The 230,686-nt window shown below is 46.9% G+C and carries 202 protein-coding genes, 2 tRNA genes and 1 riboswitch (2 of these 205 only partly in view); of the genes, 104 read left to right on the forward strand and 100 right to left on the reverse strand.

From position 1 onward, the window contains the following. The 6 genes in view from T325_RS08765 to ileS are tightly spaced (at most 36 nt apart) and all read right to left on the reverse strand, a layout consistent with a single transcriptional unit that may run on beyond the window. Positions 1–53, reverse strand: partial view of a 16S rRNA (uracil(1498)-N(3))-methyltransferase gene (locus T325_RS08765; protein WP_036912546.1) — the beginning only. It extends 667 nt beyond the left edge of the window; 53 of the gene's 720 nt are visible here — the first part of the coding sequence; it begins with the start codon at positions 51–53; its stop codon lies beyond the left edge, outside the window. A gap of 4 nt (positions 54–57) precedes the next feature. Then, positions 58–1,323, reverse strand: coding sequence for an MFS transporter (locus T325_RS08770; protein ID WP_036912548.1), 1,266 nt, complete (start codon positions 1,321–1,323; stop codon positions 58–60). Positions 1,324–1,327: 4 nt separating this feature from the next. After that, on the reverse strand, positions 1,328–2,281 hold the full coding sequence (locus tag T325_RS08775; protein WP_051949822.1) for a DUF4296 domain-containing protein: 954 nt from the start codon (positions 2,279–2,281) through the stop codon (positions 1,328–1,330). Further along, complete coding sequence (locus tag T325_RS08780; protein WP_231622216.1) at positions 2,278–2,937, reverse strand: lipoprotein signal peptidase; 660 nt, start codon at positions 2,935–2,937, stop codon at positions 2,278–2,280. Before T325_RS08780 ends, T325_RS08775 begins: the two co-directional genes overlap by 4 nt. Next, positions 2,934–3,314, reverse strand: a complete 381-nt coding sequence (locus T325_RS08785) for a TraR/DksA family transcriptional regulator (RefSeq protein ID WP_036912551.1) — start codon at positions 3,312–3,314, stop codon at positions 2,934–2,936. The genes T325_RS08780 and T325_RS08785 overlap by 4 nt, the downstream gene beginning before the upstream one ends. Positions 3,315–3,350: 36 nt before the next feature. Further along, complete coding sequence (gene ileS, locus T325_RS08790; protein WP_036912554.1) at positions 3,351–6,911, reverse strand: isoleucine--tRNA ligase; 3,561 nt, start codon at positions 6,909–6,911, stop codon at positions 3,351–3,353. A gap of 186 nt (positions 6,912–7,097) precedes the next feature. Between ileS and T325_RS08795 the strand changes: the two genes are divergently transcribed. Further along, a complete protein-coding gene (locus tag T325_RS08795; protein ID WP_051949823.1) occupies positions 7,098–8,546 on the forward strand; it encodes an anaerobic C4-dicarboxylate transporter in 1,449 nt (482 codons plus the stop codon). 668 nt (positions 8,547–9,214) lie between these two features. Next, positions 9,215–9,402: riboswitch (cobalamin riboswitch) on the forward strand. A 244-nt stretch (positions 9,403–9,646) separates the two neighbouring features. Here the strand turns inward: T325_RS08795 and T325_RS08800 are convergent. The 4 genes from T325_RS08800 to gyrA all read right to left on the reverse strand — a co-directional run bounded on the left by T325_RS08800 (position 9,647) and on the right by gyrA (position 16,555). Next, positions 9,647–11,392 (reverse strand): phospho-sugar mutase, encoded by a 1,746-nt coding sequence (locus T325_RS08800; protein ID WP_036913647.1) that lies wholly within the window; start codon positions 11,390–11,392, stop codon positions 9,647–9,649. A gap of 92 nt (positions 11,393–11,484) precedes the next feature. Continuing rightward, the gene (locus T325_RS08805; protein WP_036912556.1) at positions 11,485–12,675 is read right to left on the reverse strand and encodes a tetratricopeptide repeat protein; all 1,191 of its coding nucleotides are present in this window, start codon (positions 12,673–12,675) and stop codon (positions 11,485–11,487) included. 89 nt (positions 12,676–12,764) lie between these two features. Further along, a complete protein-coding gene (locus tag T325_RS08810; protein ID WP_036912559.1) occupies positions 12,765–13,979 on the reverse strand; it encodes a tetratricopeptide repeat protein in 1,215 nt (404 codons plus the stop codon). A gap of 68 nt (positions 13,980–14,047) precedes the next feature. Next, positions 14,048–16,555, reverse strand: coding sequence for a DNA gyrase subunit A (gene gyrA / locus T325_RS08815; RefSeq protein WP_036912562.1), 2,508 nt, complete (start codon positions 16,553–16,555; stop codon positions 14,048–14,050). A gap of 233 nt (positions 16,556–16,788) precedes the next feature. Here gyrA and T325_RS08820 point away from each other — a divergent pair, with 233 nt between their 5' ends. Beyond that, positions 16,789–19,323, forward strand: a complete 2,535-nt coding sequence (locus T325_RS08820) for an ATP-dependent Clp protease ATP-binding subunit (RefSeq protein ID WP_036912564.1) — start codon at positions 16,789–16,791, stop codon at positions 19,321–19,323. 13 nt (positions 19,324–19,336) lie between these two features. Here T325_RS08820 and T325_RS08825 read toward each other — a convergent pair whose 3' ends face one another. From T325_RS08825 to T325_RS08920, 20 genes are all read right to left on the reverse strand, one after another. Next, positions 19,337–21,247: an NAD(+) synthase gene (locus T325_RS08825; RefSeq protein ID WP_036912567.1), complete on the reverse strand. Its 1,911-nt coding sequence runs from the start codon at positions 21,245–21,247 to the stop codon at positions 19,337–19,339. Further along, entirely contained in the window at positions 21,244–21,951 is a 708-nt protein-coding gene (locus tag T325_RS08830; protein WP_051949824.1) for a DUF2027 domain-containing protein, read from the reverse strand. Before T325_RS08830 ends, T325_RS08825 begins: the two co-directional genes overlap by 4 nt. 189 nt (positions 21,952–22,140) lie before the next feature. Further along, positions 22,141–23,112, reverse strand: a complete 972-nt coding sequence (locus T325_RS08835) for a F0F1 ATP synthase subunit gamma (RefSeq protein ID WP_036912570.1) — start codon at positions 23,110–23,112, stop codon at positions 22,141–22,143. A 6-nt stretch (positions 23,113–23,118) separates the two neighbouring features. After that, a complete protein-coding gene (gene atpA / locus T325_RS08840; RefSeq protein ID WP_036912572.1) occupies positions 23,119–24,705 on the reverse strand; it encodes a F0F1 ATP synthase subunit alpha in 1,587 nt (528 codons plus the stop codon). A 67-nt stretch (positions 24,706–24,772) separates the two neighbouring features. Further along, entirely contained in the window at positions 24,773–25,309 is a 537-nt protein-coding gene (locus T325_RS08845; RefSeq protein ID WP_036912574.1) for a F0F1 ATP synthase subunit delta, read from the reverse strand. An 11-nt stretch (positions 25,310–25,320) separates the two neighbouring features. Beyond that, positions 25,321–25,833 (reverse strand): F0F1 ATP synthase subunit B, encoded by a 513-nt coding sequence (gene atpF / locus T325_RS08850; RefSeq protein WP_036912577.1) that lies wholly within the window; start codon positions 25,831–25,833, stop codon positions 25,321–25,323. A 46-nt stretch (positions 25,834–25,879) separates the two neighbouring features. Further along, complete coding sequence (gene atpE / locus T325_RS08855) at positions 25,880–26,119, reverse strand: ATP synthase F0 subunit C (RefSeq protein ID WP_036912580.1); 240 nt, start codon at positions 26,117–26,119, stop codon at positions 25,880–25,882. 49 nt (positions 26,120–26,168) lie between these two features. Further along, on the reverse strand, positions 26,169–27,215 hold the full coding sequence (gene atpB / locus T325_RS08860; RefSeq protein WP_036912583.1) for a F0F1 ATP synthase subunit A: 1,047 nt from the start codon (positions 27,213–27,215) through the stop codon (positions 26,169–26,171). A gap of 30 nt (positions 27,216–27,245) precedes the next feature. Continuing rightward, positions 27,246–27,641, reverse strand: coding sequence for a hypothetical protein (locus T325_RS08865; RefSeq protein ID WP_036912586.1), 396 nt, complete (start codon positions 27,639–27,641; stop codon positions 27,246–27,248). A 36-nt stretch (positions 27,642–27,677) separates the two neighbouring features. Beyond that, complete coding sequence (gene atpC / locus T325_RS08870) at positions 27,678–27,920, reverse strand: ATP synthase F1 subunit epsilon (protein ID WP_036912589.1); 243 nt, start codon at positions 27,918–27,920, stop codon at positions 27,678–27,680. A 5-nt stretch (positions 27,921–27,925) separates the two neighbouring features. Next, positions 27,926–29,452: a F0F1 ATP synthase subunit beta gene (gene atpD / locus T325_RS08875; RefSeq protein ID WP_036912593.1), complete on the reverse strand. Its 1,527-nt coding sequence runs from the start codon at positions 29,450–29,452 to the stop codon at positions 27,926–27,928. Positions 29,453–29,576: 124 nt separating this feature from the next. Next, positions 29,577–30,677 (reverse strand): AAA family ATPase, encoded by a 1,101-nt coding sequence (locus tag T325_RS08880; RefSeq protein WP_036912595.1) that lies wholly within the window; start codon positions 30,675–30,677, stop codon positions 29,577–29,579. 6 nt (positions 30,678–30,683) lie between these two features. Continuing rightward, positions 30,684–31,661 (reverse strand): 6-phosphofructokinase, encoded by a 978-nt coding sequence (pfkA, locus tag T325_RS08885; protein ID WP_036912598.1) that lies wholly within the window; start codon positions 31,659–31,661, stop codon positions 30,684–30,686. A 20-nt stretch (positions 31,662–31,681) separates the two neighbouring features. After that, positions 31,682–33,076 carry an SLC13 family permease gene (locus tag T325_RS08890; RefSeq protein ID WP_036912601.1) on the reverse strand — a complete coding sequence of 465 codons (1,395 nt, stop codon included), beginning with the start codon at positions 33,074–33,076 and terminating at the stop codon, positions 31,682–31,684. Between the two features lie 240 nt (positions 33,077–33,316). Then, complete coding sequence (gene nqrF / locus T325_RS08895) at positions 33,317–34,585, reverse strand: NADH:ubiquinone reductase (Na(+)-transporting) subunit F (RefSeq protein ID WP_036912604.1); 1,269 nt, start codon at positions 34,583–34,585, stop codon at positions 33,317–33,319. A 6-nt stretch (positions 34,586–34,591) separates the two neighbouring features. Further along, on the reverse strand, positions 34,592–35,218 hold the full coding sequence (nqrE, locus tag T325_RS08900; protein WP_036912607.1) for an NADH:ubiquinone reductase (Na(+)-transporting) subunit E: 627 nt from the start codon (positions 35,216–35,218) through the stop codon (positions 34,592–34,594). A 3-nt stretch (positions 35,219–35,221) separates the two neighbouring features. Beyond that, on the reverse strand, positions 35,222–35,845 hold the full coding sequence (locus tag T325_RS08905) for an NADH:ubiquinone reductase (Na(+)-transporting) subunit D (RefSeq protein ID WP_036912608.1): 624 nt from the start codon (positions 35,843–35,845) through the stop codon (positions 35,222–35,224). 3 nt (positions 35,846–35,848) lie between these two features. Continuing rightward, positions 35,849–36,538 carry an FMN-binding protein gene (locus T325_RS08910; protein WP_081911175.1) on the reverse strand — a complete coding sequence of 230 codons (690 nt, stop codon included), beginning with the start codon at positions 36,536–36,538 and terminating at the stop codon, positions 35,849–35,851. Positions 36,539–36,540: 2 nt separating this feature from the next. After that, on the reverse strand, positions 36,541–37,701 hold the full coding sequence (locus T325_RS08915) for an NADH:ubiquinone reductase (Na(+)-transporting) subunit B (protein ID WP_036912611.1): 1,161 nt from the start codon (positions 37,699–37,701) through the stop codon (positions 36,541–36,543). A gap of 27 nt (positions 37,702–37,728) precedes the next feature. Further along, positions 37,729–39,075, reverse strand: coding sequence for a Na(+)-translocating NADH-quinone reductase subunit A (locus T325_RS08920; protein ID WP_036912614.1), 1,347 nt, complete (start codon positions 39,073–39,075; stop codon positions 37,729–37,731). A gap of 124 nt (positions 39,076–39,199) precedes the next feature. Between T325_RS08920 and T325_RS08925 the strand changes: the two genes are divergently transcribed. Further along, positions 39,200–43,612, forward strand: coding sequence for a translocation/assembly module TamB domain-containing protein (locus T325_RS08925; RefSeq protein ID WP_051949825.1), 4,413 nt, complete (start codon positions 39,200–39,202; stop codon positions 43,610–43,612). 328 nt (positions 43,613–43,940) lie between these two features. On the opposite strand, the gene T325_RS08930 is transcribed toward T325_RS08925, so the two are convergent. From T325_RS08930 to T325_RS08945, 4 genes are all read right to left on the reverse strand, one after another. After that, entirely contained in the window at positions 43,941–46,442 is a 2,502-nt protein-coding gene (locus tag T325_RS08930; RefSeq protein WP_036912625.1) for a hypothetical protein, read from the reverse strand. Positions 46,443–47,230: 788 nt separating this feature from the next. After that, a complete protein-coding gene (locus tag T325_RS08935) occupies positions 47,231–48,148 on the reverse strand; it encodes a DMT family transporter (RefSeq protein ID WP_036912628.1) in 918 nt (305 codons plus the stop codon). Positions 48,149–48,151: 3 nt separating this feature from the next. Further along, the gene (gene truA, locus T325_RS08940; RefSeq protein ID WP_036912631.1) at positions 48,152–48,898 is read right to left on the reverse strand and encodes a tRNA pseudouridine(38-40) synthase TruA; all 747 of its coding nucleotides are present in this window, start codon (positions 48,896–48,898) and stop codon (positions 48,152–48,154) included. Positions 48,899–49,315: 417 nt separating this feature from the next. Further along, complete coding sequence (locus T325_RS08945) at positions 49,316–50,515, reverse strand: hypothetical protein (RefSeq protein ID WP_036912634.1); 1,200 nt, start codon at positions 50,513–50,515, stop codon at positions 49,316–49,318. Positions 50,516–50,757: 242 nt separating this feature from the next. On the opposite strand from T325_RS08945, the gene T325_RS08950 reads away from it, so the two are divergent. Together T325_RS08950 and T325_RS08955 are read left to right on the forward strand one after the other, a co-directional pair. Beyond that, entirely contained in the window at positions 50,758–52,041 is a 1,284-nt protein-coding gene (locus tag T325_RS08950) for an alpha/beta hydrolase (RefSeq protein WP_036912636.1), read from the forward strand. Continuing rightward, positions 52,038–52,847 carry an EFR1 family ferrodoxin gene (locus tag T325_RS08955; protein ID WP_036912639.1) on the forward strand — a complete coding sequence of 270 codons (810 nt, stop codon included), beginning with the start codon at positions 52,038–52,040 and terminating at the stop codon, positions 52,845–52,847. Before T325_RS08950 ends, T325_RS08955 begins: the two co-directional genes overlap by 4 nt. Here T325_RS08955 and T325_RS08960 read toward each other — a convergent pair. The 3 genes from T325_RS08960 to T325_RS08970 are packed head-to-tail and all read right to left on the reverse strand — an operon-like array spanning position 52,822 to position 55,291. Then, complete coding sequence (locus tag T325_RS08960) at positions 52,822–53,493, reverse strand: YggS family pyridoxal phosphate-dependent enzyme (protein WP_036912642.1); 672 nt, start codon at positions 53,491–53,493, stop codon at positions 52,822–52,824. The two genes, T325_RS08955 and T325_RS08960, sit on opposite strands and share 26 nt — an antisense overlap. Further along, entirely contained in the window at positions 53,493–53,972 is a 480-nt protein-coding gene (locus T325_RS08965; protein ID WP_036912645.1) for a DUF4494 domain-containing protein, read from the reverse strand. Before T325_RS08965 ends, T325_RS08960 begins: the two co-directional genes overlap by 1 nt. Continuing rightward, positions 53,969–55,291, reverse strand: coding sequence for a serine/threonine-protein kinase (locus tag T325_RS08970; protein ID WP_036912647.1), 1,323 nt, complete (start codon positions 55,289–55,291; stop codon positions 53,969–53,971). Before T325_RS08970 ends, T325_RS08965 begins: the two co-directional genes overlap by 4 nt. 133 nt (positions 55,292–55,424) lie before the next feature. Here T325_RS08970 and T325_RS08975 point away from each other — a divergent pair, with 133 nt between their 5' ends. The 4 genes from T325_RS08975 to T325_RS08990 all read left to right on the forward strand — a co-directional run bounded on the left by T325_RS08975 (position 55,425) and on the right by T325_RS08990 (position 61,328). Next, a complete protein-coding gene (locus T325_RS08975; protein ID WP_036912649.1) occupies positions 55,425–56,627 on the forward strand; it encodes a pyridoxal phosphate-dependent aminotransferase in 1,203 nt (400 codons plus the stop codon). After that, positions 56,624–57,871, forward strand: coding sequence for an ABC transporter permease (locus tag T325_RS08980; protein WP_036912652.1), 1,248 nt, complete (start codon positions 56,624–56,626; stop codon positions 57,869–57,871). The genes T325_RS08975 and T325_RS08980 overlap by 4 nt, the downstream gene beginning before the upstream one ends. A gap of 127 nt (positions 57,872–57,998) precedes the next feature. Continuing rightward, positions 57,999–59,657 carry an AMP-binding protein gene (locus T325_RS08985; protein WP_036912655.1) on the forward strand — a complete coding sequence of 553 codons (1,659 nt, stop codon included), beginning with the start codon at positions 57,999–58,001 and terminating at the stop codon, positions 59,655–59,657. A 9-nt stretch (positions 59,658–59,666) separates the two neighbouring features. After that, the gene (locus T325_RS08990) at positions 59,667–61,328 is read left to right on the forward strand and encodes an AMP-binding protein (protein WP_036913651.1); all 1,662 of its coding nucleotides are present in this window, start codon (positions 59,667–59,669) and stop codon (positions 61,326–61,328) included. A gap of 35 nt (positions 61,329–61,363) precedes the next feature. Here T325_RS08990 and T325_RS08995 read toward each other — a convergent pair whose 3' ends face one another. From T325_RS08995 to T325_RS09010, 4 genes are read right to left on the reverse strand one after another with little or no spacing between them, the layout of a single operon-like run. Further along, a complete protein-coding gene (locus tag T325_RS08995; RefSeq protein ID WP_036913653.1) occupies positions 61,364–62,503 on the reverse strand; it encodes a DUF6057 family protein in 1,140 nt (379 codons plus the stop codon). Between the two features lie 17 nt (positions 62,504–62,520). Continuing rightward, positions 62,521–64,593, reverse strand: a complete 2,073-nt coding sequence (locus T325_RS09000; protein ID WP_036912658.1) for an alpha amylase C-terminal domain-containing protein — start codon at positions 64,591–64,593, stop codon at positions 62,521–62,523. A 28-nt stretch (positions 64,594–64,621) separates the two neighbouring features. After that, entirely contained in the window at positions 64,622–65,068 is a 447-nt protein-coding gene (locus tag T325_RS09005) for a NanQ anomerase/TabA/YiaL family protein (RefSeq protein WP_036912660.1), read from the reverse strand. A 35-nt stretch (positions 65,069–65,103) separates the two neighbouring features. After that, positions 65,104–66,222, reverse strand: coding sequence for an MORN repeat-containing protein (locus T325_RS09010; protein ID WP_036912663.1), 1,119 nt, complete (start codon positions 66,220–66,222; stop codon positions 65,104–65,106). 145 nt (positions 66,223–66,367) lie between these two features. Here T325_RS09010 and kdsB point away from each other — a divergent pair, with 145 nt between their 5' ends. Continuing rightward, the gene (gene kdsB / locus T325_RS09015; protein ID WP_036912666.1) at positions 66,368–67,108 is read left to right on the forward strand and encodes a 3-deoxy-manno-octulosonate cytidylyltransferase; all 741 of its coding nucleotides are present in this window, start codon (positions 66,368–66,370) and stop codon (positions 67,106–67,108) included. 20 nt (positions 67,109–67,128) lie between these two features. Here kdsB and T325_RS09020 read toward each other — a convergent pair whose 3' ends face one another. Further along, the gene (locus tag T325_RS09020) at positions 67,129–67,836 is read right to left on the reverse strand and encodes a DnaJ domain-containing protein (RefSeq protein WP_036912669.1); all 708 of its coding nucleotides are present in this window, start codon (positions 67,834–67,836) and stop codon (positions 67,129–67,131) included. Between the two features lie 120 nt (positions 67,837–67,956). Here T325_RS09020 and T325_RS09025 point away from each other — a divergent pair, with 120 nt between their 5' ends. Both T325_RS09025 and nudC read left to right on the forward strand, forming a co-directional pair. Beyond that, positions 67,957–69,723 (forward strand): bifunctional metallophosphatase/5'-nucleotidase, encoded by a 1,767-nt coding sequence (locus tag T325_RS09025; RefSeq protein WP_036912672.1) that lies wholly within the window; start codon positions 67,957–67,959, stop codon positions 69,721–69,723. Then, positions 69,720–70,493 (forward strand): NAD(+) diphosphatase, encoded by a 774-nt coding sequence (gene nudC / locus T325_RS09030; RefSeq protein ID WP_036912675.1) that lies wholly within the window; start codon positions 69,720–69,722, stop codon positions 70,491–70,493. Before T325_RS09025 ends, nudC begins: the two co-directional genes overlap by 4 nt. Positions 70,494–70,827: 334 nt before the next feature. On the opposite strand, the gene T325_RS09035 is transcribed toward nudC, so the two are convergent. From T325_RS09035 to rfbC, 4 genes are all read right to left on the reverse strand, one after another. Then, complete coding sequence (locus T325_RS09035) at positions 70,828–72,585, reverse strand: fimbrillin family protein (protein ID WP_036912678.1); 1,758 nt, start codon at positions 72,583–72,585, stop codon at positions 70,828–70,830. A gap of 160 nt (positions 72,586–72,745) precedes the next feature. After that, positions 72,746–73,528: a DUF4738 domain-containing protein gene (locus T325_RS09040; RefSeq protein ID WP_036912680.1), complete on the reverse strand. Its 783-nt coding sequence runs from the start codon at positions 73,526–73,528 to the stop codon at positions 72,746–72,748. Beyond that, the gene (locus tag T325_RS09045; protein WP_036912682.1) at positions 73,529–74,848 is read right to left on the reverse strand and encodes a UDP-glucose dehydrogenase family protein; all 1,320 of its coding nucleotides are present in this window, start codon (positions 74,846–74,848) and stop codon (positions 73,529–73,531) included. 27 nt (positions 74,849–74,875) lie between these two features. Next, complete coding sequence (gene rfbC, locus T325_RS09050; protein WP_036912686.1) at positions 74,876–75,424, reverse strand: dTDP-4-dehydrorhamnose 3,5-epimerase; 549 nt, start codon at positions 75,422–75,424, stop codon at positions 74,876–74,878. A 104-nt stretch (positions 75,425–75,528) separates the two neighbouring features. Here rfbC and T325_RS09055 point away from each other — a divergent pair, with 104 nt between their 5' ends. The 14 genes from T325_RS09055 (at position 75,529) to T325_RS09120 (ending at position 89,060) form a co-directional block, all read left to right on the forward strand. Then, on the forward strand, positions 75,529–76,575 hold the full coding sequence (locus T325_RS09055; protein WP_036912689.1) for an HU domain-containing protein: 1,047 nt from the start codon (positions 75,529–75,531) through the stop codon (positions 76,573–76,575). Continuing rightward, positions 76,572–77,105 carry an FHA domain-containing protein gene (locus T325_RS09060; RefSeq protein ID WP_036912691.1) on the forward strand — a complete coding sequence of 178 codons (534 nt, stop codon included), beginning with the start codon at positions 76,572–76,574 and terminating at the stop codon, positions 77,103–77,105. Before T325_RS09055 ends, T325_RS09060 begins: the two co-directional genes overlap by 4 nt. A 120-nt stretch (positions 77,106–77,225) precedes the next feature. Continuing rightward, complete coding sequence (gene purU, locus T325_RS09065) at positions 77,226–78,089, forward strand: formyltetrahydrofolate deformylase (protein ID WP_036912694.1); 864 nt, start codon at positions 77,226–77,228, stop codon at positions 78,087–78,089. Beyond that, complete coding sequence (gene hisH, locus T325_RS09070) at positions 78,089–78,679, forward strand: imidazole glycerol phosphate synthase subunit HisH (RefSeq protein WP_036912697.1); 591 nt, start codon at positions 78,089–78,091, stop codon at positions 78,677–78,679. The genes purU and hisH overlap by 1 nt, the downstream gene beginning before the upstream one ends. After that, positions 78,676–79,401, forward strand: coding sequence for a 1-(5-phosphoribosyl)-5-[(5-phosphoribosylamino)methylideneamino]imidazole-4-carboxamide isomerase (hisA, locus tag T325_RS09075; RefSeq protein ID WP_036912699.1), 726 nt, complete (start codon positions 78,676–78,678; stop codon positions 79,399–79,401). The genes hisH and hisA overlap by 4 nt, the downstream gene beginning before the upstream one ends. Beyond that, complete coding sequence (gene hisF, locus T325_RS09080) at positions 79,380–80,138, forward strand: imidazole glycerol phosphate synthase subunit HisF (RefSeq protein WP_036912702.1); 759 nt, start codon at positions 79,380–79,382, stop codon at positions 80,136–80,138. Before hisA ends, hisF begins: the two co-directional genes overlap by 22 nt. Continuing rightward, complete coding sequence (gene hisIE, locus T325_RS09085; protein WP_036912705.1) at positions 80,135–80,782, forward strand: bifunctional phosphoribosyl-AMP cyclohydrolase/phosphoribosyl-ATP diphosphatase HisIE; 648 nt, start codon at positions 80,135–80,137, stop codon at positions 80,780–80,782. The genes hisF and hisIE overlap by 4 nt, the downstream gene beginning before the upstream one ends. 18 nt (positions 80,783–80,800) lie before the next feature. Then, positions 80,801–81,481, forward strand: a complete 681-nt coding sequence (locus T325_RS09090; RefSeq protein WP_036912708.1) for a cell division ATP-binding protein FtsE — start codon at positions 80,801–80,803, stop codon at positions 81,479–81,481. A gap of 27 nt (positions 81,482–81,508) precedes the next feature. Next, positions 81,509–82,828, forward strand: a complete 1,320-nt coding sequence (locus T325_RS09095) for an aspartate kinase (protein WP_036912711.1) — start codon at positions 81,509–81,511, stop codon at positions 82,826–82,828. After that, entirely contained in the window at positions 82,829–83,989 is a 1,161-nt protein-coding gene (lysA, locus tag T325_RS09100; RefSeq protein WP_036912714.1) for a diaminopimelate decarboxylase, read from the forward strand. It abuts the gene before it with no gap. Positions 83,990–84,030: 41 nt separating this feature from the next. After that, on the forward strand, positions 84,031–84,699 hold the full coding sequence (locus T325_RS09105) for a glycosyltransferase family 2 protein (RefSeq protein ID WP_036912717.1): 669 nt from the start codon (positions 84,031–84,033) through the stop codon (positions 84,697–84,699). A gap of 13 nt (positions 84,700–84,712) precedes the next feature. After that, a complete protein-coding gene (locus T325_RS09110) occupies positions 84,713–85,780 on the forward strand; it encodes a glycosyltransferase (RefSeq protein WP_036912720.1) in 1,068 nt (355 codons plus the stop codon). Next, complete coding sequence (locus T325_RS09115) at positions 85,777–87,777, forward strand: fructose-bisphosphatase class III (protein WP_036912724.1); 2,001 nt, start codon at positions 85,777–85,779, stop codon at positions 87,775–87,777. The genes T325_RS09110 and T325_RS09115 overlap by 4 nt, the downstream gene beginning before the upstream one ends. Next, a complete protein-coding gene (locus T325_RS09120; protein WP_051949826.1) occupies positions 87,774–89,060 on the forward strand; it encodes a type IX secretion system plug protein in 1,287 nt (428 codons plus the stop codon). Before T325_RS09115 ends, T325_RS09120 begins: the two co-directional genes overlap by 4 nt. Here the strand turns inward: T325_RS09120 and T325_RS09125 are convergent. Continuing rightward, the gene (locus tag T325_RS09125; protein WP_081911132.1) at positions 88,999–91,452 is read right to left on the reverse strand and encodes an AraC family transcriptional regulator; all 2,454 of its coding nucleotides are present in this window, start codon (positions 91,450–91,452) and stop codon (positions 88,999–89,001) included. The genes T325_RS09120 and T325_RS09125 overlap by 62 nt on opposite strands. Before the next feature lie 12 nt (positions 91,453–91,464). Continuing rightward, on the reverse strand, positions 91,465–91,938 hold the full coding sequence (gene greA, locus T325_RS09130) for a transcription elongation factor GreA (protein WP_036912729.1): 474 nt from the start codon (positions 91,936–91,938) through the stop codon (positions 91,465–91,467). Between the two features lie 149 nt (positions 91,939–92,087). Between greA and T325_RS09135 the strand changes: the two genes are divergently transcribed. Further along, entirely contained in the window at positions 92,088–92,576 is a 489-nt protein-coding gene (locus T325_RS09135; RefSeq protein WP_231622217.1) for a GNAT family N-acetyltransferase, read from the forward strand. Between the two features lie 364 nt (positions 92,577–92,940). Here the strand turns inward: T325_RS09135 and T325_RS09140 are convergent, their stop codons facing one another. From T325_RS09140 to T325_RS09150, 3 genes are all read right to left on the reverse strand, one after another. Continuing rightward, positions 92,941–93,465, reverse strand: coding sequence for a hypothetical protein (locus T325_RS09140; protein ID WP_036912731.1), 525 nt, complete (start codon positions 93,463–93,465; stop codon positions 92,941–92,943). After that, positions 93,452–94,780 (reverse strand): Spi family protease inhibitor, encoded by a 1,329-nt coding sequence (locus tag T325_RS09145; RefSeq protein WP_036912734.1) that lies wholly within the window; start codon positions 94,778–94,780, stop codon positions 93,452–93,454. The genes T325_RS09140 and T325_RS09145 overlap by 14 nt, the downstream gene beginning before the upstream one ends. 126 nt (positions 94,781–94,906) lie before the next feature. Next, entirely contained in the window at positions 94,907–95,311 is a 405-nt protein-coding gene (locus T325_RS09150; RefSeq protein WP_036912737.1) for a DUF3244 domain-containing protein, read from the reverse strand. Positions 95,312–95,586: 275 nt separating this feature from the next. Between T325_RS09150 and T325_RS09155 the strand changes: the two genes are divergently transcribed. Next, positions 95,587–97,071 (forward strand): tetratricopeptide repeat protein, encoded by a 1,485-nt coding sequence (locus T325_RS09155; protein WP_156097668.1) that lies wholly within the window; start codon positions 95,587–95,589, stop codon positions 97,069–97,071. Positions 97,072–97,352: 281 nt separating this feature from the next. Here T325_RS09155 and T325_RS09160 read toward each other — a convergent pair. Both T325_RS09160 and T325_RS09165 read right to left on the reverse strand, forming a co-directional pair. Beyond that, positions 97,353–97,425, reverse strand: a tRNA-Pro gene (locus T325_RS09160). Positions 97,426–97,492: 67 nt separating this feature from the next. After that, complete coding sequence (locus T325_RS09165) at positions 97,493–98,680, reverse strand: serine palmitoyltransferase (protein ID WP_036912743.1); 1,188 nt, start codon at positions 98,678–98,680, stop codon at positions 97,493–97,495. A 160-nt stretch (positions 98,681–98,840) separates the two neighbouring features. Here T325_RS09165 and T325_RS09170 point away from each other — a divergent pair, with 160 nt between their 5' ends. Then, positions 98,841–99,878, forward strand: a complete 1,038-nt coding sequence (locus T325_RS09170; protein WP_036912747.1) for a YegS/Rv2252/BmrU family lipid kinase — start codon at positions 98,841–98,843, stop codon at positions 99,876–99,878. A 233-nt stretch (positions 99,879–100,111) separates the two neighbouring features. Beyond that, positions 100,112–100,183: transfer RNA gene (locus T325_RS09175), tRNA-Cys, on the forward strand. Positions 100,184–100,260: 77 nt separating this feature from the next. On the opposite strand, the gene T325_RS09180 is transcribed toward T325_RS09175, so the two are convergent. The 4 genes from T325_RS09180 to T325_RS09195 are packed head-to-tail and all read right to left on the reverse strand — an operon-like array spanning position 100,261 to position 103,669. After that, on the reverse strand, positions 100,261–100,653 hold the full coding sequence (locus T325_RS09180) for a YkvA family protein (RefSeq protein ID WP_036912748.1): 393 nt from the start codon (positions 100,651–100,653) through the stop codon (positions 100,261–100,263). A gap of 22 nt (positions 100,654–100,675) precedes the next feature. Continuing rightward, the gene (locus T325_RS09185) at positions 100,676–101,533 is read right to left on the reverse strand and encodes an N-acetylmuramoyl-L-alanine amidase-like domain-containing protein (protein ID WP_156097669.1); all 858 of its coding nucleotides are present in this window, start codon (positions 101,531–101,533) and stop codon (positions 100,676–100,678) included. After that, complete coding sequence (locus T325_RS09190) at positions 101,530–102,666, reverse strand: DUF4421 domain-containing protein (protein ID WP_231622218.1); 1,137 nt, start codon at positions 102,664–102,666, stop codon at positions 101,530–101,532. The genes T325_RS09185 and T325_RS09190 overlap by 4 nt, the downstream gene beginning before the upstream one ends. Before the next feature lie 10 nt (positions 102,667–102,676). Beyond that, on the reverse strand, positions 102,677–103,669 hold the full coding sequence (locus T325_RS09195) for a Gfo/Idh/MocA family protein (protein ID WP_036912750.1): 993 nt from the start codon (positions 103,667–103,669) through the stop codon (positions 102,677–102,679). Between the two features lie 99 nt (positions 103,670–103,768). On the opposite strand from T325_RS09195, the gene T325_RS09200 reads away from it, so the two are divergent. From T325_RS09200 to T325_RS09280, 17 genes are all read left to right on the forward strand, one after another. Next, positions 103,769–104,407 (forward strand): hypothetical protein, encoded by a 639-nt coding sequence (locus T325_RS09200; protein ID WP_036912751.1) that lies wholly within the window; start codon positions 103,769–103,771, stop codon positions 104,405–104,407. Continuing rightward, entirely contained in the window at positions 104,382–105,455 is a 1,074-nt protein-coding gene (hisB, locus tag T325_RS09205; protein WP_036912754.1) for a bifunctional histidinol-phosphatase/imidazoleglycerol-phosphate dehydratase HisB, read from the forward strand. Before T325_RS09200 ends, hisB begins: the two co-directional genes overlap by 26 nt. A gap of 81 nt (positions 105,456–105,536) precedes the next feature. After that, the gene (locus T325_RS09210) at positions 105,537–107,150 is read left to right on the forward strand and encodes an ABC-F family ATP-binding cassette domain-containing protein (protein ID WP_036912757.1); all 1,614 of its coding nucleotides are present in this window, start codon (positions 105,537–105,539) and stop codon (positions 107,148–107,150) included. Between the two features lie 50 nt (positions 107,151–107,200). Then, positions 107,201–107,770 carry a nucleotide exchange factor GrpE gene (locus T325_RS09215; RefSeq protein ID WP_036912759.1) on the forward strand — a complete coding sequence of 190 codons (570 nt, stop codon included), beginning with the start codon at positions 107,201–107,203 and terminating at the stop codon, positions 107,768–107,770. A 3-nt stretch (positions 107,771–107,773) separates the two neighbouring features. After that, a complete protein-coding gene (gene dnaJ / locus T325_RS09220; RefSeq protein ID WP_036912762.1) occupies positions 107,774–108,937 on the forward strand; it encodes a molecular chaperone DnaJ in 1,164 nt (387 codons plus the stop codon). 11 nt (positions 108,938–108,948) lie between these two features. After that, a complete protein-coding gene (locus T325_RS09225; RefSeq protein WP_036912765.1) occupies positions 108,949–110,262 on the forward strand; it encodes a bifunctional folylpolyglutamate synthase/dihydrofolate synthase in 1,314 nt (437 codons plus the stop codon). A 113-nt stretch (positions 110,263–110,375) separates the two neighbouring features. Then, positions 110,376–111,467, forward strand: coding sequence for an aldose epimerase family protein (locus T325_RS09230; protein ID WP_036912768.1), 1,092 nt, complete (start codon positions 110,376–110,378; stop codon positions 111,465–111,467). Between the two features lie 32 nt (positions 111,468–111,499). Then, positions 111,500–112,777: an MFS transporter gene (locus T325_RS09235; protein WP_036912771.1), complete on the forward strand. Its 1,278-nt coding sequence runs from the start codon at positions 111,500–111,502 to the stop codon at positions 112,775–112,777. Between the two features lie 27 nt (positions 112,778–112,804). Then, a complete protein-coding gene (galK, locus tag T325_RS09240) occupies positions 112,805–113,968 on the forward strand; it encodes a galactokinase (RefSeq protein WP_036912773.1) in 1,164 nt (387 codons plus the stop codon). Positions 113,969–114,148: 180 nt separating this feature from the next. Next, complete coding sequence (locus T325_RS09245; protein WP_036912776.1) at positions 114,149–115,330, forward strand: aldose epimerase family protein; 1,182 nt, start codon at positions 114,149–114,151, stop codon at positions 115,328–115,330. Positions 115,331–115,367: 37 nt separating this feature from the next. Then, positions 115,368–117,059, forward strand: coding sequence for a sodium:solute symporter (locus tag T325_RS09250; RefSeq protein WP_036912779.1), 1,692 nt, complete (start codon positions 115,368–115,370; stop codon positions 117,057–117,059). Between the two features lie 15 nt (positions 117,060–117,074). Beyond that, positions 117,075–117,752: an NUDIX hydrolase gene (locus T325_RS09255; protein ID WP_036912782.1), complete on the forward strand. Its 678-nt coding sequence runs from the start codon at positions 117,075–117,077 to the stop codon at positions 117,750–117,752. A 5-nt stretch (positions 117,753–117,757) separates the two neighbouring features. After that, the gene (locus T325_RS09260; RefSeq protein ID WP_036912785.1) at positions 117,758–118,468 is read left to right on the forward strand and encodes an L-ribulose-5-phosphate 4-epimerase; all 711 of its coding nucleotides are present in this window, start codon (positions 117,758–117,760) and stop codon (positions 118,466–118,468) included. A gap of 31 nt (positions 118,469–118,499) precedes the next feature. Beyond that, positions 118,500–120,038: an L-arabinose isomerase gene (gene araA, locus T325_RS09265; RefSeq protein ID WP_036912787.1), complete on the forward strand. Its 1,539-nt coding sequence runs from the start codon at positions 118,500–118,502 to the stop codon at positions 120,036–120,038. Between the two features lie 120 nt (positions 120,039–120,158). Then, positions 120,159–121,748 carry a xylulokinase gene (locus T325_RS09270; protein ID WP_036913664.1) on the forward strand — a complete coding sequence of 530 codons (1,590 nt, stop codon included), beginning with the start codon at positions 120,159–120,161 and terminating at the stop codon, positions 121,746–121,748. Positions 121,749–121,804: 56 nt separating this feature from the next. Then, positions 121,805–122,686 (forward strand): cation diffusion facilitator family transporter, encoded by an 882-nt coding sequence (locus T325_RS09275; RefSeq protein ID WP_051949828.1) that lies wholly within the window; start codon positions 121,805–121,807, stop codon positions 122,684–122,686. A 58-nt stretch (positions 122,687–122,744) separates the two neighbouring features. After that, complete coding sequence (locus tag T325_RS09280; protein WP_036912793.1) at positions 122,745–124,373, forward strand: alpha-N-arabinofuranosidase; 1,629 nt, start codon at positions 122,745–122,747, stop codon at positions 124,371–124,373. A 60-nt stretch (positions 124,374–124,433) separates the two neighbouring features. Here the strand turns inward: T325_RS09280 and T325_RS09285 are convergent, their stop codons facing one another. After that, positions 124,434–126,518, reverse strand: coding sequence for a hypothetical protein (locus T325_RS09285; RefSeq protein ID WP_036912796.1), 2,085 nt, complete (start codon positions 126,516–126,518; stop codon positions 124,434–124,436). Positions 126,519–126,996: 478 nt separating this feature from the next. On the opposite strand from T325_RS09285, the gene T325_RS09290 reads away from it, so the two are divergent. The 5 genes from T325_RS09290 (at position 126,997) to rpiB (ending at position 134,274) form a co-directional block, all read left to right on the forward strand. Next, complete coding sequence (locus T325_RS09290; RefSeq protein WP_156097672.1) at positions 126,997–128,304, forward strand: histidine-type phosphatase; 1,308 nt, start codon at positions 126,997–126,999, stop codon at positions 128,302–128,304. Further along, positions 128,279–129,112 carry an ROK family protein gene (locus T325_RS09295; RefSeq protein WP_036913666.1) on the forward strand — a complete coding sequence of 278 codons (834 nt, stop codon included), beginning with the start codon at positions 128,279–128,281 and terminating at the stop codon, positions 129,110–129,112. Before T325_RS09290 ends, T325_RS09295 begins: the two co-directional genes overlap by 26 nt. 31 nt (positions 129,113–129,143) lie before the next feature. Then, the gene (locus tag T325_RS09300) at positions 129,144–131,633 is read left to right on the forward strand and encodes a glycoside hydrolase family 2 protein (RefSeq protein WP_036913668.1); all 2,490 of its coding nucleotides are present in this window, start codon (positions 129,144–129,146) and stop codon (positions 131,631–131,633) included. A gap of 137 nt (positions 131,634–131,770) precedes the next feature. Continuing rightward, positions 131,771–133,783 (forward strand): transketolase family protein, encoded by a 2,013-nt coding sequence (locus T325_RS09305; protein WP_156097673.1) that lies wholly within the window; start codon positions 131,771–131,773, stop codon positions 133,781–133,783. Positions 133,784–133,830: 47 nt separating this feature from the next. Beyond that, positions 133,831–134,274, forward strand: a complete 444-nt coding sequence (rpiB, locus tag T325_RS09310) for a ribose 5-phosphate isomerase B (RefSeq protein WP_028907954.1) — start codon at positions 133,831–133,833, stop codon at positions 134,272–134,274. Between the two features lie 108 nt (positions 134,275–134,382). Here the strand turns inward: rpiB and T325_RS09315 are convergent, their stop codons facing one another. Beyond that, on the reverse strand, positions 134,383–135,483 hold the full coding sequence (locus tag T325_RS09315; protein ID WP_231622219.1) for an MltF family protein: 1,101 nt from the start codon (positions 135,481–135,483) through the stop codon (positions 134,383–134,385). Positions 135,484–135,636: 153 nt separating this feature from the next. Between T325_RS09315 and hisG the strand changes: the two genes are divergently transcribed. Genes hisG through hisC form a run of 3 tightly spaced genes read left to right on the forward strand, consistent with a single transcriptional unit; the run spans position 135,637 to position 138,820 of the window. Beyond that, entirely contained in the window at positions 135,637–136,488 is an 852-nt protein-coding gene (gene hisG / locus T325_RS09320) for an ATP phosphoribosyltransferase (RefSeq protein ID WP_036912807.1), read from the forward strand. Positions 136,489–136,505: 17 nt separating this feature from the next. Next, entirely contained in the window at positions 136,506–137,789 is a 1,284-nt protein-coding gene (gene hisD / locus T325_RS09325; protein ID WP_036912809.1) for a histidinol dehydrogenase, read from the forward strand. Beyond that, positions 137,786–138,820 (forward strand): histidinol-phosphate transaminase, encoded by a 1,035-nt coding sequence (hisC, locus tag T325_RS09330; RefSeq protein WP_036912813.1) that lies wholly within the window; start codon positions 137,786–137,788, stop codon positions 138,818–138,820. The genes hisD and hisC overlap by 4 nt, the downstream gene beginning before the upstream one ends. On the opposite strand, the gene T325_RS09335 is transcribed toward hisC, so the two are convergent. Further along, entirely contained in the window at positions 138,817–139,974 is a 1,158-nt protein-coding gene (locus tag T325_RS09335; protein ID WP_036912816.1) for a GDSL-type esterase/lipase family protein, read from the reverse strand. The genes hisC and T325_RS09335 overlap by 4 nt on opposite strands. A gap of 11 nt (positions 139,975–139,985) precedes the next feature. Beyond that, positions 139,986–140,360 (reverse strand): thioesterase family protein, encoded by a 375-nt coding sequence (locus T325_RS09340; protein ID WP_036912819.1) that lies wholly within the window; start codon positions 140,358–140,360, stop codon positions 139,986–139,988. Positions 140,361–140,492: 132 nt separating this feature from the next. Here T325_RS09340 and T325_RS09345 point away from each other — a divergent pair, with 132 nt between their 5' ends. The 6 genes from T325_RS09345 to T325_RS09370 all read left to right on the forward strand — a co-directional run bounded on the left by T325_RS09345 (position 140,493) and on the right by T325_RS09370 (position 143,771). Then, positions 140,493–141,149, forward strand: coding sequence for an HAD family hydrolase (locus tag T325_RS09345; protein WP_036912822.1), 657 nt, complete (start codon positions 140,493–140,495; stop codon positions 141,147–141,149). Next, positions 141,146–141,613 (forward strand): PaaI family thioesterase, encoded by a 468-nt coding sequence (locus tag T325_RS09350; RefSeq protein ID WP_036912825.1) that lies wholly within the window; start codon positions 141,146–141,148, stop codon positions 141,611–141,613. Before T325_RS09345 ends, T325_RS09350 begins: the two co-directional genes overlap by 4 nt. A gap of 22 nt (positions 141,614–141,635) precedes the next feature. Further along, positions 141,636–142,022: a VOC family protein gene (locus tag T325_RS09355; RefSeq protein ID WP_036912826.1), complete on the forward strand. Its 387-nt coding sequence runs from the start codon at positions 141,636–141,638 to the stop codon at positions 142,020–142,022. Beyond that, positions 142,019–142,813, forward strand: coding sequence for an MBL fold metallo-hydrolase (locus T325_RS09360; RefSeq protein ID WP_036912829.1), 795 nt, complete (start codon positions 142,019–142,021; stop codon positions 142,811–142,813). Before T325_RS09355 ends, T325_RS09360 begins: the two co-directional genes overlap by 4 nt. Positions 142,814–142,911: 98 nt before the next feature. Then, a complete protein-coding gene (locus T325_RS09365; protein ID WP_231622221.1) occupies positions 142,912–143,478 on the forward strand; it encodes a pyridoxamine 5'-phosphate oxidase family protein in 567 nt (188 codons plus the stop codon). Beyond that, entirely contained in the window at positions 143,478–143,771 is a 294-nt protein-coding gene (locus T325_RS09370; RefSeq protein WP_036912832.1) for a hypothetical protein, read from the forward strand. The genes T325_RS09365 and T325_RS09370 overlap by 1 nt, the downstream gene beginning before the upstream one ends. 35 nt (positions 143,772–143,806) lie before the next feature. On the opposite strand, the gene T325_RS09375 is transcribed toward T325_RS09370, so the two are convergent. Together T325_RS09375 and T325_RS09380 are read right to left on the reverse strand one after the other, a co-directional pair. Then, a complete protein-coding gene (locus T325_RS09375) occupies positions 143,807–144,220 on the reverse strand; it encodes a secondary thiamine-phosphate synthase enzyme YjbQ (RefSeq protein ID WP_036912835.1) in 414 nt (137 codons plus the stop codon). Positions 144,221–144,222: 2 nt separating this feature from the next. Then, entirely contained in the window at positions 144,223–144,930 is a 708-nt protein-coding gene (locus T325_RS09380) for a tyrosine-protein phosphatase (RefSeq protein ID WP_036912838.1), read from the reverse strand. A gap of 162 nt (positions 144,931–145,092) precedes the next feature. Between T325_RS09380 and T325_RS09385 the strand changes: the two genes are divergently transcribed. From T325_RS09385 to T325_RS09415, 8 genes are all read left to right on the forward strand, one after another. After that, the gene (locus tag T325_RS09385) at positions 145,093–145,428 is read left to right on the forward strand and encodes a hypothetical protein (RefSeq protein ID WP_143058297.1); all 336 of its coding nucleotides are present in this window, start codon (positions 145,093–145,095) and stop codon (positions 145,426–145,428) included. An 8-nt stretch (positions 145,429–145,436) separates the two neighbouring features. Continuing rightward, positions 145,437–145,592: an HXXEE domain-containing protein gene (locus T325_RS12610; RefSeq protein WP_081911134.1), complete on the forward strand. Its 156-nt coding sequence runs from the start codon at positions 145,437–145,439 to the stop codon at positions 145,590–145,592. Positions 145,593–145,946: 354 nt separating this feature from the next. Beyond that, positions 145,947–146,492, forward strand: coding sequence for a glutathione peroxidase (locus T325_RS09390; protein WP_036912843.1), 546 nt, complete (start codon positions 145,947–145,949; stop codon positions 146,490–146,492). A gap of 23 nt (positions 146,493–146,515) precedes the next feature. Then, on the forward strand, positions 146,516–146,956 hold the full coding sequence (locus T325_RS09395) for a MarR family winged helix-turn-helix transcriptional regulator (protein WP_036912846.1): 441 nt from the start codon (positions 146,516–146,518) through the stop codon (positions 146,954–146,956). Positions 146,957–146,968: 12 nt separating this feature from the next. Beyond that, complete coding sequence (locus T325_RS09400; protein WP_036912848.1) at positions 146,969–147,397, forward strand: DoxX family protein; 429 nt, start codon at positions 146,969–146,971, stop codon at positions 147,395–147,397. 2 nt (positions 147,398–147,399) lie between these two features. After that, complete coding sequence (locus T325_RS09405; RefSeq protein WP_036912851.1) at positions 147,400–148,086, forward strand: nitroreductase family protein; 687 nt, start codon at positions 147,400–147,402, stop codon at positions 148,084–148,086. Then, a complete protein-coding gene (locus T325_RS09410) occupies positions 148,083–148,343 on the forward strand; it encodes a hypothetical protein (protein WP_036912853.1) in 261 nt (86 codons plus the stop codon). Before T325_RS09405 ends, T325_RS09410 begins: the two co-directional genes overlap by 4 nt. A gap of 1 nt (position 148,344) precedes the next feature. Next, complete coding sequence (locus T325_RS09415; RefSeq protein WP_036912856.1) at positions 148,345–149,457, forward strand: radical SAM/SPASM domain-containing protein; 1,113 nt, start codon at positions 148,345–148,347, stop codon at positions 149,455–149,457. 54 nt (positions 149,458–149,511) lie between these two features. Here the strand turns inward: T325_RS09415 and T325_RS09420 are convergent, their stop codons facing one another. Both T325_RS09420 and ppdK read right to left on the reverse strand, forming a co-directional pair. Next, complete coding sequence (locus T325_RS09420; protein ID WP_036912859.1) at positions 149,512–150,294, reverse strand: PhzF family phenazine biosynthesis protein; 783 nt, start codon at positions 150,292–150,294, stop codon at positions 149,512–149,514. A gap of 134 nt (positions 150,295–150,428) precedes the next feature. After that, positions 150,429–153,149 (reverse strand): pyruvate, phosphate dikinase, encoded by a 2,721-nt coding sequence (gene ppdK / locus T325_RS09425; protein WP_036912862.1) that lies wholly within the window; start codon positions 153,147–153,149, stop codon positions 150,429–150,431. 202 nt (positions 153,150–153,351) lie between these two features. On the opposite strand from ppdK, the gene rlmD reads away from it, so the two are divergent. Both rlmD and T325_RS09435 read left to right on the forward strand, forming a co-directional pair. Continuing rightward, positions 153,352–154,785: a 23S rRNA (uracil(1939)-C(5))-methyltransferase RlmD gene (gene rlmD, locus T325_RS09430; RefSeq protein ID WP_036912864.1), complete on the forward strand. Its 1,434-nt coding sequence runs from the start codon at positions 153,352–153,354 to the stop codon at positions 154,783–154,785. 94 nt (positions 154,786–154,879) lie between these two features. Continuing rightward, positions 154,880–156,055 carry a porin gene (locus tag T325_RS09435; RefSeq protein WP_051949829.1) on the forward strand — a complete coding sequence of 392 codons (1,176 nt, stop codon included), beginning with the start codon at positions 154,880–154,882 and terminating at the stop codon, positions 156,053–156,055. On the opposite strand, the gene T325_RS09440 is transcribed toward T325_RS09435, so the two are convergent. Continuing rightward, a complete protein-coding gene (locus tag T325_RS09440; protein WP_036912867.1) occupies positions 156,052–157,530 on the reverse strand; it encodes an oligosaccharide flippase family protein in 1,479 nt (492 codons plus the stop codon). The two genes, T325_RS09435 and T325_RS09440, sit on opposite strands and share 4 nt — an antisense overlap. Positions 157,531–157,627: 97 nt before the next feature. Here T325_RS09440 and T325_RS09445 point away from each other — a divergent pair, with 97 nt between their 5' ends. The 3 genes from T325_RS09445 to T325_RS09455 are packed head-to-tail and all read left to right on the forward strand — an operon-like array spanning position 157,628 to position 160,586. Further along, positions 157,628–158,551, forward strand: coding sequence for a glycosyltransferase family 2 protein (locus tag T325_RS09445; protein ID WP_036912870.1), 924 nt, complete (start codon positions 157,628–157,630; stop codon positions 158,549–158,551). After that, entirely contained in the window at positions 158,536–159,495 is a 960-nt protein-coding gene (locus T325_RS09450; protein WP_036912873.1) for a glycosyltransferase family 2 protein, read from the forward strand. The genes T325_RS09445 and T325_RS09450 overlap by 16 nt, the downstream gene beginning before the upstream one ends. Further along, positions 159,492–160,586 (forward strand): glycosyltransferase family protein, encoded by a 1,095-nt coding sequence (locus T325_RS09455; RefSeq protein WP_036912876.1) that lies wholly within the window; start codon positions 159,492–159,494, stop codon positions 160,584–160,586. The genes T325_RS09450 and T325_RS09455 overlap by 4 nt, the downstream gene beginning before the upstream one ends. A gap of 62 nt (positions 160,587–160,648) precedes the next feature. On the opposite strand, the gene T325_RS09460 is transcribed toward T325_RS09455, so the two are convergent. Continuing rightward, positions 160,649–161,215, reverse strand: a complete 567-nt coding sequence (locus T325_RS09460) for a 30S ribosomal protein S16 (protein ID WP_036912878.1) — start codon at positions 161,213–161,215, stop codon at positions 160,649–160,651. Positions 161,216–161,314: 99 nt separating this feature from the next. Between T325_RS09460 and T325_RS09465 the strand changes: the two genes are divergently transcribed. After that, the gene (locus T325_RS09465) at positions 161,315–162,265 is read left to right on the forward strand and encodes a glycosyltransferase family 2 protein (RefSeq protein WP_231622222.1); all 951 of its coding nucleotides are present in this window, start codon (positions 161,315–161,317) and stop codon (positions 162,263–162,265) included. Between the two features lie 485 nt (positions 162,266–162,750). On the opposite strand, the gene T325_RS09470 is transcribed toward T325_RS09465, so the two are convergent. The 3 genes from T325_RS09470 to T325_RS09480 form a co-directional block, all read right to left on the reverse strand. Continuing rightward, positions 162,751–163,224: a hypothetical protein gene (locus T325_RS09470; RefSeq protein WP_146063112.1), complete on the reverse strand. Its 474-nt coding sequence runs from the start codon at positions 163,222–163,224 to the stop codon at positions 162,751–162,753. A gap of 172 nt (positions 163,225–163,396) precedes the next feature. Then, entirely contained in the window at positions 163,397–166,426 is a 3,030-nt protein-coding gene (locus tag T325_RS09475) for a glycoside hydrolase family 2 TIM barrel-domain containing protein (RefSeq protein ID WP_036912885.1), read from the reverse strand. A gap of 20 nt (positions 166,427–166,446) precedes the next feature. Then, entirely contained in the window at positions 166,447–167,157 is a 711-nt protein-coding gene (locus T325_RS09480) for a DUF2461 domain-containing protein (RefSeq protein WP_036912888.1), read from the reverse strand. A gap of 73 nt (positions 167,158–167,230) precedes the next feature. Between T325_RS09480 and nth the strand changes: the two genes are divergently transcribed. Beyond that, positions 167,231–167,881 carry an endonuclease III gene (gene nth, locus T325_RS09485; protein WP_036912891.1) on the forward strand — a complete coding sequence of 217 codons (651 nt, stop codon included), beginning with the start codon at positions 167,231–167,233 and terminating at the stop codon, positions 167,879–167,881. Here the strand turns inward: nth and T325_RS09490 are convergent, their stop codons facing one another. The 10 genes from T325_RS09490 to mazG all read right to left on the reverse strand — a co-directional run bounded on the left by T325_RS09490 (position 167,882) and on the right by mazG (position 174,790). After that, positions 167,882–169,294: a hypothetical protein gene (locus T325_RS09490; protein ID WP_036912894.1), complete on the reverse strand. Its 1,413-nt coding sequence runs from the start codon at positions 169,292–169,294 to the stop codon at positions 167,882–167,884. Next, entirely contained in the window at positions 169,284–170,012 is a 729-nt protein-coding gene (locus T325_RS09495) for a glycosyltransferase family 2 protein (protein ID WP_036912897.1), read from the reverse strand. The genes T325_RS09490 and T325_RS09495 overlap by 11 nt, the downstream gene beginning before the upstream one ends. Then, the gene (locus T325_RS09500; RefSeq protein WP_036912900.1) at positions 170,009–170,422 is read right to left on the reverse strand and encodes a GtrA family protein; all 414 of its coding nucleotides are present in this window, start codon (positions 170,420–170,422) and stop codon (positions 170,009–170,011) included. Before T325_RS09500 ends, T325_RS09495 begins: the two co-directional genes overlap by 4 nt. A gap of 79 nt (positions 170,423–170,501) precedes the next feature. Continuing rightward, positions 170,502–170,945, reverse strand: a complete 444-nt coding sequence (locus T325_RS09505) for a hypothetical protein (protein WP_036912902.1) — start codon at positions 170,943–170,945, stop codon at positions 170,502–170,504. 13 nt (positions 170,946–170,958) lie between these two features. After that, positions 170,959–171,306, reverse strand: coding sequence for a hypothetical protein (locus T325_RS09510; protein ID WP_143058299.1), 348 nt, complete (start codon positions 171,304–171,306; stop codon positions 170,959–170,961). Positions 171,307–171,364: 58 nt separating this feature from the next. Next, positions 171,365–171,904: an RNA polymerase sigma factor gene (locus tag T325_RS09515; RefSeq protein ID WP_036912907.1), complete on the reverse strand. Its 540-nt coding sequence runs from the start codon at positions 171,902–171,904 to the stop codon at positions 171,365–171,367. 6 nt (positions 171,905–171,910) lie between these two features. After that, positions 171,911–172,216 (reverse strand): T9SS type A sorting domain-containing protein, encoded by a 306-nt coding sequence (locus tag T325_RS09520; protein WP_036912910.1) that lies wholly within the window; start codon positions 172,214–172,216, stop codon positions 171,911–171,913. Positions 172,217–172,303: 87 nt separating this feature from the next. Beyond that, on the reverse strand, positions 172,304–173,221 hold the full coding sequence (locus tag T325_RS09525; RefSeq protein WP_036912913.1) for a ribonuclease Z: 918 nt from the start codon (positions 173,219–173,221) through the stop codon (positions 172,304–172,306). Beyond that, positions 173,221–173,916, reverse strand: coding sequence for a lipocalin family protein (locus T325_RS12445; protein WP_081911136.1), 696 nt, complete (start codon positions 173,914–173,916; stop codon positions 173,221–173,223). Before T325_RS12445 ends, T325_RS09525 begins: the two co-directional genes overlap by 1 nt. 13 nt (positions 173,917–173,929) lie before the next feature. Next, positions 173,930–174,790: a nucleoside triphosphate pyrophosphohydrolase gene (mazG, locus tag T325_RS09535; protein WP_036912916.1), complete on the reverse strand. Its 861-nt coding sequence runs from the start codon at positions 174,788–174,790 to the stop codon at positions 173,930–173,932. Between the two features lie 88 nt (positions 174,791–174,878). On the opposite strand from mazG, the gene T325_RS09540 reads away from it, so the two are divergent. Continuing rightward, positions 174,879–177,584, forward strand: coding sequence for a valine--tRNA ligase (locus T325_RS09540; protein WP_036912920.1), 2,706 nt, complete (start codon positions 174,879–174,881; stop codon positions 177,582–177,584). A 280-nt stretch (positions 177,585–177,864) separates the two neighbouring features. Here T325_RS09540 and T325_RS09545 read toward each other — a convergent pair whose 3' ends face one another. From T325_RS09545 to T325_RS09555, 3 genes are read right to left on the reverse strand one after another with little or no spacing between them, the layout of a single operon-like run. Next, complete coding sequence (locus T325_RS09545) at positions 177,865–178,326, reverse strand: DUF4293 domain-containing protein (protein WP_036912923.1); 462 nt, start codon at positions 178,324–178,326, stop codon at positions 177,865–177,867. A 6-nt stretch (positions 178,327–178,332) separates the two neighbouring features. Continuing rightward, positions 178,333–178,665, reverse strand: coding sequence for a DNA-directed RNA polymerase subunit omega (locus tag T325_RS09550; protein WP_036912925.1), 333 nt, complete (start codon positions 178,663–178,665; stop codon positions 178,333–178,335). Positions 178,666–178,668: 3 nt separating this feature from the next. After that, on the reverse strand, positions 178,669–179,496 hold the full coding sequence (locus tag T325_RS09555; RefSeq protein ID WP_036912928.1) for an outer membrane protein assembly factor BamD: 828 nt from the start codon (positions 179,494–179,496) through the stop codon (positions 178,669–178,671). 108 nt (positions 179,497–179,604) lie between these two features. Here T325_RS09555 and uvrB point away from each other — a divergent pair, with 108 nt between their 5' ends. The 4 genes from uvrB (at position 179,605) to T325_RS09570 (ending at position 184,894) form a co-directional block, all read left to right on the forward strand. After that, a complete protein-coding gene (gene uvrB / locus T325_RS09560; protein WP_036912931.1) occupies positions 179,605–181,641 on the forward strand; it encodes an excinuclease ABC subunit UvrB in 2,037 nt (678 codons plus the stop codon). 100 nt (positions 181,642–181,741) lie between these two features. Further along, the gene (locus tag T325_RS09565; RefSeq protein WP_036912935.1) at positions 181,742–182,359 is read left to right on the forward strand and encodes a DUF4468 domain-containing protein; all 618 of its coding nucleotides are present in this window, start codon (positions 181,742–181,744) and stop codon (positions 182,357–182,359) included. A 3-nt stretch (positions 182,360–182,362) separates the two neighbouring features. Next, positions 182,363–182,527, forward strand: coding sequence for a hypothetical protein (locus tag T325_RS12730; protein ID WP_156097674.1), 165 nt, complete (start codon positions 182,363–182,365; stop codon positions 182,525–182,527). Between the two features lie 3 nt (positions 182,528–182,530). Further along, positions 182,531–184,894 (forward strand): putative porin, encoded by a 2,364-nt coding sequence (locus tag T325_RS09570; protein ID WP_036912937.1) that lies wholly within the window; start codon positions 182,531–182,533, stop codon positions 184,892–184,894. On the opposite strand, the gene menA is transcribed toward T325_RS09570, so the two are convergent. Then, complete coding sequence (gene menA / locus T325_RS09575) at positions 184,887–185,804, reverse strand: 1,4-dihydroxy-2-naphthoate octaprenyltransferase (protein WP_231622223.1); 918 nt, start codon at positions 185,802–185,804, stop codon at positions 184,887–184,889. The genes T325_RS09570 and menA overlap by 8 nt on opposite strands. Before the next feature lie 68 nt (positions 185,805–185,872). On the opposite strand from menA, the gene T325_RS09580 reads away from it, so the two are divergent. Next, the gene (locus T325_RS09580) at positions 185,873–186,514 is read left to right on the forward strand and encodes an HD domain-containing protein (RefSeq protein WP_036912940.1); all 642 of its coding nucleotides are present in this window, start codon (positions 185,873–185,875) and stop codon (positions 186,512–186,514) included. Here T325_RS09580 and T325_RS09585 read toward each other — a convergent pair. The 3 genes from T325_RS09585 to uxaC all read right to left on the reverse strand — a co-directional run bounded on the left by T325_RS09585 (position 186,504) and on the right by uxaC (position 189,093). Then, complete coding sequence (locus tag T325_RS09585) at positions 186,504–186,659, reverse strand: hypothetical protein (RefSeq protein ID WP_036912942.1); 156 nt, start codon at positions 186,657–186,659, stop codon at positions 186,504–186,506. The two genes, T325_RS09580 and T325_RS09585, sit on opposite strands and share 11 nt — an antisense overlap. Continuing rightward, positions 186,659–187,555 (reverse strand): RluA family pseudouridine synthase, encoded by an 897-nt coding sequence (locus tag T325_RS09590; protein WP_036912944.1) that lies wholly within the window; start codon positions 187,553–187,555, stop codon positions 186,659–186,661. Before T325_RS09590 ends, T325_RS09585 begins: the two co-directional genes overlap by 1 nt. Before the next feature lie 131 nt (positions 187,556–187,686). Further along, positions 187,687–189,093: a glucuronate isomerase gene (gene uxaC, locus T325_RS09595; RefSeq protein WP_036912946.1), complete on the reverse strand. Its 1,407-nt coding sequence runs from the start codon at positions 189,091–189,093 to the stop codon at positions 187,687–187,689. Between the two features lie 107 nt (positions 189,094–189,200). Here uxaC and T325_RS09600 point away from each other — a divergent pair, with 107 nt between their 5' ends. Then, positions 189,201–190,232, forward strand: coding sequence for an asparaginase (locus T325_RS09600; protein WP_036912949.1), 1,032 nt, complete (start codon positions 189,201–189,203; stop codon positions 190,230–190,232). Positions 190,233–190,285: 53 nt separating this feature from the next. Here the strand turns inward: T325_RS09600 and T325_RS12935 are convergent, their stop codons facing one another. After that, complete coding sequence (locus T325_RS12935; protein ID WP_036912952.1) at positions 190,286–191,572, reverse strand: OmpA family protein; 1,287 nt, start codon at positions 191,570–191,572, stop codon at positions 190,286–190,288. Positions 191,573–191,910: 338 nt separating this feature from the next. Between T325_RS12935 and rbr the strand changes: the two genes are divergently transcribed. Beyond that, positions 191,911–192,453, forward strand: coding sequence for a rubrerythrin (rbr, locus tag T325_RS09610; protein WP_036912955.1), 543 nt, complete (start codon positions 191,911–191,913; stop codon positions 192,451–192,453). Between the two features lie 34 nt (positions 192,454–192,487). Here the strand turns inward: rbr and T325_RS09615 are convergent, their stop codons facing one another. After that, positions 192,488–193,552: a UDP-N-acetyl glucosamine 2-epimerase gene (locus T325_RS09615; protein WP_036912958.1), complete on the reverse strand. Its 1,065-nt coding sequence runs from the start codon at positions 193,550–193,552 to the stop codon at positions 192,488–192,490. 303 nt (positions 193,553–193,855) lie between these two features. On the opposite strand from T325_RS09615, the gene T325_RS09620 reads away from it, so the two are divergent. Continuing rightward, entirely contained in the window at positions 193,856–194,455 is a 600-nt protein-coding gene (locus T325_RS09620) for a riboflavin synthase (protein WP_036912961.1), read from the forward strand. A gap of 8 nt (positions 194,456–194,463) precedes the next feature. Here the strand turns inward: T325_RS09620 and T325_RS09625 are convergent, their stop codons facing one another. Together T325_RS09625 and T325_RS09630 are read right to left on the reverse strand one after the other, a co-directional pair. Further along, complete coding sequence (locus T325_RS09625; RefSeq protein ID WP_036912963.1) at positions 194,464–195,102, reverse strand: HAD family hydrolase; 639 nt, start codon at positions 195,100–195,102, stop codon at positions 194,464–194,466. A gap of 12 nt (positions 195,103–195,114) precedes the next feature. Further along, entirely contained in the window at positions 195,115–197,727 is a 2,613-nt protein-coding gene (locus T325_RS09630; protein ID WP_036912966.1) for a 4-alpha-glucanotransferase, read from the reverse strand. A gap of 101 nt (positions 197,728–197,828) precedes the next feature. On the opposite strand from T325_RS09630, the gene mltG reads away from it, so the two are divergent. From mltG to T325_RS09665, 7 genes are all read left to right on the forward strand, one after another. Beyond that, a complete protein-coding gene (gene mltG, locus T325_RS09635) occupies positions 197,829–198,854 on the forward strand; it encodes an endolytic transglycosylase MltG (protein WP_036913674.1) in 1,026 nt (341 codons plus the stop codon). Between the two features lie 78 nt (positions 198,855–198,932). Continuing rightward, entirely contained in the window at positions 198,933–200,675 is a 1,743-nt protein-coding gene (locus tag T325_RS09640) for a glutamine--tRNA ligase/YqeY domain fusion protein (protein WP_036912968.1), read from the forward strand. 3 nt (positions 200,676–200,678) lie between these two features. Further along, positions 200,679–202,100 (forward strand): tetratricopeptide repeat protein, encoded by a 1,422-nt coding sequence (locus tag T325_RS09645; RefSeq protein ID WP_036912971.1) that lies wholly within the window; start codon positions 200,679–200,681, stop codon positions 202,098–202,100. Continuing rightward, entirely contained in the window at positions 202,097–202,735 is a 639-nt protein-coding gene (locus T325_RS09650) for a DedA family protein (protein WP_036912974.1), read from the forward strand. Before T325_RS09645 ends, T325_RS09650 begins: the two co-directional genes overlap by 4 nt. An 80-nt stretch (positions 202,736–202,815) precedes the next feature. Beyond that, on the forward strand, positions 202,816–203,883 hold the full coding sequence (locus T325_RS09655) for a mannose-1-phosphate guanylyltransferase (RefSeq protein WP_036912977.1): 1,068 nt from the start codon (positions 202,816–202,818) through the stop codon (positions 203,881–203,883). A 10-nt stretch (positions 203,884–203,893) separates the two neighbouring features. Further along, positions 203,894–204,985 carry a GDP-mannose 4,6-dehydratase gene (gene gmd / locus T325_RS09660; RefSeq protein WP_036912980.1) on the forward strand — a complete coding sequence of 364 codons (1,092 nt, stop codon included), beginning with the start codon at positions 203,894–203,896 and terminating at the stop codon, positions 204,983–204,985. Further along, entirely contained in the window at positions 204,975–206,150 is a 1,176-nt protein-coding gene (locus tag T325_RS09665) for a GDP-L-fucose synthase family protein (RefSeq protein WP_036912983.1), read from the forward strand. Before gmd ends, T325_RS09665 begins: the two co-directional genes overlap by 11 nt. A 528-nt stretch (positions 206,151–206,678) precedes the next feature. Here T325_RS09665 and xylA read toward each other — a convergent pair. After that, positions 206,679–208,001, reverse strand: a complete 1,323-nt coding sequence (gene xylA, locus T325_RS09675; RefSeq protein WP_091765818.1) for a xylose isomerase — start codon at positions 207,999–208,001, stop codon at positions 206,679–206,681. Between the two features lie 26 nt (positions 208,002–208,027). Next, the gene (locus T325_RS09680) at positions 208,028–209,518 is read right to left on the reverse strand and encodes a xylulokinase (protein WP_036912991.1); all 1,491 of its coding nucleotides are present in this window, start codon (positions 209,516–209,518) and stop codon (positions 208,028–208,030) included. A gap of 185 nt (positions 209,519–209,703) precedes the next feature. On the opposite strand from T325_RS09680, the gene T325_RS09685 reads away from it, so the two are divergent. The 8 genes from T325_RS09685 (at position 209,704) to T325_RS09720 (ending at position 219,225) form a co-directional block, all read left to right on the forward strand. Further along, entirely contained in the window at positions 209,704–210,069 is a 366-nt protein-coding gene (locus T325_RS09685) for a response regulator transcription factor (RefSeq protein ID WP_036912994.1), read from the forward strand. A 15-nt stretch (positions 210,070–210,084) separates the two neighbouring features. Continuing rightward, positions 210,085–211,302 (forward strand): sugar transferase, encoded by a 1,218-nt coding sequence (locus tag T325_RS09690; protein WP_036912997.1) that lies wholly within the window; start codon positions 210,085–210,087, stop codon positions 211,300–211,302. 38 nt (positions 211,303–211,340) lie between these two features. After that, a complete protein-coding gene (locus T325_RS09695) occupies positions 211,341–212,300 on the forward strand; it encodes a TolC family protein (RefSeq protein ID WP_036912999.1) in 960 nt (319 codons plus the stop codon). Positions 212,301–212,903: 603 nt separating this feature from the next. Further along, positions 212,904–214,490, forward strand: coding sequence for a GumC domain-containing protein (locus T325_RS09700; protein WP_146063115.1), 1,587 nt, complete (start codon positions 212,904–212,906; stop codon positions 214,488–214,490). Beyond that, positions 214,490–216,010: an O-antigen ligase family protein gene (locus T325_RS09705; RefSeq protein WP_036913004.1), complete on the forward strand. Its 1,521-nt coding sequence runs from the start codon at positions 214,490–214,492 to the stop codon at positions 216,008–216,010. Before T325_RS09700 ends, T325_RS09705 begins: the two co-directional genes overlap by 1 nt. Beyond that, complete coding sequence (locus T325_RS09710; protein ID WP_036913007.1) at positions 215,994–216,872, forward strand: glycosyltransferase family 2 protein; 879 nt, start codon at positions 215,994–215,996, stop codon at positions 216,870–216,872. The genes T325_RS09705 and T325_RS09710 overlap by 17 nt, the downstream gene beginning before the upstream one ends. A 14-nt stretch (positions 216,873–216,886) precedes the next feature. Beyond that, entirely contained in the window at positions 216,887–218,059 is a 1,173-nt protein-coding gene (locus T325_RS09715; RefSeq protein ID WP_036913010.1) for a glycosyltransferase family 2 protein, read from the forward strand. Continuing rightward, entirely contained in the window at positions 218,056–219,225 is a 1,170-nt protein-coding gene (locus tag T325_RS09720; protein ID WP_081911138.1) for a glycosyltransferase family 2 protein, read from the forward strand. The genes T325_RS09715 and T325_RS09720 overlap by 4 nt, the downstream gene beginning before the upstream one ends. Here T325_RS09720 and T325_RS09725 read toward each other — a convergent pair. Then, positions 219,222–220,340: a glycosyltransferase family 4 protein gene (locus tag T325_RS09725; protein ID WP_036913013.1), complete on the reverse strand. Its 1,119-nt coding sequence runs from the start codon at positions 220,338–220,340 to the stop codon at positions 219,222–219,224. The two genes, T325_RS09720 and T325_RS09725, sit on opposite strands and share 4 nt — an antisense overlap. An 18-nt stretch (positions 220,341–220,358) precedes the next feature. Beyond that, positions 220,359–221,213: a glycoside hydrolase family 16 protein gene (locus tag T325_RS09730; protein ID WP_036913015.1), complete on the reverse strand. Its 855-nt coding sequence runs from the start codon at positions 221,211–221,213 to the stop codon at positions 220,359–220,361. A gap of 286 nt (positions 221,214–221,499) precedes the next feature. Here T325_RS09730 and T325_RS09735 point away from each other — a divergent pair, with 286 nt between their 5' ends. Then, a complete protein-coding gene (locus T325_RS09735; RefSeq protein WP_036913019.1) occupies positions 221,500–222,378 on the forward strand; it encodes a UbiA prenyltransferase family protein in 879 nt (292 codons plus the stop codon). On the opposite strand, the gene T325_RS09740 is transcribed toward T325_RS09735, so the two are convergent. Beyond that, positions 222,369–223,382 (reverse strand): acyltransferase family protein, encoded by a 1,014-nt coding sequence (locus T325_RS09740; protein ID WP_036913021.1) that lies wholly within the window; start codon positions 223,380–223,382, stop codon positions 222,369–222,371. The two genes, T325_RS09735 and T325_RS09740, sit on opposite strands and share 10 nt — an antisense overlap. A gap of 80 nt (positions 223,383–223,462) precedes the next feature. Between T325_RS09740 and T325_RS09745 the strand changes: the two genes are divergently transcribed. Further along, a complete protein-coding gene (locus T325_RS09745; protein WP_036913024.1) occupies positions 223,463–224,485 on the forward strand; it encodes an acyltransferase family protein in 1,023 nt (340 codons plus the stop codon). 13 nt (positions 224,486–224,498) lie between these two features. Here T325_RS09745 and T325_RS09750 read toward each other — a convergent pair whose 3' ends face one another. Next, the gene (locus tag T325_RS09750) at positions 224,499–225,602 is read right to left on the reverse strand and encodes a glycosyltransferase (RefSeq protein ID WP_051949832.1); all 1,104 of its coding nucleotides are present in this window, start codon (positions 225,600–225,602) and stop codon (positions 224,499–224,501) included. Continuing rightward, on the reverse strand, positions 225,599–226,747 hold the full coding sequence (locus tag T325_RS09755) for a glycosyltransferase family 4 protein (RefSeq protein WP_036913027.1): 1,149 nt from the start codon (positions 226,745–226,747) through the stop codon (positions 225,599–225,601). The genes T325_RS09750 and T325_RS09755 overlap by 4 nt, the downstream gene beginning before the upstream one ends. Positions 226,748–226,861: 114 nt before the next feature. Here T325_RS09755 and T325_RS09760 point away from each other — a divergent pair, with 114 nt between their 5' ends. Then, a complete protein-coding gene (locus tag T325_RS09760; protein WP_051949833.1) occupies positions 226,862–227,803 on the forward strand; it encodes a glycosyltransferase family 2 protein in 942 nt (313 codons plus the stop codon). A gap of 1 nt (position 227,804) precedes the next feature. Further along, positions 227,805–228,704: a WaaS/CpsH family glycosyltransferase gene (locus T325_RS09765; RefSeq protein WP_036913029.1), complete on the forward strand. Its 900-nt coding sequence runs from the start codon at positions 227,805–227,807 to the stop codon at positions 228,702–228,704. Positions 228,705–228,707: 3 nt separating this feature from the next. Here T325_RS09765 and T325_RS12450 read toward each other — a convergent pair whose 3' ends face one another. Together T325_RS12450 and T325_RS12455 are read right to left on the reverse strand one after the other, a co-directional pair. After that, the gene (locus T325_RS12450) at positions 228,708–229,724 is read right to left on the reverse strand and encodes a glycosyltransferase family 2 protein (RefSeq protein WP_051949834.1); all 1,017 of its coding nucleotides are present in this window, start codon (positions 229,722–229,724) and stop codon (positions 228,708–228,710) included. Positions 229,725–229,736: 12 nt separating this feature from the next. Then, positions 229,737–230,686, reverse strand: the 3' portion of a protein-coding gene (locus tag T325_RS12455) for a glycosyltransferase family 2 protein (RefSeq protein ID WP_051949835.1). The gene runs 85 nt beyond the window's last position; only the last 950 of its 1,035 coding nucleotides appear in the window; its start codon lies off the right edge, out of view; the stop codon is at positions 229,737–229,739.

Here is a 230,686-nt window from a genome sequence, read left to right on the forward strand (position 1 = left end):
AGTTCCGTTTGGTTGGCCGCATCAGGAACATAGAAATATCTGGCTTCCTTCATGATCCTACTTCATTTCTTTTTTGGGATGGAAGATGAGGGCGAAGAGAACGCCTACGATCAATGCGTATACTGAGAATGCAGACCAAGTAGCGCCCCAATTACCGATGGTATAAATAGCGCCATTCATCGTCTCTTGATGAGTAAACACGTTTACCACCTGCTGGGCAGCTACCGAACCGACGGTTGCGCCGATACCGTTTGTCATCAGGATAAACAATCCTTGTGCACTGGAACGCATTGTAGGATCAGTAGCCTTGTCAACATACAATGAGCCAGAGATATTGAAGAAATCAAATGCCATACCATAAATAATCATCGAGAGGATGAAGAGCCAGATGCCAGCGCCTGGATTTCCTAAGCCGAGGAATCCAAAACGAAGCACCCATGCAAACATGGCAATCAGCATCACCTGCTTAATACCATAACGTTTCATGAAAAATGGTATGAGCAATATGCAGAACGTCTCACTGATCTGCGAGATAGAATAAAGAATCGTTGCATGTTCTACACCAAACGAACCAGCATATTCAGCCATAGTCTCGAAGTGCTGGATGTATGGAGTTGCAAAACCGTTAGTAATCTGCAAACTGGCGCCAAGTAGGGCTGAGAAGATAAAGAAAATAGCCATTTCCTTACGCTTGAAGAGTGAGAAAGCCTGCAAGCCAAGAGCATCACTGAACGACTTTTTACCTTCAGACTTATTCACCTCACACTTTGGCAGCGTAAATGAATAGAGGAAAAGCACCAGACTCACCACTCCTGAAGTAACAAACTGATACTCTGTCTGGTTGAATCCCGTCAGGTCAACGAACCACATTGTACAAATGAAACCGATAGTACCAAAGATACGAATTGGCGGGAAGGCCTTCACCGTATCCATGCCAGCCTTCGTCAGAGCATTATAAGCCACCGAGTTGGTAAGGGCCAGTGTAGGCATATAGAATGCCACACTCACGCTATAGAGCGAGAAAAGTACGAAATATTTAGATTCAGTACCATTTACGTGACCATACCACGCAGATGCCAGCATGAAGATACCGGCCAGCAGATGGCAAAGTCCAAGCAGGCGCTGAGCAGGTATCCATCTGTCGGCGACAATACCCATCAGGGCGGGCATAAAGATTGAAACTATACCCTGCATGGCAAAGTAGCCACCGATATGGGCACCCATGCCGAGATTACCAAGATAAACTCCCATACAAGTCAGGTAAGCTCCCCAGGCTGCAAACTCCAGGAAGTTCATGACTGCTAGACGAACTTTCAAATTCATATTCTTATCGAGTTATTGGTTTATTTAATTGCAATTTAGGTCTGTTAGGTTCTGCCTTCATAGTCGGCTGCGGGCGGTCACCTAAGCGACGTCGCACAGGCAGTTTGGCCGAATCAGCCTTTACGGATTCGGGCTTTGCCGTATTCACACTATCTGTTGTTGATACTGCAACCGGCTCGTCAACCATCTTATTATGGAACCTGATCAACTGAATGCGATCAAGGAAGAGCAGATACATGTTATCGGTTGTTTGTCCCTCTTTACGCTGCCCTACCAGTATGAAGCCCTTGATATTCTTCACCCTCTCCTTACATGGTGAGACTCTCAGCGTAGTGCTGCCATACGACGACACTACCGTATTCAGCGCCACCGTACTGTCGTTATCGTATGTCACAGCCAGATACAACGTTGCCGTTTTGTTACCACTCTGCGTGAGATAAGAAGAGCCAAAGGTCATCAGGAAACTGTCTCCTGCATGATAGGAAGTATCAGCTTTTTGGGAGAACTGCATCACATTGTAGGGCCTGTGTGGCATCAGCATTGCGAAGCGAGCACCTTCCCATACATCAGTCGTATCACCGGAAAGAGACTGCGTATTATACCGATTCACCTCACTGACTGATGCGCCCAGCACAACAGCATCGTCACTCAAACGTTTCTGTACTCGCTGATAGATTTCTGATAAGCGATCGGCTCTGGTATAATAATATACCAACGAAGAGTCGAACTCTGCCTGCGTCACCCCGTACTTCTTCAGTACAGCCTCGAAATACAACCTGCGGGTGTAGTCACTATTACCGCTTTCCCTCTGAGCCATACTCTGCGACAGATGATAGTCATAGAGCATATCTTCCATATCGTCTGGCTGGATAACATCCTTCGGTACACTGGGTTTACATGCTGAGAATAAGATCATTCCCAGTACCAGCAACATCAGATGTCTTCCTCCGCGTTTCATTTCGTCTTCTCTTCTTTTGCAGACTCTATTTCTGAAAACGATATCTTACTGATTTCCTCACGATAGAAAAGAATCAGCAATACCACGCTCACACTGATACTGGCATCAGCAAAGTTGAAAACCGGACTGAAGAAAACAAAATGTTCTCCCCCAACGAAAGGCATCCACATAGGCCACTCCGTCTCTATCAGCGGGAAATAGAACATATCAACCACCTTACCCAGCAGGAAAGGAGCATAGCCCGATCCAAAGGGAACAAAATAAGAAACGTAGTAAGGCGACGACTCGTTGAACATCAGTCCATAGAACATACAGTCAATCAGATTGCCTGCAGCTCCAGCCAGCACCATAGCGAGGCATACAATATACCCCGTACGGGCATTCTTCTTAACCTGACACCAGATGAAATAACCCAGAGCAGCGATGGCGATAACCCGGAATACCGACAGTATAATCTTACTGCCCAACTGCATACCGAAGGCCATACCGTTGTTCTCTATGAAGGAGATGTAGAACCAGTCGAACACATGAATACTCTCATGGAGCGACATCGATGTCTTGACCCAGATCTTAATAGTCTGGTCTATAAGGAGAATGGCGACTACTATCAGTGTCGCCAGCCATCCTTTAGTGATAAAGGGACGTTTCAAGGTCACTTCTTCTGATTCAGTTTTGACTCTACACTCAGCGTAGCGTGGGGCACAGCACGAAGACGCTCCTTGGGAATAAGCTTTCCTGTGATACGGTCGATGCCGTAAGTCTTGTTCTCTATACGCACCAGAGCAGCCTTCAGTCCCTGGATAAACTTCTGCTGACGTGCAGCCATTGATATCAGTTCTTCTTTCGACTGGGTGACACTACCCTCCTCCAATGCCTTGTAGGTAGGTGATGTGTCGTCCACGTCATTAGAGTCCTGGTTAGTCAGTACTCGCATCATCTGGTCATAGTCGCGCTTGGCCAAAGCCAGTTTGTCATTGATAATCTGACGGAACTCCTCGAGTTCTTCATCATTGTAGCGTGTCTTCTCTGCCATAATTATCGGAATGTTAGCTATTGTTATTGATATTAATTATTGTTTTGTCACCTTGATATTCAGCTTGAACTCATCGAACTCAACCTCCTGACCGTCATTGGCTTCCACCTTGATAGTATCGGCCAGCACCTGAGTCTTTATATAGTCTGCAAAGCCGTTTACGGCTTTCTCTACATCCTCTTGCGGAGCCAGCACTACGCTGATGCGGTCGGTAATCTCCAGACCACTCTCCTTACGGATGTTCTGAATGCGGTTGATCAGCTCGCGGGCCATACCCTCGTTCTTCAGTTCGTCGGTCAGTTCTACTTCAAGAGCTACGGTCAAGTTGCCCTCGTTGGCTACCAGCCAGCCAGGAATATCCTCGCTGATGATATCAACGTCTACAGCTTCAACGGTCAGCTGCTGCCCCTCTACCTCGATGCTGATGGTGCCCTGCTGCTCCAGCTGTGCAATCTGCTCCTGTGAGAGCTGATCCATAGCCGCAGCCACACCCTTCATCAGCTTACCGAACTTCTTACCCATAGTACGGAAGTTACACTTCACCTTCTTCACCAGCACGCCGGCTCCTTCTACGAAGCGAAGTTCCTTCACGTTCACCTCGTTCATGATCAGATCCTTCACGGCTTCGATGTGGTTCTTCTGTTCCTCGTCGACGGCAGGAATCATGATAGCCTGCAGTGGCTGGCGCACCTTGATGTTCACCTTACGACGAAGCGCCAGTACCATCGAGGTAATCTTCTGGGCCATCTGCATGCGCGCCTCAAGATCCTTATCAATCTGTGCCTCGTCAGCAACAGGGAACTTATCGAGGTGTACTGAGTCGAGTTCACCACCCAGATCCTTATACAGCTGGTCGGCATAGAACGGCGCAAACGGAGCCAACAGTTTGGCTACTGTCATAAGACAGGTATAGAGAGTCTGATAAGCCGAGAGCTTATCCTCGCTCATCTCCTTACCCCAGAAGCGCTTACGGTTCAGACGAACGAACCAGTTGCTCAGATCGTCGTTCACGAAAGTGTCGATCAGTCGGCCTGCGCGTGTGGGATCATAGCCGTCGAGCTCTTTCTCAACACCCTTGATAAGTGTGTTCAGACAAGAGAGAATCCAACGGTCAATCTCAGGACGCTTATCAAAGTCTACCTGAGCAGCCTCAGGATCGAAGCCGTCTACGTTGGCATACAGCGCAAAGAAGCTATATGTATTATATAAGGTGCCGAAGAACTTACGGCGCACCTCGTCAACGCCCTCTGGGTCGAACTTCAGGTTGTCCCAAGGCTCTGAGTTGGTCATCATATACAGACGTACGGCATCACTTCCGTACTTACCAATCATATCGAATGGGTTTACTACGTTACCCACGTGCTTCGACATCTTATTACCCTTGGCATCGAGCACCAGACCTGAAGAAATAACATTCTTGAAGGCTACCGAGTCGAAGATCATGGTAGCGATGGCGTGCAGCGTGAAGAACCAGCCACGGGTCTGGTCAACACCCTCGTTGATGAAGTCGCAAGGGAAGGCAATGCCCTTGTCAATCAGGTCCTTATTCTCGAATGGATAGTGGATCTGTGCGTAAGGCATAGAACCTGAGTCGAACCATACGTCAATCAGGTCGGTCTCGCGCTTCATAGGCTTACCGCTCTCTGATACCAGCACGATGTTATCTACATACGGACGGTGCAGGTCGATCTTATCATAGTTCTCCTTGCTCATGTCGCCGGGAACGAAACCATTATCCTTCAATGGGTTGCTCTGCATGAAGCCAGCCTTAACAGCCTTCTCTATCTCGTTGTAGAGCTCCTCTACACTGCCGATGCAGATTTCCTTACCATCCTCATCGCGCCAGATGGGAAGCGGAGTTCCCCAGAAGCGTGAACGAGAGAGGTTCCAGTCGTTCAGGTTCTCCAACCAGTTGCCGAAGCGGCCTGTACCTGTTGACTCTGGCTGCCAGTTGATAGTCTTGTTCAGCTCGAACATACGATCCTTCTTAGCAGTAGAGCGGATGAACCATGAATCAAGTGGATAATAGAGCACAGGCTTATCAGTACGCCAGCAGTGAGGATAGTTGTGTACGTGCTTCTCAATCTTAAGAGCAGTACCCTCCTGCTTCATCTCCATACAGATCACGATGTTCAGATCCTCTGCCTTAGCTGCAGCCTGCTCGTCGTACTTGCCATCCTTATTGAACTCGGGTGCATAGGCGTTCTTCACGAAGTCGCCTGCGTGATGAGCATAAGCCTTTGTGTCCAAGCACTTTGCAACAAACTGGTCATCCAGTTCTGCAATCTCGTAGTACTTACCCTGCAGGTCAACCATCGGACGGGTCTCACCTTTCTTATTTATAAGGAAGAGGCTTGGGATGTGAGCATCCTTAGCCACCTTGGCGTCGTCGGCACCGAAGGTAGGCGCGATATGTACGATACCAGCACCGTCTTCTGTTGTCACATAGTCACCAGGGATAACGCGGAAAGCCTCGCTCTCCATCTCAACAAACTGGTCCTTACCGTTCTCGCCGGTAAATACCTTCTCGGGATGGGCTGCAGCATATGCCTTCACGTAGTCGGCCGCATTCTGGTCGAGTTTAGCCGAAGGCTTCACCCAAGGCATCAGCTGCTGATACTTCAGTCCTACCAGCTCCTCACCAGTATAGTGACCAATGATACGATAAGGCACGAACTTCTCGCCCTTGTTGTATTCAGGCATCTCCTCGCCGTCAGTCATATTGCCCTCGGGAGCCAGATATGCATTCAGTCGGCTCTCGGCCAGGATGATTGTGATCTTCTCACCATTATAGGCATTATAGGTCTCCACGGCCACATAGTCGATCTTCGGACCTACGCAGAGGGCAGTGTTAGAAGGCAGCGTCCAGGGCGTTGTGGTCCAGGCCACGAAGTAAGGCGTACCCCACTTGGTCCACTCCTCTTTAGGATTGAGGGCCTTGAAGAGGGCGGTAACGGTGGTATCCTTCACGTCGCGATAGCAGCCGGGCTGGTTCAGCTCATGCGAGCTCAGACCCGTACCTGCAGCGGGTGAATACGGCTGGATGGTATAGCCTTTGTAGAGCAGTCCCTTCTTGTAGAACTGCTGCAGCAGCCACCACAGCGTCTCGATATACTTGTTGTCGTAAGTGATATACGGATTGTCGAGGTCAACGAAGTAACCCATCTTCTCCGTCAGGTCGCGCCACTCCTGTGTGAACATCATCACGTTCTCGCGGCACTTCTTATTATAGTCTTCAGTAGAGATGTACTTCTCTGAAGCCTTATTGTCAATATCGGCCTTGGTGATACCAAGTTCCTTCTCCACGCCAAGCTCTACAGGCAGTCCGTGGGTATCCCAACCAGCCTTACGCTTCACCTGGAAGCCCTTCATCGTCTTATAGCGGTTGAAGGTGTCTTTGATGGTACGAGCCAGCACGTGGTGGATGCCGGGGTGTCCGTTGGCCGAGGGAGGACCCTCGAAGAATACAAACTGCGGACAGCCCTCACGCTCGTCTACAGAGCGCCAGAACACGTTCTTCTCTCTCCACATCTCAAGGATGTCGTTGTTTACCTGAGTCAGATTCAGGCCGTTATGCTCAGCAAATCGTTTAGCCATCTATTTTATCTGTTACTTTTTACCTTTATTCTATTTGGGGCGCAAAGGTACTAAAAATATTCGATATGGCAAAAGGAAATAGTTTTTTTTAATAATTCTGGTAAAAAAGTATTGTTTTTCAATTTATTTGTTTATTTTTGCAGACAGAATTCTATTAATAACTTAAAAACTTAGAACTTTTTTATTATGGTTACATTCACTATGATTCTGCAGCTCTGTATCGTACTCGGAGCGCTGTGGGTAGGCTCGCGTTATGGCAGTCTGGCCCTGGGAGCAATCTCTGGTATCGGCTTGGCCATCCTTGTTTTCGGATTCGGCCTCAAGCCAGGCACTCCCCCTACCGACGTAATCTATATCATCATCGCAGCCGTCACCTGTGCTGGCATCATGCAGGCCTCGGGCGGTATGGACTGGCTCATCCAGATGGCTGAGCGCCTTTTGCGCAAGCATCCCGACCGCATCACATTCCTGGCTCCGCTCACCACTTTCTTCCTCACGGTACTTGTGGGTACGGGGCACGTGGTATATACTCTGATGCCTATTATCTGCGACATTGCCCTGAAAAAGGGCATCCGCCCTGAGCGCCCGTGCGCCGTGGCTTCCGTTGCCTCTCAGGTGGGTATCACATGTTCGCCCATCGCAGCTGCCGTAGTGGCTTTCGTCAGCATCTCCAACGCTAACGGCTTCGACATCACCATACCTCGTGTACTGATGATTTCCATCCCTGCCTGTATCTGTGGACTGATGGCAGCCGCTACCGCTTCCTACCACCGCGGCCTCGACCTCGACGAAGACCCCAGATTCCAGGCAAAGATCAAGGATCCCGAGCAGTATAAGTACATCTACGGCTCTAACGCCACGACACTCGACAAGCAGATTCCGCAGTCGGCCAAGAATGCCGTATTCATCTTCCTGGGCGCTCTCGCTGTCATCGTGTTCTTCGCTATCTTCCAGAACGCCCTGCCTTCATACGACACACTTCGGGCCGTAAAGGGCTCCGAACCCCTCACACTCGACACGAGCGCCACGCTGACGGCCGACATGCTGGTGAAGGCGAAAGTCCACGTCAACGGCATGACGGAATGGTTCGACAAGCCGCTGGCTATGAACATCGTCATCCAGATTGTCATGATCTCGGCAGCCGCCCTGATGATTATCTTCTGCAAGGCCGCGCCGAAGAAGGCCGTTTCAGGACCAGTATGGCAGTCGGGTATGGTAGCCGTCGTAGCCATCTACGGCATCGCCTGGCTGGCCGACACCTATTTCTCAAACTACCTGCCTGAGATGAAGCTGATGCTGGCCGACATCGTGAAGTCCTATCCGTGGTCTATCGCCCTAGTGTTCTTCCTCGTCTCGGTACTCATCAACTCTCAGGGCGCCGTGGTTGTAGCCATGCTGCCTCTGGCCTACTCGCTGGGCATAGAGGGTCCTGTGCTGCTGGGTGTTCTCCCTTCAGTCTACGGTTACTTCTTCATCCCCAACTACCCCAGTGATATCGCCACCGTCAACTTCGACCGTTCTGGCACCACGGTGATTGGCAAATACCTGCTCAACCACTCGTTCATGATGCCGGGCCTTATCTCTGTGACAGTCTCGACCATCGTGGCCTACACACTTTGCATGATAATCTATTAAACCAACTATCATAGCGACTATAGCTTTCAAGAGAGGTCTTCCCTGCAATCGCAAAGGGAAGGCCTCTTTATCTTATACGGAAATATTGCAACAAAGCGACTTGTAAGAATCGCATCTTTACGAGCAAGCCGCCCTTCAGCCGCAAATACGCGAGTTTTGAGCCGTTTCCGTAAGTCGCTGAGAACGTGAGCGTTACAGAAAAGTCTCATTTCCGCTCCTCGTTCAGACGTCATCTTTCGGTACAAAACAACTTGTTTTGTACCCGAAGAGACTATCTCCATCCCCCGTGGAGACTACTTTAGCGCGCATAAAACAACTTGTTTTACTCAAAAAGAGGTAGACTTTACGCCGAGTAAACCCTAAGTTTGCTACCGACAAACCCCAAGTTTCATTACGACAAACCCCAAGTTAGTCGTAATGAAACCCCAAAAGCGCCTCCCGCCGCCCTAGATTGAGCCAGCCAAGAAGCGCTTTTTTATGCATGTTTTCTTGACAATTCCAAGGATACTTCTACTCATTCGAAGCATCGGAGATTAGTGACCTCATACATCAGAATGCAATCATTAAATATGTGAATCAAAAAGAAAAAACGTAAAAGAAAGTTAATCAACGGGGTCTTTACCATATTTTATGCCACTTATTCGTATCTTTGCAACCGCAATACTACTTGTAGTGTTGCCCGTGATGGTTCGCTTAGCCGCGATTAATTGGGAATGTGAGTGTGAATCTCCAACTGTCCCGCAGCAGTGAACTCCATTATGGCTCTCAGGCAACAAACAGCCATTGAGCATTTGCTCGAGAAGGCGCTTGGGAGTGGAGCAAAGTCTGAAGACCAGCCATTTAACGGTTAAAATGCCGACCGCCCTCGATGTAAGGGTGTCTTGGCGCTAGTGAAGAAATCTTTCGAGAAGACTAACCGCACTGCCGTAAAAGGCTGCGGGGTGTATAAGTGTATTACGTGTATTATTATATAGGTAGTAAGGAGACCCTGTCGAGAGATAGCGTCTCCTTCATTTGCATATTCAAGTACCAATTTGAGACACAAAAAGAGCCCCGCCTATTAGCAGGGCTCTTACTTTTATCATAGAAGCACAGGGAGTTTAGAGATTCAGGCTCTTCTTCAGGGCCTCTATCTTCTCCTCGGCTGCCTTGGTGCAGCGCTCATAACAGCCGGCACACTTGAAGCTTGGATCCTTCACCTCGGTATAGAACTTAATCTTGGGCTCTGTGCCTGAAGGACGGACACTAACCTTGGTGCCGTCTTCGCAGAACCACTGCAGAACGTTCGAGGTGTCTGGCATGTTTAGCTTCTCTACCGTGCCGTCGGCCTTCTTGGCCTCCAGCGTCTGATAGTCTTTCCACAGACATACCTTCGAGCCGCCCAACTCCTTGGGAGGGTTCTCACGGAAGTTAGTCATCATCTGCTTAATCTCGTCGGCACCTGTCTTACCAGGACGAACCACGTTGATGGTCACCTCCTTTGAGAAGCCATACTCGGCATAGATGTTCATCAGCAGATCGTAAAGGGTCATGCCATTGTCCTTTGCCCAGGCGGCAATCTCACAAATCAGACAGATAGATGCTGGGGAGTCCTTATCGCGAACCTTATCGAACGGCAAGAAGCCAAAGCTCTCCTCGCCACCGCCGATATATTTCTGCTTGCCCTCAGAGACGCGAATCTCGTTGGCAATCCATTTGAAGCCCGTATAGCAATCACGAAGCTCTACGCCGTTCTTCTTGGCGATCTCAGCAATCACCTCTGTGGTAACGATGGTCTTTACGAGGAACTCGTTGCCTTTCAACTGACCTAGCTTCTTCTTGTTGGCAATGATATACCAGCAGAACATCATACAAGTCTGGTTTCCGTTCAGTATCTCCCACTCGCCTTTGGCATTGCGGCATACGATGGCCAGACGGTCGGCATCGGGGTCGGAAGCGATTACGAGGTCGGCATTCAGACGTGTACCAAGTTTCATGCCCAGCGTCATAGCCTCGGCATTCTCAGGGTTAGGCGAAACAACCGTTGGGAAGTTTCCATCGATGACCATCTGCTCGGGTACAACGTGGATGTTCTGGAAGCCCCAAGAGCGCAAGGCCATAGGAATGATGACACGACCCGTGCCGTGCATCGGTGAGTAAACGATATTGAGATCCTTCTGGCGAAGAATAACGTCCTGGTCGACCATAGCCTCTTTCACTGCCTGCAGGTAGTCCCAGTCCATCTCACCACCGATGATGTCGATGAGCTCCTTGTTACCCTCGAACTTAACGTCCTCAATCTTTACCTTATTTACTTCGTCGATGATACCCTTGTCGTGTGGAGCAAGTACCTGAGCGCCGTCGTCCCAGTATGCCTTGTAGCCGTTATACTCACGAGGGTTGTGGCTTGCCGTCACGTTCACACCAGCCTGACAGCCCAGCTGACGGATGGCAAACGAGATCTCAGGCGTAGGACGAAGGCTCTCAAAGAGATACACCTTGATGCCGTTGGCCGAGAAGATGTCGGCTACTGTCTCAGCAAACATACGTCCGTTATTACGACAGTCGTGACCTACGACTACCGAACTCTGCTTGCCAGGGAAAGCTTTCAGAATATAGTTGGCAAAGCCCTGAGTGGCCATACCCACGATATACTTATTCATGCGGTTGGTTCCTGCGCCCATGATACCGCGCAGACCACCAGTACCGAATTCCAGATTCTGATAGAAGGCATCGATCAGCGCCGTCTTGTCAGCATTGTCGAGCATAGCCTGTACTTCTTTTCTTGTCTCCTCGTCGAAGGCCGGAGCAAGCCATTCCTTTGCTTTTGCCTCACACTGGGCAATGAGTTGTGCATTATCTGCCATAATCTTCACTACGTTTAGATTGTTTGAATTATATTCTATATCACAAAGTTAGGCATTATTCTGGAATCTCCCACTACAATGCCATAACTTTTTCATTTCTTTAAGATTTTATCTATCTCGTCGAACTGCTTACCCATATTCAGGTTGAAGTAGATACGATAGAGGGCGGGGCCCCATTTGTCTTTCCCGTTTGGTTCAAGCCTTCTGTAGGCCTCCATATAGGGCAGCGCCCGCTGATACATCTTCTTCGCCTGTTTCTTGTTCTTACGCTGGTCAATGCTCTGAGCTATGTTCACACAGGCGATACCGGCATTGTAATAAGCATCGGCACTCTGCGGATTTACGTCTATCAGTCGTTCTGAATAGCGCAGACAGTCGGCATAGCGCTGCAGATTCAGCATCACCGTCGACTTAGCAAAGAGGAACAGCTCATTCAGACTGTCGACTTTCAGCGCCTGATCCACTACCCTGTTGGCATCTTTATAATTTCCCTTCATGGTGTAGCTGTCCATCAGTCTTGGGAAGAAGTAGGCAGACTTCACGTTCAGGCAGAAGCCTTCCCAAAGCACCGTCCTGTAGAGCGAGTCGTCGCCCAGCTTGCGCCACGCCTCAGCCATATACTGCAGCGTATTCTCAAGCTTGGCTGTGTCGCGACGCGCTAAATCGGCATAACGTAATGTCAGCACGGGGTCTGCACAACGAAAACCGCAATAGGTAGCCCAATAGGCCGCCTCACCCATACGGGGATCTTTGTCTGCTAAGTCGTATCCGTCAAACAACGGCTGTCGGTCGCAGTCAATATATGTCTCAAACAGGTCGAAAGCCTTAGCAAAGTTCTGCTTTCTCACGTAATAAGCACCACCGAAGAACAGGTTCGGCCTATAATTCGTCAGTCGCTGAGCATTGTCTTTCCGGTATTCCAGGCTTACCTTACCTTTCTTGTCTGGCATCATGTCTATCGAGTCGAGACGCTCTCCAACGGTAAACAGGCGTTTTGTCAAGTCGAACAGCTTCACCGTGTCCACCTTCTGTTTCAGATACATCTGTTCGTTCAGCTGGGCATACTGTTTCTCGACAGCTTGTAGCCAGATGTCGTATATGCGCTTATTGTACAGATTTGATGAATCCTTCAGCAGGTCGGTCATCATCTTCTCTGCCTTAGCATAGTCCTTGCCACGCAGCAAGATGGTCTTTGCCTCGCCTATCTGTTTACGCTGTGCTGCAACTGGCAGCAGTGCAAACAGTATCAGCATGATGGTGAATGCTCTCCTGATTCTAATCATTTAGTTATATTTAAGACATATAAGCAGGTGCAAAGGTAATTATTTCCCTTTGCACCTGCAAACTATTTTTCTCTTTTTAACAGATTCTGTTACTTGCTGTCTGCCTCGGCCTGCTGTGTCTCAGGGGCGTCAGGACCGTAGTAGTTGTAATAGGCACTCCAACGGTTATATCCCCAGTTGCTCTGCAGACGGTCAGGATCGAGTTCCTTTGCCTTGTCAAAGAAGGTGACTGCCTCTTTATAGAGAGCCTTCTGCTTGGCTGGATCCTCGGTATTCTGAGCCTCCAAGCTATAAGCGGTACCGGCATAGGTGGCGATAACTGCGTTGTCGGGCTTTACCTCGTAGGCCTTCTTCAGGTACTCGATAGCCTCAGCAGCCTTCTGAGCCTGCAACAGAGCGAGGCCCTTGTCGGCCAGAGCTACGAAGTTGTTAGGATTCTCTGCGAGTGCATCGTCAAGGATCTTAACGGCAGCAGTCTCGTCGCCCAAACCCTGCATAACATTGTAAAGCTTCTCCATCACACCGTCAACCTTATGCTCTGCATAGATATCCTTCAACTGATTGCAATATTTTACAGAGTCTTCCTTGGTCTTGAGTTCTGAGCCCAGAATTTCAAGCTTCAAGTTGAGGGCATTTTCATACTCCTGAGGATCCTTCATTGCGATGTCAGAGAGCTGGAGAGCCTTCTCCATATCCTTGTCCTGATAAGCAAAGACTGCAGCAAAGCGGGCAACCTGACCGAAGTAAGGCTTCTGCTGTTCACGGTCGCAGTTCTTAAACAGAGGGAATGTGTCGCTCTCAGCGAACATCTGCCAGAACTTGCGCGCTGTGGCATTATCTTTGTTAGTAAGAGCTTCCTGACCTGCGTTAACGAGGGAGTTACGAGGAGCCACCCAGAGGCGCTGAGCATTCTTCTCAGCAAAAAGTGGCTTCACCTTACCCTTCTCATTGGGCTTCTGGTCGTAGCTATCGCACTCCTGAGCTGCCAGCAGTGCATTGTATGCCATCTCTGCCATAAGCTTCTCATCGACGGGCTTTTCTTCTCTACCCATCTGCTTGGCGAGCTGATTTTCAGTCTGGATAGTGCTCTGAGCCAGGAACTGGTCCATGGCCAGATCAACGAGCTTGTTATAAGCCTTGGCCTTTTCGGCATCGTTAGCAAGAGAAGCAAGGCTGCTCTTTACAAGCGCATCAGCCTCAGCATAGGTCTTTGCCTTGAGGATAGCCTTCAAAGCGTCGCTGTCACCGGCAAAAGCGGTAGCACTGGCTACCAGCATCATTGCCATCATCATCATTTTTTTCATAAGCCTTTAAATTTGGTTGAATGTTATATAATTGATTTATTGTTTTGACGTGATTCTGCCAAGAAGGTTTAATCAGCCTCCTCGTTCACAACCTCTGCCTCTTCTATATCCTCGTCCTCAGCCTGAGAGTGCATCACCTTACATACTGAGGCAATAACATCGTTCTTCTTGGCGAGATTGATGAGACGAACACCTTGAGTAGCACGACCCATAACGCGAACGTCAGCCACCTTCAAGCGAATAAGTACTCCCGACTTATTGATGATCATGAGATCGTTCTCGTCGGTGACTACCTTGATAGCAACCAGACGGCCTGTTTTCTCGGTGATTGCAAGGGTCTTCACACCCTTGGCACCACGGGCGGTCTTACGATAGTCCTCAACCTCAGAGCGCTTACCATAGCCATTCTCACTGACAACCATGATGGTCTCCTCGTTAGGATCGTTGACGCAAACCATGCCTACAACCTCGTCGTCGCCACCATCGAGACGCATACCAATCACACCAGTAGACACACGTCCCATGGTGCGGACATCGTTCTCGTCGAAACGAACGGCACGACCGTTGCGGTTAGCCAGCAGCAGCTCGTTGTGACCGTTGGTAAGGCGTACGCCTACTACCTGGTCGCCCTCGTTGATGTTGATGGCAATCACACCGTTGGCACGTGGACGTGAGTAAGCCTCGAGGCAAGTTTTCTTGATGATACCCTGCTTGGTAGCGAATACCACAAAGTGTGACTTGAGGAACTCCTCGTCGTTGAAGTTCTTGATGCGCAGAACTGCATTTATAGCGTCGTCGGGCTCGATGTTGAGCATGTTCTGGATGGCACGACCCTTAGAGTTCTTGTCGCCCTCAGGAATCTCGTAACACTTCTGCCAGTAGCAGCGGCCCTTCTGGGTGAAGAACAGCAGTGTGTTGTGCATTGTGGCAGGATAGATATACTCGGTGAAGTCGTTGTCGCGATGACGGGCTGCCTTAGAACCCATACCGCCACGGCTCTGCTCATGGAAGTCGCTAAGTGGTGTGCGCTTGATGTAACCCATGTGAGAGATAGTGATGACAACAGGATCATCGGGATAGAAGTCTTCGGCATTGAACTCATGGTCGAAGGGGATAATCTCGGTGCGGCGCTCGTCGCCATACTTCTCCTTCACCTCCTGCAGGTCGTCTTTCATCACCTGCTTGCAACGCTCAGGATTATCAAGAATCTCCTGCAAGTCTGCAATGAGCTTCTGCAAGTCTTCAAACTCCTGATGGAGCTGATCAACACGCAGACCTGTCAGCTGACTGAGGCGCATGTCTACAATAGCCTTCGACTGGATCTCATCGAGTTCGAAACGCTTTTCAAGATTGCGCTGTGCGTCAGAAGGTGTCTCACTGTTACGGATGATACGAACGACCTCGTCGATATTGTTAACGGCGATGATCAAGCCCTCGAGGATGTGTGCACGTTCCTGAGCCTTGCGCAAATCATATTTGGTACGACGGATGGTTACGTCGTGACGGTGCTCAACGAAGTACTTCACACACTCCTTGAGTGTAAGCAAACGTGGGCGACCTTTTACCAAGGCGATGTTATTAACTGAGAATGAGCTCTGAAGGGCAGTCATCTTAAACAGCTTGTTGAGCAGTACGTTGGCATTAGCATCGCGCTTACAATCTACAACGATACGCATACCCTGTCGGCCTGACTCATCATTCACATTAGCTACGCCCTCGATCTTATGCTGGTTGGCCAGATCGGCGATGTAGGCTACCAGGTCGGCCTTGTTTACACCGTAAGGAATCTCGGTCACAACAATTTTATCGTGAGTCTCACCGCTCTCAATCTCAGCCTTGGCACGCATCACGATACGGCCACGACCAGTCTCGTAGGCATCCTTCACACCCTGCAGGCCATAGATATAAGCACCTGTAGGGAAGTCTGGGCCTGGGATATACTGCATCAAGCCCTCGGTATCAATATCGGGATTGTCGATATAAGCACAACAACCATCGATAACCTCACTCAGGTTGTGGGTAGGCATATTGGTAGCCATACCTACGGCGATACCGTTACCACCGTTAACCAGCAGGTTAGGAATCTTGGTAGGCATAACGGTTGGCTCCTCGAGCGAGTCGTCAAAGTTAGGTGCCATATCAACAGTTTCCTTCTCCAGGTCGTCCATAATGTGCTCACCCATCTTTGAGAGGCGGCACTCCGTGTAACGCATGGCTGCGGGCGAGTCACCATCGACTGAGCCAAAGTTACCCTGACCGTCGACCAGCGTATAGCGCATGTTCCAGTCCTGAGCCATACGAACAAGAGCTCCATAAACAGAACTATCGCCATGGGGGTGATACTTACCGAGCACCTCACCTACTACGCGCGCACATTTCTTATAAGGTTGTGTTGAAACGTTGTTGATGTTCATCATACCGTAGAGAATACGGCGGTGAACAGGTTTGAATCCATCGCGAACATCAGGAAGAGCACGAGCCACAATAACCGACATAGAATAGTCGATGTAGCTAGACTTCATTTCCTCCTCGATGTTGATCTTAATGATTCTGTCGTTGTCAAATGTCTGATCCATCAAAAAAACTTTTTTATTTATTTTACTTTCTTACTTGCTGCTTTAGAAGCGAAATCGCGTTTAAGGCACTTTTAAAGCCCGCTGGCGCGTTTTTAACTGTGCAAAAGTACTCATTTTTTTCCAACCTGCCAAACCTTTTAAGCTATTTTAGCTGAATATTTTTTTGATTAAATGGCACAGTTTTTGCTATTTCTTCGTATATTTGCAATGTGAAATAAAAGAATAGTTTGAATATGACGAGTCAATTTTCGCCAAAAGTATCAGAAATATTGGCTTTCTCGCGTGAGGAAGCTGCACGACTGGCCAGCCGGAGTGTTGGACCGGAACATCTGCTATTGGGTATGCTCAGAAGCAAGGACGGACCGGTGATAGACCTCTTCAACAGGCTGAACCTAAACATGCAAAACGTGAAGACAGAACTGGAACAGCGCGTAAGAGAGGACGAGATAGATAGACCTATACATACAACCGATCTTGTGCTGAACGAGAAAGCAAGTAACATTCTGAAACTCGCCGTACTGGAGGCGCGTATCCAGAGAGCCAACAGAGTAGACGAACAGCACCTGTTGTTAGCAATACTGCACGATGCAGTGAGCAATGGGGCAAAACAAGTATTGGAATTGAACAATTTAAACTACGAAGATGCGATGGCGATGCTTTTCGCTCCGCAGAATAAAGGAATAACCAATGGTATCGGACTTCCCGACGAAGACGAGGAGGAATTCGAGGATACCGATGCTTCGAGCAAGTCGGGATTGACAGGTAAATCGACCACTACCACTCAAAAGAAAGAGAACTCGAAGACACCTGTACTCGACACCTTCGGCACTGATTTAACACAGGGTGCCATCGACGGCAAACTAGATCCGTGTGTAGGTCGAGAGAAAGAGATACAGCGTATCATAGAGATTCTGGGACGAAGAAAGAAGAACAATCCGATACTGATTGGTGAGCCTGGCGTAGGTAAAAGTGCCATCGTAGAAGGATTGGCACAGCTGATAGCCAACCACCATACGAGTCCGATGCTTTTCGGTAAACGTATCTATACACTTGACATGACGGGCGTCGTGGCTGGCACAAAGTATCGCGGACAATTCGAGGAGCGCCTGAAAGCCCTGATGAAGGAGCTGGAGGCTAATCCCGACATCATTGTGTTTATCGACGAGATCCACACTATCATCGGTGCTGGCTCAACACCGGGATCGATGGATGCAGCTAACATCATGAAACCCGCTCTGGCCCGAGGTACCATCCAGTGCATCGGCGCCACGACACTCGACGAGTATCGCAACTCGATAGAAAAAGACGGTGCGCTTGAACGCCGTTTCCAGAAAGTACAGGTAGAACCAACCACTAACGAGGAGACGCTACAGATTTTGCATAACATCAAAGACCGTTACGAGCAGCATCACCACGTGATATATACCGACGAGGCCTTGATGGCATGTGTCAAATTGTCAGACCGCTATGTGACAGACCGTTTCATGCCCGACAAAGCTATCGACGCACTTGACGAGACAGGATCGCGCGTACATCTGAGTAATACACAGATTCCCCCAGAAATAGCTGAGATAGAAAAAGAGATTACTCACGTGAAAGAGAAAAAGCAACAGGCTGTAAAGAATCAGAATTTTGAACTGGCAGCCGGTTACCGCGATCGTCAGACACAACTAGAGACCAATCTGAAGGAGCTGAACGAGCGTTGGAGTAAAGGCGAAAACGAGGAACGTCAGGTAGTCGACGCCGACCAAGTAGCAGAAGTCATCTCTATGATGACGGGCGTACCTGCCCAGCGTATGGCGGAACAAGAAGGTATCCGCCTGAAGGGTATGGCACAGGAGCTGAAGGGGGCTGTGATTGCGCAGGATGCTGCCATCGACAAGATGGTGAAAGCAATTCAACGCAATCGTGTAGGGTTGAAAGATCCAAACCACCCTATTGGAGTATTCATGTTCTTAGGTCCTACTGGTGTCGGTAAGACATATTTGGCCAAGAAATTGGCAGAATTCATGTTTGGAAGCCCCGACGCATTAATCCGTATTGACATGAGCGAATATACTGAGAGTTTCAATTCCTCACGATTGATTGGAGCCCCTCCAGGCTATGTGGGCTACGAGGAGGGCGGACAGTTGACAGAACGTGTACGCCGTCACCCCTACTCTATTGTGTTGCTCGACGAAATCGAGAAAGCTCATGGCAACGTGTTCAACCTGCTACTGCAAGTACTCGACGAAGGTCGAATGACCGATGGTAATGGCCGATTCATTGATTTCCGCAATACTGTAATCATCATGACCTCGAACGCCGGTACACGGCAGTTGAAGGATTTCGGTCGTGGTGTTGGCTTCAGTGCTTCGACAAATACAGGACTAGCCCTGGACGAGAAGGACAAGGCCAATGCACGCAGTATCGTTCAGAAAGCACTTTCGAAACAGTTCTCGCCAGAATTCCTTAACCGCTTGGATGAGATTATTACTTTCGACCAACTGGATCTTGAGGCCATCAAAAAGATTATCGACATTGAACTGAAGAACCTCTACAAGCGCGTTGAGCAGATAGGCTACCACATTGATCTGGCCGACGATGCCAAGGAATTTGTAGCCACCAAGGGATATGACGTGCAGTTTGGCGCCCGCCCATTGAAGCGAGCCATCCAGAACTACATTGAGGACGGCATCAGTGACCTGATAGTGAATGGCGACCTAAAACCGGGAGCTACAATACATATCACACTCAATGAAAACAAAAATGAGTTAGCATTCAGCTAACTCATTTTTGTTATTATAACTCTTCACATTCTTTCATCCAAAGGGAACTCGAGGCATCGCTTGGCATACGCCAATCGCCACGGGGCGACAGACTCACGCTACCAACCTTAGGACCATCAGGCAGACAAGAACGTTTGAACTGCTGGTTGAAAAAGCGGCGACAGAATGTCGTAAGCCACTTTTTGATAGTTTCTTCGTCGTAAATGTCGGCAAATGCTCGCTGAGCCAAAAGGAAAATCTTCTTTGGACTAAAGCCGTAGCGCAGGAAATAATAGATAAAGAAGTCGTGAAGTTCGTAAGGTCCTACAAGGTCTTCGGTCTTCTGTTTGATATTCCCCTGTTCATCTGCTGGAATCAGCTCAGGCGAGATCGGTGTGTCAATAATATCGAGCAACGTCTCGGTAGCCATCTCACCAGCGACATAACTAACAAGGAAACGAATGAGCGTCTTGGGAATACCCGCATTGACACCGTACATCGACATATGGTCGCCATTATAGGTGGCCCAGCCAAGAGCGAGTTCTGAGAGATCGCCCGTACCAACGACAATCGCATTTTCCTTATTGGCTACGTCCATCAATATCTGCGTACGTTCACGGGCCTGAGAATTCTCATAAGTCACATCGTGAACCTTAGCACTCTGACCGATATCCTCAAAATGTTGGGTAACAGCTTTGGCTATATTAATCTCACGGATAGTGACTCCCAGAGTCTCCATCAACTTCATCGCATTGTTATGAGTACGGTCGGTAGTACCAAACCCCGGCATCGTGATACCGATAATTCCCCGACGGTCGAGAGCTAACTTATCGAAAGCCTTAACAGTAACCAGAAGAGCCAGAGTGGAGTCAAGACCGCCACTGATGCCAATAACAGCCTTAGTACCATTAATATGATAAAGGCGTTTGGCAAGACCTGCCACCTGGATATTCAATATTTCCTCGCAAGAACTCTGCATATCCTCTTCTTTGGGAATAAATGGATGTGAATCTATCTGACGCAGCAATTCAAAGTCGCGAGGTGTGATGAGGCGGCACTGGATCTCACGCGCCACTGCACCACGCTGGGCATTGATGAAGGTTGTGTTCTGACGACGCTCAACACGCAGTTTCTCTATATCAATCTGACACATCTGTATCTGGGGCTGAATAGAGAAACGACTACCCTCTACGAGTAATTTACCATTCTCATATATCAAGGCATTGCCACCATATACCACATCCTGAGTAGATTCTCCAAAGCCACAGCTGGCATAGACATAACCGCTAACGGTGCGAGCACTCTGCTGAGCCAGAAGCGACTTAAGATAAGCATGCTTTCCAATAAGTTCATCACTAGCAGAAAGGTTGAAAATGATATCGGCACCAGCTAAGGCCAGGTTATTGCTTGGGGGAATTGGAGCCCACACATCCTCACATATCTCAACACCGAACTTCATGCCGTCACTGGTCACAAACACTTGAGGTTCGGCACTCACACGAACAGAATTTCCCGCAAAATACAGATCGATTGGGTTAAGATCTTGCGCCGAAGCAAACCAACGTTTCTCGTAAAACTCGGCATAATTGGGCAGATAAGTTTTTGGAACAATTCCCAAGATATTGCCGCCTTGAATGACAACAGCACAATTATAAAGCAGACCGTTGATAACCACAGGAGCACCAACAATGGAAATCACGTCGAGTTTACGGGTAAAGTCGAGCAGCATGATAACACCTTGCTCTGCACGGTCGAGCAAAAGCTGCTCCTTGAAGAGATCCTGACACGTGTAGCCTGTGATGCAGAGTTCGGGAAAAACGATAACCTCAACACCCCGACCCTCAGCCTGGGCAATCAGGCTCTCCACCTGTTGTACGTTGTAATCAACGTCGGCCACCTTAACCGTGGGAACGGCAGCAGCCACATTCACAAATCCGTATTTCATAACTTCACTTTTTGAACGTCATTCTCGATGATTGTATAAATAAGCGCAGGCTGTTCGAAGAACATGTTTTCACGAAACGCATGGAGTTTATAGAACTTAACGGTATCAACACGCACCTGAGCATTGACTGTTGGCTTGAGTAAGAAGTGTTTGTCGCGCTTGTAGGCTATAAGCTGAATACAGCAATGTTCAAGGGTATTCAGGTCTTCTCGTCCGAACTCTTCGATATACTCTTTGGTATTGGGTTCTATCTCCCCCTCAGCTCTAACCGACCAAGCTGCCCCCTCAGCAATCAGGTAGACATAGCGCAGATAGTAATTGGAGTCATTGATGAGATAACTCTCAAACCTTGTCTGCGACAACTCCTTCATATCCATAGGAACAAAAGCGAGGTAAGCACTGAGTTTATCGCCTCCTGCCCGCTCTTCCGGTTTGGCTTTGAATGTTATGGGTTTATCGGCTGGTTCGTTTTCCGGCTCTTCTTCATCAGAACCTTTCATTGTAGCCTTAGCCGACTGTGCTTTGGCTTCTACAACGTGCTTTGTATCATAATCTTCCTCACCAACAACCACTACCTCTGTCTTCAGCATTGGCATCTGGAAACCGTCTTCGTCTTCCACAAGTACAATATTCTTTCCCTGAAATCCTGCCACACGTCCACCGCCGATTTCACTAAGGAATCTTACCTGATCTCCTATTTTCATCACAATTATTCTCTTTTTGGGGACAAAGGTACAAATAAGCAAGTGAAAAACCAAATTAATTTGTATTTTTCCGAGCATGAATATCTTCGGGCAGAGCCTTAAAGTAAGTCCAAAAGACAAAAGTCACACACTTTTTACACCCGAGTTGGAACTATTCAGGTGTAAGAAGTGTGTGAAGTGAGGGATAACTTAGTTATTGACAGAACCACCAACAATATCGAGCAACTCATTGGTGATGGCCTGCTGACGACTCTTGTTGTATTGCAGGTTAAGCTGACGCAACAATTCGTCGGCATTATCCGTGGCAGTCTGCATGGCAACCATACGGGCGGCATGCTCTGAGGCGTTACTATCAAGCAATGCGGTATAGAGCATCAGGTGAGCCAGTTTGGGAATGAGAAGCGAGAGCACACAATCCATATCGGGCTCTACGATAAAGTTATCGTTGAGCGGTTTCACCTGCTCCCTCTTCTGTTCCTGTTGACGCTCACCACGCTTCTTCAGATAATCCTGCGACTCCTTCGTAGCGATGACACTCGTCAAATCGCGCTCATGATCGGCCTGCAACTCTGACTCAATATCGATAGGCAGGAAAGTCTTACGAGTAAGCACCTGTGAGCCTGCGCTCTTGAAGTGGTGATAGATGAGTTCCACCTTGTCTATTTCACCATCAGCGAACTTCTTGCCTAACTCCATTGCAATCTCAATACACTGCTGCACGTTGGGTTTGTCGGCCAATGCAGAATATTCACCCTGCACATTTAAACCCATCTTCTGAGCCTTCTCATAGACTTTGCGACCAATGGGATAAATCTCCACATTCTCACGACCGATGGTCTCGGCATACTCTTCAACGGCATGGGTCATCAGTTTGATGATGTTGCCGTTGAATCCGCCACAAAGCGAAGAGTTCGACGAGAACACTACAAGAGCAGCACGCTTTACCGGACGCTCCTGGTCATAAATGGTCTGCGACTCAGCCTCGGCTGCAAGAAACGACTTGAGAATATGCTCCAACATCTCCTCGTAAGGCAGCATATTCTGTATCGCCACCTGTGCATGATGGAGTTTACTGGAGGCTACCATCTTCATAGCCGATGTAATCTTCCGCGTAGAGTTGACTGAGGCTATGCGGCCTTTAATTTCTTTCAGGCTAGGCATAGGCTATCAGGCTTTATAGGTTCCTGCGATGTCGGCCATCACCGCCTCGATCTTCTGAGTAGTCTCGTCGTCGATCTTACCGCTAGCCAGTGTTTCAATCACCTCGGAATGAGCCGAACGCAACTTATCGAGGAAAGAAGTCTGACACTCGCGTACCTTGTCGATAGGCACTTCACGCATCAGTCCGTGTACACCGCAATAGAGGATAGCGATCTGCTCGCCAACAGGCATTGGGCTGTATTGAGGCTGAATCAACAACTGATTGTTCTTACGACCACGGTCAAGTGTCATAGCCGTCACAGCATCCATATCACTTGAGAACTTCGAGAAAGCCTCAAGCTCACGATACTGCGCCTGGTCAATCTTCAGTGTACCAGCCACCTTTTTCATACTCTTAATTTGAGCCGAACCACCTACACGAGATACCGAGATACCTACGTTGATGGCGGGACGAAAGCCCTGGTTGAAGAGATCGCTCTCGAGGAAGATCTGACCATCAGTGATAGAGATAACGTTGGTTGGGATGTAAGCCGATACGTCGCCAGCCTGAGTCTCGATGATAGGCAGAGCGGTAAGCGAACCACCACCCTTTACATGGCCCTTCATACATTCGGGCAAATCGTTCATCTGCTCAGCCACTTCCTGCTGCTCATTCATCTTAGCAGCACGCTCAAGGAGACGTGAGTGGAGATAGAACACATCGCCAGGGTAGGCCTCACGTCCTGAAGGACGACGCAGAATCAGTGATACCTCACGATAGGCCACAGCCTGCTTCGACAGGTCATCGTAGACTACGAGTGCGGGCAGACCGCGATCGCGGAAGTACTCACCGATAGCAGCTCCGGCAAATGGAGCATAGTACTGCATAGCAGCTGGATCGGCAGCGGTAGCGGCTACCACGATGGTGTAAGGCATAGCACCGTGCTCCTTCAGTGTAGAAACAAGGGCTGCGACGGTAGAAGCCTTCTGACCAATGGCGACATAGATACAATAGACAGGTTTGCCTGCCTCATAGAAACTCTTCTGATTGATAATGGTATCAACGGCGATGGCGGTCTTACCCGTCTGACGGTCGCCGATGATAAGCTCACGCTGACCACGACCGATAGGAATCATCGAGTCAATGGCCTTCAAGCCTGTCTGCAGCGGCTCCTTCACGGGCTGACGGTAAATCACACCAGGAGCCTTGCGGTCGAGAGGCATCTCGAAAGCCTCGCTCAGGTCGATATCACCCTTACCGTCGATTGCTTGTCCCAGCGGATTAATGACTCGACCTAACATATTGTCATTGACACGGATAGAGGCGATACGCTTGGTGCGCTTCACCACCATGCCCTCTTTAATGCCCGAGGTAGTACCCAGAAGCACACAACCTACGTTGTCTTCCTCAAGGTTCATCACGATAGCCATCGTGCCATTCTCGAACTCCAAAAGTTCATTGGCCTCAGCATTACGCAATCCATAGATGCGAGCCACACCATCGCTGACGGTCAGCACGGTACCTACTTCGTCGAACTGTTCAGCATTCTGAATGCCTCTCAGTTGGTCGAGCAGCACCTGACTGACTTCGCTTGGTTTAATTTTATCTGACATTGTTTTACCTTTTTCATTTAGTCGCTGCGCTTCGTAAAAGCGCTAAAGCGTGTTCTTTTTTACCTTTTTACTTTTTCAAGGTGTTGAGAATACTGTTGAGTTTTGACCTGACACTCGCATCCATGCGATAGGTGTCATATTCGAGGATAAAACCACCGATGATATCGGGATTCACCTCTGTCTCAAACTCTACAGTACCTTGAGTCTGGCTTTCTACCATCTGTCGCATCTTCTGCTCAGTATCGGCAGAGACGCAAGCAGCGGTAGTCAACTTGCCCCGGATGATGTTCTTCTGCTTACGGTAAAGCGTGACGTACGAGTTGGCCATAAACTGAACCACACTCTCACGATCCTCCTTCAGCACCAATGCGATAAACGACTTGGTGAGCTGACAGGGATTCTCGCCCGAGGCAGTCTCAAGCAGGGTCTGCTTCTTGTCCTTGGGGAGCATGGGGTTGTCGATGGTATGACGCAACTGAGGCACCTCAATGAAGTTCTTGGCCAATACCAGCATCTCATGATACACCTGGCCGTCTAACTTCGCTTCAATGGCACTCTTAAGCAGCGCTCTCGCATATCGGGTTGAAATGACTCCAATATCCATACGCGTAAACCTTATTTAGCAGAAATATCATCCAGCATACGGTCGATCAAATCCATCTGCGACTTATCGTCACGGAGGTTCTGACGAAGCACCTTCTCGGCAATCTCGACACTAAGGGCTGCAACCTGCTGACGAATGTCGGCAATGGCGGCTTTCTTCTCCTGCTCGATGGCTGTCTTAGCCTCCTCAAGCAAACGGACGCCTTCTGTGCGGGCCTTTTGCTGAGCCTGCTCAATGATAGCGTCGCGCGACTCGGCGGCTTCCTTCAGTATCTGAGTCTGACGGTCACGAGCTTCCTGGAGAATTGCCTCGCCTTCCTGCTTGATATTCTCAAGTCGTTCAGAAGCCTCATGAGCTTTCTGCAGGCTCTCGTCAATGTACTTTTTCCGCTCCTCTACCATATTGGTAATAGCAGGGAAACCGAACTTCGCAAGTACAAAGAAGACAACGGCAAACGCCAGAAGCATCCAGAACAGAAGTCCCAGATCAGGAGTGAGGATTGCTGGCAGTTTACTGAAATCCATTCGCTGTAATTTTTAGTCTTACTTAATGTGAATGAATCGTTACTTATTAGATCAGGAATGCGCAAGCTGCAATAGCAAAGAGAGCACAACCCTCAACGAAAGCAGATGTCAGAATCATGTTCGTCTGAATCTTACCAGTAGCCTCGGGCTGACGAGCAATAGCGTCCATAGCGCTACCACCGATCTTACCAATACCCAAACCTGCACCAATTGTTGCAATACCTGCACCGATACCGCAGCCCAGCTGAGCCAGACCTTCTGCGGCCAATAATAAAGCTGAAATCATATTTTTTAATTTTAAGTTATTAAATTAATTATTTATTCTTTTTGAACAATTACTCAGCATGATGTTCCTTATGAGCAAGCCCTATAAACACCGCGCTCAGCATCGTGAAAACATATGCCTGAACAAAAGCAACCAGCAACTCCAACAAGTTCATGAAAAGAAGCATCAGGATACTGAAAGCATTCAGACCAAGACCAAATCCAACACCCATAGACCAACCGAGGAATATCACACACGTGAAGCTAAGCATCACGGCATGGCCTGCCATCATGTTGGCAAAGAGACGGATCATCAGAGCGAAAGGCTTCGTAAATACACCGAAGAGCTCAATAAGCGGCATCACCGGCGCAGGATAAGCCTTCAGGAACAATGGCACCTCAGGCCAGAAGATTTCCTTCCAGTACTCCTTGTTGGCAAAGATGTTGATGGCAAGCATCGTACATAATGCCAGGAAAAAGGTGATATTAATATTTCCTGTAACGTTAGCGCCACCAGGGAATACAGGTATCAAGCCTATGAGGTTACACGTCAGAATAAAGAAGAACACCGTGAGCAGATAAGGTGCGTAGGGTTTGTAATGCTTTTCACCTATCGACGATTTTATCAGATCGTCGTGGATCATCATTACAATCATCTCCATGGCTCCGACGAAACCTCCGGGTGCGGCTTCCTTCGCATCGTGTTTCTTATACCAGCGAGCACAACTGAGGAAGACGATGATGAGTACAGCCACCACAATCCAAATCTGCATTACGCTTTTAGTAATACTCAGATCTATAGGACGTACTTCTTCGTCACCAACCTTTTCATAAATCTTCCCATGATGCTCCTCGCTGAAAAAGAAGCCATCAGGCAGACTATGAGCCGTACAGAAGTGCCACTCTCCGGTATTCTCACTACGGATGATGATAGGCAATGAAATGCTCAGATGTTTACCTTGGTATGTAGCGATGTGCCACTCATAAGAGTCAGCCAGATGCTCAAGAACGATCTCTGGGATATTGATCTTCTCGCCATCACCACCTTCTTCTGCCAAAGCGGACATCGGCAGCAAAGCTACCATCATCAGGAGGATTATCGTTTTTAAATGTTTCATCTATTGTATTAGTAAACTATTACGTTCTTATTAAGAGCGGTTCGACACTCTGGCAAAGAAGATGGAATGGTGTATGAGCGAAGCAAAATAAAACGCCATAAACACCAAGAAGAAACGAAGCATAGAATTCTGGCTATCAACCAGATAATAGACAAACATGACAGCTAATGCCAGCAATAGGCGGAAACCAGAAACTGCCGTAAAAAAAGTAGGCAAACTATCTGGTGAATGCTTAGCCACACGACGCCATATCAGGCCTATGGCCCAACATACAACGAGAGTAAAAGCGGCACTGACTATAACTGCAGCTAACAAGTCAAGAAACCACACACGCATCACCAAAAGAGTCAGCAAAGCCAGAGCAACAGTCAGACATAGTCCCTGCTTCATGTAGTTTTTACTCAACTTATCAATATTATCTATCATATTTATTAAACTTCATTTCCATTTATGTGAATAAGCCTAAGCCATTTCAACACAAATACTTACCACATTCTTCTGTACCTCAACGAAACCTCCTTGTATCTCCAACTGAACTCTTCCGTCCGCAACGGTATATTCCACCGTTCCTTTCTGAAGCGTAGAAATAATTGGAGCATGATCATTGAGAATCTCGAATTGTCCCATTGTGCCAGGCACGAAAACGCTCTCAACAGCGCCATCGAACTCAATTTTTTCAGGAGATACTATCTTAAGTTGCAACATAAGCCTTATCCTTTAGCTGCTTCCAGAAGTTTCTTAGCTTTCTCCTTAGCATCTTCGATGGTACCCACATTGAGGAACGCCTGCTCAGGCAGGTCGTCGACTTCACCATCCAGAATAGCATTGAATCCCTTGATAGTTTCTTCGATGGGAACCATTACGCCAGGCAGACCAGTAAACTGAGAAGCCACAGCAAACGGCTGAGAGAGGAAACGCTGCACACGACGTGCACGGTTCACTGTCAGTTTGTCCTCATCTGAAAGTTCATCCATACCCAAAATAGCAATGATATCCTGAAGTTCCTTATAGCGCTGCAGAATCTCTTTCACCCTTTGAGCACAATCGTAGTGAGCCTTACCCACGATAAGCGGATCGAGAATACGTGAAGTAGAGCCTAACGGGTCTACAGCAGGATAGATACCTAACTCTGCAATCTTACGATCAAGCACTGTTGTAGCATCAAGGTGTGTGAACGTCGTGGCAGGAGCAGGGTCGGTCAAGTCGTCGGCAGGCACATATACAGCCTGTACAGAAGTGATAGAACCAGTTTTTGTAGAAGTAATACGCTCCTGCATCGATCCCATCTCCGACGCCAGTGTGGGCTGATAACCTACGGCTGACGGCATACGACCCAATAGAGCCGACACCTCTGATCCAGCCTGAGTGAAACGGAAGATATTGTCGATAAAGAACAGAATATCGGCTGCACCGCCGTCTTTGCCGCCACCATCGCGGAATCCCTCGGCTACAGTCAGACCTGACAAGGCCACTGAGGCACGTGCCCCAGGAGGCTCATTCATCTGGCCATACACCAATGTGGCTTGACTCTTCTTCAGTTCTTCTGGATCAACGAGACTCAAATCCCACTTTCCCTGATCCATTGCCTCACGGAATTTCTCACCATAACGGATAACACCAGACTCGATCATTTCGCGAATCAAATCATTACCTTCACGAGTACGCTCACCAACACCGGCAAATACAGAGAATCCATTATGTCCCTTGGCGATGTTGTTGATTAACTCCATAATAAGCACCGTTTTACCTACACCAGCGCCACCGAAGAGTCCGATCTTACCACCCTTCATGTAAGGTTCCAGTAGGTCGATCACCTTGATACCCGTTGCCAGAATCTCCTTCTTTGTTGAAAGTTCTTCAAACGAAGGAGCCTCGCGATGAATAGGGTAAGCCCCCTCCATGTCGAGCTGTTTCATACCGTCGATTGGCTGTCCGATAACGTTCAGCATTCGACCCTTAATCTGATCACCGGCAGGCATCACGATAGGTGATCCCAGCGGAATTGCCTCCAATCCACGATGCAGTCCGTCGGTATTATCCATAGCCACACAGCGCACCGTATCCTCGCCGATATGCTGCTGCACCTCGACAATCAGGTCACGCCCGTCACCACGGTCAATCTTCAGGGCATCATAAATCTTAGGCAACACTTTCTCTGCATCTTGTCCTTCGGTATCGAAATAGACATCGATAACAGGACCGATGATCTGAGAAATGTGTCCAACAATTTGTGACATAAGCTGTGAATATTTAAGTTATTTTTCTTGTTATTGTTCAACTTAATTAGAGCCGATTGCAAAAATACTCATTTTCTTGTGAATGAAAGAAGAAATTTAGATTTATTATACAAAAAAGCCCCTATTATTTCCGTAACGCAATATTATAGTTAAGATATTGACTATTGCCTGTTACATCTTCCAAAACCTTGATGAATGGCGGGAAATTCACTTCCTCTTGTTCGCTCAGACCTTTCATCTCCATCATGATAAGGTTATCAACAGGCGATTGAAAAGAATCTATCTCAAAGAACTGACCTTTCCATATAAAACTCTGACGTTTTTTCTTGATGGTCGCACGATAAGGGTCGGCCTGTTGGAGCATCTGCTCATACAGGTTATTATCCACCTGACGCTCTGTCTCGATAATCTCCTTATCAGAAATGCGCTTCTTAGACCGATGCACATTCACGACCTTACCCCCACTCCATTCTCTACGACGAAGTCTTATCTCACAACCAGGCTCAGCCACAAGATAAGTCTGAGTAATCTCACTCACCGAGCACTCTGGAATTTCACCAATTACCTCTACACGGAAGATGCGTTCATCGTGTACAGGCTGAGGCAGTCCTACGACAGTAGAGATCTCCTTCAGTACCCGATTCAACTTGGTATCAAAATCGTCATGATTATTTATCACACGCAGATGAGGATGTCCCGTCCAAGCCCTAATCACTTTCTTATCAAGTTCGCGAGCTATGCGCAATCCCTCTTCATTGGCCTGTTCGTATCGAGTAGCATTGGTTGCAGTGGTATAATACTGTTCAGCACCATCAGCAGCCGACACCAGATGGAGCACAGCATCATAACGTTCCCGGAGCTCACTGGGACTAGTCCCGGCCATACCAGTTATAGTATCCCATTCTTCAGGCTTCATATAGGCAGAAATGTCCATCGTACCACGATCGCAGACGATAAGGACAGGTTTCGTACAGACCTCAGCCAATTTGGCAAACTGATCCTCGAGAGCAAGCTGGGTAGTAAGAATAGCACGCTCTCCTTCGAAATACAGATCACGGTTAGGCGTTAGATAGTTCCAGCCTGCAGTACTATAGATCGTTGGGACCTCGGGGACATTAAAGACCTTATAACCAAACCCTGAGAAGTACTCTGTAATCTTCACCAACGCCGTCGTCTTACCAGCACAAGGACCACCAGTTAAGACGATCTTCTTTATCTCTGCCATCTATCCTTAAATACTTAACTCGTCAAGCACCTTAATCAGTCGTTTATCAAAGCGCTTATCCGTACGGATACATTCACTGAAGGGAACATATACCACCTCGTTATTACGAATACCTACCATCACATTACGCTGTCCCTGCTTGATTGCCTCGATAGCGCCGACACCTGTTGTAGCCGCAAGAATACGATCACGGGCAGAAGGCGTTCCACCACGCTGCAAATGGCCAAGAATCGATACACGTACATCGAATCCGGGGAATTCTTTCTTCACGCGATCGGCATAAAACAGCGCACCACACTTCGGACTCTCCGACACAATCACAATACACGATTTCTTAGACTTACGGATACCACGCCCCATGAACTGGGCCAACTGGTCTACATCAGTAGCCTCCTCAGGAACAATAGCGGCTTCTGCACCACAAGCGATAGCAGAGTTCTGAGCCAGGAAGCCCGCGTCACGTCCCATTACCTCAACAAAGAAAATGCGTTCATGAGAGTTTGCCGTATCACGGATACGATCCACACACTCCATGATAGTATTCATTGTTGTGTCATATCCAATTGTGGAGTCAGTACCGTAAAGGTCGTTGTCGATTGTTCCAGGCAGACCAATCACAGGGAAGTCGAACTCCATACCAAAGTCGCGTGCTCCTGTAAGAGAGCCATTACCGCCAATAACGACCAATGCGTCAATCTTTTCCTTTATACAAGTCTCGTAAGCTTTCTGCTTGCCTTCAGGGGTCATGAATTCCTTCGAACGTGCAGTTTTCAGAATTGTACCACCTCTGGTAACGATACCGGATACATTCTCTGTTGTAAACGTCTTAACCTCATCATGTATCAGTCCGTCATAGCCGCGATAGATTCCTTTGATGTTAAATCCGTTATAAATGCCTGCACGCGTCACAGCTCTGATAGCAGCATTCATGCCGGGAGCATCGCCTCCTGAGGTCAAAATACCAATAGTCCTAATCTTAGTCATATTACCCTTATATTAATAGTTTACATAAAATTCAACTCCATCCAAAGCACCAATAGTCCTATCAGTCCGCCTGCCAAGACCTTCGGCGTCAGATTCTTCAGATACCAGCCAAGTCTAATATGTTCCATCTTCATCAATGCCAATCCGCTTACAGAACCGACACTCAACATACAACCGCCAATCGTCGTTGTATATGCAATAATCTTCCAATAATCTCCATTAGTAACAAATTGAGCAATATACTCACTCTCTGCGCCACTTTCCGCCACAGGATAGAGAGAAAGATTACTGATTGCTATTGTAAACGTATCCACCAGTCCGCTGAGCAGACCTGACACGATACCCAATATCCATACACTGTGGATATTCTCATCTATCCAGACTGCCACGTCGGCAAACACGCCCGTTTCCGTTACAACCCCCATACCAAGCATGATACCCATCACAAAGAGTATCTGCTGAATATATCCATACTGCAATGCACGAGGGAAGAAACGATGTTCAGACATCTGATCTGCAGACATCAGTTTTCTGTTAAACAATTCATTAACAACCCACAGAATACTTAGCACACACAGTGCACCAAGAAAAGGCGACAGTTTTGTAATAATATGGAAAGTCGGGATAAACCACAACCCACCGAGACCTACGATGAACATCACAAAACGCTGCCAGTAGTTCAAGTTGGTATCATCGCCACGATATGGCATAGGCGACCATTGTGTGTCAAGTCTTTCCGGCAGTTCTCTATTAATCAATATCGTAGGTATAACCCAAGCCAGCAGAGCGGGTAATGCCATGTATGATGTGAAATTTGTAGCCGTTACAGCCCCATCGCCCCACATGATGAGACCTATAGGGTCACCTATCACAGTAAAACAGCCCCCACAGTTAGCAGCCAAGACGATAGCAGAACCTATTAACATACGCTGACGGCGATTCTGCACGATGGAATGCATAATCACCAGCATCATAGTTGCTGTAGTCAGGTTGTCAAGATTGGCAGACAGGATAAATGTAGCAATGGTAATAGTCCAAAGCAGTCGCTTCGAGTTACGGGTACGAATCCACTTCGTTATAAAGTCAAAACATCCATTGTTATTCAGTATCTCCACGATGCCCATTGTGGCCAAGAGAAACATCACGATACTTGCGGCTCTACCAACCCAATATAAGAACACATTATTATATATGTAATATTTCACCGCTTCACTTGAATGATTACCATCTCCAAGATAGCTCAGGTAATCTTCTGCGTGACGCGCCATGACGAAGTCTGTTCCATAGCAGACATATACCACCCAACCGACTGTTCCGATGAAGATAGCGATAGCTGCCTTGTTTACACCAGTCATGTGCCCTGTGGCGATAACCACATAGCCCAACAGCAACAATATTACAATAATCAGTGTCATTTCAACCCGTTTTTCTTAAATGATTTGAGTTGGAGCCCAATACTGCAGTAACGCAATATAGAGTAATCTCGCTCACATTTAGTTTGACGCCTATTTGGCCACAAAGATAAGAATTATTCCCGAACTACGCAAACTTTTTACCAAAAATAACAATACAAGAAGTTCAGTTATTGTGTTTATGAAAAATCCCTGCTCTTAAAGGAGAAAGAGCAGGGACCTGATTTATCTTTACAGAGTATATTATCCTCCGAAGTTATCATACATGATAGATTCCGGATCAACGCCAAGCGAGTCGAGCATCGATACGACTGCTGCCGACATCGGACCAGGACCACACATGTAGTATTCCACATCCTCTGGGGCTTCGTGATCCTTCAGGTATGTGTTGAGCATCACCTGATGAACGAAACCTGGAGTATATTTCACGCCAGCTGCGTCTGCTGCCGGGTCTGGACGGTCAAGTGCCAGATGGAAGTGGAAGTTAGGATACTCCTTCTCCAGACCGAGGAAATCCTCGAGATAGAATACCTCGTTCAAGGCACGCGCACCATAGAAGTAGTGCATCTCGCGATCGGTAGTATGCAGTGTCTTCGTCATGTGCATAATCTGTGCACGCAGAGGAGCCATACCAGCACCACCGCCAACCCAGATCATTTCCTTCTTTGAGTCGAAGTGAGGATGGAAATCACCGAACGGACCACTCATAATCACCTTGTCGCCTGGTTTCAGCGAGAAGATGTATGACGAAGCGATACCAGGATTTACTTCCATGAAGCCGCTACGATCAGGTTTGAACGGAGGCGTTGCAATACGGACTGTAAGCATGAACACATCACCCTCGGCAGGATAGTTGGCCATAGAGTAAGCACGGATTGTCGGCTCTGGGTTCTTACACTTCAGCGGGAAGAGTCCGAACTTCTCCCATGCGGACAGATACTCGTCACCAATCAAACTCTTATCGAAGTCCTTGTCGTAATCGATGCAGTCGAAAGCAGGAATCTTAATCTGTGCATACGATCCAGGCAGGAAGTCCATGTGGGCGCCAGCAGGCAGCTGTACCTTAAACTCCTTGATGAACGTAGCAACATTCTTATTTGAGATAACGGTACACTCATATTCCTTTACACCAAGGATGCTTTCATCTACATGAATCTTCAGATCACCTTTCACCTTACACTGACAGCCCAGACGCCAACCAGCCTTGATTTCCTTACGGCTGAAGTGAGGCTTCTCAGAGTCGAGAATCTCTCCACCGCCTTCGAGCACTTGAACTTTACACTGTCCGCACGAAGCCTTTCCACCGCATGCGCTAGGCAGGAATACGCCATTCTCATTCAATGTAGCCATCAGCGAGTTACCCTGAGCCACAGAAATGGTACGATCACCGTTAATTTCAATATTCACGTTTCCTGAAGGCGAAAGATACTTCTTAGCAACCAACAGGATAATCACGAGCAAGAGTATTACGATGAGGAATACCCCGATACTATATGCTATAAACTGTGCCATACCAAATTAAATATTTAAGCCAGAGAAACACATCATCGCCATAGCCATGAGGCCTACGGTGATAAACACTATGCCAAGACCCTGCAAGGGCTTGGGTACATCTGAATACTGCATCTTTTCACGGATGGCACCCATAGCCACAATAGCGAGCGTCCAACCGAGACCAGAACCGAAGCCATAGACCACCGCATCCCATACTGAGGTGATAGCCTGAGAGTTGCTTGGGTCGAGCAGGATACGCTGCTGCATGAAGAGCGAAGCACCCATGATGGCGCAGTTTACAGCAATCAGCGGCAAGAAGATACCCAGCGCAGCATAGAGCGAGGGGCTATATTTCTCTACCGTCATCTCAACCAACTGCACCATACCTGCAATCACAGCGATGAACAGAATAAACGAGAGGTAACTCAGGTCTACTCCCTCAACGAGGCAGTCGGGGCCCAGCACCTTGGTCTGCAACAGATAGTTCACAGGAACAGTCACGGTGAGCACAAAGGTCACAGCGAGTCCCAGACCCATTGACGTCTTCACAGTCTTCGATACGGCAAGGTAGGAACACATGCCGAGGAAGAAGGCAAAGATCATGTTGTCGACAAAAATCGATCTAAATAGTAATGATATTGCGTGTTCCATATCTTATTTCTCCTTATAAAAGTAAGCACGATGAACCCAAATCACGCAACCCACGAGGATCAGCGCCATAGCGGGCATCGTCATCATACCGTTGTTAACGTAACCGAAGTCGTAGCAGGCATCAGGGATGAGCTGGAAGCCGAGCAGCGAACCGCGTCCCAGCAACTCACGAACGGCACCAACGATGACCAGAATCATAGCGTAGCCCAGACCGTTACCTACACCATCGAGGAAAGAGGGCCAAGGCTTGTTCTGCATGGCGAACGCCTCGAGGCGACCCATCAGGATACAGTTTGTGATAATCAGACCTACATACACACTCAGCTGAACGCTCACATCATAGGCGAAAGCCTTCAGAATCTGCGACACGATGGTTACGAGCGCAGCCACAACCACCAGCTGGACCACAATACGGATACGGTTAGGAATCGTGTTGCGGATGATTGAGATGATAACGTTTGAGAATGCGGTAATCACAGTAACGGCGAGTCCCATCACGATGGCAGGTTTCAGCTGTGAAGTTACAGCCAACGCCGAGCATATACCCAGCACCTGACCAAGAATTGGATGGTCAACGTTCAACGGGTTTGTAAAAACCTCCTTATTTTGTTTACTGAATAATGCCATAGTTTACTCCTCCTCTGCTTTAGGTTCAACAACTGTGGAATCAGCAGGAGCGGTGCACATCATCTTAAAGAAGAGCTCAACGGCATTCTTACCTGCGTCCTTCAGACCAGCCTTAATCATATCGTTCACGCCATTAGAGGTCAGTGTGGCACCCGTCACACAGTCTACCTGCGTTGTGGGATCTTCCACCTTCTTGACAACAGAGAGTGCCACATCATGGGTATCAGAGCCGTCAACAAACACTTTCTTGCCAATGAACTTCTCCTGCCAGGCCTGAGAGTCCTTAATCTCTGCACCCAGACCTGCGGTCTCACTCTCATGATTGAAGTAAGCACCATAGACGGTAGGCGTCTCATCACCATGGATAGAGATATAACCGCTGATGCCGCCCCAGAGACCCATACCCTTCAGGGCAACCACGATGATATCCTCACCGTCGATCTCACACATATAATACTTCTGACCGTCCTTCTCAGCTTCTTCCTTCACCACCTCGGCATACTTGGCTTCAGCTTCAGCGCCGTCAAGGTCGCGGATGTTGAGCGAGTAGAGAATCTGTTTCTTCACATCGAGTGCCACGTTAGCATCCTGCATAGGCTTCAGAGCCTGATAGACGAAAGCCAGCAGGAAGGCCACGATAACTACGAGAATCGCACTATATATAATAATGTACGAATTGCTATTAGTATTCAATTTCATTTGGTGCCTCCTCTCTTTAAGCGTTTCGAGATATTGCGCTCCACGATGAAGTGGTCAATCGTAGGAGCAAACATATTACCAAAGAATATGGCGAGCATCATACCCTCGGGATAGCCGGCATTCAGCACACGGATGATGATGGCCATCGCACCGATCAGGAAACCGTAGATATACTGTCCTGTAGTTGTACGACAAGAGGTGACGGGGTCGGTAGCCATAAACACAGCACCGAAAGCGAAACCGCCCATTACGAAGTGATGCCACCATGTCATGCCCTGACCAGTCTGCTCGAACAGTACAGCCAGCACGATACCGCCAACGAACACGCTGAGCATGGTACGCCAAGAGGCGATACCCGTCCACAGCAGGATAGCAGCACCGATGGCGATAGCTATCAGGCTGGTCTCACCGATAGAACCAGGGATGAATCCGAGGGCCATATCGAGGATCGACGAATCGGGTGTGATGTTCTGTGCCAGCTGACCGAGCGGTGTGGCAGCGGTGAATCCGTCGGGAAGGTCGTTACCCAGACCGAAGATAGAGTTCTGAGCCACCCAGACGGTATCGCCAGTCATCTTCGAAGGATAAGCGAAGAACAGGAACATACGTGCAGCCACAGCGGGGTTGAAGATGTTCATACCTGTACCACCGAAGATCTCCTTACAGAAGATTACCGAGAAGGCACAGGCCAGAGCCAGCATCCACAGCGGGCAGCCGATAGGAATGATCAGCGGGATGATGATACCCGAAACGAGGTAACCCTCCTGAATCTCCTCACCCTTCCATTGTGCCCAGGCAAACTCGATGCCCAGACCAACGATGTAGCTAACCAGAATCTTTGGCAGGACAGCCAGGAAGCCGTAGGCAAAGATCTCGCAGAACGAAGCGCTTGCGAGCGTACCGGCGGCAGCATAGTTCTGGTAGCCGATATTATACATACCAAACAGCATGGCGGGCATCAGGGCGATCACCACCATACTCATAATGCGCTTCGAGTCGATGGAATCGTGAATATTCACGCCACCAGCCTTCGCTGTGTCGTTAGGCACATAGAGGAAGGTCTCAAAGCCGTCGAACACCGAGCGGAAGGCATGAAGCTTGCCACCCTCCTCGAAATTCGGCTTGATCTTATTGAGATAATTTCTTAAAAAGCTCATATGTATTTGACTATTTGACTATTTCGTTTACGCATTCTCTTTACGGAGGATATTCAGTCCTTCACGCACGATGCGCTGCAATTCAAGCTTCGAGCTGTCTACGAACTCAGCGAGGGCAAAGTCCTCAGGAGCCACCTCATAGATACCAAGGGCCTCCTGACGGTCTATATCGCCAGCGATGATGGCCTTGATCAGATACTCGCCATAAATATCCATCGGCAATACCTTATCATACTCACCGCTCATAATCATGTGGCGCTCACCACCCTTCACACGAGCATCGGGCGCATAAGCCTTCTTCTTACCCAGGAGCCATGAGAAATAGCTGCGGTTAACAGAGAACTGCTTGAAACGAGGCAGAATCCATCCCAGCATCTCGTCGGCGTCGTTACCCTCAGGGATAACAGTGATCTCGCTGGTGTGGGCTCCCAGGAAACCTTCCTTCGTGGTAGGTATGCCTGTCAACACGTTACCGTTGATAATTCTTACGCTGCGGTCGGCCTCATAGCTGTTTGAAAGCAGCGTTGAGAGTTCCTCGCCTACAAGCATATCCACATAGGCAGGATTCTTAACCTCACTACCACAGAGTGCAACAGTACGTGTCAGGTCTACCTGACCTTTATTAAACAGACGTCCGATAAAGAGAACGACCGTAGGATCGCCGATAGTCCATACCACCTCACCCTTGTTCACTGGGTCGATATGGTTCACCTGTACGCCGACATTTCCTGCGGGACAAGGACCGTCGAACACGTTTACCTCGACATGCTCCATTCCTTCGAGCGACGAGCCTACGCCAACGCCCAGATAGGTTCTCGCAATCTTCGAGAGGGCTGTGAGTCCTGTCTGGAAATCCTCCTCCTGACCCTTCACCTCAAATTCGAAGTCAGCAGCCAGGGGCTTGTCACGAAGAGCCGACACGAAGATAGCCTTCGGCATTACCGAAGGATTCGTTGAGACAGCATAAGGTAACTGATTGATATAACCGAAGATACCAGCTTCGAGAAGGGCATCAACAACGGCTTTACCATCAAGCTTACTAACCTCTTTCTTGCCGAAATCCACATAACTCTGCTGGGCATCGGCATCCACCTTTACACAGAGTACTTTTCTACGTTCACCACGCACAACGGCACTGACGGTACCGCTTACTGGCGAGGCAAACTTTACTTCGGGATACTGCTTGTTAACAAACAAGGCATCACCAGCCTTGACCTTGTCGCCCTCGCGGACCACGACTTTCGGAGTCACACCCTCGAAATCATCAGGCACCAATGCATACTTGCCATTTGACTTCAGCTGGATTTTCTTCTCCTCAGCCTGCCCTTTTAGGTTCATGTCCAAGCCTTTGCGTAACTTAATTACATTTGCCATTTATATAAAGTTTGATTGAATAGTTTGCCAAGAGCGACGGCAAAATTACTAAAAAAAAGGCAGATAAAAAACAAAAATACAAAAAAAATGCCGAAATACCGATAATTTGTCGTATTTTTGCCTCGTGAAATTACTTAAAAGGTTCGTCAGCTGGACGATTTGGGGCATCATAGGTCTGAATCTGATGCTCATGGGCGTGTCCCACTTACCTGCTGCTCAACGCCGTATCGGCTCCATCGTGGCCCATGCGGTAGAGGAGAAGTTGGGTACCCGTGTCTCATTGGGGCGCGTCGATCTGGGTTTCCTCAATCGTGTCATCATCGACGACTTACTTATCTACGACCAGCAGAAGAAAGAGATGGTTCGTGTAGCCCGTCTTTCTGCCAAGATCGACATCGCGCCGCTGATAGAAGGGAAAATATCCATTTCATCGGCCCAGCTTTTCGGTGCCCGTTTCTCATTATACCGTCAGCATGCCGAGACGAAGCCCAACTTCCAGTTCGTGCTCGACTCTCTGGCGTCTAAGGACACCACAAGTCACACACCACTCTATCTGCGCATCAACTCGCTCATCATCCGCCACACGTATGTAAGCTACGACGAGAACGACCAGCCGAAGACCGATGGAATCTTTAATTTATCCCATCTCCGGGTGAGCGATTTCAACGCGAACATCAATCTGCGCACGCTTACCGACGACTCATTGAACATCAACGTCAAGCGTTTGGCATTCAGCGAGCAGTCGGGCCTCACACTCTCACGCCTCGCCTTTAAGCTGGAGGCCGGTCGCCAACAGGCCTGTCTGGCCAATTTCCAGCTACAGATGCCCAGCAGCACGCTGCATATCGACACCCTCCAAGCCAGCTATCAGCTCGACGAGAAGGGCCTTAAACCTGGTACGCTGAACTTCAAGGGAAAGATTAACGAAACTAGCATAAGTCCATCAGATTTAAGATGTTTCGAACATCGACTCAAGAACTTCCAACGTCCTATCGCCCTTGAAACAGCCTTCTCCGGGACAGACAGCCGTATCAATATACCCGACCTGCTCGTCTCAACCCAAGAGAAGGATATCGACATCCGATTAAACGGGTGGTTGAGCGACTGGGACAAACAGCCTGCCTGGCACGTTCAGATTGACAGACTCAGTCTGGCTGAGACCAGTCTCGACTTCCTCACCAAGACCTTCACGCAGTTGCCCTCCGAGCTCACCCGTCTGGGCAGTCTGCAAGTCAACGGTTTCTGCGACCGCAATCCTCACAGCATGTCGGCCCTCAAAGCGCTGATCCGCTCTGGTGCCGGCGACATCGACATGCGGTTCGACATGAATGCCGCTCAGGAATTCAGCGGTAACATCACGACCGAGGGCATCAGTCTGCGCCAGCTGCTGGCCGACAGCAAGTTTGGCAGTCTTGCCACCAAGATAGCCGTCAGCGGACAGCTGCACGACGGTCAGAAGCCCGACATCACCGTCAACGGAACCATTCCGCAGTTTGGCTTCAACGACTACGAATACAGCAACATAGCCGTTAACGGCAGCTACATCAGAGGTGCCATCTCGGGAACATTTTCCATCGACGACCCTAACGTCAGCGCCCATCTGGAAGGCGAACTGACTGATGAAATCCTCGATTCCAACGCTCACAAGCCCTACACCGTGAAGCTACAGGGCAGCATCGGCCACATAGCCCCAGGCGTGCTCAAGCTGACCGGCCAGTTCGGCGACGCTGTGATGACAGCCGACATCGACGCCGACTTCACCGCCCGCACGCTGAACGATGCCCAGGGCAGTCTGCGACTCAGTCAGTTCTCTGTCAGCGCCACCGAGCAGCAGCCCGCCTACCGCCTCGACAACCTCATCATCTCTTCCGGCTATGATGAGGGCACACATTTCCTCACGCTGAAGAGCGACTTTGCCGACGCAGAGCTGAAAGGCCGCTTCGACTACAGCACGCTGGCGCAGAGCGTGGCCAACGCCATCGGGCACCGACTGCCTACCCTGCCCGGACTGCCCAAGCTGAACCGTCAGACCGACAACAACTTCAGTCTGCGACTTCTTCTGAGCAAGACCGACTGGCTGCGCCGCTTCCTCAACGTCGACCTCACGCTGCGACAGCCCGTCGCCTTACAGGCCCGCGTCAACGACCTCACCCGTGAGCTCTATCTCGACGGCGACCTGCCCGGCTTCGTGCTCAACGGCGCCAGCTACTCCGACGGCTCTATCCGCATCACCTCGCCAGCCGACACCATGAGGTGTGCCGTACAACTCAACAAACTGATGGACAACGGTCATCGTCTGAGCGTCAAGTTAAACGCGGGAGCCTGTCAGAATAACCTCAACACCTCGCTCTCGTGGGACAACAACGACTCTGAGAAGCGCATGAGCGGACAGCTGAACACCATCATGCAGCTTTACCGCAACCTCGACAACCAGGCAGAGGCCCATATCCGCGTACAGCCCTCACACATTATTCTTAATAACAGCAGCTGGAACATGGAGCCATCGAGCATTCTCTATCACGAGAACTACCTGCTGGTTGACCATTTCAACATACACCGCGGACAACAGCACATCATCATCGACGGAACAGCCTCGAAACATGCCTCCGACTCGCTCGTGGCCGACCTGAACGAAGTCGAAGTAGGCTATATCCTCGACCTTGTCAACTTCCACAGCGTGGAGTTCAGCGGAAAGGCTTCGGGCCGTGCCTGTGCCTCGTCGCTCTTCTCGCGTTTCGCCGCAAATGCCGACCTCACCGTCGAGGACTTCAAGTTCGAACAGGGCCGCATGGGTCTGCTGCACGCTAAGGCAGAATGGAACCAGGAGCTCCAGCAGATCGACATCCACGCCGTGGCCGACGACGGTCCCGAGGCCAAGACGCACATCAACGGCTTCGTGTCGCCCGTACACAACACCATCGACTTGGCCATCGGCGCCGAGAACACGTCGATAGAGTTCATGCACAACTTCACCAGCTCGTTCCTCAGCAGCATCACGGGACAGGCCAACGGCGAGGCCCGTGTGGCAGGAACGCTCGACAACATCAACCTCACAGGACAGCTCGTTGTCGACGGTGAGGCCACCGTTACCCCGCTCAACACCACCTATCAGCTGCGCAACGATACCGTCATCATGATTCCCGACGAGATTATGCTGCACAACATGACCGTCACCGACCGCGACGGCCACCAGGGCATCCTCACGGGCGGCGTACACCACAAGCATCTCACTGATATGACGTACGATATCTTCGTCGACGCCGACAACCTGCTGGGCTATGATTTCACCGACTTCGGCGAATCGACGTTCTACGGCACCGTCTATGCCACGGGCCATGTGGCCATCCACGGGCGGAACGACGTGACCATCGACTGCAACGTCACCCCACAGCCAGGCTCCGTCTTCGTCTACAACGCCGCCAGTCCCGACGCTATCTCCAAGCAGGAGTTCATTGAGTGGGAAGAGCCTGCAGGCACGACTGCCACCAAGTCGCACACACAGTATTCCCGCGTGTCGGATACCGATATCTACATCAATTTCCTCATCAACTGTACGCCCGATGCCACGCTGCGCCTCCTGATGGACGAGAGTACGAAGGACTATATCACGCTCAACGGCGAAGGGGCCATCCGCGCCTCGTTCCACAACAAGGGACCGTTCAACATGTTCGGCACCTATACCGTCGACCACGGCACTTACGGCGTCACCATCCAGAACATCATCAAGAAGAACTTCACGTTCAACCGTGGCGGCACTATCGTCTTCGGTGGCGACCCCTATAATGCCGCGCTCAACCTGCAGGCTGTCTATACCGTCAACGGCGTGAGCCTCTCCGACCTCAACATCGGCAACTCGTTTAGCAACAACAGCATCCGTGTGAACTGTCTCATGAACATCGGCGGACAGCCTAACGCCCCGCAGGTTGACTTCGACATCGAGATGCCTACCGTGAATGCCGACGAGCAGCAGATGGTGCGCTCGGTCATCAACGGACAGCAGGAGATGAACCAGCAGGTGGTCTATCTGCTCGGCATCGGACGATTCTATAACCAGGGTGCCAACAACAACGCGACGGGCAGCGAACGCCCCGACCAGACGTCGCTCGCCATGCAGAGTTTCCTCTCGGGCACGCTCTCCACACAGATCAACTCGCTGCTCAACCAGTTTATCAAGAACGACAACTGGAACTTCGGCGCCAACATCTCAACGGGTAACGAGGGCTGGCACAACGCCGAGTACGAAGGTATCATCAACGGCCGCATGCTGAACAACCGTCTGCTCTTCAACGGACAGTTCGGCTATCGCGACAACGCGACTCAGGCCAACCCGTCGTTCATCGGCGACTTCGACGTGCAATACCTGCTCTACCCCAACGGTAACCTGGCGCTCAAGGTGTATAACCAGACCAACGACCGTTATTTCACCAAGTCGAGTCTGAACACTCAGGGCATCGGTATCATCATGAAAAAGGATTTCAACGGCCTGCGCGACCTCTTCACGACCAAGAAGAAGCGCAAGCACAAAGACAAGAAATAGTCCGTAGTGTTTTCGGCGCAGATATTTTTTGGCACGGATTACACGGATTACACGGATTTTGAGGCGGATTTTTTTAAGGCACGGATTAACACGGCTTTTTAAAAAAAGACGCGGCTTTTTATTTTGGCACGGATTACACGGATTACACGGATTTTGAGGCGGAACGGCCTTAGTTGCCATGCTAAAAGCCGTGTCTTAATTATATTAAGCCGTGTAATCCGTGCCTATAAAAATATATCCGTGTTCGCTCGGCTTGCCGCTTGGCTCGTCCAAGAATCCGTGTAATCCGTGCCTAGAAAATTATCTGTGCCTAGAAGATTGTGGATCATTACGGCTCATAAATCAGCATGTCCGTCTTGAGATAGGACTCGCCACCGTTCTTGAATTCGTATCTGGTGGGGTCACTGTCTTCGGGTCCCCAGTAAACCGTTCCGCCGATGGTAACCGTGCCGCAATATCTGTAATTGTTCGGTCCGATGCAACAAGCGTCCACATCATTAGTAGTACCTCTTGTGGCAGTGACTTTGGTGACGCCGTCGGTGATGGTAATGGTGCCGCATGTACTAATTCTATCAATAGTATATCCTGCGCCGATACCGGGACAATTAGTTCCACCTGTAGCCACGATGGTTCCTTTGGTAATTAAAATATTACCACAACGGCTAGCGGCCGAATACGAACTTATACCTCCGCCGATGCCGGCACCATTATCTCCGCCGTAAGCAGTGACGGTGCCAGTAGTACTGATGGTGATATCGCCGCCAACAACGGGAGACTCAGGTACTGTGTCACCGCTCCCGATGCCGGCAGAGCCGGGACCAGCGTAGGCCGTCACGTTGGCAGCTCCGGTGATGACGATGTTGCCGTAGTGACTTTCGGTGTCGCCGCCAATGCCGGCCGAACCTCCACTATCGCTGTGCGAGTCCGCTGTCAGCGAACCGCTTCCCTGGATGGTCAGCGTTTTGCCGTCGGGCACGCTGATGGCAGCACGACTTCCAAGGAAAGGCCTCACCAGATTATCCGTGCCGTCGGCCAGCACCAGGGTGGCGTCGCCCTCGCAGGTAATGCCTGCCCAATCCGTGTCCCAATCGTTCCCGCCATTGATGGTGATGCCCGAGAGCGTCACGGTGGCGCCGTCAGCGACGGAGATCTTGTAGTCTCCCGCGAGGGTTCCCGTCAGCCAATCGCCGTCCTGGGCCACATAATTGCCGGTGAGCTGGCTCAGATCCACCAGGTGATTCTCCACGGTGTAGGTGTAGGTGTAGGTTTCATGGCCGTAGGTAGAATCATAGGCTTTAGTGGGCGCGCTGCGGGTGACGGTGAAGCCGGGAGCGGCCAGCAGGTCGGTGACGTCCGTCTCCGATTCGTCCGTATTGCGGTTGTATGCGGGATTGTCGTAATCGACATCGTTTCTATAATTGGAGCACGAGATTCCACAAATGCCATCCGCGGTAGTCGTGACCGTGATCGTAGCCGATGCTCCGATACAGCTCATCTTGAGGCCGCCGTAAAGCAGAATGCCCCAGTAAGCGTTGGCGTTAATGGCGTTGTCACCTTTCAGGACCAGAGAGACGTCTCCCTGCGGATCCGGATAGATGTGCTTCTGATTGATGAATATGTAGCCGGTAGCCGTCAGGTTGTCAAGGGTAAAGGTGCCGCCCTGACCGTTTTCCAATTTGAATTCATACTCTTCGCTGTAGCCGCTGATGGTGATGTTGACAGGATTCTCTGTGAGCTCGTAATTTCCATAGAGGGGCTTGACAGTGGTGCCGGTGACGGTAGGCGCCTTACATTTCTGCCAGGTCAGCTCTAACTTGCCATAGTAATATTTGCCGTTCTCGAAGCCTCCGGCGGGTGCGGCCTTGGAGGCCGTATATACATTGCCATCCTCATCTTCAGCCGTTATGTACAACGTCTCGTTCTTGATGTCATCGACGAACATCATGGCGAAGTAGATGTTTCCATCATCCGACAGGTCATGGGGGTCCAAGGCAACGGGGCCTCTGATGTAGCGATTCTCCTCGGTGGAGGCGAGCGGATAATACATATAAATGGTATTGTTCTCCGCCGTCGTGACGACGAATTGGGTAAGCGTGGGCGTTACGGAATCGCCATTCTTGTCCTTAAAAGTCAGTTCCTGACGGAACAGGGAGCCGACGTTCTGGAAGGTGACGTCGCTCTTGTCCGGGTCGTCAAACTGGACAAGGGACATCGTGTATCCCTCGCTATCATCACCGTCCAACGCCGCAATCTTCATCTTGGCCTGCCCATAATCGTGGTAGGTAGCGCCATAGTGATAATCCCAGTAAGAAGCGACTTTCTGATCCTTGCTGCCGGTCTGGTAGAGATAGTTGAAATTCAGATATGCCGGATTCAGATCAGGAAGGCGCATGTTATAGAACAGATACACGGCGTCACCCTCGGCCGGCGTTAAAGCGATAGGGTTTCTGTCTCCATCGTCATAGTAGAACTTCAGCGCACCGCTGAGCGTGGCTTCCGAGGGATTGGAACCTGGCGTAACAGTCATGGAGACGCATTTTCTCTCGGCGGGATCATAGGCGATGGCATAGACGCCGTCATGCTCGATCACCATATATACTTCGTCCGTTTCTGCGAACGTGGTCCTGGCTTTTTTTTCGCCGATGGTCACGGCGCGAGTCTGTGCACCATTATCGAAGGATGCAGGAAGGGTGATACGGCAGACGGGAGCCTCTTTCACGATCGTTTTCTGACCCAGGAGATCGTCGACAGAGCAGGCTGTCAGAGTGCCCAGTGCAAGGGCTGCAGTTATGAATGTAGCAACCAGGCTATTGATAAGATTTCTTTTCATTGTGCTCCTGTTTTAGGTTCATAACTTTGGTTTACCACTCCTCGGGGTCGTAGTCTGGTTTACTGGCCACCAGCAACTGTGGTGTCTGTCTCATTTCGTACTCCCGCATTGCAGGCTTCACGTACTTAGGCTTCTCTTCTCTTGTTTTCATTGTTTAAGTTTATGTTGAATTTGGCCACAAAGATAAACAAAAAAATCGAACTTACCAAACATTAGCACGGATATTTTTTTAGGCACGGATTACACGGCTTTTTAAAAAAAGACGCGGCTTTTTATTTGGCACGGATTACACGGATTACACGGATTTTAAGGCGGCGGCGTTTATTGGGCGCGGATTTACGCGCGGATAATTTTTAGGCACGGATTACACGGCTTTTAAAAAAAACGCGGATATTTTTTTAGGCGCGGATTACACGGATTACACGGATTTTAAGGCGGAACGGCCTTAGTTGCAATGCTAAAAGCCGTGTCTTAATTATATTAAGCCGTGTAATCCGTGCCTAAAATTTTATTCGTGTTCGCTCGGCTTGCCGCTTGGCTCGTCCAAGAATTCGTGAAATTCGTGCCTAAAAAAAATAATCCGTGTTAATCCGTGTAATCCGTGCCTTTAAAAAAAGTTATGTGTTCGCTCGGCTTGCCGCTTGGCTCGTCCAAGAATTCGTGAAATTCGTGCCTAAAAAAAATAATCCGTGTTAATCCGTGTAATCCGTGCCTAAAAAAAATAATCCGCGTTCGCTCGGCTTGCCGCTTGGCTCGTCCAAGAATCCGTGTAATCCGTGCCTAAAAAATTATCGGCTGCCGATGTAGAGGAACACCATTCCGAGGAGTACGAGGGCGAGATCGACCGCCTTAGCCTTGAGGTTGCGCTCATGGAAGAACCACGCGCCAAACAAGAAGCTCACGATCACACTGCCGCGACGAATCATCGACACGATGGAAATCATGGCCTCAGGCAGCGACAGCGAGTAGAAATACATGAAATCGGCCGTCGACAGGAACACACTCACGCCCAGGATAGACCACGACCAGTGGAACGGCGTCGTATCCTTGTGCTTAGGCCACCACAGCAGCATCAGCATAACACCCATCATGGCACACTGGTAGATGTTATACCACGACTGCACCATCATACGGTCGAGTCCCACGCCGCCGTTCTCCACAGGCGCCATCAGGAACTTGTCGTAGAGACCGCTCACGGCGCCCAGCATCGCTGCACCCACAATCATGTATATCCAGTGGTCGTGCTTGAAGTCTATCCCCTCTTTCTTACCGCTGCGGCTCAGCATCAGAAACGATATCACCGCCAGCATCACACCGACCCACTGCCACAGGTTCAGTCGCTCACCGAAGAAGAGCAGTGCGCCCACGAGCACCATCACCGGCCGCGTGGCGTTGATAGGTCCCACGATGGTGAGCGGAAGGTGCTTCATGCCGAAGTAACCCAGTATCCAGCTCGACAGCACGATGAGTGCCTTCAGCACGATGTACTTGTGCATCTCCCATCCCCCGCTGGCCGTGTGGAAAAGGGTATCGTCGAGCACCGTCGTCGTACCGCTCAGCACGATAAACGGCAGGAAAATCAAACTCGAGAAGAGGGTGTTCAGAAACAGTACGGGAATCACCGCGTTGTCTCTCAATGCATGTTTCTTAAACGAATCGTAGCAGCCCAGCATAGCTGCCGACATAAATGCTAATATCAGCCACATATCCTAATAAACAATCTTTTCCAAAAACAGCGCGTTGCCAGGCATGCTCTCACCGGCATCCGAACGCTTCTTGCCCTCGATCACCTTCCTGAAGTCGCTGAGCGAGAGCTTACCGCGACCCACGTCGACCAGCGTGCCCACCACGGCGCGCACCATGTTGCGCAGGAAGCGGTTGGCCGTGATCTCGAAATACCACGTCGTGGGCGATGTCTGTATCCACTCGGCCTTCGTCACGTTGCAGAGCGTGGTCTTCACGTCGGCCCCGGCCTTACAGAAGGCTCCGAAGTCCTCATATTCCGTCAGGATCCTGCCCGCCTCGTTCATCCTGTCGAAGTCGAGCTCATAGTGCATCTCGCAGCTGTAGGCTCGCTCAAACGGGCTCTTCCGTGTGTGGATGTAATAGTGATACGTCCGCCACTTAGCCGAGAACCTGGCGTGCATCTCGTCGCTCACGGGCTCTGCCTTCTCTACGGCGATGTCCTGTGGCAGCAGACGGTTCAGCTTATACACCAGCTGTTCGCAGTTGATGCCCTCCTCGGCCTCGAACCTCGCCTCGGTGTCGAAGTGTGCCACCATCATGCGGGCGTGCACTCCCGCATCGGTGCGCCCTGCTCCCGTCACGCCGATCTCCTCGCGGAGAAGCGTAGAGAGCGCCCATTGCAGCTTTTCCTGCACCGACACCCCGTTGGGCTGTATCTGCCAACCGTGGTAGTTGGTTCCGTCATAAGTGAAAGTGATGAAGTATCTCATAGACTGTGCAAAGGTACGAAAAAAAAATGAGACCACCAAATTTTTAGCCAGCTAAAATCTTAAAATTCCGCACTTTTTCAGAAATTCTTTTTTACGTGTTGCAGTGTTGCAGTGTTGCAGTTGTTCTGAAGGCTCCCGCGCCTTAAAAAAAAGGTCTATATATTTATATATATATATAATATATATAATATATAGAATTCTCTTTCCACTTTTTACGCTACTCAATCCTAACTGCAACACTGCAACAACTGCAACAAATCAACAGGTTTCAGGTTTAGAGATAGTCAGTATAAGACTGTATGACAGCGACTTAAGTTTTATACGGAGCGGAGTGAGGTTTTCGATAAAAGAAAGTCCCCCTCCGCCTGAGGGGGACCGAAAGCGTCCGCAGACGCCCGAAAAACGCTTCGAATTGTTCTATAATACGTATTCGGCTGTGACACCGAACTTCATCATATTGCCTTTACCTGAAGATTCCAGCGACTTAAACAGGTCGGCATGCAGTCGGGCCGCATGCTTGCCCAGTGCCATCTCTACGCCGCCGCCGATATAAGCGCCGAAGTGGTTTGTCTGTTCCCAGTCCTTGTCGACGATCTTTTTCGACATATAATAGCGCTCCTCCTTGTTGCCGAGATGCAGCACATAAAAGCCTCCGACACGGATGAGAGGAACGATCTTGCCCTTGCCGTAGCGCTTAAGCAGACCTATCGAACCCATGCAGCGGGCCTTCTTATATATCGTGTACGACGACTCATGTCCGCCGCGCACCATCGTGTGATGCTTGAAGCTGGCCTGGGGCGAGTAGACGACACACAGTTCCAGGGCACCGCCCTTCGTCACGCGCTCCAGCTCGGTCTCGAAGCCCAGACCCGCCTCGAAAGTGCTGCCCGAGTAGTTCTCGTCCTCCAGTGTCTGGTAGGCGGTACGCTCGTGCGTATAGTACGAATAGCCCGCAATCGCCTTGAAATGGTTCTTCGGTCCATCCGACTTCTCGTTATACTCATACACCATACACGAACTGCCGTCGGTACATACGTCCTTGTGGTAGTCGCGCACGGCGTTCACGAGCTGTTTCCTCGACACATCGTCGCCCTTTATCTCCTCGGCAGCCTTCCACGAGTCCTTCAGCAGCAGCTTGACCTTTCCGTACTGTTCACGCTGCTCCTCCACCCTGCTGCTCTGCTCATGGATCGACGCTGAGGTGAAGAACGCACGCTTGGTGAGCTGCGCCATCTCGCCGTCCTCTCTCTCAAAGAAGAAGTACTCGTCCTGATTATAGGCGACGCAATACAGGTTCATCATGCCCTGAACCATGAACTCGGCGAAGTAGAGCTCGGGCGTACCCGTCACATTCAGTCGACGGGTCACGAAGTACTTTCCCCCGTTGTCGAACCTGAATCCCTCGATGTCGCCGGGCTTGTAGGTCTCGCCCTTCGTCTCCCCGGCAGCCCAGAAGTCGCACTGCTTCGCCAGTCGCTCGTTTGTACGGAAATCAATGACGCCCCTGATGGTATCGCCATTGTTCGTGATAACAAAACCCGGTTTCGGGTTCACCTGTGCACACAACTGCATGGACATCAGAGTCCACGACAGCAAGAAAACAATCTTTTTCTTCATCGTATTACACTACTTTTTTTGATTAATGATAATTAAGTTTACTATGGCCGATTAATTCAGCAAAAAAAATTCTAGGCGCAAAGGTATGAAATATTCCGCAGACGACCAAGAAAAGGGAGCGAAAAAAGTTTTTCAGAAAAAAAATAATTTTCTTTGAAAATTATCTTCATTTTTTCTTGCATATCTCAAATATTTTTCGTACCTTTGCACACGTAGACAAACAACCATCAGAATCAAAGAAAGTGAAGAAGATTATCATGACAATCATGGCAGCCGTAGCGACTATGGCATGCATGGCACAGACAGGCACATGGTCGGGAGACCTGAGTGTGCAGGGCATGAAACTACAGCTGGTGTTCCGCATCGGTGAAAGCGAAGGAACCATCGACTCGCCCGCACAAGGGGCACGAGGCATCAAGCTCACCGTGGAGCGCCCGACAGGAGACAGTATCGTGATGAAGATTCCGACCATCAACGGTCAGTACCAGGGACGACTCGCAGGCGACGAGATCACGGGCACCTTCACCCAGCACGGCACGACGTTTCCCCTCACGCTGAAGCCCGGCGAGAAGATAGCCAACCGCCCGCAGACGCCCAAGCTGCCCTACCCGTACGCCACGGAAGAGGTGGAGTTCAAGAACGGCGACGCCATACTGAGAGGTACACTCACGCTGCCTGAGGGCTGCAACAGGAAGACGCCCGTGCTGCTCATGGTGACGGGCAGCGGATTCCAGAACCGCGACGAGGAGATACTCGAGCACAAGCCCTTTGCGGTGATAGCCGACGCACTGGCCCGACAGGGCATTGCCACCCTGCGCTATGACGACCGCGGATTCGGGGAGTCGAAGGGTAACACGGCGACCTGTACGACGGAGGACCTGAAGAACGACGCTGCCGCGGGCATCGACCTGCTGCGCGAACGGTTCGAGAGCGTAGGCGTGATAGGCCACAGCGAGGGCGGCACCATCGGACTGATGCTGGCCTCGGAGAGAAAGACCGACTTCGTGGTGAGTCTGGCAGGAATGGTGATCTCGGGCAAGGAGACACTGGTGTGGCAGAACCGCACGATGCTGCCCTACGAAGGCTTCTCAGAGGCTGAGGTCGAGGCATATTGCGAGATACTGAATGAAGCGTTCGACGCCCGCGTCGCAGGACAGAACGTGCCGTCGATAGACAACCGCGACCTGCCCGCAATGCTGAAACAGGACTACAAGAGTACGATGCTGCAACTGATGTATCCCTATCTGAGATATTTCATGACGCTCGACGCGAGGAAGTTCATCGGTAACATCACGTGTCCCGTGCTGGCACTGAACGGCACCAAGGACATGCAGGTGGAGTACAAGGCCAACCTCGAGGCACTGCGCAGCGGACTGCCTTCGGCCAAGACCGTGGCGGTAGAGGGCTTGAACCACATGTTCCAGCACTGTCAGACGGGACTGACCAAAGAGTATCAGCAGATCGAAGAGACCATCGCCCCCGAGGTGCTCGAAACCATCATTAACTGGATCAGGAACGAACGATGATTTTCTATTTCTCAGGCACAGGAAACACGAGATGGGCGGCAACGCAGATTGCGGAGGCCGTGGGCGACGAACTGCTGTTCATCCCGGAACTGATCAGTAAAGGCAGCTACGAGTTCTCCCTACAGCCAGGCGAGCGGATAGGATTCTGCTTTCCGACGCACGGATGGCAAGTGCCGGGAATCGTGAGAGGCTTTATCCGCAAGCTCAGGATAAACGGTCTGGAGCCAGACACCTTCTGCTGGTCGCTGACCACCTGCGGCGACAATGTGGGCGAGACGATGACGATACTGAACAAGGACCTGGCGGCCAACGACCGTCTGAAAACCAACGGAAAACCGCTACAGGCCACGGCCGTCTTCTCGGTGGTGATGCCTGAGACGTATGTCTGTCTGCCTTTCATGTACACAGACACCGAGGAGAGGGAGCAGGAGAAAATCTCCGCCGCCAAAGCCCAGTTGCCGCATATCGCAGAGTGCATCCGTGAGAAGCGCACAGGCGTGGAGGAGCTGGTGAAAGGCTCTACCCCCCGACTCTACTCATACGTGATTGGCGGCTACTTCAACAAGCGGATGATTCACGACAGGAAGTTCACGGTCGACCGCGAGAAGTGTATCGGGTGCGGCAAATGCGCCAAGGTGTGCCCTGTGGAGAATATAAAAGGAACACCGCCCGAGTGGATTCACAACGAGCGGTGTACTTGCTGTATGGCGTGTTATCACTACTGTCCCACACATGCCATCAACTACGGTAAGACAACCAGGAAGCGCGGACAGTACTTCTTTAATAGACGCGGGGACCAAAGATAGTGGTACCGATGCGGACCATCGTAGAGCGGGTCTGAAGGGCTACGAGATAGTCGTCGCTCATACCCCAGGAGCGTTCGCAGAAAGCGTCGTCAGTTTCAAAATATTTCGCCTTCACCTCATCAAAGAAGTCGGCTGCGGTCTGCATCTCGCGGCGTACCTGTTCCTTGTCATCGACAAACGAGGCCATCATCATCAGGCCACAGATACGCACATGCTTCATCTCGCGCCACTCGCCAGCCTCAAGGAGTTCGCGGCAGGCGTCAAGCGTCAGGCCGTACTTGGTCGACTCCTCAGCGATATGGAGCTCAAGGAGCACTTTCACAACGCGCCCGCACTTCTCGGCCTGCTTATTAATCTCTTTCAGGAGCTTTAGCGAGTCAACAGCCTCAATCATAGATACATAAGGCGCGATATATTTCACCTTATTGGTCTGAAGATGACCAATGAAATGCCACTCGATATCCTTTGGCAGCTGCTCGTGTTTGAGGCGCAGTTCCTGCTCGTGGCTCTCGCCAAACACACGCTGGCCCTCATCATAGGCAGCCATGATGTATTCGGCAGGATGGTACTTTGAAATTGCCACAAGGCGCGTACCCTGTGGCAATGTATCAAGAACCTGATGAAGATTTCCCTTAACGTCGTACATTACTGTTCGTATTCAGGTTTGTCGTCTTTTTTCGTCTTAGCATACTCATAGACGTCCATGATCGTGGTCTCGTTGACAGCAGCGATGACATAGTCGATCATGGTGCCGCCCATCACCTCGTCGATGTTCTTCACAGCGCCGTTGAAGGTGCCTGCCTGAACAAGATAGGTGACAGAGCTGCGCTTCTCTTTCTCGGTCTTCTCGTCGATGGTGATGAACTGGAGCTTTGCCTTATACCAGCGGTCGGCCATCTCGTCGTCAGAGAAGAATATTTCCTTATAGGGAGCCTTCTTGATATCGGCCACGTCGAACTCGCCGCTGATATAAGACGACATCTCCTCGATGATGCGCTCCTCGGCCTCGCTGAAGCTGAGGGCATCGACTACATAAGATTCTGTAACTTTCTTCTGCAAGCCGTCTTCCATCACTTTCTCATAACGGATCTTGCATTCAAACCAAATTGCTGTTCTACTTCTCATTTCTTATTTTTAACTGTTGTATTAATTGTTTTATCGTCGTCGGAGGGCTTCTTGTGAATGCCCATATAGTCGGGATCGAGCTCCTTCATCTTCTTGGAAGTGAGCTGGTCGATGATCTCAGAGGCGATGCGCTGAGAACGGTCGTTGCCCAGGTTGGCCTCCTTGGCGAGCTCGGCCTCCTTCTTGGCCAGCTCTTCGGTCATAGCCCTGCTGCGCGCCAGGAAGTCCTTCTCGGTGAGGTTCATCTTCTCGTTGTTATAGATCTTCGAGAGTATCTGGTCGGCGGCACGGGTGAACTGCTTGCGGAAAATCTGCTCGGCCTTGGCCTGGTATTCGCGCATCTTGCGCTCGTCCACACTCAGCGAGTCGTTGAGATAGGCCTGCTGCTGAACGGCAGCGGCAATCGTAGCCGAGTCGGCATCGGCACCGATATCAAGCAACAGCGACTCATCGTCGACCATGTCGTCGGGAATAGGTTCGTCGACGGGCTTCACATACTCTATCACTTCGGGAGTGGGCAGCAGATAGAAATAGCAGCCAACAGCCAGCAGGGCAATCAGCAGGGCTGCAACGCCCACGAGTCCCGTGCGACGCATGCTCTGGCGGGCCAGCAGGGCCTGATGGAAATCCTTGACAGAAGCATAGCGGTCGTCGGGCGACTGAGCCGTAGCCTTGGCCAGAACACCCTTGAGCTCGAAGGGAATGCCGCCCGACTGGTAGAGCCAGGCCACGAACTTGCCCAGCGAATAGACATCGGTGCGGGCATCGACGGTACCTTCGGCAAACACCTCGGGAGCCACGAAATCCTCTACGCCGTCGTAGAGCACGTCCTGCTCAAGCTTCATATAATAGGAACCGTGACACAGCAGACGGACGTTGGCGCCACTCTTGCGCACTAAGACATTAGAGGGCGCGAAGCATACGTGGAAAATGTTCTTGTCATTGAGTTGCGTGGTGAGATCAACCAGGTCGCTGATCGTTGAGCTGATGAAATTCTTACGGGCCACGATAGCTGGATTCTCATTGAGCAGCTGCTCGAAAGTGAGGTAATGCCCCACCTCGACGGCTATGGCGTAGACGCCGTCGCCCCCTTCGTTGGGCGTGAACTTGAGCTGGCGGCGGTCGTCGAGCTTCGACATCTCCTCGGCCTCGCGGCGCACACAACTGCTGAAGGCAACATGATCGGCCACCTCATCGTGAAACTCCACAAAGTTTGAATATTTCCCGTCTATCAGACGCTTGTAGAAATAACCGTAAGGCAGACGAACCTTCGTGGTTTTACGGGCGTCGCGGGTTTCCAACAATTCCTCGAAATTCATCACGTATCTCAATTTGTTGGGCAAAAGTACTCATTATTTCTAAAAAAAAGCCACAGATTACACAGATTAACAAAAAAAAACAGTACCTTTGCAGCGATTTTTGTAAAAAGTAAAAAGGTAAAAGACAAAAAAGATGCCGGAAATATCAGTTCGTGGCCACGAGATGCCCGAGTCGCCAATCCGAAAACTCGCACCTCTGGCCGCCGCAGCTAAGAAGAGAGGTACGAAGGTGTACCATCTGAACATCGGTCAGCCCGACCTGCCTACCCCACAGGTGGGCCTTGACGCTTTGAAACAGATAGACCGCCAGATCCTGGAGTATTCTCCGTCGCAGGGCTATCTGAGTTATCGTGAGAAGCTCGTTGACTATTACGCGAAATACAACATCAACGTAACAGCCGACGATATCATCATCACCAGCGGAGGTAGCGAGGCGGTGCTCTTTGCATTCCTGAGCTGTCTGAACCCCGGCGACGAGATTATCGTGCCCGAGCCTGCTTATGCCAACTATATGGCGTTTGCCATCTCGGCTGGCGCTAAGATCCGCACGATAGCGACAACCATCGAGGAGGGTTTCTCGCTCCCTAAGGTCGAGAAGTTCGAGGAGCTGATCAATGAGCGCACACGAGCCATCATGATCTGCAACCCCAACAACCCTACCGGCTATCTTTATACCCGCCGCGAGATGAACCAGATACGCGACCTGGTGAAGAAGTACGACCTGTATCTCTTCTCCGACGAAGTGTATCGCGAATATATCTACACAGGATCGCCCTATATCTCAGCCTGCCACCTGGAGGGAATCGAGCAGAACGTGATCCTGATCGACTCGGTGTCGAAGCGCTACAGCGAGTGCGGTATCCGTATCGGTGCGCTGATCACCAAGAACGCTGAGGTAAGAAAGGCCGTGATGAAGTTCTGTCAGGCCCGCCTCTCACCACCACTCATCGGACAGATCGTGGCCGAGGCTTCGCTCGATGCCCCCGAGGAGTATTATCGTGACGTGTACGACGAATATGTGGAGCGCCGTAAGTGTCTGATCGACGGACTGAACCGCATCCCCGGCGTCTACTCGCCTATCCCCATGGGCGCCTTCTACACGGTAGCCAAACTGCCTGTCGACGATGCCGAGGAGTTCTGCCGTTGGTGCCTGTCGGAGTTTGAGTATGAGGGCGAGACCGTGATGATGGCTCCTGCCGCTGGTTTCTATACAACCCCTGGTGCCGGTATCAATCAGGTCCGTATCGCCTACGTTCTGAAAAAGGCAGATCTGGAGCGTGCGCTCGTCGTATTGCGCAAAGCACTTGAGGCTTATCCGGGAAGAGTTGACGAATGAACCTACCGTTATTCATAGCGAAGAAAATCTATAGTGACAAGGGCGACAAACGGAAAGTGAGTCGCCCTGCCATTCGTATAGCCACCGTTGGCGTGGCCATCGGACTGGCCGTGATGATCGTAACGGTGAGCGTGGTATTAGGATTCAAGCACACCATCCGCGACAAGGTGGTAGGATTCGGAAGCCATATCCAGGTTCACAACGTACTGACGTATAACGGCAACGACCAATATCCTGTCTGCATAGACGACAGCATGATGCAGATGATAGGCAGCGTCGACGGCGTGAGCCACGTAGAGCGATTCGCTATGACACAAGGCATCCTGAAGACCGACGAGGACTTTCTGGGCGTGGCCTTCAAGGGCGTGGGACCAGAATACGACATGACGTTTCTGAAGAGCCATCTCGTAGAAGGAGAGATGCCCGAGTTCAGCGACTCTACCAGCAAGCAGAAACTGCTGATGTCGAAGATGATAGCCGACAAGCTGAGACTGAAGGCTGGCGACAAGGTGTTTGCCTACTTCATCGACGGACAGGATGTGAGAACCCGTCGCTATACCGTCAGCGGCATCTATCAGACCAATATGACACGCTTCGACGAGAACCTGTGTTTCATCGACCTCTATGCCGCCAGCAGACTGAACGGCTGGCTGAATGGCGAAGTGACGGGCGTCGAGGTAAAGGTGAAAGACTTTGAACAGCTACAACTGACGGAAGACAGGTTCGTTGAGAAGATAAACCGCAGCATCGATCCGCAAGGCAACGTCTTGACGACAGAAACCATCTATGAGCTCTACCCGCAGGTATTCTCCTGGCTCGAACTGCTCGACATCAACGTATGGATTATCCTCGCCTTGATGGTTTGCGTGGCAGGATTCACCATGATCAGCGGGCTGCTCATCATCATACTGGAACGCACGCAGATGATCGGTATCCTGAAAGCTGTCGGAGCCAGAAACAAAACCATACGCCACACATTCCTGTGGTTCTCGGTATTCATTATCGGACAAGGATTGTTCTGGGGCAACGTGATAGGCTTAGGCATCGTGCTGCTCCAGCAATATACAGGCTTCGTAACACTCGACCCGCAGACCTATTATGTGAGCGAGGCACCTATGGAACTGAACCTGCCGCTGGTTGCTGCCATCAATGTGGCAACACTGCTGATATGCGTTTTCGTGCTGATAGCACCCAGCTACCTGATTTCACATATTCACCCCGCAAAATCGATGAGATACGAATAATTATTGTTCGATATCTCCCCGAATATGTTATTTTTTATAAGTAAACATAAAATATTGCACATTTTTTTTTGAAATGTGCAGGAAATAATATACCTTTGCACAAAATTTTAAAGATTGTGCAATTTTAATGGAAAATTTCAGCAGTTTTAATGCTTACATCCAAAAGGCCATAGTGAACAACTGGAACCAGGATGCGCTTACCGATTATCAGGGTATCACACTCCAGTTTCACGACGTAGCAAGAAAGATTGAGAAGGTTCATATATTGTTTGAAAATAGTGGCGTAGAGAAAGGAGACAAGATTGCCATCTGTGGACGCAATTCAGCCCATTGGGCTGTTGCCTTCCTGGCTACCCTCTCCTATGGAGCCGTTGCCGTGCCTATCCTGCACGAGTTCAACGGCGAACAGATACAGAATATCGTGAACCACTCAGGCTCGAAGCTGCTCTTCATTGGCGACTATGCCGTGAAGACCATCGATCCGGAAGCTATGCCTGGTCTTGAAGCGATTATCAACATACCCGATTTCTCGTTGCTGATATCTCGTTCAGAAAAGGTAACCTACGCACGCGAACATCTCAATATGATATTTGGCAGCAAGTATCCCAGAGCCTTCCGCGCTGAGCACGTAGACTATCACAAAGACGAGGCAGAAGAGCTGGCGCTGATCAACTATACCAGCGGTACGACAGGATTCTCGAAAGGCGTGATGCTACCCTATCGCGCATTATGGGGAAACATTGAGTTCATCATGGGTGAGCTGGGGAAACACGTAAAGCCCGGCGACAACATGCTGAGCATTCTACCCATGGCCCACATGTATGGTATGGCGATAGAATTCCTGTTCGGATTCTGTAACGGATGCCATCTGTTCTTCCTCACCCGTCTGCCGAGTCCTGCCATCATCGCAGAGGCTTTCGCTGAGGTGAAGCCGGCGGTCGTCATCACGGTACCGCTGATTATCGAGAAGATCATCCGCAAGAAGGTATTCCCCGTAATACAGAACAACCGTATGCGTTTGCTGCTGTCTATGCCCATTGTGAGCAAGAAGGTAAAGGAACGTATATGTAAAGAGGTATACAACGCTTTCGGCGGCAACCTGTATGAGGTGATCGTGGGTGGCGCAGCACTCTCGAAAGAGGTTGAGGAGTTCCTGATTTCTATCGGATTCCCCATCACGGTGGGCTACGGCACCACAGAGTGCGCACCGCTGATATCGTATTGCAACCATAAGAAGTTCATCGGCGGTTCGTGCGGCACCCCTGTAGCACGCATGGAGGTGAAGGTCCTGAGTGCCGACCCGGAAAACATTGCGGGCGAGATTGTAACCCGAGGCACCAACCTGATGCTGGGCTACTATCTGAACGAAGAGGCCACCAAAGAGGCTATCGACGAAGAAGGCTGGTATCACACAGGCGACCTGGCAACAATGGCGCCCTCTGGCCATATCTTCATTCGCGGACGCCTGAAGAACATGCTTCTGGGCGCTAACGGACAGAACGTATATCCTGAAGAAATAGAAGACAAACTCAACACGATGCCGATGGTATCGGAGAGTCTCGTCATACAGCGGGGCGACAAACTCGTGGCTCTGGTTCATCCCGACAAAGACGAGGTGGTAAGCTTCAGTCAGGAAGAGCTTGTTGACATTATGGAGCAGAACCGTAAGGACTTGAACGAGCAACTGCCCGTATATAGCCGCATCTCAGCAATCGAGCTTCAGGACGAAGAGTTTGCCAAGACACCAAAGAAGAGTATTAAACGCTACTTATATAAGAATATCTAATCGATGCATATGGGACAAATAGGAAGTTTTAACGCTCTCATTCAGAAGAGTATTATCGACAATTGGGACCGTGATGCGCTGACCGACTTCAAGGGACAGACGCTGCAGTTCCACGATGTTGCCAGAAAAATCGAAAAATTACACATTCTTTTTGAAAACAGCGGTATACAGAAGGGAGACAAGATTGCCCTTTGCGGCCGCAATTCCTCTCAATGGGCCGTAGCCTTCCTCGCTACGCTTACCTATGGTGCTATTGCTGTACCTATTCTACATGAGTTCAATGCGGAACAGATACACAACATCGTGAATCATTCAGAGGCTCGTCTGCTCTTCGTAGGCGACCATGTGGCAACGATCATCGACCCGCAGGCTATGCCTACGCTGGAGGGTATCATCAATAACCCCGACTATTCGCTGATGATCTCCCGCACAGACAAGCTGACCTATGCTCGCGAACATCTGAATGAACTCTATGGTAAGAAGTTCCCGAAATACTTCCGCAAACAACATGTGAACTACTATCTTGAAGAGAATCCCGACGAACTGGCTGTCATCAATTACACCAGCGGCACAACAGGTTTCTCAAAAGGTGTCATGCTGCCCTATCGTGCACTCCGGTCAAACTACGACTTTGCCGTGAGTGTTCTGGGTAAGCAGCTCAAGGCGGGCGACCCTATCATCTCGATGCTCCCGATGGCTCACATGTACGGTATGGCTTTCGAGTTTATCTTCGAATTCCTGTACGGCTGTCATGTGTACTACCTGAACCGCATTCCTTCGCCAGCTATCATCGCTCAGGCCTTGCAGGAGGTTCGCCCCGTCATCGTGATTGCCGTACCGCTGATTATCGAGAAGATTATCCGCAAGAAGGTATTCCCGAAGATTCAGAACAACCGCATGCGCTTGTTGCTTCAAATGCCCGTTATCAACAAGAAGGTACGCGAGATGATATGTAAGGAAGTGCTGAAAGCCTTCGGCGGCCGCATGTACGAGGTTATTATCGGCGGTGCCGCCCTGAATCATGAGGTAGAGCATTTCCTCAAGAAGATCGACTTCCCCTACACTGTGGGCTATGGTGCAACTGAGTGTGCCCCCATTATCTGTTATCGTGACTGGCACACGTTTGCACAAGGCTCTTGCGGACGCGCAGCCCTAAACCAGAAGGTTGAGATTGACTCACCCGACCCACGACGTATCCCCGGAGAGATTCTGACCAAGGGACCTAACGTGATGCTGGGCTACTATAAGAATCCAGAAGCCACAGCTGAGACCATCGACAGCGAAGGATGGTATCACACAGGCGACTTGGGCACGATGGACCAGGATGGCAACGTTTACATCAACGGACGCTCAAAGAATATGCTTCTCGGTCCTAACGGACAGAACATCTATCCCGAGGAGATTGAAGACAAACTCAACTCTATGGCGATGGTGATGGAGAGCATCGTTGTACAGAGAGACACGAAGCTCGTAGCTCTGGTTCACCCCGATATGGAAGAGGCAAAGAACATGGGATTCTCGATCGACGACCTGAAGAGCATCATGGATCAGAACCTCAGCGGACTGAACGAGCTGATTCCCGCCTACGAGAAGATCAGTGAGATTGTGATTCACGAGGAGGAGTTTGAAAAGACACCAAAGAAATCAATCAAACGATATCTTTACACATAACCATAAAGAGGGCCACCCTGTCAGGATGGCCTTCTTTATTTTTCGTATTTATAATAGTACCAGTAAGTTCCGCGGTACTGTTCTTCTACCTTCACCCGGCGCTCGCTTTTGTCGGGATACTGTTTCTCCAACTGCATCAGGTTATCATAGTCTTCATCCATCACAGCATGATGATAGACTACCAGCGGACGGGAACGCGTATGGGTGTAAAGCGTCAAGGCTTCACGATAATGCTTGGGCAAGCTGTCGTCGATATGGTAATACTTACCCAGCTCTTTTACAAAATCGTCTATCTGCCGGTCTATCAGATAGCCACAGAGCAGATAGTCGGCCACAGTCTTATTAGGCAGACTATCGCGCTGCTGAACAAGTTCCAGATAACGCATAGGCGACATTCTGGAAGCAGGACGGGCACCAATAAACTTATACAAGCTGTCTTGCGGATAGAACATCATACACGAAAGGCTGTCTGTGGGAAGCATCTGACTGCTGTTACCCGTTATCGGATATTCAAAAAGATGTTCGCCCAAAGCATTCTCACGGGCCAACGCATACATACGCAGCATCAGCAGATGTTCATCACCCTCCAGCGATTTTCTCCCCACCATAAGCGCTCCTTTCATATCTCCGTCTGTCAGGCATTGCTCAGCCCGCATACGGTAATGAAACACAGCATTGGTGTTACCTATCCATACGGTGCATATCATCAGCAGTGACATGATGAGCATATTAAGCCATACAGGACGCGAGAACAGACGAACCTCAGTAGGACGGAACACGCCTTGCAGTTGTCGGACCACCCACACGGCTCCAATCCACAAAGCAATCACGAGAACAATTCCCAACCAATGGCAGTCGAAATAAATGCCACCGTCAGCATTTTCCGTCACGGCAGTAAGTAGTCCCAATACCAACATCGACGGGAAATAGCTTAAGGCATAGGCGCTACTTCTGAGGCGGGAAGACTTTGCGACAAAGAACTGAAGCAGGATCAGTATCAGTGTGATACACACACACCCTATGACAGGGTTATAATGCGTCAGTCCTTTACTCAATACATGCTGCGACATCGTCATGATGTCGGGCTGAAAGCTATACAGCCAGCCAACAGAGAATATCACAAAAACAATAGCACACATCAGGCGTATACCCATGGTGCTATTATTCTTTTTCATATCATTATATGTCAACATCATATTTTCTTCAACACAACTGCTGAACGTGCGGGGATATAGAGTTTCAGCCACTCTTTCCTTTCCTTGACGTAAAGCGGATCGTAGTTTGTAAAATGCGTAACGGTATCATCGGCAAAGCCATTACCGCCGAAGTCCTTCGAGTCGGTGTTCAGCACAACCTGATAACTGCCAGTAGGCACCAGGAAGCCATAGTCGGTATAACTACGTGTCGGCGAGAAGTTGAACACAAAGACGAGGTCGCCCCTCATAAAGCAGAGTACCTGGTCGCCATCGTCGTGCCAGATTTCTGTCACAGGTGTGTTCTGGAAGTTGCGCACACTCTTGATAGTCTTCAGCATCTCGCGGTCGAAGTCGCCCAACCAATGATAGCAGAGGTCCTTGTTGTCCACGAGGTTCCACTGTCGACGGGCATACTTATAACTCCAGCCATTACCCTCACGCGGGAAGTCGATCCACTCAGGATGTCCGAACTCGTTACCCATGAAGTTCAGATAGCCACCGTTAATAGCAGCTACCGTCACCAGACGGATCATCTTATGCAGGGCGATACCACGCTGGGCAATATCGTTCACGTCTTTCTTTGCGAAGTGCCAATACATATCGGCATCTATAAGTCGGAAGATGATGGTCTTGTCGCCAACCAGCGCCTGATCGTGACTCTCACAATATGAGATAGTCTTCTCGTCGGGACGACGGTTCTTAACCTCCCAGAAGATGGAGCACACGTTGATGTCCTCATCGCGCACCTCTTTTATGGTTTTAATCCAGTAGTCGGGAATATTCATCGCCATGCGGTAGTCGAAGCCATAGCCGCCATCCTCGAACTTAGCTGCGAGTCCGGGCATACCCGATACCTCTTCGGCAATAGTGATGGCGTTAGGATTCACCTCGTGTATCAGCTTATTAGCCAGCGTAAGATAGCAGATGGCGTTATCGTCCTCGTGTCCGTTGAAGTAGTCACCATAACCTCCGAAAGCCTCGCCCAATCCATGCGAGTAATACAGCATCGAAGTCACGCCATCGAAACGGAAACCGTCGAAATGGAACTCTTCGAGCCAGTATTTGCAGTTTGAGAGCAGGAAGTGAAGCACTTCGTCCTTACCATAGTCAAAGCAGAGCGAATCCCACGCGGGATGCTCATGACGGTCGCCAGGATAGAAGAACTGGTTCGGATCGCCAGCCAGATTGCCCAAGCCCTCAATCTCATTCTTCACGGCGTGGGAATGTACGATATCCATAATCACGGCTACACCGTTCTTGTGGGCGGTATCGATAAGTTCCTTCAGCTCCTCAGGTGTGCCGAAACGGCTTGAAGGCGCAAAGAACGATGATACATGATAGCCGAACGAGCCATAATAAGGATGCTCTTGAATAGCCATCACCTGAATGCAGTTATAACCATCCTTGATAACACGTGGCAACACGTTATCCTTAAACTCCTTATAGGTACCCACCTTCTCGGCATCCTGTCCCATACCTACATGGCACTCATAAATGAGCAACGGATTCTTCTTTGGTTTAAAGGACTTCTTCTGGAACTCATATCCCTTCTCCGGGTTCCACACCTGAGCAGAGAATATTTTGGTATTCTCATCCTGCACCACACGGCGGCACCAAGCGGGAATACGTTCTCCCTCTCCTCCATTCCACTTTACCTTCATTTTGTAAAGCTGACCGTGCTTCAGGGCTTTTTCGCTCAGTTTCAGTTCCCAGTTGCCCGTACCCTCGATGCGCTTGCAACGGTACTTCTCGTTTTCCTGCCAATTGTTAAAGTCGCCAACCAGATAAATATCGGTAGCGTTAGGCGCCCACTCGCGGAACACCCAGCCTTTAGCCAACTTATGCAGACCGAAGTAGAGATGACCAGAGGCAAACTGGCTGAGGGTTTTCCTGCCATTCTGTGTCAGCTGGTTCATCTTCCAGATGGCATGGTCATGCCGCCCACGGATAGCCCCTTCGAAAGGTTCCAGCCACGAGTCGTTACGTACCAAGCCGATATGTTCGGGTTCTTTCTTAGTTGCCGCCTTTTTCACTGCGGGCTTTTTCTTTGTGTCTTTTTTTGTTGTCATAGTTTTAATGTTTTTAGCCCCTTATGCTTTATGCCTTCACCTTAAAGATGGCCTTCCTGATTTCAGGTTCATCCGTAATACAGGGAGCATGCCCGTCCTGTGGGAAGAATATGGCAAACTGTCCGGGATTAACGGTGACATAAGTCTGAGGCTTCGTGTCGCCGTACTTCGTAATATCCTTCTCTGTGTTATATTCAAAGTCTGGCAAATCACACAAAGGCGTATAACCGAATGTCTCCGCACAGGAAATAGGTATCTGAATATCAATCATCTCGATATGAGTCTCTAAGAAAGCTGCCTCTTTACTGCGACCCGCAGCTACTTGAAGATTCATAAACAGATCCTTATCCTTGATAGGATATTTGCCTGCCTCCAAAGTCTGGATGTCATGACTGTTCAGAAATTCTATCACATCGGTGAACAATGGGTTCAGAGCCGCATATTTGTTTAAATTGTCAAGTGTATCAATGATCATAACGATTAATATTTTTAAGTTGCTGTTTTTAACTTCTATCTCACCTGTCTGTGTCCTCGGGTATAGTTGCCCTGTGCCTTGATGTTGCCGTTACGGTCTTTTTCTACGAAACGTCCGTCGCGAACATCATCTACATAGGTACCTTCAAAGCGGTTGCCGTCTTTATCTTCCTCAATGGCAGCACCGTTTCGTTTACCGTTTTTATATTCGCCCTTATACTTGGCGCCGTCGGCATATCGCACGATACATTCGCCGTGAGGCTGCCCGCCCTTGAACATCCCCTCTACGGTGTCACCGTTCTTCTTAGTCAGCTTGCCGCGGCCATCCTGCTTGTCGGCCTTCCACTGTCCCACATAGCTGTCGCCGCTTTTCCATACAAAGGTGCCCTGTCCGTGCTTATCGCCGTTCTGAAACTGCCCTGTATACTTGTCGCCGTTAGCATATCGGAAGATGCCTGAGCCGGTTCGCTCTCCACGAACATAATCGCCCTCATACACATCACCATTCTGGAACTTATAGATACCGCGGCCATTCATCTCGTCGTCGAGCCACTGACCGATATATACGTCGCCGTTAGCATACTTGAAGGTGCCCCTTCCTGAGCACATGTTCTCCTTCCAGTCGCCGTCATACGTCGAGCCGTCGCCCCAGTCAAAGAAACCTTTGCCGTTCTTCTTGTCGTTCACCCATTCACCACGGTAGAAGGCACCGCTTGCAAAGGTATATACCCCCTTGCCCGAGCGTTTGTCCTGCTTCCACTCGCCGTCATACTTATCGCCGTTGAAGTAGTACATGATACCATGTCCGTGCTGATAGTCACGAAACCACAAGCCCTCATAACGGTTGTTGTTTGAGAAGTAGTAGGTTCCACGCCCATGCTGCTGATCCTGGAACCATTCTCCCTCGTATTTCTCTCCGTCGAAGAATGTATATGTGCCAAAGCCTTGTCGCTTGCCTTTCACATACTCACCCTCATACATATTACCATTCTTATAGCTGGCCTTACCCTTACCGTGAGGCTTCCCCATCATCATCTCCCCTTGATACTGTCCGCCATCCTTTGTGGCTACCGATCCGAGGGTGATTTTCTGTGCGCCCGCCATAACAGGCATCAGCGCAAATAATAAAGTAGTGGTATATAATCTTATTCGCATTGTTGTCTCTCTTGTTTTTAATTATTTTGCAAAAATAGGCATTTTTCCCGAAGTCAGCAAATAATCTAAAACTATTTTATATGTTTTTACGTTTTCATCGTAAAATTTGGTTTTCTTCTCACTTATTCGTATCTTTGCAGCCGTTATGAAGTTTATGGCTATTATCCCTGCCCGCTACGCTTCTACGCGCTTTCCGGGCAAACCGCTGGCAGTTCTCGGCGGAAAGACTGTCATTCAGAGAGTATATGAGCAGGTGAGCAGTCTGCTCGACGAAGTATATGTGGCTACCGACGACGAGCGTATCTTCGAGTGTGTGGAGTCGTTTGGCGGACGAGCCGTCATGACCCGCGCCGACCACAAGAGCGGCACCGACCGTATAGAGGAAGCGGCCGAGAAAATCGGCTCTGATGCCGATGTCATCATCAACGTACAGGGCGACGAGCCATTCATCCAGGCGTCGCAGATCACCACGCTCATGCAACTCTTCGATGCCCCCGAGACTCAGATCGGCACCCTCGGCAAGCCTTTTGACTCGATAGAGGCGGTAGAGAATCCCAACTCGCCCAAGATTGTCACCGACAATCGGGGTTTCGCTCTCTACTTCAGCCGCAGCGTCATACCTTATATAAGAGGTATAGAGCCTGCCGACTGGTTTGGCCAGTATCCCTTCCTAAAACACCTGGGCGTTTATGCCTATCGGCGTGAGGTTCTGAAAGAGGTGACACAACTGCCACAGAGCAGCCTAGAGAAAGCCGAGAGTCTGGAGCAGTTGCGCTGGTTGCAGAACGGCTATCGCATCCGTGTAGGTCTCACCGACATTGAGACCGTAGGCATCGACACCCCCGAGGACCTCGCCCGTGCCGAGGCTTTCCTCGCCAAGCAATAAACAAAAATGAAGGGAACGTCTTAACTCGTTCCCTTCATTTGTCTTAGCAGTTCTTTCTGCTGTTCTGTCAGGTTGGTAGGCAATTTCACCTGATAGGTTATAATCAGGTCGCCGAAAGTACCATCTCCCCGATCATAGCCTTTGCCTCTCAGTCGCACCTTCGTGCCTGGCTGTGTCTCAGGCTTGATTTTCATCTTCACTTTCTGGCCATTCGACAGGGTGAGCATCACTTCGCCACCCAGCAGCGCCGTATACAGGTCGATGCTCACGTTAGCATTCATCTCGCCCGAATACGTACGGGGCTGCCTGCCAAAACCAGAACCGCCCGACGAGAAACCTTGGAACCCGCCGAAGCCGCCGCCCTGATGCCCCTTACGCCCAAAGAGATTCTCAAAGAAATCGCTAAAGCCGCCACCACCCGAGAAACTCGAGAAGTCGAAACCGCCAAACGGATTGCCGCCCGCCTGACCGCCGCCATAGCCGCCTGCACCGAAGGCATCGGCCTGACGCCACTGTTCGCCATACTGGTCGTACTTGGCACGCTTCTCAGGATCGCCAATCACATCATAGGCCTCCTGCAAAGCCTGGAACTTAGCCTGAGCCTTGGGGTCGTCGGGATGCAAGTCGGGGTGAAACTGTTTGGCTCGTTTCAAGTATGCCTTCTTCACATCCTTCTGTGCTATCGTCTTATCTACGCCTAAAATCTTGTAATAGTCTATAAATGCCATAATCTTATCCTCCTTACTTCTAATCTATTTGCATTAAAAATACAGCAAAAACCATGCCGATATTTGCTCATCACAGTTTTTTTTCGTAATTTTGCCCCCCATAATAATATAATAGGAATCATGAGACAATACATTTTCATATTTTTCGCTATGCTAGCAACCACGCTTCCTGTCTCGGCAAAAGGCACGAAGACTGTCAAGATGAAAGTCATCGAGACCAGCGACGTTCACGGCCACTTCTTCCCATGGGACTTTATGGAGGGCCGTCCCATCAAGGGTACGCTAACCCGTGCAAATACCTATATCAAGAAGCAGCGCGAGCTCTACGGAAAGGACAACCTGCTGCTCATCGACAACGGCGACATCCTGCAGGGGCAGCCTTGTGTCTATTGGACAAACTATGTGATGCCCGAAGACGAGAATCTGGCCGCTCAGGTAGTCAACTATATGCAGTACGACGCCGAGACCGTGGGCAACCACGACGTTGAGCCCGGCCATAAGGTCTACGACAAATGGATTCGCGAGGTACGCTGCCCGCTGCTGGGAGCCAACATCGTGAAGGAAGACCGCAAGAACGCCGAGGCCAACCCCAAGAACATCTATACGGGGCTTCAGCCCTACTCCGTCCACTATGCCGACGGGGCGAAGATTGTCATCATCGGCATGCTCACCCCTGCTATTCCCAACTGGCTCAACAAGTCCATCTGGAAAGGCATTGAGTTTGAAGAGATGGTAAGCTGTGCCCGTAAATGGGTGAAGTATGTCAAGGAGAACGAGCAGCCCGACCTGATATTCGGCCTCTTCCACTCGGGATTCAACGGCGGCATCAAGACCGACGAGTACGAGGAAGACGCCACCGAATCTGTAGCCCGCGAAGTGCCGGGCTTCGATATCATCTTCTTCGGCCACGACCATCTGGTACACAACAAGTGGGTCACCAACACCGAGGGCCAGCAGGTGCTCTGCATCGACCCCAGCTGCTACGTTAAGAACGTGGCCGAAGCCGAGATTACACTTCAGTTCAAGAAGGGCAAACTTGTGAGCAAGGATATCAAAGGTACCATCGTAAACGTAGAAGACGAGGCCATCGACGACCAGATGCTCCAGCACTTCCAACCCGCCATCGACCAGGTGAATACTTACGTAAACCGCAAGATCGGCCGCTTCGAGCATCCCATCTATACCCGTGAGAGTTTTTTCGGCAACTCTGCCTTCACCGACCTCATCCACAACCTGCAGCTGAAGATCTCAGGTGCCGACATATCCTTCAATGCCCCGCTGGCCTTCAACACAGTAATCAACGCCGGCGACGTCAGCCAGGCCGATATGTTCAAGCTCTATCGCTTCGAAAACCTCATGTTCGTGCTCCGCATGACGGGCGAGGAAATCCGTAAGCATCTGGAATTCTCGTACGGCATCTGGGCCAACACGATGACATCGCCCGACGACCACGCTCTGCTGCTCAACGACGAGTCGACCGACGACCAGCAGCGCTTCGGATTCAAGTACTACACCTTCAACTTCGACTCTGCCGCAGGCATCGACTATGAGGTCGACCTCACCAAGCCTAGTGGGCAGAAGGTCAGAATCCTGCGCATGTCGAACGGCGACCCCTTCGACGAGCACAAGTGGTACAAGGTGGTGATGAACAGCTATCGCGCCAACGGCGGCGGCGAGTTGCTCACACGCGGTGCTGGCATCCCTCAGGACTCGCTCGAGAGCCGTGTCATCTGGCATACCGACCTCGACCAGCGCCACTACCTGACAGAGGAAATCAAGAAACAGGGTAGCATCGACCCGCAACCCAACCATAACTGGCGTTTCGTGCCTGAGGAGTGGGCAAAGCCCGCACTTGAGCGCGACCGCATACAACTGTTTGGAAAATGAAAACCTATTATTTCGTATTCTGTAAAGAAGACCTGCTGCTGGAGCGCCTCGCCGACGGCAGCTACACCATTCCCCTCGGAGACGAACCGCCTACCGAGGTAAAACCCTGGACCCACCAGATGGATATCACACCCATGGCCGACGGCACACCCGTCATCACCTACCGCATCGACAATCCCATTGTGGGCGATGAGCGCTTCGAGATGTGCCCCCTGCGCCAGAGCTACTATAAACTGCCACGCCCGCTATACCTCAAGGGCGGTAAGTGTCAGGAACTGCTCTACTGGGACCAGAACACCAAGTACTGCGGCGTCTGCGGCGCCCCCATGCGCATGGACACCGACATCTCCAAGAAATGCACCCAGTGCGGCAAGGAGATATGGCCACAGCTGGCCACAGCCGTCATCGTGCTCATCCATAAGGGCGACGAGGTATTGCTGGTGCGTGCTAAGAACTTTAAGCGCGACTTCTTCGGTCTTGTCGCCGGCTTCGTAGAGACTGGCGAGACCCTCGAAGAGGCAGTAGCCCGCGAAGCCCTCGAAGAGACGGGCGTAACCATCGGTAACATCCGCTACTTCGCCTCGCAGCCCTGGCCCTACCCCTGTGGCTTGATGGTAGGCTTCAACGCCGACTATATCAGCGGCGACATCCACCTCCAGGCCAGCGAGATTGCCAAGGGCGGCTGGTTCCGCAAGGACAATCTCCCCGACATCCCCGAGAAACTATCCATCGCACGCATGTTGCTCGACGCGTGGATAGAGGAGAAATAAAACAAACAAATACTTTAGATTAGTGTCAATGACAGGTGCTTCGTCCGACAGACGTAGGCATCTGTCATGGCATTCATAATTCCTTTAAATGCAATTTAAGTTATATTGCAAAGCAATTTAGACTAAATTGCAGAGCAAAATAGATTAAATTGGTCGGCAATTTAGTCTATTTTGCAATCAAAGAGATAGTCTCTGTCAATAAGCAAGCCGTTTCATGGCAGACACACGCCATACATCTGCCACCACTTCGGATAGTCTTCACCTGTCGTCCCTCCCTACAATAGGCGGTAACGCGATTGGAAAAACATGGGAAAGAAACAAAAACAACGCATGTCTAATAATCACGGAAAAGACGCACAGAATGAGCAAGATTTGTATGTTCATTTCCTATATATATACGGCCACGACTGAAACTCAGACTCAATCCATATATTTCATCATAGGTTGCTGGCCAATAATAACCAAGACCTGCATTAGTATTACCAGGAGCACTCTGTTGATACTGCTGCAGGTTACGTGCACAAGCATAAAACGTGCGTGATATTTCCCCAATATTATCATCAAGGGTTGTCCAGTCATAACCGGCAGACATAATCTCATCCAGTTTAGCTGACAATGTAGAAGCATCGGTACTTGCAATTCTATCAATAAGTTTTGCGGTAATTACCAACTTATCTGTATCATACTGATATTTCCACACCGAACAATAGTTTGTATCAAGAAAGCGAATTGCATAGCGCACACCACCGGTTGTGTAGCTGGCCCAATATGACTTGTAGGCTGTCGGTGTCTTAGTTTCCTTGCTGTAGCCAAACACACACGGATGCTCAGTAAGTAAGCCAGATGTAATAAAAGCTGAAGAACTAAAAATATTCTCTCTAATAGACATTGGATCCGATAATATTGCAGGTGTAATGCTCAGAAATTCCTGCAAGCTGGGAAGATGCCAGAACTCACCCTCAAGCTTACGATCAGTATTCGAAGGGATTACATAACCATCATAACCTGTACGTCGAGTCGCATCAACCCACTTTGTACCCATGATGCCATGATTGGCTACGCCATCTGTACTTGTCCACTGGAACAGCGTACCTTGCGATGTGCTTTTTGTATGATCAAAGGAGAATGTGGTATTGTCAGTAGCCAGCTTCAAGTTATACTCACCAACGTAATAAAGAGGATTCCATCTTTTATCGCGATGGATATTCACCGCCGTACTGGCGGTTTTGCCTGCACCCCAGGCAGTGACGTTGCAGGATACGGTGAGGGACTCTTCGTGGACATTGACGGTGAAGATGTACTGCATGCCTGAGGCAAAGCTGATGGTGGCTGGCAGCTGGTAGGTCAGCGGCGAGGAGCTGTGGAGGGCAGTGGTCACCTCTATCAGCGTAGTGCCTGAGGTCATGGCCTGCGGCGGGATGAGCGCCACACAGTCGATATCCGACGTCTGACCTGTATTGCTGAACATAGTAATATCAGTAGCACTACCCTTGGCTGCACTGATAACACCAGTAGAGGCTGTAAAATCCACCGTGGGCTTGATGCCCTTCAACTTGATGGACTTCACACTCGAGCCGTTGTTAATCGTCTGCACACGGATCTTTGCCATCTTATGGGCAAAAGCCAGTTCACCCGTTGAAACGGGATAGACCTTGGAGATCGTGGCAGAGGCGTACATCAGGTCGCTATTGCGATAGCCGGCATCACTAGTCTGATCGGCCTCCACGACAAACGAGGTGGTCGATTCTGTTACCGTCGAGGGATAGTAGGCACGCACGTCGGTGGTGGTGCCTGAGAGCTTGAAGTACGGCTGACTGGCTGGCGTGGCGCCGCCTGAGCCGTCGGCGGTAAAGACAGTGCTCTGCGGCACAACGCTGCTGCTGGTGAAATAGGCAGAGAACGTCTGGCCGCTGGCAAACTGCGACGACTGAAGGTCGGTATTGGTGGTGCGGGTGGCCAGAGGGCAGTTCACAATCATCGTAGCCGTGAGCGTGATTGGCACAAGGTCTTCCTGCTGCCCTTCGTTATCGGAACTGCAAGCACAGAATAACAGCGATGCCGCCAAAATCGTTATATTAGTTTTCATGTTCATAACTGATAGATTTACCTTTCTTGGGGGCAAATATACGAAGAAATGTGTGAATCAAAAAAAAAAAACGCTAAAGAAAGTTAATAAATAGCCGTTTTATATTGATTCGGGTCATATAAGGGAAAAGAAATCCCCGCTCGGTTGAGCGGGGATAAACTGCTATTTAATATTCAACGAGCTTCATTGTCATCTTGCCGTGATAGTCTATAAGCGACTCTACAAGGTAGCAGCTGGCACCATCCGGGATGCAGAGGGTGGCATTGAAGTGCAATCCTTCAGCATCGATATGGCTGAACTCCATATTACCCAGAACAGCCTCTTTCAGGAAGTCGGCAGGTACATAGCTGGCATATTGCTGCTTACGGAAGTCACTTGAATAAAGCTCACGAGAGCCCTGATATACAGCAATATGCATAATGTTGTCAAAGTAAACGTTCTCGACCTCCATACCGTCTTCATTGTATGTATGGTTGACAACCTTGTACTTGGTGGGATTGATGGCAATATACCAGTGATAACGCTCTGCACCGAAGTTGACCACGGAGTCGGTCTTCACCTGATGGGTATAGCTAAGCACCCGCGGCGTATCATGTACGAATGCTTCCTCGGCGATAGGATCGTCATTCTTCTCAAGCTTCACCACGTCGCCGTTCTGATTGCTAAACCAGAAAAGATGGGGCGACTGCTTGACAATGCCGTAAGACGCGCCAGAGCCAAGCACCAGCGAATCGCCAATGATACGGAAATAGGCAGGCTGGCTGGTAGAGTCGGCATAATAGATGGTATCGCCCTTGACACGGAACGATACGTCGCCGCTCTCTGCGTCGACCCAGATACCCTGTAGCAGGGTCTTGGCCTCCTTATTCTCAGCAACAGGCTTGCCTTCCCGGCCACCACAGGCCACCAAAGCAAAAACCGATAATACTATGATAATGAATCTATTCATTTACTTTCCTATACAATGATACTCAAAGCCATTCTCGTCGAGCTCCTCGGTATCGAAGATGTTTCGACCATCGATGACCAGCGGGCGCTTCATGGCTTTCCTGACAACGCCCCAGCCAGGCAAGCGGAACTCCTTCCATTCGGTGAGCAGCAGCAGGGCATCGGCATCGAGTACGGCATCGTACATGTCGCGGCAATATACCACCGAGTCGCCAATACGGCGCTTACACTCATTCATGGCAACCGGATCGTAGACACGCACCTTACAGCCAGCCTCGAGCAGTTTCTGAATCATGACAAGAGCCGTCGACTCACGCATATCGTCGGTCTCGGGCTTAAACGAGAGTCCCCACATGGCGATAGTCCTACCCTTCAGAGCCTCCTTGCTGCCGAAAGCCTTGACAAGCTTTTCGAAGAGAACGCCCTTCTGATGCTCATTGACACGCTCTACAGCCTTGAGCACTTCCATGGAATAGCCATTCTGGTCGGCCGTCTTGATAAGAGCCTTGACATCTTTAGGGAAACACGAGCCACCATAGCCGCAGCCAGCATAGAGGAACTTACGACCGATACGAGTGTCGGAGCCGATACCCGCGCGTACCATATTAACATCTGCTCCCACACGCTCACACAGGTTGGCAATGTCGTTCATAAACGAGATACGCGTGGCAAGCATTGAGTTGGCGGCATATTTGGTCATCTCTGCTGATGGGATATCCATAAAGATGACACGGAAATTATTGATGAGGAAGGGCTTGTAGAGCTTGGTGAGCACCTTCTTGGCATGCTCGCTCTCGACGCCCACCACAACACGGTCGGGACTCATGAAGTCCTTGATGGCATTACCCTCCTTAAGGAACTCAGGGTTAGAGGCCACATCGAACTCGATATCAACGCCGCGCTTGGCCAGTTCGTCTTCAATAGCCTTGCGTACCTTCTTGGCGGTACCTACAGGTACAGTAGACTTCGTGACGACAACCACATAATTCTTCAGGTTCTCACCGATGGTCTTAGCCACCTGAAGAACGTACTTCAAGTCGGCAGAGCCGTCCTCGTCGGGAGGTGTTCCAACGGCAGAAAAAACTATCTCAACATCGTCGAGCACAGAAGCCAGATCGGTAGTGAACTTCAGTCGGCCCGCGGCCACATTCTTTTTCACGAGTTCGTCGAGCCCAGGCTCATAGATGGGTATTTCACCATTCTTCAGACGTTCTATCTTCTGAGCATCTACATCGACACACGTCACGTTGGCACCTGTATCAGCAAAACACGTTCCTGACACTAGTCCAACATATCCTGTTCCAACAATTGCTATATTCATATCTACTATTTTTCTTCTTTTACCATTTTAGTCAAACACCTCTGCGTCTTTCAAAAAAGGCTGGTTCAAATCCTTCTCACTGGTCAGGACTTTCGCAGGGTCGATGGGCCACTCAATGCCCAAATCGGGATCGTTCCAACGAATGCCGCCGTCGGTGGAAGGCGAATAGGGATTATCTACCTTATATGTAAAGATGGCCTCCTCGCTCAGCACTAGGAAACCATGGGCAAAGCCGCGGGGAATGAAGAACTGGCGCTTATTCTCCTCGCTTAATTCAACCATCACATGTTTACCAAAAGTAGGGCTCGACTTGCGAAGATCTACCGCCACATCCAACACCTTACCTTTAATAACTCTCACCAGCTTGGCCTGCGACGTTTCACCCTTCTGATAATGAAGCCCACGCAGAACACCGAAAGACGACTTTGACTCATTGTCCTGGATAAAGTCGACCTTACCTATATGCTGGTTGAACTCTTCTTGTTTCCAAGCCTCCATGAAATAACCACGAGCGTCATTGAACACCTTCGGCTCAATGATAAAGACTCCGTCGATTTCAGTCTCGATATAATTCATGTTTTATATTTTTTGTGCAAAGATACGGCAAAAAAATCACATAATCAACATTTTTAGGTTTCTTTTATTTGTTTATCTCAAAAAAATGCCGTAATTTTGCAGTCGTGATTGAATTAGAGAGACATATTGAGATCCTTTTGCTCAACAACGACTGCGTGATAGTGCCTGATTTAGGAGGCTTTATGACGCATCATGTCGATGCGAGCTATGATGAGGAAGACAACTCGTTTCTTCCTCCTCTGCGTACATTAGGATTCAACCCACAGCTCAAGATTAACGACTCGCTGCTGGCTCAGTCGTATGTCGAGGCCTATGACATCAGCTACCCAGAGGCTTTACAGCGTATTGAAGACGAGGTAAACGAGCTGAAGATGCGGCTGCAGAACAAAGGCTCGTACGAACTGAACGACATCGGAACACTGGCACTGAACGAGGATGGCAACTACATCTTCACCCCTTGCGAGGCCGGCATATTGACACCAACCCTCTACGGATTGGGTGCCTATGAAATGAAACGCCTGGAGGAGCAGAAGCGAGAAGCAGTGAAAGCGCAGCAAGAGGAACAGGCTGATATTGACACGGCTAAAATCATAGGCATGGAGCCTATTGAAGACGAGGATGAGGATGATGTGGTAAGAATCAAATTCTCGTGGATACGCAATACAGTAGCCATTGCCGCAGTGCTGCTGGCTATCGTCTTGCTGGCCCTGCCTACAGGCAAGACCGAGATGATGACGCGTACCATCAGCAACCTGAATAATACGATCCTGTTTGGCATGATGTCGAAGGACACTAATACAAGTCCGATAGACTATAAAAAACAAGACATCCAGAAGACGATGACAAAAGTGGACACCATTCTGAAGAAAGACAGCGTAAAGGTGGCCACAACGGTTAGAAAAGACTCTGCCAGACAAGGCTATTGCATCGTACTGGCCAGTATGGTAACTAAGAAAAACGCCCACGCCTTTGTCGAAGAGCTTCAGAAAAAGGGATACGAGCAGTCTGAGGTATATGTCCACAAAGACATAACCCGCGTGATTTATGGAAATTTCAAAACACAAGGCGACGCTTACAACGCTCTGAAGAAGATACACAGGGAGAAGGGACTTGAAGAGGCCTGGGTTTACAAATTCAGTGAAAAGATATGAAACGGGTACGTTGTCCTAAATGCGATCAATACATCACATTCGATGAAACAAAATATACCGCAGGACAGTCGTTGGTATTCAAATGTCCTGACTGCGGCAAGGAGTTTGGCATCCGCATAGGTGTGAGCAAACTTCGTGAGCGTCAGAAAGACGAGAACCCCGACGAACAGGCCAACGAGCAGGGATGCGGCTCTATCGTGGTGATTGAGAATGTATTTCACTACAAGCAAGTGATACCCTTGCAGATGGGCGACAACGTGATTGGCAGATACCAGAAAGGCAATCCTGCGAATGCGACTTTTGAGACCGTAGACCCTAGCGTAGATTTGAATCATTGCACGATTACCGTTTCACGCGACAAGAAAGGACGCTTGCACTACACACTCAAAGACAACAACAGCAACACTGGCACTTTTGTTGACAATGTGGAGCTTTCGCCCAAAGAGCGCCGTCTGATTAACGACGGTACACTCTTCACTTTAGGCGCCACTAGCATAATTTTGCGCTCTGCCGAGGCTAAAGACGAATAATTATGCATAATTTCTAAAGAAATTAATCTCATATTAACGATTTCTTTCATTTTAGGCTCGTTTTACCATTTATTTTTGTACCTTTGCGCCTTGATAATTCAAAGGAAATAATAAAAATCAATGGAAACAACAGCAATTCTGCTACTCCACTGCCCAGATCAGCAGGGTATCATTTCGGAAGTAACCAAGTTTATCACCGATAATAAGGGTAACATTGTGTACCTTGACCAGTATGTAGACAAGGTTGAAGGTATGTTTTTCATGCGCATAGAATGGGAACTTGAAGGATTTCAGATTCCACGTGACAAGATCTACGATTATATCACTACGCTCTATGCACAGCGCTACCAGATGAAGTTCAGCCTCTATTACAGCGACAAACGACCAAGAATGGCCATTTTCGTGTCAAAGATGAGCCATTGCCTATATGACCTGTTGGCCCGTTGGAAGGCTGGAGAGTTTAATTGCGATATTCCCTGTATCGTATCCAATCACGAAGATCTGCGCTATGTGGCTGATCAGTTTGGCATTCCCTATTACGTGTGGAGCATTAAGAAAGACCACAGCAACAAGGAAGAAGTAGAAGCCGCAGAAATGGAACTGTTGAAGAAAGAGGATATCTCGTTTATAGTGCTGGCCCGATATATGCAGATCATCAGCGACGAGATGATTGCAGAGTATCCACACCACATCATTAACATCCACCACTCATTCCTACCCGCTTTCATCGGCGCAAAGCCATACCATCAGGCTTATGAGCGCGGCGTGAAGATCATCGGTGCCACCAGTCACTATGTAACAGCTGAGCTCGACGCTGGTCCTATCATTGAGCAGGATGTGACCCGCATCACACATAAGGACACCCCCGAGAGTCTGGTGCTGAAAGGCAAGGACCTTGAGAAGATTGTGCTCTCACATGCCGTATCGAAGCACATTCAGCGTAAAATCCTCACCTATAAAAACAAAACAATTATCTTCTCGTAATGCAAGTAGCAATCGTGAAATATAACGCAGGGAATATTTATTCTGTGGTAAATGCCCTGAAACGACTGGGCATCGAACCCCTGCTGACAGACGACGCAGAGCAACTGGTAAAGGCAGACAAAGTGCTATTTCCCGGCCAAGGGCATGCTGGCGAAGCTATGGATTATTTGAAGGCCCGCAAACTCGACGAGGTAATCCGCTCATTAAAGCAGCCCGTATTCGGTATCTGTGTGGGGCAGCAACTACTCTGCAAGCATTCTGAAGAGGGCAATACAGATTGCATCGGAATTTTTGATGCAGAGGTAAAGCGTTTTCTGCCAGAGAAGCATGAGGACAAAGTGCCTTGCATGGGGTGGAATCAGCTCTATGATCTGAAGAGCCCGCTCTACAAGGGACTCAACGATGGCGACTACGTGTACTTCGTCCATAGTTTCTACGTACCGACTTGTAAGGACACAATAGCCACCGCCGACTACATACAACCCTACTCGGCCTCGATGCATAAAGACAATTTCTATGCTTGCCAGTTCCACCCGGAAAAGAGTGGTAAGGTGGGTGAACAAATCCTTAAAAACTTCCTTGAATTATGATAGAACTCATACCTGCTATCGACATCATCAACGGCCAATGCGTCAGACTGACCAAAGGCGATTACGGCCAGAAAACCGTATACCGAGACTCCCCCGCCGAAGTGGCTAAGGAGTTCGAGGAAATTGGCTTCACCCGTCTGCACGTGGTTGATCTCGATGGTGCAAAATCAAAACATATCGTCAACGACAACGTACTCCGCCGTATTACGACAGAAACCTGTCTAACCGTTGATTTCGGAGGTGGCATCAAGACCGACGAGGATATCGAGAAGGCTTTTGCCTCAGGTGCATCGATGGTAACAATCGGTTCAATAGCCGTCACTCAGCCAGACCTATTTATGGGATGGCTCAAGAAATACGGCGCAGAGCGTATCATTCTTGGTGCTGACGTACGACACGGGAAAATCAGTATCAATGGCTGGAAAGAAGATTCGGCTGAGGATTTATTGCCTTTCCTGCAAAAATATGTTGATGCCGGAGTGAAGAATGTATTGTGCACAGAGATCTCAAAAGACGGCACATTGGCAGGTCCTGCTATCGATTTATACAAAGAAGTCATGGCGGCCTATCCAGAAATGCACTTAATCGCCAGCGGAGGCGTATCATCACTCGACGATATCAAGGCGCTGGATGCTGCAGGCATTCCTGCCGTGGTGTTCGGTAAAGCCATTTATGAAGGAAAAATCAATCTTAATGAATTATGGGACTGGCAAAACGCATAATACCCTGTTTGGATGTGAAAGACGGTGAAACCGTCAAAGGAACCAACTTCGTAAATTTGCGAAGTGCAGGTGATCCTGTTGAACTTGGCAAAGCCTACAGCGAGCAGGGAGCCGACGAGTTGTGTTTCCTTGATATTACTGCTTCATATGAAGGCCGCAAGACTTTCACCGAGATGGTGACCCGTGTAGCAAAAGAAATCAATATTCCCTTCACTGTTGGCGGTGGCATTAATGAGCTAGCCGACGTAGAACGTCTGCTATATGCGGGAGCCGACAAGGTGAGTGTGAACAGTGCCGCCATCCGTCGCCCAGAACTGATTGACGAGATTACGAACCGCTTCGGATCACAGGTATGTGTATGCGCCATCGACGCTCGCATGGATGAAGACGGATGGCACTGCTACCTGAAAGGTGGACGCGAACGCACAGAACGGGGACTCTTTGAGTGGGCTCATGAGGCACAAGAACGTGGTGCAGGCGAGATTTTATTTACCTCAATGAATCACGATGGCGTAAAAGAGGGGTATGCGAACGAGGCGTTGAGAGAGTTGGCCGACAACCTGTCAATTCCCATCATAGCCAGCGGTGGCGCGGGGAAGAAAGAGCATTTCCGTGATACTTTCATCGAAGGGCATTCTGATGCAGCGCTTGCTGCCAGCGTATTCCACTTCGGCGAGATACCCCTTCCAGAACTCAAACAATATTTAAAATCAGAAGGAATAAACGTACGTATATGAAAATAGATTTTGAAAAGTGCGGTGGCTTGGTCCCCGCCATCATACAGGATGCGACAACCAAGAATGTGCTAATGCTTGGTTACATGAATCAGGAGGCTTTCGACAAAACTATCGCGACAAAGAAAGTCACCTTCTGGAGTCGTTCACGCAATTGCCTTTGGACTAAAGGCGAGACATCAGGAAACTTCCTCCATCTGGTAGACGTCATGGTGGATTGTGACAACGACACCCTGCTTGTAAAGGCTATTCCAGACGGGCCGACTTGCCACACAGGTTCCGATACCTGCTGGGGAGAAGACAACGAGCAGAATCCCCTGCTTTTCCTCACGGAACTGCAGGACTTCATCAACCAGCGCCATGAGGAGATGCCCGAAGGCAGCTACACCACCAAACTTTTCAAGGACGGCATTAACAAAATTGCTCAAAAGGTTGGCGAAGAAGCGCTTGAAACTGTTATCGAGGCCACTAACGGCACCGCTGATCACCTGATTTACGAAGCAAGTGATCTGCTGTATCATCTCGTGGTGATGCTCACTAGTAAAGGTATGCGTATCGAACAGGTGGCCGACGAATTACACAAGCGTCACGATCCCAACTGGGACAAGAAGCGCCGCGAGGCTAAGGCTAAAGGTATCATGAAGTAATCTAAAGAGAATCATTATATGCTGATCAGTTATAAGAATGTAAACATCTACCAGCAGCCCGACACCAAGATTCTAGAGGGTGTGGATTTCCAAGTTGAAGAAGGCGAATTCGTCTACATCATCGGACGAGTTGGTTCTGGCAAGAGTTCGTTACTAAAGACACTCTATTGTGATTTGGATGTAGACGAAGCTGAGGAGGCTAATGTGCTCGGACATGACCTGCTGACTATCCGTCGCAAAGAGATTCCTGCATTGCGTAAGGAGGTTGGTATCGTGTTTCAGGACTTTCAACTGCTAACAGACCGGACCGTTTACAAGAACCTCTGTTTCGTATTGAAGGCTACAGGTTGGAAAGACAAACAGTTAATTAATGAACGTATTCATGAGGTTTTGTCTCAAATAGGACTAGAGGATAAACTCGACAAAATGCCTAATGAACTGTCGGGAGGTGAACAGCAGCGCATAGCTATTGCCCGAGCAATATTGAACCACCCGAAACTGATTATCGCTGATGAGCCTACTGGTAATCTCGACAAGGAGACTGCCGACAATATCATGCAACTGTTGTGTAGCATTGCCGAAAATGGTACTGCCGTTGTAATGACAACTCATAACATTGGTTTGCTCAACAAGTATCCAGGCAAGGCCTATCAGTGTCAGGAAGGTAAGATGGGACAAGTAACAGTGAGAAAAGCATAGAAGATATAACATAAAAATATAATCGATATGAAAGTAATGAAATTCGGCGGAACATCCGTCGGCAGTCCTCAGAGAATGAAAGAGGTGACCGCTCTGGTTACCAAGTCAGGCGACCCTGTATTCGTGGTGCTTTCAGCCATGTCAGGAACCACCAACTCTCTTGTCGAGATTTCTGATTACCTTTACAAGAAGAATCCTGATGGTGCCAACGAGGTTATCAATCGTTTGGAGCAGAAGTATGACAAGCATGTAGAAGATCTTTACGCCAAAGAGGAGACAAAGGCCGCTACCCGCGAGTTCCTCCGCAGTGAGTTCGACTATCTGCGTTCTTTCACTAAAGAATTATTCACCAGTTTCGAGGAAAAAAGCATCGTGGCTCAGGGTGAGATTATCTCTACGAACATGGTTGTGAACTACATGAAGGAGCAGGGCATCAAGGCTGTTCTACTGAATGCACTCGACTTTATGCGTACAGACAAAAATTCCGAACCAGATCCCGTATATATCAAAGAAAAACTCCGTGCCAGCCTTGAAGAAAACGAAGGTGCACAGGTATATATCACCCAAGGATTTATCTGTCGCAATGCTTATGGTGAAATCGACAATCTGCAGCGTGGTGGTTCCGACTACACCGCTTCACTCATAGGTGCAGCCATCAATGCTGAGGAAATTCAGATTTGGACCGATATTGACGGCATGCACAATAACGATCCACGTGTAGTCGACAAGACAGAGCCTGTCCATCAGCTTCACTTCGAAGAGGCTGCCGAGCTAGCTTACTTCGGTGCTAAGATTCTCCACCCCACATGCGTTCAGCCAGCCAAGTATGCCGGTATTCCCGTGCGTTTGCTGAACACGATGGATCCCGATGCTGAGGGAACAACCATTAGCAATGCCACCGAATACGGTAAAATCAAGGCTATCGCCGCTAAGGACAACATCACCGCTATCAAAATCAAATCATCTCGCATGTTACTGGCCACAGGTTTCCTGCGCAAGGTATTCGAGATATTCGAGAGCTATCAGACACCTATCGACATGGTATGTACCTCTGAGGTTGGCGTTTCAATGAGCATCGATAATTCCGCCCATTTAGGTGAGATTGTTGATGAATTAAAGAAATACGGCACCGTGACTGTTGACACCAACATGTGTATCATCTGCGTTGTAGGTGACCTCGACTGGTCAAACATCGGTTTCGAAACTTTAGCCCTCGACGCGCTGAAGGACATTCCCGTACGTATGGTAAGCTATGGTGGTTCAAACTACAACATCTCTTTCCTCATCCGCGAGGAAGACAAGAAGCGTGCGCTTCAGAATCTGAGTAATACGATTTTCAATAAATAAATGGCAAAAGGAATATTCCCCGTAGATAGGTTTCAGTCTATACAGACTCCCTTCTACTACTACGACACAGAACTACTGCGCCAGACGTTGCGCACTATCAACGAGGAGGCTAGTCACCACGAAGGATTCGTGGTACACTATGCCATCAAGGCAAATGCAAACTCCCGTCTGCTCCGTATCATTCGCGAGGCAGGTCTTGGTGCCGACTGCGTCAGCGGCGGCGAAATCGAAGCATCCGTCAAGGCAGGATTCCCTGCATCAAAGATCGTGTATGCTGGTGTAGGCAAAAGCGATTGGGAGATTAATCTTGGACTTGACAACGATATTTTTTGCTTTAACGTAGAAAGTCTCCCCGAACTTGAGGTTATCAATGAACTGGCAGCCCAGAAAGGCAAGGTGGCACGCGTTGCCTTCCGTCTGAACCCCAATGTGGGCGCACATACACACGCAAACATCACCACTGGTCTTGCTGAAAATAAATTCGGCATAGCCATGCGTGATATGTTAACCGTTATTGCTGAGGCAGAGAAACTTCCTAACGTGAAGTTTGTGGGGCTGCATTTTCACATCGGCTCACAGATTCTCGATATGGGTGATTTTGAAGCCCTCTGCAATCGTGTCAATGAGTTGCAGAACGAATTGGAGAGCCACCGCATTCGTGTAGAGCACATCAATGTAGGCGGTGGACTCGGTATAGACTACGAGCACCCCAATCGTCTGCCTGTTCCCGACTTCAAGGCCTACTTCGACACCTATGCAAAGAAGCTGAAATTACGTCCTGGTCAAACTCTCCACTTCGAATTGGGACGAGCTGTTGTGGCACAATGTGGAAGCCTAATCACACGAACCTTATATATAAAGGAAGGTGCCACTAAGAAGTTTGCCATTGTCGACGCTGGATTCCCCGACCTCATCCGCCCCGCACTGTATCAAGCTTATCACAAAATTGAGAACATTACAAGTGAAGAGCCGACAGAAGCATACGATGTGGTAGGACCTATCTGCGAATCTACTGATGTCTTTGCCAAACAAATCGATCTCAATCGCACCAAGCGTGGCGACTTGCTCGCTATACGGTCTGCGGGGGCTTATGGCGAGATCATGGCATCTCAATACAACTGCCGTAAACTACCACTTGCTTATATGAGCGACGAAATCTAAAAGGCAAAGGGATGTAAGTTTTAATAGAAAAAGGTAAATAAATGAGCACAAGCAATCGCGGCATCTCTATCATCATGACAGTCTACGATCAGGCTCGTGAGCTTGAATCAAACCTGCCTCTATTCCTTTCACAGGAATATGAGGCAGATTATGAGGTCATCGTTGTCGACGAGACATCAACAGACAATACTGAGGATGTATTAAAACTGCTGAAAAAAGACTATCCACACCTTTATACAACATTTCTCCCAAAGCCCAACAGGCACGTCACCAGGAAGAAGCTTGCCTTTAGCATCGGAACAAAAGCCGCTAAGAACGAACTGATTATGTTTTCAAGAATCGACAGACCGATTACAGCTCCAGACATACTCAAAGCCATCAGTGAAGTACTTGATGAAAACGCAGAGTTAACTCTTGGATATATCGGAAGGAAAGGCATTCGCCTGCAATCATTTGCTTTTGTCGACAGTGCAGCAAGTCACATCAGAAAGGCTGAACGTCGACTCAAAAAGGTTGTTGATCGTGACACACGCATGAGTTATGCTTGGGGAAGATATGACTTTATCATCATCCACAAAAAGAACGTTCTGGATCTGTTGAACCTTTTCGAACAGCACATTTCCCCGACCGCGCTTCTCGGCATACGATTGAGCATTCTATGGCAGAGCCTCATTAAACGATCGTCCACCACACTACTTGTAACGGAGTGAGATATCAAAGCCTATGAAAGTCCTGCATGTATATCCCAAATCCGATGCCCTCATTCTGCATCATGTTCAGATGCTGAATGAGGGCTTACGACAGAGCGTTGACACATATACCGCAGACAGCTACAGTGCCTTCCGACAAGCAATGAAAGGACACAAGCCCGACATTGTCCATGTGCACGGCTGTACCCATTTCTTTCTCACCAGAGTCCTTCGTTCTGCTCGCAGAGCTGGTATACGTACGGTTTTGTCTCTTCATGGTCAGTTAGAACCATGGACTATCAATCAGCAGAGTACACAAGAGAAAGCAAACAGACTTTTACTATTAAAAGAGGCGATTATACACACGTACGCCATTATTACCTTTGGACGTCTAGAACGCAGCAACTTCGAAGATTTAGGTTGGAATCGCCGTATCGAAGAGATACATAATGCGGTGATTACCAACACCATCAACCCTATTGAGATGTGTGCCCAAACCTTCACTGTCTATCAGCGAATACTCGACTCCAACACACTCGGTCTGATGGACAATCTGACCCATCAATATTTGAAAGCAATCATCAAAGCAGGCATCTTGGGTGATCAGCGATGGGTCGACGAAGTACCAACTACAAGTCCTGATTGGCGTCATATATTAGTATATGCCGAACACGAAAACATACGCAACTACGTGGATTATGGCATTAACATTCTAGGGCTATCAACACCTATGCTTGACACCTCCAGAATCAGTGCCTATTTTCCTGATAAATACGTAATGCCCCACCCAATCAAAGAAATTGCCGGTGACTATCAGGGGGACGAAAACGAATATGTTTTCCGAATGATTAAACAGATCAGTAAGCGTCCCTTACTTCTTCACCTCATCGAGCTCACCCGTGAACTCTATCGCGACAGCATCGACGATGAACGCCTTTCTGAGCTATTAGAGAGCAAAGGACTGAAGGAATTCGCGGGTCGGCTCATGCAGGTACTCGGCGAAGAGACCGGACTCAACGAAGGCTACATGCCTATACTCCCTATTAACGACAAAAAGACAGAACATTTACGCAGAATTATTGCAAACCACTTAAAAATATGACAAGCCATCATCACTACACACAAGCAGACATGCACTACCTGCAGTTGCTTTCACAATCATTTCCTACTATCGCTGCGGCCTCAACGGAGATAATCAATCTCGAGGCTATCATGGCACTCCCCAAAGGAACAGAGCACTTTTTGGCCGATATTCACGGTGAGAGTGAGGCCTTCCGCCATATCCTAAAGAATGCCTCAGGCAATATTAAGCGAAAAGTCAACGAACTCTTCGGCAACAGCATACGTGAGTCGGAGAAAAAAGAGCTATGCACACTAATCTATTACCCAGAACAAAAACTCGAACTCATTAAGGCTAGAGAGGCCGATCTCGGCGATTGGTATCGCATCACCATCCATCAGCTGGTAAAGGTGTGCCGCGATGTATCATCGAAATACACCCGTTCAAAAGTACACAAGTCACTGCCCGAGGAATTCTCATATATCATTCAGGAACTGCTCCACGAGAGCCTTTCCGACATCGACAAGGCGGCCTATGTCAGTGTGATTGTTGACACCATCATTTCTACAGGCCGTGCCGATGATTTCATCTGCGCCATCTGTAATGTAATCCAACGGCTGGCCATCGACCAACTGCATATTCTCGGTGACATCTACGACCGAGGTCCAGGTGCCCATATCATTATGGACACCTTACGCCAATACCACTCTTGGGACATCCAGTGGGGCAACCACGATATACTATGGATGGGAGCATCAGCAGGCAATGATGCCTGTATCTGTAACGTGCTGCGTCTGTGTCTGCGCTATGCAAACCTGACTACCATCGAAGAGTATGGAATCAACCTGGTACCTTTGGCCACCTTTGCCCTTGAGACTTATGGCGATGACCCCTGCGAGGAATTCCTGCCCAAATTGCTGCCTGGGAATTCGATGGATGACAAGGAACGTCAACTCACCGCTAAGATGCATAAGGCTATTGCTGTCATCCAATTCAAGGAGGAAGCAGCGATATTTGAACGTCATCCAGAATGGGGCATGCTCGGACGCTGTCTGTTTAACCACATCGACTATACGCAAGGCATTTGTACCATCGACGGCAAAGCGTATGAGATGAAGAGCTGTCACTTCCCAACTATTGACCCAAAGAAGCCCAATAAGATGACATCCGCCGAGGCTGACCTCATGATGAAAGTCCACCACTCGTTCCGCATCTGCGAGAAACTTAAGAAACACATCCGAACACTGCTCTCACATGGCTGCATGTACACCGTAAGCAATTCCAACCTACTGTTTCATGCTAGCTGTCCACTCAACGACGACGGTTCGCTGAAAGAGGTAGAGATTTACCCTGGCATCAGCTATTGTGGTAAGGACCTCATGCACAATATAGGCATGATGATCCGCGCGGCATTCACCTCCAACAATTCTGCCGAATCATCTACAGAAGAATATCCTCACGACTATGCCCGTGATTATTTTCTCTACCTGTGGTGCGGCAAAGATTCCCCACTCTTCGATAAATCGAAGATGGCCACTTTCGAACGCTATTTTCTGAAAGATAAAGAAACATACAAGGAAGAAAAAGGCAACTACTTCAAGCTACGCGACTCTGAGGATGTGTGCGATCGTATACTCGATGCCTTTGAGGTTAAAGGGAATAATCGTCATATCATCAATGGCCACGTACCCGTTCACGCTTCTAAAGGCGAAAACCCTATAAAGGCTGGCGGCAAACTGATGGTGATTGATGGTGGTTTCTCTGAGGCATACCATAGTGAGACTGGTATTGCAGGCTATACGCTTGTCTATCACTCACGCGGTTTCCAACTAGTTCAGCACGAACCTTTCACCTCACAACAAGACGCTGTCGTGCGTGAGATTGACATTAAATCAACAACACAGATCATCGAGATGTCAGCCCACCGCATGCTAGTAGCCGATACCGATAAAGGAACTGAGCTCAAGTCTCAAGTAGTCGACTTGAAAGAACTGCTCTACGCCTATCGTCATGGCATCATCAAAGAAAAAAGAATATGAAGAAGCCCTTTCTCACCCTCTTATTTCTTCTGCTTTATCCTATTGCAGTTTCTGATTTTGCCGGAGAGATTGTGGCAGAGAGCCATATCTATAGCCAACACATTAAAACCCTTCAGGCTATCGCCAACAATAACTGGCTATCATCACCAGCCGTTCTACGCTTGAGGAGTGACGATGTACTCTATGTCAGTTTCGACGAACTTTCACATACTTATCATCGCTACACCTACCACATTGAACGATGTGAAGCAGACTGGACAACAGCCTCAGAGGTGTTTGAGAGCGACTGGATTGAAGGCTTCAACAATTGCCTAATCGAAAACTACAGCCTCTCTGTAAATACCATCGTCCCATACACGCACTATCAGTTTCAAATCCCCAACGACAGGTGTCGCCTGAAGATGAGCGGTAATTACCGTCTCCATATCACCGATGACGACAGCAATGAAGAAGTGGCTAGCATAGACTTTCTAGTAACGGAGCAAACAATGTCGCTGGCACTCGAAGCCACTACAAATACCGATATCGACACTAACCAGAGCCATCAGCAGCTCAGTCTCAGGCTCAATTATCTGGGCAACAGGGTGACCTACCCTGACGAACAGATTATGCTTGTAGTGATGCAAAACGGGCGCGAAGACAACATGCGACGTGGCGTGTCCCCCACCTATTCAAATGCTGATGGACTTGAATGGCATCATTGTCGCGAACTTATTTTCGAGGGCGGCAATGAGTATCGCAAGTTCGAAATACTCGATCCCAGCCACCCTACAATGGGCATTGACAACATCACATGGGACGGCAGTAACTATCAAGTCTATCCCTTCCTTGATGAACCTCGTCCCAACTACATCTACGACAAAGATGCCAACGGAGCCTTCTACATCCGCAACAGCGACAACCGTGAAAACGACACGTCGAGCGAATATGTATTGGTAAACTATCGCCTCAAGGCGCCCTATATGCCTCAAGGACATATCATTATCAATGGTCATTGGACAACCGAGGCCTCTAATAGCTACATAATGACCTATGATAAAGAAAACAGTACCTACACCGCTCAGATACTCCAGAAACAAGGATACTATTCATATCAATACCTATGGAAACCGAACAATGGTCGACCTCGATTACTACCAAGCGAAGGGAACTTCTACCAGACAGAGAATCGTTATCTGGCATTTATTTATTATAAAGGTATTGGCGAACGTACTTGGCGACTTACCGCGCTTCGCGAAATTCTTTTGGGGTCATCTGATGCACACGATAAAACGTGGAGATGAAATAGTTTGGCGAGACAAAGCCACACTCGTCAGCAATTTCGCTAACAGACTTGCTACTCATCTTCAGCAATTTCGTTGCACGATCCAGCATCATCTTCCTATACAATAGTCTCGGACTCTTAAACACATTATCTGAAACTACCCTGTAGAAGTCTTGCACATTGAGTCCAGACTCCGAACTCAGCACCCTCATCGAGAGTTGATTTTTGTCGGCCTTGTTCACAAACGATACCAACCTTTCCATCACTTTCACAAACTGCGGATCGATATCCTCCTGAATAGCATACTCGCCGGTTCTCATCTCCTCCGATGTTGGTTCCAGCACAATCTCCCCTCGTGTCGACAAACGACGAGCAATAGTACAGATACGCCTGATAATGGTCTGCTCACCACGATTTCTCTGGGCCCTCAGTTTATAGTTACGATGGAAAAGATAGGTATTAATAACAGTCAACACAAGCAGCAGCAGGCCCAGAATCGAAAACAGGCCTGTGGTTCGCCACCAAGGTTCATTAATCTTTACCACCCACTGAAGAGGTTCCGTATCCCATCTGTCGGGCACCATCGAAGCTTGTAGTTCGATAGTGTATGTACCAGGGCTGAGCGACATCAGCGGAAGGTGGAACATACCTCTGGCATCAATCAGTCCAGCCGAATTAGCTCGTGTATACACATGCCAATCGTCCATCAGTCCCTTTACACGCACCCGATAACAGGTCTGCTGCGGCCGAAAGTAATTCAATGCCGAGAAAACTAGCGTTGTAGAGTTTTGGGTATAGTTTAGATTGATTTCCTCTGTCCACGACAAAGCCTTATCCAGAATCACGTCACCCTCATACTCTTGGCCAGTATCTATCTCGTTGCCGTTCACCTGTAGACGAATCAGCTTAGGATACAATTTAAATGGAAACTCACCGCTCACTGTTTTCATCCCTTTGGGGTTAAATATAAGTACATGGTCAAGCGACTGCATCACCAGTTCGCCGCTTGGCAGACACATCGCCTTACCGTTTACAAACGACTCTCTGGGTAAGTTCTCGTTGTGGTTGTAGCCGATGATATACCTGATTTTATCGCCTTTGAACGTCAGGCACGATATGCCATAACTCGTAGCCACCCAGATATTGTGCTGTTTGTCTTCCACTACAGAGTGAATTACGTTGTTCAATAAGCCATCTTTCTTCGTGATTACCTGTGGCAGCATATCGGTTAGTTTCCTATAAAGTTGTAAACCCTGAGATGTACCGACCCACGTCCATCCGCGTGAGTCTTTATATACTGTGTTCACGAACTTATGTCTGAACATGATGGGTTTGTCCATTCCATCCATCATCGCCCCCAATTCAGCTGCTCGTTTCTGACTCCAGTCGTAAATCGTAAACGGTGGTGTATAAGGCATAGAATAAAGCAATCCACGTCTCTCGGTACCTGCCCATAATCCTCCTTGATTATCGAACGCCATTACGTTAATGTCGGTATTCAGCGTCTGTCCGTTGACAAGCCTCAAGTTGTCCGCATGTGTCAGTTTATCTGTCACCACATCATAGGTCCAATAGCCATACTCTGATGGAATGTAAAGCACACTATCGCGATCTGTCATATTATTCAGATGGTAGGGCGTACGCAGCACCTCTTTCCATTGGCGCTTCTCCACGTCAAACTGGTTCAATATGGCATCCTTGAAACCATTTCTTATCTGATAGATTTTGTTACCATCCACCTTCAGTACCGATGAGAAGCGGAATCTGTCCATATCTTGCGGACCATAGGCATAACTCTCGTGAATCTTCTTGGCTGTTGGCATCTCATACATCTCAACCAACCCATTCTCATAAAACAGCAGCAGAGTGTTGCCCTTATATATCTCAAGATCCTGCAAATTCAGGTCTTTCCTAATCTTCAGTGTCTTCTTTGTCTTCGAGTTAAATAGTCCGCCATCTGTCAACAACCACACAATGCCATCCTGATCAACAAACATATCAGTCACATTCTGCTTTATGCCGAATCCTTTGAATACGCTCTCTACCGAGTTCACAAACCTCTCTGTCACCAAGTCAACGCAGGTCACTGATAATTTGTTTTTCAGCCAAATATGATCATAACGGTCAAAATACAGATGGTAATTGCCATGATAGTTTTTCAGCGGGAAAATGTTCTCGTCGGTAGGGTCGATATATTCAAAACGCTGACCATCGTAGAAATTTATCTGCCCCATCGTGGCTATCACAAGTCGTCCACATGGCATGCAACTGATAACCTGTGCACTGTTGTCAGCTAGTCCGTCAGCAGCACTGTAGTTCCTGAACAAACGGGTCGACAACTCTGCCCTCACCCATACTGGCGACAGCATCATACAGATTAGTAAAAAGGTTAATACTGTCTTCTTACTCATATCGCTATGATCTTAAATACTTTCTATTCTCTCTATGCGCAACTTCAGCAGACCTGCCGGCACACGCACCTCCACCACATCGCCCACATTCTTATTCATCAGCGCCTGAGCTATAGGCGACTTGATTGAAATTTTTCCTTCGCGCAGGTTAGCCTCATGCGGACTTGCTATCGTATAGGTCATGCGATTGTTGTTGGCTAGATTAGTCATTTCCACCTTACTAAGCAACTGGATACAATCGTTACTCAGCCTTGAGGTGTCTATCACACGGGCGTTTTCAAGCACACGCTGCTTGAAGCGTATTCTGCCTAGCAACCGCGACTGTTCGCGCTTGGCCGCATGATATTCAAAATTTTCGCTCAGGTCGCCCTTATCACGCGCCTCAGCAATAGCATCCCTCACCTGAGGCAGTTCCACACGCTCCATGTGCTGGAGTTCGGCCACGAGTTTATCGTAGCCTTCTTTTGACATATATTCAAAACTCATAAATTTACTCTCCCATTTCGGCCACAAATTTAGCCATAATTCCTCAAACATCCCTAAAACAATACTTTAAAAATCGTTAATTATACAGGTATCGACAAAGGAATCTGATTGAAATGAGTATTTTTGCAAAACAAAAAACATATTATCGTATGACAGACCAAACAACTAACACTGGAATGGTAAGAAAAGCCAGTAAAAACGATATCACACGCATCATTGAACTGTTACATCAGGTAGATATGGTACACCATGTGATACGTCCAGACTTATTTAAGCCTAATACAACCAAGTATAACGAAAAACAACTCGAAGCTTTGCTCAGTGAAGACAACAAACCCGTATTCGTTTATGACGATGGTGAGATATGGGGACACGCTTTCTGTCTGATTACTGAAGTCAAGAACGACAAGCTGCTACAAGACATCAAGACTATGTATATTGACGATATATGCGTGGACGAAACGGCTCGCGGCAAACACATCGGGAAAGCGCTCTATGAGCACGTGAACTCCTACGCTCGTTCTATTGGCTGCCAAAGCATCACCTTAAATGTGTGGGAGGGTAATACCCCTGCCCTGAGTTTCTACAGAAACATGGGTATGCATGTGCAGAAGACCACCATGGAAACGTTTTTGTAAACCGGATATCACCCATTAGAAAAATATGCTGGTGATAATGTTGCGAAATCGTCGAACCGACGGCAGTGTTAGCACGCTTGCTAACAACTGCCCATGAGAGAGATTCTAATGTCGGTTCTAATCACCATTACAAACAATATTAATTTCATTTCAACAGAATATCTTCCGTAATAATAGCCAGACCTATTGGCAACTTACCAAGTTTCCCTATAGTAAAACGGCAGAATATCTATTTTTATCTGAGACAGCATATCGAGCATCCCATAGGTATCAGTATCAATAACAGCAAATCTAACATCATTTTAATAAAAATGTGCCCCGAGAATAACAAATAAACCTTTCGGAACACACACATTTGTGTTACTTAATCGATATAATCTGCCAAATCCATTATCAGTTGCGAGTTCCATTTCGCACTTTTAGAAATACCATTGCATTCAACAGTATCAAGTTGTATGATATTCGAGCCCAGACTCTCTGAATCGGTACATCTAAATACGAACTTGCATTTTAGCATTAAAACCCTTTCGCCAATATTCAATTTGACCATAGATTCACCTTTTCCATTGGACTTGTCTTCATTAAAGACCATATCATTAATGTCAGGCAAATCCACATTAAACGACAGGTAGTTACGTGATATTTCATTAACTGCAATACTTTCTATTTCAAAAGGAATATTTTTTTCTGAAGGCTCTCCATAAACAGAAATCGTAGCAGCGACACTCTCAGAAGCAAGAAGATCATTCCCCGCCGCATCTGTATAAGAAAGTAACACTCCATTATGTATGGCAGAAGCATGGAAAGGACTATATGAATCATCCTTACTACACGACACCATGCACAATACAAGGGCAACTACCCCCATAAATCCTTTAATACCATACATAAGTACTCAGATTAATAAACATCATAGGATTCGCTTTAAATCTGACATCAGGGTTACCTTCGAAAGACGACCAAACATTATCAGTTGCCAAGTACCAGCCATTACCATTATTCGGTCCCCATCCCCAGTTCATATACAATCTGTCATCATACTCAGTCCATGACTTGATTTTAATGCCAAGGAACTTCTTTGTAACAGTATACGACTGCTCATAATAACCATCACAGAACCAAATATGTCCAGCCCAAGGAGCATCATGATGCCACGCGCCAAGAAGGACTCCTCGGTTGAAGGTTGACTCTTCACCAAAATAGTTGATGCCTTTGAAACTCAAATTATTATATACCGTTTCAAAATTGTAACTGGCAAGTTTTGCATTCTTATAGCCAAGTTTTTTAAGGCCTTTTATAATGTTGGCTGGCGTAGCACCGCTTTCTTCATCTTTTTTCTTCCCCCAGTCATATTCTGGAATACTATCAGCAATCTGTCGAAGTTTTCTTGCAGTTTCTGTAACTGTAGTCACATCTTTTATATTTCTCATATCAGTATAATCAAAACTCGGATATGTGGGAGTAACGTTACCTAGCATTCTTTGTGATGTATCATACATCAGCATTCCTGTAGCGATAGCAGGACATCCAATGCAAGCACGATTAGGCGCACACATATTATAGCCACCTTCCTGACACCAATAATCCAAGTCCTTTCCTGTGTATGGATATATAGACTTCTTCCCTGAGCTATTTTCACGTCCTCGTGTCTGAGGCTGCGGCTCGTTGTTATTGACAACAATCTCATACTCATATCCATCACGCCCCAAATCTTTCCAGTTATTAAAATAATCGGTTGAGGTAGATGACTGATTATTAATATTGCCTATAACCCTATTCTTTAAAGCAGAAATATACATAGCCATCGGACTATCGTCAGAGATATTAGAGAATTCAAGATTTCCCATGTTCGAATGTGCCAAAATAGGGAATGAACTGTTATCACCTGCAATAAGCACATATCCTCCATTATTTATATAGTTAATGGCATACAAAAGAGTGTCACCATCTTCAATATAGAAATCCACATCAGACACGACCTTAGAAATAGGATCTATGGTCCTTGTGACAGATTCTGGCGTATCATTTTTTTCGAGTCCAGCATTAAACATTGAGGCATATGCCAGAGCTTGCTTCATATTAAGTTTAGAGTTTTCGAAGGACACCTCATCTACGAGGTTTTCATTGGGCGCAATGTCCGTCTGGTTCTCAGAACATGAAAACAGAAGAAACGAGCTTGCAACTAAATAAAATATTTTCTTCATAAATGCATAATTGATAATTTCACTTACTCATAAAGCTTTTCAGTTTCCGCTCCTTTTTCCCAGTCTGGTCTGTCTCAATTCTTCCGGAATATATTGAATAATTCTGATTAGTTCAACTATTATAACTTATTCTAGCATAAATACTCCTTCATAGGAACTGCCGCCAAGTGATATTATGATAGCATATTCTCCGTCTGGAAGGAAACTCATATCAATAGTATAAACTTCAAATGTGCTAAAATCCATGATTCCTTCTAATACAACTGCATCATTTTCATCATATATACAATAGATGAATGTATCACTTGACGAGTACAAGTCAAGACTATGACTGCTTTCATTCAAAAAAGCAGTTATAGGTATTACAGGGCGTCGGGCAGGAGCCTTTTTGGGCTTAAATATACCGCCCCCTGTTTGCGATGTATCCATCTTATGAAGTTCAACATAAGTTCCTTGAGTGTTTTGAGCACATATAAAGGAACTTTGAGTGATGAACGCAAACATAATCGACATAAATTTAAGTCTCAACATATTTTATAATTTTATTGGTTTATGATTGTGGGGGCAAAAATAGCGAAATTGAATAGAACAACCAAAAAAAAATTGTTTCATCTTGTTTCACATACTGCAAATGAAACAAGATGAAACAAAAAAAGCTCCAAAAAACGCTGTTTTTTATATTTTTTCGTATCTTTGCATTCAAATAATAACCAGTTTATATCAATATGAGCCATTACTTTAACCGATACATATTATTCGCAATGCTATTGCTGGCTTCATGTTCTAAAGACAATTCTTTAGAGAAAATGGAGCAAATCAAGATGATTGGAAATAAAGATCCCAATAAAGCACTTGTCATGCTTGACTCTCTTGATACTGAGATCAAGGGAGAAAGTGATTATGCCATTCATAAATATGAATTGTTGCGCGTCAGACTTAATGACAAGGCAGACAACATACCCAGTTCTGATAGTTTGATAAAAAAACAGATTGAATATTTTGATAAAAACGGGTCTGCAGTTGAAAAGCAAGAGGCGTATTACTATGCAGGAAGTGTGTATCGTGACCTACAAGACACACCAAGGGCATTAGAACATTTCTTTAAATCGTTAGATTATGCCCTAGGCAACAAAGAATGTGATTCAATTCTGTTGGAAAATACATATTCTAATCTTTCCTACTTATACTTTCAGGTTCAGGATTATAACAATGCACTAGAAGCTGCACAAAAAGAATTCAAAGTTAATAAAGACAATAATAATGACAAGATAATTGCTTTCATGCATCTCGGAGCTACTTATCTGGCAGTAGACAGTTCTCGGCAAGCAAAAGCGGCATTTGATTCGGCTTATTCGCACGCCATACATTCTAATGATATTACCAATCTTCAAGATGTTCTCATACATTTGTTGAATAAGTACTCGGAAATGAAAGATATGGAGAGAGCCAAAAGATGTAAGGCGTTAATATACATAAATCCTCTGAAAGATTTTTCGTCTATATCGTGTATGGCTTTTGCGCAATACTATGAATCAATAGGCAAACAAGATTCTGCTGTTATCTATTGCAAACGTGTACTTGAAGAGAAATCATATATTAACAGTATGTATGACGCGGCAAAGATGCTGTTTCGGATTTATAGCAGAGCAGGAGAGACTTATCTTACCAACTATTATGCAGGTATATATATGCAGTTAAGCGACTCTATGGACTTTGGAAAGCGACAGGAACTAGCCGCTACGGTGAATAATGAATATAAATATCATCTGGACCAAAGGAAGGAACAAGAACTGAAAGATGAAAAAGAGAAATATAAGAATAGATTCACAATTGTTTCACTGTCTGCTTTACTATTGGCATGTATCGGTTATGCTTTCTATTATAGAAGAAAAAACAAGCATTTACAACAAGTGCTTGAGCTATCTTCACAACTAACAGAAAAGATTGACCAGAACAAGAGAATTATCACCATGCTCCACCAATCTGAACTGGAAGGAAAGGCGGAAGACGTGATCAAAGCCATCAAACAATCAAGTAAAGGAAAGATGGAAATAACATCTGTAGAATGGAAGCAACTCTACCAAGCTGTAGATGAACTATACCCAAGTTTTAAGGATAGACTTCTGAAAGAACTTGGCACTTTTACAGAACATCAGATGCAGGTTTGCTACCTGATGCGTATCGGACTTTCTACTTCACAGATTTATAATATGGTAGATTTATCACGTACCACCATTTGGCGATGGGTGAAGAAATATAAATGGTTAACGAATTCCGACTATAACGCATGATTATATTTATATAAAGATACTTTTTCATATTAAACGCTACTTATTTGGGAATAAGAAATGCTTTTGGCTAAAAAAGCCGTGTTATTATATTCATTATATCATGAGAATAGCCTTCCGCGCATAAATAGTTATAATACAAACTTTTCATTCCACACTTCTCACACTTCCCACACCTAATGGGTGATTATTTAGGTGTGAGAAGTGTGAGATATTTTAAGGTATCATAACTAAATGCAAAAGACCGCTGGACTCAAATAAATCCAGCGGTCTTTACAAAGAAGTCGAGGTGACAGGACTCGAACCTGCGACAGCCTGGTCCCAAACCAGGAACGCTACCAACTGCGCTACACCTCGTTTTTGCGGGTGCAAAGGTACACATTTTCTGTGACCCTTGCAAATTTTTCCGCAAATTTTTATCGAATTATTTAATAATTCCCTGTTCTACGAAGATTTTCTTCAAAGCAACAACCGAACGATCAACCTGTTCCTTGGTATGTGTAGCCATCAGCGCATAGCGAACTAACGTGTCTGTAGGCGCACATGCGGGAGGAATAACAGGATTGATGAACACGCCTGCCTTGAAAGCGAGAGCAGTAACAAGGAATGTCTTGTTTACATCGCGAACATAGAGTGGAATAATGGGGCTCTCAGTCTCACCAATCTCGAAACCTTCTTCACGGAAACGCTTCAGAGCATAGTTGGTTACATCCCAAAGGGCCTGAATACGCTCGGGTTCCTGCTGGATAATGTGAAGGGCCTCCATGGCCGCAGCTGTGGCTGCGGGCGTATTAGAAGCCGAGAAGATATAAGTACGGCAGGTATGACGCAGGAAATTGATGGTATCTGAATCAGAAGCTATGAAACCACCAATAGAAGCCAACGACTTTGAGAAGGTGCCCATAATGAGATCAACCTCGTGGGTGAGTCCGAAGTGATCGCACACGCCCCTACCCTGACGACCAAAGACACCAATACCGTGAGCCTCGTCTACCATGATAGAGCAATTGTACTTGTGCTTCAGCTCAACTATCTCTGGTAATTTGGCGAGGTCGCCCTCCATAGAGAATACGCCATCGACAACAATCAACTTAATGGCATCGTGAGGCAACTTCTGAAGTACGCGCTCAAGATCTTCCATATCGTTGTGTTTGTAGTGGAGCTGCTTGGCAAATGAAAGACGACGACCGTCCACAATACTTGCATGATCACGATCGTCGCAAATGATGTAGTCGTCTTTACCAACTACCATTGCCAATACACCTTGGTTTACTGAAAAACCTGTAGAGAAGCAAAGACAGTCGTCTTTGCCAATAAACTCTGAGATTTCTTTCTCCAGCTGAACATGCAAATCAAGCGTTCCATTGAGGAAACGGCTACCAGCACAGCCAGAACCGTACTTTTCGAGTGCGTTCTTAGCTGCATCGATGATGCGCTGATCGCCTGTAAGGCCTGTATAAGCATTTGAACCGAACATCAGCACTTTGTGACCACCCATTTCCACTTCCGTTCCCTGCTTTCCTTCAATAGCACGGAAATAAGGGTAAACGTCAGCCTCCATGAATTTCTGTGGCTCACGATAATGCTTGTATTTCTCTTGTAACTGTCCCATTAATATTAGGTAATTCTACATTATTTATTTTTTTCAGGCTGCAAAGTTACACAATTTTTGGCAATTCGTGCAAGTTTTTTATAAAAATGTCACTTTTTGGCATTTTTATTATATCAATATGCGTTTTTTCAGGCTTTTTTCGTATTTTTGCACTCAGAATATGACAGAAAAGAAGAAAATCACATTTATACTAAACCCTATATCGGGCACTCACTCGAAGGATGAGATACCTGCCATGATTGAACAGATGCTCAACAAAGAATTGTATGAGCCCAGCATACGATTTACCGAATATGCCGGACATGCGGCTGAAATAGCTAAGAAGTGTGCCGACGAGGGGGATGATGTGGTGGTGGCAGTAGGTGGCGACGGTACTGTGAACGAAGTGGCTCGCTCACTGATTCACACCGACACAGCTTTAGCCATCATACCTTGCGGGTCTGGCAACGGTTTGGCACGACATCTGTGTTTGCCGCTCGACGTAAAAAAATCGATTGGCATTATTAACCAATATAAAGTAGAAGCTTTCGACTATGGCGTTATCAACGAGCTACCCTTCTTCTGTACCTGCGGCATGGGCTTCGACGCATTTATCTCGCTAAAGTTTGCGGAAGCAGGTAAACGTGGTCCTATCACCTACGTGGAAAATGTCTTGAAGGAAGGACTAAAGTACCAGCCTGCTACTTACGAAGTGGAAGACGAGACAGGGGCAAAGAAATATAAGGCTTTTCTCATAGCATGTGCCAACGCATCGCAATATGGCAACAATGCTTATATCGCGCCTGGCGCAACAATGAAGGACGGAGAGATGGATGTGATTATCATGGAGCCTTTCGACGTGCTTGATGCGCCACAGATAGCAGCTGACCTGTTTATGAAAACGCTGGCTAACAACTCGAAAATAAAAACTTTCCGCACAAAGCAACTGCACATACATCGCAAGGAACCAGGCGCCATTCATTTTGACGGCGACCCCATCATGACGGGCACAGATATCGATGTAAGGATTGAGTCTGGCGGTATCAAGATTGTAACAAATCCTGAGGCTACGGAAGACGACGGGCAACCTAACCCCGTATTAAACGCTTTCAGCGATTTCTTTAATAATATAAATAATGTACGTGAGGACATAGAGAAGCGTGGTAAACGAATTCAAAGAGTTAACAAGGTGATGCTACGCAGACTTACGAAACTTTAAGCCCATCTATGTTTCAGCTATATATTGTAATTATCATCCTAACTGCAGCGATGAGTTATGCAGGATACAGGATATATAAGGTTCTAACCGATGTAAGCGAAGCTTGCAGAGGCTGCGCATTAGCAGAAAAATGCTCAAAGAAGCAGAAAAAGAGCACTACATGGCGAAAAAATCGGGAAAACATTTGGCAGTGTCGAAAATAATAGCTACCTTTGCACCCGCAAATCGCAATTGGTGCCTTGGATGAGTGGCTTAGTCAACGGTCTGCAAAACCGTCTACGGCGGTTCGAATCCGCCAGGCACCTCGCAAGAAATCCTCACTTTCGTGAGGATTTCTTCTTTTATACACAATTATCCCCGCCAATTGCTGACGGGGATATTCTTAATCTTCTGCATCGAAGAGATTCTGCACTTCAATAATCTCGTCGTCGTCGAACCACTTAGAGAGCTTTTTACGGGCTTGCTCCACAATCTCAGGATCAATGCCCGTCCAAACCTTCTTCAAAACATAGAGAAGAACGGCCAAATCGTCAGTAAGTCCTGCAATGGGGATAGCATCTGGAATGACATCAAGCGGACTAATCATGTAGCCTAAGGCACCAATAATGATTGCCTTATCGCTCTTGGCCACCTTATCACTCTGTAGTGTGTAGTAGAGAATAAGTGCAGCATAAACCAACTTGGCTCCAGCTCGCTTAGCGATGCGGGAGATTTTCTCTGCAAATTCTGGCTTTGAGAACTTGCTGGCATAACTCATAAAATCGGGTAATTCCATCTTTTTCGTTTTGGTTAAGTTTCTATTTGTTTATTCTGATTATTCGTATTCCTGTATGAGAAGGATGCTTCTGCAAATAGCGATAGAGGGTCATGGGTTCTTCAACAACCTTTTTATGCAGTTGAGAAGCGTTTAGCAAGTGTAACCCGTCGTTCTTCCATACCGCAAAACCGAGATGTGCAATATCGAGTCCGGGTTTCTTGCATGTAATAGCAATGATGTCACCATCCTTAATAGCTTGACGCAGTAGTTTACTATTGCCAACAACAGATTTTGGGATATAGCGGAACTGCCGACCTGAGATTTTTTGTTCTATAGCGCGAATGTCGCGTATAAAGTCGGGATGTTGACGAAGAGCCTCATAACCCTGCGGATGCTGGCTCATATAGCTGACACTAACACGTTGTAGGGCGGAAAATGGCGGATTAGGCGACTGAATCTCACGAATAATTCCAGCACGGCTATTCTCGGTAATCCAATCAGTGAAATAATGGATACGGCTTGTATAATCCTTGATAATGCCTCCACGATAGCGCATATCAATGAGAGCATGTTTAAAAGAAAAATAGCTAAAGTCGCGACGCTGTACACAGAGCGTAAGGGCCACCACGTTCTCAACTAACGTAGTACAGTCGAGTTGACGAGTATTGACTACCAGACATTCAGGATCATTCCCTTCAAGGGTTGCTGCCACATATGGGCGACCTATAAACTTACGGGCAAAGAAAAGCGGCAAATTTGTCGAGGCTGGCAGATGTCGAGCCTCTCGCAATAATTGGCACACGGTGACGCTATCAACTGCAAGTTGTTTAGTCTGAGCCTTAGTAGGCAGAGCCAATACAAAGACGAGAATCATGTAAATCACAAATCGAAGCATCATACTTTCCTCTTCCTATATTTCTTTTTTAACATAAAGTTATAGCCTATGTAGGCATTAAACGAGCCAAACACATTCTCAGCAGTGAAACGCGAAGTATGGTAATTGTTAGTCCGCACAATCGCACTCCAGCCCGCATACCAACGGGTATTATTATAGACCATACCAAAACGGCCTATGGCATCGACATTCACCTTTTCAAAATCAAATCCATGCTTCTCGTCGGCAACCTTCCCATAACTAGTCTTATATGCCAAAGCGAGTTGGGCACTGACAGCCAATAACCAATTCTTGGCAAACACCCAGTTGTATGCATATCCGCCAGAAAGCATGAAGTCATTGTATTTGATGTCGCGAAACATCATGCCACTATCAAGTTTCACTTCCTGCCCTTTCGGCATGCGGCTATTAAGCGCTTTTTCGAGTTCGTCGTGATCCAAATCGAGTGTATTGTGAGTGTAGCCTGCTCCTGCCAACCATGAACCACAACTGATTTTCTGACAAGTAGACTGACTAAAGGCGGCTGGATAGGAGAACCTGCCATGATTGAAAATATAATATGCACTGACACCCGTAATCCCCACATTAACCCCTGCGAAGGGCATATCCTCGAAAAGTTGTCCATTGATACCATAGCCAAGTTTCACATCGCGTATCTTATAATCGTTGCCCGTTCGACGATAAAACAAATCGACTCCCACCTGCGAGGTATAGATACTGAAATCGAACTCCTTTCGCAGACCATTCTGACTAAACCCAATATTCTTGATATCAAACGTATAGCCAAAGAAGAACCAGCGCCAACCAAAATAAGGTCCAACTTTTGTTTGTCCATCAGGAGCCAACAGAATAGACTGCCCATTGCTACCCAAAATAAAGCTCTCGTAAGTACGAGTGACTTGAGCCATCACAGTAAACTCGTAATGCTGAGGTTCAATATAATCCTTTTGTAGGCGATCGAGACCTCGGATAGTACTGCGGAGGACGCTCAGCTCATGAGACCCCATTGAAGAATCGGAGTTCAGAATGTCAGCGCGCTGCATCTCCGCATGCAGAGCGTCGGCACGCAACGAATCTTGAGCAGCGACAGAAGCGCAAACTAACATCAAGACCAAACCCAGCATCAATCTACTCATCCCTTTAGTATCAGAATTTGCCTAATATACGATCCATTACCCAATTAACTGGTGTAGCCGATATGCTGGTACAAGTGCAAACTGCCAATCCCTGCAGATGTTCAATGACATTTTTGATAAGCGGATACTGAACATAAGGCGGATTAGGCACCGTGATATTCTCATCTCCCTCGCTGGTTTGTAAGCGAATGGGCAGATAATCGAAAACAGAAAAGCTGACTTGTCCCTCTGTACCTATAATTTCGATGCAGTCTTCACGAGCACTTTCGTGAGCTACATAACACCAGGATCCACTACCTGGAAGGCCATTTTCAAAGCGGAAACAAGCACTCACCGAATCCTCTGCTCCATAGAATCCGCCACGATTGGCACAAATACCACGCGCCTCAAGAATGACTCCAAACATATCCTGAAGCAAATCGAGCTGATGAGGAGCCATATCGTAGAAATAGCCACCTCCAGCAATCTCTGGCTGCAAACGCCAAGGCAGAGGTGTGCCATTTTTGATAGCTTCGGCATCAGCATCACGGAGTGGTTCTGTATAGCGTATCTGTACATTCAGGATTTTGCCGATACGACCACTACTAACTATATCCTTAACTTTCTGGAAATATGGCAGGTAGCGACGATAATAAGCAACGAAGCAAGGTACACCAGTTTGTTCGGAAATACGATTGACGCGAGCACAATCCTCATAGCTAGCAGCCAAAGGTTTCTCTACATAGACAGGTTTGCCAGCCTTCATGGCCATGATGGCATATGTAGCATGACTTGATGGAGGTGTGGCCACGTAAACGGCATTCACATCAGGATCGTCAATGAGTTCCTGAGCATCGGTATACCACTTATTAATTCCGTGTTCGACTGCATAGGTACGAGCACGATGTTCTGTGCGACTCATCACAGCCACGACACTTGAACCTTCAACAGAACTGAAAGCCGGCCCGCTTTTTTTCTCAGTCACTTCACCACAACCGATGAATCCCCACTTCAACACTCTCATATCTTATATATTTGGCTGCAAAGATACTAAAAAATATCAATTATCAATTGTCAATTCTCAATTATTTTGTAACTTTGCAGCGAAAATAAAAAACGAACAATGGAAATAGAAGAAAAAAACCACATAAAGAAGATACGCAGTAGTCAGGCTTGTATCAAGGACGGCTATCAACTCTACACGGCCAACTTCAGACGTATCTTCCGCCACACATGGGCACTTGCTATCATTTTTGCACTCATTACCGCTACCGCTTCCGCCCTACCCGTTCTGGTCTCACCGACATTAGTGCTTCCAGCCTTTTTACTTGAAGTGCTTAGTGTGATACTTTTTTTGTGGACGGCAAACAGACTCTTACACAAACGACAATTCCTGCAGCCAATAGAGGAGGCTGGTATAAATGGCTGGATACGCCATTTGGGCATGGTTATACTTGTTGGAATAGTCTGTCTGCTCATCGTCTCGGTGCTGACACTTTTTACAGCATTGCCCACCATCATTATGATGGCTGCTAACTGGGAGTCGCAGATAGGCGTGATAGGCGGCGATCCAGTAGGCATGCCCAGTTATGTAACATGGCTTTCAATAGGTGCATTCCTCATCGCAGGATTCCTACAAGCATACGTATGGCTAACAGTTATATGTCCTTTTCACCTGGTACACGCATCGATAGCCTGCCAAGAAAAAGACAGAAAAGAATTCAATAAGAAAAATTATGAAAAAAAGAATCTTATTCATTGATCGTGACGGAACACTGATTGAGGAACCTGCCGACGAGCAAATTGACAGCTTTGAAAAACTGAAATTCATAAAGGGCATGATTCGCAATCTCGCTTTTATTCGCGAGAAACTGGACTTCGAGTTTGTCATGGTAAGCAATCAGGACGGACTCGGAACCGACGCTTTCCCGGAAGAGACCTTCTGGCCTGTTCACAATTTCATATTGCAGACCTTGAAAGGCGAAGGCATTACTTTCGACGAGATATTAATCGATCCCCACTTCCCGGAAGACAACGCCCCAACTCGCAAACCCAATACAGGTCTGGTCGAGAAGTACATGCAAAACCCAGACTACGACATTGCAAACTCGTATGTTATCGGAGACAGAGAGACAGACCGAACCTTTGCTAAAAACATCGGATGCAAATCTCTGATTATCAATGACGAAGGAATGTCATGGGACAAGATTGCGGAAATATTGTTTGCTGGCGAACGTACGGCTAAAGTAAGTCGGAAGACGAAGGAAACCGATATTTTAGTCCGAGTAAACCTTGACGGCACTGGCATGTGTGATATTTCGACAGGACTTGGCTTTTTTGACCACATGCTGGAACAGATTGGCAAACATGGAATGATAGACCTGACCATCCACACAAAAGGCGATCTTGAGGTAGACGAGCACCATACGATAGAAGATACAGCGATTGCCTTGGGAGAGTGCTTACTGACAGCCCTCGGAGACAAGAGAGGAATTGAACGTTATGGATATTGTTTGCCCATGGACGATTGCCTTTGCAGTGTCGCGCTGGATTTCGGAGGCCGCCCATGGTTGGTTTGGGACGCAGAATTCAGACGAGAGAAAATTGGCGAAATGCCTACCGAAATGTTCTTACACTTCTTCAAAAGTCTCAGTGATGCCGCAAAGATGAATCTGAACATCAAAGCCGAGGGGCAAAACGAGCACCACAAAATAGAGGGAATATTCAAGGCACTAGCCCGTTCACTGAAGATGGCTATACGACGAGACATCTACCACTACGAGTTACCATCAACGAAAGGCCTGCTATAGATTTCGGATGAAAATTTGGCAATATCAGAATTTATTTGTACCTTTGCACCCCAATTATTATAAATAAGGTATTAGAAAGAAATGATAACAGTTACAAATCTGCAGATTCAGTTTGGAAAGAAGGTCCTCTACAAGGACGTAAACCTGAAGTTCACAAGTGGAAACATTTATGGTATCATCGGTGCTAACGGCGCTGGCAAATCTACTCTGCTGCGTGCCATCAGTGGCGATCTAGAACCTAACAAGGGAACCATTGAGATGCAGCCAGGCGAACGCCTGAGCGTTCTGGAACAGGACCACTTCAAATATGATGAGTACTCCGTGATGGATACTGTGCTGATGGGACATCAGCCCCTTTGGGCCAACATGAAAGAGCGTGAAGCCCTTTATGCCAAGCCAGAAATGAGCGAGGAAGATGGCGTAAGAGCCGCTGACCTCGAGATGGCATTTGCCGAAATGAACGGATGGGAGGCTGAAAGCGAAGCCGCACAGCTGTTGCAGAACCTCGGTGTACAGGACAGTCAGCACTACAAGCAGATGGCTGAAATTTCAAACAATGAAAAGGTACGTGTAATGCTAGCCAAGGCATTGTTCGGGCATCCCGACAATCTGCTACTTGACGAGCCAACCAACGACCTCGACCTCGACACCGTACAGTGGTTAGAGGAATACCTGTCAAACCTTGAGCAGTGTGTACTCGTAGTTTCTCACGACCGCCACTTCCTTGACGCAGTATCAACCCAAACGGTTGACATCGACTTCGGCAAGGTAACGCTGTTCTCAGGTAACTACTCTTTCTGGTACGAGAGTTCGCAGTTGGCATTGCGTCAGGCCCAGAACCAGAAGATGAAGGCTGAGGAAAAGAAAAAACAGCTTGAGGAGTTCATCCGCCGATTCTCTGCCAACGTGGCAAAATCGAAACAGACCACATCACGTAAAAAGATGCTGGAAAAGCTGAATGTAGAGGAAATCACACCTTCAACACGTAAATACCCTGGCATCATCTTCTCAATGGAGCGTGAACCAGGAACCCAGATTCTTGAGGTTGAAGGACTGAAAGCTGTAGATACCGACGGAACAGTACTCTTCGACAATGTAAACTTCACCATTGAGAAGGGACAGAAGACCGTATTCCTCTCACACAATCCAAAGGCAATGACTGCCTTGTTCGAGATTATCAACGGCAACCGTCAAGCTGATGCAGGTACCTATAAGTGGGGTGTTACCATCACTACCGCCTACCTGCCATTGGATAACACCGAGTTCTTCCAGAGCGAGATGAATCTGGTCGACTGGCTGAGCCAGTGGGGACCAGGTAACGAGGTTACCATGAAGTCGTTCCTGGGTCGTATGCTGTTCAAGGAAGAGGATGTGCTGAAGCATGTAAACGTGCTTTCGGGAGGTGAGAAGATGCGTTGTATGATTGCCCGTATGCAGCTTAAGAACGCAAACTGTCTGATTCTCGACACACCCACAAACCACCTCGACCTTGAGTCCATTCAGGCATTCAACAACAACCTTATTCAGTTTAAAGGCAATATTCTGTTTGCTTCACATGACCATGAGTTTATCAACACTGTAGCCGACCGTATCATCGAATTAACACCGAAAGGCACCATCGATAAGCTGACGACTTACGATGACTACATCTACGATGAGCAGATAAAAGAACAGAAGGCTAAGATGTATGTTTAATGGCACGGAATTTGCATAAGGTTTGTCAAAGACAATAAAACATAGCAATTATGACAGAAAAAGATATCAACATCGAAGACGAGGAGACTTTGAATGAGGCTCCTATTGAAGAAACTGACAAAGAGACAGAAGAAGCTACTGAGGAAACACAAGAAGAATTGGAAGAGAAGGATCCTTTAGAAAAAGCCAAAGAGGAAATTGCTGATTTGAAAGATAAGTGGCTTCGTTCTGTAGCAGAGTTTGAAAACTATCGCAAACGCACCCTGAAAGAACGCGCAGAGCTAATTCTTAATGGTGGCGAGAAGGTTATCTCTGCCATTCTGCCCATCATCGATGATATGGAGCGTGCTATTGAGAATGGAGCAAAGACAGACGATCCTGAAGTCCTGCGTGAAGGCATGACTCTGATTCATCAGAAGTTCATGAAAACACTGGAAGCGCAGGGAGTCAGCAAAATCGAGACGAAAGACGCCGACTTTGATACCGATGTGCATGAGGCTGTAGCTATGGTACCAGGCATGGGCGACGATAAGAAAGGTAAAGTAATCGACTGTCTGCAAGAAGGATATAAGCTGAATGACAAAGTAATCCGCCACGCGAAAGTGGCCGTAGGACAATAAGCAATGGCACAGAAGAGAGATTACTACGAGGTACTGGGCGTACAGAAAAACGCCACAGAAGACGAGATTAAGAAAGCCTATCGAAAGATAGCCATCAAGTATCACCCCGATCGCAATCCTGGTGACAAAGAAGCCGAGGAAAAATTTAAGGAGGCTGCAGAGGCTTATAACATACTACACGATCCGAAGACTCGCCAGCAATATGACCAATTTGGCTTTGATGGTCCCAATATGGGTGGCGGATTCGGAGGCTTTGGCGGATTTAGCGGCACATCAATGAACATGGACGATATCTTCTCTATGTTCGGTGACATCTTTGGAGGACACGGTTTTGGAGGCTTCGGAGGTGGGCAACGCCGACCACAACAGCACAGAGGTAGTGACCTTCGTCTGAAAGTAAAACTCACATTAGAGGAAATCAATACAGGCGTAGTCAAGAAATTCAAGGTACGCAAAGACATCCACTGCCCACACTGTAACGGTTCTGGAGCAGAGAAAGGTAGCGGTAAAGAAACTTGCCAGACCTGTCATGGTACTGGCGTCATCACCCACACCACTCAGAGTATCTTCGGTATGATGCAGCAGCAGAGCGTATGTCCTGTATGCGGTGGAGAAGGTCAGGTGATTAAGAACAAATGCCAGCACTGTGGTGGAACTGGCGTCGAGAAAGGCGAGGAAGTTGTTGAGATCAACATCCCCGCTGGCGTAGCTGAAGGTATGGTCGTTAATGTTCCCGGAAAAGGAAATGCCGGAAAACATAATGGTATCAACGGCGACATTCAAGTGTTTATCGAAGAAGCTCCACATGACACATTTGTCCGTGATGGTAACGACCTGATTTACAACCTACTGCTCGACTTTCCTACAGCAGCTCTTGGGGGAGAAATCGAGATTCCGACCATCGAGGGCACCAAGTTAAAGGTAAAGTTGGAAAATGGAACACAACCAGGAAAGACACTCCGTCTGAGAGGTAAAGGCCTGCCCGCAGTTCAAGGCTATGGTAGCGGAAAGGGCGATCTTGTTGTTAATATCAGTGTGTATGTTCCAAAAACTCTCAGCCGCGAAGAGAAACAAGCTATCGAGCAGTTTAAAAACAGCGACAATTTCAAGGGCGATAAACAGACGCGCGACTCCATCTTCCAAAAATTCAAGAATTACTTCAATTAATATATTAAGGTATGACATATCAGGAAACGTGTGAATATCTCTATAACCAAATGCCCATGTTTGAACGACAGGGCGCCAGCGGGTATAAAGAAGGGTTAGAAAATTCTCATACTCTTGATCAGCATTTTGGGCATCCTCACCGCAAGTACCGCACCATCCACGTGGCTGGTACTAATGGCAAGGGCTCATGTGCACACACGTTATCCGCCATACTTCAGTCATGTGGCTACAAAGTAGGATTATACACTTCACCTCACCTTGTTGACTTCAGTGAGCGTATCCGTGTAAACGGACTGCCAATTTCAGAAGAATATGTTGTAGACTTTGTTGAAAAAGAAAAAACATTCTTTGCCCCTTTAAATCCTTCATTTTTTGAGGTTGTTACAGCGATGGCCTTCAAATACTTTGCCGACAAGAAAGTTGATATTGCTGTTATTGAAGTCGGTATGGGAGGGCGCCTTGACTGTACAAACATTATCACGCCAATATTATCAGTCATCACTAATATCGGCATGGACCATACTCAATTCCTCGGCAATTCTCTTGAACTGATTGCCGTAGAGAAAGCTGGTATTATCAAACAGGGCATTCCTGTGGTTATTGGTGAAACAAAACCAGAAACACGTCCTGTTTTTGAAGCAATGGCTTCATCACTCAAGGCTCCCATCATCTATGCAGAAGACCAGCAGGAGATTGGCTCCATAAGCAGTACGCACAAGAAGATCGAATACCACACAAAGAATTTTGGAATCTTGACAGGAGAACTGACAGGTAGCTATCAGGAGAAAAACACCAACACCATTCTCTGCGCTGTAAAGCAGCTAGAAAAAATGGGGTATATGCAGGCTGTTAGTTGCCCCGAAAATAAAATCTGTGCAAACAGAGAGGTCAGAGAAGGGTTCAAAAACGTTTGTTTCCTGACAGGTTTGAAAGGACGCTGGCAGACTGTAAAAGATACACCTCTGACCATTTGTGACACAGGGCACAATGTGGCAGGATGGGAATTCCTGAGCAAACAGATTAGCGAGGTACCCTGTCGAAAAAAACACATTGTATTCGGAATGGTAGAGGACAAAGATGTCGAAGGCGTTCTGGCACTTTTGCCAAAAGATGCGACCTACTATTTTACAAAGTCAGATAACAAACGAGCACTCTCTGAAAATGTTCTTAAACTATATGCCCAAGAAAAAGGACTCGAAGGAGAGAGCTATCCTGACGTGGAAACAGCATACCAGACAGCCAAGAAACAAGCCGAAAATAACGACTTTGTGTTTATCGGAGGTAGCAGTTATGTAGTCGCAGACTTCCTAAAAAACTGCATTTAGGCTTTTTTAATATATCAAAAACATTTTTTTCGTTGAATCATTTGCCCGTTTGATATATTTTTAGTTACTTTGCAGACAGTAATAATTTTAGTAACTAAAAACATATATTCAATATGGTAAACTCAACAGAAACAGCGAATCTGTGTGGTCTGAAGAGAGAAAACTTCCAGGCCACAATCAATGGTAAGAAAACAGACCTGTACATCCTCAGGAATCGTAAGGGTTATGAAGTGGCAATCTCCAACTACGGCGGTGCCATTTGTGCTATTATGGTACCAGACAAAGAAGGTAAGGTGGGTAACGTGATTCAAGGACACGACAGCATCAAGCAACTCACCAGCGGCAAGGAGCCTTTCCTTTCTACACTCATTGGTCGCTGGGGTAATCGTATCTGCAAGGGTCAGTTTACACTGAATGGTAAAGAATACCAATTGGCACTTAACGATGGACCTAATCACCTGCATGGTGGTCCTACAGGTTTCCATGCCAAGGTATGGGATGCTCGTCAGATGGGACCTCGGTCGTTAGCTTTACACCGCGTATCTTCATATGGTGAAGAAGGTTTTACTGGCGAACTTGACGTAACTGTTGAATTCACTTTCACAGATTTGAACGAGCTGATCATCGAGTACCTTGCTACCACCAATAAAAAGACCATCGTGAACCTGACTCATCATGCTTTCTTCAGTCTGGCAGGTACAGCAGATCCCACTCCTACGATTGAAAACCAGATTTGCGAAATCAATGCAGATTTCTATCTGCCCACCGACGAGACCGCAATTCCTACAGGTGAGATTCTCAAAGTTGAAGGTACCCCATTTGACTTCCGCAAGCCAAAAGCTTTTGGTAAAGATATTGATGCAGACCATGAGCAGATCAAGTTTGGTAAAGGCTTTGATCATAACTATGTACTGAACAAACAGGAAGAAGGCGAACTCTCGTATGCCGCAAAGGTTATTGAGCCAAAGAGTGGACGTACGATGGAAGTATTTACAACCGAGCCTGGCATTCAACTTTACACAGCCAACTATGCAAATGGCTATAAGGGGGCCAATGGTGCGACATTCCCACGCCGATCTGCTGTATGTTTTGAGGCTCAGCACTTCCCTGACACCCCCAATCGCCCTTATTTCCCATCTGTAGTGCTTCGTCCTGGCCAGCAGTATAAACAAAAAACAATTTATCGTTTTGGAGTAGTAGAATAATAAGAAACCAAACATTAAAATTTTAACACAATATGACTGAAACAAAAAACAATGGCAAGTTGATTGCCATAATAACGATGTGCTTCATCTTCGCGATGATTAGCTTCGTAACAAACATGGGTGCTCCATTTGGCAACATCTGGGGCTTTGAATATCCTTTTGCTAAGGCATGGGGTAATCTCATGAACTTTGCCGCTTATCTTTTCATGGGTATTCCGGCTGGAAAAATGCTAACTAAGTATGGGTACAAGAAGACTGCGCTAATCGCACTTATTGTAGGTATTGTTGGATTAATGTTCCAATATCTTTCAAGTCTGGTTGGCGCAGGCACATACGTATTTACATACGACAGCATCCCAGTAGCTCTCAATCTGATCATCTATCTTTTGGGTGCTTTCATCTGTGGATTCTGTGTCTGCATGCTGAATACTGTAGTTAACCCAATGCTAAACCTGCTTGGTGGCGGTGGTAACAAGGGTAACCAACTCATTCAGGTAGGCGGTACACTGAACTCACTGACAGGTACACTTACCCCACTATTAGCAGGTATTCTCGTTGGTACAGTGACCAAGGATACCAGCATGAGCGATGTTGCTCCCCTGTTGTTCATTGGTATGGCTGTATTTGCCATTTCATTCATCATCATCAGTCGTGTATCAATTCCCGAGCCTACTCTCGGAAAAGTTGAGCCCAAGTATGAGCATAGTCCATTGGCCTTCCGCCACTGCCTACTTGGCGTCATCGCTATTTTCTTCTATGTAGGTATCGAAATCGGTATTCCTATGGAGTTGAACTTCTATGTGACAGATCTTCCTTTCGAAGGTGCTGCTGCAGTAGGCGGTACATTAGCTGCTGCCTATTGGTTGCTGATGATGATAGGTCGTGCATGCTCAAGTGCTATTTCTGGCAAGGTTTCTACCAAACTGCAACTTTCAACAGTTAGTGCTGTCGCCATCTTACTCCTGCTGATTGCCATTTTCATGCCAGAGAGTGTAACCATCGGCTTCAGCGGACATGACGTACCTGCTAAGGCTTTCCTTATTCCCGCTTGTGGCCTCTGCACCTCAATCATGTGGGGCGGTATCTTCAACCTTTCTGTTGAAGGACTTGGCAAATACACAGAAGCAGCATCTGGCATCTTTATGACAATGGTTGTTGGTGGTGGCATCATGCCATTAATTCAAGAAGCTATTGCCAAGTCTACTGGCCCAATCTTCAGTTACTGGCTTGTTATTGCTATGTTGGCCTATATTCTGTTCTATGCCCTTATCGGCTGTAAGAATGTAAACAAGGATATCAAAGTTGATTAATTTTTAACTTCTAAAACTCTTAAGATTATGGACATTGAATTTGTAAGAAGTCGTTTCATCAAGCATTTTGACGGAAAGACTGGTAGCGTATATGCATCTCCCGGACGTATCAACCTCATAGGTGAGCACACTGATTATAATGGAGGTTTTGTATTCCCCGGTGCTGTAGATAAAGGTGTTATGGCGGAAATGCGTGCCAATGGTACAGAAGATACCGTAATGGCTTATGCTATCGACCTGAAGGATCGCGTTGATTTCAAACTTTCAGACCCTGCAGGCCCAAAAGCCTCTTGGGCACGTTATATATACGGTATTGCCTTGGAGATGAAGAAATTGGGTGTCCCTGTTAAAGGTTTTAATATCGCTTTCTCAGGTGACGTACCTCTTGGTGCAGGCATGTCATCTTCTGCAGCGATGGAGAGCTGTTTTGCCTGCGGTCTGAACGACATCTTTGGTGAGAATAAAGTATCACAGTGGGATATGGTATTAGCAGGTCAGGCAACTGAGCACAACTACTGCGGTGTTAATTGTGGTATTATGGATCAGTTTGCCTCTGTCTTTGGAAAGGCAGGATGTCTGATGCGTCTCGATTGTCGTAGCCGCGAGTTCGAGTACTTCCCATTTAAGCCAGACGGTTATCGACTTGTCCTGCTAGACTCCGTAGTAAAACATCAGTTAGCAGGTTCTCCATACAACGATCGCCGCAACTCTTGTGAGAACGTAGTTAAGCATATTCAGGCAAAACACCCAGAGGGCAAGTTTGAGACACTACGTGATTGCACGTGGGAGCAACTGGACGAAGTTCGTGCCGAGGTTGGTGAGGAAGACTACAAACGTGCCAAGTTCGTACTTGGAGAGAAAGACCGTGTATTGGCTGTTTGTGACGCACTCAACGAAGGTGACTATGAAAAAGTCGGTGAACTGATGTACAAGACTCACGAAGGTCTTTCAAAGGACTATGAGGTTAGTTGCGAAGAGCTGGACTATCTGAACGACATCGCCAAAGAAAATGGCGTTACTGGTAGCCGCATCATGGGTGGTGGTTTCGGTGGCTGTACTATCAATCTTGTACGCAACGATCTCTATAAAAAGTTTGTTGAAGATGCAAAGAAAAAGTTTGCCGCTAAATACGGACATGAGCCCAAAGTATATGATGTAGTTATTGGCGACGGATCACGTAAGATTTGCTAAGTCCGAGATGACATAAACACCATATCTAGTGTTTATAAAGGTTAAATAAGAGTGGTAGGGTGTAAATATTACACTTTACCACTCATTTTTATTATATTTTTACTTGTTAGTTCAGAAAATAGTTGTAATTTTACGCCCAAAATACAATCAAACATAAATAACAACTAAAAACAAGTAAAGATGAAATCACTAAAAAAGACAATGATGGGTGTCGGCGTAGCTACGCTGATACTTTCTGCTTGTGCTGGTAACCAGCAGGCTGCACAGTTGACAGCTTCAGGTCTCAACCCTGCCAAGTTTGACACAACTATCCAGTCAAAGCCAGTTAAGCTCTACACGCTGAAGAATGCGAATGGAATGGAAGTATGCATCACCAACTATGGTGGACGTATCGTATCACTCTGCGTGCCAGATAAGGACGGGAACTTGACAGATGTTGTACTTGGTTTCGATAACATCGCACAATATGCAGACACCATTAATACCCCTAGTGACTATGGATCAAGCGTTGGTCGATACGCGAACCGTATTCAAGGAGGCAAGTTTACAATCGGAGATACAGAATATCAGTTAAAAAAGAACGATGGACCCAATAGTCTGCATGGCGGCGGTAACTCTGGCTGGATGCATCAAGTTTTTGATGCAGAACAGATTGGTGACTCTATCCTGAAACTGACAATTGTTGCACCTGATGGTGAGAACGGATTCCCTGGTAAAGTACTAGCCGTTACCACCTATAAAGTTACAGCCGACAACACGCTCGACATGACATGGGAGGCAGAGACAGACAAGCCAACCATTATCAATCAGACCAACCATAATTATTATAACCTAAGCGGTGATTTCACCCAGCCTGGTTATGATATGGTACTCTATGTAAACGCTGATAATTTCACACCAAGTGACAAACTCTATATCCCCACAGGTGAGATCAAGTCTGTTGAGGGTACTCCAATGGATTTCCGCACTCCACATGCTATCGGCGACAGCATCCTGTCACAGTTTGACCAGATTCAGAACGCTACAGGCTATGACCACAACTTCTGTCTGAACACTTATAAGGATGGCAAGGGCGATGATACTCAGGTATGCGCAAGTCTTTATTCACCCAAAACGGGTATCTTCATGGAAATGTTTACCAACGAGCCTGGTGTACAGGTATATAGTGGAAATTTCCAAGGTGTGGGTGCTGATAAGGACATTGCCCGCAAGCATGGTATCACCTACCCAAAACATGTCAGCGTATGTCTTGAGAGCCAGAAGTATCCCGACTCACCCAATAAGAAAAACTGGGTACAGCCGACCTTAAATCCTGGTGAAAAGTACTACAGTCACGCTGCATACAGATTCTCTGTGAAATAAAATGTATAACTCAAAATAAATAAAATTCTAAACTAACATGGCATTATTAGACTGGATTGTCATTGGCGTCTTTTGCTGTGCGCTAATCGGCATTGTATTATGGGTTGTTTCACAGAAGAACGACAACTCTGCAGACTATTTCTTAGGTGGTAAAGACGCAACATGGATTGCTATCGGTGCATCAATCTTTGCGTCAAATATAGGTTCTGAGCATCTCATCGGACTTGCAGGTGCAGGTGCCTCTTCAGGAATGGCTATGGCCCATTGGGAAATTCAGGGGTGGATGATTCTAATCTTAGGATGGGTATTTGTACCCTTCTATTCTCGTTCAATGGTGTACACCATGCCTGAGTTCCTGGAACGTCGATACAATACACAGAGTCGTACCATTCTCTCTGTAATCTCTCTCATCAGTTATGTGCTGACAAAGGTTGCTGTGACAGTATATGCAGGTGGTCTGGTATTCCAGCAGGTATTCGGAATCGAAGAACTCTGGGGAATTGACTTTTTCTGGATTGCAGCCATCGGACTGGTAGTTATTACGGCTATCTACACCATTTTCGGAGGTATGAAGTCCGTACTCTATACATCAGTCCTCCAGACACCCATTCTTTTACTTGGTTCACTCATCATCCTTGTATTAGGCATGAAGGCCTTAGGCAGTTGGGATCAGATGCTGCAGCTCTGTGATGTAAAGCCTAGTTATGAAGGAGCCACAGGTACGATGATCCATCTGATGCGTTCTAACAGCGACCCACAATATCCCTGGCTCGGTGCACTGATTGGTTCTGCCGTTATCGGTTTCTGGTACTGGTGTACCGACCAATATATCGTACAGCGTGTTCTTTCTGGTAAGGATGAGAAGGAAGCTCGTCGTGGTACTATCTTCGGTGCATACTTAAAGTTGCTTCCTGTATTTCTTTTCCTGATTCCCGGTATGATAGCATTTGCCCTGCATCAGAAATACATCGGCGATGGTGGTTTCCTTCCATTGCTTGCTGACGGTACACCAAATGCCGATGCCGCCTTCCCCACCCTCGTTGCAAAGATTCTTCCTGCAGGTGTGAAAGGTCTTGTTGTCTGTGGTATTCTCGCAGCCCTGATGTCATCACTGGCATCTCTGTTTAATTCTTCAGCCATGCTGTTCACCATAGACTTCTGGAAACGTCTGAAGCCGGAGACATCGGAGAAGAGTCTTGTACGCATTGGACAGACTGCAACTGTTGTAATTGTGATTCTCGGTATTCTATGGATTCCCATCATGCGTTCCGTAGGTAACGTGCTTTATAACTATCTGCAAGATGTGCAGTCTGTACTTGCTCCTGGTATCGCAGCAGCTTTCCTTCTTGGTATTTGTTGGAAGCGTGCCTCAGCCAAGGGTGGTATGTGGGGACTGCTTTCTGGTATTATCATTGGTCTGACCCGTCTGGGCGCCAAGGTTTACTACAGCAACGCTACAGATGCAGCCGACAGCTGGTTCAAGGCCGTGTTCTACGACTTCAACTGGTTGTTCTTCTGCGGAGTCATGTTAATTGTCTGCTGTCTCATCGTAATCATTGTATCACTGATTACCGAGGCTCCTGACAATCAGAAGATCCAAGGTCTGGTATTTGGTACTTCCACACCTGAGCAGCGTGCAGCTACACGTGCCAGTTGGAATCACTGGGATGTTATTCATACGGTAATTATCCTGACTATCACAGTAGCTTTCTATATTTATTTCTGGTAATCAAAAAACAAGGAAATGACAAATTTCTATGGCGATCATTCCAAGGTCTGGTTATCGGTAGACTGCATTATCTTCGGTTTTGACGAAGGTAAGTTGAAAATACTGATAGGCAAACGTAAGATGGATCCCGGCCGTGGCGAATGGAGCCTCTACGGAGGCTTCGTTAACGCCCAAGAAAGCGTTGACGATGCTGCCAGTCGTACACTTTACGAACTAACCGGACTTCGGAACCTATACATGCGCCAAGTCGGTGCTTTTGGTAACGTCGACCGTGACCCTGGTGAGCGAGTGGTATCTATTGCATATTACGCTCTTATCAATGTCAGCGATTATGACGATACGCTTCGCGAGGCACACGGTGTCGAGTGGATGGACGTCAATGAAGTTCCCAAGCTATACTCTGATCATAACGAGATGGTTAGGAAGGCAAGGAAGATGATGCAACAGAAACTCTCGCAAGAGCCAGTAGGCTTTCGTCTGCTTCCAAAACTGTTCACCCTAACTCAATTGCAGAGGCTCTATGAGGCTGTGAACGGCGAAGAACTTGACAAGCGAAATTTCCGCAAACGTATTAAAGATATGGACTTCATTGAAAAGACAGAGCTCATTGACAAGAAAGGCTCTAAACGCGGAGCATACCTCTACCGATTCAACAAGCGAGCTTATAACGAAGACCCGAATTTTAAATTATAAGACATATGTTAGAAGAACTGAAAGAAAAAGTATTCAAGGCAAACCTTGACCTCGTGAAACAAGACCTTGTCATCTTCACGTGGGGAAATGTGTCAGGTATTGACCGCGAACACGGATTGGTTGTCATCAAGCCCTCTGGCGTTGATTATGATGTAATGAAAGCATCAGATATGGTAGTGGTTGATCTCAAGACTGGCGAAGTTGTCGATGGAGAGTTGAATCCCTCATCCGACACCCCGACCCATCTGGTTTTATACCGTTCATTTCCCAATATCCAAGGTGTAGTACACACACACTCCACTTATGCCACGGCCTTTGCTCAAGCTGGCCGAGATATTCCCAACATTGGTACAACTCACGCCGACTACTTCTATCAGGATATCCCCTGTACACGTGATATGACGGAAGAAGAAGTCAAGGGCAACTATGAGCTGGAGACAGGAAACGTGATTGTCGACGAGATATTAAACATCCGCAAGATCAATCCCGATCACACTCCCGCCGTTTTAGTCAAAAACCATGGTCCGTTCTCATGGGGAACATCTCCCGACAACGCCGTTTATAATGCTAAGGTTATGGAGCAGTGCGCCAAGATGGCATTTATAGCATTCTCGGTAAACCCAAAGTTGACGATGAATCCGTTGTTAGTTGAGAAACATTATATGCGCAAACACGGACCTAATGCCTATTACGGACAGAAGGGACAAAAGCATTAATTACATATTTAAGAAAACAATTATACTATAAATGAAAGCATTTGATAATTATGAGATTTGGTGGGTAACTGGTGCACAGCTTCTATACGGAGGTGATGCAGTGGTTGCAGTTGATGGACACTCTAAGGAGATGGTTGACGGTCTGAACAAGAGCGGCAACATCCCCGTGAAGATTGTATATAAGGGCACAGCCAATAGCTCTAAGGAAGTAGAGCAGGTGATGCTGGCAGCTAATAACGACGAGAAGTGTGTAGGTATCATCACTTGGATGCATACTTTCTCACCCGCTAAGATGTGGATCAAGGGTCTGCAGCAGTTGCAGAAGCCCCTCCTCCACTTCCACACCCAATATAATGCCGAGATTCCCTGGAGTGAGATTGACATGGACTTCATGAACCTCAACCAAAGTGCTCACGGTGACATCGAGTTCGGACACATCTGTACTCGTATGCGTGTGGCCCGTAAGGTGGTTTGCGGCTACTGGAAGGACGAGAAGGCTCAGAAGCAGATTGCCGTTTGGGCTCGTGTGGCAGCTGGTGTAGCCGATGCTCACAACGTACGTTGCTTGATGTTCGGTATGAACATGAACAATGTAGCCGTTACCGATGGCGACCGCGTAGAGTTCGAACAGCGTTTGGGTTATCACGTAGACTACTACCCTGTTTCTTCTCTGATGGAGTACTTCAAGAAGGTAACCGACGCCGAGGCCGACGCCCTGGTTGAGGAGTACAAGAACCTCTACACCATCAAGATTGACGAGAGCGGTGAACAGGTTTATTGGGAGAAGGTGAAGAATGCAGCCAAGGCCGAGATCGCTCTTCGCCGTGTTCTGAAGGATGAGGGTGCTACTGCTTTCACCACCAATTTCGACGACCTGGGCGATGCCGATATCGACGCACCTGACTTCTGCGGTTTCGACCAGATTCCCGGTCTGGCTTCGCAGCGCCTCATGGAAGAGGGTTATGGTTTCGGTGCCGAGGGTGACTGGAAGACTGCTTGTCTCTATCGCACTCTGTGGGTCATCCAGCAGGGCATGCCTACTGGTTGCTCATTCCTCGAGGACTACACCCTCAACTTCGCTGGCGACAAGAGTTCTTGTCTGCAGAGCCACATGCTCGAGATTTGTCCGCTGATTGCTACCGACAAGCCCAAACTCGAAGTTCACTTCCTCGGTATCGGTATCCGTAAGCAACAGACAGCCCGTCTGGTATTTACATCTAAGACCGGTGCTGGTATCAAGGCTACCGTTGTCGACCTGGGCAACCGTTTCCGTCTGATCTCTCAGGAGGTAGAGTGCATCGAGCCACAGCCCATGCCAAAGCTCCCTGTAGCTTCTGCTCTGTGGGTTCCACAGCCTACTTTTGAGATTGGTGCCGCTGCATGGATTCTTGCCGGTGGTACACACCACAGTGCCTTCTCTTACGATATCAACGAGGAGTACTGGGAGGACTTTGCTGAGATGACCGGCATAGAATATGTCCGCATCAACAAGCAGACCAACATTGCCGACTTCAAGCAGACCCTCCGCAACAACGAGGTTTACTACATGCTTAACAAGGCGCTGAGATAAAAATAATATGGCACGGATTAACACGGTCTCATGAATAAGGACACGGCTTTATTGCCACATTTATAAAAGCAGTGTTTTTTTATAGAAAGCCGCGTTAATCCGTGCAAAAAATAATTGATTATGACAGCAAAAGAAACGATACAAGCTGGAAAAGCTATCCTAGGAATCGAATTCGGTTCTACAAGAATCAAGGCCGTCCTCATCGACGAGGACAATAAGCCCATAGCCCAAGGCTCACACGAGTGGGAGAACCAGTTAGTAGATGGTCTCTGGACCTACTCTACTGAGGCTGTATGGTATGGCTTGCAGGACTGTTATGCAGAACTCCGCAAGGATGTTATGGCACAATATGACTGCGAAATCGAAGCCCTTGCCGCCATTGGCTTCTCTGCTATGATGCATGGTTATATGGCTTTCAATGAGAAGCAGGAGATTCTGGTTCCTTTCCGTACCTGGCGTAATACCAACACAGGTAAGGCTGCTGCAGAACTTTCAAAGCTCTTCAACTACAACATCCCTCTGCGCTGGAGCATCTCACACCTCTACGAGGCTATTCTCGACAACGAGGAGCATGTCAGCGACATCAAATACCTCACCACCCTCGCTGGTTATGTGCATTGGCAGGTAACCGGTCAGTTTGTTCTGGGCGTAGGCGATGCATCAGGTATGATTCCCGTTGATCCGAAGACCAAGACTTACGACGCCACCATGGTAAAGAAGTTTGACGAGCTCATTGCTCCGAAAGGCTTCTCCTGGAAGCTGCTCGACATTCTGCCAAAGTCACTCAACGCGGGTGAGAGCGCAGGTTTCCTGACACCTGAAGGTGCCAAGAAGCTCGATGTTTCTGGTCACCTCAAGGCAGGCATCCCCGTATGTCCCCCAGAAGGTGACGCTGGCACCGGTATGGTAGCTACCAACGCTGTAAAACAGCGCACAGGTAATGTATCTGCAGGAACCTCCAGTTTCTCAATGATCGTATTGGAAAAAGAACTGAGCAAGCCATACGAGATGATTGACATGGTAACTACACCTGACGGCAGCCTCGTAGCAATGGTTCACTGTAACAACTGTACCAGTGATATTAACGCCTGGGTGGGATTGTTTAAGGAATACCAGCAACTTCTTGGAATTAAGGTAGATATGAACGAAATTTACGGTAAGCTCTTCAACAAGGCTCTCGAAGGTGATACCGACTGCGGCGGACTGATGGCCTACAATTATGTTAGCGGTGAGCCCGTTACAGGTCTTAGCGAAGGTCGTCCCATGTTCGTACGTTCTGCCAACGATAAGTTCAACCTCGCTAACTTCATGCGTGCCCACCTATACGGTGCCATCGGCGTGCTGAAGATAGGTAACGACATTCTGTTCAAGGAAGAGAAGATCAAGGTAGACCGCATCACGGGTCATGGAGGTTACTTCAAGACAGCAGGCGTAGGTCAGCGCATGCTCGCTGCAGCCCTGAACAGCCCAATATCAGTGATGGAGACTGCTGGTGAAGGTGGAGCATGGGGTATTGCCCTGCTGGCTGGCTATGCCGTAAATAATCCCAACAAGCTCAGCCTTGCCGATTATCTCGAGAGCGTTGTCTTCTCTGGCAACACAGGAATCTCTATCGCCCCCACTGCTGAGGATGTAGCAGGTTTCGAGAAGTACATTGAGAACTACAAGCGCTGTCTCCCCATCGAACAGGCAGCTGTAGACAACAAGTAAGTGATTGTGCAAAAAAGAACCGCCCCTTTACTATGAAGAGGCGGTTCTTAAATGTCATGGAAAGAAATAAAGAAATCTATAAGGTAACGCTGGTTGGAGGAGCAGTCAATGTCATACTGCTGCTGTTTAAGTTCGTGGCCGGTATCCTAGGCCATAGTGCCGCTATGGTGGCAGATGCTGTTCACTCACTATCCGATTTTGTCACCGATATCATCGTACTGGTGTTTGTGCACATCAGTGGCAAGCCAAAGGATAAGTCGCACGACTACGGACACGGAAAGTACGAGACACTTGCCATGACCATGATAGGCGTCGCCCTTCTGGCTGTAGCCATAGGCATTCTCTACCACGGCACGATGAAGATCATTGCATGGACCAACGGTTCAAAACTTGAAGCTCCAGGCATTTTAGCCCTCTGGGCTGCTCTCATATCAATCGTATTAAAAGAAGCCGTTTACCATTACTCCATGATTAAGGCCCGCAAACTTAACTCACCAGCCGTAGAAGCTAATGCATGGCATCATCGCAGCGATGCATTATCATCTGTCGGCACCTCTGTTGGCATTGGTGGTGCTATCTTCTTAGGGCAACAATGGACAGTACTCGACCCAGTAGCTTCAGTCATCGTAGGCGTCTTTATCATAAAGGTGGCCGCCGACCTGCTACGCAATGGCATTGGCGACCTGATGGAACAGTCGCTACCCGATTGTGTGGAAGACGAGATTCTGCAATTGGCAGCATCAATACCTGGTGTGGCTGATCCTCATGATCTGCGAACCCGTAGGATAGGCAATCATTACGCCATCGAGCTGCACATCCTGATGGATGGAGGTATTACCCTGAACGAAGCTCACGACAAGGCCTCAGAGGTTGAAGACGTACTGAGAGAACGTTACGGCGAGGATACACATGTCGCCGTACACGTAGAACCAAAATAGGAACTACAAGCAAATAAATCTTTAATATAATATATAATTTAATCACCAACAAATAAGTATGAAAAGAATACTATTTACCGCGACTATCGCGCTGGCCGTTGCCACAGGAGCAATGGCCGCAAACCGCTCGGCGACGTCAGGAGACGCTTCGCAAGCGAAGAACGTGAAGGCAACGGTTCACGCCGATCAGGCAGGAGCCAAGATAAACCGTGAGATCTATGGTCAGTTCTCCGAGCACCTGGGCAGCTGCATCTACGGCGGCCTCTGGGTGGGCGAAGGCTCACAGATTCCTAACATCAACGGTTACCGCAAAGATGTGTTCGAGGCTCTGAAAGCCCTAAAGATTCCCGTACTCCGCTGGCCTGGCGGCTGTTTCGCCGACGATTATCACTGGATGGACGGTATCGGTCCTAAGGATCAGCGTCCTTCGCTGCGCAACAACAACTGGGGCGGAACCATCGAAGACAACTCTTTCGGTACCCATGAGTTCCTGAACCTCTGTGAGATGCTCGACTGTGAGCCCTACATCAGCGGCAACGTAGGTTCTGGTACCGTAAAGGAGATGGCTCAGTGGGTGGAGTATATGACCAGCGACGGTGACACCCCAATGGCACGCCTGCGCCGTCAGAACGGCCGTGACAAGGCTTGGCATGTGAAATACTTCGGTATAGGCAACGAAGCATGGGGCTGTGGCGGTAACATGCGCCCTGAGTATTACTCTAACGAGTATCGCAAGTTCAACACATACCTCCGCGACCAGGGCAAGAACCGCCTCTATCGCATTGCCTCCGGTGCCAGCGACTACGACTACAACTGGACTACCGTGCTGATGGATAACATCGGCCACCAGATGCAGGGTATCTCCTTACATTATTATACTTGCACAGGTTGGAACGGCCCCAAGGGCTCTGCCACCAACTTCGACACCGACCAGTACTACTGGGCTTTGGGCAAGTGTCTGGAGATTGAGGAGGTCATCAAGAAGCACAAGGCCATCATGGACGAGAAAGACCCGAAGAACACCATCGGTCTGCTCGTTGATGAGTGGGGCACCTGGTGGGACGAGGAGCCCGGCACCATCCCCGGTCACCTGTATCAGCAGAACGCACTCCGCGATGCCTTCGTAGCCTCTCTGAGCCTCAACGTGTTCCACAAATACACCGACCGCGTAAAGATGGCCAATATCGCTCAGGTGGTGAACGTGCTCCAATCGATGATTCTCACCGACCAGGAAGGCACAGGCCACATGGTGCTTACCCCGACCTACCACGTGTTCGAGATGTACACACCATTCCAGGAGGCTACCTATCTGCCCGTCGACCTTGAGAGCGAGACCATCCAGTGCAGCAAGGAATACTTCAAGGAAAAGGCCAAGACAGCCGACAACACTACCCGCCCCTGCCCCGTGCTCTCCGCTTCGGCAGCCAAGACGAAGGACGGCTCTGTAGTACTGGCCATTACCAACGTGAGCCTCGACAAGGATCAGACCATCGACTTCAACTTTGCCGGCTTCAATGCTAAGACAGTCTCTGGCCGTATCCTAACCTCAAAGAACGTGGCTGATTACAACGACTTCCAGCATCCCGACGTTGTATCTCCCAAGGAGTACAAGGATGCTAAACTGAAGAAGGGCACTCTCACAGTCAAAGTGCCCGCCAAGTCGCTCGTTGTATTGAACATTAAGTAAGCCCTTTACAACTTACCAATATCCATCAATCCCGCCAGACTATCTGGCGGGATTCTTTTTTCAGTCTATATTCACGACGAAGCCCTCCCGAGTCTTGACGTTCAGGTCGTCGCAGCTCCAGTGAATGGTGAACTGCTTGATGCCCCACGAGCGGGCATAGCTCTGCAGGATGTCAAGGCGGTTGCCCATCACACTCTTCGTGTAGTTCACAACAGCGGTGATGCCCGTCAGGCTGGTCGGCGTCTTGTCGGCCACCTTGAAAACATTGGCATAAAGGTCGGGGAAGGCATTGCGAATATTCGATTCCAGATCGCCTAGCGCTCCGACGACTGGCGTGCCATCCCACTGGTCGATGGTGATGTTCATGCGCCACGTCTGCATAGCACGACTGGGCTCCAGGAGCGTGTGGGTGTAGGTAGCTGTCTCGGCCGTGCAGTATTCATACTTGTGCGGCGCATTCTTGTAGCCATCCTTTTTTTTATATTCGTAGAGCAAGGAGGCTGTTTGCGGCACCGAGGTGATTTCGGCTGTGTACTGTCCCGAGGGGTTGCTGACAGACCAACATATCTCGTTGGCCACGTCGGCGTCGTTGACCAGAATGTTGGCCGCCGTCTGGTGACAATAGTAGATGGTAGAGCCCACGTTCTCATAGTACTGTGGCAGCGCCCCCTTATAGGTCCACGTCACCTTCGAGCCCGAGGTATTCTTCTTCACGCCCAGTTCCTTGTTGGTCTGTGACATGCCCATCGAGAAGGATGTGCCCTGCGTAGTTCCAACGCTGTAACTGCCACCGACGGATGCCATCGGGCCCGACATGTTGGCGCCTGCACTCCACGAGAGGCCCACGGTCTCAGACCTCGAGGAGGACGAGCCGACTGTTACGCTGGTAGATGACGAGTTGTTGTCGGTGTTGGGCGCCGCTGCCTCCAGATGGATAGTGCCGCTACCCGTGAGGTTCATCGACGTCTCGTACTGCGAGAGGAATGAGCCGTACCAGCGGTTATAGTTGCCATAATTGGTGGCCTTGTACCAGCTATTCTCACTGCTTGTCGGGTAGAATATCTTCCAGCCGTTATCATTACCCATCCTCAGTGTCACGTTCTGCTTAAGGTAGTAATAGTCCTTGTTGGCCTCGATGTTGTGGACGCCCCACGAACTGACACGTATGTTCACTCGGTTCGAGTAGTTGTGCACTGTCGTGTCGTCGTCCTTCCAACAGATGCTGCCATTGTAGGTAAACGTCTCGCTGGCGTCTATCAGATCGTTGATAGGTCCACTGCCCGCGCGTGTCATACTGAGGCGACGGGTGTCAGCAATAACGTACAGCTTCTCCTCGTTCTCCTTCTCCACTGTGTTGAGCCAATCGGCGGCAGCATCGGCCAGAGTGCCGCTGACGGCCTGTGTGCGTTTCGGCGTCGAGGTGACGGTCTGGGCGGTTGTCGTGTTGCCCTCGCTATCTTCAGAGTACATATAGGTGGTCAGCTTGTCGAGTGGTTCCTGCATGAAGTAGTCGTCGGGGCCCATGATCACCATTTCGGCAAACAGGTCGTCGAGGCCGTCACCGCCGTCAGCACGAGTAGCATAGCGGCGCATGTTCTCCATTCGGGCCTTCATGCGGTCAATGCGGGGCGAAGCGGCTGCTGCGGCTCGTGCCTCCTCGTGGGTCAGACTATACAATTCCTCGTAGGTGAGTTCTTCCATTTCTATGAGCTCGGCCAACATAATGATCACAAAGTTCGCTATCTGCATATTGGTAGGCCGCTCGATGGCGAGATAGCCGCCATTGAAGAAAGTGCGGAACACGGCCGCCATGGTTTCCGGGCCGATATTGATTCCGTTGGCGTCGAACACGCTACCTGGCAGCAGTACCATCTTCGTGTCGGGCTCGATGGCGGCTGTCACTCTCGGCAGTCGTTTCACGAGGGCTGCGCCTGTACTGCTCTCTTCGAAGGTCACAGGCACGGCGGTCGACAGGTTGGCGGTCACTGTGACGCTCATCTGGTCCTCAGCAGGTTCCGTGAGGTTCAGCGTCTCTTCTACTCCGTCATTGCCAAGGACTGAATTGTTGTCATCATCCTTGCACGATACCAGGCCCAGCGCTATTGGCAGGGCCATCATCATCATAAATGTTGTAGCTTTTTTCATTGTTAATTGGTTCTTTAGATTGTATATATCGATGCTTAATAGTTTTATCTCGATGGCAAATATACGAAAAGTTTTCGAATTATACGTGTTTTTTCGGGAAAAAAGTGTTTTCGGGGGTAAAGTTTTTACTGACGGATATAGGCTATAACTATGACATAGTTATTACGATTGACTGTAACACATAACATCCTGCCAACCAATTTAGACTAAATTGCAGAGCAAAATAGATTAAATTGGTCAGCAATTTAGTCTAAATTGCAATTAAAGGAATAGTCTCTGTCAATAAAGCGGCCGTTCTTTGACAAACAAGACGACGTTATGATACACAAAAACAAATATTCTCCGACATGGGACGGGCAGGATTATAATGATAAAAAACTTGCAGATTTATTCATTTATTACAGAATTATTTGTATCTTTGCAGCCGTATTTTCAACATAAACTACTATCCATTATGCGATTTATTACTCTAACAATTATGAGTTTAACGGCAGGCATATGGTTTGCGACGCCTGCTAAGTCACAAACTTCAAAGGCAGAACTGATGGCACACATGGAGTTGGCAAGTGGCAATTATTGCAACTATCCACTGCCAACGAAACAGATTACGCCTGCCCCCGATGGTTATGAACCGTTCTACGTGAGCCATTACGGTCGTCACGGCGCACGTTACATGACGGGATCGAAACATTTCAAGTATGTCATTGGGAAGATGGATTCTGCCCAGACAAAAGGATGGCTGACCGAGAAAGGCGAGGAGATTCTGGCCCGTGTGAAGGTGGCTGCCGCTGACGCCTGGCATCGAGACGGTGACCTGACACGACTCGGTGCACGCCAGCATCAGGGCATCGCCCGCCGACTGAGTCAGAACTATCCCGAACTGCTGATGCAACCCATCACGGTGAAGGCAAACTCATCGACCGTCCGCCGCTGTATGCTCTCAATGGCCAACTTCTGTCAGGAACTGAAAGCCCTTAATCCACAGCTCAACGTCACGATGGATGCCAGCGAGCACGACATGTATTATCTCATTCCCAACGACAGCATCTTCATCCCGGGAAAGGGCTGCGACAACGCGCTCTATGAGAAACTCGACAGTTTCCGCCATGAGAAACTGAACGGTCGCCGCCAGATAGCCCTGCTGTTCAAGGACCCGAAGGCCGTAGAAGGCTGGATCGACGGCTATAAGTTCTGCGACGCCCTGTGGAACATTGTATCAGATATGGAATGTCTGCCAGAACTCGGGCTGAAGTTCAACGATCTCTTTACGGACGACGAACTCATAGACGGCTTCTTCGTCTACAACGCCAGCTGGTGCCTGTGGGAGGGACTTATGCCAGGCTCGCGCCCCAACTACTATGCCATCTATCCGCTGCTGAAGAATTTCCTCGACGAGGCCGACTTGATAATCGCCTCGGGCGAGAAGCAGGTACGCCTGCGCTTCGGTCACGACAGCGTTGTGCTGCCCTTCTCATTCATCCTTGGCGTCAACGAGGCCATCCACGGCACTCAGAACATGGACAATCTGCACAATACGTTCTCCATCATCCGTCTGATTCCGATGGCAGGCAACGTACAGATCATCTTTTTCCGTAAGCAGGGGTCAGACGATATTCTCGTGAAGTTCCTCATGAATGAGAACGAGACCTCCATCCCCATCAAGACCGACTGCTACCCCTTCTATCACTGGAAGGACGTGAGTGCTTATTACCGTAACATACTGAAAGAAGCTAACATGAGATATAAAACCCTAGATGAATATGAAGACGAGGAAGATAGCGATTGATTTAGGAGGAACCAACATGCGTGTTGGTCTCACCGACGGGGCAACGGTTGTCAATACCGTGATAGAGCCCTGTCCCGCCAAGGAGGCAGAAGACGTGGTGCTCAGTCAACTAAAGCGCCAGATAGCACAACTCATGACACCAGAAGTGACAGGCATCGGCGTGGGTGTGCCATCGGTGGTTGACTGCCAACAGGGTATCGTATACAACGTAGCAAACATACCCGCTTGGAAAGAGGTACATCTGAAGGAAATCCTTGAGAAAGAATTTGGCGTACCTGTAGCCGTGAACAACGATGCCAACTGTTTTGCCCTGGGCGCATGGCGCTATGGCGAAGGCCAAGGCACCAACGACATGGTCGGACTGACAATAGGCACAGGTATCGGCTCGGGTATCATCATCGGCGGAAAACTGTATAACGGCGTAAATACCGGTGCTGGCGAAATCGGCTCACTTCCATTCAGAGACGCCGACTATGAGTTTTACTGCAGCAGCCGGTTCTTCAGCCAGCTACATGGCGACACGGGAGCCAACTTCGGCAAGCGTGCTCAGGCTGGCGATCCGCAAGCCATCGCCGTGTGGGAGGAGTTTGGAGCGAATATTGGCGAACTGATCAAAGCCGTTCTTTTCACCTACGCCCCCGAAGCCATTATCATCGGTGGCGGTATAGCCAACGCATTTTCTCTCTACGAGAAGGCCATGCGTCAGCTGCTGAGCACATTCCCCTATCCAGAGAACGTGGCAGCCACACGCATAGAGCCATCAACCTTAGCGAACGCAGCAATGCTAGGAGCGTCGCTGTTACTTTAAACATTAAAGATTAACATTAAACATTAAAATGATGAAAACATATCATCACCAATACTTTTCGATTCTCACATGCCTCTTTTCACTCCTACTGATGGCATGTACCGAACATAAGACACTGGATATGAACTGGGAGGTAGAAACACCCGACGGATGGATACCCGCCAAAGTGCCTGGCACCCTAATGGGTACACTGACAGCCAACGGCATAGAGCCCGAAGCGCTGACTGCCAACGACTATGCTAGAATTAACAAGACACAGTTTGAGAAAAGCTGGAAGTATCGCACCACGTTCCAGTTGCCCTCACTGAACGAGGGTGAACATGCGGTGCTCAACTTTGATGGCATCAGTTACCGAGCCAACGTATGGCTTAACGGCAATCAGATAGCCAACAAAGAACAGATGTACGGCGCATTCCGCCAGTTTGAGTTTGATGTAACACAGCAGATTGCAACAGATAACAAACTGGAGGTAGAGGTGTTTCGTGCACAGCCAGGCGAGCCTAACATAGGATTTGCCGACTGGAATCCGCGTCCGGCTGATGAGAACATGGGCATCTACCGCGAGGTGCGGGTAAAAACCTGCGGCAACGTGGCCCTGTCACATTCGGCTGTGCGATCGCGCATAAACACCAAGACGCTTAACGAGGCCTGGCTGACCATCGCTACCGAACTGCGTAACTTATCAGACAAGCCTATCGAAGGCTGCGTGCAAGGCACCGCCGACGGGCAGTCGTTCAGCTACCCTGTAAAACTGGCTCCTGGCGAGAAGAAGCGCTTTACGAGCCCTGCCGAAATACATATCAGCAACCCTAAACTGTGGTGGTGCCACAACATGGGCAAGCCCGAACTGTGCGATCTGCACATTGAGTTTGCAGAAGGCCACAAAATTTCGGATTTCGAAGATGTGCGATTTGGTATTCGCGAAATAAAAAGCTACTTGACCGATGAGGGCTATCGGGGATTCATACTGAACGGGAAAAAGATTCTCATTCGCGGTGCCGGTTGGACCGACGACATCTATCTGCGAGACACGCCTGAGAGCAACCGTCTGCAACTGGAATACGTTCGCGACATGAACATGAACACCGTCCGATTAGAGGGCTTCTGGGGTACCTCTCAGAACCTCTACGACCTCTGCGACGAAATGGGACTTCTGATTCTCGTAGGATGGAGCTGCCATTGGGAATGGGCCGACTACCTTGGCTCGCCATGCGATGAACTATATGGCGGTATTCTCAGCAAAGAGAACATTGATCTTATTGCTAAATCGTTTGAGGATCAGGTCATGTGGCTACGCTATCATCCGTCAATTATCGGTTGGTTTGTCGGAAGCGACATGTTGCCCAAACCCGAACTTGAAAAATGCTATCAGCAATTCCTCAGTCAGGAAGATGACCGCGACTATCTGATATCGGCCAAGGATCAGACCAGTGAGATATCAGGACCTTCGGGTACAAAGATGGCGGGTCCCTATGAGTATGTAGACCCCAAATACTGGTATCTGCCAGAAGCACCAGGTGGCGCGTTCGGTTTTAACACCGAGACAGGCATTGGCGCTCAGCTTCCTGTAAAGGAGTCGCTACAGAAAATGCTGGGCCAACAGCTCTTCCCTATCGACGACCGCTGGAACATATTCTGTACCGCTTCAGGAGCTGACATGAATTCGCTCAGGCAACTGAATGAGGTTATCCACTACCGTTTTGGTGATGCGAAGGATATTGATGAATATCTGCGCCGTGCCGACATGCTGAATTATGAGAGTACCAAAGCCATGTTTGAGGGATTCCGCGCCCGCTGGCCTCATACCACAGGTATCATCCAATGGATGCTCAACGGTTCCCGTCCCGGCATCTACTGGCAATTGTACGACTACTACAAACAGCCCAATGCAGCCTACTACGGCGTAAAGAAAGCCAACGCCCCTGTTCAGTTGATCTACGATTACTATACCAAGACGGTATATGCCGTAAACGAGACACTGGAGATGGCTAAGGCAAAGGCCCAGATGAAACTGCTGAAGGGAGGTCAGACTACCGAGGACAGCAAAGAGATAGAGGTAGCCCCAGGTACAGTAGTCAAGGCTTTCGATATCGATACCACTGATGCAGCTGCCGCTTTCCTGTTCCTGAAGCTGACAGATAACAACGGAGACGAGATTGCTACCAATGAGTATTTCATAGTAACCGAAAACGACACCTACAACTGGGAGAAGACTTCTTGGGTGAACACTCCCATCACGAAGTACGCCTCTTATGCCATGCTCGACGAAATGTGTTCTAAGTCATGCAAACTTTCTATTAAGAAGGATGGAGCTAAGTACGAAGTAACAGTCAGCAATCCAACAGACAAAGTGGCATTTATGGTTCGGCTGACAGCCAAGGACGAGAAAGGCGAGCTCGTATGCCCCACCTACTGGTCGGACAATTATCTGACACTGGCTCCTGGTGAGAGTCGCACCGTTAGTTGCAAACTGCCTGCAACACCAGAGGATACTGCAGTAAGCATACAGATATCCGAATAACGGATTGACCAATCTTCCTTTATTTAGGACAGAAAGAAAGAAATATTCCGAAACAGTCGATTGTTTCGGAATATTTTTGTAACTTTGCGCCATTATTTCGCAAAATAGCATTTTAAACAATAAATAAACAGCTTATTATGAACGACAACAAAGTAATGAACATGGCAGCCGACAATATCCGTATTCTCGCTGCTTCAATGGTTGAGAAAGCGAAGTCTGGTCACCCCGGTGGTGCCATGGGTGGCGCAGATTTCATTAACACCCTGTACAGTGAGTTCCTGGTTTACGATCCCGAGCATCCCGAGTGGGAAGGTCGCGATCGTTTCTTCCTCGACCCTGGTCACATGGCTCCAATGCTCTACAGCCAGCTCGCTCTTATCGGCAAGTTCACCCTCGAGGACCTGAAGAATCTTCGCCAGTGGGGTTCTGTAACTCCTGGTCACCCCGAGCGTGAGATTGCACGTGGCATTGAGAACACCTCTGGTCCTCTTGGTCAGGGTCACTGTTTCGCAGTAGGTGCTGCCATCGCCGCTAAATTCCTGAAGGCTCGTCTGGGCAACGTGATGAACCAGACTATCTACGCCTACATCTCTGACGGTGGTGTACAGGAGGAGATTTCACAGGGTGCTGGCCGTATTGCTGGTAACCTGGGACTCGACAACCTGATCATGTTCTACGATGCTAACGATATTCAGCTCTCTACCAAGACCGAGGTGGTTACCTGCGAGGATACCGCCAAGAAGTACGAAGCATGGGGCTGGTTTGTTCAGAAGATTAACGGTAACGATGTTGACCAGATTCGCGAGGCCATCAAGAAGGCTCAGGCCGAGAAGGATCGCCCATCACTCATCATCGGTCACTGCGTTATGGGTAAGGGTGCTCGTAAGGCTGACAACAGCTCATACGAGAGCAACTGCGCTACTCACGGTGCTCCTCTTGGTGGCGATGCTTACATCAACACCATGAAGAACCTGGGTGCCGATCCCGAGAACCCATTCCAAATCTTCCCCGAGGTTCAGGAGATGTACGCTAAGCGTGCCGAGGAGCTGAAGAAGATTGTAGCTGAGCGCTATGCCGAGAAGGCTGAGTGGGCTAAGGGTCACCCCGAGCAGGCCAAGCAGCTGGAGGAGTGGTTCAGCGGTAAGGCTCCTGTTATCGACTGGAGCAAGGTTGAGCAGAAGGCTGGTGCCGCTACACGTGGTGCAAGTGCGACTGTACTCTCTGCCCTCGCCGAGCAGGTTCCCAACATGATTTGTGCTTCTGCCGACCTGAGCAACTCAGATAAGACCGACGGCTTCCTGAAGAAGACCAAGGACATGGTTCGTGGCGACTTCAGCGGCGCCTTCTTCGAGGCTGGTGTAGCCGAGCTCACTATGGCTTGCTGCTGTATCGGTATGGCTCTGCACGGTGGTGTTATCCCCGCTTGCGGTACCTTCTTCGTATTCTCTGACTACATGAAGCCTGCCGTACGTATGGCTGCCCTGATGGAACTGCCTGTTAAGTTCATCTGGACTCACGATGCCTTCCGTGTAGGTGAGGATGGTCCTACCCACGAGCCTGTTGAGCAGGAGGCGCAGATCCGTCTGATGGAGAAGCTGAAGAACCACCACGGCAAGAACTCAGTATTGGTAGTTCGTCCTGCCGATGCCGAGGAGACCACCGTTTGCTGGCGCATGGCTATGGAGAATGTTGATACCCCAACAGCGCTGATCTTCTCTCGTCAGAATATCGACATGCTGCCCGAGGGCAACGACTACAACCAAGCTACCAAGGGTGCTTACGTTGTAGCTGGATCAGACGAGAACTTCAACGTGATTCTGCTGGCTTCAGGTTCTGAGGTTTCTACCCTCGAGGCTGGTGCTAAGCTGCTCCGCGAGGATGGCGTTAAGGTTCGCGTGGTTAGCGTTCCTTCTGAGGGATTGTTCCGCAGCCAGAGCAAGGAGTATCAGCAGAGCGTACTGCCCGCTGGTGTTAAGAAGTTCGGTCTCACCGCTGGTCTGCCCGTTAACCTCGAGGGTCTGGTAGGTGCCGACGGTACTGTATGGGGTCTCGAGAGCTTCGGTTTCTCTGCTCCTTACAAGGTGCTCGACGAGAAGCTCGGCTTCACCGGAGAGAATGTTTACAAGCAGGTTAAAGCCCTGTTAGCATAATAATCAAGGCACGGATTAAGGTCCGTGCCTTTTAAAATTTTACTACTATGGAAGTTAAAACAGTTGGAGTAGCTTGCGATCACGCAGGCTTCGCTTTAAAACAATTTGTACTCCAGTACCTGGAGGAGAAGGGTTACCCCGTTAAGGACTATGGTACATGGAGCGACGCCAGTGTTGACTATCCTGACTTCGGTCATGCTTTGGCCGAGGGCATTGAGAGTGGTGAGGTTTATCCTGGTATTGCCATCTGTGGCAGTGGCGAGGGAATCTCGATCACACTGAATAAGCACCAGCAAGTACGCGCTGGTTTGTGCTGGATTCCAGAGATTGCACACCTCATCCGCCAGCATAACGATGCTAACGTGCTTGTCATGCCTGGTCGTTTTATTGACAATAACATGGCTCGCAAAATTATGGACGAATTCTTCACCGCAAGTTTTGAAGGTGGTCGCCATCAGAAGCGCGTGGATAAAATCCCCGTACAGAAGTAATTATCTTAGGCACGGATTAACACAGCCTTATTATTATAAGGACACGGCTCTTTACGAAAGGAAAGCCGTGTCTTTAATCTTTTTAAGCCGTGTTGATCCGTGCCTAATTCAATCCTTTATATCGTATTTGCTTTTTCGCCGCTCGGCTTTGCGGGGTTTGCCAACACCATGGAAACCCAAGTGAGGAGTTTTCACACCCTGATAGCCTGCGTGGCGCTGACGTATGCGCTGAACATAGTCAACAGTTTCTGATCCGCGCATATATCCATACTTAACAATAGGATCGTTGTAGTACTGCGGTATTGCCAATTTCAATACATATGGCGACACATCGCTCCAGCGGTGTGGATTCTTACCGTCACGCTTGGCTAAGTTCATAGCATCGCGTATGTGGTGCGCTCCACCATTATAACTGGCAAGCACGAAATTGGTACGCTCGTAATGGTCGTGAATATCGGCAAATGTATTTTGTAACTGCTTAATGTATTTAGCCGCTGCGGCAATATTAGCCTCAGGCTCGTATAGCTTGCTACGAGGAACTCCCAGATGGTCGGCCGTACCAGGCATAATCTGCATTAATCCTTTTGCCCCCACAAACGATACAGCCTTGGGGTCGAATGTCGATTCCTGATAACATTGTGCCGCCATCAAGCGCCAATCCCAACGTATATCGCGACTATAGGTCATGAAATACTGATCATAATGCGAGATGATACCTCCTTTGGCGTCAAGCATCGGTGAGAATATGCGGCGACGTACCTTCTTAACAGTCAACAGTGCTGCCTCCTCCTTCTTTACCATATCTATCAGTTCTGGGCGATACCACGCTTGTAACTCAGCCACCAAATCAGGTTTTTCCCTGTCGGCCACAATGTTTCCAGGTGTAGGCCACGCCACGAGATCGACCTCACTAGAGTCAAGTTTTTGAACCAGCTCCAAACTATCTCGACACACATCCACCCTAAGATGTACCCCCAACGAGTCAGCAAAACGCTGACACAACAGATACTGAGTGCCGAGTTGACGCCCATGATAATCATAGTAAGTCTCTGGTCCACTGACGGTAGCCATAATCAGTTCACCACTAGTCTGAATATCGTGCAGATCGAAGTCATCATCTACAGCCGTAGTATCCGTCACGGCTCCCCATGGCGCAATAATCGGCTCTTGCTTTTTCTCAAAACACGAGACAAGTAATAGCAAAGCCACTACAAATACTGAATATTTATACCAATCTTGGCTCAATTTCTTGATATCTAAATCAAAATCGAGTGCAAAGATACGAATTTAAGCCCACAGATTGCGCTGATTAGAGATTTTTTTGTAATTTTGCACCCGAATTATAGACTTTAACGTGAGTATATGTTAAGAATTGCAGTACAATCTAAAGGACGTCTTTTCGATGACACGATGAATCTGTTAGCCGAGGCTGATATCAAGGTCAGTGCATCGAAGCGTACCCTGTTGGTCCAGTCGTCCAATTTCCCGCTGGAGGTTCTTTACCTTCGCGATGATGATATCCCCCAGAGTGTAGCCAGCGGCGTGGCTGACATCGGTGTGGTTGGTGAGAACGAGTTCGTAGAGCGCGGTGAAGATGCCGATATCATCTCCCGTCTCGGTTTCTCTAAGTGCCGTTTGTCTTTGGCCATTCCCAAGGAGATTGACTACAAGGGTGTCGAGTGGTTTAATGGTAAGAAGATTGCCACCTCCTATCCTGGCATTCTAAAGAAGTTCCTTGATGAGAAAGGTATTAAAGCCGAGATTCATGTCATCACAGGTTCTGTAGAGATCAGCCCTGGTATAGGCTTGGCCGATGGTATCTTCGATATCGTCAGCAGCGGCTCTACCCTCGTCAGCAATAACCTCCGCGAGGTTGAGGTGGTGATGTGGAGTGAGGCACTGCTCATCGGCAACAAACAGCTCTCAGAGGAGAAACGTCTCATTCTTGAACAGATGCTTTTCCGCTTCAAGGCAGTAAAAGATGCTGAAGATAAGAAATATGTGCGTATGAATGCTCCCAAGGCTCGCCTGCAGGAGATCATCGACGTGCTACCTGGTTTGAAGAGTCCAACCATTATTCCTCTGGCTGACGAAGAGTGGTGCTCTGTTCACACCGTGCTCAACCAGAAGCAATTCTGGGACATTATCGGAAAGCTCAAGGAGATGGGAGCTCAAGGCATCCTCGTTACACCAATCGAGAAAATGATCCTTTAATATAAATAAGGTATAAGATGAATATTATCCGGTATCCTGAAAGAAGTGAGTGGAGCACACTTGTGGAGCGTCCCCATCTGGACGTTTCACAACTCAACGAGACTGTGGCCTCAGTACTGGCCGATGTCAAAAAGCGTGGTGACGATGCAGTAAAAGGCTATGAGCTGAAATTCGACCACGTAGATCTTGCATCGCTTGAGGTAACACCCGAAGAGATGGACGAGGCTGAGAAGCTGGTAGGTGCCGAACTGAAAGCCGCTATCCAGGTAGCTCACTACAACATCCACGCTTTCCACGAGTCACAACAGTTCAAAGGCAAGAAGGTTGAGACTCAGCCTGGCGTCACTTGTTGGCAGAAGAGCATCGCCATCGAAAAGGTAGGTCTCTACATCCCAGGAGGTACTGCTCCTCTCTTCTCTACCGTGCTAATGCTTGCTACCCCTGCCAAAATTGCAGGTTGTCAGGAGATTGTGCTGTGCACTCCGCCAGGACGCGATGGTAGGGTCAATCCTGCTATTCTTGTAGCTGCTCGTATCGCTGGCGTCAGCAAGATATTCAAAGCAGGTGGTGTTCAGGCTATCGGCGCCATGGCCTATGGTACAGAGAGTGTACCTAAGGTTTATAAAATCTTCGGTCCAGGTAACCAATATGTCATGGCTGCCAAGCAGCAGGTGAGCCTCCACGATGTGGCTATCGACATGCCCGCAGGTCCTTCCGAAGTCTGTGTCATTGCCGACGAGCATGCTAACATCGAATTCATAGCTGCTGATCTGCTGTCACAAGCTGAGCATGGTATTGACTCACAGGTTTTCCTGATTACGACTTCAGAACAGGTCATCCTTGATGTTCAGGCCGAGGTGAATCGCCAACTCGATTTACTGCCTCGCAAGGAGATTGCTCAGAAAGCTCTTGAGAACAGTCGCTTGGTGCTTGTTCACAATAAACAAGAGGCCATCGACCTTTCTAATGCCTATGCACCTGAGCACCTTATCATTCAGACTAAGGATTACGACAAGTTGGCGCGCAAGGTCATCAATGCCGGTAGCGTATTTCTCGGTGAATACGCCTGCGAAAGCGCAGGTGACTATGCTAGTGGCACTAATCACACATTGCCGACTCATGGTTATGCAACGACCTATAGTGGTGTCAATCTCGACAGCTACTGCCGAAAAGTAACATTTCAGCATCTTACTGCTGATGGCATACACAGCATCGGCCACGCTGTAGAATTGATGGCGGAAGCCGAACAACTCGATGCCCACAAGAATGCCATGACAGTTAGAATAAACAGTTTAAAATGAAACCGTTAGAAGAACTTACTCGAAAGAACATATGGTCTTTGGCTCCATATAGCTCTGCTCGCAACGAGTACGCAGGCCGCGAGGCACGTGTGTTTCTTGATGCAAATGAGAATCCATATAATCAGCCATTCAACCGTTACCCCGACCCGTTGCAGCTTGAACTAAAAGCTGCGCTCTCTAAGGTTAAGGGTGTTCCTGCTGAGAACATCTTTCTCGGCAATGGTAGCGACGAGGCTATCGACCTACCCTACCGCTGTTTCTGTCAGCCTGGGATAGACAACGTTGTAGCTATCGAGCCCACCTATGGTATGTATAAGGTCTGTGCCGACATCAACGACACAGAATATCGTACTGTAATGCTCGATGAACATTACCAGACCACAGCCAATGCCTTACTGGCTGCTACCGATGCGAACACTAAAATTATCTGGCTCTGCACACCCAACAATCCCACAGGTAATTGTTTGAATCGCGATGAGGTTATCAAGGTCATTGAAGGTTTCGAAGGCATTGTCATCGTTGACGAGGCTTACAGCGATTTCTCTACTCAAAAGCCCTTACGCGCTGAGTTAGGCAAATATCCAAATCTCATCGTTCTCAACACCATGTCGAAAGCATGGGGATGTGCTGCAATCCGTTTGGGAATGGCGTTCGCATCTAAAGAGATCATCTCTATATTTAATAAGGTAAAGTACCCTTATAACGTCAATCAGCTTACTCAGCAGCAGGCTCTCGAAGCACTGAAAGATCCCTACGAGGTCGATAACTGGGTAAAGATCTTGCTGCAAGAACGCACCCGCATGATGGATGCTTTTGCGCTGCTACCCATCTGCGAAAAAGTATATCCCACCGAAGCCAATTTCTTCTTAGCTAGGATGACTGATGCGACAAAGATATACAACTATCTGGTAGACAAGGGTATCATTGTTCGCAATCGCCATCGTGTGCAACTCTGTCAGAACTGCCTCCGTGTCACTATCGGAACAAAGACCGAAAACAGCGAACTTATAGCCGCTCTCCGTCAATATTAATACAACTCTTCGTGATCGTATCTTGATGGGATGTGTCGAATCAGTTTGTGGGCTGCGACCTGTGCCATAGCCTCATAAGCACGTTCGCTAGGATGTAGATGATCACCACTATCAAAGCCATCGGCAAAGGCCTTTGGATTGGTTGTGCAGCGAACGGCAGCATCAAAATCAATACAGCCGTCGAAGATTGGAGACGTTCGTAGCCACTCATTGAAAGCGTGTCGCATAGCGTCACGCTTTTCATTATATGTACGCCATCCATAGATAGGCAGTAAGGTACCACTCCATACCTTCAGTCCCATCGCTTTTGCGGGTTTTACATAGATATCTTCTACACCACGTTCCATCTCCTCAACTGTTGGCAGGTCACTCCACGGACGGAAAGGGTTTACATCTTCGCCCACAGGGTGAATAATATCGTTAATGCCATGCTGGATAATGACATCGGTTGCTCCTGCCACATTCATTTCAATTGGGAAACGCGTGGCCCCCTTCAATCCATAGGCCTGATAGGTAATACAGTCGTACTGCCGGAGGATACGTGTTCCACTAACGGCACGGCGGATAATTGAGACATTGGAACCAAATGCAAGCTGTGCCATGTAGTCGGGCCACGACTGAGCCGTGATAGAATCGCCATAGCAAACTACAGCATGATTCTCTGCCGATGTCAGCACATCAATAGTATTCAAGAAGTAGAACCAATTAGTATGACGTGTCAGGTCGAGGGGCAACTCATCAGCTTCAGCATAATCACCATAAGCATAGAAGCCCTTGGATAACGGACCAGTAACAAGCGTTCCACTGTTCATCTGTGCATAATCATCAAGATAGAAACTTACGTCTATCGTATCACCACGGTTAACTGCATAGTCGATGGCATCGCTCTCTGTTTCCTTACCAGGCAAAAGAGTCACGCGAGTCTCGCCACCAAAAGTAATTGGAGTATGACCAATAAACACCTTAGCCAATGTTACAGATTCGGTACCTGTAAGATTAGAGAAACGGAAACGCAATGCGCTGCCACTAAAACACATCCTAATGGGATAACGCAATGTTATATTCTTAGCATATACAGCCTCTTGGCGGTTTGTTATTGAAGTGGCATTTCCCCAACAGGCCACCCATTTTAAATTATTATCTGTACTACTCATTTTATGATTACCTAGCCAAGTTTTGAAATAAAACGATCTCTATCTACAATAAATCTCAAGTGACTCCCCTCTCCTATCAAGACGTCACCAGAATACGCTGACACTTTATACTCAATCTTCTTACCGTCAACCTTCACAACTTCAGCTGTAGCCGTAACTCTATCACCTACCTTCGAGGGTTTCAGATGCGACGATGCGATATATCCACCAACGGTAGTACAGCCTTCAGGCAGTTCATCAGCAACGGCGAGCATGGCTGCATTTTCCATCAATGCCATCATAGCTGGAGTAGCCAGTACAGGCATATCGCCAGACCCCATATGAATAGCGGTAACAGCATCTGTTACCATCAGTTCACTTGTATGTTTCAATCCAACTTCTATCATTTTCCAAAACTATTGTTAATCTATGGTGCAAAAATAGTAAAATTAGATTAGAATCATGTATCTTTGCAGTCCATTTTAATAAGATTTAAAGAACAAATAAAAATACGTACCTTTGCAAATAAAATTGTGATAATGAGCATAAAACTGATAATATTCGACTTTGACGGGACGCTGGGTGATACACGTCGGAATATCACAACGACCATGCGCATGACCATCAAGGAGATTGGATTGCCAGGACGTAGTGAGGCTGAATGTGCATCTACCATAGGATTACCATTGGCAGAATGCATCAGAACCTTATTCCCCGATATTCAAGAAGAACTCGTCCCTCGTTTTGAAGAGACTTATAGGCGGATTTTCAATGACAATCTGAAACGAATCAAGCCTACGGCCTTCCCAAGTGTAGTTGAAACCTTATCAACCCTACATCATAAGGGATATACGCTCACAATAGCATCATCACGTTCGCACAATTCTCTTACAGAACTCACTCGTGACATGGGTATTGCTGACTACATCTCTTATCTAATTGGCGCAGATGATGTGAAAGAGGCAAAGCCCAAACCAGAGCCCGTATTAAAAACGTTAGCAGACTTGCATTTTGACACCATTGAGGCAATTGTCGTGGGTGACATGGCAGTAGACATTCTGATGGGAGCCAATGCCGGCACCAAGACCTGTGGCGTAACATGGGGCAATGGTAGCAGAAAAGAACTTCAAGAGGCTGGAGCCGACTATATCATTGATAGTATAGAAGAATTAAATCAAGTAATAGATAACGTATGAAAAAACTCATTAACCCTTGGCGCAATCATCCTGAATATGACTGTTTTGGCTGTTGCCCAGAGAACCCAATAGGACTGCACATGGAGTTCTACGAGGATGGCGATTATATCATAAGCACCTGGCATCCCAGTACCCACTATCAGGGCTGGGTGAATACAATGCACGGCGGTATTCTGAGTACACTGATAGATGAAGTGTGCGGCTGGGTGGTCACCCGCAAGCTACAGACCAGTGGCTATACCATTCAACTGAACGTGAAGTTCCGCAAGGCTGTTCCTACAACGGAGCCAGAGCTGACAATCAGAGCCAAAGTCACGAAACTAGTACGGAACCTTGCCCATATCAGTGCAGAGATAACCAATTCGAAGGGTGAACTCTGCAACGAGGGCGAAGCCATTTACTTCCTAATGAACGAAGAAAAGGCTAAGGAAATGGGATTCCTGCATTGCGAGGTGGAAGAATGAATATTTAGATATAAAGTGAGGTATGAGAATCGAGCACATAGCGTTATTCTGTAAAAATCTTGAACAGATGCGACAATTCTTCCTCGACTACTTCAAAGCAGTAAGTAACGAGCAGTATCATAATCCTCGCACTGGACTACGGACGTACATTCTCACGTTTCCTAATGGTGATGCACGACTGGAACTGATGCAGCAACCAAACACTATCAATGCAGACCCATCGAAGCCCAACATCGGATTCATCCATATCTCGTTTGCTTTAGGCAATAAGGAAACTGTAGATGCAAAGACCATCGAGCTACGCGACGCTGGTTATCAGGTAATAAGCGGTCCACGTACCACTGGGGACGGTTATTACGAGAGTTGTATCCTTGGACCAGAGGGAATCCAAATAGAAATAACAATATGAGATGGACTGTATTATCAGATAATAGAAGTAATGATAACTCTCTCTTTACAGAGCATGGGTTATCCATCTTTCTTCAAACGGAGCAACATAATATCCTGCTTGATACTGGAGCAAGCAACGTGTTTATCCGAAACACAGAGCTGTTGGGCGTAGATCTTAACGATGTGGACTATGTTTTCATTTCTCACGGACATTGTGACCATGCAGGAGGTTTACGATATTTGCTTGAATGTAATCGACAGGCTAAGGTTATTGTCTCACCTGATGCAATGAATGGTAAGTTCTTATCTAAACGAGGGAACTTTCATAATATTACGACGGAATGGCCTGAGATTGATGATAAAAGACTTATCTCAATAGAGCATACCTGTGAGGTAGAAGCTGGCATCTGCGTGATTGCCCATATTCCTCAAATTCATCCGATGCCCAAAGGAAATCGGAATCTCTATGTGCAGGATACCGACGGAAATTATATCCACGACGATTTCCGTCATGAGTTAGTTCTGTATATCGATGGTCTGCTATTTACTGGCTGTGCTCATAGTGGATTGGAGAACATTCTGGCTGCTTGCCCTTGGCCAGTAAGTACCGTTGTCGGTGGTTTCCACTTGCTTGACGGACAAGAGACGGAGGAAGAAATAAAAGCTTTGGGTCAAAAGCTAAAAGTCAATTACCCTAATACACTATTCTACACCAGCCATTGCACTAGCGACATAATATTTGGTGTGATGAAAGACGTGATGGGCGAACAACTACACTCTTTTAGATGTGGAACAACAATAATGAGTTAATTATGAGAAAAGCAAGCAGAGAACCGAATGAGCAGCGAGAGCAGAGCCAAACTTGCTCAAGCTTTACCGAGAGGCGAATGAGGAAGGCGAGTCGTCAAATGGATGCAACTTTCGCATTGGAGGTTTTGGATAAGGCTCCATATGTGACAATCAGCATGACTAGAGCAGACGGGACTCCATACGGATTACCCCTATCATTGGCACGTACCGATGAGAGAACGTTCTATTTCCATTGTGCTTCGGAAGGGGATAAGCTGGACTGCATAGCACATAATCCAACGGTATTCCTGTCGGCTGTTACCAAATGTACGCCTACGGTTGGTCCTAAAGACGGGAGTTTTACGTTACAGTATAGTTCGGCAACAGCCATTGGTATGGCAGAGATTGTGACAGATCGCGAAGAGAAGATTGCTGGTCTAAAAGCTATCTGTCTGCGATTCCTTCCTCACCACATGGACGCTTTTGATGATGCCATTATCCGTAGCCTTGAACGGACTGTAGTGGTTCGCATAACCTTGACAGAGCCTCCTGTCGGCAAGCGTAAGCAGTATGACAAACAAGGTGAGGAGATGACTGGACAGAGCAGCGAGAGCCATCATGCTTGCATGAATGGCCAAGTCGTAAAGGACGAAGACGAAGTCAAATGGGGAACGAACAATAACTAATGGCTTGGAAACTGAAATATCGCTGTAAGCAATGCGGCTACGAAGCCGATGTGTACGAGGGGCGTGGTCTCTTTCGTCAGGAAATTACAGCCGTGTTGTGCCCAGACTGTCAGACTATCCAGAATATTGTGGTGGGTGGAATCATTGCCGACGTGGCACCTTCCTACAGAAGCGAGGTAGGCCGTCTGTGTTTGCAATGTGGCAGTGATAATATCAAGATATGGGATAAACACACCTGCCCAAAATGTCAAGGCAAGATGGAACAGACAGGCGAGAAAGAGTTTTGGACATAAGGTCAACAAAAAGAATAAGTTCACGTAAAGTCATATTACTCCCCCATAATTGTTACAACCAACTCTCTAGAACCTCCAAAGTTTCTGTACTCACATAAGTATATGCCTTGCCATATGCCAAGATTCAGCCGGCTATCGGTGATAGGGATAGTAATACTGACACCGCTCAGCGTTGATTTGGCGTGAGCGGGCATATCATCGGCACCCTCTAGAGTATGCTCGTACTCAGGACGATTTTCAGGGACCAAGCGATTGAATATTGTTTCCATATCTACACGAACATCAGGATCACAATTCTCGTTAATGCTTAGTCCGCAACTTGTATGCTTTGTGAAAATGTTCACAATGCCCGTCTTCGGCAGCTTCGGTAACTGGCTCACTATCTCGCTCGTAACCAAATGAAATCCACGACGCTTAGGATTCAGAGTTATTTCAATTTGCTGTACCATTTTTACATATAGTGTTTTATTGCTGTTTTTATCAACTTGTGGTCGGCCAAAAAGGAATTGTAGGCTGTTTTAACCAAATCGCAGTTTTTAGTAAGAATAGCAACAACTATGCACTTCTTAATTGTCGGCCAGAAAGCATTTCGGTTGGTTCGCATATAGTCGCGGATTATCTCTTTGTCGCTTACACCATACGACTTCAACAAAGCCATACTTACGAGACCAGTTCTGTCCTTACCAGCCGTACAATGAAACAACGTACATTTCCCATCTGCTGCATTCTTTCTAAGATGTTCCACCACCAAGTCAAGTTGCCTACGGCTGAACTCGTCAGTAACAATCTGCTCATATAGAGATGTAAAATCTGGCACCATCTGCTTCAGCTTCTCAGGCTGTTTACGCAGACTTCGGATGATGGCCATAGGATCCGAACCTATCTCATGAGTGATTCCAATGGATGGATCTTTCAGCAGGGAAATCAGTTCGTATTCAACAGTGTCAGGCAGCGGATCAGGGAATTCCTGGGCCTCAATAGGTGTACGAAGGTCAATGACATATTCGATGTGATACTTCTGACACAGAACTTCACATTCTTTTGGAGTAAGCACACTTAACTTGCCGCAACGTATATACAAGCCATGAGGAGTTTTGCCCTTACCATCTTGTAAAGGTATTCCACCAAGATCTCGCAGGTTCAACTCGAAATGCTTCATTTTTCTTAAAGTATTCTAATCTTGGGTACAAAAATACAAATAAACATGGAGATTTGTGTATCTTTGCGATGAAATAAATAAGTTTTGTGATATAAGATGAAGTATTATGCCTTTACATTCATATTCATAGCCTTGTTTTTATGTTCATGCAATAGTAACAAGGTGAATGACACACAGTCCTCCGACGTACGAACAGAAGATACGCTAAGAACCATTACAGAAAAAATGGCTTACGAGGGCGTAAACAACTATTGTCATAAAGAATATGACTGGAGTGTAGCAAAAGACAACCCCGATATCATGTATGTACAAATGGGCGAAGAGACGGACTCTACATATCAAGTTGTATTCCGCAGCTATACTGGTTCCTTTGTGCATTTCTATGTCAATAAAACAAGTGGCACAATAAGAATGGTGGAGAAAGTACCAAACCTCAATGTCGAGGAGGATGCAGGAACCTTTGAACTATTAGATTACTTAGAGAAACGTTATATGTAGTTGGAAATATGGCGTATGCCACAGAGATATGGTTGGCAATCTTCATGGCTTTCTCCATCCATCTCATCATACATATCATCCAGTCTATCGTCGTGAAAAACTATATCCCAAAACTCGTAACTTCCTTCCTACTATTGCCCTTCTCCTACAAATCCCCCCGCTAAGATTTCTCTTTTCACTGAAGATAAAACTATTTAATCCCTTCTCATTTCATTTTCCTTTCAACTGGAAGTCACGAGTTGCATGGATCATGAACCAGTGAACTGTAGGATTCAAGTTTCACGGTCTGACGCTAACAAAGAGCATCCAACTGCCATGATGGCGGCTGGTGCCTTTTACATTCGAACTTTAAATTAACGAGAACCTTGATCTTCTTTACATTCAAGACCAATTGTATCGCGCGCGACTTACTGTTAAATAAGCTTAAAGATAAATATAAATCGCTTGCGATATAAAACAAAAATCGTACCTTTGCATCGCAAACGATATAAATAATATAATTTAATAAAAGGTAAGGTATGGCAAAGATTTATGATTATAAGGCTCAGACGAGCAAAGGTAAGGAACTGGATTTTGCACAGTTCGAGGGTAAGGTGCTACTGATTGTGAACACAGCCAGCAAGTGCGGTTTTACCCCCCAGTTCGCAGGACTGGAGGAGTTGAACCAGAAATATAAGGATAAAGGTCTGGTGATTATCGGCTTCCCCTGCAACCAATTCAAAGAGCAGGATCCAGGCAACGATGAACAGATTGAAGAATTCTGCCAATTGAACTACGGTGTAACGTTCCAAATCATGAAGAAAGGTGACGTGAATGGTCCTGCAGCAGAACCCATTTTCGAGTATCTGAAGGCTCAGGCTCCTACAGAAGAGTATAATGGTTTGAAGGCCAAGGCTACACATACTTTGCTCAAACAACTTAGCAAGAGTGTGGAGAAGGATAGCGATATCCTTTGGAATTTCACAAAGTTCCTTATCTCTCGTGATGGTGAGACCATCAACCGCTATGCTCCTACTACCGATCCAAAGGACTTTGAGAAGGACGTAGAGGCCATGCTGGCATAGTTGAGAGTTAAAAGTTTAAAGTTATGCACGCAGAATTACAACTTGACAATCAGATTTGCTTCCGTCTCTATACGGCAGCGCGACTGATTACGCAGGCCTACACACCAATGCTGATGGAACTGGGTATCACCTATCCGCAGTATCTAGTGCTGATGGTGCTTTGGGAGAAGGATAATCAACCTGTAAACGACATCGCCCATCGGCTGTTGTTAGAAACGAATACTGTCACTCCGTTGCTTCAGCGTATGGAGAAACAGGGAATCGTCAGCCGCAAGAAAGGGGAACAGGACAAGCGCCAGCAGATTGTCAGCCTGACAAAGAAAGGCAAAGAGATGGAAGAACAGGCTTATGCGAAGATTCCAGCCGGCATGGGTGAACAACTCTCTGCCTGTCCGCTGAAACTCGATGACTATCAAAACCTGGCTCTGCAACTCGACTCGATTATTAACACATTAAAGAAATAAAACCAACACGAAATGAAGTATATAAAATTATGTTTCCGCTTGCTATTAGGTCTCTTTATGACCTATGCAGGTTTCAGCCATTTGACCATCGCGCGTCAGGAGTTTGTAGCTCAGGTACCCACATGGCTACAGTTCAGCGATGGGTTCACCGATTTCGTTGTACTCGCATCAGGCGTAGTAGAGATATGCCTCGGACTGGGTATGTTATTCCTCTGGAAAAAGAAAGCACTCGTCGGTGCGCTGCTCGCACTCTTCTATGTGCTCATCTTCCCTGGCAACATCAACCAGTATGTGAATCACATCGATGCCTTCGGACTCGACACCGATCAGGCTCGTTTCATCCGACTCTTCTTCCAGCCCGTACTCATATTCCTCGCCCTGTGGTCGACAGGTGGCTGGAAATACTGCAAGAAATGTATAACGATTGTAAAAAATAAATAACTATGACAATACAAGAAGCTATCGAAGCCCGTCACAGTGTAAGGGCTTACAAGGAACAGCCACTAACAGAAGGAGTAGTCAAAGTGCTGAGAGAGAAGATTGCAGAACTCAACAAACTGGGCAACTTGCATATACAGCTAATCCTGAACGAACCCAAGGCATTCCAAGGGAAACTGGCTAAATATGGTAAGTTTAGCGGAGTGTGCAATTACTTTGTTATGGCAGGAAAAAAGTCGAACGACTTGAACGAACGTGTAGGTTACTACGGCGAGCAACTGGTGCTGCTGGCCCAGACATTAGGATTGAACACCTGCTGGGTAGGACTCAGCTACTCAAAAGTGCCTGGAACCTACGTACTCGAAGATGGAGAAAAGATTGCCTGCTATATCGCGCTCGGCTATGGAGAGACGCAGGGGGAAGGCCATAAGGTGAAGACCGTTGAGCAAGTGAGCAACGCCAGCGATGTGACTCCATCATGGTTCAAGAAGGGCATAGAAGCCGCCCTGCTCGCGCCAACTGCTGTGAACCAGCAGAAATTCTCCTTTGAATTAGCAGGAAGAAAGAACGGTCGCCCTCAGGTGATTGCCAAGAAAGGATTCTCAATGATAGGCTATGCTCAGCTGGATCTGGGTATCGTAAAGTATCATTTCGAAGTGGGCGCAGGTAAAGAGAATTTCGAGTGGGCATGAAGAGAATAAAACAGTGGCTGCAATCCCTTTCGTTCAAGACAGGCGTCATCGTCCTATTGTGCTGCATCCCCTTCTATATCCTGTCCTTCGCCCAGATGCTGCTTCCTATCAGTGCTGCAGCAAAAGGCATCCTTTGGACAGTTCTTTTTGGAATGGCGAAGACATGCCAATATGGGGGACTAACCATTCTTGGAGTCGAAGGATATAATCGGGTGAGAAATTGGATGAAATTCAAAAGGGAAGACACAAATCATTAGAATGGAACAAGTAAAAATTGACTTGGCGACCTACATGAACGGCAGCATCAGCCGCATCATGGCAAAGGCCTATAAGAACGTTTTGTCGAATCCGCGCGAGGCAAAGTTTGCATTCCGCATGCAACAGTTGTTTGCCAAATCGGAAAAAAGACGCAAGAAAGTACAGGAAAAGGAGGGCATAGATGTCCCCCCTTTCCTCATTAGCAGTATCTCAACAACCTGCAATCTGCATTGCAAAGGCTGTTATGCCCGCAGTAATGGTATAGCTAACGACCAAGAGACCGAACGCAAGGCAACAATGACACCCCAACAATGGCAGCAAATTTTCACCGAAGCTGCCGATATGGGCATCAACTTCTCGCTATTGGCGGGTGGTGAACCTATGATGCGTAAGGATATTCTGGAGGCTGTGGCCAAGGTGAAGGATATGATCTTCCCTATTTTCACCAATGGCACCCTCATAGGCCCCTCATATATTGAATTCCTTAGCAAGCATCTGAACATGGTGCCCATCATCAGTATTGAGGGAACAGCTATGGGAACCGACGAACGACGCGGACAGGGTGTGTTTAAACGTGCCATGCAGTCGATGGAACAGCTGAAACAGGAAGATCTGTTCTTTGGCACAAGCATCACGGTAACCACAGAGAACTATAAGATGGTAACCTCGTCCGAGTTTATCGACCAGCTACGCTCATACGGCTGCAAGATCGTGTTCTACATTGAATACGTACCAACCGAAGCTGGAACTGAGCATCTGGCATTCAGCGATGAACATGTGGCTGAGATGGAACAGGTGCTTGAAGCCCGCCGTGAGGAGTACGAAGACATCATCTTCCTATCGTTCCCTGGCGACGAAAAAGCTCTTGGAGGCTGTCTGGCCTCAGGTCGCGGTTTCTTCCATATCGGGCCAGATGGTAGCGCAGAGCCATGTCCGTTCTCTCCTTTCAGTGATAGTAATGTGGCCGAGATGGGCATACGACAAGCCCTACAATCGCCACTCTTCCGGAAGATTCGTGCAGCACGTACACTCGGATGGGAGCATACAGGCGGCTGCACACTTTTCGAACATCGCGATGAGATAGAGGAAATGATCTCTCCTCGTCTCTCGTGATGGAGTCATCACATAAAACCTGAGATCCGACACATTCTGCGCGTTTTTACTCAATTAATCCTCATCTACATACAATTCATCAACAGAATATAAAACAGCATTGCCTGCAAGAAATATCTTGTTGCCTTCTTTCCTGCAATAAAGTATTCCACCACGTTTTGATGCCTGGAAGGCCACCAACTCCTCTTTTCCTAACGTGTCTACCCAATAGGGGATGATGTGGCAGTGGCCGGAACCGCAAACAGGGTCTTCAGGAATGTTAAGCTTCGGACCGAAACTACGTGAAACGCAATCTTCCTTCTCTCCTTTGGCCGTAACATGAACTAGCAGACCATCTATCTGTTTAATTTTCTCCAAATCAGGATTCAGACTCAAAACAGCCTGCTCATCATCCAGTACACATAGCAAGTCACGGGCAATATAAGCCTCTCTGACAGAAACTCCCAAAGCATCCTCCATGGCAGTCGTTACGGTTGTCGGCCTCAATTCATAGGCAGGAAACTCCATCTCATATAAGTTACCCTTGCGTGTCACGATTAATTCGCCGCTTAAAGTGGTAAATACAACCTGATCTGCATCCTTTTCATAATAATTGAGCAAGACGAAAGCTGTTCCCAATGTGGCATGTCCACAAAGATCAATCTCACCCCCAGGTGTGAACCAACGCAAATGCCACTTTTCACCCTCTTTGACCGTAAATGCGGTCTCAGAGAAATTGTTCTCACGAGTGATGTTCATCATCATTTCCTCGCTTGGCCACTTCTCCATAACACAAACGGCTGCTTGATTGCCGTGAAACACAGAGTCTGTGAAAGCATCTACAACATACTGTCTCATTTAATATTCCTTTCTTTTATAAATTACGATTTATCTGTTTATTATGCTATTATCTATATGCTCGTATAGGCATAAAAATAAAAAAGGGACCTGCCAAGCGAAAACAGGTCCCTTTGCAGTTATATATGAGTATTCTACTCCTCAACAGCTGCCTGTGCGGCGGCAAGGCGGGCGATGGGCACACGGAATGGAGAGCAGCTAGCGTAGTTCATGCCAATCTTAGCGCAGAACTTAACTGAGCTGGGCTCACCACCATGCTCACCACAGATACCGCAACGAAGCTCAGGACGAACCTCACGCCCCTCCTTAACGGCGAACTTGATGAGACGACCTACGCCCTTCTGGTCGAGTACCTGGAATGGGTCAACCTTCAGGATCTTCTTGTCGAGGTAAACAGGCAGGAACGAAGCGATATCGTCGCGGCTGTAACCGAAGGTCATCTGAGTAAGGTCGTTAGTACCGAATGAGAAGTACTGAGCCTCAGAAGCAATCAGGTCGGCAGTCAGGGCTGCACGCGGGATCTCAATCATCGTACCAATCTCGAACTCAACCTCGATACCATACTCAGCGAATACCTCCTTAGCGGCATACTGGATGATCTCCTTCTGCTGCTTGAGCTCGTTGATAGTACCAATCAGAGGAACCATGATTTCTGGCATTGGGTTCTTACCCTCCTTCTTCAGCTCGCAAGCTGCAGAGAGGATAGCCTTGGTCTGCATAGCTGTAATCTCAGGGAATGTGATACCCAGACGGCAACCACGGTGACCCAGCATTGGGTTGTTCTCAGCGAGTGAGTCAACACGGCGCTGGATTTCCTCCAAGCTTACGCCCATCTCCTTAGCCATGGTCTGCTGACCAGCCAGATCGTGGGGAACGAACTCGTGGAGAGGAGGATCGAGCAGACGGATATTAACGGGCAGACCATCCATAGCCTCGAGGATACCCTTGAAGTCAGCCTTCTGGTAAGGCAGCAGCTTGGCAAGTGCCTTCTCACGTCCGGCAACGCTATCAGCCAGAATCATCTCACGCATAGCAACAATCTTCTGATCCTCGAAGAACATGTGCTCGGTACGTGTAAGACCGATACCCTTGGCACCGAAAGCGCGAGCTACCTGTGCATCGTGTGGAGTATCAGCATTGGTACGAACCTGCAGCTTGGTGTACTTGTCGCAGAGGTCCATCAGCTCCTTGAAGTCGCCTGAAAGCTCAGCAGCCTTTGTTGGAACCTCGCCAGCATATACCTGACCAGTTGTACCATTCAGAGAGATGAAGTCACCCTCCTTATATGTTACGCCGTCGATCTCAACGGTCTTGTCCTTATAGCTAACATTCAGAGCACCTACACCTGATACGCAGCACTTACCCATACCACGAGCCACAACGGCAGCGTGTGAGGTCATACCACCACGAGCGGTGAGGATACCCTCGGCAGCAGCCATACCAGCGAGGTCCTCAGGTGAGGTCTCGATACGTACGAGTACTACCTTATGTCCATTCTCATGCCACTCCTTAGCGTCGTCAGCGTGGAATACAATCTGACCGCAAGCAGCACCTGGAGATGCAGGCAGACCCTGTGCAATAACCTTAGCAACAGAGAGAGCCTTCTTATCGAATACTGGGTGGAGCAACTCGTCGAGCTTCTGAGGCTCGCAGCGCTGGATGGCAGTCTTCTCGTCGATCATACCCTCGTGGAGCAGGTCGATAGCAATCTTAACCATAGCAGCACCAGTACGCTTACCGTTACGTGTCTGGAGGAACCAGAGCTTGCCCTCCTGTACGGTGAATTCCATATCCTGCATATCGTGATAGTGGTGTTCCAGCTTGTCCTGGATACCATTCAATTCGGCATAAATCTCAGGCATGGCCTCCTCCATCGAAGGATACTTGGCTACGCGCTCCTCCTCAGAGATACCAGCACGCTCAGCCCAGCGCTGAGAACCGATCTTTGTAATCTGCTGTGGTGTGCGAATACCAGCAACAACGTCCTCACCCTGAGCGTTAACCAGATACTCACCGTTAAACAGGTTTTCACCGTTAGCAGCATCGCGGCTGAAGCATACACCAGTAGCTGATGTATCGCCCATGTTACCGAATACCATTGCCATTACTGATACAGCTGTACCCCACTCGTCGGGGATTCCCTCCATCTTACGATACAGGATAGCGCGCTCGTTCATCCAAGAACGGAACACAGCGCAGATAGCACCCCAGAGCTGCTCGATAGGATCGTTGGGGAAGTCCTTACCTGTGCGCTCCTTGATGGCAGCCTTGAACAGCTTAACCAGCTTCTTCAAGTCCTCAACTGAGAGGTCCTTATCCAGAACAACACCGCTCTCCTTCTTAACCTTCTCGATAATCTCCTCGAATGGGTCGATATCAGTCTTGTTTACAGGCTTCATCTCGAGTACAACATCGCCGTACATCTGTACGAAACGACGATAAGAGTCGTACACGAAGTGAGGATTATTTGTCTTCTTGGCCATACCCTCTGCAACCTCGTCGTTCAAACCAAGGTTCAGGATGGTGTCCATCATACCAGGCATTGAGGCACGGGCACCAGAACGAACAGATACCAACAGAGGATTCTGGGCATCGCCAAACTTGCAGTTCATCAAGTTCTCTATATGCTTCACGGCAGCCATTACGTCATCGTTCAGCAGTTCCATAATCTTCTGCTGACCAACCTGATAATATTCGTTACAGCAATCTGTAGTAATTGTGAAACCAGGAGGAACAGGAACGCCGATGTGGTTCATCTCAGCAAGGTTAGCGCCTTTACCGCCAAGTTCCTCACGCATTTTTGCATTACCTTCGGCCTTACCATTACCGAAGAGGTAAACTCTTTTTGTACTCATAAGTCAGTTAAACTATTAATTGATAAATTGTTTTTTTGCTTTTAATTCCGCAAAGATACCACAATTTGATGTATTATCCAAAAAAAACAATGAAAAATTGTAATGTCGACCTTACATTTTCACTTTTTTAGCCACAGATTACGTAGATTTAGAAGAATTTTAGGGATAATTTTGTACCTTTGCAGCCAAATTAGAGAAAAAGATGGCAAGAAACAAGAAACCTTTACCACTCTTAGAGAGTGTAACGATAGAGGCTGTTGCAGCAGAAGGAAAGTGCCTGTTCCACTGGAACGACATGGTGGTTTTTGTACCTTTCTGTGTGCCTGGTGATGTATGCGACGTGCAGATTCGCCGTAAGAAACACTCATTTGCTGAAGGTGAAGTTGTACGCTTTATTAAATATAGTAATGTACGCGCGATTCCTTTCTGTCAGCACTTTGGTGTATGCGGTGGCTGTAAATGGCAGAACCTTCCCTACGAAGAACAGATAAAGTTCAAACAGCAACAGGTGAAAGACCAATTAACACGCATCGGCAAGGTCGATTTACCAGAATTCCGTCCTATTCTAGGGAGTGTAAAGACACAAGAGTACCGCAATAAGCTGGACTATGGTTGTGCCAACAAACGTTATCTAACAAAACAGGAGATTGCAACCCTACCTAATGACGAGAGTCAAAGCCTAAAAGACATACCCGCCATAGGATTTCACATCACAGGTGCATTCGACAAAATTCTACCCGTAGAGAAATGTTGGTTGATGGATGATCTGCATAATAAAATTCGCAACGAAATTCGCGACTATGCCATAGAGAACAGCATCACGTTCTTCGACCTCCGCCAGCAAAAAGGTCTGCTACGCGACGTTATCATTCGAAATTCCAACACAGGTGAATGGATGGTAATAATTCAGTTCCATTATGACGAGACAGGAGGTAAAGATGAGGCTCTTGGATTACTGAAACATATATCCGACAAATTCCCAGAGATCAGCTCGTTACTATATCTTGACAATCAGAAGTGCAACGATACTATCGGTGATCAGGACATATTGGTATTCAAAGGTAATGACCACATATTTGAGACCATGGAAGATCTGAAGTTCAAGGTGGGGCCAAAGAGTTTCTACCAGACCAACACCGAGCAGGCATACCATCTATACAGTGTTGCTCGCGAATTGGCCGATTTGAAAGGTGAAGAGCTGGTATACGACCTCTATACCGGCACAGGAACCATAGCCAACTTTGTAGCTAAAAAGGCTCGCAAGGTAATTGGAATAGAATATGTGCCCGAGGCCATTGAAGATGCAAAAATTAATTCGGAAATAAATCATATCGACAACACGCTCTTCTATGCTGGCGACATGAAGGACATTCTAACCGATGATTTCATTGCCAAACACGGACGTCCTGATGTGATTATCACCGACCCGCCACGTGCAGGAATGCACCCCGACGTAGTAAAGACCATCCTCCGTGCTGCACCCAAGCGCATCGTTTACGTAAGTTGTAACCCTGCCACTCAGGCCCGTGACCTACAAGACTTCGACGAGGCATATAAAGTGGTTGCCGTACAACCTGTAGATATGTTTCCCCACACACCACATGTGGAGAACGTGGTATTATTAGAACAACGTTAAAAATAGTATAATCAGGAAATATGGGGGATTATATTTGGAATATTGAACTTTTTTCCCTATCTTTGCCCCCATATAACCTAAAACAAAAAAAATCATGTTAAAGAAAACATTTTTACTCATCGTGCTGATGACAGGTTTCGTTGGCACCATGAATGCAGAAGAACCAGAGGTACTTAATGCAGAAGTACAAAATGCTCAGGAAGTACAACAGGAAAAGAAAACTGTTGTAGAGGTTCCGCAGTGGGTTAAGAACATTAAGTTTAGTGGTTATGGCATGCTCCAATATCAGGGCGAAGATAAAGAAGGTGCACATACCAACACTTTCAACCTGCGTCTGGCCCGTTTCATCCTCGACGGTAAAATCGGCGACTTCGATTGGCGTGCACAGATTCAAGGTACCAACGTAAAAGGACCAGGCGAACCTACCGTACAGTTGGTAGACCTCTATGCCGAATGGCGTAAATACCCAGAGTTCAAGATCCGTGCAGGTCAGTTCAAGCGTGCGTTCACATTTGAGAACCCCACCCACCCCATCACTCAGGGTTGGTATTCGTACGCCATGGTTATCAATAATCTCTCTGGTTTCGGCGATCGCACTGGCGAAAAGTCATCAGGCGGTCGTGATATTGGTCTTCAGTTCTCGGGAGACCTGTTCCCCAACGCCAACGGTCGTCGTACATTCCACTACCAGATAGGTGTATACAATGGTGAGGGTATTAACCAGAAGGATAAAGACAACAAGAAAGATATCATCGGAGGTTTCTGGGTAATGCCTATTCAGGGACTTCGCATCGGTGCCTTCGGATGGACTGGTACTCGTGGTGAGATGGCTGCGACCTATACAGGTTATGTATACAGCCAAGATGGAGCATATGTCCCATATCCAACTACCATGAACACAACAATCAAGAGCGCTCGCAAGAACCGCTACGCCCTTTCCGCCGAGTACGACAAGAATGAGTACACCTTCCGTGCTGAGTATCTGCATAGCCAAGGTTATGGTGCAAATCTTGAGCTAGGCGACAAGGCCGACGGTTGGTATGCTTTCGGCATCGTGCCTGTAGTAAAGAGCAAGCTCCACGCTAAGGCCCGTTACCAGACCTATCGCGACAACAAGGAATGGAATCGTGCTAAGACTATGTACGAGATCGGTCTGAACTACTTCTTTACGAAGAACTTGCAGCTCAATGCAGAGTATGCACTTGTAAACGAGCGTGCTGCTCACAAGAATCACAACTTCGTAGATATAGAATTAGACTTCCGCTTTTAACGCAGGAAGCGCTTGGTGAGTGCTTGCCACAGATGAGTTTTACTACGCAGAACTTGGAGCGACAAACCCATACTAAGCAATATGACTAAAGCACTTGCCGCCCAATAAAGAACGCCTTCGGCGGTGAGTGTCAGCATATAAGCCAAAAGACCAAGTGCGATCTGAACGACAGCATATCTATATACGGTTACCGAACTACGGTAACCGTATTTTTTATATGCATAGGCATTGACTAACAGATACTCAAAAAGATGAGCCAAAGTAACGGCAATTCCCGTACCGAGAAGCCCCCACTGACGATAACCGAAAATAACAAGGAGAACAAATACTACATAATAGGAGGTCTCAAGAAACAGATAGGAAAGCGAATAACCTCTGGCAAGAGTGATATATGCCACAGGAAGAGTCAGTACCTTCATATACATGGCCAAGGCAGCAACCTGAGCCATTCCCACCACAGGCAGAAACTGCTGACTGAATAATAATGGCACAAGGATTGGCAGAAAAACTACTAATCCCGCCAACATAGGCGATATCAGCAGCAATGAGACCTCCATTTGACGGTTAACGGTATCGTTCGTAGTTGCAATATCATGCTGAACCCCTGACAAACGAGGATAATAGTCGGCTTCCATAGCGGAAAAGACCATACCCGCATAGGTAATAGTTAGCATATAGCCTGCATTATAGAGTCCGAGTACATCAAGGTCGCCTGTCACGTTCAGATAGGAACGAATAAACATCTCAGATGCAGTACCCACGATAGCCGCCAACGTATAAGCTACGCCAAGACGCACCATATCCATTCCCTCGCCCAAGATGCCACGAGCACCACAAAGCATCAGCGGCATCAGGCGGAAGGATTGACGCACCGTGAGCAACATGGTTGCTAAAGCCATCAGCACAATGACAGGTACGATGCCAGACTCACCGAAGACATAATAGATAGGAACAGAGATGACAAGAGCAGCAACAACCGTCAACACCTGAATCACGGCCAATGATCCAAGGCTGCGCATGCCTTTAAGTATAGCCGTCTCGCCACCAGTAATAGCCAGCATACCGACAGCAGGCGAAAGTAACATGAAGTGAAGGCTGTGATTACCCCAGGCAAAGGTAGTCTGACTCAGCAACGGCCCTATAGCCACACATACCAGCATACCTATCAAAGCCGTAAGCAGGCACCATCCTCTGATTACTTTCACAAAATGTTCCAACTCTTCTTTCTGGCCTCCATCATACAGGGCTGAAATATGTCGCACTGCACTGAAAGATATGCCAAGATTAGTAGCCTGAGAAACAAAACCTACTGTGGTATTAAACAATGAGGCCAGGCCCATGCCCGATGGACCGAGTATTAATGCAACAAGTTTTGTACGTACAAGTCCTAAAACAATACTCAGCCCTTGCACGCCACCGAAAATACCTGTATATTTCAGTATATGCCGATAACTTTCGTTAGATTCTTTAGCCATATAATAAACCAAACGCAAAAGTACGCAAATTATTTCAAATGAAAAGAAAAAAACATTTTTCTTTTGCATTTTGCTCACTTATTCGTAACTTTGCCCCGTGAAACTAAGTATAATCATCCCTGTCTATAACGTAGAGGCCACACTCAATAAATGTATAGAGAGTGTTGTCAATCAGGATTTCAGTAACTATGAACTGATTCTTGTCGACGACGGATCACCAGACCGTTGTCCCCAGATATGCGACAGATGGGCACTTAAGAGCGAAAAGATTTCCGTAATACATAAGAAAAACGGTGGTTTGAGTGACGCCCGCAACGCAGGTATTGACGTAGCCAGAGGTAAATACATAACCTTCATCGATTCCGACGACTATATCGGCGAACACACATTTGCACCTGTAATGGATTATATAGCCAGAAATCCAGAAGTAGACATCTTAGAATATCCCGCACAACTGTTCTATGGCTCGCCGAACCATCATGAGCTGGCTTTTCCTGAAGAAACGGTATATAACAATATGGAGGCATACTGGTTTCAAGGACGTGCTTACCAGCATACCTATGCTTGGAACAAGATATACAAGAAGGAACTCTTTGACGAGGTCAGGTTCCCTACGGGTGTTGTTTTCGAAGACATCTATACACTATATTGTCTTCTCAAGAAAGCCAGCATCGTGGCAACTATCAACTCGGGATGTTACTACTATTGCTATAATCCCAAAGGCATTACGGCTACTGCCGACAATTCGGCCATGCGCATGCTACTCCATCATCATGTGAGTATCATCATGGATACACAACGACGTGACAAGGACTTTCAAGCCTATTACATGCAAGTGGTCAACATACAGATAGATGTTTTTGAAATGACTGGCGAAGTACCAATACTACCCGATATACATATGAATCCCAAATATTTCAACGGTATTCAAAAGCTCAAATCTATCGCATTAAACATATTGGGTATCAAATCATTATGCAAACTCACCAGACTCTTTCATAACGTATGGAGAAACCACTAATCAGCTTTATCATTGCCTACTATGAACTACCTGCCAGGATGCTTTGCGAGTGTATCGACAGTATACTTGCCCTATCGCTTCGTGCATTCGAGAGAGAGATCATCGTAATAGACGACGGTTCGGCAAACGCTCCAATGGGCGAGCTCACGAAATATGGTGAGGACATCATCTACATCAGACAGGCTCATAAAGGACTAAGTGTAGCAAGAAACACAGGCATACAGATGGCTACAGGCACCTATCTGCAATTTGTAGACAGTGACGATAAGCTGATACGACCTGCCTATGAACACTGTATCGATTTGATTCGCTTCAACGCGCCAGAGATGGTGATGTTCGACTTTACCCACAAGCCATCGGACAACCCAAACTACACAGACAGCGAACCGCAGAAAGGCAGCAAGCTCATGCGCCATCAGAACATTCGCGGAACGGCATGCGGTTATCTCTTTGCCCGTTCCATTTTGGGCAATCTGAGATTCACCCCTGGTATCTGTCACGAGGACGAAGAATTTACCCCCTTGCTATTATTACGGGCAGAGAAAGTTATATGGACCGATGCCCAGGCTTATCTGTATCAGCAGCGCCAAGGCTCTATCAGCACAGGAAATCACATACGTCAGCGGCTGGGACGCTTGGAAGACGTGAAGAGCATCATTATGCGTCTTAGTGTTCAAGCCGACAGACTTCCAATAGACGACCGGTCAGCTCTGCAACGCCGTGTGGCCCAACTCACGATGGACTATCTCTACCAGATTATCCGGCTGAAAAGTCCGAGCCATTATATCGAGCGCAAAATCGAGGAGCTACGACAGGCAGGGCTCTACCCTCTTCCTAATCAGGACTATACGTCGAAGTACGTATGGTTCCGCAGATTGATTAATACTCAGGCAGGACGTTCTGTCCTAACACATCTCATACCACTGCTCAGCAAAGAACGATGAAAGTATTACTTGTTGGCGAATATAGCAATGTACACGCCACGCTTGCCGAAGGGCTCCGCTCATTAGGACACGATGTGACCGTTGTATCCAATGGTGATTTCTGGAAGAACTACCCCAGAGATATCGATGTGGCTCGAAAGCCGGGCAAATGGGGAGGTATCTGCCTGATGGCAAAGCTATACGGACTATTGCCGAAACTAAGAGGTTACGATATCGTGCAACTCATCAACCCTATGTTCTTTGAACTGAAAGCCGAGCGTTTATTCTGGTTTTATAATTATCTGCGCCGCCATAACAAGAAGGTGTTTCTTGGCGGCTTCGGTATGGATTGGTATTGGGTTTACACCTGTACGTACAAGAAACTTTTACGTTACAGCGATTTCAACATCGGCGAGGAGCCACGTACTGACAATGAGGCTATAAAATACCAGCAGGAGTGGCTCGGCACAACCAAGGAGCGTCTGAACCGTCATATTGCAGAGGATTGCGACGGCATTATCACAGGACTATATGAATACGATGTGTGCTACCGCTTCCACTTCCCCCAAAAGACGACATATATTCCTTTTCCCATCAGACAGCAGAACGGCATCACGGTAAATAGTGACACAAGCGATAAAATCAAGGCTTTCATTGGCATCAATCGTGAACGTTCGGCATATAAAGGTACCGACATCATGTTGCAGGCCGCCCTTGACATCAGCCACAAATATCCTAAGCGGTTCGAACTCATTAAAGCAGAGTCAGTCCCCTTCGCCCAATATCAGAATATGATGGACGAGGCCGACATTCTGCTCGACCAACTCTACAGCTATACCCCCTCGATGAATTCTCTGCTGGCCATGTCGAAGGGAATCATCTGCATAGGCGGAGGCGAGAGTGAAAACTATGACATTCTCGGCGAGACTGAGCTGCGCCCCGTTATCAATGTGCAGCCCAATTATGAGAGCGTGTATCAGGAAATAGAGGAACTTATACTGCATCCCGAGCGCATTCCAGACCTGAAACGCCAAAGCCAGGAATACGTCCGCCGTCATCACGATTTCAAGAAAGTAGCGCAGCAGTATATTGACACTTGGAGCAAAAAATAAAGGCTGCACTTTTACATGCAGCCTTCATCTTAATTCTTAGTTGTTGTTCTTTCAACGTCAGCTTATGCCTCAGCAGGAGCAGCCTCTTCAGCAGCAGCCTCAGCGGGAGCCTCAGCAGCAGCGGCCTCAGCAGCCTTTGCAGCCTCTTCCTCAGCCTTAGCAGCAGCCTCGGCAGCCTTCTTGTCAGCTACCTTCTTGGCAATAGCCTCGTTAACGGCCTTCTCTGCCTTCAGTGCGTTGGCAGCAGCTTCCTTCTTAGCCTTCAGCTCATCCTCACGAACCTTGTCGAGACCCTTCTGCTTGTCAGCCTTCCAGGCATCGAACTTCTTCTGTGCGGCAGCCTCGTCGAAAGCGCCCTTCTTCACGCCACCACGCAGGTGCTTCATCAGGTAAACGCCCTCACGGCTCAGAATGTTACGTACTGTGTCTGTGGGCTGGGCACCAGTCTCAACCCAATAAAGCGCACGGTCGAAATTCAAGTCTACTGTGGCAGGATTGGTGTTAGGATTATAAGTACCAATCTTCTCAGTAAATCTACCATCTCGTGGTGCACGAGCGTCGGCGATAACGATGCTGTAGAAAGCATAACCTTTGCGACCACCGCGCTGCAATCTGATCTTTGTTGCCATAAATGCTTAATTTTTTAATTGTTAAATTTGAATTTCATGCTCTTAACTCGTAAAAGCGGGTGCAAAGGTACGAATAAAATAACAAATAAACAAGTAATTATGAAAATATTTAGTATCTTTGCCAGCGAAATGAGCAAAATCACAGAATTATCAATACTGATTCCGAACTACAACACGGTTTGTCTGCCGTTAGTACAGCAGTTGCAGGCGCTTCTGCAGGCGACTCTCATTCCCTACGAGATCCTTGTAGGCGACGATGGCTCCGACAACAAAGAGACAATCGCCTCTAACCTCCCCATTTCCTCACTCAGCAACTGCCAATACATCCTGCGTGAACAGAACGTCGGGCGTGCGGCCATCCGCAACTTCCTGGCCCAGAAAGCCCAATATAGCTTTCTGTTGTTTATCGATAGCGACATGACGGTGCTCAACAACCAATTCATTACGCGCTACCTGAAATGTCCCTGCCTGGGCGTTATCTGCGGGGGCGTGAGCATTCACGGCGACGAAGAATGCCTGAAGGATCGCTCGGTTTCCAGCCGTTTGCAAGGCAAGAACCTGCGCTACCTCTACGAGAAGGCCGAGGAAGACAAGCACATCGCGAGCCAGCGACAGGCATCTCCTTATCAGCATCTGCACACAGCCAACCTGCTCATTCGCCGCGAAGTGATGCTTCAGCATCCTTTCGATGAGCGATTCCGCCATTATGGCTACGAGGACGTGCTGCTGGGAAAGACTCTCCGACAACATCGTATACCAATCACCCATATCGATAATCCGTTGGGATTTTGCACATTCGAGACCAATGCCGACTTCGTGAGCAAGACGGAAGAAGGCCTTCGCACCCTATACACCTTCCAGTCTGAGCTGAAAGGCTACTCGCGACTGCTGACACTGGTCTCTGGCATCCACATCCCCCTCATCCTGTCAATCATCCGATTGGGACATCGTCTCTTTCACAGGATAGAAAGGCGAAACCTCTGTGGCCCCCACCCGTCTCTACTTATCTTCAAACTCTATCGCCTTGGTTACTTTCTGTCGCTCCACTAAGTCCTTGCGTTCCAAGCCTTTTCAAGAGCCCATGATTATTATTGACAAAGCGCCTCGTAAGAATCGCATCTTTGTCACCAAGCCATCCACAGATCGCAAATACGCGAGTTTTGAGCCGTTTCCGTAAGTCATTGAGAACGTGATCGTTACGGAAAAGCCTTATTTCAGCCCCTTGTTCAGACGTCATCTTTCGGTACAAAACAAGTTGTTTTGTACCCGAAAAGACTATCTCCACCACCTGTGGAGACTACTTGAGCGCGCATAAAACAACTTGTTTTACCTGAAAAAGCCCTAAGTTTGTCGTAAGGAAACCCATAGTTTGCCGTAATGAAACCCTAAGTTTGCTTACGACAAACCCGTTTCTTGTCGGTAACAAACATTAAAAGCGCCTCCCGCTGCTCTAGATTGAGCAAACCAGAAGGCGCTTTTTTATGTATCTATTCTTTACAATCCAGCAAAGAAGTCTTCCCTTTATCCTTGGTCAACTACTGTGCCAAATCGAAAGGAATGACCGAGAATGTAAGCTTCTCGTAACCCTCAAAGTCGTCGAACTGAACCTGGAAATTCTCATACTGATAGTAGTTACCACCAGTATTGTGAGTATCCTTAATAGAGTTACTCTTGGCCAATGTGTTGAGAATCTGGTTGTATACGACCTTATCGTTCTTCTCGTCCTCAATCTGAATAGCCATAGAAGTAACATAGCCGTTCTCGATCTTGTATGTATATTCACCAGCAGCATAAAGCTGGAAAGCATCAGTCTCGAGAATGGTCTCTAGCTCACCCACCTCATTCTCAAGGTCTTCTTTTGACCAATTCACATAGTTAATAGGCTCGAGATTCTCGTCGAGCTTAATATAGGTGGTGTCACACTCATTGGTGACATTCGTCTCCTCTGCGTAAGTCATAGTAGCACCCGCCAGTAAAGCGAGCATCAAAATCGTAATCTGCTTTTTCATTTTCATTTCAAATCATCTCTTTTTCCGCTGCAAAGGTACTAATTTATAAGGTATACACCAACTCTTTTTGGCAAAAAATTCATAAAATATCCACTTATGGCCGACTTTTTGACAAAAGTCAAGCCATAAGTGGTATCATTTTGCTCACAGAATGAGCTATTCAGAGTGCAAATTAATTGATAGGCTTGATGACGAAGGTGAAATCGTAAGCCTTGCAGGGCACCATATACTCCTTTCGTGGCCATGCTCCCCATGAGTTAACACAACCGAGTCCCATCTGTCGCTGCTGGATGTGAACCTGCGTGAGAGGGCGCTCTACGAGGTCGCCAGAGTGATGACCCCAGACCTTATCTTTCACAGGTCCGTCGTCGAGGTCTTCAATCAGGTAGTTCAATGCACTGGCTTCCATTGGTGCATTTGAATAGAACTCAAGTCCCTTACCCTGTTCATTGAGTACACGGAACCAGCGTATATCTGTATGATTTCCAGACTCCTGCGGACGGACATACGAGAAATATTCATCAGCCACCTTATTGCCATAAACGCCAATGAACTCTGATGAGTTGCGATCGATATAGTTCTCAACAGGGCCACGACCATAGTACTTGACAGTGTTATACTGCTTCGGCATCTGAAGCGTCATACCATAACGGAACATAGGAACGATATCAGAAGACGATGGTTCAAACTGCTCGCGAACAATCACTTCACCTTCAGCTGACAACGTATAGGTCATCGTCAGTTTAGCCTTCACGTCAGGCATCTCGAAAACAGCTACCACAGAATTGCCTTTCACCTGACAATCAGCGAGTTTCATCTGAGGATTCTTCCAAACGCCCAGTCTGTTCTGAAGTTGTGCGCCATAGTCATTATCAGTTGGAGCACGCCAGAACTCAGGCACGATAGAGCAGCGATCGAGCAACATCGGTTCACCGTCTACATCAAGATAGTCAATCCATCCGCTCCATTTACCGATGGTCAAAGAAGTACCAACCACATCAAACTTCACATAGCTTTCTGTCTCCTCTTTCGCTACCGTAGCTGTCTCTGCCTTGATCTCTGGGAACTTGTAGGGCTGGACAATGAACTGCTGACGAGCCAGTACCTGGCCTTTCTCTATGAGCGGCTGAGCTTCACGGCTGCGGAACTCGAAGTTAACAAGTATCTCCTCATCTGCATGGTGAGCAAGCACCTTCGTCAGCATCTTTGCCAATCCTTCGTCGACAATAGTCTTACGCTGCTGTGGAGCAATACCGCTGACGTCGATAGTACCACTGTGCTTCTTAACCTTCCACACTAGTTCTAAATCATCGATTGACTTGAAGAAGTTTTCGTTATACACCTCCAACTTACCATCCTTCAGTCCCTTATCGGTAATCCATACATTCTGATAGTAATAGCCCACCTCATGAGCATGGGGATTCAGACGGCGATCGGGGGCAATGATACCATTGCAGTTGAAGTTATAGTCAGAAGCAGGATAGCGTCCGTAGTCACCGCCATAGGTGAAGATTTCTTTTCCCGTGACAGGGCTCTTGTCGCGCAATCCCTGGTCAACAAAATCCCAGATATAGCCACCCTGATACTTTGGATACTTGCGGATGAGGTCCCAATACTCCTTAAAGCCACCCATTGAGTTACCCATGGCATGAGCATACTCGCACTGGATAAGCGGACGGGGATTATCACCCTTGGCATACTTCTCACAGTCTTCATAGCCCAGATACATCGGACAGAAGATATCTGTCTTTCCGTCATGACGAGCCTGCTCGAACTGGCAGGGACGTGAATTGTCGTAGGCTTTCACCCAATCGTAGGCCTTCTCGAAGTTAGGACCGTAACCAGCCTCATTACCAAGAGACCAAACGATGATTGAGGGATGGTTCTTATAAGTCATGACATTGCCCTCCTGACGCTCAATATGCGCCTTGGCAAACGCCTCGTTCTTGGCGAGCGTCTGCTCGTGATAGCCCATACCGTGACTTTCGAGATTCGACTCTGCCGTAAGATAGATTCCGTATTCGTCGCAGAGGTCATACCAACGGGGATCATCAGGATAGTGACAAGTACGTACAGCATTGATATTCAGCTGCTTCATAATCTTAATATCCTGAATCATACGTTCTACAGAGACGATATAGCCACCATCAGGATCAAGCTCATGACGGTCCGCTCCCTTAATCAGGATAGGCTGTCCGTTAACCAGCAGCTGTCCTCCTTTTATCTCAATATGACGGAAGCCAATCTTCTGTTTGATAACTTCCTGGACATCCTGACCTTTCTTTAATAATATATATAAGGTATAAAGGTTAGGCGTCTCGGCTGTCCAGGCTTTAGCATCAGCAACAGTCGTATTCAGCCCCTCGGCCACCAACTTTCCTTCAGCATCAAAGAGCTGTGCTTCAACGTCGGCCTTGCCACCGGCAAGCTTCACGTCAACATCAAGAAGTCCCTTTCCATCAACATAATCCTGCTTCACGAAGATATCCTGAACATGAACCTTTGGGGTTGCATAGAGATACACTTCACGGGCGATACCAGTGAAGCGCCAGAAATCCTGATCTTCGAGGTAAGAGCCATCACACCAGCGCATCACCTGCATGGCAATAAGATTTTTGCCAGGCTTCAGATACTTCGTGATATTAAACTCTGCTGCAACCTTGGAGTCTTCAGAGTAGCCCACATATTTTCCATTTACCCAAACAGAAAGGTTACTCGTGGCAGATCCTACATGGAAGAACACCTCCTGACCTTTCCAGCTGACAGGCAGTTCGAATGTACGGCGATAGGACCCCGTATAGTTATTAGTCTCACCGATATATGGAGGATTATTCTTAAAGGTTGTACTCCACGCATATCCCGCGTTCTTATAAGTCTTGTCGCCATAGCCATTCAGTTCGAACAGACCTGGCACTGGGAAATCTACCCACTTGGCATCATCGTACTTCACACTAAAGAAGTTCTTCGGCGCATCCTGATGGTTCTTAACGAAATGGAATTTCCATGTTCCCTCCATAGAGAGAAAACGGTTAGACTGCGCTTTGTCACCTTTAGCCTTGTCGATGTTCTCGTAAGCAAAGAAATGAGCATGACGCATTTCACGATTCTGCTGATTTGCATTAGGATCCTGCCATACGGGTAACTTCTGGGCATTTACAGCCAAAGCAGCCAGACAGGCCATTGATAGAAATAGTTTTTTCATTTTTCTTTTTGTTTTAATTATTATTCGTAGTCGTCGATTACGGCATTCATAAAATCCATCATTGGTTTGGCAACACGAAACATATGTTCCATCTCGTCGAGCCAGCCATCGCCCACGAAGAAATCTTCAGGCACAGCATGCCAGGCACAGTAGTTCTTCAAACGAAGATATTTCACATATTCCCAGTCTTTGGGGAAACCTGCTGGGCACGTCTTCAACTTTTCCAAACCAAAACCTTGTGGCTGGTCCCAGTAGGCAATGGAATTATCCTGTCCCTCATCATTGAAATACCTTTTAAACTCTTCGTTTTCCACACACTTCAGCCAAGCCTCGGTATTACCCATAATTTCATTCCTACACGAAGTGAGAATATTAGTAGGCAACCAATAGTTCCCTACTGCCAACACACAGTGATCGGGTTCCAGATGGATATAGTAACCGCCTCGCAATGCCTTCTTGCCCTTTGCATCAATATAGGCACCTAAGTGATTCTTATAGGGTGATTTATCAGCAGAGAAACGAGTATCACGGTAGAATCTGTATGTACAATCTTTCACCGTAAGGTGTGCAATCTCAGGGTCAAAAGTCACTATACGTTCTATCGCTTGACTAATACCCCGTTCAAACTCTGCCCTAACCGATTCATACTCTGCTTTATGCTCCTGAAACCAAGGTCGGTTATTATTCGCCATCAGCTGACGAAGAAAACTAATGATTCTTTTACTATCCATAGCGCTGGTTTTGGATGCAAAAGTACAAAAAATATTTGGGAATCTGCAATTATTTACGTACTTTTGCAATAAGATGAGAAAAGAAGAAAGATACGATAGAATATTGGCATACTTCCGCGAACAGATGCCAAACGTGAATACCGAACTGGAGTTTGGTAGTATTTTCCAGTTGTTAGTAGCAGTCGTACTGAGTGCGCAATGTACAGACAAGCGCATTAATCAAGTCACACCCGAGTTATTCAGACATTATCCCGATGCCAGAAGCATGGCTATGGCTGAGCCCGAAGACATCTTAGATTATATCCGCAGCGTGTCCTATCCTAACGCAAAAGCAAGTCATTTGGTGGAAATGGCCAGGACTCTTGTAGAGAAGCACAATGGCGAAGTTCCTTCTGACATGAATGCTTTACTCGACCTGCCTGGCGTAGGCAGAAAGACCGCTAACGTGATTCAGAGCGTGGCGTTCGGAAAGTCGGCACTCGCTGTCGACACACATGTCTATCGTGTAGCCCATCGTTTAGGGTTGGTCGATAAATACGACAATACCCCTTTTAAGGTTGAACAGAAACTTATCAAGTACATTCCTGAGAAGGATATCCCCGATGCCCATCACTGGCTATTGCTCCATGGGCGATATGTATGTACATCAAGAAAGCCACACTGTGAAAAGTGTGGCCTTGAAGATATCTGTCCTAAACTCATTGAGGGCTCTAAATTAGGATAATCAATTTCTCTGATAGATGTCCTGTGACTCATCATCAAGAGGACGGAAGGGCGACATGTCGTATTGTTTCGTGAACTTCGAGAATCGGGTGATAATATAATAATCACAATCTACCTCTCCAGGCATCACAACCTTCGATGGGTCGTCATCATCTATTTGTAATACAAAACGATTGGGATAGCCGTCTTTCTGTGCCTCATTCCTTAATGCACCATATTCATACAGGTAACGGAAGTCTGGATTCATCCAATAATCCACGAACAACTTATCGTAAGAACTGTTCTGTTTCAATTCGGTAAATTCCAGAAAAGTCTTCGTGTCAATATTGGTCGAACCAAGTTCTGACAACGGTGTCGTGCGGCAAACCTGCATCAAACAGAACAGCACAAACACTTTAATATACGAATGGATTGGAATAATTAGGAAGAAACGCTCTACGAGAGCGATAGTCAGCACCACCGTCAATGCCATAGAACCGCGAACGTCCAAAGGGAATATCCTCAGCAGAGAAAGAAGACAATATACCAAAAATACCACTAAAAAGAGTGATTGACTGGGAAGCACCACCACACCTTTCTTATAATCATATATCACCAATAAGGCATTCAGTGCTCCAAATAAGAACAATGGTGTTAACCATGCATGAGCACTTGACCCTAAGTAGAGATAAGATTCAGCAGAACCTGCAGGGTTCTGATGCATCAGCATCACAACCAGCACAACCAGTAAGACTACTATCAAAGGAACCGCATAATATGCCAATCTGGCTACCAGCTTACCAAACGATAATCTCTCATGCAACAAGCCCAAAAAGATCCACAAAGATACGCCAATGACAAAAACAACGAAATCGTAACGTGAGAGACTGAATACTGACAACCAAATCCCCAAAACTAGCAGGAAACGCTTTGTCAAGAGAACCGAATGAAACCTTATCAGATAGACGGCTCCCACAACGCCACACATCTCCATAGTATAACCACGTACCTCGCCCATCTCATTGGCTGTTACTTCCCATAAAAACAAGAGTGTTGTCAGGAAAGCTGCTTCCAAAATGTTCTTACTCGACTTATAGGTATAGAGGAACACAACACTCGCAAAACCAAGGAAAAACAGATAAGGAAGCAAACGTAGGAAAAGCGTACTGCTATCATTAATCAGTAACCAAAAATACAGAAGTACAGAAAAGCCTCCTGGATCGAGATTGTAATGACGATTATTCTCTATCACATCGCTCAAACCTCCAGATGCAGCATATACCTCTGAATAATGATTCAGTCCTTTCGATATCCAGAACTGTCCCGACTCGTCGAACCACAGCCAGGGATTACGAAGAGCATTATATGAAAACACAGCAATGACAGCCACACAGACTATCAAGGTCATCATCGTTAGGATTCTCTTAGCCAACATGTCTCAGATTCTTATTGATTGTATAGAAGTCGTTCAGCGCCTTGCGGCCAATCTTCACTATGCGCTTCATATTGATAGAGTTCACCCCTCCTTGACGAGGCTTGAAAGTAATAGGATACCACTTGCATCGCTCATGCCATTTCACCGCAATAGCAGAGATGGCCACATTACAAAGAAAGTAGTCCTCTGGTATCACAGCCATGATACGTTTCAGACGCTCAACGTTCATCAGGCGGAAAGGCGTATTAGCATCGGTTACCCACACATGGAACATCAGCCATACAACCATCTTCAGCACTTTAGTCACAAACACACGTGACATTCCATCCTGACGATTATTACGATTTCCAATTTGGAAATCATAATCCTCCGCATGTTCAATCATTTGCCATATCTCATTGGGATTGGTCTGTCCGTCACTATCGGTTTGGAAAACGAAATCGGCTCCCTGTTCAATAGCATAACGATATAGATAAAGCACGGTGGCACCATGTCCAGAGTTTGGTTTATCCAAGGGTATCAGCATAGGATACAACTCCCGTAGGCCCAACATCTTATGATATGTATTGTCTTTGCTACCATCATTCGCAATGACAAGATGGCATTTGCAGTCATTACTATTCAAACGCTCTACCACAGGATACCATTCCTTAATAGTCGTTTCAATGTTCTCCGCCTCATTATACGCAGGCATCACAATATACAAATTATTAATCATGCCGAAGTAGGTCTAAAAGTTATATACTTATTAATAACAAATTGTGCGATAACCACCAATCCTATTGACAGCAGCTTAGAAACAATCTTATTCATCTCCAAACAATCAATACAGACATACAGAATCAGATTACTCATCAACATACCACACAAACCCACTGTGAAGAATATCAGCATTCGTTTAATAGTCTGATCTTTCACCTTGAAATTGTATGTCCGGTTTAAAGTAAAACTGGTAGTGATACCTGCAAGCACACTTACACAATTTGAAAACAGATAATGCCAATTAAATACATTGACGAACAATGTATAAAGAAGGAAGTCCAGTCCAGAAGAACAACTTCCAATAATCCCATAAAGAATGAGATTACGATATTTTCGATATAAGTTCTTAATCAGATAACGTAACATGGATTGACCTTTGAGTTGCAAAGGTAGTCATTATTATCCAAAAACTTCTTGTTTTTTACTGATTTTTTTCACAAAAAGATTATTTCTTGGGCTGAGCCCTGTCTTTCTGTCCCCAGCTCCTGATGGCAAAGCGGTGGAAACGATTCTCCGCGATAATTACATCATAGACCTTCGAGGCAGGAATAACTTTAAAGAACTTATTATGGTAAGTCTGTAGGATTACCTTCTGTTCCAACTCCAGTTCGTCACGCTTCTGTACAGCTAACTTACATGCTGCTTCTTCTGCGGGTTTGTTTCTACCCAAATCCTTCATTTTCTGCCATACCACCCGTTGTTTGTGCTGCATCTCTCTGTACAAGGGGAAGAACTTAGCTGCCTCTTCAGGAGTCAGAGAAGCCTCCTTGGTGATAAACTGTTCCAAATCGGCTTGGAACTTCTCAGGTGAGAACTTCTGAGGATCATGCGCAAAAGCTGCCACTATTGACAGCAACACTACGACGACACTTAAAAAAAATCTTCTCATTTCATTCTAGCGTTTAGTTCTCTGATAAGTAGGCATAAATATCATGATTATCAAGCATCATGTAGTCAGCAGCTTCATCAATATAGGTATCTGCCTCATCCTGCTGCAAGACCTTCTGCGCCTGAACCTGAGTAGTAGCAGACTGCTCCGATGGCATGGCAAACCAAATCGTAGCACTGATAACAATTGCGCACACACTGGCTGCCGCATAGAATATTGGGCGTAACCAGATAGACTTTGCGCGAGGCTTCAACTCCTTCATTGCAGCAACAGGCTTTTCTGGAAGCTGCTGCATCATCTGAGCTGTAAAGTTGTCAAAATAACCATCAGGAACGCGAAACGCATTTCGCTTCCCAACCATGTCTTCTATGTACTTTTCTTCTTTCATCGTATATATGACGTATCTATATTCAAAAGGTTTAATCACGCGCCTTAAAAAAATCTGAGATTTTCTTGACGGCTATGTGATACGAAGCTTTTAAGGCCCCCTCAGAGGTATTAAGCCTTAGACTCATCTCACTATATTTCATATCCTCGAAGTAGCGCAACTGAAAAACCGTACGCTGCACATCAGGCAAAGATGCGATTGCTTCCTGAAGCAGGGCTTCAGCCTCAGAGCCATCGAAATAAGAATCGGCCATAAGCATATTCGCTACCGAAAGATCCTCATCAGCACCTGAGACCATATGTTTATTACGACGCAACTGATCCAGACTCTCGTTGATAGCGATACGTGATAGCCAAGTAACTATTTTTGCATCGCCCTGAAAGTTTTCCAAGCCGTTCCAAGCTTTCAGAAAGGTATTCTGAAGCACATCGTTCGCATCGTCATGGGTCAAGACGATACGACGTATCTGCCAATAAAGCTGTTCGCTGTATTTTCTGACCAGCAATTCAAAGCCCCTACGCTGAGTAGAGGCATCAGAAAGCAACTGAAAAATCTGCTGATCTTCAATCATCGTACATCAGTGTATGGAGACCTTACGCACGACCTTGCCTACCTTAATAACATAACAGCCCTTATTCAAATCCAACTCAATACGCTGGGCAGGACTATTTATCTGATATTCGGCAACCTTGCGGCCCGTCAGGGATATCACCTCAAGTTTTTGCCCCTCGGCGCCGCTCACGATAATAGTACGTCCCTCTGCGGCAATTGTCACCTCGCCATCCATCTGATCCACAGCCATCAATTCCATCATCACAGGAACCGACAGAACTGGCATCGACAGCATGGTAAAAAACAATAGCGAGAGTACACTTTTCCTCATAAGCAATTCTATTATCGTCCGTGCAAAGGTAGAACAATCTTTTGAAATAGCAAAATTTTTATGCAAAAAAGGCGGGTTTATAAACGTTCAGACATTAAAAACAGCCATTTCATTCGTTAAAAAGGTGTTTTCAAACACACTTTTTGCTTCTTCAAGCAGCACTGTCTCATCCTCATATCGCGAACTGTAATGACCCAGCAACAGTTTATCCACCCCGGCGTCACGTGCCACCAAAGCGGCCTGGCGGGCTGTTGAGTGATGGTATTTCTCTGCATTCTGCATATTATCCTCACCATACGTACTCTCATGATAGAGTGTTGTCACCCCTCTCAGTTGTTCATGCAACTGGGGCATATAACGGGTGTCTGAGATATAAGCATAGCAACGGGCAGGATCAGCAGGTTTTACGAGTCTGGCATTAGGAATAACCTCACCATCTGCCGTTATCCAATCTGCGCCATTCTTAATATTACCAACCTGACTGGCAGGAATCTGGTAACAGTCCATCATGTCTCTACGAATATGGGGCAACGACTGTTTCTCCCTGATCAGATAGCCACAGGTAGGCACACGGTGCTCCAACGGGATGCTCTCCACCGTAATACTGCGATCCTCGTAGACCACTTGTCGTTGTGTAGTATCCACAGGATAGAACACGACTTCAAACCCCAAGTCATGGGTGAAGAACTTTATCTGACGTTTGAGCTCTGCCCCCAAAGCCTTCGGACCATGGACATGAAGTTTAGCCGTTCGCCCTAGAAGTCCAAAGGTTGATATCATACCTATCAGGCCGAAACAATGGTCGCCATGAAGATGAGTGATAAACACATGACTCAGTTTAGTAAAACGTACCCTACACTTGCGAAGTTGCATCTGGGTGCCTTCCGAGCAGTCGAGCATCAACACTTTCTCACGCACCTCAACAACCTGTGAAGAGGCATGGTGACGAAGGGTTGGAAGCGCACTGCCACATCCCAATATATGTACTTTAAACGGTTCTGCCATCAAATCTTATTAAACTCGTCTTGTGTATCTTCTAGCTGAAGACCACGCAGGTCAGTCTTTTTATTATCCTTATAACGGGTATATTCAAATGTCTCCTCCTCATCGCTCGCCTTGTCAATCGTCTTATACGACAAGGTGTCGGGTCCCAGCGTCAGAATCTCATACAGATTAAGCTCTTCCTGATCACCGCCCCCTTCACGTACGGAGAGTATCTCTAGCTTTCCGTTCACGATTTTCCATGTACGATAGAGGATATTAGTCATTTCGATACTTTCTGCGATTCCGCCCTCTTTAATGCGAATACCCACCTCGGCACTACCGTCAATCGGATCGGGCATCACCCAGTCGCCCAACAGCGTGTTCAGGTTTATCACCTCTGTAGCTTCCGTTTTCTTCGAATCAGTCATCACCGCCAGTCTGTCGCCCGCCTGCAGACCGCCAAGCACACGTTCATTCTCCTGGGCATTCACTAGCGACAGGTTCAGCGTATCACCATTGTCTGTTATCAGTTCCAAGGTATTCATAGCTGTTCCTGACCCACACAAGCCATAGATTGTGCGGTCAACAGGAAGTATGTTCTCAACAGAAGCCGAATCCTCTTCCATCATCGTCTGCTGCTGTGAGTTTCCGCTTCCACAATAACCCAGCATAAACACCACAGCTATTATCAATACAAGAAAGATTATTTTCTTCATATGGTTTTGGGGTTTAGTTGTTCTCTATTTCTATTCGCTTCGCTTCTTCCCAGAGAGCATCCATTTCTGACAGTGTCATATCCTTCAAAGGCTTACCGATCTTGATGCTATGCGCCTCAATATAGTTAAAGCGGTTTATAAACTTACGGTTGGTCATCTCCAACGCATTGTCAGGATTCAGTTTGTATAGACGGGCTGCGTTGATGACCGAAAAGAGGAAGTCGCCCAATTCTTTCGTTGAGTTCTCCTTATCATCCTTCCGCAGTTCCACTTCCAGTTCGTCAAGTTCCTCACGCACTTTCTTCCATACATCCTGTTTGTCTTCCCAGTCAAAACCCACATTGCGGGCCTTGTCCTGAATACGATAGGACTTAATCAGACTTGGCAGAGCATCGGGCACACCCGAGAGCACCGACTTATTACCATCTTTCTCCTTCAGTTTAATCTGTTCCCAATTCTCAAGCACCTGTGTCACAGTCGACACCTTAGGAGCATCCGCAGAAGAGTCGTCAGGCACATATGGCAGAGGCTTAGGGTCCTCGGCGTCAACCTGCGACGGGTGGTAAACATGCGGATGACGGGTAATCATCTTCCTTGTCAATGCGTTGCACACGTCAGCCATGTCAAACTGGCTTTTCTCTTCTGCAATCTTGGCATAGAAACAGATATGCAGTAACACATCCCCCAATTCCTTACAGATATCTGGGATATCATTCTTGATCAGAGCGTCGCAGAGTTCGTAAGTTTCTTCTATTGTATTGGGTCTCAGGCTCTCATTCGTCTGCTTCTTATCCCATGGACAATTTGCTCTCAACGCATCCAATACGTCAAGAAAACGGCCAAAAGCCTGCATTTTTTCCTCTTTTGTATGCATAAAACTCAAATTATTGGGGCAAAGATACGACTTTTCGATGGAATTTTACTAATTTTGCAGCGATTTTTGGAAATTATTAAACATATATATGGAATTAGCAAGTAAATACGACCCAAAAGAGGTCGAATCGAAGTGGTATCAATACTGGCTTGACCACAAGCTGTTTGCCAGTAAACCCGACGGACGCGAACCCTACACTATCGTGATTCCGCCCCCCAACGTAACAGGTGTGCTCCACATGGGCCACATGCTCAACAACACCATTCAGGATATTCTTGTACGCCGTGCCCGTATGGAGGGCAAAAATGCATGTTGGGTGCCAGGCACCGATCATGCCTCTATCGCTACCGAGGCCAAGGTGGTGAAGAAACTGGCTGGCGAGGGTATCAAGAAGCACGACCTCACTCGCGAGCAGTTCCTCGAGCATGCTTGGGATTGGACCCACGAGCATGGTGGCATCATTCTGAAGCAGCTCCGCCGACTAGGTGCCAGCTGCGACTGGGACCGCACTGCCTTCACTATGGACGAGAAGCGTTCTGAGAGTGTCATCAAAGTGTTCGTCGACCTCTACAACAAAGGCCTCATCTATCGTGGCCTGCGCATGGTAAACTGGGACCCCAAGGCTCTCACCGCTCTGTCTACCGAGGAAGTCATCTATAAAGAGGAGCAGAGCCATCTGTTCCACCTTAAATATTATGTAGACGGTTTGAAGGCCCTCGACAAAGAGGAAGCCCTGAAGGCCGAAGGCAACATCATCCACAAAGACGAGAAAGGTTACTACGCAGTCGTAGCCACCACACGTCCTGAGACCATCATGGGCGACACCGCTATGTGTATCAACCCCAAGGATCCGAAGAACCAGTGGCTGAAGGGCCGCAAGGTTATTGTTCCTCTGGTAAACCGTGTCATCCCCGTCATCGAAGACCGTTATGTAGACATCGAGTTCGGTACAGGTTGCTTGAAGGTAACACCTGCCCACGACACCAACGACTATATGTTGGGTAAGAGCCACAAGCTGGAGACCATCGATATCTTTAATGCCGATGGAACCATCTCAGACCAGAGCCCCATCTACGTGGGCATGGATCGCTTCGACTGTCGTAAGCAGATCAGCAAGGACCTTCAGGAAGCTGGCCTGATGGAGCGCATCGAAGACTATACTAATAAGGTGGGCTATTCAGAGCGCAATCCTGATACCGCCATCGAGCCACGTCTCTCTATGCAGTGGTTCCTTTCTATGCAGCACTTCGCCGACATCGCTCTGCCACCAGTAATGAACGATCAGTTGAAGTTCTATCCTGCCAAATACAAGAACACCTATAAGAACTGGCTCGAGAACATCCAAGATTGGTGTATCTCACGTCAGCTCTGGTGGGGGCACCGTATTCCCGCTTATTATTATAACGGTCAAGACGACTATGTAGTGGCCGAAACTCGTGAGGAGGCTCTGAAGCTGGCACAGCAGAAAGATCCGAAGGTGACCGATGCCGACCTGCGTCAGGACGAGGACGCCCTCGACACTTGGTTCTCTTCATGGCTTTGGCCAATCTCGCTCTTCGACGGTATAAACAATCCCGGCAACGAGGAGATTAAGTACTACTACCCAACCTCAGATCTCGTAACAGGTCCGGATATCATTTTCTTCTGGGTTGCCCGTATGATTATGGCTGGATATGAGTATATCGGTGATATGCCATTCAAGAACGTATACTTCACTGGTATCGTTCGTGACAAGCTCGGTCGTAAAATGTCAAAGTCACTGGGTAACTCGCCCGATCCTATCGAGCTTATCGAGAAGTTCGGTGCCGACGGTGTGCGTATGGGTATGATGCTCTCAGCCCCCGCAGGCAACGATATTCTCTTCGACGAGGCCCTCTGCGAACAGGGACGTAACTTCAACAATAAGATTTGGAACGCCTTCCGTTTGGTTAAGGGTTGGAAGGTGGCCGACATCGAGCAGCCCAAGGCTGGCAAGGTGGCAACCAGATGGTTTGAGGCCAAGCTCCGTCAGACCAACGACGAGGTGAACGACCTCTTCAAGAAGTACCGTATCTCAGAAGCCCTGATGGCTGTCTACAAGCTCTTCTGGGACGAGTTCTCAAGCTGGTACCTTGAGATGGTGAAGCCTGCTTATATCAATGGTGAACCACAGCCCATCGACAAGCAGACCTACGACAAGACTCTCGAGTTCTTCGAAATTCTGCTCAAAATGCTCCACCCGTTCATGCCATTCATCACCGAGGAGCTGTGGCAGCATCTCTACGATCGCAACGAAGGTGAGAGCATCATGCGAGTAAGCCTGAAGCTCGACGCGCCCACCAAGGCCGACGACGAGCTGACCGCCCAGATTGAGAATGTAAAGCAGATTGTTTCTGGTGTTCGTATGGTTCGTAACCAGAAGAACATTGCTCCTAAGGAGCAGCTCGACCTGCAGGTTGTTGGCAAGAACGATTATGAGGCTTTCAACGCCGTCATCATCAAGATGGCCAACCTGAACGCCATCAACGTGGTAGCCGAAAAGGACGCCACCGCCTCTGCCTTCATGGTAGGCACCGACGAGTTCGCTGTTCCTGTTGGTGATATGATTGATGTTGAGGCAGAGATTGCCAAGATGGAGGCTCAGCTCCAGCACCTCGAAGGTTTCCTAGCTGGTGTGAAGAAGAAACTCAGCAATGAGCGTTTCGTAGCCAACGCCCCAGAACAGGTAGTAGCTCTCGAACGCAAAAAGCAGAGCGACTCTGAAGAAAAGATTGCTGCCCTGAAAGAAAGCATCGCAGCACTCAGAAATAAATAAATCAATTAACTCCCCGCTAATTTGACGGGGAGTTAATTTTTTATTTTTCCCCACACTTCTTTTCATCCAACCTATCCTGCGCTGAATAAACATTTCCAGTTTTTGTTCCAATGTCTGGTACTCCGGGTACCACCTATGTATACTCCGAGTGCCAACGTTTGAACCTCGGAGTGCCAACGATCTGCACTATTGGTGCCAACGACCAGGACCAGTTAAAAAGACACCCCCACCCACAACTGATGTGGGCGGGGGTGTTGAATTGCTTGGATATTATATGATCCTATCTGATGCGATCCATTGAGCGGACGAGCTTCTCATCGGCCTTGATGGCGCGATGAGCCATCATGTAGAGGATCAAGGCAATGGCTGGAAGAACAGCGGGCCATGTTGGACGGAAAGACACCATACCCCACGACTTATCGCCAACAGTCTGACCAACCACGAAGTAGCAGACATACCATCCTGCGATGAGTAAGGCATTAAACAGGCAGAACACAGCCTGTATCTTGCGATTACGATAAAGGAAGATGGCATAGGTTCCCAATACGGCCGTTGGCAACAGGACAGCCAAGAGAGGCCACGTATCGAAATGATGCTTGCCAAATGAATCGGTGAACCACAGATTATATACACGAGCCACCTCAAGACCTGCGGCCTTGAAAGAGCCTATCTGCATACAAAGACAAATGACGGTCATCACGATGGCCGCCAAGAGATATAGGGTTTGCTTACGCTGAATCATAACGGTTTAGTTCTCCTGATTCTCACGGGCAGGATCACGCCAGTAAACCTTGTCCTCAACAAATTCCTGAGTAGCGAGGAGTGTTGGCTTTGGCAACTTCTCGTAGTAACGTGAGATCTCTATCTGCTCACGGTTCTCAAATACCTCCTCAAGAGAATCGCTATATGAAGCAAACTCTGCCAGCTTCTTAGACAGATCTTCCTTAATCTGTAAACTAATCTGGTTAGCGCGCTTTGAAATAATGGCTACGCTCTCATAGATATTGTCTGTATCGTCACAGAGATCCATGATGTTACGTGTAACGGTATTTACCGGTGCTTTTGACTTCTTGTAATCCATATTCTAATCTTTAATAACTTTCTTGCATTTAACGATATATTTCTCGGCTGTCTCTACATTCTTCGACTCAGGGAACTCATTGATGAATCCATAGCACTCATCCTCTGCATCGCGATAACGGTCCAAACGTTTCTCCTCTGAGCTATTCTCGGCCAATTGGAACTTACTCTTCATAATGAGTAGCATAAACTGCTCGCGCTCAGTGCAATAGGGATAATTCTTAAGGGCATTCTGAGCTGTAACGATGCAAGCAGTATAGTTGCTTTCCTCGTTGGAATTGATGTTACCGAAGTAACCACCGAGATTATAATAGAGTTCTGCAGAGAGCAATTCTTTCTGGATGAGTTTGTCGTGCAGTTCATATAACTTATCCTGAGCCTGCGGTCTGAGCTTCGAGTCGGGATACAGGTCGATAAACTGCTGATAAGCCGTGATAGCACCATTGGTGGGCGACTGGTCGAGACGTGGCTCTGGGGCACTCTGATAGAGTGACTGGCCAACATAGAAAGCAGCAGGCTCAGCATAGACCCCACGCGGATAGCTTGAACAGTATTTCTTAAACGTCTCCGAGGCTGCCTCGTAGTCAAAGTTGCAATACTGAGCCATAGCAAGCATATAGAGACACTCCTGAGCTTCGTCGCTACCCTTCTTGATGGTGACGAGTTCCTCCAACAGAGTGACAGCCTGCTGATACTTGCCGCGGGCGAAACACTCTTTGGCGAATTCGTACTTAACATCAGTGTCGCCATACTTATATACAGCATTGAATTCTGATGCGCAACCGCTCATCAGGAAAACGACACACGAGAGTATAATGATACCTTTCTTCATATCGGGGTGCAAAGTTACGACATTTCGGCAAAATAACAAAGTATTTTATAAAAATTATGAATTGCGCGCAGGTAATTTTGAAATATTTATGTATCTTTGCGCCCTGATATGGGTAAATTCATACTTTCATCTGACTATAAGCCAACAGGCGATCAGCCTGAGGCTATCCAACAACTGACTGAAGGATTGGAACGTGGAGACCGGGCACAGGTGCTGTTAGGTGTTACGGGGTCTGGTAAGACGTTTACGATGGCTAACGTCATTGCCAACCGCAACCGTCCTACACTGATTCTAAGTCACAACAAGACGCTTGCCGCCCAGCTTTACGAAGAGATGAAAGGCTTCTTCCCGGAAAACGCCGTCGAGTATTATGTCAGCTATTATGACTATTACCAACCAGAGGCTTATCTTCCTACGACAGACACCTATATCGAGAAAGATCTGGCCATCAACGACGAGATAGACCGTTTGCGCCTCTCGGCCGTATCAAACCTGCTTTCTGGAAGAAACGATGTCATCGTCGTATCATCTGTCTCATGTATCTATGGTATGGGAAGTCCAGTTGCCTTACAGGAGAACGTGATAGAACTTCACGTAGGGCAGAAGATAGACCGCAACGTGTTGTTAAGAAAATTAGTTCAGTCTCTCTATATCAGAAACGACCTTGACCTGCAACGAGGAAACTTCCGTGTGAAGGGCGACACGATAGATATTGCAATGGCCTACAGCGAGGTGGTTCTCCGCGTTACCTTCTGGGACGACGAGATTGACGCCCTCGAAGAGATGGATGCCGTGACCTTCGATCGTCTGGCCAGCTTCGAGGAATACAAACTATATCCCGCCAACCTGTTCATGACATCCAAGGAGCAGACAGACATTGCCATCCGCCAGATTCAGGACGATCTAGTGAAACAGGTGGCATTCTTTGAGGAGATGGGTGATGGCATCAAGGCGCAACGCATCAAAGAGCGTGTGGAGTATGATATGGAGATGATCAAGGAACTAGGGCATTGCTCTGGCATTGAAAACTACAGCCGTTATTTCGATGGGCGTCAGGCTGGTGAACGTCCTTATTGCCTACTCGATTTCTTCCCTAACGATTATCTGCTATTCATCGATGAGAGCCACGTATCTGTGCCTCAGATTAATGCCATGTATGGTGGCGACAGAAGTCGCAAGCAGAACTTGGTGGAATATGGTTTCCGCCTGCCCGCGGCTTTCGACAATCGTCCCTTGAAGTTTGAGGAGTTTCAGGCGGAAGTGAGTCAGGTAATCTACGTGAGCGCAACCCCTGCCGACTACGAGTTGGATGAGGCAGAAGGCATTGTGGTCGAGCAGGTTATCCGTCCTACAGGATTACTTGACCCCGAGATAGAAGTACGCCCCAGCGAACACCAGATAGACGATTTACTCGACGAGATTGTAACCCGTAGAAATAGAGGCGAACGCGTATTAGTTACGACCTTGACCAAACGCATGGCTGAGGAAATGAGCGAATTCTTATTGAATCATGGCGTCAACACCGCCTATATTCATAGCGACGTGGCTACATTGGATCGCGTGAAAATACTAAGCGACCTCCGCCAAGGAGTTTACGACGTACTTGTCGGTGTCAACCTTTTGCGTGAAGGACTCGACTTGCCAGAGGTATCGTTGGTGGCTATCCTTGATGCTGACAAGGAAGGTTTCCTGCGTAGCCATCGCAGTCTGACCCAGACTGCAGGACGGGCCGCCCGTAATGTGAATGGTAAAGTAATCATGTATGCTGATACCATAACAACATCAATGCAACTCACAATAGATGAGACCCGCCGCAGACGTGAGAAGCAGATGCATTATAACGAGGTGAACCACATCACTCCGAAACAGATTGTGAAGAACCTGACATTCAACGCCCTGCAGAAAGATGACCGTGCAGATGTAAAGGAATTGAAACGCGCTTCTAGTATGGCGGCTGATAGTGCAATTACTGGTATGATGGCAGCAGACCCGATTGTGGAGCGCATGACGCGCCAGCAATTGGAGAAGAGTATTGCCGAGACAACTCGTCTGATGAAAGAGGCCGCCAAGAACCTCGAGTTCCTGCAGGCCGCCCAATATCGCGATGAAATCATCCGTTTACAGAAAGAACTGGAGATGAAGTAAAAGGTTCAAAAGGTAAAAAAGTAAAAAAGTAAAGGCCTTTCCTTTATTATATCATTCTTTTTATGTATTTTTGCACCCATCTATTGTAAATTAAGTAAAGATGAAAAAGGTTTTGATAACCCTCATGATGCTGATGCCCATGCTGGCAACGGCTCAGGACAATACTTGGGAGAGAATAGAACAGGAACCTGTTGAAAAGGAAAATCCTGACGCTAAGTATTTGGTAAAGAACGCTGTACCAGAAGTTGACGGTGTTGTATGCTTCACAACTACCATTCAAGCTCCAGGAAAGAACGCCAACCAGATTTATCAGACTCTGCTCAAACAGATGGAGAAGATGACCAAGGAGCCCAATCAGATTGCCAACAGTATTGTAGCAGTTAAGAACGAAGAGAAGCATGAGCTTGGAGCTGCCTACCACGAGTGGCTGGTATTCAAGAACACCGCCTTGTCTATAGATCAGACCCAGTTTAACTTCCAGATTCTCGTTAATTGTAGCGACGGTCAGGCAGACGTAAAGATAACCCGTATCTCTTACGACTATGATACAGACCGTAAACCAATTCACTACAAGGCCGAGGAATGGATTACCGACCAATATGCAGTGAACAAGAAGCACACAAAGCTCTACCCTATCTCTGGTAAGTTCCGTCGTAAGACTATCGATCGCAAAGATTTCATTTTTAAGAAGTTTGAAACACTCCTGAACGAAAAATAATCAATGAACAAGGATAAGATTCGTAACCTGCTCAACATCATCTTCATGATTGGAGCAATTGTTGGTGTGATATACTATCTCACCAAAGACAGGACTATTGGCACCTATATCATTCTCATCTCAATGTGTTTCAAAATAGCCGAGTCCTCACTACGCATGATCAAGTAATATATGAGGAAAACATTATCTACGCTACTATTGCTGATGCTGGTATTGACAGAGGTCAGTGCGCAAAATACTCGTACTTATAATCAGATAGACGAGAACGGCACCATCACCCAGCGCAGCGAGAATAACAATTTCAACAAGCACAACAACGACACGACCAAGCAGCACAAGGAGATTCCTAAGGGATTCTATGTGTGGAACATCGATCGTCGACTTGGCGACATTATCCCCGCTGAGCCAGACACCCTGCCACACTTATTTCCTAACACCACGCTGAATACAGGTTTCTATGGCGACTACAACACCATAGGCAATAACTATTCTGCCCGCGAGAGTCGTATCTTCGTTGACAGACCCGAGTTTAACAATTTCTTCTTCACCCAGCCCTATAGCTTCGTGGCTAAGGAGCCTGAAGCCTTCCTGTTCTTCAACACATTGTCGCCATACACTAGTGTGCTTTACGACAATTGTGGAAACAAACAGAATGGTGAAGACCATATCGATGCAAAATTCTCTGTCAATGCAAACAAACGTCTGAATTTTGGTTTCGATCTCGACTATGCCTATGCACGCGGCTATTACAGCAATCAGAGCGTTTCCCACTTCAATGGTACGTTATTTTCCTCTTATAGAGGTGATCGTTACCAGATGCATTTCTTCTTCAATGCCGCCCATCAAAAAACGGCAGAGAATGGCGGTATCGCCAATGACGAATATGTCACCCATCCTGAGTCGTTCCAAGACAACTATGCAGAAAACGAAATTCCTACCGTGCTCTCATCCAACTGGAACCGTAATAACCATCAGCACCTCTATCTGAGTCATCGCTACAACGTTGGCTTCTATCGCATGGTAAAGATGACTGACGAGGAAATCAAGGCTCGTAAATTTGCTGAGGAGTCGAGAAAACAGCATGAAGAAGATGAACTAAACAAACAAGACGGCAACAGCACGCCCCCTAGTCGTGATAGTAAGCGAAAGGAAATCAAAGCGCCTACTGGTCGCCCCGACGGTGCCATCGTCATGGGCAAGGAACCCCAGAAAGACTCACTCAATATGGCCACCACCGATAGTACCCGCATTCAGGTAAATGGTCAGGCTGCGATTGACAGTCTGAATCGTTTGCAAGCCATTCAAGACTCCATCAATGCCACGATGAAGCGTGAATACGTGCCTGTAACTAGCTTTATCCACACCTTTGAGTTGAACAAACACGATCATATATACCAGTCGTATTACACTCCAGAGGACTACTATCTGAGGCGTTACTACGACCAAGGCACAAAGTATGGCAACGATACCATATACGACCAGACAAAATTCACGCAAATCAAGAATACCTTTGGCATTGCTCTGCTTGAAGGCTTCAACAAATACGTAAAGGCAGGACTGAAAGGTTTTATCAGCTACGACATGTGCACTTACCAGATGCCAGACCTTGTAGAGGGAACCAAGATATCTAGGATAAGAAAATGGACGGAAAACGATCTCAGCGTGGGTGGTGTATTCAGCAAAACCCAAGGCAAGATTCTACATTTCAGCGCTGAAGCAGAAGCTTGGGTTGGAGGTCCTAATAGCGGTGACTTGAAACTCGACTTTAATGCCGACCTCAACTTCCCTTTATTTGGAGATTCCGTTCAACTGGCAGCTAAAGCTTATATGCATAAAGTGGGGCCAGCTTTCTTTGTGTCGAAATATCATTCCAAACACTTCTGGTGGGATTTAGAGGATGATATGAAACGGGAGACGCGCACCCGCATTGAGGGAATTTTCTCTTATTCCAAGACTAGCACCCAGATCCGTGTGGCAATGGACAACATCAAGAACTATACCTATTTTGGTATGAGCTACGATGCAACCACCAGCGGACGCACACACATGACAGCCAGCACCTATCAGGAATCAAGCAACATCAACGTCTTGATAGCTCAGTTGCACCAGAACTTCCGCTTGGGACCTCTGAATTGGGAAAACGTGATTACCTATCAGAACAGCAGTAAGTCAGAGGTGCTTCCTCTGCCCACTTGGAACTTCTTCTCTAACCTCTACTTAAAATTCCGCATAGCTAAGGTATTGGGTGTTGAGTTAGGAACTGACGTAACATATTTCACCAAGTATAACGCCCCCGATTTCTGTCCAGGACTCAATCAGTTTGCCATTCAGCAGAACGAAGACAGTCGCGTGGAAATGGGTGGTTATCCATTCATGGATGTCTATGCCAACATGTCATTGAAAGGCGTACGTTTCTTTCTTGTAATGACCAACGTACTTAATGGAGCTGGTAACCACATGAAATTCCTCACGCCCCACTATCCCGTGAATGGTTCAGTACTCCACTTTGGCGTATCTTGGCCGTTCTTCAACTAAGCAACAAACCTGCGCTCACACAGAGCCCATAGATGAAGATATTACGCGCTGTTTCTCCTAAACAGAGATTCAGCGCTTTTCCTTGATAGATGCGCTTGATCTTCAAAAACGTGAAGATGTGAAGCATGAAATAGATGAATGGCAGGATAAAAGCCAGCAGATGGCCATTCAACAAAAATGTACCTCCTAGTATCAATGCGCCAACACCTACAGCCAAATAGAGCTGAAGACCAGCCTGAGCTCCGAGTTTAACAATGATGGTGTTCTTGCCAGCCAGGGAATCGTTGTCCCTATCGCGGAAGTTGTTCACTATCAGCAAAGCATCGATTACAAGTCCACATGCCAATGAAGCCAGGAATACCTGCCACGTAATGGTGTGAAGTTGCACATAATAGCTGCAGCAAACGGGCACGATGCCAAAGAACAAAAGCACCAGCAGGTCGCCCAAACCCTGATATGAGAAGAAAGTGGTATAAAGGAAGGCAAACACCACACAGAGCGCCCCCACCAGAATCATCTCCATTCCACCAAACCAAGCCAGAGGCAGACCTATCATACAACCTGTACAAGTGGTCAGGGCTATGGCTTTTTTCATAGAATCGAGTCTCACCCATCCCTGAGCACAAGCTCTGCGAGGTCCCAGGCGCGTCTCAACATCGTCAGTACCGTTTACGAAATCGAAGAAATCATTGATAAAATTTGCATCAATCTGCATGGAAAATGAGAATAACAGGCAAAGCAAAGCAGCCACCCAGTTGAATGCCTCACCATCATACAGCTTGGCATCAACCCAAGCTAAAGCCACCCCTATCATTACAGGAACAGCGGCACCCGTAAGGGTTTTCGGACGTGCTGCCAAAAGCCACGCCTTAACAGAATCTGTCTTAATAATTCTTTCTTCAGACATCATTTTTTCTATTTTTATTTGCAAAAGTACATAGTTTTTCGTAAATTTGCAAACAAAAATAAAGACTTTTTATGATTAACAATACCCCAAACTTGGAATTAGTTGAGTTTATCGAGACGCAGATACTTCCGCAATACGCTGCTTTTGACCGTGCCCACAACATGGAACATGTTACTCGTGTCATCCGAAGTTCGCTTGAACTAGTGAAGATTACCGGAGCCGACATCGATATGGCCTACACTATTGCAGCCTATCACGACCTAGGTATGAGTGGTCATCGAGCCAGCCATCATATCATAGGAGGAAAGATTCTTGAGCGTGACGCCCGCCTAAAAAAATGGTTTTCACCTGAACAGATAAAGATTATGAAAGAGGCCGTAGAGGATCATCGCGCTTCTGCCAGTCGGGCTCCTCGTAGCATTTATGGTAAGATTGTAGCCGAGGCCGATCGTGACATTGATCCTCAGATAGTTATCCGTCGCACCATTCAGTTTGGCATGGCTAACTATCCAGAACTCGACAAGGAAGGACATTGGAAGCGCTTCATGGACCACATGAACGAGAAATACTCGAAAGATGGCTATATGAAGCTATGGATTCCGAACTCGCCCAACGCAAAAAAACTTGCAGAGTTGCAGAACATGATTGAACAACCCAAGAAACTCCGCGAAATATTCGACCAGATATTTGCTGAAGAAATCTCTATTTCATAAAGTAGAGCCAGTAAATGGTGGCCAAAGCCACTACCAGCACTATCAGAACAGCAGACTTGATGAGACACGATGCGACTTTCTTCACCACAAGGGAAGCCACAATCAGTGCCACAAGCACAAAGATATAATATCCTATATTATCCATTATTTGAATAGTTTCTTAAAATCCGTAGGAACTGGAGTTTCAAATTCCATGGGCTCACCTGTTACAGGATGATGGAAACAGAGCAACCAAGCGTGCAGACAAAGACGATGGATTGGATCGTCGCCATTGCCGTATTTGGGATCGCCACACACAGGATGCCCCATGTCAGCAGAGTGAACACGTATTTGGTTCTTACGCCCCGTTTCGAGTTTGAACTCGACCAACGAATGCTCAGTAGTACGATCTAACACATGGAAATGCGTAATAGCCAGCTTACCACCATTATCTACAGGTGAAGAATAAGTGATGTAGGCTTTATTGTCTTTCAACCAGTTTTCTATAGTTCCTTCATCCTTCTCCATTTCACCAGAGCAGACAGCCACATAACGACGATCATAGACAATATCGTGCCAGTTGTGCTCCAATATCTGTTCCGTCTCCATATCCTTGGCATAAACCATAAGTCCGCTGGTATCGCGATCCAGACGGTGCACTACATGGGCCGTACACTTTTGACGCGACTTCTTAAAATAATCGTCAAGCACCGATTTCACGTTGAGTGAAGAGTGACCAGCAGCCATCGAGAGAATTCCAACAGCCTTCTCAATCACAATCAGCCACTTGTCTTCGTAGACTATCTTGACATAGCGGCTCTTGAATCCTTGCTGATTGCGCTTGGTCTTGCTCACAGCAACCTTCATTCCAGGCTCCAACTGAAAGTCGAACTGGCTCACAGTCTTACCATTCACCTTGATTCCCCTACCCTGCAACGTGGCCTTGATTTTGGTCTTCGTCTGTGGTACGTTCTTCAACAGCCACTCCAATAGCGGCATCGGCTCCGACACAGTATAGTGTTCGTAGTCGCCCTCACGATTATATCCTGCGTTATATCTCATATTGGGTGCAAAATTAATAAAAAAACCGCAGATTCAAAGAAATCTGCGGTTATTTTTATTAGTAGAACTTGAACTTTGCTCGAGTTCTTACACGCTCGGCAGAATTCGTGCAAGCATGATTCTGCTCTTGCTTAATAGAACTTGAAGTAACGTCTTGCGTTGTTGTACGAGATATCCTCTACCATACGACTCAAAATATCCATATCACAAGGCAACAGACCTCTCTCCACATCATTACCAAGCATATTACAGAGTATACGACGGAAGTATTCATGACGTGGATAGCTTAGGAACGAGCGACTGTCGGTGAGCATACCAACGAAGCGGCTCAGCAATCCCAATACGGAGAGGGCGTTCATCTGACGAACCATACCATCCATCTGGTCGTTGAACCACCAGCCTGAACCAAACTGGATCTTACCAGGCTCACCACCCTGGAAGTTACCCAGCATGGTAGCAATCACCTCGTTGGCACAAGGATTCAACGTATATAATATGGTACGCGTAAGCTTACCCTTCGAGTTCAGTCTATTCAGGAAGTTCGACATAGCCTTGGCGGTATTGAACTCTCCGATAGAGTCAAAGCCCGTGTCAGGACCAAGTTGGTTGAACATCGCAGTATTGTTGTCGCGAATGGCTCCATAGTGGAACTGTTGTGTCCATCCTGCGTCCGCGTCCATTTCAGCCATCACCGTAAGGAAGCAGTTCTTGAACTGACGAATCTCAAGTTGTGAGAGCTGTAAGCCACGCATGGCCTTCTCGAAGATGGTTTCAATCTGCGAATCGGTGTACTCTTCGTCATAGAACTCCTCGATACCGTGATCAGACAACTTAGATCCCTGCTCTTCGAAGAAGTCATGACGTTTCTGAAGAGCGTCTATCATATCAGTAAACTTGGTGATGGTCACACCCGAAACCTCACTCAGCTGCTCAATATATTTCGAGAACTCAGGCTTCTCGATGTTCATGGCTTTGTCGGGACGCCATGCAGGCAGCATAACAGGATCGTCGGCAGCCTTCTGCTTTGCATACTCTATATGACTATGCAAATCGTCGATAGGATCGTCAGTGGTGCAGACACACTCCACGTTGTAGTGCTTCATCAGTCCGCGGGCAGAGAATTCTGGCTTCTGAAGTTTCTCGTTACACTCGTCGAAAATCTCGCGAGCAGTCTTCGGAGAGAGCTGTTTGGTAATGCCGAAAGCGGTTTTCAGTTCCAGATGTGTCCAGTGATACAGTGGATTGCGGAAAGTGTAAGGCACCGTCTCAGCCCATTTCTCGAACTTCTCCCAATCGGTAGTATCCTTGCCCGTGCAATATTTCTCTTCTATACCGTTGGTACGCATAGCACGCCACTTATAATGGTCACCACCAAGCCACAACTCAGTGATACTCTTAAACTTATGATCCTTGGCCACCATTTCCGGAATCAGATGGCAATGGTAGTCGATAATGGGCATCTTAGCCGCATGGTTGTGATACAAGTCCTGAGCCACCTGGGTCTCAAGAACAAAGTTATCGTCGTTGAATTGCTTCATAATTTGATAGTTTGTTTTATCGGTTCTTTAAAAATTTGTGCAAAGATACTAAATTATTCGCAGAAAAACACTAACTTTGCACAAAAAACAAAACGTAAACGTTTTCTATGCGCAGCAGAATACTACTCATTTACACTGGAGGTACTATCGGTATGAACCGAAATCCGCAGACCGGTGCCCTTGAGCCTTTCGACTTTGAGCATCTATTACTAAATGTACCAGAGCTAAAACAGTTTGATATACAGATAGATACATATCAGTTCAATCCCCCCATCGACTCGAGTGACATGTCACCAGCCATGTGGACCGACCTGAGTCACTGCATTGCTGACCACTACGATTTGTATGATGGTTTTGTGGTACTTCACGGTACAGACACGATGGCCTACACTGCGTCGGCCCTCTCCTACATGCTGGAAAATCTGACAAAACCCGTTGTCATCACAGGTTCGCAACTACCCATTGACCAGCTTCGTACTGATGGCAAGGAAAACCTCATCACTGCTGTAGAGATAGCAGCAGCCAAGGACGAAGAGGGTCATGCTATGGTGCCCGAGGTGGGTATCTATTTCGGCGGCCATCTGCTTCGAGGCAATCGTACCACCAAACAGAGCGCTGAAGAGTTTAACGCTTTCGAGTCGTTCAACTACCCTCACCTGGTAGAAGCCGGTGTCAACATTACTTACCATCGCGACCGTATCCTGAAACCCGACTTCTCGAAACCAATGGTGCCCCATTTCCGCTTAGATAACAACGTGATAATCTTTTCGCTTTTCCCAGGTATCCGCGAAGATTTGATACGCCATATCATCCATACGCCCAACCTAAAGGCCATCGTGATGCGTACATTTGGTTCAGGAAACGCGCCTCAGAAAACATGGTTACTCAAGGCCCTGAGAGAAGGCACACGCAACGGCAAGGTGATTGTAAACATCAGTCAGTGCATGCAGGGAGCCGTAGAGATGAGTCGTTACGATTGTGGATGGCATCTTCAGGAGGCAGGCGTTATCAGCGGGCGCGACTCTACAGTAGAGGGCGCAGTCACTAAACTCATGTTCCTACAAAGCCACTATCCCGACGATCCAGAAACAGTTCGCAAATTCATGAGTCAGAGTCTCAGAGGAGAAATCTCCGTATAAAAAAATCCCCTCATACTTTTTAAGAGGGGATTTTTATTTTAATAATATTACTCTTATTTCTTAATAAACTCCACACGACGGTTCTTGGCACGGCCTTCGTCAGTCTTGTTGTCAGCTACAGGCTCATGACTACCCTTACCTACAGCACGCAGGTTGAAGCCATCGCAACCTAATCCCTCTAACGCCTTAACCACAGCTTCTGCACGCTGTTGCGAGAGCGGATCGTTAATTTTGTCGCTACCTTGATTGTCCGTATGGCCCTGCACCTCAAAACGAGCCGTAGGGTTCTTCTTCATATAGTCAGCAACTTTCTGAATCTCTTCCATCGACTCTGGCTTCAGCGTAGCTTTGCCCGTCTCGAAGAGGATGTTATTCGTCACAAACTTTCCAGTCTCTGCTATAGCCTTCTCAACGGCACTGAGATCTGTGGTCTGACGCTGATAGAGCTCTACAGCGCCCTTGGCGAGAATCACATGGCCCACGCCACGATACGGGTATCCGTCTTGGACATGGAATTCGAAACGACTGGGAGCAGCCACATTAGGCAGATTGATGACACGTTGTCCATTGATATAGTATTTGAAAGCACGCTTGTTGAACGAGATAGCAAAATGGTTCCACTGTCCAAACTTAACACATTCTTCCATATCTTCCCATTTCAAATCACCAGTCACATTGCCTGAAGCGCCGCCACCCTTCTTAAACGAATAGTTTCCGTAGACATCCGGACTACCTGGACGGAACATCTTATAGATATTGCCAAGCTCGTCGTCACCCTGATAGAAATAGATATGCCATGCCATCTGGTCTATATCACCGGGTTTGCACATAAACTCTTCCCACTCGAGGGTAAAGACATCAGGCAGATAAGACCTCATGTTCTCCATCAGAGGAGAGAATATAGTACCTCCTGAAGCATTGCTATGCGCATACTTCTTGCCGTTGACAGACGCCACCTCCAGACTACCGTCGCTGATATCCCACTTGGATGGGAACTCACCCATCTGCTCGTTTGCGAAGTCATCCTCAAAAAGAATCACGCTACCACGGACGAAGTCACTCTTTTGGTTCTGACCTACGGCATTAGGAGTGTCATCAACCTCTTCATCACTATCATTGTCAGACTTTGAGCTCTTCCCTTTCTTGCCTTGCTTCTTACCGTTAAGCACCTTGTCAGAAGCATTATCAGCCTCCTTATCGGCCTTTCTCTCTACATTACGCTCCACAGCGTTCTTCGCTGCATCCACAGCTTTGTCCTTGAGCTTACCCAACCATCCCTGGGCATCGGAGTTTACCGAGAAAGCTATCGCCATCATCAGCATCAAAATCAGTCTTTTCATACGCTCTTTTGTTCTAGGTTCATAAATTGTATATATTAATTGCAAATTTACGAAAAATATCCGAAATCACCAAACGAAATCACAACTTTTTTTCGTCTTACTCCCCAAAAATCCGTTGCAGCGTTGCAACACTGCAACGGATAAAAAGATTCTGTCTGGAGGAAAGCATGGGTTTCGCCAAATGAAAGCAGGACTTTACTCCGAGGAAAGTCCCTTTGTGCTTCCATTATTGTTTTTTAAGAATTTACTTGGCTGAATTATTTGGCAGAGTGGAGGATTTTGCTTATCTTTGCAACGTGACAATGCAATTTTGCGCAAAACTAAAACAAAGTACATTTATGAAAGATTTGAAAGGAACAAAGACAGAGAAGAACCTGCTGGAAGCATTTGCAGGCGAGAGCATGGCACGTAACAAGTATACCTACTGGGCATCAAAGGCAAAGAAGGACGGTTTCGTACAGATAGCAGCCATCTTTGAGGAGACTGCCAACAACGAAAAGGAGCACGCAAAGCTGTGGTTCAAATACTTGGAGGGCGGTGGCATTAAGGGCACAGAGGAGAATCTGGAGGCAGCTGCCGCTGGTGAGAACTACGAATGGACCGACATGTACGACCGCATGGCCAAGGAGGCTCACGAGGAAGGTTTTGAAGAGATTGCCATCAAGTTTGAGGGCGTGGCAAAGATTGAGAAGGAGCATGAGGCTCGCTATCGCAAGCTGCTCGACAACGTGAAGAAGGAACGCGTATTCTCAAAAGACGGCGACGTTATCTGGCAGTGTTCTAACTGCGGACACTTAGTAATTGGCAAGAAGGCACCCGAGATGTGCCCCGTTTGCAACCATCCGCAGGCCTACTTCCAGGTCAAGGCTGAGAATTATTAAAACAAGCTCCCCTCCTGAGTCAGGAGGGGAGTTTTTATGATAGAAGGATTTGAAGAATGCGGTCGGCAGTACGCCCGTCCCAACGTTCTGGTAGCGCAGAGTGCTTCCATTCGCCACGCACCATCTGAGCGACAGACGCGGAAAGTTTTACAGGGTCTTCGCCCACGAGAACGTTAGAGCCCACAGAAACAGTCTCTTGATGCTCAGTATAGTCATTGAGAGTAATACAAGGTATACTGTTAAACGTTGCCTCTTCAGCCACGTTGCCCGAGTCGGTAATGATACCTTTAGCATGAGCAGTGAGCCATCCGAACTCAAGATAGCTCAAAGGCGGAATAATTAGAATATCAGGATTCAGTTCGCATACCTTATCACGGGCCAACCCACGCAAAGGTGCAATGACGGGGATATCTCCAGCAGCCTCAACCATCGCCTGTAGCATCTTCTGCAGATTGTCTGTATCAGCCAAGAGAGCCTTGCGATTAAGGGTGAAAACCAAATAGTCACCCTCCTGTACCGAGGCGGGCAGCGAGGCAGGTCGTTTCAGACGATCGTAGTTAAATCGGAGCGTATCCATCAGGATGTTGCCTACCATATAAGTTTGTGAAGCGTCGCTCTGCTCACGAGTGGCAACACCCGTACTCTTCACTCCAGCGGTAAAGAGGTAGTCGCTCAGTGCATCAATCACCAGACGATTAATCTCTTTAGGCATATTAATATTAAAGGAACGCGTGCCAGCAACGAGGTGAGCCAGACGGATGGCACGTTTTTTAGTGACGATAGCGGCAGCCATCGTAGAAGCCAGATCGTCGACGACTATGACCACATCGACAGGATGCTCGTCAAGAAACTTATCGAAAGCGGCCATCACCTGACTGGTTATCTCGTTAAGACTTGTAGACGAAACACCTAGGAAAAACTGAGGGCGTTCTATCTGAAGATCGTCAAAGAGCGAGGGTTCCAGCGTAGGATCGTCCTCACATCCCGCATATACCAGCAAACACTTAGCATCACTACGACGGCCAATGGCACGCACCAAAGGCGAAACTTTTACAAAATTCGGTCTTGCTCCTGCAAGAATACATATCGTCTTATCCATAGCTATATTTTTTATGGTGCAAAGATAGAAAAAAATCCGCAAGATATTAGGTTATTCGGATTTTTTTTAGTAACTTTGCACTCAGAATACGGGTCGTGCCGCATAGATCGGGATACTCTACATTAATTAAATCATCGGGACCGTTTCCCTTGCCAATGGCGGGCCACAATGATCCTCCACGAGGAGAGCAGCAATGCCGGTGGATTACAACAGCAGGGAGCACCCACATCGTGTGAAACAGGAGTTTTCACCAAATCATCGGCACGAACCCGCTTTTTTGTTTATCATTGAAAATTAGGTATTATGTTTTCTGGAATTATCGAAGAGTTTGCTACTGTTATAGCAATCAATAAGGATCGCGAGAATATAGATTTCACTCTGAAATGTTCGTTTGTCGACGAACTGAAAATCGACCAGAGTGTGGCACATAATGGCGTGTGCCTCACAGTCGTGAAAATTGAGAACGGCACATATGTGGTGACAGCCATGAAGGAGACGCTCGACAGAACGAATCTGGGATTGCTGAAAATAGGCGACAAGGTGAACGTGGAGCGTTCGATGCTCATGAACGGACGATTGGACGGTCACATCGTACAAGGTCACGTAGACCAGACGGCCAAGTGTATCGCCACAGACGATGCTGACGGAAGCATATACTTCACTTTCGAATATCCAGAGAACCGCGAAATGGCGAAAAAGGGTTACTTTACCGTGGATAAGGGCTCAGTCACAGTGAATGGCGTATCGCTCACGGTTTGCAATCCTACTTCAAACACATTCCAGGTAGCGATTATCCCCTACACCTTTGAACACACCAACTTCTGCGACATTAAGGTTGGCTCCGTTGTCAACCTCGAGTTCGACATCTTAGGGAAATATATTGCAAGGCTGCAGAGCCTATAGGCCCTCAACTATAACAATTCTGACGGAGCGGAGATGAAAGTCTTCGCTCCGTGTCGTATCAGGAATTCTTTGTCACGGAAGCCCCAAAGCACACTGATACAAGGCAAGCCGCTATTCTTTGCCGTCTCAACATCCACATCGCTATCCCCCACATACACAGCGTTTTTCTGTCCCACGTTTAGCATCCTCAAAGCAGCATACACAGTGTCTGGCGCAGGTTTCTTGCGGATGCCAGCAGCCTCGTTTTCACCTATTGCCACTTCGATAGTATCAGGAAAGAAATGCTGACAGAGCTCCTGAGTGGCAGCCATCATCTTATTACTCACCACAGCCAAGCGACAGCCCTGAGCCCTGAGTGCTTTCAAGGCGTCAGGAATACCCTCGTATGGACGGGTGGTATCGAGCGAATGTTCCATATAATGCTGTCGGAAGGTAGCAAATGTAGCCTCGAAATCAGGGTTTTGTTCCCCATCAGGGATAGCACGCTCCATGAGAAGGCGCACCCCATTACCAACAAAATGACGCACATCGTCGATTGTATGTTCAGGCATGCCATGCATGCGGAGCGCATAATTCACAGACGCAGCCAAGTCGCCAAGCGTGTCGAGCAGTGTCCCGTCTAAATCAAATATATATGTAGAATACATTTCCTATCTTTTTTATCTTTTACTTCTTGTTATCATGGTATGTACCTTATTATTATACTTATCAGCCTTCATCAGATCGTCAATAGTGAGGTGCATGCGATATCTCCAACGATGAAAGGCATCACTAGGCACATTGATACGTTCTTCGCGCGGATTCTTTGAACGGAGTTCTGTATCCATCGCAAGCCAGTCCTGCAAAGATAGCACACAGAGCATTGACGGACAATAGAGATGGCGCGCAATGATTTCCTCTGCCATGTGGGCTGGCAGATGCTCAGGCGCTCGCCCTTGTTTCTGAAGCATGGTAACATAATAACGCTGGGTGCGCTCAGGGCTCTCCTCCCACCAGAGGCGCAAAGGCGACATGTCGTGGGTTGAGAAAGTTGCCACACTTGGATAAGTATTTGCATCGAGATGAGCGAACTCAAATCCACTCTCCTTGGGCATCGACTGAATCTCGAGCGACAGGATACGAAGGCTGTCGAGCACAGGCGCCACACAATCGGGCAACATACCCAGATCCTCTGCACAACAGAGCATACGAGTGTCGCCAAACACCTGAGTAAGGTGTTTCATAGCCTGATTACCCCAGAAAAAATTATGGCGCTGATAGAAGTAATTATTATAGAGACGCATGAAGGCATCTTTCTCTTCTGCTGTCAGAGCATCGAATACTGGTTCGTGTAACGCTCCTATACGAGGATGATACATCTCTGGCTGTTCTGGATCTTCGAGGAAGAGCACTCCGCTGATAAGGCGATAAAGGCCATCACGAATCCAAAGACTGTTTTCATCGCATTTCCCCTCGAAAGCTTCCTGCACTTTCTTTTGGTTGTTATAGTCGGCCTTCAAATCATAGAATCCATAACTACGACTCACCAAAAAAGTCTCCTTAACATAAGGAGCATGCATACCAAAAAGGCGATTCAATACACGATCGTTAATAAACGGACGGGTATAGAGTTCCTTATGGAACGGAAGGCCGAAATACTCGATTTCGCTCACAGTCATTGGCAATGCTGGAGAAAAATGTCCCAAAAGACCATAGACAGCATCACCGGGAATCTCCCAAACGCGGAAGAAGCCCAATACATGGTCTATTCGGATGGCATCGAAATACTGTTCCATCCAACGTATGCGCTTGCGGAACCAACTGACTAACGAACTTTCGCTCCAATTATAAGTAGGGAAGCCCCAGTTCTGCCCGTTCTGCGAAAAGGCATCAGGAGGCGCACCCGTCTGCGTATTCATGTGGAATAACTCAGGATGAGTAGCTGTTTCCACACTTTCGCGATTTACCCCAATAGGCACATCACCTTTGATGAAAATGCCTTTCTCTCTGGCATAGTCTGAGGCTGCCTTCAGTTGAATGTGAAGGTGATACTGAAGATAGTAAATTATATTAACATCATCAGACGTCCACTTAGCATAGGGTTCAAGCCAGTCTTTATTATCAATAAACCAGACCTTAAAGTCTTTTGAGTCGAGGGTCTGTTGGCCTCGTTCAGCGAAAATTTCCTTAACATAAGCCATCTTTACGCAATCTACAGCCTCATAATCACTATAGCTCAGGTTGTTAAGTTCCTGACGTTGGCGATGGAAGGCTATCATTTTGCTCTTGTTTTTCAAGGTTCCAAGAGCCTCTAAGTCAATATAATGCGGATGGAGCGCAAAGGCTGAGACTATGTTGTATGGGCAGGAATCGTTCCATCCATGCGACACAGTGGAATCGTTGACTGGCAACAACTGTATAACCTTCATGCCCGTCTTCACAACCCAATCGACAAAATGACGCAAATCACCAAAGTCTCCAACGCCATATGAACGACTACTACGAAGCGAGAATACAGGAATTACAACCCCAGCAACTCGCCATGTATGCTCTTTGACCCTCAAGATCTGACCATAAACTACCAGAACAGTACCATCAGGAACGGCGTTCTGCTCAGAAGGCATCAACCCATCTGTAGTACGGTTATCACCCTCCTCCCACGTCATCAAAGTATGGGTGGCATCATCAATAATTACATATTTGTATTCGATAGGCAGCAATACTGCGTCGACATTCACAGATAATAACCATTCACAGCGCCCTACACACTCCATCTTCAGGTAGCGAGCAGGATTCCAACCGCCCAAGGCGGGATGATTGCCAATGATAGCCAACGACTGCCCTTCTTGAAGCTGAGGAGCCGAGACACGGAAGATAATTGTTTTGCGATAAAGTGGCACCCGAAGCGCCTTTACCTCCTCGTCAAGAGACAGATGGGTGGTAGTCTGATAGGCCTTGCTATAGAGATAATACTGGAGGGGCACCTCACGCCACAAATCAGCCAGCACATAGTTTTTTGTTGAATCAAAATAATAAGTTCGCGGGATTGCGGTCCACTCCCTACGAAGAACGTTGCCATCAGCATCCTCTACTTGATAATAATAAGAGAAAGAGGTTATGGGGTGTTGGCGAGACTCAAGGGCTGACGTCTCAAGTTCCCACTGCCACCCATCGGTAGTGAGCATCATCAGACGATCGTCCCTTTCTGTTCCATCCTGACTTCTGTACGTGATGCACACATAGAGGTTTTCGCCCCACTTGGTGCCATACTGAATGGCAAACTTTAGTTTCATAAACTATGATTTTCATGCAAAGGTACAAAATTATTAATATTAATCGTGAAGAATTAAGAGAATTTTGTAACTTTGCACCAATTTTAGAAGAAATGATGAAAATGAAGAAGATTCAAAGAAAGTATTATCTGATACCAATTGCCTTGTGCCTGCTTGGTATCGTTTGGTTGGGCTACTACTTCTTTATGAGCAGTCTGTCACTATCAGACAAGATTGAGTACATCTACATTGACGATAACGACAACATCGACTCCGTAAGTGCCAAATTGAACGACATCGCATCCGAGCATACCATCATGGCCTTTACAACGATGGCACGCCACAGCAGTTATGCAGAAAACATTCGGAGCGGACGATATGCCATAGCGCCAGGTGAGAGCGCCATCACTGTGTTCCGCCATCTAAAGAACGGACACCAGGAGCCCGTAAAACTTACAATTCCCGAGAGTCGTACAACGGATCGTTTGGCGGGAGCATTATCGAAAAAGCTTATGATAGACAGTACTGCTCTGGCTATTTGCTTAAAAGACACAGCTTTCTGCAAGCGTTGGGGATATGATACTGCTACAATAGTCTGCTTGTTTGTGCCCAACACCTATGAAGTATATTGGAACACCAGCATAGACCACCTGATGGAACGTATGCAGAAAGAGCACAAGCACTTCTGGAACAAAGAGCGACTAACAAAGGCTCAGGCACTTGGACTTACACCCAACGAAATCTGTACTGTAGCCAGCATCATTGACGAGGAAACGGCAAACAATGCAGAAAAGCCAATGATTGCGGGTATGTATCTGAATCGTTTAAAAGTAGGCATGCCACTTCAGGCAGACCCGACGATCAAGTTTGCCCTACAGGATTTCGCCCTGCGCCGTATATATCACGATATGTTGTTTTATAATAGTCCCTACAACACTTATAAGAACACAGGTTTGCCTCCCGGCCCCATCAAGGTTGCATCTATTGCAGGAATCGATGCCGTACTGAACAGAGTAGATCACGACTACCTATATATGTGTGCAAAAGAAGACTTTTCGGGTACCCATAACTTTGCAAAGACATATTCGGAACACCTGAGAAATGCTGCAAAATATAGTAAGGCACTGAACGAGAGGGGTATAAAATAGTTAATAGTAGGGCTTTTTTGCAGGATTTTCAGGATAAATTTGTAATTTTGCAGCCACAAATAAAAAGACAATATAAAAATGGAAGAAAGAATAGTAAACGAAAGCGAGGAGAAAAAGTCTGTCAGCTTCATTGAACAGAAGGTGATTAACGACTTGGCAGAAGGCAAGAACGGAGGCAGAATGCAGACCCGTTTTCCACCTGAACCAAATGGCTATCTGCACATCGGACACGCCAAAGCCATCGCTATCGACTTTGGATTGGCCAAGAAATACGGTGGTCAGTGTAACCTCCGTTTCGACGACACCAACCCCATCAAGGAAGATACAGAATACATCGAAAGCATTGAGCATGATATTAAGTGGTTAGGCTTCCAGTGGGCAAACATATACTATGCCAGCGACTATTTTCAGGAGTTGTGGGACTTTGCCGTATGGCTCATCAAGCAGGGTCGTGCCTATGTGGATGAACAGAGTGCCGAGGTGATTGCCCAGCAGAAGGGTACCACCACGAGCCCAGGTACTAACAGTCCATTCCGCGATCGCCCTGTAGAGGAGAACCTGAAACTGTTTGAGTATATGAACAGTGGCAAGTGTGAGCCTGGAACACTGGTTCTTCGTGCGAAGATTGACATGGCTCATCCAAACATGCTATTCCGCGATCCGCTAATCTATCGCGTCCTGAACATTCCACACATCCGTACAGGCAACAAGTGGAACGCATACCCTATGTATGACTTCACACATGGCCAAAGCGACTACTTAGAAGGGGTTACACATTCTTGGTGTACACTGGAGTTCGTAGAACACCGTCCCTTGTACGATTTATTCGTGACCTGGATGAAAGAATGGAAAGGTGAGACAGATAATATTGAAGACAACCGCCCTCGTCAGACAGAGTTCAACAAACTGAACCTGAGCTACACACTGATGTCGAAGCGCAATCTGCTAGCATTGGTGAATGAGGGTTTGGTTGATGGTTGGGACGATCCTCGTATGCCTACCATCTGTGGGTTCCGTCGTCGTGGCTACAGCCCCGAAAGTATCATCAAGTTCATTGATAAGATTGGATATACCACCTACGATGCTCTCAACGAGATGGCGTTGTTGGAAAGTGCAGTTCGAGATGATCTGAATAGCCGTGCTATCCGCGTGAGTGCTGTTCTCGACCCTGTGAAGGTAGTTATTACCAACTATCCTGAGGGACAGATTGAGCAACTGACAGCTATCAACAATCCTGAGAACGAGGCCGACGGAACGCACACCGTTGAGTTCAGTCGTGAACTATGGATTGAGCGCGATGACTTCATGAAGGAAGCCGAGAAGAAGTTCATGCGTCTGGCTCCTGGCAAAGAGGTACGTCTGAAAAACGCCTATATCATCAAGTGCGACGAGGAGCACCCTTGCGATGAGGATGAGAACGGCCGTATCACCACCATCTATTGCACATACGACCCAGAGTCGCGCAGTGGCCTTCCTGGCTCAAACCGTAAGATTAAGGGAAAAACTCTGCACTGGGTTAGTTGCCAGCATGCCGTCAAGGCAGAGGTACGTCTTTATGAGCGTCTTTGGAAAGTAGAGAATCCACGTGACGAGATGGCCGATATCCGCGAAAGACAAGGCTGCGATGCTGTTACAGCCATGAAGCAAATGATTAATCCCGACTCACTGAACGTGTTGAAGGAATGCTATATCGAACCATTTGCCGCTCAGATGAAGCCACTCACATACCTGCAGTTCCAGCGTATCGGATATTTCACACCTGATTCAGATTCTACCCCCGAGAAGCCTATCTTCAACAAGACCGTAGGACTGAAAAGCTAAATAATGGCAGATAATCTCGAATATTTCAACACTAAGGAGTTCAAGAAAATCCTAAGTAAATACGAAGAGTCGGCCAAGTCAGGGCATCCAGCTTATATGGATGCCGATGACTTGGCTGATATCGCTGATTATTATCAGTACAACGGGCATATGGAAGAAGCGGAACAAGCCATCGATCTGGCTCTGAGTTATAATCCGCAAGCCGTAGGGCCTCTGCTTTACAAAGCCAGAGAAGCCATGTCGCTCAAAGACTTTGATACAGCTAGAGAATACGCCAAACGGATAGAAGCAACTGACGCAGTCGAAGCTCTCTATCTGCAAGGCGAGATTCTTATCAGCGAAGGCAAGGAAGAAGCAGCAGACAACTTGTATAGAGAACACATGAAGGAGGTGATGCCCGATGAGCTGATGGATTATGTTTTCGATGTTGCAAGCATCTATTCTGACTACAACATTTATGACAAAGCCTTTGAATGGGCAGCCAGATCGCAGGGTGACAACTCTGACGACTTTAAGGAGCTGATGGCCAGAACACTCTTCGGGTTAGGGAAATTCCAGGACAGCGAACGTATATTCAACGAACTAATAGACCATAATCCCTATTCCGTCCGTTACTGGAATGCATTGGCCAGTACGCAATTCATGCAGGAAGACTACAGCTCAGCTATCACCAGCAGCGAATATGCCATTGCCATCGACCCGAATGATGCAGAAAGTATTCTGTCAAAGGCAAATAGTCTTTTTAATCTCGAAAACTACGAGATGGCTCTCACCTACTACAAGAAATATTCTGAGAAGATGCCAGACGACGAGTTCGGCTTAATGCATCAGGGAACCTGCTTAATGAACTTAGGGCGCCTTAAAGAGGCCATCTCTATGCTGGAGAAGGCAGAGGAAGTTGCCGACAAGAACTCTCCACATCTGCCTGACATTTATCAGGAGATGGCTTTCGCCTATTGCGATTTAGAAAAGCCTGGGACAGCCATCTACTATCTCGACAAGACAGACAATTTAGAGTGCGATCATATCAATATCAAGATTATTAAAGGTCACATTTATCTGGCCAACAAGATGGTATCAGAGGCGGAATCTGCTTTTGCAGAAGCACTCAGTCTATCGGGGAGTTCACCAAAGGTCATGCTCCGCATCATCGTTTCATTCTACGACAACCACTTGGTTCTGGCCTCATACCAGTTACTAAAGAACTTTCTGAAACACGTTGATGAAGATTGGAAAGACGGTTATTCCTACATGGCACTATGCTGTAAGGATTTGAAAAAGGATGACGAATTCATGGAATACCTTAAACTGGCATGCGAGAAGAATCCCAAAGAAGCCAGACGGGTCTTAGGAAGTTTATTCCCAAAAGACATCAAGTCGAAAGACTATTATGAGTATATGATTAACGAAAAGAAGAAATCATGAATCTGATTACAAATATCCTGAACAGCCTTGGCTGGTATCCAACAATCTTCGTTCTGATGCTATTGGAGAGTACTGTTGTACCCGTACCTTCAGAATTCGTCGTCACTCCAGCCGCCTATCATGCAGCCACAGGTTCACTGAATGTCTTTCTGGTTATTCTGTTTGCCACACTTGGTGCAGACATCGGTGCCAGCATCAACTATTTTGTGGCGCTTTATGTAGGACGCCCCGTGGTTTACCGCTTTGCCAATAGCAAATGGGGTAAGATGTGTCTGTTGAATCAGGAGAAAGTTGAGAAAAGCGAGAAATATTTTGACGACCACGGCATAGCTGCCACACTCACTGGCAGATTTGTCCCTGTGATTCGTCACCTTATTTCCATCCCTGCGGGTCTCGCTCGGATGCATTACGGGAAGTTCCTGCTTTTCACGACTATCGGTGCTGGTGGCTGGCATAGTGTGTTGGCTGCTATGGGCTGGTATCTCCACGCCATCGTACCAGAAGATCAGCTGAATGAGAAAATAAGCGAATATGCAGAATACATCAAGATTGCCATTCTCGTACTTCTGATTGTGGCCGTAGTTTACTTCGTTATAAAGAATAAAGCTAAGAAAAAGCAAGATAATCGGGCGTAAAAGGGATTTTTTATCATTTTATTTGCTCTTTTCCTTTTTTTTATCTAACTTTGCCGATTATTATCAGCATTTAGTTAGTTATGGCAAGGACAAACAATCATCTGGTTATCATGGCAGGCGGTGTAGGCAGCCGCTTCTGGCCTATGAGCACATCAGAGAATCCCAAACAGTTCATCGATGTACTGGGTGTAGGGAAGACCCTACTCCAGCTCACCGTAGAAAGGTTTGGCAATTTGGTTAAGCCCGAGAACATATGGGTAGTAACCAATCAGAAATATGCAGACATCGTGAAGACACAGTTACCCAGTATGCCTGAGGGCAATATTCTTTGTGAACCATGCCGTCGCAACACCGCTCCATGTATTGCCTACGTCAGCTGGCGCATTAAATCGAAAGATCCGAAAGCCAACATCGTAGTGACCCCCAGCGATCATATTGTGACAAATACAACCGAGTTTCAGCGTGTCATCAAGGAATGCATGCAATTCACAAGCGAAACCGACGCAATCGTCACATTAGGCATGAAGCCTAACCGCCCAGAGACAGGCTACGGTTATATTCAGGCAGACCTCAGTACCAGTTCCTTGCGAAACAAAGAAATATATCGTGTTGATGCCTTCAAAGAGAAGCCTAACCTCGAAACCGCTCAAGAATATATCAAGAAAAACTATTTCTTCTGGAATGCAGGCATATTCATCTGGAACGTAAACACCATTGTGAACGCATTCCGCATCTACCAGCCCTCAATGTCGAAGATATTCGAGTCGATGCTGCCCATCTATGGCACCGACAAGGAGCAGGAAGAAATCAACAAGCGTTTTCCCGAATGTGAGAACATCTCTGTAGACTATGCCATCATGGAGAAGGCGGAGGAGATCTTCGTTTGTCCAGCCGACTTTGGATGGAGTGACCTTGGCACATGGGGTTCTCTACATGAGCAAAGCAAAAAAGACCTATATGGCAACGTCAGCATCGGGCAGGACATCAGTCTGGTTGAGAGTCACAACTGCATTGTACACACCACTCAGGAGAAGAAGGTTGTTGTACAAGGACTTGACGGATATATCATTGCCGAGAAGGACAACACGCTATTGATATGCAAGCTATCAGAAGAACAGCGAATCAAACAATTCTCTGGAAATAATTAAGAAACAAAATATGGATAAAAAAGTTGCTCTTATTACAGGTATTACCGGACAGGACGGCTCCTATCTGGCAGAATTTCTTATTGAGAAAGGCTATGAAGTTCACGGACTGATGCGTCGTTCGTCTTCTTTCAATACCGCTCGCATCGAACATCTTTATCTCGACGAGTGGGTACGTGATATGAAGAAAGCACGCCTTGTGAACCTTCATTGGGCCGATATGACAGATTCTTCTTCGCTGATTCGTGTCATCTCAAAGATTCGTCCTACCGAGATCTATAACCTCGCCGCCCAAAGCCACGTAAAGGTTTCGTTCGACGTACCTGAATATACCGCAGATACTGATGCCAACGGTGTACTCCGTTTGTTGGAGGCCGTGCGCATTTGCGGTCTGGCAGACACATGTCGCATCTACCAGGCGTCCACTTCTGAGCTCTATGGTAAGGTTCAGGAAGTTCCTCAGTCAGAAACCACCCCATTCTACCCCCGTTCTCCATATGCTGTAGCAAAGCTCTATGGCTTCTGGATTATGAAGAACTATCGTGAGTCGTATGGAATGTACTGCTGCAACGGTATTCTCTTTAACCACGAGAGCGAACGCCGCGGTGAGACCTTCGTTACCCGCAAGATCACGTTGGCAGCAGCCCGCATTGCTCAGGGATATCAGGACAAGCTCTATCTCGGTAACCTGAACTCACTTCGCGACTGGGGCTATGCCAAAGATTATATCGAGTGTATGTGGCTCATCCTACAGCAGCCAGAGCCCGATGACTTCGTGATTGCCACAGGTGAGTATCACACCGTACGCGAGTTTGCTACCCTCGCTTTCAAGGAGGTAGGCATCGAGCTCGAATGGCGTGGCGACGGCGTTGACGAGAAGGGTTACGACAAGGCCACAGGCAAGGCGCTTGTCGAGGTTGATCCTAAGTACTTCCGCCCTGCTGAGGTTGACCAGCTGCTGGGTAATCCTGCCAAAGCCAAGGCCAAGTTGGGATGGAATCCCCAGAAGACCTCTTTCCAGGATTTGGTGAAGATTATGGTTCAGCACGACATGAAGTTTGTGAAGAAGCTTTTCATTAAAGCCCACATGGACGATGCTCAGTAAGGATAGTAAGATATATGTAGCCGGGCATCACGGACTTGTGGGTTCTGCTATTTGGAACAATCTCCTTCATAGAGGATATACCAATCTTGTAGGTCGTAGTCACCAAGAACTTGACCTTACAGATCAGGTTGCTGTCAAGAAGTTCTTCGATGAAGAGCGTCCTGATGCCGTGGTACTCGCTGCAGCCTTTGTAGGCGGTATTATGGCAAACTCGCTCTATCGTGCCGACTTCATCATGATGAACATGAAAATTCAGTGCAACGTCATCTCCGAGGCCTATGCCCACGGTGTACAGAAACTGCTCTTCTTAGGCTCTACCTGCATCTATCCCAAGAACGCGCCTCAACCCATGAAGGAAGACTGCCTCTTGACATCACCACTCGAATATACCAACGAGGAGTATGCCATCGCCAAGATTGCCGGCCTGAAGATGTGCGAGAGCTATAACCTCCAGTATGGCACAAACTATATAGCAGTGATGCCAACCAATCTCTATGGGCCGAACGACAACTTCCATCTGGAAAACTCTCATGTCATGCCAGCCATGATGCGTAAGGTATACCTGGCTAAACTCATCCACGACGGTGATTGGGACAAGATTGCCATCGACCTGAACAAACGCCCCGTTGAGGGCGTAACTGGCGATGCCAGCCATGACAAGATTCTCGAGATTCTTGCCAAGTACGGCATCTTCGACAATAAGGTAGTACTCTGGGGAACGGGCACACCCTTGCGCGAGTTCCTCTGGAGCGAGGACATGGCAGACGCCAGCGTACATGTGCTTCTGAATGTAAACTTCTCTGATATCATCGGCATCGAGAAATACTCAAGTGTTCACTATGGTGCCTCAACCGATGGTGCCGTAGACCGTAACCACTCAACTGGTCGCGGTGGAGCCATCCCCAAGTTAGGAGAGATCCGCAACTGCCACATCAACGTTGGAACAGGCAAGGAGCTCACTATCCGCGAACTTTCAGAGTTAGTGGTCAAGGCCGTTGGCTTCGAAGGAACAGTAGAGTTTGACACATCCAAGCCCGATGGAACCATGCGCAAGCTCATCGACGTATCAAAGCTCCACTCCCTCGGTTGGACGCACAAGGTAGAAATCGAGGACGGCGTCAAGAAACTATTTGAATGGTACAAGTCAAGTCTGCAATGCCAATGAGAGACTAGTCATACTCCATGACATGTTCTAGACAATTTATTGACAAACGGTCTCATGAGAATCGCGCCGTAGTCAGCAAACGGTCCAAAGGTCGCAAATACGCGAGTTTTGGACCGTTTTTATAAACAGCTGAAAACATGACTGTTACACAGAAAGATAATTCTTAGCACTCGTTAAGATAGCTTCTTTCACAACAAAACAACTTGTTTTGTCCTCGAAAAGACTATCTCTTCCACCTTTGGAGACAATCTCCACAAAAGTAAAACAACTTGTTTTACCTGAAAAGGCCCTAAGTTTGCCGTAAGGAAACCCTAAGTTTGTCGTAATATAACCCATAGTTTGCTTACGACAAACCCGTTTCCTGTCGGTAATAAACCTTAAAAGCGCCTCCCGTTGCTCTAGAATGAGCAAAACTGAGAGACGTTTTTTCGGGAATATATTTTTACGTATAAAGGATTGCATACAAATAGCCCTCGCTAAATTATAGCGAGGGCCGTTCTCGGATATAAATCACGTTGCTTTGTTATCTTATTTGGTATAGAGAGCAACGATGGTCTCATACTTCTCCTGCTTTCCAGAAGTCTGCTTGGGCTCCTCTACCTTCTTACCGTATTCGTAAACCTGTTCGAGAGTCAGTTTGCCATCCTCGAAGTCCTTACCAATACCACTGTCGAAGCTAGCATAGCGAGCCTTCTTCATGGCAGGAATCTCGCTCTCCTGAAGAATAGCGGCAGCATTCTCCAGTGCACGAGCCATAGCATCCATACCACTGATGTGAGCGATGAAGAGATCCTCAAGGTCGGTAGAGTTACGACGGATCTTCGCGTCGAAGTTTGTACCGCCATTGCCAAGACCGCCGTTGCGGATAATCTCCATCATAGCCTGAGTCAGTTCAAAGTTGTCGATGGGGAACTGGTCGGTGTCCCAACCATTCTGAGCGTCACCACGGTTAGCGTCGATAGAGCCCAGCATACCAGCATCAACAGCACAAGCCAGCTCGTGCTCGAAGGTGTGGCCAGCCAAAGTAGCGTGGTTCACCTCAATATTCACCTTGAAGTCCTTATCCAGACCATGTGCCTTCAGGAAACCGATAACGGTCTCAGTGTCGACATCATACTGGTGCTTAGAAGGTTCCATGGGCTTCGGCTCAATAAGGAACGTGCCCTTGAAGCCCTTAGCGCGAGCATAGTCACGAGCCAGAGTCAGCATAGTAGCCATGTGTTCCTTCTCACGCTTCTGGTCAGTGTTCAGGAGACTCATATAACCTTCACGGCCGCCCCAGAACACATAATTGGTTCCACCCAACTTGATGGTAGCGTCGATAGCGTTCTTAATCTGAACGATAGCGCGAGCCACTACGTCGAAATCAGGGTTGGTGCTGGCACCATTAGCATAACGCTTATTACCGAATACGTTGGCTGTACCCCAGAGCAACTTGATGTTGGGGAACTGCTTCATCTTCTCCTGAGCATAGTCAGTGATTGCCTTCATGCGAGCCTCATACTCTGCGATAGTGTCACCTTCTTCTACGAGGTCGACATCGTGGAAGCAGAAGTACTCGATACCCAGCTTGTCCATAATCTCGAAGCCGGCATCCATCTTATCCTTAGCACGCTGTACGGCATCCCCTGCCTTATCCCACTCATAAGAACGGGTCTGTCCACCGAACTGGTCAGCAGAAGCGCCACCAAGTGTGTGCCACCAAGCCATAGCGAACTTCAGCCAATCCTTCATCTTCTTACCCATAACGACCTTCTCGGGATCATAGTAGTGGAAGGCCATTACATTCTTACTGTCCTTTCCTTCGAAAGGAATCTTACCTGTAAATGGAAAATACTCTTTTGCCATAATCTTTTTAAATGTTTAAGTGTTTATGATTAAATGTTCTTTTTAAGTGTTTCTTTCCAAGCGGCATAAGCAGCAAGGTATTCAGCACGATGCTTCTCGTCGGGCTCGATTACCTGCAGTTTGTCGAGTGTAGCGAAAGCCTCATCAGCGTTGGCATAGATGCCAGCACCAATACCTGCACCCTTAGCAGCACCTACAGAGCCGTCAGTATCATAGAGCTCGATGGTTGCACCGCTTACGCCAGCCAATGTATCGCGGAACAGGGGGCTAAGGAACATGTTAGCCTTACCAGCGTGGATCTTCTGAATATCCATACCCATCTGCTGCATGATTTCCATACCATAGCAGAATGAGAAGACGATACCCTCCTGAGCAGCACGAACCAGATGAGCCTTATTGTGCTTGTTGAAGTTCAAGCCATTGATAGAACAACCAATCTCCTTGTTCTCCAGTACACGTTCAGCGCCATTACCGAAAGGAATGATGGTTACACCTTCACTACCAATGGGTACAGTAGCAGCCAGATCATTCATCTCGGCATAGCCCACCTCAGGAGTAATGTTGCGATGTGTCCATGCATTCAGAATACCTGTTCCGTTAATGCAGAGAAGCACACCCAGACGAGTCTGATCAGCAGCATGGTTCACATGGGCAAAAGTGTTTACACGGCTCTGCTTGTCATAATTCACCTCACCGAGCACACCATAAACCACGCCTGACGTACCTGCCGTAGCAGCGATTTCACCAGGATTCAGCACATTCAGAGAGAGCGCATTGTTTGGCTGATCACCACCACGATATGTAATCGGAGTGCCAGCCTTCAGGCCCAACTCGGCTGCTGCCTCAGCGCTTACAACGCTCTGCTCAGCAAAAGTTGGAACGATATCAGCAATCAGGTTCTGATCGAATCCGTAATACTTCATCAGGAAGTCGGCCACCTGATTATTCTTGAAATCCCAGAACATTCCTTCACTCAGTCCACTTACGGTTGTATTCACCGTTCCACTGAGTCGCATGGCGATATAATCACCAGGCAGCATTACCTTATATATTTTATTATAAAGGTCGGGTTCATTCTCCTTTACCCATGCCAGTTTTGCGGCCGTAAAGTTACCAGGAGAGTTCAGCAGATGACCGAGACACTGCTCTGCACCAAGATCCTTAAAAGCCTTCTCGCCATAAGGAACGGCACGAGAGTCACACCAGATGATAGAAGGGCGAAGCGCCTTCAGATTCTTGTCCACGCAAACGAGACCATGCATCTGATATGAGATACCGATGGCTTTAATCTCCTCTGCAGTAGCGCCAGAATCGGCCATGATCTTCTTCAAACTTAACTTAGCATTCTCCCACCACATCTGAGGATCTTGCTCTGCCCAACCTGCCTTTACGGCGAGAATCGGAGCCTCCTTTTCAGGGTAGAATGCTGTTGCTACACACTTGCCACTATCGGCATTAACAAGCGATGCCTTCACTGACGAGCTACCGACATCAAAACCTAATAGATACCTATTTGCCATATAATTATTTAATTAGCGTCTACTTATAGTACGTTTATACTGCAAATTTCCCCCTTTTTTTTCATTCTAACAACTTTTTTTTTAGAAAAAGTGATTTTTTTACGTTATTTTGGGCACAATTAAAATAATTTGTTTACCTTTGCACTTTAGAATAACGTAATTACCCAGACTAATTAAATTCATATATGAAGAAAAAAATACTAATACTTGACGACAAGGAGACCATTGCAAAGGTCCTCTCTATTTACCTGATGAGCGACTACGATGTTCAGTGGCTGCCAGACGGGCTGCAGGGAGTCAAATGGCTTCAAGCAGGCAACACTCCCGACCTAATCATCTCCGACATACGCATGCCAGGCATGAGAGGCGATGACTTTCTGGAGTGGATTAAGCAGAACGAACTGTTCCAACACATTCCCGTCATCATGCTATCCAGCGAAGACTCCACCAGTGAGCGTATCCGTCTGCTGGAGATTGGCGCAGAGGACTACATTGTAAAGCCCTTCAACCCGATGGAGCTAAAAATCCGAGTCAAGAAAATTATCCCATAAGCACTTATATATAATATGTTAGGTGTAGTATATCTTGGTAGTAACCCGAAGACTGAGGAACGACTGAAATATATCCCTGGCCGTCTGGTTCAATACACAAAGAATTACAAAGAAGCCGCAGCAGCTTGTTCTACTCATGTTCGCAATGAGCATTTCATTGTGTTCTTCGAGCAGAGCGTACAAGCCGAGGACATCACGGCCATCACCTATCTGAAAAAACACAATAAGAGCATCTACATCATTTTGCTCACCCATCAGCTGACGATGGACGATCGCAAGATGTATCAGAAGTGCGGCATTAACGACACCCTTGATGCAGGTGCTTCCATCACAGAACTCAACAAGAAAATCACATTTATTGCCGATCGGGAGGCACAACTTTTCGACGACGCAGCCCCACGCTACCGGATGCTGAAGTTCAAGATTCCAGTTTGGAAGCGTCTCTTCGACATTGTATTCTCAGCATTAGCCATTATCCTGCTGTCACCCGTATTTATTCTGACAGCCATCGCCATTCGCTTGGAAAGCAAAGGTCCTGTCATCTTCAAGTCGAAGCGCGTCGGAACCAACTACACCATCTTCGATTTTCTTAAATTCCGCTCTATGTACTGCGATGCAGAAGAGCGTCTGAAGGAGGTGACAAAAGAAGCCGGCAACCAGTATATGGAGAATAAGCAAGAAGAAAAGTCACAAGAAGACGAACATACCATAACAGCGCCGCTCGGCACTGAGGCTGAAATGATGATGATGAATATGGGCATGGAGTCTGACATGATGATTAGCGACGACGAGGTGATGCTCGTTGGCGATGATTATGTCGTAGCAGAAAGCGACTATGCCAAAGAAAAGAAGGAAGAGATTGAAAGCGCTTTTGTGAAGATTGAAAACGACCCCCGTGTTACCAAAGTGGGGAAGTTCATTCGCAAATACAGCATCGACGAGCTTCCACAACTTTTCAACATTCTCAAGGGTGACATGTCGATTGTCGGCAATCGTCCCCTTCCCCTCTACGAAGCAGAAAAGCTTACAGCAGACAAGAGCATCGACCGCTTCATGGCTCCTGCAGGACTTACAGGTCTCTGGCAGGTTGAGGAGCGTGGCAAAGGTGGCATGATGTCTGCTGAGGAGCGCAAGCAGTTGGACATCGAGTACGGTCGTAACTACAGTTTCAAGTTGGACATGCAGATTATCTTCCGTACACTAACGGCTTTTGTTCAGAAAGACAACGTATAAGAACATAAAAGATAAGGTATTAACCTAAACCCATAGCAATGAACAAGATAAAACGACTCGTACTGGTTGTAGCCATTGCAGGAGCAGGCACCAACGCCTTTGCTCAATTCGACGAGAGTGGTATCGCTGCAGGTTTCTTCGATTCCAGCAAAGAGAAGGACATTAACTTCTCGGAATTCCACCTGCCTCCGTTATCTGTGTTACTGGAGAATGCAAAAACAACGCCCCAGATTCTTTCACTTGAGAAAGCCAGAGAGATAGCCCAGGCAGAAGTTGCTAAACAAAAGCGTCATATTTTCTCATATTTGACAGCACATGCGAGCTATAGTTGGGGAAAAGGTGACATGTGGGGAAGCTCCAGTAACGCTTACTCCCCTATGCTTATGCAATACCAAGGGACAGAAACGAATTATTGGAACATTGGTGTTAACTTATCACTTCCTGTAGAAGACATCTTGGACTTGACTGCAGCAGTAAAGCGCAAAAGACTGGAAGTTGACCAGGCTGTCATTGCAAAAGACATCGCCTATGACCAGTTGAAACAACATATTGCCTCTTTATATGTTAAGATCACCAACAACCTAGTCGCTTTGAAGACATCAGGAGAGGCTGCCGCAGCATATCAAGGAGCAGGTGCCTTGAATCGTGAAGATTTTGAAAACGGTAATATGGATATTAGCGGATATGCATATGACAAATTACACGAGATTAGTGTGGTTCAAGGCTATCAATCGCTTCAGACAGAAATCACTACAGACATCATCACATTAGAAATACTAACACATACGCCTATCATCACAAACTCAACGACAGAGATTACATTAGATGAAAAGACGCATAAATCGAATAAAGAGATCGCAAAAGAAAACAAATCTGTAGAAAAGCGAATAAAGAAAGCCGTAAAGGAAGAAGACAAAAAAGAAAAGAAATTGGAAAAAGCTGAAGCAAAAGCAGAGAAAGCCGCAGCCAAAGCTGCCAAAAAACAAAATAACAACTAAATTCTGAATATTATGGATTTATTTAGATATATTGTCAGGTTCTTATATAAAATACGTTGGTATTTAATCATCCTACCATTAATTGCATTAATAGTAGCGTGGTTCTTAACTCGCAATATGGAGCGCGTATATGATACTAATACTACAATCTATACGGGTATGATTACCGGCTATAATATTGAAGGAGGAGTCGGGACTGCCGGTGGACAATCACAGACGAACATGACGAACCTGATACTATTGATTACAACCGACGCAACGATTCACGAAGTATCTCTAAGGCTGTTTGCGCGTTGTATGATGTATGGTAATCCCAACAAAGACAATAATTACATCTCTGCTGAACACTTCAGACAGCTGAATAACAGTGTACCAGCTGAAGTCAAAGCGCTTATTAATCACAATAGTGAGAATGCGACATATGCAAATCTTAAGGCATACGAAAAGCCTACTGCGGAGAATTATCTTTTTGGATTAACGAATTATCACCCATGGTTTGGAGTTAATAGCATTACAGCTCGTCTGAAGGTATTACAACTTCAGAAGAGTGATATCATAGATATTGGCTATTCAGCCAATGATGCAGGAATTGCCTATAACACATTGGATATCCTAAATGAAGTATTTGCACGCCAATACGCATTGTTGCGTTATGGTGAAACCAATAATGTTATCAAGTTCTTTGAACGTGAGGTCGCTCGTCTGTATCGTATTCTGACTAATGCTGAAGATGACCTGATCCGATATAATGTTGAAAAGAGAATCATAAACTATGGTGAACAAACCAAACAGCTATCAGCGCTGGATGCGAACCAGAAAGTATCAGATAACTCGCTGCTCATTGATAAGACAACGACTCGTGCATTGATGGACTATTTGGAACGTCAATTAGGTGACCGTGCAAAAATCATCAAAGCAAATAAGGAGTTTACAAACCAAATCACAGACATATCTCGTATCCAGTCTCGAATTTCCAATCTTCGACTCATGAGTAGTGAAGGTAGTGGAAGTGGTGTGGAGTCCCAACTTGAATTAGCAAAAGCCGAACGCATGTTGCAAGATGCCACAGCCAATGTTAGAGGACTTGTTAAGGATATCGAGGCTGGTACTTATAGCACAGAAACTGGCGTAAAAGCTAACGATATGATTGGCAAATGGCTTGAGCAGGTTCTACTTTTGGAGAAAACAAAAGCTCACGAGAGTGCCCAAGATATTATGCGCCAGAAATTGGATAAAGAAATTCTATACTATGCCCCCATTGGTGCTACAATTAATCGAAAAGACAGGCATATCGGTTTTATTGAAGGTAATTACATGGAGATGTTAAAGGCACTTAACTCTGCCCGCCTCCGTCAAAAGAATCTGCAAATGACCACAGCGACACTCCGTGTACTGAACCCACCAATGTTCCCAATGAATGCCCAGCCCACTAATCGTATGATGATTCTATTAGGAGCTTTCCTGTTGACATTCATGTTAACAGCTATGTACTTCTTCATTATCGAACTTCTGGATCGAACACTTCGTGACCGTATGCGTTCTGAGAAAATCACGAAGATACCTGTCATGGGCTGCTTCCCCAAAGAAAGCACTTTGCGCTATCGCCGTTTTAACAAGACTATCGCCGACATGGCCTTGCGCCAACTAAGTAAGGTTCTACTGCCACACTTTAAGGAAGGTCAGCAAAATGTTCTGAATTTGCTTTCTACAGATGCGGCAAACGGAAAGAGTTACATTGCCCAGGAACTGGAGAACTATTGGATTTCCATTGGTCTACAAGTTCGTCGTTTGACCTACGATGAGGATTTCCTGGCAGAAGACAGTCGATTCATCATGGCTAATGATATCAAGGACATATGTCCTGACATTCTGCCAAATGAGATCGCGATTGTTGAATATCCCAATCTGGACGATAATTCCATTCCATCAGGGCTACTCAATATGGGAACTATCAACTTGATAGTCACACGAGCTAATCGTACATGGAAAGATGTGGATCAGAAGTCGTTGAAAGAACTACAATCACAACTGAAGGATCAGAACACACTCTATATGTACTTGACAGAATGTCAACGCTATGCAGTAGAGGAATTCGTTGGTCAATTACCACCATATACTAAGTTTAACAACTTCGTATATCGTATTTCTCAGATGGGATTGACTGCCGTTGAAAACAGTCATGCTAAATAATGCAGAATAGTTTAGCAACATATTCCAAAGAAAATGGAGGAAGAGTATTATTACTTTTCCTTCTATTTTTGCTGGCAATCTATGAATTCTATTCATCAGGCTACACTTCATTCGCAATTGTATGCCTAATACCTTTATTCGTTGTCGTTACTATTATCTCATTCAAGTACAGAATGTTCTTGTTTTGGTTATTGTTTTTCTTGAACTACTTTAATCAAATGCAAGACTTTCCTTCTCTGCCTGGACCAAGATCGCTTCCCAATGAGATTCTGGAGATTCTACTTCTGGCCATAGCACTCATTGATATTAAAGATAGTAACTTCAAAAGAACGGGCAATATAATGCTATTTGCCCTTTTAATATGGTGTGGCTTCTGTACATTAGAGATGTTAAATGACACCTGCGGACTGGGATTTAATATAGGAGCATGGTATACAGGAGCACGTATGCTTGCATTTCAAATGCTATACATCTTCCTTGTTTTCTGCATATACATTTCAAATCCGAAAATATTAGTCCAATATTTGTTTTTCTGGGGAGCCTTGGCTTTATTTGCCGTATTTTGGGCATGGAAACAACAAAACATAGGTTTAACAACATATGAATACGGTTGGTTATATTATGGCCCAGGAGGTAACACTCACCTACTACAAGCAGGAACACTTATAAGATACTGGTCCATTTACAGTGATGCTGCTAATTATGGCATTGCGATGGCATCAACTGGTGTTGCTTTTATAATTTTCGGTATTACTTCAAAAATAAAGAAGTTCAAATATATCTTCTTATTCATCGGAATCTTATGCATATGGGGCATGTTCCCATCTGGAACCCGTACAGCAATAGCTTGTGTTGGAGCTGGTTTCATTTTATACATTTTCTTATCAAAATCTTTCAAGATCGCAATCCCATTCACAATACTGTTCGCTTTGGGAGCCTTTATTCTTGTCTTTACAAATATTGGTAATGGCAACCAGCAGATTCGACGTATGAGAAGTGCATTTGACAAGACAGATGCTTCCGCAAATGTTAGAAGCATCAACCAAGAAACCATGAAGAAGTATATGAGAGACGCTCCATGGGGGATTGGAGTTGGTATGGGAATGGATAATGTGCCAGCCAATAATAAATATAGAAGAATGGCAACTATTGCGCCCGACTCTGAATATGTATTTATATGGTTACATACTGGAGTAATTGGAATTACGATCTTTATAATAACCACAATAATGATCCTTTTAGGGGCATGTCGCATTGTATTCTTTAAACTTAAGAGTCCCTCACTACGAGGTATCGGGGCAGGAATGTGCTGTGCTTTCGTATCCCAGCAATTGGGAGCATACGGAAACCAAGTACTCATGCAGTTCCCTAACGGATTGGTCTTCTATGGAGCCATCAGTGTTGTATACATCCTACCATATATTGAGAATGAATGGATTGAATATGAAGCAAAACTGTTGGCTAAACAAGAAGAAAGGAAACGTATAAAGTTAGAAAAGAAACTTGCATCAAGAGTATAAATTATCTATTATCACAGTCAATTACAACGGTCTTCAAGATACCTGTGAACTAATTGATAGTATCACCTTCACAGACGATACAGAGGTGATTGTAGTAGATAATGCATCAAAAAGAAACGAAGCAAGCGTTATTCAAGAACGCTATCCACAGATTAAGGTTATTAAAAGTGAGCAAAACCTGGGCTTTGCTGGCGGAAATAACATAGGTATTAAACAAGCAAAAGGCAAATATCTTTTTCTTGTTAATAATGACGCAGTCTTTAAAGATTACAACATTCAGGTATTAATAGACCGTATAGAGTCATCGTCATCTATTGGCATAGTATGTCCCAAGATTCGTTTTGACTGGGGCAACCATCCAATTCAGTTTGCAGGATATACACCGCTATCCAAGATAACGATCCGCAATCAAGCTATAGGTTTCGGAGAAGAAGATAATGGGCAGTATGAAACAGCCCACCCTACTCCATACGCTCATGGAGCAGCTATGCTTATCAAACGTGAAGCCATTGAGAAAGTCGGCTTGATGCCAGAATGCTTTTTCCTCTATTATGAGGAATTAGACTGGTCGATGATGTTTACTAATGCTGGCTATGAGATATGGTATGAGCCTGCTTGTACTATATATCACAAGGAAAGCCAGAGTACAGGACGGAATAGCAAATTACGTGCTTACTACCTCACTCGCAATCGTCTCCTTTTTATTAAACGTAACCGACAGGGAGTCACTAGATATCTTTCCTATATATATATAATAGGTATAGTTATACCCCGCGACATCACCAAGTATTTATTACAAAGGAAATTCAGTCTGACAATTCCGATATTGAGAGGGTTGAAGGATTTCATCATTAAACTATAAACTATAATCAGAATATGAATTTAGATTTTTGGCTCATATTATATATTATCGATTGGACACTCTATGCGTTTGTTGCTTGCACTGTCTTGTATTTAGGTGTGTATGCCATTGCTTCCCTATTTGGAAAGAATACGGTTATCAATAAGGCAAAGACTCAGAAACGTTTTGCGATTCTGATTCCTTCACACAAACAAGATGAGGTAATTGAGCATACTGTTGTTTCTATTTTGGGACAGGCATATCCTCAACGTTTGTTTGATGTTGTTGTCATTTCAGACCATCAGAGTGAGATGACAAACATGAAGTTGGCCCAATATCCTATTACACTCCTTACACCTGACTTTGAAGAAAGCACAAAGGCAAAGTCACTCCAGTATGCAATCTTAAACTTACCTGAATTTAAGATTTACGACATTGCCCTTATCTTGGATGCTGACAATATTGTAGACCAAGATTTTCTGACCAATGTCAATGATGCTTTCGAAACCGCTGCCACGAAAGCAATTCAGTTACATCGCATATCACGCAATCGTGACACTGCAGCAGCCCGCATGGGATCTATCTTTGAAGAAATCAACAACGCTATTTTCCGTCGTGGTCATATCAATCTTGGCGTATCATCCGCATTAGCCGGTTCCGGTACAGCCTATGATTTTAACTGGTTTAAGACCAATGTCATGAAAGCTAAAACTGCTGGTGAAGATAAAGAAATGGAAGCACTTCTGCTGCGTCAGGGATATTTCATCGATTACTTTGATAACATCCTGGTATATGGTGAGAAAATGCGTACAACAGTTAAAATGAATGAGCAACACGAACGGTGGGCTTATCAGCAACTACAGAATCTCATTAGGAACATCAAATTCCTACCAGGAGCAATATTCCAGAAACAATACGACTTGGCAGACAAAATCATACAATGGATGTTAATGCCGCGCACCTCAATGGTCGGAATCATTATGTTAATGAGTATCATACTACCATTTATTTACTTAACTATAGCTATAAAATGGTGGATTATTGGTTTCGTTGCATTATTCATCTTTGCTTTAGCCACACCAGATTATCTAGTCGATGAGATGTGGGATAAGACCTTTCTAAGATCTCCATTTGTTACGCTATGGGGGATCATCAGTACAAAATTATTGAGTTTGGGATTAAGCTTTAAGAAAAAAGGTATACGATGATGTGGCAGATATTACATATCATAGACATTACGCTATGGGTGATTATCCTTGGCTCTGTAGCATATGTAGCATTCTTTACCTTTATATCTCTCTTTTATGAAAAAGAAGACAGAATTGCCATCCATGCTGCTGCCCTCCACAATAGAATGGCAAAATTTCTCATTCTATACCCAGCCTATAATGAGGATCGCGTAATTATAAATGCCGTAGAGCGTTTTCTTGAACAAGATTATCCCAAAGACCATTATACTGTTGTCGTCATATCTGATCACATGCAATCAGAAACGAATGAACATCTTCGCAAATTACCTATTACCCTTCTTACACCGACTTTTGAGAAGAGTTCAAAGGCTAAAGCTATGCAATATGCCATCAACGAAGTACAAGGTGATTTCGACAATGTCGTCATCTTAGATGCTGATAACGTTGTACGACCAGAGTTCCTATCGCAACTGAATGTTTTCTGCAGTGTTTACGATGCCATTCAATGCCACCGCTGCGCCAAGAACGCAGATAACAGCGTCGCTGTTCTTGATGGCGCTAGTGAAGAAATCAACAACACCATTTTCCGCAAAGCTCATAACAGATTAGGTTTGGCATCAGCATTAATCGGTTCTGGTATGTGTTTCAACTACGAACTATTTAAAAAGAATGTATTCCAATTAAAAACCGCAGGAGAAGATCGCGAATTAGAAGCGCTCTTACTCCATCAAGAGATATTTATCAAATATGCTCCGGATATTCACGTATTTGATGAGAAAGTTAACAGTCAAGAGAGTTTCCAACGTCAGCGCATGCGTTGGATGACGGCTCAGATACAGAGTCTGTTTAGTAATCTCCCCAAAATCCCTGAAGCCCTCATCCATGGCAAAATTAATTTCATCGATAAGACGATTCAACAGGCTTTGATTCCCCGTTCAATCCTTATTGTCTTATTGACAGGTATATCCATCCTGATGACGATTATCGTTCCTCAATGGAGTGAAAAGTGGTGGATTCTTCTGGCAGTCCTTTCTCTCTCTCTCTTTATCTCCATCCCAAGGCAATTACGAATACGCTCATTCAGCAAAGCACTAGCAATTCCTGGACTTGTATTACGCATGTTCAGAAATATTCTCCACATGGATCGCAAGAACACGGATTTCATTCATACTCAACATGGTTAACATGAATACCTCTCAAGCAGTTGCTTCCATTGAAGCATAACACTATCACTTTTATAACGTTTGGCAGAACTTACAGCATTAGTTCCCATATACAGACGAAGCGAATCATCTTCTATCAATTGGCATATTCGTTCTGCAAACAGTTCTTTACTATATTTTCCAATAAGGAATCCATCATGTCCATCTGAGATAATCGCACCAGGGCCATATGGGCAATCAAAAGCAATAACGGGCAAGCCACAACTCATTGCCTCTGGCAATACCAAGCCAAACGGTTCATAGCGTGATGTCATGATCAATAATGAGCATTCTAAATATCTATCCAAAATCTCATCTGTAGGCGGAAATACCTCAATATTTAAATCCTCATCCTTTATCACTTCTAAAAAGTTGTTCTTTAAGGCACCCTCACCATAGATGTTGAGTTTCCATTCAGGATGACGTTGGTGGACTAATTGCCATATACTCAACAAACTCCATACATCTTTTTGCTCTGAGAATCTTCCAACGAATATAACATTCTTCGACCGCAATCCACTATGCTTTCCTAAAGGATTAAAATTCACCAGATTAGGTATAACATAAACATTATCATTATACCTTCGCCAGTCATCAGCATCTCCGTTTGTCAACGACACAACACAATCAGCCCTGTTTACACTTCTCCTATCAAAATATTGGCGAATTCTTCTCAACAAGGATAGCTTTTCATATAAATAACTATTACACATGGAATGCGACTCATAAACTAAAGGTATTCTTTTATCAGCTTTACGGATTAAACCAACAAATTCCATGCGAATACATATCATCAGATCCGGCTCTATCTCGTTTATAGCAGCTTTAAGGCGTTTAAGAAACAACCGATTCAGTTTCGTATAAACAAGAATACGTTTCAATCCACAATACCTATATTGATGATGAAACTGAATATTCAAATCACACGCATGTATTCGACTGTCTAGTGGATAAGGGGCAACATGTTTCCCTTGATTAGTTGTGATTACATACACATCATAACCAAAGTGTTCAACAAGATAATTCATCTTATTGCTAAGGACGCGTTCAATACCGCCCCAAACAGCTAATGCATCTGTGATATACAGAATTCTCATCTTGATTCACTTTTTACTTTACTCGTACACCCTGACATAGTCGATATAGTATCGCAGGGGAAACTGAGAGATATCAGGTTCGCCCCCATTGGCACCTATAGCGAGATTGAGGAGAATGTAGTGTTTGAAACCAGGGACGTTGTTTGAGAACGGATTCTCAGTATTGCCGTTATAGCCTCCGTTGAAAGTCTGCTTGAGATCGATTTCGTTCAGAAGTTCATCATCCAGATAGAGACGGATGAAGTCTTTGTCCCAGTCCATACGCCAGATATGGAACTTATTTGCCCAGTCAGGATCTTTCTCTGTAAAGTGAGTAAAAGGCGTAACAACAGAATCCCATATAGCATGCCATCGCTCTGATGCCCCCCAACAAGCATTGGCAAGAATTGAAGGCCGGCCGTCTTTAATATAATACTCCAGCATATCAATCTCGCCATTCAGAGGCCATTCCCATTTATTGCCCAAAAGCCAGATGGCAGGCCATGAGCCTGAAGCTACAGGGATTTTAGCACGCACCTCAAAACGGCCATAAAGGAATTGCCGGCTCAGACGAGTAGTCAAACTGCTGGATGTGAATTCTATATATTCACGATTCCTACGCCAATCACCATTACCTGTTTCGTAATCCGGATTAGGGCGATGTTCCTGACGACCTTCGATTACCAGACATCCATCCTTTACGAAAGCATTCTGCGGCTGATACCACTGAAGTTCCTGATTCCGAACAAATCCACGTTCAAAGGTCCAATCCTTCGAAGGCCGTCCATCCACATCAAACTCATCGCTCCATACCAGGCGATATTCCTTTTGTCCTTGTGCAATGACTGATAATAACAAGAACAATATAGTTCCTATATTCTTTCTAATATCCATAAAACTCTGCAAATATAGCAATTTTCAAAGATATGACCTAATATTATCCAAACAAAAATAATAGAAAAGACCTATTATAAATAGTTCCTTGTTATAGTAACGATAAAGGGAACTGATAGTTTACACGTTGGGAACAGGTTGTTTCCTCGGAGGAAACTATCAGTTCCCTTTAGCGAAACATATGGAAACAAACATCTGGACACTTGATGGTATACCATACCACGGAAATGAAAATAAATCCCTAATTGTTTTGCATTTCACTCGATTTGTACTACCTTTGCACCCAATGATACATTATATCAGGTTGCTCCGCCCACTACAGTGGCTCAAAAACGGATTCGTGTTTGCGCCCATTTTCTTCAGCAATAACCTGTTGAAGTGGGATTTGCTGTGGCCTACGCTTGTGGTGTTTGCGTCGTTCTGTTTAATCTCAAGCTCTATCTATTGCTTCAACGATTTGCGAGATGTAGAAGCCGACCGCCAGCATCCCAAGAAATGCAAGCGTCCGATAGCCTCAGGAAAAGTATCCGTTAAGGGTGGATATGCAATGATGGTACTTTCAATGGTAGGAGCCTATATGTTGCTACCTTTCTCAAACAGTGTAAACATACCTTATTTATATATCATTCTAGCCGCATATTGGCTGATGAACATAGCATATTGCATCAAACTGAAGCAATATGCCATCCTTGATGTGGCGATTATAGCCGTTGGATTCGTAATTCGAGTGCTTATCGGAGGCGTTGCCTCAAACATCTGGATATCACATTGGTTGGTGATGATGACATTCCTTATCGCACTGTTCCTAGCCTTTACCAAACGTAATGACGACTATCGCATCTATGAACAGACAGGCATAAAACCACGCGTTTCCATTACTGGTTACAATAAGACTTTTATTAATGAGGCTACGGCGATAATCGCCTCCGTCACACTCGTTTGCTACATCATGTATACGATGTCGGAAGAAGTGATTGCCCGTATGGGAACCCGCTACGTCTACCTGACAAGCGGCTGGGTGCTGGCAGGAATGCTTCGTTATCTGCAAAATATGATTGTTTATGGCCTCAGTGGCTCCCCAACGAAGTCGCTCGTCAAGGATCATTTTATCCAGTTCTGTATCCTTGGATGGCTTGCCTCTTTCTTTGTGATAATCTATTTGTAGCGTTCATACTTCACGCCAAAGAGATAATGTCCAAGAAATGGGCTGAGACGAATAAGATAACTTGCTAATAAAGTAATGGCCAATACGACGAGAGCGATAGCGAGAATGACGAAGAACTCAACAATCCGACTATCGTAAGTTCTCAGCTGATCTGCATAAGGCATCAGAAAACGGGGCAAGAAAAAGAAGTGTAACAGGTATATATCCAACGTACGTGTTCCTACATACTGCAAAGGACGAGACAGATGTAGCTTCTTAAGCCAAGAGCCAAAAAGGCGAAAACATGTAAAAACAAGCCACATTCCCATTATTCCACCTACATAGAATCTGAGTATCTCATACCACAAGAGGTCAAGATGAGGTGAAGATGCAATAGCCAAAAACAAGAAGGCAATAACAAGAACAACTATAGGTTTATTGGTCCAGCGAATGAATGTATCAAAGTTTCTCCGCATCCAAGTGCCAATATAGAAAAATAAGAAGAAGCGCCACAACGTGACACTCAGGAAGCCAAGCCCACTGACTATCATAGATTGAAAACCCACTGCAGATGATTGGATGCAATCATAATACCGCGCATAAACAAATGACGAGAAAGTTATCAAGAATGCCATCCAAGGAGCCCACTTCCTGCCCAGACGGACAATCAACATGTAAAGAATAAAGAACTCAAACAATACAAACGTGAACCAATAGCCTCCCTTCACAGCTCCTAACTGATGGAAGAACTCTGGTGGAGGAGCTAAAAGCAGCAGGAAAATGAAAGTCGGAAGCAACTGAACCATCGCTTTATGACGTGCCACGATTTTAAACGGATGTTGGGCTATTGGCTCGAACAACCAACCGCTGATCATAAAGAAGCAAGGCAGGCGAAAGAGGAAAAACACAGCATTATATCCCATCTTAGGATCGTCCATGCAAAAATAGCACACATGCGCAAAGAGCACGAGAATCATCGTAAATCCTCGCATCGCATCAATGTATTCTATTCGCCGACTTGCCATTTCATTGGCAAAGATACGAATAAGTGCGTAAAATGCCAAATTAATTTGCGTTTTTGAGTAGTAATTGCTATCTTTGCAGCATGAAGGAACGGATTAACTGGATTGACTGGGGAAAAGCACTCGCCGTTTGTTGCGTGGTGTTCTGCCATATGCCTCAATCGCAAGAGTGGTTCTATTACCGATTTCTACAAACTACAATTATCACCATATTCTTTTTCTTCTCAGGCTACCTGAAGAAAGACAGAGGAAGCACTCATGAGAATTGGCGAAAGTATTGGCATGCGCTTATTATACCTTATTTAATTTATAACGTCATCGCCTATCCCTATTGGCTGATAAAATACTTTATGCTTAACGGAGAAGCGCCAGACTGTTTTTCTGCTTTGAGACCAGTTTTTGGGGCTCTATTTTTTGAACATGAGAATATATTCTGCGAGTCACTCAATGGTCCTCTCTGGTATCTGCCAGCCATCCTGGCAATGCACGTTCTTATTGATTTGTGCAGAAAAACGCGCTACCAACACCACATCATGGTAACACTTTGCGCGGCATCCTATTTTGTATACGCAGCCAATAAGCAATATGCTTTTCTATCTAATCTTACCTTCATCGGCATCATCAGCCGTTTGCCTTTCTATTATATCGGGTATGTCATGGGGGTAAATAAATCTTTCCTCAGCCTCAACAAGAAGCAAAGTGCTGTTCTCTGTATCTTATTCATAACAATAAGCATCTTGTTCTTCCAATGGCATATGCAAACTTTCTATTCAGGAGAACACATGTTACATATAGCTCTCTTCTACCCCGTCAACATATTATTTCTTTTTGGAATACTGTATGGATGCAAAGTTCTCAATGGCGTCAAATCCCCTATCATTACAAATCTCAGCATTGGCACCTTGGTCGTTATCGGCCTTCACGCCCCAACTATTAGTGTGATAAATTATGTAATAAGTCATCTTTTCATAACCAATGCCACTCCCAACTACCATTGGTATACAGCCCTTCTTTGCACTCTTTTCATCTGTACTCTCCTCTACCCAATCATTCTTTGGGCAAAAAAGCGGGCACTTTGTTTAATAGGGAAGACTACTACGATATAATCAGAATTATAGTTTATTTATATTTTGAGTATATTGCTGATACAGATTCTGCAACCCGATTGGCATTAAAACGTTCTGAGACAAACATACGAGCGTTTGTTCTACACTTTTCCATTAAAGAATAATCGTCATGCAATCGAAGAATCGCATCCGTTAAGGCAGATATATCATTTACAGGTATAAGCAAACCGTTTTCCTCATTTCGAAGCACCTCTTTAGTTCCATCTGTTGGTGTCGCAATAATGGCCTTGCTCATAGCCATAGCTTCCAACAATGCAATAGAAAGACCTTCCCACAGACTTGGAAGGCAATAGACGTCTATACAATTTAATATATCTGGCACGTCAATACGGAAAGGAGAGCGAAAGACATAATCCTGCATCTGATGTAATGCAATATATTCATCTACTTGGGAATCCATATCTCCTTCCCCAACAAAGAGACCTTTTATTTCGGGATACACCTTATGCGCTAACTGAAGCGACTCCAAGAAGAGAAGCGGATTCTTCTGAATCGTACAACGTGCGATAAACCCCACAACAAAGTCATCCTTGTCAAATCCAAATTCAGGTCGGAGGTCCTTTAGACTATTCTGGGGATTAAACCTATCTAGATTAACCCCATTATCGATTACGTGAGCCATTTTCAATCCAAACAATTCACGCCCAGTATCCGCATTGCTTTGAGAGACACAAATCACCTCATCTGCATAATGGCAAATCAGTTTTTCACTCCAAGCACGAAGTTTCTTTACCAGGAAAGACTGGTCATCATGGAAACTCCATCCATGAACAGTATACACAAAAGGTATATGTAATTTGCGAACAGGATACAACATATTCGAAGCTGCTCTACTGCCATGAGCATGAACAAGTTGAATATCATTGTCACGTATCAGTTCTATAATTTGTTTCTGAATTCGCAGATCAAAAGGTCTTTGCGTTTCAAGCACATAGCAAATAATACCCATCTCATTCAGACGATTTATCATCTCACCTCCAGAAAATGAAAGGCACACAGGTTCAATCTTCTTTTTATCAAGAAAAGAGACCAAATCTATCAGATGAGACTCACCTCCCCCTATCTGACCTTGACGTATAACTTCTAATACTTTCATTTTCCAATCTTAGACAAATCGTTAAACAGATTCTCCCACAATATCATTATCTGATTATTGTCATATTTTGCGACATACTCTCTAGCTCTTTTCCCCATCTCAACTCTAAGTCTTTCATTACCCATAAGCACGCAGATTTTATCTGCAAGCATTTCTACGTTAAGATAATCAACTAGAAAGCCATTCTGTCCATCTTGAATCATATCTCTCGCGCCATTGGGGCAATCAAAAGAGACACAAGGAAGTCCACAAGACATTGCTTCTAATAAGACCATCGGGAACCCCTCAAATCTCGAACTCATAATATAAATACTACTTTCCAAATACTTGTCTTCGATTTGAGAAACCGGTTCATTCAAAATAAAGGTATTAGTAATTCCATTCTTATCTATCAAAACTTGAAGTTGCTCTCTAATCTCGCCTTCCCCATAAACATTAAGCACCCAGTCAGGGAAACGTCTGCTCACAATTGTCCATGCAGCAATCAGATACTCATAGCCTTTCTGCTCATTTAATCGACCAACGCAGATTGCCTTATGGCTTTCGCACGATGAACAACTTTTTGGATAAAATGGAGTAGGATTGGGAATCACATATGTTTTCGTAACTCCCTTCCAACTTTCTGCATCAGCTTGCGTTAGCAAAACCAAGGCATCCAGCTTTCTCACATCTCTTTCTTGCTTCTTCCGCCAAAACCTAGCCAGCAACTTGTGGAGACCTCCCTTTTGCTCCATCAAATGGAAATTCCGGGAATACTGTCTGGCTATATGAGATTCACCAATCTTGACACTTCCATCATTAATTCGAGTCAGAAAATCCAAATCTCTCCCTAATGTTGTAATCACAACATCAGAATGACGGTTCAGCAAAACTGATGTCAATTCTTTCCTATACTTACGCATCAACCAGAAATACCACCATGCTCTGATTAATAAGGAATGACCATACTCCAAACTGAAATCAATTGCAAGATCATGCAAGACAACTTTCTCTGACAGAGGGAAAATCGGCTTTCGTCCCAACTGGGTATCCGTTACAATCATAACATCATACCCATGATCTGCCAGCCAATTTGCCTTGTTGGTTATTACACGATCAGCTCCACCTTTTGTAACAAGAGCCGTATAGATATAAGTTATCTTCATTCCTTACTTTTTTATGCAAAAATACACATTCTTTGCAAATTAAAGAACAAAAACAAGAATAAATTTGCCTTATTCGGTTTTTATTTATACTTTTGTGGCAAATATAATATACTAATGACTAAAGACATCATATTCAGTGTTACAATACCGGCCTATAAAGACAGGTATTTAAAAGAAGCGATTGATAGTGTCTTAGCTCAGACCTACCACAATTTTGAAGTAATCATTGTTAACGATGCATCTCCATACGATCTTGATAGTATTGTTTACAAATACGATGACCAGCGAATTCACTATTTCAAAAATAAGAAAAACTGCGGAGCCAAGGATGTTGTAGACAACTGGAACATATGTCTTAGCTATGCAACAGGAGATTATCTGATTTGTATGGGTGATGATGATAAATTAACACCAAGATGTCTCCATGATTTTGCAGAACTAATCATGAAATATCCTAATCTAGACCTATATCATGCAAGAAGTGAAATTATTGACGATCATTCAAATCTTGTCTGCGTATTAGAAGAACGACCTGAATGGGAATCCGTATACTCTCTAATGTATAATCCCAGGAATTCGCATTTGGGGGATTTTCTTTTTAAAACAGAAACGCTCAGAAAGAATGGAGGCTTCTATAAGCTCCCTTATGGATGGCAAAGCGATGATATTACCGCTTTTATCGCTGCAGCCTCACACGGAATGGCTAACACTCAAGAAGTAGGATTTCAATATCGCGGCAACGGCCAATCAATCAGTCACGATCTAAGCTGTATTGAGGATAAGATCGAAGCCGTCAGAACATCCGTGACATGGCGAAAAAACTTCATTGCCAGCCAGTGCGCTGACAATCCGGAAGACAGTCGTCTTGCAGAACTTATAAAACAAGATGTTGCGAAATATGAGCAAAGAGAAGTAGATGACATGGTAGAATTTGACATCCGTAAGAAATTCTTCTCGAGAAGTTGTTTTTGGTTTTATGCCAGAAAGAAACATAACATTTCTTTTTCTCGTTATATCCGATGCACACTAAAAGCTATAAAGAATCGATTCATATAATATGAGATACCTTATCTATAAAAGTACAGATTTGCTTGACAATATATTATTAGGTGAAACTAACGACTGTCATTTCGTTAGGATAACAGATCAACACCTGAAATCCCGTCTATTTAACCTTCTTATGAAATTCGCACGTGATAAGAATCTGTTTTTTCCTTTTCTATTCAAATTGATGCCAGGATTTTCTGCTCTGCGCCTGACATCAAAGAACGACACCATCATTGTCTTTGACATCGCGGATATTACACTTATAAAATACATAAAGAGAAGCATATGCAAGGATTGCAAGTTCCATACTTTCTTTTGGAATCCAGTCTCTAAGTTATTTACTAATGAAAAACAAAGAATTCAAGAGTTGAAAGATCTGGGATGTAACATATCAACATTCGACAGAGATGACGCGATAAAATATGAGATAACATACAAAGATCAATTTATTAGAAAGAAAGACATACCTCATACATCTATAGCATCCTACGACTACTATTTTTTAGGCTTCCCCAAAGGAAGAATTGACACACTACGTTTAATTACAAACAAGCTATCCAACATAGGGAAAGTGGGGAAATGTATTGTTCCTGAGTCTAAAGAGCAACAAATTACATATGAAGAGAATATAAAATATGTCTGCCAAAGCCATTGTATCGTTGAAATATTGCAAGATGGACAAACAGGAATTACTCTACGAGCCCTAGAGGCATTAATCTATCATAAGAAGTTAATAACCAATAGCAAAGACATTGTCAATTACGAATTTTACAATCCAAAGAATATCTTCATCTGGGATAATCAAGATGAAGAACTCATTAGAAATTTCTTAAATGAAGAGATGGCGTCTATCAGTTCCGACATTATAGAGAAGTTCTCTTTCTGTTCATGGATAAAGACTTTCAAGTAAATCTCACTTCCTTAATGTTAAGGATCTAATAACGCTTCCCAATCTATCGAAATGGCATCTAAACCAGGAGAAACGAAGAATACTATTAAAAGGCGGGAAGGCAGTCAGAAAAAACATCGCCAGAAAGATGCGTCCGCTCAACAACGTCTCACGGAAAATACGGTTTCTCACAAGATTCAACGAAAGACTAACCTCAGGAGTAACACATGCATGCATACGAGTATCTATAGCCTTCATTAAGATATTAAAGACATACAGATGATGGTCAACAAACATACCCTTGTATGGCTGGTCTAACATCTCGTTACAGAAAAAGACAAAGCTCCGAACTGTAGCCGTAGATTTTTCCTTTGTCGAGTTCATTGCTGATGTTGGATTATTCTCATAAACATAGGTAATATCAGGTATTAGCAAAACTGCATTAACCTTATCAAATAGGTGATATGACCAAATTACGTCTTCAAAGATTGTTCCTTCCTGAAAATATAATTGGTTATCCACAATTAACTTCCTTCGCAGTAGCCGGTTCCAAGGAAAGCAATCCAATATTACCCTAAGAAAATTTCTATGAATCTCTTCTTTATTATCATATAAGACAGGGCTCGATAAATAATCATATGATGGCTTCTGCTCTCTAACACTATAGAACTGACCAATAATAACATCCGCCTGAGGATAATCTTTTGAAGCCCCAAGCAGACTTTTGACACATCCAGGCTTCAGGTAATCATCAGAATCTATAAACATGATATATTCTCCGTTTGCCATTTTAGCTCCAGTATTTCTTCCTGCAGCTACTCCACGATTTCTTTCATGAACTACGACTTTAAAATCTATAGTACCATGATAATTACTAATAACATCGTGTACAATATCCATACTATTATCGGGTCCCTTATCATCAATCACTATACACTCCATCTCAACTCCACTATCTTCCTGAGCAATAACAGACTCCAGACAACGACGAATATAGTTTTCAACTTTATAGACTGGAATAATAATCGATAAAGAAATCATGTCAATATATTATTAATTGTTCCTGTGAAATATACTATCTAAGAAATTAGCCCTATGTCGTATAAATGATTCCAACATATAATAATGTGAACGAAACCAACGACAACTAAAAAGAGAATAAAGAGGCTGGTATGTAATCAGGAAAAACAAGCCTAATAGAAGCCTACCTTCCGACAAAGTGGAACGCACAAGTCTAAAACGGACATCATTTAGTTTTTTACTGACTTCACCTCGAACTTTATAGTCTCGTCGAGTATCCAGTGCCCTCATTAAAAAAGTCAACACATACAACTGATGATCTACATATACATCTTTATAAGGCTTTTTAAGCATCTCATCACAGTTATAAGCATAACTTCTTACAGAGCGTATAGCTTTCTCTTTTGTTGTGTTTGTTATAGAATTCGGATTATTTTCATAATAATAGACCACATCAGGCAAGACAACTGCAGATTCTATCAATGCAAACAATCGATGACACCACAGAATGTCTTCATATAACAATCCTGGAGTAAAAAACAAATTATTATTTATTATCAGTTCTCTTGGTATTAATCTCCAGCATGCATTACAGGTTACCTGATAATTCATTAACATTTTTCTAAGCCGCTTACCATCAACCAATGTCTGTTTATCTATACCATTATTAAAGGGGCATGAGTCTTTAACACTAAAATAGGTAGCAACTATCAGTTCTACATGCGGATATGTCAGATGAGCATTCCATAGCTTCGAAACTGCGTCATCAGTAATATAGTCATCTGAATCGACAAACATCAAATAACGTCCTGTAGATGCTTTTATTCCCGTATTTCTTGCAGCAGACAAACCAGAGTTTTTCTCATGACGCAAGATTATAAATTTCACATCTCCCTTATAATCAGATAATACTCCATTTACAATATCAATACTTGCATCAGGAGTACAGTCATCAATAATAATACATTCAATTTGGATATTCT

Source organism: Prevotella sp. FD3004 (genome assembly GCF_000746155.1).
Lineage (GTDB): Bacteria > Bacteroidota > Bacteroidia > Bacteroidales > Bacteroidaceae > Prevotella.

Coding starts and splice junctions, on each gene's coding strand:
- T325_RS09225 (WP_036912765.1), top strand. CDS start 108,949: ATGACATATCAGGAAACGTGTGAATATCTCTATAACCAAATGCCCATG.
- hisF (WP_036912702.1), top strand. CDS start 79,380: ATGGGACTGGCAAAACGCATAATACCCTGTTTGGATGTGAAAGACGGT.
- T325_RS09230 (WP_036912768.1), top strand. CDS start 110,376: ATGGTAAACTCAACAGAAACAGCGAATCTGTGTGGTCTGAAGAGAGAA.
- T325_RS09625 (WP_036912963.1), bottom strand. CDS start 195,102: ATGTATTCTACATATATATTTGATTTAGACGGGACACTGCTCGACACG.
- T325_RS09115 (WP_036912724.1), top strand. CDS start 85,777: ATGACAAGCCATCATCACTACACACAAGCAGACATGCACTACCTGCAG.
- uxaC (WP_036912946.1), bottom strand. CDS start 189,093: ATGAAGCAATTCAACGACGATAACTTTGTTCTTGAGACCCAGGTGGCT.
- T325_RS09165 (WP_036912743.1), bottom strand. CDS start 98,680: ATGGGACAGTTACAAGAGAAATACAAGCATTATCGTGAGCCACAGAAA.
- atpC (WP_036912589.1), bottom strand. CDS start 27,920: ATGTTGCAACTTAAGATAGTATCTCCTGAAAAAATTGAGTTCGATGGC.
- T325_RS09745 (WP_036913024.1), top strand. CDS start 223,463: ATGAAGGAACGGATTAACTGGATTGACTGGGGAAAAGCACTCGCCGTT.
- T325_RS09755 (WP_036913027.1), bottom strand. CDS start 226,747: ATGAAGATAACTTATATCTATACGGCTCTTGTTACAAAAGGTGGAGCT.
- T325_RS08805 (WP_036912556.1), bottom strand. CDS start 12,675: ATGATTAGAATCAGGAGAGCATTCACCATCATGCTGATACTGTTTGCA.
- T325_RS08825 (WP_036912567.1), bottom strand. CDS start 21,247: ATGAAATACGGATTTGTGAATGTGGCTGCTGCCGTTCCCACGGTTAAG.
- T325_RS12610 (WP_081911134.1), top strand. CDS start 145,437: ATGGCGTATGCCACAGAGATATGGTTGGCAATCTTCATGGCTTTCTCC.
- hisG (WP_036912807.1), top strand. CDS start 135,637: ATGTTAAGAATTGCAGTACAATCTAAAGGACGTCTTTTCGATGACACG.
- T325_RS09765 (WP_036913029.1), top strand. CDS start 227,805: ATGAGATACCTTATCTATAAAAGTACAGATTTGCTTGACAATATATTA.
- T325_RS09450 (WP_036912873.1), top strand. CDS start 158,536: ATGGAGAAACCACTAATCAGCTTTATCATTGCCTACTATGAACTACCT.
- dnaJ (WP_036912762.1), top strand. CDS start 107,774: ATGGCACAGAAGAGAGATTACTACGAGGTACTGGGCGTACAGAAAAAC.
- atpE (WP_036912580.1), bottom strand. CDS start 26,119: ATGATTTCAGCTTTATTATTGGCCGCAGAAGGTCTGGCTCAGCTGGGC.
- T325_RS09005 (WP_036912660.1), bottom strand. CDS start 65,068: ATGATCATTGATACACTTGACAATTTAAACAAATATGCGGCTCTGAAC.
- T325_RS09620 (WP_036912961.1), top strand. CDS start 193,856: ATGTTTTCTGGAATTATCGAAGAGTTTGCTACTGTTATAGCAATCAAT.
- T325_RS09095 (WP_036912711.1), top strand. CDS start 81,509: ATGAAAGTAATGAAATTCGGCGGAACATCCGTCGGCAGTCCTCAGAGA.
- T325_RS09730 (WP_036913015.1), bottom strand. CDS start 221,213: ATGGATATTAGAAAGAATATAGGAACTATATTGTTCTTGTTATTATCA.
- T325_RS09640 (WP_036912968.1), top strand. CDS start 198,933: ATGGAAGAAAGAATAGTAAACGAAAGCGAGGAGAAAAAGTCTGTCAGC.
- T325_RS09480 (WP_036912888.1), bottom strand. CDS start 167,157: ATGGATAGTAAAAGAATCATTAGTTTTCTTCGTCAGCTGATGGCGAAT.
- T325_RS09685 (WP_036912994.1), top strand. CDS start 209,704: ATGAAGAAAAAAATACTAATACTTGACGACAAGGAGACCATTGCAAAG.
- T325_RS09470 (WP_146063112.1), bottom strand. CDS start 163,224: ATGAAAAAGCAGATTACGATTTTGATGCTCGCTTTACTGGCGGGTGCT.
- T325_RS09250 (WP_036912779.1), top strand. CDS start 115,368: ATGGCATTATTAGACTGGATTGTCATTGGCGTCTTTTGCTGTGCGCTA.
- T325_RS09285 (WP_036912796.1), bottom strand. CDS start 126,518: ATGAAAAAAGCTACAACATTTATGATGATGATGGCCCTGCCAATAGCG.
- T325_RS09545 (WP_036912923.1), bottom strand. CDS start 178,326: ATGATTCAGCGTAAGCAAACCCTATATCTCTTGGCGGCCATCGTGATG.
- rpiB (WP_028907954.1), top strand. CDS start 133,831: ATGGAAGTTAAAACAGTTGGAGTAGCTTGCGATCACGCAGGCTTCGCT.
- purU (WP_036912694.1), top strand. CDS start 77,226: ATGGAAACAACAGCAATTCTGCTACTCCACTGCCCAGATCAGCAGGGT.
- T325_RS09345 (WP_036912822.1), top strand. CDS start 140,493: ATGAGCATAAAACTGATAATATTCGACTTTGACGGGACGCTGGGTGAT.
- T325_RS09340 (WP_036912819.1), bottom strand. CDS start 140,360: ATGATAGAAGTTGGATTGAAACATACAAGTGAACTGATGGTAACAGAT.
- T325_RS09150 (WP_036912737.1), bottom strand. CDS start 95,311: ATGTTGAGACTTAAATTTATGTCGATTATGTTTGCGTTCATCACTCAA.
- T325_RS09045 (WP_036912682.1), bottom strand. CDS start 74,848: ATGAATATAGCAATTGTTGGAACAGGATATGTTGGACTAGTGTCAGGA.
- T325_RS09335 (WP_036912816.1), bottom strand. CDS start 139,974: ATGAGTAGTACAGATAATAATTTAAAATGGGTGGCCTGTTGGGGAAAT.
- T325_RS09520 (WP_036912910.1), bottom strand. CDS start 172,216: ATGAGGAAAAGTGTACTCTCGCTATTGTTTTTTACCATGCTGTCGATG.
- T325_RS08985 (WP_036912655.1), top strand. CDS start 57,999: ATGGAAAATTTCAGCAGTTTTAATGCTTACATCCAAAAGGCCATAGTG.
- T325_RS12450 (WP_051949834.1), bottom strand. CDS start 229,724: ATGATTTCTTTATCGATTATTATTCCAGTCTATAAAGTTGAAAACTAT.
- T325_RS09200 (WP_036912751.1), top strand. CDS start 103,769: ATGGAAATAGAAGAAAAAAACCACATAAAGAAGATACGCAGTAGTCAG.
- hisC (WP_036912813.1), top strand. CDS start 137,786: ATGAAACCGTTAGAAGAACTTACTCGAAAGAACATATGGTCTTTGGCT.
- T325_RS08865 (WP_036912586.1), bottom strand. CDS start 27,641: ATGATAGATAATATTGATAAGTTGAGTAAAAACTACATGAAGCAGGGA.
- T325_RS09195 (WP_036912750.1), bottom strand. CDS start 103,669: ATGAGAGTGTTGAAGTGGGGATTCATCGGTTGTGGTGAAGTGACTGAG.
- T325_RS09140 (WP_036912731.1), bottom strand. CDS start 93,465: ATGTATGGTATTAAAGGATTTATGGGGGTAGTTGCCCTTGTATTGTGC.
- T325_RS08835 (WP_036912570.1), bottom strand. CDS start 23,112: ATGCCTAGCCTGAAAGAAATTAAAGGCCGCATAGCCTCAGTCAACTCT.
- greA (WP_036912729.1), bottom strand. CDS start 91,938: ATGAGTTTTGAATATATGTCAAAAGAAGGCTACGATAAACTCGTGGCC.
- T325_RS09215 (WP_036912759.1), top strand. CDS start 107,201: ATGACAGAAAAAGATATCAACATCGAAGACGAGGAGACTTTGAATGAG.
- T325_RS09360 (WP_036912829.1), top strand. CDS start 142,019: ATGAGATGGACTGTATTATCAGATAATAGAAGTAATGATAACTCTCTC.
- T325_RS09715 (WP_036913010.1), top strand. CDS start 216,887: ATGAATTTAGATTTTTGGCTCATATTATATATTATCGATTGGACACTC.
- T325_RS09705 (WP_036913004.1), top strand. CDS start 214,490: ATGCAGAATAGTTTAGCAACATATTCCAAAGAAAATGGAGGAAGAGTA.
- T325_RS08785 (WP_036912551.1), bottom strand. CDS start 3,314: ATGGCAGAGAAGACACGCTACAATGATGAAGAACTCGAGGAGTTCCGT.
- T325_RS09550 (WP_036912925.1), bottom strand. CDS start 178,665: ATGGATTACAAGAAGTCAAAAGCACCGGTAAATACCGTTACACGTAAC.
- T325_RS09300 (WP_036913668.1), top strand. CDS start 129,144: ATGAAAACATATCATCACCAATACTTTTCGATTCTCACATGCCTCTTT.
- T325_RS09475 (WP_036912885.1), bottom strand. CDS start 166,426: ATGAAAAAACTATTTCTATCAATGGCCTGTCTGGCTGCTTTGGCTGTA.
- T325_RS09555 (WP_036912928.1), bottom strand. CDS start 179,496: ATGAAGAAAGGTATCATTATACTCTCGTGTGTCGTTTTCCTGATGAGC.
- T325_RS09270 (WP_036913664.1), top strand. CDS start 120,159: ATGACAGCAAAAGAAACGATACAAGCTGGAAAAGCTATCCTAGGAATC.
- T325_RS09690 (WP_036912997.1), top strand. CDS start 210,085: ATGTTAGGTGTAGTATATCTTGGTAGTAACCCGAAGACTGAGGAACGA.
- hisB (WP_036912754.1), top strand. CDS start 104,382: ATGAAAAAAAGAATCTTATTCATTGATCGTGACGGAACACTGATTGAG.
- araA (WP_036912787.1), top strand. CDS start 118,500: ATGAAAGCATTTGATAATTATGAGATTTGGTGGGTAACTGGTGCACAG.
- T325_RS09465 (WP_231622222.1), top strand. CDS start 161,315: ATGAAAATATTTAGTATCTTTGCCAGCGAAATGAGCAAAATCACAGAA.
- T325_RS09110 (WP_036912720.1), top strand. CDS start 84,713: ATGAAAGTCCTGCATGTATATCCCAAATCCGATGCCCTCATTCTGCAT.
- T325_RS08920 (WP_036912614.1), bottom strand. CDS start 39,075: ATGGCAAATGTAATTAAGTTACGCAAAGGCTTGGACATGAACCTAAAA.
- T325_RS09375 (WP_036912835.1), bottom strand. CDS start 144,220: ATGGTACAGCAAATTGAAATAACTCTGAATCCTAAGCGTCGTGGATTT.
- T325_RS08830 (WP_051949824.1), bottom strand. CDS start 21,951: ATGAAAATAGGAGATCAGGTAAGATTCCTTAGTGAAATCGGCGGTGGA.
- T325_RS08915 (WP_036912611.1), bottom strand. CDS start 37,701: ATGAGCTTTTTAAGAAATTATCTCAATAAGATCAAGCCGAATTTCGAG.
- T325_RS08770 (WP_036912548.1), bottom strand. CDS start 1,323: ATGAATTTGAAAGTTCGTCTAGCAGTCATGAACTTCCTGGAGTTTGCA.
- T325_RS09410 (WP_036912853.1), top strand. CDS start 148,083: ATGAAGAGAATAAAACAGTGGCTGCAATCCCTTTCGTTCAAGACAGGC.
- T325_RS09040 (WP_036912680.1), bottom strand. CDS start 73,528: ATGAATAGATTCATTATCATAGTATTATCGGTTTTTGCTTTGGTGGCC.
- pfkA (WP_036912598.1), bottom strand. CDS start 31,661: ATGACTAAGATTAGGACTATTGGTATTTTGACCTCAGGAGGCGATGCT.
- atpD (WP_036912593.1), bottom strand. CDS start 29,452: ATGTCACAAATTGTTGGACACATTTCTCAGATCATCGGTCCTGTTATC.
- T325_RS08980 (WP_036912652.1), top strand. CDS start 56,624: ATGAACCTACCGTTATTCATAGCGAAGAAAATCTATAGTGACAAGGGC.
- hisH (WP_036912697.1), top strand. CDS start 78,089: ATGCAAGTAGCAATCGTGAAATATAACGCAGGGAATATTTATTCTGTG.
- T325_RS09525 (WP_036912913.1), bottom strand. CDS start 173,221: ATGGCAGAACCGTTTAAAGTACATATATTGGGATGTGGCAGTGCGCTT.
- T325_RS09630 (WP_036912966.1), bottom strand. CDS start 197,727: ATGAAACTAAAGTTTGCCATTCAGTATGGCACCAAGTGGGGCGAAAAC.
- ileS (WP_036912554.1), bottom strand. CDS start 6,911: ATGGCTAAACGATTTGCTGAGCATAACGGCCTGAATCTGACTCAGGTA.
- kdsB (WP_036912666.1), top strand. CDS start 66,368: ATGAAGTTTATGGCTATTATCCCTGCCCGCTACGCTTCTACGCGCTTT.
- T325_RS09020 (WP_036912669.1), bottom strand. CDS start 67,836: ATGGCATTTATAGACTATTACAAGATTTTAGGCGTAGATAAGACGATA.
- T325_RS09570 (WP_036912937.1), top strand. CDS start 182,531: ATGAGGAAAACATTATCTACGCTACTATTGCTGATGCTGGTATTGACA.
- T325_RS09120 (WP_051949826.1), top strand. CDS start 87,774: ATGAAGAAGCCCTTTCTCACCCTCTTATTTCTTCTGCTTTATCCTATT.
- T325_RS09035 (WP_036912678.1), bottom strand. CDS start 72,585: ATGAACATGAAAACTAATATAACGATTTTGGCGGCATCGCTGTTATTC.
- atpF (WP_036912577.1), bottom strand. CDS start 25,833: ATGGATTTCAGTAAACTGCCAGCAATCCTCACTCCTGATCTGGGACTT.
- T325_RS09260 (WP_036912785.1), top strand. CDS start 117,758: ATGTTAGAAGAACTGAAAGAAAAAGTATTCAAGGCAAACCTTGACCTC.
- nqrF (WP_036912604.1), bottom strand. CDS start 34,585: ATGGCACAGTTTATAGCATATAGTATCGGGGTATTCCTCATCGTAATA.
- T325_RS08890 (WP_036912601.1), bottom strand. CDS start 33,076: ATGACACTGATTATTGTAATATTGTTGCTGTTGGGCTATGTGGTTATC.
- T325_RS09365 (WP_231622221.1), top strand. CDS start 142,912: ATGGATGCAACTTTCGCATTGGAGGTTTTGGATAAGGCTCCATATGTG.
- T325_RS09105 (WP_036912717.1), top strand. CDS start 84,031: ATGAGCACAAGCAATCGCGGCATCTCTATCATCATGACAGTCTACGAT.
- T325_RS08965 (WP_036912645.1), bottom strand. CDS start 53,972: ATGAGAAGTAGAACAGCAATTTGGTTTGAATGCAAGATCCGTTATGAG.
- lysA (WP_036912714.1), top strand. CDS start 82,829: ATGGCAAAAGGAATATTCCCCGTAGATAGGTTTCAGTCTATACAGACT.
- T325_RS09735 (WP_036913019.1), top strand. CDS start 221,500: ATGATACATTATATCAGGTTGCTCCGCCCACTACAGTGGCTCAAAAAC.
- T325_RS09415 (WP_036912856.1), top strand. CDS start 148,345: ATGGAACAAGTAAAAATTGACTTGGCGACCTACATGAACGGCAGCATC.
- T325_RS09645 (WP_036912971.1), top strand. CDS start 200,679: ATGGCAGATAATCTCGAATATTTCAACACTAAGGAGTTCAAGAAAATC.
- T325_RS09405 (WP_036912851.1), top strand. CDS start 147,400: ATGACAATACAAGAAGCTATCGAAGCCCGTCACAGTGTAAGGGCTTAC.
- T325_RS09350 (WP_036912825.1), top strand. CDS start 141,146: ATGAAAAAACTCATTAACCCTTGGCGCAATCATCCTGAATATGACTGT.
- T325_RS09145 (WP_036912734.1), bottom strand. CDS start 94,780: ATGAAGAAAATATTTTATTTAGTTGCAAGCTCGTTTCTTCTGTTTTCA.
- T325_RS09455 (WP_036912876.1), top strand. CDS start 159,492: ATGAAAGTATTACTTGTTGGCGAATATAGCAATGTACACGCCACGCTT.
- T325_RS09435 (WP_051949829.1), top strand. CDS start 154,880: ATGTTAAAGAAAACATTTTTACTCATCGTGCTGATGACAGGTTTCGTT.
- T325_RS08930 (WP_036912625.1), bottom strand. CDS start 46,442: ATGAAAAGAAATCTTATCAATAGCCTGGTTGCTACATTCATAACTGCA.
- T325_RS08905 (WP_036912608.1), bottom strand. CDS start 35,845: ATGGCATTATTCAGTAAACAAAATAAGGAGGTTTTTACAAACCCGTTG.
- T325_RS09495 (WP_036912897.1), bottom strand. CDS start 170,012: ATGATTAATAATTTGTATATTGTGATGCCTGCGTATAATGAGGCGGAG.
- T325_RS09180 (WP_036912748.1), bottom strand. CDS start 100,653: ATGGAATTACCCGATTTTATGAGTTATGCCAGCAAGTTCTCAAAGCCA.
- T325_RS09420 (WP_036912859.1), bottom strand. CDS start 150,294: ATGAGACAGTATGTTGTAGATGCTTTCACAGACTCTGTGTTTCACGGC.
- T325_RS09510 (WP_143058299.1), bottom strand. CDS start 171,306: ATGGTTGGGAAGCGAAATGCGTTTCGCGTTCCTGATGGTTATTTTGAC.
- T325_RS08795 (WP_051949823.1), top strand. CDS start 7,098: ATGGTTACATTCACTATGATTCTGCAGCTCTGTATCGTACTCGGAGCG.
- T325_RS09760 (WP_051949833.1), top strand. CDS start 226,862: ATGACTAAAGACATCATATTCAGTGTTACAATACCGGCCTATAAAGAC.
- T325_RS09370 (WP_036912832.1), top strand. CDS start 143,478: ATGGCTTGGAAACTGAAATATCGCTGTAAGCAATGCGGCTACGAAGCC.
- T325_RS09185 (WP_156097669.1), bottom strand. CDS start 101,533: ATGATGCTTCGATTTGTGATTTACATGATTCTCGTCTTTGTATTGGCT.
- T325_RS09740 (WP_036913021.1), bottom strand. CDS start 223,382: ATGGCAAGTCGGCGAATAGAATACATTGATGCGATGCGAGGATTTACG.
- T325_RS09500 (WP_036912900.1), bottom strand. CDS start 170,422: ATGTTACGTTATCTGATTAAGAACTTATATCGAAAATATCGTAATCTC.
- T325_RS09440 (WP_036912867.1), bottom strand. CDS start 157,530: ATGGCTAAAGAATCTAACGAAAGTTATCGGCATATACTGAAATATACA.
- T325_RS09025 (WP_036912672.1), top strand. CDS start 67,957: ATGAGACAATACATTTTCATATTTTTCGCTATGCTAGCAACCACGCTT.
- hisIE (WP_036912705.1), top strand. CDS start 80,135: ATGAAAATAGATTTTGAAAAGTGCGGTGGCTTGGTCCCCGCCATCATA.
- atpA (WP_036912572.1), bottom strand. CDS start 24,705: ATGTCAGATAAAATTAAACCAAGCGAAGTCAGTCAGGTGCTGCTCGAC.
- T325_RS09090 (WP_036912708.1), top strand. CDS start 80,801: ATGCTGATCAGTTATAAGAATGTAAACATCTACCAGCAGCCCGACACC.
- T325_RS09280 (WP_036912793.1), top strand. CDS start 122,745: ATGAAAAGAATACTATTTACCGCGACTATCGCGCTGGCCGTTGCCACA.
- nqrE (WP_036912607.1), bottom strand. CDS start 35,218: ATGGAACACGCAATATCATTACTATTTAGATCGATTTTTGTCGACAAC.
- gyrA (WP_036912562.1), bottom strand. CDS start 16,555: ATGGATCAGACATTTGACAACGACAGAATCATTAAGATCAACATCGAG.
- T325_RS09650 (WP_036912974.1), top strand. CDS start 202,097: ATGAATCTGATTACAAATATCCTGAACAGCCTTGGCTGGTATCCAACA.
- T325_RS09290 (WP_156097672.1), top strand. CDS start 126,997: ATGAGTTTAACGGCAGGCATATGGTTTGCGACGCCTGCTAAGTCACAA.
- T325_RS09720 (WP_081911138.1), top strand. CDS start 218,056: ATGATGTGGCAGATATTACATATCATAGACATTACGCTATGGGTGATT.
- T325_RS08955 (WP_036912639.1), top strand. CDS start 52,038: ATGATTTTCTATTTCTCAGGCACAGGAAACACGAGATGGGCGGCAACG.
- T325_RS09355 (WP_036912826.1), top strand. CDS start 141,636: ATGAGAATCGAGCACATAGCGTTATTCTGTAAAAATCTTGAACAGATG.
- T325_RS08845 (WP_036912574.1), bottom strand. CDS start 25,309: ATGGATATTGGAGTCATTTCAACCCGATATGCGAGAGCGCTGCTTAAG.
- mazG (WP_036912916.1), bottom strand. CDS start 174,790: ATGCATACAAAAGAGGAAAAAATGCAGGCTTTTGGCCGTTTTCTTGAC.
- T325_RS09390 (WP_036912843.1), top strand. CDS start 145,947: ATGGCAAAGATTTATGATTATAAGGCTCAGACGAGCAAAGGTAAGGAA.
- menA (WP_231622223.1), bottom strand. CDS start 185,804: ATGATGTCTGAAGAAAGAATTATTAAGACAGATTCTGTTAAGGCGTGG.
- T325_RS09540 (WP_036912920.1), top strand. CDS start 174,879: ATGGAATTAGCAAGTAAATACGACCCAAAAGAGGTCGAATCGAAGTGG.
- T325_RS08990 (WP_036913651.1), top strand. CDS start 59,667: ATGGGACAAATAGGAAGTTTTAACGCTCTCATTCAGAAGAGTATTATC.
- uvrB (WP_036912931.1), top strand. CDS start 179,605: ATGGGTAAATTCATACTTTCATCTGACTATAAGCCAACAGGCGATCAG.
- rfbC (WP_036912686.1), bottom strand. CDS start 75,424: ATGAATTATATCGAGACTGAAATCGACGGAGTCTTTATCATTGAGCCG.
- T325_RS09615 (WP_036912958.1), bottom strand. CDS start 193,552: ATGGATAAGACGATATGTATTCTTGCAGGAGCAAGACCGAATTTTGTA.
- galK (WP_036912773.1), top strand. CDS start 112,805: ATGGACATTGAATTTGTAAGAAGTCGTTTCATCAAGCATTTTGACGGA.
- T325_RS08975 (WP_036912649.1), top strand. CDS start 55,425: ATGCCGGAAATATCAGTTCGTGGCCACGAGATGCCCGAGTCGCCAATC.
- T325_RS09380 (WP_036912838.1), bottom strand. CDS start 144,930: ATGAAGCATTTCGAGTTGAACCTGCGAGATCTTGGTGGAATACCTTTA.
- T325_RS09305 (WP_156097673.1), top strand. CDS start 131,771: ATGAACGACAACAAAGTAATGAACATGGCAGCCGACAATATCCGTATT.
- T325_RS08775 (WP_051949822.1), bottom strand. CDS start 2,281: ATGAAACGCGGAGGAAGACATCTGATGTTGCTGGTACTGGGAATGATC.
- T325_RS09125 (WP_081911132.1), bottom strand. CDS start 91,452: ATGAGTAAGAAGACAGTATTAACCTTTTTACTAATCTGTATGATGCTG.
- T325_RS09460 (WP_036912878.1), bottom strand. CDS start 161,215: ATGGCAACAAAGATCAGATTGCAGCGCGGTGGTCGCAAAGGTTATGCT.
- T325_RS08935 (WP_036912628.1), bottom strand. CDS start 48,148: ATGTGGCTGATATTAGCATTTATGTCGGCAGCTATGCTGGGCTGCTAC.
- T325_RS09235 (WP_036912771.1), top strand. CDS start 111,500: ATGACTGAAACAAAAAACAATGGCAAGTTGATTGCCATAATAACGATG.
- T325_RS09515 (WP_036912907.1), bottom strand. CDS start 171,904: ATGATTGAAGATCAGCAGATTTTTCAGTTGCTTTCTGATGCCTCTACT.
- T325_RS09585 (WP_036912942.1), bottom strand. CDS start 186,659: ATGGATAATATAGGATATTATATCTTTGTGCTTGTGGCACTGATTGTG.
- T325_RS09565 (WP_036912935.1), top strand. CDS start 181,742: ATGAAAAAGGTTTTGATAACCCTCATGATGCTGATGCCCATGCTGGCA.
- T325_RS09275 (WP_051949828.1), top strand. CDS start 121,805: ATGGAAAGAAATAAAGAAATCTATAAGGTAACGCTGGTTGGAGGAGCA.
- T325_RS09590 (WP_036912944.1), bottom strand. CDS start 187,555: ATGAGATATAACGCAGGATATAATCGTGAGGGCGACTACGAACACTAT.
- T325_RS09505 (WP_036912902.1), bottom strand. CDS start 170,945: ATGAGAAGATTTTTTTTAAGTGTCGTCGTAGTGTTGCTGTCAATAGTG.
- T325_RS08970 (WP_036912647.1), bottom strand. CDS start 55,291: ATGAATTTCGAGGAATTGTTGGAAACCCGCGACGCCCGTAAAACCACG.
- T325_RS08880 (WP_036912595.1), bottom strand. CDS start 30,677: ATGGCAGAGATAAAGAAGATCGTCTTAACTGGTGGTCCTTGTGCTGGT.
- mltG (WP_036913674.1), top strand. CDS start 197,829: ATGAAGAAGATTCAAAGAAAGTATTATCTGATACCAATTGCCTTGTGC.
- T325_RS08995 (WP_036913653.1), bottom strand. CDS start 62,503: ATGAAAAAGAATAATAGCACCATGGGTATACGCCTGATGTGTGCTATT.
- T325_RS09600 (WP_036912949.1), top strand. CDS start 189,201: ATGCGCAGCAGAATACTACTCATTTACACTGGAGGTACTATCGGTATG.
- nudC (WP_036912675.1), top strand. CDS start 69,720: ATGAAAACCTATTATTTCGTATTCTGTAAAGAAGACCTGCTGCTGGAG.
- T325_RS09400 (WP_036912848.1), top strand. CDS start 146,969: ATGAAGTATATAAAATTATGTTTCCGCTTGCTATTAGGTCTCTTTATG.
- T325_RS09725 (WP_036913013.1), bottom strand. CDS start 220,340: ATGAGAATTCTGTATATCACAGATGCATTAGCTGTTTGGGGCGGTATT.
- T325_RS09580 (WP_036912940.1), top strand. CDS start 185,873: ATGATTAACAATACCCCAAACTTGGAATTAGTTGAGTTTATCGAGACG.
- T325_RS09750 (WP_051949832.1), bottom strand. CDS start 225,602: ATGAAAGTATTAGAAGTTATACGTCAAGGTCAGATAGGGGGAGGTGAG.
- T325_RS08945 (WP_036912634.1), bottom strand. CDS start 50,515: ATGAAGAAAAAGATTGTTTTCTTGCTGTCGTGGACTCTGATGTCCATG.
- hisD (WP_036912809.1), top strand. CDS start 136,506: ATGAATATTATCCGGTATCCTGAAAGAAGTGAGTGGAGCACACTTGTG.
- T325_RS12730 (WP_156097674.1), top strand. CDS start 182,363: ATGAACAAGGATAAGATTCGTAACCTGCTCAACATCATCTTCATGATT.
- T325_RS08820 (WP_036912564.1), top strand. CDS start 16,789: ATGACGAGTCAATTTTCGCCAAAAGTATCAGAAATATTGGCTTTCTCG.
- T325_RS09170 (WP_036912747.1), top strand. CDS start 98,841: ATGACAGAAAAGAAGAAAATCACATTTATACTAAACCCTATATCGGGC.
- hisA (WP_036912699.1), top strand. CDS start 78,676: ATGATAGAACTCATACCTGCTATCGACATCATCAACGGCCAATGCGTC.
- T325_RS09010 (WP_036912663.1), bottom strand. CDS start 66,222: ATGCGAATAAGATTATATACCACTACTTTATTATTTGCGCTGATGCCT.
- T325_RS09680 (WP_036912991.1), bottom strand. CDS start 209,518: ATGGCAAATAGGTATCTATTAGGTTTTGATGTCGGTAGCTCGTCAGTG.
- T325_RS09695 (WP_036912999.1), top strand. CDS start 211,341: ATGAACAAGATAAAACGACTCGTACTGGTTGTAGCCATTGCAGGAGCA.
- T325_RS09210 (WP_036912757.1), top strand. CDS start 105,537: ATGATAACAGTTACAAATCTGCAGATTCAGTTTGGAAAGAAGGTCCTC.
- T325_RS08810 (WP_036912559.1), bottom strand. CDS start 13,979: ATGAAAAAAATGATGATGATGGCAATGATGCTGGTAGCCAGTGCTACC.
- T325_RS08800 (WP_036913647.1), bottom strand. CDS start 11,392: ATGGCAGATAATGCACAACTCATTGCCCAGTGTGAGGCAAAAGCAAAG.
- T325_RS12935 (WP_036912952.1), bottom strand. CDS start 191,572: ATGAAAAGACTGATTTTGATGCTGATGATGGCGATAGCTTTCTCGGTA.
- atpB (WP_036912583.1), bottom strand. CDS start 27,215: ATGAAACATTTAAAAACGATAATCCTCCTGATGATGGTAGCTTTGCTG.
- truA (WP_036912631.1), bottom strand. CDS start 48,898: ATGAGATACTTCATCACTTTCACTTATGACGGAACCAACTACCACGGT.
- T325_RS12445 (WP_081911136.1), bottom strand. CDS start 173,916: ATGAAGAAAATAATCTTTCTTGTATTGATAATAGCTGTGGTGTTTATG.
- T325_RS09255 (WP_036912782.1), top strand. CDS start 117,075: ATGACAAATTTCTATGGCGATCATTCCAAGGTCTGGTTATCGGTAGAC.
- T325_RS09655 (WP_036912977.1), top strand. CDS start 202,816: ATGGCAAGGACAAACAATCATCTGGTTATCATGGCAGGCGGTGTAGGC.
- T325_RS09135 (WP_231622217.1), top strand. CDS start 92,088: ATGACAGACCAAACAACTAACACTGGAATGGTAAGAAAAGCCAGTAAA.
- nth (WP_036912891.1), top strand. CDS start 167,231: ATGAGAAAAGAAGAAAGATACGATAGAATATTGGCATACTTCCGCGAA.
- T325_RS09060 (WP_036912691.1), top strand. CDS start 76,572: ATGAAACGGGTACGTTGTCCTAAATGCGATCAATACATCACATTCGAT.
- T325_RS09295 (WP_036913666.1), top strand. CDS start 128,279: ATGAAGACGAGGAAGATAGCGATTGATTTAGGAGGAACCAACATGCGT.
- T325_RS09000 (WP_036912658.1), bottom strand. CDS start 64,593: ATGACAACAAAAAAAGACACAAAGAAAAAGCCCGCAGTGAAAAAGGCG.
- rbr (WP_036912955.1), top strand. CDS start 191,911: ATGAAAGATTTGAAAGGAACAAAGACAGAGAAGAACCTGCTGGAAGCA.
- rlmD (WP_036912864.1), top strand. CDS start 153,352: ATGGCAAGAAACAAGAAACCTTTACCACTCTTAGAGAGTGTAACGATA.
- T325_RS09245 (WP_036912776.1), top strand. CDS start 114,149: ATGAAATCACTAAAAAAGACAATGATGGGTGTCGGCGTAGCTACGCTG.
- gmd (WP_036912980.1), top strand. CDS start 203,894: ATGGATAAAAAAGTTGCTCTTATTACAGGTATTACCGGACAGGACGGC.
- T325_RS09190 (WP_231622218.1), bottom strand. CDS start 102,666: ATGAGTAGATTGATGCTGGGTTTGGTCTTGATGTTAGTTTGCGCTTCT.
- T325_RS09155 (WP_156097668.1), top strand. CDS start 95,587: ATGGAGCAAATCAAGATGATTGGAAATAAAGATCCCAATAAAGCACTT.
- T325_RS09665 (WP_036912983.1), top strand. CDS start 204,975: ATGCTCAGTAAGGATAGTAAGATATATGTAGCCGGGCATCACGGACTT.
- ppdK (WP_036912862.1), bottom strand. CDS start 153,149: ATGAGTACAAAAAGAGTTTACCTCTTCGGTAATGGTAAGGCCGAAGGT.
- T325_RS08960 (WP_036912642.1), bottom strand. CDS start 53,493: ATGTACGACGTTAAGGGAAATCTTCATCAGGTTCTTGATACATTGCCA.
- T325_RS09395 (WP_036912846.1), top strand. CDS start 146,516: ATGCACGCAGAATTACAACTTGACAATCAGATTTGCTTCCGTCTCTAT.
- T325_RS09490 (WP_036912894.1), bottom strand. CDS start 169,294: ATGTTGGCTAAGAGAATCCTAACGATGATGACCTTGATAGTCTGTGTG.